This window comes from Curtobacterium guangdongense (assembly GCF_049341845.1).
GTDB lineage: Bacteria > Actinomycetota > Actinomycetes > Actinomycetales > Microbacteriaceae > Curtobacterium > Curtobacterium guangdongense.
Genome location: NZ_JBMPIT010000002.1, coordinates 226,397 through 453,215, shown reverse-complemented (window position 1 = coordinate 453,215; position 226,819 = coordinate 226,397). Strand labels below are relative to the sequence as shown.

Annotated in this window: 212 protein-coding genes, 4 tRNA genes, 1 pseudogene and 2 riboswitches (1 of these 219 only partly in view); of the genes and pseudogenes, 126 read left to right on the top strand and 91 right to left on the bottom strand. The window is 70.2% G+C overall.

Features of this window, described 5'->3' with window-relative positions; genetic code table 11:
• Positions 1-17: the 5' portion of a transcription elongation factor GreA gene (gene greA, locus ACO0E1_RS04575; protein ID WP_281267130.1), read on the bottom strand. The gene continues 472 nt to the left of window position 1, outside the view; 17 of the gene's 489 nt are visible here — the first part of the coding sequence; it begins with the start codon at positions 15-17; its stop codon lies off the left edge, out of view.
• Between the two features lie 75 nt (positions 18-92).
• A complete protein-coding gene (locus ACO0E1_RS04570; protein WP_422873095.1) occupies positions 93-602 on the bottom strand; it encodes a DUF4307 domain-containing protein in 510 nt (169 codons plus the stop codon).
• Between the two features lie 58 nt (positions 603-660).
• Here ACO0E1_RS04570 and mca point away from each other — a divergent pair, with 58 nt between their 5' ends.
• Positions 661-1,551, top strand: coding sequence for a mycothiol conjugate amidase Mca (gene mca / locus ACO0E1_RS04565; RefSeq protein ID WP_422873094.1), 891 nt, complete (start codon positions 661-663; stop codon positions 1,549-1,551).
• Positions 1,548-1,829, top strand: a complete 282-nt coding sequence (locus ACO0E1_RS04560; protein WP_422873093.1) for a hypothetical protein — start codon at positions 1,548-1,550, stop codon at positions 1,827-1,829. The genes mca and ACO0E1_RS04560 overlap by 4 nt, the downstream gene beginning before the upstream one ends.
• Before the next feature lie 202 nt (positions 1,830-2,031).
• Here ACO0E1_RS04560 and trhA read toward each other — a convergent pair whose 3' ends face one another.
• Positions 2,032-2,772 carry a PAQR family membrane homeostasis protein TrhA gene (gene trhA, locus ACO0E1_RS04555; RefSeq protein ID WP_422873092.1) on the bottom strand — a complete coding sequence of 247 codons (741 nt, stop codon included), beginning with the start codon at positions 2,770-2,772 and terminating at the stop codon, positions 2,032-2,034.
• Positions 2,773-2,847: 75 nt separating this feature from the next.
• On the opposite strand from trhA, the gene ACO0E1_RS04550 reads away from it, so the two are divergent.
• The 3 genes from ACO0E1_RS04550 (at position 2,848) to ACO0E1_RS04540 (ending at position 6,403) form a co-directional block, all read left to right on the top strand.
• On the top strand, positions 2,848-3,633 hold the full coding sequence (locus ACO0E1_RS04550; RefSeq protein WP_422873091.1) for an isoprenyl transferase: 786 nt from the start codon (positions 2,848-2,850) through the stop codon (positions 3,631-3,633).
• A 70-nt stretch (positions 3,634-3,703) separates the two neighbouring features.
• A complete protein-coding gene (locus ACO0E1_RS04545) occupies positions 3,704-4,837 on the top strand; it encodes an aminotransferase class V-fold PLP-dependent enzyme (RefSeq protein WP_422873090.1) in 1,134 nt (377 codons plus the stop codon).
• Between the two features lie 261 nt (positions 4,838-5,098).
• On the top strand, positions 5,099-6,403 hold the full coding sequence (locus ACO0E1_RS04540) for an RNA 5'-3' helicase PhoH2 (RefSeq protein ID WP_422873124.1): 1,305 nt from the start codon (positions 5,099-5,101) through the stop codon (positions 6,401-6,403).
• Positions 6,404-6,481: 78 nt separating this feature from the next.
• Here ACO0E1_RS04540 and ACO0E1_RS04535 read toward each other — a convergent pair whose 3' ends face one another.
• The 5 genes from ACO0E1_RS04535 to xseA form a co-directional block, all read right to left on the bottom strand.
• Positions 6,482-7,852: a class II fumarate hydratase gene (locus ACO0E1_RS04535; RefSeq protein ID WP_422873123.1), complete on the bottom strand. Its 1,371-nt coding sequence runs from the start codon at positions 7,850-7,852 to the stop codon at positions 6,482-6,484.
• Positions 7,853-8,046: 194 nt separating this feature from the next.
• Entirely contained in the window at positions 8,047-8,661 is a 615-nt protein-coding gene (locus tag ACO0E1_RS04530) for a carbonic anhydrase (protein ID WP_422873089.1), read from the bottom strand.
• A gap of 71 nt (positions 8,662-8,732) precedes the next feature.
• On the bottom strand, positions 8,733-9,371 hold the full coding sequence (locus ACO0E1_RS04525) for a DUF4245 domain-containing protein (protein ID WP_422873088.1): 639 nt from the start codon (positions 9,369-9,371) through the stop codon (positions 8,733-8,735).
• On the bottom strand, positions 9,368-9,631 hold the full coding sequence (locus ACO0E1_RS04520; RefSeq protein WP_422873087.1) for an exodeoxyribonuclease VII small subunit: 264 nt from the start codon (positions 9,629-9,631) through the stop codon (positions 9,368-9,370). The genes ACO0E1_RS04525 and ACO0E1_RS04520 overlap by 4 nt, the downstream gene beginning before the upstream one ends.
• Positions 9,632-9,729: 98 nt before the next feature.
• On the bottom strand, positions 9,730-10,968 hold the full coding sequence (gene xseA / locus ACO0E1_RS04515; RefSeq protein ID WP_422873086.1) for an exodeoxyribonuclease VII large subunit: 1,239 nt from the start codon (positions 10,966-10,968) through the stop codon (positions 9,730-9,732).
• 170 nt (positions 10,969-11,138) lie between these two features.
• Between xseA and ACO0E1_RS04510 the strand changes: the two genes are divergently transcribed.
• Positions 11,139-12,158, top strand: a complete 1,020-nt coding sequence (locus ACO0E1_RS04510; RefSeq protein ID WP_422873122.1) for a 4-hydroxy-3-methylbut-2-enyl diphosphate reductase — start codon at positions 11,139-11,141, stop codon at positions 12,156-12,158.
• On the top strand, positions 12,155-12,859 hold the full coding sequence (locus ACO0E1_RS04505; protein WP_422873085.1) for a DUF6264 family protein: 705 nt from the start codon (positions 12,155-12,157) through the stop codon (positions 12,857-12,859). Before ACO0E1_RS04510 ends, ACO0E1_RS04505 begins: the two co-directional genes overlap by 4 nt.
• A 7-nt stretch (positions 12,860-12,866) precedes the next feature.
• Here ACO0E1_RS04505 and ACO0E1_RS04500 read toward each other — a convergent pair whose 3' ends face one another.
• Both ACO0E1_RS04500 and fbaA read right to left on the bottom strand, forming a co-directional pair.
• Positions 12,867-14,129: a M18 family aminopeptidase gene (locus tag ACO0E1_RS04500; protein ID WP_422873084.1), complete on the bottom strand. Its 1,263-nt coding sequence runs from the start codon at positions 14,127-14,129 to the stop codon at positions 12,867-12,869.
• 58 nt (positions 14,130-14,187) lie between these two features.
• Positions 14,188-15,216 (bottom strand): class II fructose-bisphosphate aldolase, encoded by a 1,029-nt coding sequence (fbaA, locus tag ACO0E1_RS04495; protein WP_422873083.1) that lies wholly within the window; start codon positions 15,214-15,216, stop codon positions 14,188-14,190.
• Between the two features lie 125 nt (positions 15,217-15,341).
• Here fbaA and glpX point away from each other — a divergent pair, with 125 nt between their 5' ends.
• Positions 15,342-16,331: a class II fructose-bisphosphatase gene (gene glpX / locus ACO0E1_RS04490; protein WP_281267144.1), complete on the top strand. Its 990-nt coding sequence runs from the start codon at positions 15,342-15,344 to the stop codon at positions 16,329-16,331.
• A 187-nt stretch (positions 16,332-16,518) separates the two neighbouring features.
• Here the strand turns inward: glpX and ACO0E1_RS04485 are convergent, their stop codons facing one another.
• On the bottom strand, positions 16,519-17,769 hold the full coding sequence (locus ACO0E1_RS04485) for a DNA recombination protein RmuC (protein WP_422873082.1): 1,251 nt from the start codon (positions 17,767-17,769) through the stop codon (positions 16,519-16,521).
• Positions 17,770-17,935: 166 nt separating this feature from the next.
• Here ACO0E1_RS04485 and iolC point away from each other — a divergent pair, with 166 nt between their 5' ends.
• The 11 genes from iolC (at position 17,936) to ACO0E1_RS04430 (ending at position 30,063) form a co-directional block, all read left to right on the top strand.
• Positions 17,936-18,928, top strand: a complete 993-nt coding sequence (gene iolC / locus ACO0E1_RS04480; protein WP_422873081.1) for a 5-dehydro-2-deoxygluconokinase — start codon at positions 17,936-17,938, stop codon at positions 18,926-18,928.
• Positions 18,921-19,910, top strand: coding sequence for a class I fructose-bisphosphate aldolase (locus ACO0E1_RS04475; protein WP_422873080.1), 990 nt, complete (start codon positions 18,921-18,923; stop codon positions 19,908-19,910). Before iolC ends, ACO0E1_RS04475 begins: the two co-directional genes overlap by 8 nt.
• Positions 19,907-21,418 (top strand): CoA-acylating methylmalonate-semialdehyde dehydrogenase, encoded by a 1,512-nt coding sequence (locus tag ACO0E1_RS04470; RefSeq protein ID WP_422873079.1) that lies wholly within the window; start codon positions 19,907-19,909, stop codon positions 21,416-21,418. The genes ACO0E1_RS04475 and ACO0E1_RS04470 overlap by 4 nt, the downstream gene beginning before the upstream one ends.
• Positions 21,419-21,428: 10 nt before the next feature.
• Positions 21,429-22,325 (top strand): 5-deoxy-glucuronate isomerase, encoded by an 897-nt coding sequence (gene iolB / locus ACO0E1_RS04465; RefSeq protein ID WP_422873078.1) that lies wholly within the window; start codon positions 21,429-21,431, stop codon positions 22,323-22,325.
• Between the two features lie 14 nt (positions 22,326-22,339).
• Positions 22,340-24,220 (top strand): 3D-(3,5/4)-trihydroxycyclohexane-1,2-dione acylhydrolase (decyclizing), encoded by a 1,881-nt coding sequence (gene iolD, locus ACO0E1_RS04460; protein ID WP_422873121.1) that lies wholly within the window; start codon positions 22,340-22,342, stop codon positions 24,218-24,220.
• 39 nt (positions 24,221-24,259) lie between these two features.
• The gene (locus ACO0E1_RS04455) at positions 24,260-25,213 is read left to right on the top strand and encodes a sugar phosphate isomerase/epimerase family protein (protein ID WP_422873077.1); all 954 of its coding nucleotides are present in this window, start codon (positions 24,260-24,262) and stop codon (positions 25,211-25,213) included.
• Positions 25,214-25,248: 35 nt separating this feature from the next.
• Positions 25,249-26,301: a Gfo/Idh/MocA family protein gene (locus tag ACO0E1_RS04450; RefSeq protein WP_422873076.1), complete on the top strand. Its 1,053-nt coding sequence runs from the start codon at positions 25,249-25,251 to the stop codon at positions 26,299-26,301.
• Positions 26,301-27,170, top strand: coding sequence for a sugar phosphate isomerase/epimerase family protein (locus ACO0E1_RS04445; RefSeq protein ID WP_422873075.1), 870 nt, complete (start codon positions 26,301-26,303; stop codon positions 27,168-27,170). The genes ACO0E1_RS04450 and ACO0E1_RS04445 overlap by 1 nt, the downstream gene beginning before the upstream one ends.
• Complete coding sequence (locus ACO0E1_RS04440) at positions 27,167-28,279, top strand: transaldolase family protein (RefSeq protein ID WP_422873074.1); 1,113 nt, start codon at positions 27,167-27,169, stop codon at positions 28,277-28,279. Before ACO0E1_RS04445 ends, ACO0E1_RS04440 begins: the two co-directional genes overlap by 4 nt.
• 62 nt (positions 28,280-28,341) lie before the next feature.
• Entirely contained in the window at positions 28,342-29,535 is a 1,194-nt protein-coding gene (locus tag ACO0E1_RS04435; RefSeq protein WP_422873073.1) for a Gfo/Idh/MocA family protein, read from the top strand.
• A 120-nt stretch (positions 29,536-29,655) separates the two neighbouring features.
• Entirely contained in the window at positions 29,656-30,063 is a 408-nt protein-coding gene (locus tag ACO0E1_RS04430; RefSeq protein ID WP_422873072.1) for a tautomerase family protein, read from the top strand.
• A 3-nt stretch (positions 30,064-30,066) separates the two neighbouring features.
• On the opposite strand, the gene ACO0E1_RS04425 is transcribed toward ACO0E1_RS04430, so the two are convergent.
• The 3 genes from ACO0E1_RS04425 to ACO0E1_RS04415 form a co-directional block, all read right to left on the bottom strand.
• Positions 30,067-30,825, bottom strand: coding sequence for a GntR family transcriptional regulator (locus tag ACO0E1_RS04425; RefSeq protein ID WP_422873071.1), 759 nt, complete (start codon positions 30,823-30,825; stop codon positions 30,067-30,069).
• Positions 30,826-30,916: 91 nt separating this feature from the next.
• Positions 30,917-31,552: an exonuclease domain-containing protein gene (locus ACO0E1_RS04420; protein ID WP_422873070.1), complete on the bottom strand. Its 636-nt coding sequence runs from the start codon at positions 31,550-31,552 to the stop codon at positions 30,917-30,919.
• Positions 31,553-31,635: 83 nt separating this feature from the next.
• Complete coding sequence (locus ACO0E1_RS04415) at positions 31,636-32,097, bottom strand: hypothetical protein (protein ID WP_422873069.1); 462 nt, start codon at positions 32,095-32,097, stop codon at positions 31,636-31,638.
• Between the two features lie 30 nt (positions 32,098-32,127).
• Between ACO0E1_RS04415 and ACO0E1_RS04410 the strand changes: the two genes are divergently transcribed.
• Both ACO0E1_RS04410 and ychF read left to right on the top strand, forming a co-directional pair.
• On the top strand, positions 32,128-32,649 hold the full coding sequence (locus tag ACO0E1_RS04410; RefSeq protein WP_422873068.1) for a hypothetical protein: 522 nt from the start codon (positions 32,128-32,130) through the stop codon (positions 32,647-32,649).
• Positions 32,650-32,660: 11 nt separating this feature from the next.
• Positions 32,661-33,734, top strand: a complete 1,074-nt coding sequence (ychF, locus tag ACO0E1_RS04405; RefSeq protein ID WP_422873067.1) for a redox-regulated ATPase YchF — start codon at positions 32,661-32,663, stop codon at positions 33,732-33,734.
• 420 nt (positions 33,735-34,154) lie between these two features.
• Here the strand turns inward: ychF and ACO0E1_RS04400 are convergent, their stop codons facing one another.
• Together ACO0E1_RS04400 and ACO0E1_RS04395 are read right to left on the bottom strand one after the other, a co-directional pair.
• On the bottom strand, positions 34,155-35,498 hold the full coding sequence (locus ACO0E1_RS04400) for a PIN-like domain-containing protein (RefSeq protein ID WP_422873066.1): 1,344 nt from the start codon (positions 35,496-35,498) through the stop codon (positions 34,155-34,157).
• Between the two features lie 237 nt (positions 35,499-35,735).
• Complete coding sequence (locus tag ACO0E1_RS04395) at positions 35,736-37,010, bottom strand: hypothetical protein (protein ID WP_422873065.1); 1,275 nt, start codon at positions 37,008-37,010, stop codon at positions 35,736-35,738.
• 114 nt (positions 37,011-37,124) lie between these two features.
• Here ACO0E1_RS04395 and ACO0E1_RS04390 point away from each other — a divergent pair, with 114 nt between their 5' ends.
• The 5 genes from ACO0E1_RS04390 (at position 37,125) to ACO0E1_RS04370 (ending at position 41,597) form a co-directional block, all read left to right on the top strand.
• Positions 37,125-37,997 carry a recombinase family protein gene (locus tag ACO0E1_RS04390; protein ID WP_422873064.1) on the top strand — a complete coding sequence of 291 codons (873 nt, stop codon included), beginning with the start codon at positions 37,125-37,127 and terminating at the stop codon, positions 37,995-37,997.
• Positions 37,984-38,349 (top strand): hypothetical protein, encoded by a 366-nt coding sequence (locus ACO0E1_RS04385; protein ID WP_422873063.1) that lies wholly within the window; start codon positions 37,984-37,986, stop codon positions 38,347-38,349. Before ACO0E1_RS04390 ends, ACO0E1_RS04385 begins: the two co-directional genes overlap by 14 nt.
• Positions 38,350-38,452: 103 nt before the next feature.
• Entirely contained in the window at positions 38,453-40,675 is a 2,223-nt protein-coding gene (locus ACO0E1_RS04380; protein WP_422873062.1) for a hypothetical protein, read from the top strand.
• A 200-nt stretch (positions 40,676-40,875) separates the two neighbouring features.
• Positions 40,876-41,136, top strand: coding sequence for a hypothetical protein (locus tag ACO0E1_RS04375; protein ID WP_422873061.1), 261 nt, complete (start codon positions 40,876-40,878; stop codon positions 41,134-41,136).
• Positions 41,133-41,597, top strand: coding sequence for a phage tail protein (locus tag ACO0E1_RS04370; protein ID WP_422873060.1), 465 nt, complete (start codon positions 41,133-41,135; stop codon positions 41,595-41,597). Before ACO0E1_RS04375 ends, ACO0E1_RS04370 begins: the two co-directional genes overlap by 4 nt.
• Positions 41,598-41,613: 16 nt before the next feature.
• On the opposite strand, the gene ACO0E1_RS04365 is transcribed toward ACO0E1_RS04370, so the two are convergent.
• Positions 41,614-42,051 (bottom strand): helix-turn-helix domain-containing protein, encoded by a 438-nt coding sequence (locus ACO0E1_RS04365; protein WP_422873059.1) that lies wholly within the window; start codon positions 42,049-42,051, stop codon positions 41,614-41,616.
• A 195-nt stretch (positions 42,052-42,246) separates the two neighbouring features.
• Between ACO0E1_RS04365 and ACO0E1_RS04360 the strand changes: the two genes are divergently transcribed.
• Positions 42,247-42,387, top strand: coding sequence for a hypothetical protein (locus ACO0E1_RS04360; RefSeq protein WP_422873058.1), 141 nt, complete (start codon positions 42,247-42,249; stop codon positions 42,385-42,387).
• 48 nt (positions 42,388-42,435) lie between these two features.
• Here ACO0E1_RS04360 and map read toward each other — a convergent pair whose 3' ends face one another.
• The gene (gene map, locus ACO0E1_RS04355; RefSeq protein ID WP_422873057.1) at positions 42,436-43,206 is read right to left on the bottom strand and encodes a type I methionyl aminopeptidase; all 771 of its coding nucleotides are present in this window, start codon (positions 43,204-43,206) and stop codon (positions 42,436-42,438) included.
• Between the two features lie 32 nt (positions 43,207-43,238).
• Between map and ACO0E1_RS04350 the strand changes: the two genes are divergently transcribed.
• The 3 genes from ACO0E1_RS04350 to ACO0E1_RS04340 all read left to right on the top strand — a co-directional run bounded on the left by ACO0E1_RS04350 (position 43,239) and on the right by ACO0E1_RS04340 (position 44,545).
• On the top strand, positions 43,239-43,502 hold the full coding sequence (locus tag ACO0E1_RS04350; RefSeq protein ID WP_422873056.1) for a helix-turn-helix transcriptional regulator: 264 nt from the start codon (positions 43,239-43,241) through the stop codon (positions 43,500-43,502).
• 426 nt (positions 43,503-43,928) lie between these two features.
• Positions 43,929-44,114, top strand: a complete 186-nt coding sequence (locus tag ACO0E1_RS04345; RefSeq protein WP_422873055.1) for a hypothetical protein — start codon at positions 43,929-43,931, stop codon at positions 44,112-44,114.
• 83 nt (positions 44,115-44,197) lie between these two features.
• Positions 44,198-44,545, top strand: coding sequence for a hypothetical protein (locus ACO0E1_RS04340; protein WP_422873054.1), 348 nt, complete (start codon positions 44,198-44,200; stop codon positions 44,543-44,545).
• A gap of 157 nt (positions 44,546-44,702) precedes the next feature.
• Here ACO0E1_RS04340 and ACO0E1_RS04335 read toward each other — a convergent pair whose 3' ends face one another.
• A complete protein-coding gene (locus tag ACO0E1_RS04335) occupies positions 44,703-44,990 on the bottom strand; it encodes a hypothetical protein (RefSeq protein WP_281267169.1) in 288 nt (95 codons plus the stop codon).
• A 397-nt stretch (positions 44,991-45,387) separates the two neighbouring features.
• Between ACO0E1_RS04335 and ACO0E1_RS04330 the strand changes: the two genes are divergently transcribed.
• Entirely contained in the window at positions 45,388-46,167 is a 780-nt protein-coding gene (locus ACO0E1_RS04330; protein ID WP_422873053.1) for a hypothetical protein, read from the top strand.
• The gene (locus tag ACO0E1_RS04325) at positions 46,164-48,020 is read left to right on the top strand and encodes an amidase family protein (protein ID WP_422873052.1); all 1,857 of its coding nucleotides are present in this window, start codon (positions 46,164-46,166) and stop codon (positions 48,018-48,020) included. Before ACO0E1_RS04330 ends, ACO0E1_RS04325 begins: the two co-directional genes overlap by 4 nt.
• Positions 48,021-48,090: 70 nt before the next feature.
• On the opposite strand, the gene ACO0E1_RS04320 is transcribed toward ACO0E1_RS04325, so the two are convergent.
• Positions 48,091-48,882, bottom strand: coding sequence for an isocitrate lyase/PEP mutase family protein (locus ACO0E1_RS04320; protein WP_422873051.1), 792 nt, complete (start codon positions 48,880-48,882; stop codon positions 48,091-48,093).
• Positions 48,883-48,992: 110 nt separating this feature from the next.
• On the opposite strand from ACO0E1_RS04320, the gene ACO0E1_RS04315 reads away from it, so the two are divergent.
• Complete coding sequence (locus ACO0E1_RS04315) at positions 48,993-50,180, top strand: MalY/PatB family protein (protein ID WP_422873050.1); 1,188 nt, start codon at positions 48,993-48,995, stop codon at positions 50,178-50,180.
• Between the two features lie 39 nt (positions 50,181-50,219).
• Here ACO0E1_RS04315 and ACO0E1_RS04310 read toward each other — a convergent pair whose 3' ends face one another.
• Positions 50,220-50,990 (bottom strand): class I SAM-dependent methyltransferase, encoded by a 771-nt coding sequence (locus ACO0E1_RS04310; protein WP_422873049.1) that lies wholly within the window; start codon positions 50,988-50,990, stop codon positions 50,220-50,222.
• A 193-nt stretch (positions 50,991-51,183) separates the two neighbouring features.
• On the opposite strand from ACO0E1_RS04310, the gene ACO0E1_RS04305 reads away from it, so the two are divergent.
• Both ACO0E1_RS04305 and ACO0E1_RS04300 read left to right on the top strand, forming a co-directional pair.
• Positions 51,184-51,390, top strand: coding sequence for a hypothetical protein (locus tag ACO0E1_RS04305; RefSeq protein ID WP_422873048.1), 207 nt, complete (start codon positions 51,184-51,186; stop codon positions 51,388-51,390).
• On the top strand, positions 51,387-51,764 hold the full coding sequence (locus ACO0E1_RS04300; RefSeq protein ID WP_422873047.1) for a hypothetical protein: 378 nt from the start codon (positions 51,387-51,389) through the stop codon (positions 51,762-51,764). The genes ACO0E1_RS04305 and ACO0E1_RS04300 overlap by 4 nt, the downstream gene beginning before the upstream one ends.
• A gap of 4 nt (positions 51,765-51,768) precedes the next feature.
• Here ACO0E1_RS04300 and ACO0E1_RS04295 read toward each other — a convergent pair whose 3' ends face one another.
• Genes ACO0E1_RS04295 through ACO0E1_RS04280 form a run of 4 tightly spaced genes read right to left on the bottom strand, consistent with a single transcriptional unit; the run spans position 51,769 to position 53,405 of the window.
• The gene (locus tag ACO0E1_RS04295; RefSeq protein ID WP_422873046.1) at positions 51,769-51,972 is read right to left on the bottom strand and encodes a hypothetical protein; all 204 of its coding nucleotides are present in this window, start codon (positions 51,970-51,972) and stop codon (positions 51,769-51,771) included.
• A gap of 55 nt (positions 51,973-52,027) precedes the next feature.
• Entirely contained in the window at positions 52,028-52,483 is a 456-nt protein-coding gene (locus ACO0E1_RS04290) for a GNAT family N-acetyltransferase (RefSeq protein WP_422873045.1), read from the bottom strand.
• A 4-nt stretch (positions 52,484-52,487) separates the two neighbouring features.
• On the bottom strand, positions 52,488-52,871 hold the full coding sequence (locus ACO0E1_RS04285) for a hypothetical protein (protein WP_422873044.1): 384 nt from the start codon (positions 52,869-52,871) through the stop codon (positions 52,488-52,490).
• A gap of 45 nt (positions 52,872-52,916) precedes the next feature.
• Positions 52,917-53,405: a GNAT family N-acetyltransferase gene (locus ACO0E1_RS04280; protein ID WP_422873043.1), complete on the bottom strand. Its 489-nt coding sequence runs from the start codon at positions 53,403-53,405 to the stop codon at positions 52,917-52,919.
• 68 nt (positions 53,406-53,473) lie between these two features.
• Between ACO0E1_RS04280 and ACO0E1_RS04275 the strand changes: the two genes are divergently transcribed.
• Positions 53,474-54,352 (top strand): LysR substrate-binding domain-containing protein, encoded by an 879-nt coding sequence (locus ACO0E1_RS04275; protein ID WP_422873042.1) that lies wholly within the window; start codon positions 53,474-53,476, stop codon positions 54,350-54,352.
• A 9-nt stretch (positions 54,353-54,361) separates the two neighbouring features.
• Here ACO0E1_RS04275 and ACO0E1_RS04270 read toward each other — a convergent pair whose 3' ends face one another.
• The 4 genes from ACO0E1_RS04270 to ACO0E1_RS04255 are packed head-to-tail and all read right to left on the bottom strand — an operon-like array spanning position 54,362 to position 56,291.
• Positions 54,362-54,616: a hypothetical protein gene (locus ACO0E1_RS04270; RefSeq protein ID WP_422873041.1), complete on the bottom strand. Its 255-nt coding sequence runs from the start codon at positions 54,614-54,616 to the stop codon at positions 54,362-54,364.
• Positions 54,613-55,095, bottom strand: a complete 483-nt coding sequence (locus tag ACO0E1_RS04265) for an FBP domain-containing protein (RefSeq protein WP_422873040.1) — start codon at positions 55,093-55,095, stop codon at positions 54,613-54,615. Before ACO0E1_RS04265 ends, ACO0E1_RS04270 begins: the two co-directional genes overlap by 4 nt.
• A gap of 40 nt (positions 55,096-55,135) precedes the next feature.
• A complete protein-coding gene (locus tag ACO0E1_RS04260; RefSeq protein WP_422873039.1) occupies positions 55,136-55,858 on the bottom strand; it encodes a M56 family metallopeptidase in 723 nt (240 codons plus the stop codon).
• A gap of 55 nt (positions 55,859-55,913) precedes the next feature.
• Positions 55,914-56,291 (bottom strand): BlaI/MecI/CopY family transcriptional regulator, encoded by a 378-nt coding sequence (locus ACO0E1_RS04255; protein ID WP_281267182.1) that lies wholly within the window; start codon positions 56,289-56,291, stop codon positions 55,914-55,916.
• 101 nt (positions 56,292-56,392) lie between these two features.
• Positions 56,393-56,500: riboswitch (glycine riboswitch) on the top strand.
• Between the two features lie 170 nt (positions 56,501-56,670).
• Here ACO0E1_RS04255 and gcvT point away from each other — a divergent pair.
• The 7 genes from gcvT to ACO0E1_RS04220 all read left to right on the top strand — a co-directional run bounded on the left by gcvT (position 56,671) and on the right by ACO0E1_RS04220 (position 67,122).
• A complete protein-coding gene (gcvT, locus tag ACO0E1_RS04250) occupies positions 56,671-57,807 on the top strand; it encodes a glycine cleavage system aminomethyltransferase GcvT (protein WP_422873038.1) in 1,137 nt (378 codons plus the stop codon).
• Between the two features lie 5 nt (positions 57,808-57,812).
• Complete coding sequence (gcvH, locus tag ACO0E1_RS04245) at positions 57,813-58,190, top strand: glycine cleavage system protein GcvH (protein ID WP_281267184.1); 378 nt, start codon at positions 57,813-57,815, stop codon at positions 58,188-58,190.
• Entirely contained in the window at positions 58,187-61,111 is a 2,925-nt protein-coding gene (gene gcvP, locus ACO0E1_RS04240) for an aminomethyl-transferring glycine dehydrogenase (RefSeq protein ID WP_422873037.1), read from the top strand. The genes gcvH and gcvP overlap by 4 nt, the downstream gene beginning before the upstream one ends.
• Positions 61,112-61,655: 544 nt before the next feature.
• On the top strand, positions 61,656-63,287 hold the full coding sequence (locus ACO0E1_RS04235) for a peptide ABC transporter substrate-binding protein (protein WP_422873036.1): 1,632 nt from the start codon (positions 61,656-61,658) through the stop codon (positions 63,285-63,287).
• 220 nt (positions 63,288-63,507) lie between these two features.
• Positions 63,508-64,437, top strand: a complete 930-nt coding sequence (locus ACO0E1_RS04230; RefSeq protein WP_281267187.1) for an ABC transporter permease — start codon at positions 63,508-63,510, stop codon at positions 64,435-64,437.
• Positions 64,427-65,377: an ABC transporter permease gene (locus ACO0E1_RS04225; protein ID WP_422873035.1), complete on the top strand. Its 951-nt coding sequence runs from the start codon at positions 64,427-64,429 to the stop codon at positions 65,375-65,377. The genes ACO0E1_RS04230 and ACO0E1_RS04225 overlap by 11 nt, the downstream gene beginning before the upstream one ends.
• Positions 65,374-67,122 carry a dipeptide ABC transporter ATP-binding protein gene (locus ACO0E1_RS04220; RefSeq protein WP_422873034.1) on the top strand — a complete coding sequence of 583 codons (1,749 nt, stop codon included), beginning with the start codon at positions 65,374-65,376 and terminating at the stop codon, positions 67,120-67,122. The genes ACO0E1_RS04225 and ACO0E1_RS04220 overlap by 4 nt, the downstream gene beginning before the upstream one ends.
• A 581-nt stretch (positions 67,123-67,703) precedes the next feature.
• Here ACO0E1_RS04220 and ACO0E1_RS04215 read toward each other — a convergent pair.
• The 3 genes from ACO0E1_RS04215 to ACO0E1_RS04205 form a co-directional block, all read right to left on the bottom strand.
• Positions 67,704-68,273, bottom strand: a complete 570-nt coding sequence (locus tag ACO0E1_RS04215) for a PH domain-containing protein (protein ID WP_422873033.1) — start codon at positions 68,271-68,273, stop codon at positions 67,704-67,706.
• A 229-nt stretch (positions 68,274-68,502) separates the two neighbouring features.
• Positions 68,503-68,982, bottom strand: coding sequence for a peroxiredoxin (locus tag ACO0E1_RS04210; protein ID WP_422873032.1), 480 nt, complete (start codon positions 68,980-68,982; stop codon positions 68,503-68,505).
• A 141-nt stretch (positions 68,983-69,123) separates the two neighbouring features.
• Positions 69,124-70,797: an ABC transporter family substrate-binding protein gene (locus ACO0E1_RS04205; protein WP_422873031.1), complete on the bottom strand. Its 1,674-nt coding sequence runs from the start codon at positions 70,795-70,797 to the stop codon at positions 69,124-69,126.
• Positions 70,798-70,941: 144 nt separating this feature from the next.
• Here ACO0E1_RS04205 and ACO0E1_RS04200 point away from each other — a divergent pair, with 144 nt between their 5' ends.
• Genes ACO0E1_RS04200 through ACO0E1_RS04190 form a run of 3 tightly spaced genes read left to right on the top strand, consistent with a single transcriptional unit; the run spans position 70,942 to position 75,084 of the window.
• Positions 70,942-71,925, top strand: a complete 984-nt coding sequence (locus tag ACO0E1_RS04200; RefSeq protein ID WP_281267193.1) for an ABC transporter permease — start codon at positions 70,942-70,944, stop codon at positions 71,923-71,925.
• A 1-nt stretch (position 71,926) separates the two neighbouring features.
• On the top strand, positions 71,927-72,955 hold the full coding sequence (locus tag ACO0E1_RS04195; protein ID WP_422873030.1) for an ABC transporter permease: 1,029 nt from the start codon (positions 71,927-71,929) through the stop codon (positions 72,953-72,955).
• Complete coding sequence (locus ACO0E1_RS04190; protein WP_422873029.1) at positions 72,952-75,084, top strand: dipeptide ABC transporter ATP-binding protein; 2,133 nt, start codon at positions 72,952-72,954, stop codon at positions 75,082-75,084. Before ACO0E1_RS04195 ends, ACO0E1_RS04190 begins: the two co-directional genes overlap by 4 nt.
• Positions 75,085-75,606: 522 nt before the next feature.
• Here the strand turns inward: ACO0E1_RS04190 and ACO0E1_RS04185 are convergent.
• Entirely contained in the window at positions 75,607-76,356 is a 750-nt protein-coding gene (locus tag ACO0E1_RS04185; protein WP_413602552.1) for a CPBP family intramembrane glutamic endopeptidase, read from the bottom strand.
• A 121-nt stretch (positions 76,357-76,477) separates the two neighbouring features.
• On the opposite strand from ACO0E1_RS04185, the gene typA reads away from it, so the two are divergent.
• The 7 genes from typA to ACO0E1_RS04150 all read left to right on the top strand — a co-directional run bounded on the left by typA (position 76,478) and on the right by ACO0E1_RS04150 (position 84,580).
• Positions 76,478-78,400, top strand: a complete 1,923-nt coding sequence (gene typA, locus ACO0E1_RS04180; protein ID WP_281267197.1) for a translational GTPase TypA — start codon at positions 76,478-76,480, stop codon at positions 78,398-78,400.
• Between the two features lie 47 nt (positions 78,401-78,447).
• Positions 78,448-79,641 carry an amidohydrolase gene (locus tag ACO0E1_RS04175; RefSeq protein ID WP_422873028.1) on the top strand — a complete coding sequence of 398 codons (1,194 nt, stop codon included), beginning with the start codon at positions 78,448-78,450 and terminating at the stop codon, positions 79,639-79,641.
• A 188-nt stretch (positions 79,642-79,829) separates the two neighbouring features.
• Positions 79,830-80,375 carry a hypothetical protein gene (locus ACO0E1_RS04170; protein WP_422873027.1) on the top strand — a complete coding sequence of 182 codons (546 nt, stop codon included), beginning with the start codon at positions 79,830-79,832 and terminating at the stop codon, positions 80,373-80,375.
• 40 nt (positions 80,376-80,415) lie between these two features.
• Positions 80,416-81,639 carry a PIG-L family deacetylase gene (locus ACO0E1_RS04165; RefSeq protein ID WP_422873026.1) on the top strand — a complete coding sequence of 408 codons (1,224 nt, stop codon included), beginning with the start codon at positions 80,416-80,418 and terminating at the stop codon, positions 81,637-81,639.
• A gap of 36 nt (positions 81,640-81,675) precedes the next feature.
• Positions 81,676-81,993, top strand: coding sequence for a ferredoxin (gene fdxA, locus ACO0E1_RS04160; RefSeq protein ID WP_281267201.1), 318 nt, complete (start codon positions 81,676-81,678; stop codon positions 81,991-81,993).
• Positions 81,994-82,004: 11 nt separating this feature from the next.
• Positions 82,005-83,123, top strand: a complete 1,119-nt coding sequence (dapC, locus tag ACO0E1_RS04155) for a succinyldiaminopimelate transaminase (protein WP_422873025.1) — start codon at positions 82,005-82,007, stop codon at positions 83,121-83,123.
• 158 nt (positions 83,124-83,281) lie between these two features.
• Positions 83,282-84,580, top strand: coding sequence for a citrate synthase (locus ACO0E1_RS04150; protein WP_281267554.1), 1,299 nt, complete (start codon positions 83,282-83,284; stop codon positions 84,578-84,580).
• 81 nt (positions 84,581-84,661) lie between these two features.
• Here ACO0E1_RS04150 and dapD read toward each other — a convergent pair whose 3' ends face one another.
• Positions 84,662-85,621, bottom strand: a complete 960-nt coding sequence (gene dapD, locus ACO0E1_RS04145; protein ID WP_422873024.1) for a 2,3,4,5-tetrahydropyridine-2,6-dicarboxylate N-succinyltransferase — start codon at positions 85,619-85,621, stop codon at positions 84,662-84,664.
• A gap of 35 nt (positions 85,622-85,656) precedes the next feature.
• Here dapD and dapE point away from each other — a divergent pair, with 35 nt between their 5' ends.
• Together dapE and ACO0E1_RS04135 are read left to right on the top strand one after the other, a co-directional pair.
• Positions 85,657-86,739, top strand: a complete 1,083-nt coding sequence (gene dapE / locus ACO0E1_RS04140; RefSeq protein WP_422873023.1) for a succinyl-diaminopimelate desuccinylase — start codon at positions 85,657-85,659, stop codon at positions 86,737-86,739.
• Positions 86,724-87,986: a mannosyltransferase family protein gene (locus ACO0E1_RS04135; RefSeq protein WP_422873022.1), complete on the top strand. Its 1,263-nt coding sequence runs from the start codon at positions 86,724-86,726 to the stop codon at positions 87,984-87,986. Before dapE ends, ACO0E1_RS04135 begins: the two co-directional genes overlap by 16 nt.
• On the opposite strand, the gene ACO0E1_RS04130 is transcribed toward ACO0E1_RS04135, so the two are convergent.
• Positions 87,965-89,179 (bottom strand): AI-2E family transporter, encoded by a 1,215-nt coding sequence (locus ACO0E1_RS04130; RefSeq protein WP_422873021.1) that lies wholly within the window; start codon positions 89,177-89,179, stop codon positions 87,965-87,967. The two genes, ACO0E1_RS04135 and ACO0E1_RS04130, sit on opposite strands and share 22 nt — an antisense overlap.
• A 126-nt stretch (positions 89,180-89,305) precedes the next feature.
• On the opposite strand from ACO0E1_RS04130, the gene ACO0E1_RS04125 reads away from it, so the two are divergent.
• Entirely contained in the window at positions 89,306-89,476 is a 171-nt protein-coding gene (locus ACO0E1_RS04125) for a DUF3117 domain-containing protein (protein WP_017887054.1), read from the top strand.
• A gap of 150 nt (positions 89,477-89,626) precedes the next feature.
• Complete coding sequence (locus ACO0E1_RS04120) at positions 89,627-90,337, top strand: AAA family ATPase (RefSeq protein ID WP_422873120.1); 711 nt, start codon at positions 89,627-89,629, stop codon at positions 90,335-90,337.
• Here the strand turns inward: ACO0E1_RS04120 and ACO0E1_RS04115 are convergent.
• The gene (locus ACO0E1_RS04115) at positions 90,327-90,959 is read right to left on the bottom strand and encodes an O-methyltransferase (RefSeq protein ID WP_281267208.1); all 633 of its coding nucleotides are present in this window, start codon (positions 90,957-90,959) and stop codon (positions 90,327-90,329) included. The two genes, ACO0E1_RS04120 and ACO0E1_RS04115, sit on opposite strands and share 11 nt — an antisense overlap.
• 62 nt (positions 90,960-91,021) lie before the next feature.
• Here ACO0E1_RS04115 and ACO0E1_RS04110 point away from each other — a divergent pair, with 62 nt between their 5' ends.
• Positions 91,022-91,387, top strand: a complete 366-nt coding sequence (locus tag ACO0E1_RS04110) for a twin-arginine translocase TatA/TatE family subunit (RefSeq protein ID WP_281267209.1) — start codon at positions 91,022-91,024, stop codon at positions 91,385-91,387.
• 278 nt (positions 91,388-91,665) lie between these two features.
• On the opposite strand, the gene ACO0E1_RS04105 is transcribed toward ACO0E1_RS04110, so the two are convergent.
• The 4 genes from ACO0E1_RS04105 to ACO0E1_RS04090 all read right to left on the bottom strand — a co-directional run bounded on the left by ACO0E1_RS04105 (position 91,666) and on the right by ACO0E1_RS04090 (position 96,144).
• Positions 91,666-92,967 (bottom strand): carbohydrate-binding protein, encoded by a 1,302-nt coding sequence (locus ACO0E1_RS04105; RefSeq protein ID WP_422873020.1) that lies wholly within the window; start codon positions 92,965-92,967, stop codon positions 91,666-91,668.
• A gap of 163 nt (positions 92,968-93,130) precedes the next feature.
• A complete protein-coding gene (locus tag ACO0E1_RS04100) occupies positions 93,131-94,285 on the bottom strand; it encodes an Mrp/NBP35 family ATP-binding protein (protein WP_422873019.1) in 1,155 nt (384 codons plus the stop codon).
• A complete protein-coding gene (locus tag ACO0E1_RS04095) occupies positions 94,278-94,778 on the bottom strand; it encodes a DUF1003 domain-containing protein (RefSeq protein WP_402729348.1) in 501 nt (166 codons plus the stop codon). The genes ACO0E1_RS04100 and ACO0E1_RS04095 overlap by 8 nt, the downstream gene beginning before the upstream one ends.
• A 49-nt stretch (positions 94,779-94,827) precedes the next feature.
• Positions 94,828-96,144 carry a magnesium transporter MgtE N-terminal domain-containing protein gene (locus tag ACO0E1_RS04090; RefSeq protein WP_402729100.1) on the bottom strand — a complete coding sequence of 439 codons (1,317 nt, stop codon included), beginning with the start codon at positions 96,142-96,144 and terminating at the stop codon, positions 94,828-94,830.
• A 104-nt stretch (positions 96,145-96,248) separates the two neighbouring features.
• Here ACO0E1_RS04090 and ACO0E1_RS04085 point away from each other — a divergent pair, with 104 nt between their 5' ends.
• Positions 96,249-97,139, top strand: a complete 891-nt coding sequence (locus ACO0E1_RS04085; protein WP_422873018.1) for a YflT domain-containing protein — start codon at positions 96,249-96,251, stop codon at positions 97,137-97,139.
• 135 nt (positions 97,140-97,274) lie between these two features.
• Here the strand turns inward: ACO0E1_RS04085 and ACO0E1_RS04080 are convergent, their stop codons facing one another.
• The gene (locus ACO0E1_RS04080) at positions 97,275-97,751 is read right to left on the bottom strand and encodes a GNAT family N-acetyltransferase (RefSeq protein WP_422873017.1); all 477 of its coding nucleotides are present in this window, start codon (positions 97,749-97,751) and stop codon (positions 97,275-97,277) included.
• Between the two features lie 9 nt (positions 97,752-97,760).
• The gene (locus tag ACO0E1_RS04075; RefSeq protein ID WP_422873016.1) at positions 97,761-99,245 is read right to left on the bottom strand and encodes an aminopeptidase P family protein; all 1,485 of its coding nucleotides are present in this window, start codon (positions 99,243-99,245) and stop codon (positions 97,761-97,763) included.
• Positions 99,246-99,313: 68 nt separating this feature from the next.
• Here ACO0E1_RS04075 and ACO0E1_RS04070 point away from each other — a divergent pair, with 68 nt between their 5' ends.
• Positions 99,314-100,186 (top strand): PHP domain-containing protein, encoded by an 873-nt coding sequence (locus ACO0E1_RS04070; protein ID WP_422873015.1) that lies wholly within the window; start codon positions 99,314-99,316, stop codon positions 100,184-100,186.
• A 53-nt stretch (positions 100,187-100,239) separates the two neighbouring features.
• Here ACO0E1_RS04070 and ACO0E1_RS04065 read toward each other — a convergent pair whose 3' ends face one another.
• Entirely contained in the window at positions 100,240-101,724 is a 1,485-nt protein-coding gene (locus ACO0E1_RS04065; protein WP_422873014.1) for a DEAD/DEAH box helicase, read from the bottom strand.
• An 84-nt stretch (positions 101,725-101,808) separates the two neighbouring features.
• Between ACO0E1_RS04065 and ACO0E1_RS04060 the strand changes: the two genes are divergently transcribed.
• Positions 101,809-102,525: a ferritin-like fold-containing protein gene (locus tag ACO0E1_RS04060; RefSeq protein ID WP_422873013.1), complete on the top strand. Its 717-nt coding sequence runs from the start codon at positions 101,809-101,811 to the stop codon at positions 102,523-102,525.
• 78 nt (positions 102,526-102,603) lie between these two features.
• Here the strand turns inward: ACO0E1_RS04060 and ACO0E1_RS04055 are convergent, their stop codons facing one another.
• Together ACO0E1_RS04055 and ACO0E1_RS04050 are read right to left on the bottom strand one after the other, a co-directional pair.
• A complete protein-coding gene (locus tag ACO0E1_RS04055; RefSeq protein WP_422873012.1) occupies positions 102,604-102,900 on the bottom strand; it encodes a hypothetical protein in 297 nt (98 codons plus the stop codon).
• Between the two features lie 8 nt (positions 102,901-102,908).
• Positions 102,909-103,133: a DUF3107 domain-containing protein gene (locus ACO0E1_RS04050; protein WP_281267220.1), complete on the bottom strand. Its 225-nt coding sequence runs from the start codon at positions 103,131-103,133 to the stop codon at positions 102,909-102,911.
• A 102-nt stretch (positions 103,134-103,235) separates the two neighbouring features.
• Between ACO0E1_RS04050 and ACO0E1_RS04045 the strand changes: the two genes are divergently transcribed.
• Both ACO0E1_RS04045 and ACO0E1_RS04040 read left to right on the top strand, forming a co-directional pair.
• Positions 103,236-106,391, top strand: coding sequence for a PD-(D/E)XK nuclease family protein (locus ACO0E1_RS04045; protein ID WP_422873011.1), 3,156 nt, complete (start codon positions 103,236-103,238; stop codon positions 106,389-106,391).
• Between the two features lie 65 nt (positions 106,392-106,456).
• Entirely contained in the window at positions 106,457-109,639 is a 3,183-nt protein-coding gene (locus tag ACO0E1_RS04040) for an ATP-dependent DNA helicase (RefSeq protein WP_422873119.1), read from the top strand.
• Between the two features lie 77 nt (positions 109,640-109,716).
• On the opposite strand, the gene ACO0E1_RS04035 is transcribed toward ACO0E1_RS04040, so the two are convergent.
• The gene (locus ACO0E1_RS04035) at positions 109,717-110,715 is read right to left on the bottom strand and encodes a phosphotransferase (RefSeq protein WP_422873010.1); all 999 of its coding nucleotides are present in this window, start codon (positions 110,713-110,715) and stop codon (positions 109,717-109,719) included.
• An 87-nt stretch (positions 110,716-110,802) separates the two neighbouring features.
• Between ACO0E1_RS04035 and nudC the strand changes: the two genes are divergently transcribed.
• Both nudC and ACO0E1_RS04025 read left to right on the top strand, forming a co-directional pair.
• Complete coding sequence (gene nudC, locus ACO0E1_RS04030; protein WP_422873009.1) at positions 110,803-111,738, top strand: NAD(+) diphosphatase; 936 nt, start codon at positions 110,803-110,805, stop codon at positions 111,736-111,738.
• Positions 111,735-113,471 carry an ATP-dependent helicase gene (locus ACO0E1_RS04025; RefSeq protein WP_422873008.1) on the top strand — a complete coding sequence of 579 codons (1,737 nt, stop codon included), beginning with the start codon at positions 111,735-111,737 and terminating at the stop codon, positions 113,469-113,471. Before nudC ends, ACO0E1_RS04025 begins: the two co-directional genes overlap by 4 nt.
• Here ACO0E1_RS04025 and ACO0E1_RS04020 read toward each other — a convergent pair.
• Both ACO0E1_RS04020 and ACO0E1_RS04015 read right to left on the bottom strand, forming a co-directional pair.
• Positions 113,362-114,219 carry a TOMM precursor leader peptide-binding protein gene (locus ACO0E1_RS04020; RefSeq protein WP_422873007.1) on the bottom strand — a complete coding sequence of 286 codons (858 nt, stop codon included), beginning with the start codon at positions 114,217-114,219 and terminating at the stop codon, positions 113,362-113,364. The two genes, ACO0E1_RS04025 and ACO0E1_RS04020, sit on opposite strands and share 110 nt — an antisense overlap.
• A gap of 43 nt (positions 114,220-114,262) precedes the next feature.
• On the bottom strand, positions 114,263-115,702 hold the full coding sequence (locus ACO0E1_RS04015) for a zinc-dependent metalloprotease (protein ID WP_422873006.1): 1,440 nt from the start codon (positions 115,700-115,702) through the stop codon (positions 114,263-114,265).
• 127 nt (positions 115,703-115,829) lie between these two features.
• Between ACO0E1_RS04015 and ACO0E1_RS04010 the strand changes: the two genes are divergently transcribed.
• The 4 genes from ACO0E1_RS04010 to ACO0E1_RS03995 all read left to right on the top strand — a co-directional run bounded on the left by ACO0E1_RS04010 (position 115,830) and on the right by ACO0E1_RS03995 (position 121,235).
• Complete coding sequence (locus ACO0E1_RS04010) at positions 115,830-116,939, top strand: YlbL family protein (RefSeq protein WP_422873005.1); 1,110 nt, start codon at positions 115,830-115,832, stop codon at positions 116,937-116,939.
• Between the two features lie 133 nt (positions 116,940-117,072).
• Positions 117,073-120,114, top strand: coding sequence for a UPF0182 family membrane protein (locus ACO0E1_RS04005; protein ID WP_422873004.1), 3,042 nt, complete (start codon positions 117,073-117,075; stop codon positions 120,112-120,114).
• A gap of 62 nt (positions 120,115-120,176) precedes the next feature.
• Positions 120,177-120,253: transfer RNA gene (locus ACO0E1_RS04000), tRNA-Met, on the top strand.
• Between the two features lie 178 nt (positions 120,254-120,431).
• Complete coding sequence (locus ACO0E1_RS03995; RefSeq protein WP_422873003.1) at positions 120,432-121,235, top strand: carbon-nitrogen hydrolase family protein; 804 nt, start codon at positions 120,432-120,434, stop codon at positions 121,233-121,235.
• Here the strand turns inward: ACO0E1_RS03995 and ACO0E1_RS03990 are convergent.
• Positions 121,189-122,421: an aminotransferase class I/II-fold pyridoxal phosphate-dependent enzyme gene (locus ACO0E1_RS03990; protein ID WP_422873002.1), complete on the bottom strand. Its 1,233-nt coding sequence runs from the start codon at positions 122,419-122,421 to the stop codon at positions 121,189-121,191. The two genes, ACO0E1_RS03995 and ACO0E1_RS03990, sit on opposite strands and share 47 nt — an antisense overlap.
• Positions 122,422-122,603: 182 nt before the next feature.
• Here ACO0E1_RS03990 and ACO0E1_RS03985 point away from each other — a divergent pair, with 182 nt between their 5' ends.
• From ACO0E1_RS03985 to ACO0E1_RS03965, 5 genes are all read left to right on the top strand, one after another.
• Positions 122,604-124,631, top strand: coding sequence for a S1C family serine protease (locus tag ACO0E1_RS03985; RefSeq protein WP_422873001.1), 2,028 nt, complete (start codon positions 122,604-122,606; stop codon positions 124,629-124,631).
• A 423-nt stretch (positions 124,632-125,054) separates the two neighbouring features.
• Positions 125,055-126,098 carry a glycosyltransferase family 2 protein gene (locus tag ACO0E1_RS03980; protein ID WP_422873000.1) on the top strand — a complete coding sequence of 348 codons (1,044 nt, stop codon included), beginning with the start codon at positions 125,055-125,057 and terminating at the stop codon, positions 126,096-126,098.
• 4 nt (positions 126,099-126,102) lie between these two features.
• A complete protein-coding gene (locus tag ACO0E1_RS03975; RefSeq protein WP_422872999.1) occupies positions 126,103-126,924 on the top strand; it encodes a CDP-alcohol phosphatidyltransferase family protein in 822 nt (273 codons plus the stop codon).
• Positions 126,921-127,829 (top strand): glycosyltransferase family 2 protein, encoded by a 909-nt coding sequence (locus ACO0E1_RS03970; protein WP_422872998.1) that lies wholly within the window; start codon positions 126,921-126,923, stop codon positions 127,827-127,829. The genes ACO0E1_RS03975 and ACO0E1_RS03970 overlap by 4 nt, the downstream gene beginning before the upstream one ends.
• 67 nt (positions 127,830-127,896) lie before the next feature.
• A complete protein-coding gene (locus ACO0E1_RS03965; RefSeq protein ID WP_422872997.1) occupies positions 127,897-129,129 on the top strand; it encodes a CDP-glycerol glycerophosphotransferase family protein in 1,233 nt (410 codons plus the stop codon).
• Between the two features lie 11 nt (positions 129,130-129,140).
• Here the strand turns inward: ACO0E1_RS03965 and ACO0E1_RS03960 are convergent, their stop codons facing one another.
• The 4 genes from ACO0E1_RS03960 to ACO0E1_RS03945 all read right to left on the bottom strand — a co-directional run bounded on the left by ACO0E1_RS03960 (position 129,141) and on the right by ACO0E1_RS03945 (position 131,896).
• Positions 129,141-129,443: a hypothetical protein gene (locus tag ACO0E1_RS03960; protein ID WP_281267238.1), complete on the bottom strand. Its 303-nt coding sequence runs from the start codon at positions 129,441-129,443 to the stop codon at positions 129,141-129,143.
• A gap of 121 nt (positions 129,444-129,564) precedes the next feature.
• Positions 129,565-130,335 carry an ABC transporter ATP-binding protein gene (locus ACO0E1_RS03955; protein WP_422872996.1) on the bottom strand — a complete coding sequence of 257 codons (771 nt, stop codon included), beginning with the start codon at positions 130,333-130,335 and terminating at the stop codon, positions 129,565-129,567.
• Entirely contained in the window at positions 130,335-131,159 is an 825-nt protein-coding gene (locus ACO0E1_RS03950) for an ABC transporter permease (protein WP_422872995.1), read from the bottom strand. Before ACO0E1_RS03950 ends, ACO0E1_RS03955 begins: the two co-directional genes overlap by 1 nt.
• A gap of 41 nt (positions 131,160-131,200) precedes the next feature.
• Positions 131,201-131,896: a phosphocholine cytidylyltransferase family protein gene (locus ACO0E1_RS03945; RefSeq protein ID WP_281267241.1), complete on the bottom strand. Its 696-nt coding sequence runs from the start codon at positions 131,894-131,896 to the stop codon at positions 131,201-131,203.
• Between the two features lie 299 nt (positions 131,897-132,195).
• Here ACO0E1_RS03945 and ACO0E1_RS03940 point away from each other — a divergent pair, with 299 nt between their 5' ends.
• From ACO0E1_RS03940 to ACO0E1_RS03930, 3 genes are all read left to right on the top strand, one after another.
• Positions 132,196-133,524 (top strand): ABC transporter ATP-binding protein, encoded by a 1,329-nt coding sequence (locus ACO0E1_RS03940; protein WP_422872994.1) that lies wholly within the window; start codon positions 132,196-132,198, stop codon positions 133,522-133,524.
• The gene (locus ACO0E1_RS03935; protein ID WP_422872993.1) at positions 133,500-135,074 is read left to right on the top strand and encodes an ABC transporter permease; all 1,575 of its coding nucleotides are present in this window, start codon (positions 133,500-133,502) and stop codon (positions 135,072-135,074) included. Before ACO0E1_RS03940 ends, ACO0E1_RS03935 begins: the two co-directional genes overlap by 25 nt.
• Positions 135,075-135,333: 259 nt before the next feature.
• Entirely contained in the window at positions 135,334-135,597 is a 264-nt protein-coding gene (locus ACO0E1_RS03930; RefSeq protein ID WP_281267244.1) for a DUF3039 domain-containing protein, read from the top strand.
• Positions 135,598-135,628: 31 nt separating this feature from the next.
• On the opposite strand, the gene ACO0E1_RS03925 is transcribed toward ACO0E1_RS03930, so the two are convergent.
• Positions 135,629-136,921, bottom strand: a complete 1,293-nt coding sequence (locus ACO0E1_RS03925) for a nicotinate phosphoribosyltransferase (protein WP_422872992.1) — start codon at positions 136,919-136,921, stop codon at positions 135,629-135,631.
• A gap of 72 nt (positions 136,922-136,993) precedes the next feature.
• On the opposite strand from ACO0E1_RS03925, the gene murI reads away from it, so the two are divergent.
• The 3 genes from murI to rdgB are packed head-to-tail and all read left to right on the top strand — an operon-like array spanning position 136,994 to position 139,151.
• Positions 136,994-137,839 (top strand): glutamate racemase, encoded by an 846-nt coding sequence (gene murI, locus ACO0E1_RS03920; RefSeq protein WP_422872991.1) that lies wholly within the window; start codon positions 136,994-136,996, stop codon positions 137,837-137,839.
• Complete coding sequence (gene rph, locus ACO0E1_RS03915; RefSeq protein WP_422872990.1) at positions 137,836-138,567, top strand: ribonuclease PH; 732 nt, start codon at positions 137,836-137,838, stop codon at positions 138,565-138,567. Before murI ends, rph begins: the two co-directional genes overlap by 4 nt.
• The gene (rdgB, locus tag ACO0E1_RS03910) at positions 138,564-139,151 is read left to right on the top strand and encodes an RdgB/HAM1 family non-canonical purine NTP pyrophosphatase (protein WP_422872989.1); all 588 of its coding nucleotides are present in this window, start codon (positions 138,564-138,566) and stop codon (positions 139,149-139,151) included. The genes rph and rdgB overlap by 4 nt, the downstream gene beginning before the upstream one ends.
• A gap of 133 nt (positions 139,152-139,284) precedes the next feature.
• On the opposite strand, the gene ACO0E1_RS03905 is transcribed toward rdgB, so the two are convergent.
• From ACO0E1_RS03905 to ACO0E1_RS03895, 3 genes are all read right to left on the bottom strand, one after another.
• Positions 139,285-139,971, bottom strand: coding sequence for a DedA family protein (locus ACO0E1_RS03905; protein WP_422872988.1), 687 nt, complete (start codon positions 139,969-139,971; stop codon positions 139,285-139,287).
• Positions 139,972-140,089: 118 nt separating this feature from the next.
• Positions 140,090-140,170, bottom strand: a tRNA-Leu gene (locus ACO0E1_RS03900).
• A 57-nt stretch (positions 140,171-140,227) separates the two neighbouring features.
• Positions 140,228-141,538: an MFS transporter gene (locus ACO0E1_RS03895; protein ID WP_422872987.1), complete on the bottom strand. Its 1,311-nt coding sequence runs from the start codon at positions 141,536-141,538 to the stop codon at positions 140,228-140,230.
• A 43-nt stretch (positions 141,539-141,581) separates the two neighbouring features.
• Here ACO0E1_RS03895 and mnmA point away from each other — a divergent pair, with 43 nt between their 5' ends.
• The 11 genes from mnmA (at position 141,582) to gap (ending at position 156,535) form a co-directional block, all read left to right on the top strand.
• Positions 141,582-142,694: a tRNA 2-thiouridine(34) synthase MnmA gene (gene mnmA, locus ACO0E1_RS03890; protein WP_422872986.1), complete on the top strand. Its 1,113-nt coding sequence runs from the start codon at positions 141,582-141,584 to the stop codon at positions 142,692-142,694.
• A 36-nt stretch (positions 142,695-142,730) separates the two neighbouring features.
• Entirely contained in the window at positions 142,731-145,061 is a 2,331-nt protein-coding gene (gene ligA / locus ACO0E1_RS03885) for an NAD-dependent DNA ligase LigA (RefSeq protein ID WP_422872985.1), read from the top strand.
• Positions 145,062-145,246: 185 nt separating this feature from the next.
• Positions 145,247-146,608, top strand: a complete 1,362-nt coding sequence (locus ACO0E1_RS03880; protein ID WP_422872984.1) for an alpha/beta hydrolase — start codon at positions 145,247-145,249, stop codon at positions 146,606-146,608.
• A 187-nt stretch (positions 146,609-146,795) separates the two neighbouring features.
• Positions 146,796-149,057 (top strand): transglycosylase domain-containing protein, encoded by a 2,262-nt coding sequence (locus ACO0E1_RS03875; RefSeq protein ID WP_422872983.1) that lies wholly within the window; start codon positions 146,796-146,798, stop codon positions 149,055-149,057.
• Between the two features lie 45 nt (positions 149,058-149,102).
• The gene (gene gatC / locus ACO0E1_RS03870) at positions 149,103-149,402 is read left to right on the top strand and encodes an Asp-tRNA(Asn)/Glu-tRNA(Gln) amidotransferase subunit GatC (protein WP_281267255.1); all 300 of its coding nucleotides are present in this window, start codon (positions 149,103-149,105) and stop codon (positions 149,400-149,402) included.
• Positions 149,399-150,946 (top strand): Asp-tRNA(Asn)/Glu-tRNA(Gln) amidotransferase subunit GatA, encoded by a 1,548-nt coding sequence (gatA, locus tag ACO0E1_RS03865; RefSeq protein WP_422872982.1) that lies wholly within the window; start codon positions 149,399-149,401, stop codon positions 150,944-150,946. Before gatC ends, gatA begins: the two co-directional genes overlap by 4 nt.
• Positions 150,946-152,448, top strand: a complete 1,503-nt coding sequence (gene gatB, locus ACO0E1_RS03860) for an Asp-tRNA(Asn)/Glu-tRNA(Gln) amidotransferase subunit GatB (protein ID WP_422872981.1) — start codon at positions 150,946-150,948, stop codon at positions 152,446-152,448. Before gatA ends, gatB begins: the two co-directional genes overlap by 1 nt.
• Before the next feature lie 92 nt (positions 152,449-152,540).
• Entirely contained in the window at positions 152,541-153,722 is a 1,182-nt protein-coding gene (locus tag ACO0E1_RS03855; RefSeq protein ID WP_422872980.1) for a type III polyketide synthase, read from the top strand.
• On the top strand, positions 153,719-154,441 hold the full coding sequence (locus ACO0E1_RS03850) for a methyltransferase domain-containing protein (protein ID WP_422872979.1): 723 nt from the start codon (positions 153,719-153,721) through the stop codon (positions 154,439-154,441). Before ACO0E1_RS03855 ends, ACO0E1_RS03850 begins: the two co-directional genes overlap by 4 nt.
• Positions 154,442-154,461: 20 nt before the next feature.
• Positions 154,462-155,412, top strand: coding sequence for a GlxA family transcriptional regulator (locus ACO0E1_RS03845; RefSeq protein WP_422872978.1), 951 nt, complete (start codon positions 154,462-154,464; stop codon positions 155,410-155,412).
• 118 nt (positions 155,413-155,530) lie between these two features.
• Positions 155,531-156,535, top strand: coding sequence for a type I glyceraldehyde-3-phosphate dehydrogenase (gene gap, locus ACO0E1_RS03840; RefSeq protein ID WP_422872977.1), 1,005 nt, complete (start codon positions 155,531-155,533; stop codon positions 156,533-156,535).
• 116 nt (positions 156,536-156,651) lie between these two features.
• On the opposite strand, the gene ACO0E1_RS03835 is transcribed toward gap, so the two are convergent.
• The 7 genes from ACO0E1_RS03835 to ACO0E1_RS03805 form a co-directional block, all read right to left on the bottom strand.
• Positions 156,652-157,749, bottom strand: a complete 1,098-nt coding sequence (locus ACO0E1_RS03835; protein ID WP_422872976.1) for an N-acetylglucosamine kinase — start codon at positions 157,747-157,749, stop codon at positions 156,652-156,654.
• The gene (locus tag ACO0E1_RS03830; RefSeq protein WP_422872975.1) at positions 157,737-159,035 is read right to left on the bottom strand and encodes a 6-phospho-beta-glucosidase; all 1,299 of its coding nucleotides are present in this window, start codon (positions 159,033-159,035) and stop codon (positions 157,737-157,739) included. The genes ACO0E1_RS03835 and ACO0E1_RS03830 overlap by 13 nt, the downstream gene beginning before the upstream one ends.
• Positions 159,036-159,042: 7 nt before the next feature.
• Entirely contained in the window at positions 159,043-159,933 is an 891-nt protein-coding gene (locus ACO0E1_RS03825; RefSeq protein ID WP_281267261.1) for a carbohydrate ABC transporter permease, read from the bottom strand.
• Between the two features lie 25 nt (positions 159,934-159,958).
• Positions 159,959-161,002 carry a carbohydrate ABC transporter permease gene (locus ACO0E1_RS03820; RefSeq protein WP_422872974.1) on the bottom strand — a complete coding sequence of 348 codons (1,044 nt, stop codon included), beginning with the start codon at positions 161,000-161,002 and terminating at the stop codon, positions 159,959-159,961.
• Positions 161,002-162,348, bottom strand: a complete 1,347-nt coding sequence (locus ACO0E1_RS03815; protein WP_422872973.1) for an extracellular solute-binding protein — start codon at positions 162,346-162,348, stop codon at positions 161,002-161,004. The genes ACO0E1_RS03820 and ACO0E1_RS03815 overlap by 1 nt, the downstream gene beginning before the upstream one ends.
• A 144-nt stretch (positions 162,349-162,492) precedes the next feature.
• A complete protein-coding gene (locus ACO0E1_RS03810) occupies positions 162,493-163,734 on the bottom strand; it encodes an ROK family transcriptional regulator (RefSeq protein WP_422872972.1) in 1,242 nt (413 codons plus the stop codon).
• Between the two features lie 216 nt (positions 163,735-163,950).
• On the bottom strand, positions 163,951-165,000 hold the full coding sequence (locus ACO0E1_RS03805) for a zinc-binding dehydrogenase (protein ID WP_422872971.1): 1,050 nt from the start codon (positions 164,998-165,000) through the stop codon (positions 163,951-163,953).
• 79 nt (positions 165,001-165,079) lie between these two features.
• Here ACO0E1_RS03805 and ACO0E1_RS03800 point away from each other — a divergent pair, with 79 nt between their 5' ends.
• Positions 165,080-165,994, top strand: a complete 915-nt coding sequence (locus ACO0E1_RS03800) for a DUF3097 domain-containing protein (protein ID WP_422872970.1) — start codon at positions 165,080-165,082, stop codon at positions 165,992-165,994.
• A 36-nt stretch (positions 165,995-166,030) separates the two neighbouring features.
• Positions 166,031-166,681, top strand: a complete 651-nt coding sequence (locus tag ACO0E1_RS03795; RefSeq protein WP_422872969.1) for a spermidine/putrescine ABC transporter substrate-binding protein — start codon at positions 166,031-166,033, stop codon at positions 166,679-166,681.
• Between the two features lie 113 nt (positions 166,682-166,794).
• On the opposite strand, the gene ACO0E1_RS03790 is transcribed toward ACO0E1_RS03795, so the two are convergent.
• Positions 166,795-167,631 carry an SDR family oxidoreductase gene (locus ACO0E1_RS03790; protein WP_422872968.1) on the bottom strand — a complete coding sequence of 279 codons (837 nt, stop codon included), beginning with the start codon at positions 167,629-167,631 and terminating at the stop codon, positions 166,795-166,797.
• An 80-nt stretch (positions 167,632-167,711) separates the two neighbouring features.
• Between ACO0E1_RS03790 and ACO0E1_RS03785 the strand changes: the two genes are divergently transcribed.
• The gene (locus ACO0E1_RS03785; RefSeq protein WP_422872967.1) at positions 167,712-168,386 is read left to right on the top strand and encodes a TetR/AcrR family transcriptional regulator; all 675 of its coding nucleotides are present in this window, start codon (positions 167,712-167,714) and stop codon (positions 168,384-168,386) included.
• 31 nt (positions 168,387-168,417) lie between these two features.
• Here the strand turns inward: ACO0E1_RS03785 and ACO0E1_RS03780 are convergent, their stop codons facing one another.
• Entirely contained in the window at positions 168,418-168,897 is a 480-nt protein-coding gene (locus ACO0E1_RS03780) for a DUF3054 domain-containing protein (protein ID WP_422872966.1), read from the bottom strand.
• Positions 168,898-169,017: 120 nt separating this feature from the next.
• On the opposite strand from ACO0E1_RS03780, the gene ACO0E1_RS03775 reads away from it, so the two are divergent.
• Entirely contained in the window at positions 169,018-170,589 is a 1,572-nt protein-coding gene (locus ACO0E1_RS03775; RefSeq protein WP_422872965.1) for an inositol monophosphatase family protein, read from the top strand.
• 140 nt (positions 170,590-170,729) lie between these two features.
• Here the strand turns inward: ACO0E1_RS03775 and ACO0E1_RS03770 are convergent, their stop codons facing one another.
• Positions 170,730-171,134: a VOC family protein gene (locus tag ACO0E1_RS03770; protein ID WP_422872964.1), complete on the bottom strand. Its 405-nt coding sequence runs from the start codon at positions 171,132-171,134 to the stop codon at positions 170,730-170,732.
• A 10-nt stretch (positions 171,135-171,144) separates the two neighbouring features.
• Positions 171,145-171,573, bottom strand: a complete 429-nt coding sequence (locus tag ACO0E1_RS03765; protein ID WP_422872963.1) for a helix-turn-helix transcriptional regulator — start codon at positions 171,571-171,573, stop codon at positions 171,145-171,147.
• Positions 171,574-171,688: 115 nt separating this feature from the next.
• On the opposite strand from ACO0E1_RS03765, the gene ACO0E1_RS03760 reads away from it, so the two are divergent.
• The 5 genes from ACO0E1_RS03760 to ACO0E1_RS03740 are packed head-to-tail and all read left to right on the top strand — an operon-like array spanning position 171,689 to position 177,351.
• Positions 171,689-172,441 carry a hypothetical protein gene (locus tag ACO0E1_RS03760; RefSeq protein WP_422872962.1) on the top strand — a complete coding sequence of 251 codons (753 nt, stop codon included), beginning with the start codon at positions 171,689-171,691 and terminating at the stop codon, positions 172,439-172,441.
• A 60-nt stretch (positions 172,442-172,501) separates the two neighbouring features.
• Positions 172,502-173,503 (top strand): ATP-binding cassette domain-containing protein, encoded by a 1,002-nt coding sequence (locus tag ACO0E1_RS03755; protein ID WP_422872961.1) that lies wholly within the window; start codon positions 172,502-172,504, stop codon positions 173,501-173,503.
• Positions 173,500-174,348: an ABC transporter permease gene (locus ACO0E1_RS03750; protein ID WP_281267281.1), complete on the top strand. Its 849-nt coding sequence runs from the start codon at positions 173,500-173,502 to the stop codon at positions 174,346-174,348. Before ACO0E1_RS03755 ends, ACO0E1_RS03750 begins: the two co-directional genes overlap by 4 nt.
• Before the next feature lie 46 nt (positions 174,349-174,394).
• Positions 174,395-176,392 (top strand): APC family permease, encoded by a 1,998-nt coding sequence (locus tag ACO0E1_RS03745; RefSeq protein WP_422872960.1) that lies wholly within the window; start codon positions 174,395-174,397, stop codon positions 176,390-176,392.
• Positions 176,389-177,351 (top strand): EamA family transporter, encoded by a 963-nt coding sequence (locus ACO0E1_RS03740; protein ID WP_422872959.1) that lies wholly within the window; start codon positions 176,389-176,391, stop codon positions 177,349-177,351. The genes ACO0E1_RS03745 and ACO0E1_RS03740 overlap by 4 nt, the downstream gene beginning before the upstream one ends.
• 85 nt (positions 177,352-177,436) lie before the next feature.
• Here the strand turns inward: ACO0E1_RS03740 and ACO0E1_RS03735 are convergent, their stop codons facing one another.
• Positions 177,437-179,122: a long-chain-fatty-acid--CoA ligase gene (locus ACO0E1_RS03735; protein WP_422872958.1), complete on the bottom strand. Its 1,686-nt coding sequence runs from the start codon at positions 179,120-179,122 to the stop codon at positions 177,437-177,439.
• A 70-nt stretch (positions 179,123-179,192) separates the two neighbouring features.
• Here ACO0E1_RS03735 and ACO0E1_RS03730 point away from each other — a divergent pair, with 70 nt between their 5' ends.
• A complete protein-coding gene (locus ACO0E1_RS03730; protein WP_422872957.1) occupies positions 179,193-180,119 on the top strand; it encodes an oxygenase MpaB family protein in 927 nt (308 codons plus the stop codon).
• An 87-nt stretch (positions 180,120-180,206) separates the two neighbouring features.
• Here the strand turns inward: ACO0E1_RS03730 and ACO0E1_RS03725 are convergent, their stop codons facing one another.
• From ACO0E1_RS03725 to ACO0E1_RS03710, 4 genes are all read right to left on the bottom strand, one after another.
• Positions 180,207-181,133 carry an aldo/keto reductase gene (locus tag ACO0E1_RS03725; protein ID WP_422873118.1) on the bottom strand — a complete coding sequence of 309 codons (927 nt, stop codon included), beginning with the start codon at positions 181,131-181,133 and terminating at the stop codon, positions 180,207-180,209.
• 116 nt (positions 181,134-181,249) lie between these two features.
• A complete protein-coding gene (locus tag ACO0E1_RS03720; protein WP_422872956.1) occupies positions 181,250-181,816 on the bottom strand; it encodes a TIGR03086 family metal-binding protein in 567 nt (188 codons plus the stop codon).
• Between the two features lie 672 nt (positions 181,817-182,488).
• Positions 182,489-183,049, bottom strand: a complete 561-nt coding sequence (locus tag ACO0E1_RS03715; protein WP_422872955.1) for a YceI family protein — start codon at positions 183,047-183,049, stop codon at positions 182,489-182,491.
• A 125-nt stretch (positions 183,050-183,174) separates the two neighbouring features.
• Entirely contained in the window at positions 183,175-184,107 is a 933-nt protein-coding gene (locus ACO0E1_RS03710; protein WP_422872954.1) for a hypothetical protein, read from the bottom strand.
• 443 nt (positions 184,108-184,550) lie between these two features.
• On the opposite strand from ACO0E1_RS03710, the gene ACO0E1_RS03705 reads away from it, so the two are divergent.
• From ACO0E1_RS03705 to ACO0E1_RS03670, 8 genes are all read left to right on the top strand, one after another.
• Entirely contained in the window at positions 184,551-185,555 is a 1,005-nt protein-coding gene (locus ACO0E1_RS03705; RefSeq protein ID WP_422872953.1) for an aldo/keto reductase family protein, read from the top strand.
• A gap of 206 nt (positions 185,556-185,761) precedes the next feature.
• Entirely contained in the window at positions 185,762-186,241 is a 480-nt protein-coding gene (locus ACO0E1_RS03700) for a GtrA family protein (protein ID WP_422872952.1), read from the top strand.
• Complete coding sequence (locus ACO0E1_RS03695; protein WP_422872951.1) at positions 186,238-187,716, top strand: glycosyltransferase; 1,479 nt, start codon at positions 186,238-186,240, stop codon at positions 187,714-187,716. Before ACO0E1_RS03700 ends, ACO0E1_RS03695 begins: the two co-directional genes overlap by 4 nt.
• Before the next feature lie 8 nt (positions 187,717-187,724).
• A complete protein-coding gene (locus tag ACO0E1_RS03690; RefSeq protein ID WP_422872950.1) occupies positions 187,725-189,701 on the top strand; it encodes an ArnT family glycosyltransferase in 1,977 nt (658 codons plus the stop codon).
• A 290-nt stretch (positions 189,702-189,991) separates the two neighbouring features.
• Complete coding sequence (locus ACO0E1_RS03685; protein ID WP_422872949.1) at positions 189,992-190,816, top strand: DUF4397 domain-containing protein; 825 nt, start codon at positions 189,992-189,994, stop codon at positions 190,814-190,816.
• A 94-nt stretch (positions 190,817-190,910) separates the two neighbouring features.
• A complete protein-coding gene (locus ACO0E1_RS03680) occupies positions 190,911-192,068 on the top strand; it encodes a family 8 glycosyl hydrolase (protein ID WP_422872948.1) in 1,158 nt (385 codons plus the stop codon).
• Positions 192,069-192,130: 62 nt separating this feature from the next.
• Positions 192,131-192,766, top strand: coding sequence for a class F sortase (locus ACO0E1_RS03675; protein WP_422872947.1), 636 nt, complete (start codon positions 192,131-192,133; stop codon positions 192,764-192,766).
• A 46-nt stretch (positions 192,767-192,812) separates the two neighbouring features.
• Complete coding sequence (locus tag ACO0E1_RS03670) at positions 192,813-193,607, top strand: polyprenol monophosphomannose synthase (protein WP_422872946.1); 795 nt, start codon at positions 192,813-192,815, stop codon at positions 193,605-193,607.
• Between the two features lie 180 nt (positions 193,608-193,787).
• On the opposite strand, the gene treZ is transcribed toward ACO0E1_RS03670, so the two are convergent.
• The 3 genes from treZ to glgX are packed head-to-tail and all read right to left on the bottom strand — an operon-like array spanning position 193,788 to position 200,262.
• A complete protein-coding gene (gene treZ / locus ACO0E1_RS03665) occupies positions 193,788-195,542 on the bottom strand; it encodes a malto-oligosyltrehalose trehalohydrolase (RefSeq protein WP_422872945.1) in 1,755 nt (584 codons plus the stop codon).
• Positions 195,539-198,031 (bottom strand): malto-oligosyltrehalose synthase, encoded by a 2,493-nt coding sequence (treY, locus tag ACO0E1_RS03660; protein ID WP_422872944.1) that lies wholly within the window; start codon positions 198,029-198,031, stop codon positions 195,539-195,541. Before treY ends, treZ begins: the two co-directional genes overlap by 4 nt.
• The gene (gene glgX / locus ACO0E1_RS03655; protein WP_422872943.1) at positions 198,028-200,262 is read right to left on the bottom strand and encodes a glycogen debranching protein GlgX; all 2,235 of its coding nucleotides are present in this window, start codon (positions 200,260-200,262) and stop codon (positions 198,028-198,030) included. The genes treY and glgX overlap by 4 nt, the downstream gene beginning before the upstream one ends.
• A 114-nt stretch (positions 200,263-200,376) precedes the next feature.
• Here glgX and ACO0E1_RS03650 point away from each other — a divergent pair, with 114 nt between their 5' ends.
• The 5 genes from ACO0E1_RS03650 (at position 200,377) to ACO0E1_RS03630 (ending at position 204,674) form a co-directional block, all read left to right on the top strand.
• Positions 200,377-200,700: a hypothetical protein gene (locus ACO0E1_RS03650; protein ID WP_422872942.1), complete on the top strand. Its 324-nt coding sequence runs from the start codon at positions 200,377-200,379 to the stop codon at positions 200,698-200,700.
• A 26-nt stretch (positions 200,701-200,726) separates the two neighbouring features.
• A riboswitch (TPP riboswitch) is annotated at positions 200,727-200,836 on the top strand.
• On the top strand, positions 200,833-201,510 hold the full coding sequence (locus tag ACO0E1_RS03645; protein WP_422872941.1) for an ECF transporter S component: 678 nt from the start codon (positions 200,833-200,835) through the stop codon (positions 201,508-201,510). (Overlaps the previous riboswitch by 4 nt.)
• Entirely contained in the window at positions 201,507-203,297 is a 1,791-nt protein-coding gene (locus ACO0E1_RS03640; protein WP_422872940.1) for an ABC transporter ATP-binding protein, read from the top strand. Before ACO0E1_RS03645 ends, ACO0E1_RS03640 begins: the two co-directional genes overlap by 4 nt.
• On the top strand, positions 203,294-204,100 hold the full coding sequence (locus tag ACO0E1_RS03635; RefSeq protein WP_422872939.1) for an energy-coupling factor transporter transmembrane component T family protein: 807 nt from the start codon (positions 203,294-203,296) through the stop codon (positions 204,098-204,100). Before ACO0E1_RS03640 ends, ACO0E1_RS03635 begins: the two co-directional genes overlap by 4 nt.
• Complete coding sequence (locus ACO0E1_RS03630; protein WP_422872938.1) at positions 204,093-204,674, top strand: nucleoside/nucleotide kinase family protein; 582 nt, start codon at positions 204,093-204,095, stop codon at positions 204,672-204,674. The genes ACO0E1_RS03635 and ACO0E1_RS03630 overlap by 8 nt, the downstream gene beginning before the upstream one ends.
• Positions 204,675-204,725: 51 nt before the next feature.
• Here ACO0E1_RS03630 and ACO0E1_RS03625 read toward each other — a convergent pair whose 3' ends face one another.
• From ACO0E1_RS03625 to ACO0E1_RS03605, 5 genes are all read right to left on the bottom strand, one after another.
• Positions 204,726-205,070 (bottom strand): metallopeptidase family protein, encoded by a 345-nt coding sequence (locus ACO0E1_RS03625; RefSeq protein WP_402729350.1) that lies wholly within the window; start codon positions 205,068-205,070, stop codon positions 204,726-204,728.
• Positions 205,071-205,251: 181 nt separating this feature from the next.
• Positions 205,252-205,327: transfer RNA gene (locus ACO0E1_RS03620), tRNA-His, on the bottom strand.
• A 64-nt stretch (positions 205,328-205,391) separates the two neighbouring features.
• Positions 205,392-206,030, bottom strand: coding sequence for an oligoribonuclease (gene orn / locus ACO0E1_RS03615; protein ID WP_422872937.1), 639 nt, complete (start codon positions 206,028-206,030; stop codon positions 205,392-205,394).
• 535 nt (positions 206,031-206,565) lie between these two features.
• The gene (locus tag ACO0E1_RS03610) at positions 206,566-207,804 is read right to left on the bottom strand and encodes an MFS transporter (protein WP_422872936.1); all 1,239 of its coding nucleotides are present in this window, start codon (positions 207,802-207,804) and stop codon (positions 206,566-206,568) included.
• A complete protein-coding gene (locus ACO0E1_RS03605) occupies positions 207,801-208,247 on the bottom strand; it encodes a MarR family winged helix-turn-helix transcriptional regulator (protein ID WP_422872935.1) in 447 nt (148 codons plus the stop codon). Before ACO0E1_RS03605 ends, ACO0E1_RS03610 begins: the two co-directional genes overlap by 4 nt.
• A 61-nt stretch (positions 208,248-208,308) precedes the next feature.
• Between ACO0E1_RS03605 and ACO0E1_RS03600 the strand changes: the two genes are divergently transcribed.
• Together ACO0E1_RS03600 and ACO0E1_RS03595 are read left to right on the top strand one after the other, a co-directional pair.
• Positions 208,309-208,599 (top strand): hypothetical protein, encoded by a 291-nt coding sequence (locus ACO0E1_RS03600; RefSeq protein WP_281267309.1) that lies wholly within the window; start codon positions 208,309-208,311, stop codon positions 208,597-208,599.
• A 29-nt stretch (positions 208,600-208,628) separates the two neighbouring features.
• Positions 208,629-208,892, top strand: coding sequence for a thioredoxin (locus ACO0E1_RS03595; RefSeq protein ID WP_422872934.1), 264 nt, complete (start codon positions 208,629-208,631; stop codon positions 208,890-208,892).
• On the opposite strand, the gene ACO0E1_RS03590 is transcribed toward ACO0E1_RS03595, so the two are convergent.
• Genes ACO0E1_RS03590 through ACO0E1_RS03580 form a run of 3 tightly spaced genes read right to left on the bottom strand, consistent with a single transcriptional unit; the run spans position 208,833 to position 211,989 of the window.
• Positions 208,833-210,317 (bottom strand): DUF6716 putative glycosyltransferase, encoded by a 1,485-nt coding sequence (locus ACO0E1_RS03590; RefSeq protein ID WP_422872933.1) that lies wholly within the window; start codon positions 210,315-210,317, stop codon positions 208,833-208,835. The genes ACO0E1_RS03595 and ACO0E1_RS03590 overlap by 60 nt on opposite strands.
• Positions 210,314-211,186, bottom strand: coding sequence for an N-acetylneuraminate synthase family protein (locus ACO0E1_RS03585; RefSeq protein WP_422872932.1), 873 nt, complete (start codon positions 211,184-211,186; stop codon positions 210,314-210,316). The genes ACO0E1_RS03590 and ACO0E1_RS03585 overlap by 4 nt, the downstream gene beginning before the upstream one ends.
• On the bottom strand, positions 211,183-211,989 hold the full coding sequence (locus ACO0E1_RS03580) for an acylneuraminate cytidylyltransferase family protein (RefSeq protein ID WP_422872931.1): 807 nt from the start codon (positions 211,987-211,989) through the stop codon (positions 211,183-211,185). Before ACO0E1_RS03580 ends, ACO0E1_RS03585 begins: the two co-directional genes overlap by 4 nt.
• Positions 211,990-212,072: 83 nt before the next feature.
• On the opposite strand from ACO0E1_RS03580, the gene ACO0E1_RS03575 reads away from it, so the two are divergent.
• Both ACO0E1_RS03575 and ACO0E1_RS03570 read left to right on the top strand, forming a co-directional pair.
• A complete protein-coding gene (locus ACO0E1_RS03575) occupies positions 212,073-212,633 on the top strand; it encodes a P-loop NTPase family protein (RefSeq protein ID WP_422872930.1) in 561 nt (186 codons plus the stop codon).
• A 14-nt stretch (positions 212,634-212,647) separates the two neighbouring features.
• Positions 212,648-212,720: transfer RNA gene (locus ACO0E1_RS03570), tRNA-Arg, on the top strand.
• Between the two features lie 62 nt (positions 212,721-212,782).
• Here ACO0E1_RS03570 and ACO0E1_RS03565 read toward each other — a convergent pair.
• Positions 212,783-214,087 (bottom strand): hypothetical protein, encoded by a 1,305-nt coding sequence (locus ACO0E1_RS03565; protein WP_422872929.1) that lies wholly within the window; start codon positions 214,085-214,087, stop codon positions 212,783-212,785.
• A 129-nt stretch (positions 214,088-214,216) separates the two neighbouring features.
• Positions 214,217-214,483 carry a hypothetical protein gene (locus ACO0E1_RS03560; RefSeq protein WP_422872928.1) on the bottom strand — a complete coding sequence of 89 codons (267 nt, stop codon included), beginning with the start codon at positions 214,481-214,483 and terminating at the stop codon, positions 214,217-214,219.
• A 166-nt stretch (positions 214,484-214,649) separates the two neighbouring features.
• On the opposite strand from ACO0E1_RS03560, the gene msrA reads away from it, so the two are divergent.
• The 5 genes from msrA to ACO0E1_RS03535 all read left to right on the top strand — a co-directional run bounded on the left by msrA (position 214,650) and on the right by ACO0E1_RS03535 (position 218,341).
• Complete coding sequence (msrA, locus tag ACO0E1_RS03555; RefSeq protein WP_422872927.1) at positions 214,650-215,177, top strand: peptide-methionine (S)-S-oxide reductase MsrA; 528 nt, start codon at positions 214,650-214,652, stop codon at positions 215,175-215,177.
• A 43-nt stretch (positions 215,178-215,220) separates the two neighbouring features.
• Positions 215,221-215,427, top strand: a complete 207-nt coding sequence (locus ACO0E1_RS03550) for a methyltransferase (RefSeq protein WP_422872926.1) — start codon at positions 215,221-215,223, stop codon at positions 215,425-215,427.
• Positions 215,428-215,555: 128 nt separating this feature from the next.
• On the top strand, positions 215,556-216,113 hold the full coding sequence (locus ACO0E1_RS03545; RefSeq protein WP_422872925.1) for a single-stranded DNA-binding protein: 558 nt from the start codon (positions 215,556-215,558) through the stop codon (positions 216,111-216,113).
• Positions 216,114-216,165: 52 nt separating this feature from the next.
• A complete protein-coding gene (ettA, locus tag ACO0E1_RS03540) occupies positions 216,166-217,851 on the top strand; it encodes an energy-dependent translational throttle protein EttA (protein ID WP_281267320.1) in 1,686 nt (561 codons plus the stop codon).
• Between the two features lie 7 nt (positions 217,852-217,858).
• Positions 217,859-218,341 carry an acyl-CoA thioesterase gene (locus tag ACO0E1_RS03535; protein WP_413602449.1) on the top strand — a complete coding sequence of 161 codons (483 nt, stop codon included), beginning with the start codon at positions 217,859-217,861 and terminating at the stop codon, positions 218,339-218,341.
• Between the two features lie 50 nt (positions 218,342-218,391).
• Here ACO0E1_RS03535 and ACO0E1_RS03530 read toward each other — a convergent pair whose 3' ends face one another.
• A complete protein-coding gene (locus tag ACO0E1_RS03530; RefSeq protein WP_422872924.1) occupies positions 218,392-219,255 on the bottom strand; it encodes an acyl-CoA thioesterase in 864 nt (287 codons plus the stop codon).
• A 46-nt stretch (positions 219,256-219,301) separates the two neighbouring features.
• On the opposite strand from ACO0E1_RS03530, the gene ACO0E1_RS03525 reads away from it, so the two are divergent.
• From ACO0E1_RS03525 to ACO0E1_RS03515, 3 genes and pseudogenes are all read left to right on the top strand, one after another.
• Entirely contained in the window at positions 219,302-220,003 is a 702-nt protein-coding gene (locus tag ACO0E1_RS03525) for a DUF8185 domain-containing protein (protein WP_422872923.1), read from the top strand.
• Positions 220,004-220,052: 49 nt separating this feature from the next.
• Positions 220,053-220,259, top strand: a pseudogene (locus tag ACO0E1_RS03520) (NAD(P)H-binding protein); the annotation flags it as partial.
• A 185-nt stretch (positions 220,260-220,444) separates the two neighbouring features.
• Entirely contained in the window at positions 220,445-220,894 is a 450-nt protein-coding gene (locus tag ACO0E1_RS03515; RefSeq protein ID WP_422872922.1) for an NAD-dependent epimerase/dehydratase family protein, read from the top strand.
• Between the two features lie 64 nt (positions 220,895-220,958).
• On the opposite strand, the gene ACO0E1_RS03510 is transcribed toward ACO0E1_RS03515, so the two are convergent.
• The 4 genes from ACO0E1_RS03510 to pepN all read right to left on the bottom strand — a co-directional run bounded on the left by ACO0E1_RS03510 (position 220,959) and on the right by pepN (position 226,747).
• Complete coding sequence (locus ACO0E1_RS03510) at positions 220,959-222,440, bottom strand: chitinase (protein ID WP_422872921.1); 1,482 nt, start codon at positions 222,438-222,440, stop codon at positions 220,959-220,961.
• A gap of 124 nt (positions 222,441-222,564) precedes the next feature.
• Entirely contained in the window at positions 222,565-223,035 is a 471-nt protein-coding gene (locus ACO0E1_RS03505; RefSeq protein WP_422872920.1) for a globin, read from the bottom strand.
• Complete coding sequence (locus ACO0E1_RS03500) at positions 223,032-224,096, bottom strand: mechanosensitive ion channel family protein (protein ID WP_422872919.1); 1,065 nt, start codon at positions 224,094-224,096, stop codon at positions 223,032-223,034. The genes ACO0E1_RS03505 and ACO0E1_RS03500 overlap by 4 nt, the downstream gene beginning before the upstream one ends.
• A 71-nt stretch (positions 224,097-224,167) precedes the next feature.
• The gene (gene pepN, locus ACO0E1_RS03495; RefSeq protein WP_422872918.1) at positions 224,168-226,747 is read right to left on the bottom strand and encodes an aminopeptidase N; all 2,580 of its coding nucleotides are present in this window, start codon (positions 226,745-226,747) and stop codon (positions 224,168-224,170) included.
• Positions 226,748-226,819: the final 72 nt, after the last annotated feature.

Genomic DNA, 226,819 nt, shown 5'->3' with positions numbered 1-226,819 from the left:
TGCGTGTCGTTGCTCATGAAAGTCAATCCCTTCGGCCATGAAAGAACGAGACCGACCGGAGCGGTCGATCTCGTCAGGCGAATCAGGGCAGTCTAGGGAACCCAGCAGGTGTGGATCAAGCCGGTCACGCCGCGTGTCGTGGTGTTCACCTCGGTCGTGATCGACCGCGAGCGCTCCGTGGCGGCCGGGAGCGACACCGTCTTCCAGCCGACGATCGTGTACGACTTGTCGAGCACCTGGACCGCGCACTCGGCCTTCGTGCCCGGATCGACCGACACCTGCGAGTGGACGACGGCCTTGTGCGCCGAGAGGATCTCGTAGCCGACGTCCTCGGTGTCGAGGCCGTGCGAGGTCTGCCCAGGACCCGCCCAGATGACCCAGGCGCCGAACACGACGACGATCGCGGCCGCCGCGGCGATGGCGATCGTCCGGGTGCGACGAGCGCGCCCGGGGGTGCGGCCGTAGCGGTCGTCGAGGGTGGCCGTGGTGGTCGAGCCAGACGTGGTCGGTCCAGACGGGGTCGGGTTCAGCTGTTCGGACAGTTCGGGGCTCCCGGGGTGATTATCCTGATCCCAGGGTAGTTCACGCTCTCCGTGCGCCACCCGCACCCCCGATGCGCGCGCGACGTGCATCCCGATCGCCAGCAGTGAGGAACGTCCGGTGCCCTACCGCCTGATGGCCGTGCACGCCCATCCCGACGACGAGTCGAGCAAGGGAGCGGCCACCTCGGCGAAGTACGTGGCCGACGGTGACCAGGTCCTCGTGGTCTCCTGCACCGGGGGCGAGGCCGGGGACATCCTCAACGACCACCTCGGCGAGCCCGCCACGAGCCACGCGCACCGCGACATGGCCGGCTACCGCCGCGGCGAGATGGCGGCTGCGCAGGCGGCACTCGGCATCGACCACGTCTGGCTCGGCTACCACGACTCGGGGTTGCCCGACGCCGAACAGGGCGAGACCGTGCGACCCGGCACGTTCTCCACCGTCCCGCTCGAGTACAGCACCGAGGCCCTCGTCCGCGTGATCCGTCGGTTCCGCCCGCACGTGCTCGTCACCTACGACGAGAACGGCGGGTACCCGCACCCCGACCACATCCGCACGCACGAGGTCTCCGTGGCCGCCTGGCGCGACGCCGCCGACCCGGCGAAGTACCCGGAGGCCGGGGAACCCTGGTCGATCTCGAAGCTCTACTACGAGCGCACCATGAACCCTCGTCGCTTCACCGCGTTCTACGAGGCCCTCGAGGAGCGCGAGCCGGAGAGCCCGCTCCTCGAGCAGCTCGGCGAGTGGGTGGAGCGGTTCGCCGACCGGCCCGACCTCGCGACGACGCACGTGGACGTGCACGAGTACTTCGACGCCCGCGACGCCGCACTCCGTGCGCACGCCAGCCAGGTGCCGCCGGACAGCCCCTTCTTCTACTGGCCGAACGACCTCCTCGCGACGGTGTGGCCGACCGAGGACTACCAGCTGGTCGAGGCCCGTGTGCCCACCGACCTGCCGGAGTCCGACCTCTTCGCGGGGATCCCACCGGAACAGGACGTCAACGCGTGAGCACCATCGCGGCAGTACTCGCCGCCACCCCGAGCCCCAGCCCGACCTCGGCCGTCCCCGACGTGGACGTCACGCCGGGGGTCGCCGGGTTCATCGCGATCGCGGTCATCGCGGTCCTGACGATCCTGCTCGTGGTGGACATGACCCGCCGCATCCGGCGCACCCGCTACCGCGCCGAGATCCGGGAGCGCCTCGAGGCCGAGGCCCGTGGCGAGGACGTCGGCGACGCCGACGAGCCGGGCCGCACCGACGTCGCGGACGACACCGAACGCGGCTAGCGACCCCGGTCGCCGGCCTGGAGGCTCCTTCCGGGCCCCGCCACGAGCCTCCCGTCCGCCCTCCCGCCTGTCGGGCCGAATCGCGCGTAGGAGGTCAAAACGCGCGTAAAAGGTCGGAATTTTCCGTCACCTACGCGCGATTCGGCTTCCTACTGCACGCGTGATGGGACGGAACGTGCGCGCTGCCGAGCCGTCCGCGGGGTCAGCGGACCGGGTGCAGGGCCACCAGCAGGATGCCGACCCACTGCGCCGCGAACGCGGCGACCGTGAGCGCGTGGAAGACCTCGTGGAACCCGAAGACCGTCGGGGACGGGTTCGGCCGCTTGAAGCCGTAGACCAGCGCGCCGACGACGTACGCGAGCCCGCCGGACAGTACGAGCACCGTCATCGGGACGCTCGCCGCGAAGAGCTGCGGCAGGATCCCGAGCGCGGCCATGCCGAGCGCCAGGTAGAGCGGGACGTAGAGCCAGCGTGGTGCGCCGATCCAGAACACGCGGAAGGTGATGCCGAGGAGCGCGCCGCCCCACATCACCCAGAGCACCACGAGCATGAGCGTGTGCGGCAGGGCGCAGACCGCGACCGGCGTGTACGTGCCGGCGATGAGCAGGAAGATGTTCGTGTGGTCGATCCGCTTCAGGACCTTCTTGACCACCGGCCCCCACGGGAAGCGGTGGTAGGTCGCGGAGACGCCGAACATGATCAGCGACGTGGCCATGAACACGGCGGACCCGGCCTTCGCTGCCGGACTCGCAGCGAGTGACACGAGCACGATGCCCATCGCGATGGCGAACGGGAACGTGCCGAGGTGGATCCAGCCGCGCCAGGCCGGACGTGGCTCGACGGCCGTCACGGCTGCCTGCGATGCGTCCTTCGCCGCCTCGTCCGTCGCCTCCTCCGTGAACGGGACGTGGGGGAGGGTGTCGCCGTCCCGGTCGTGCTGCATCCTCCGACGATATGTCCGGGCAGCACCCGGACGGCTGGGAGTCCGCACCGAGGAGCCGTGCACTACAGTCGTTGCGTGACCGGCAGGCTGGGACGGGAAGGACGCGGGATCCTCTACCGCGCCTACCAGCAGCGCATCCGCAGGCAGATCGACGGGGCACCGACGCCGAAGCACGTCGCGATGATCGTGGACGGGAACCGCCGCTGGGCGAAGCAGCTCGGCCTCGAGACCGCCGCCCACGGACACCGCGCGGGCGCGGCGAAGATCCCCGAGTTCCTGACCTGGTGCGAAGACCTCGGCGTGCAGGTCGTCACGCTCTACCTGCTGTCGGCGGACAACCTCAAGGGGCGCGGCGGCGACGAGCTCCAGGAACTCATCGGCATCATCGCGGCGCTGGCCGATCGCCTGTCGCGGCAGGGCACGTGGCGTGTGCAGCACGTCGGGTCGAACGAAGGGCTGCCCGACGAGCTCGTCGCAGCGCTGTCCGAGGCAGAAACCAGGAGCGCCGGCAACACCGGGCTGCACATCAACCTGGCGGTCGGGTACGGCGGCCGGCGGGAGATCGCCGACGCCATGCGCAGCATCGTCCGCGCCCACGGGGAGGGCGGCGGGACGCTCGACACCCTCGCCGAGGTGCTGACGCCCGAGCTCATCGGCGACCACCTGTACACGCAGGGGCAGCCGGACCCGGACCTGATGATCCGCACCTCGGGCGAACAGCGCCTGTCGGACTTCATGCTGTGGCAGAGCGCGCACAGCGAGTTCTACTTCGTCGAGGCGTTCTACCCGGACCTGCGCGAGGTCGACTTCCTCCGAGCCGTGCGCGACTTCGGGCGGCGGTCGCGGCGGTTCGGCGGCTGAGGCCCGGTTCGGCGGCTGCCCCGGGTCCCAGTACACTCACAGGGTTCTGTTCCTGTGAAAGGTGTCCGCTGTGACCACGATCGACGAGTACGCCGCCGGCTTCGCCGAGGATCCCGGATACCTCGACCACGCGGCCTTCGGGCCCGTGCAGACCGCCGTGCTCGAGGAGCAGCGCGTCCTCGGGACCATCCAGGAACACATGCGCTTCGGGGCGATGGAGACGCTCGACGAGCAGGACGCCCGCGTCCGGGCCGTCGCCGCACGGCTGGTCGGCGTCCGCGCGGACCAGGTCGTCTCGCAGACCGCGACGACGCCCGGGCTGCTGCACACCGCGTTCGGGCTGACCGGTGGCGTGCTCGTCGCCGCGGACGAGTACCCGTCGATGCCACTGGCGCTGGCGAGTGCCGCGTCGGCCACCGGGGGCCGTGTGCGCCCGGTCGTCATCGAGTCCGGCGCGGGGTGGGTGACGCCGTCGCTGGTCGCGGCACGACTCGCCGCAGCCGCCGAGTCCGGGGCCGATGACATCACCGCCGTCGCCGTCTCGCTCGTCGACTGGCGCACCGGGTACCGCGCCGACCTCGCCGGCATCCGCGAGGTCATCGGCGACCGTCTGCTCATCGTCGACGCGATCCAGGGCTTCGGCGTCGTCGACGCCCCGTACGAGGTCGCCGACGTCGTCGCGACCGGTGGTCAGAAGTGGCTGCACGCCGGGTGGGGCACGGGCTTCGTGTCGTTCAGCGACCGTGCGCTCGGCCGCTTGCAGCCGGCACTCTCCGGGCCGCACGGCACGACCGGGTGGCCGGTCGAGGTGCCGTCGGTGCGTCCTGGTGCCGCCGGCTTCACGATGACGCGGATCGACCCCGTCGCACAGGCACGGCTCGCGGTCTCCCTCGAGCGGCTCACCGCGGTCGGGGTGTCCACCGTGCAGGAGCGCGTCGCGGACCGCGTGGAGCGGGTGTTCCAGATCGCGGACGAGTTCGGGCTCGAGGTCGAGTCGAGCCGCGACCCCGCCGAGCGTGCGGGCATCGTCGTGCTCCGGCCCGCCGAGGGGCGACTCACCGCGCTGTCGGCGGCGCTGCACAACCACGGGGTCACGGCGAGCACCCGCCTCGGCACGGTCCGGGTGTCGGTGTTCGCATCGACGACCGACGAGACCCTCGACATGTTCCGGGACGCCTGCATCTCCTACGCCACCTCGTTCTGACGCGCGCTCAGGTGGCGTTCACATGAACGTAACCGAGCAATCCGCGTGTCGCTGGCGTGCTGTCAGAGGGTCGTCGTAGCTTTGCCGCATCGGGCACCGCGCCCGATCGAAGCGGCCACAGATGGTGCTTCGGGACCCGCTCCGTGGCCGTGTCGAGGACAAGGACCGGGTCGCGTGCGGCCCGGGGATGGAGTGGTCGTGACCTCTCAGAACGTCTCCCACGGAACCTCGTCAGTAGCGTCGACCTCGGCTTCCGCCGCGGTGTCGACCGGCACGGACCAGCGCACCTACGTGCTGGACACCTCGGTGCTGTTGAGTGATCCGCGGGCCCTGTTCCGCTTCGACGAGCACGCCGTCGTGCTGCCTGTCGTGGTCGTCAGCGAACTGGAGTCCAAGCGCAACGACCCGGAGATCGGGTACTTCGCCCGGCAGGCCCTCCGGATCCTCGACGAACTCCGCATCGAGCACGAGCGCCTGGACTTCCCGGTCGCGGTCGGCGAAGGCGGGTCGCTCCGCGTCGAGCTGAACCACTCGAACCAGTCCGTCCTGCCGTCCGGCCTCCAGCTCGGTGACAACGACTCCCGGATCCTCGCGGTCGCGTCGAACCTCGCCAACGACGGGCTCGACGTCGTCGTCGTGTCGAAGGACCTCCCGCTGCGCGTCAAGGCCGCCTCGATCGGCCTCGCGGCAGAGGAGTACCGCGCCGAACTCGCCGTCGACTCGGGCTACACGGGCATCGCCGAGCTGCAGATCTCCGGCGAGCAGATGTCCGACCTCTACGAGAAGGAAGAGATCCGGTCGTCGCAGCTCGACGGCGTCCCGGTCAACACCGGCGTCGTCATCCACTCCGAACGGGGATCCGGTCTCGGCCGCGTGCACACCGCCGGTTCGGTGGCCCTCGTCCGCGGCGACCGCGAGGTCTTCGGGCTCCGCGGCCGCTCCGCCGAGCAGCGGCTCGCGATCGACGCGCTCCTCGACCCGGAGATCGGGATCGTCTCGCTCGGCGGCAGCGCCGGCACGGGCAAGTCGGCGCTCGCACTCTGCGCCGGACTCGAAGCCGTGCTCGAACGGCAGCAGCACAAGAAGATCATGGTGTTCCGGCCGCTCTACGCGGTCGGCGGGCAGGAGCTCGGCTTCCTCCCCGGAGACGCGAGCGAGAAGATGAACCCGTGGGCGCAGGCCGTCTACGACACCCTCGGCGCGCTGGTGTCCGACAACGTCCTCGACGAGGTCGTGGAACGCGGCATGCTCGAGGTGCTCCCGCTGACCCACATCCGCGGGCGCTCCCTGCACGACGCGTTCGTCATCGTCGACGAGGCCCAGTCACTCGAACGGAACGTCCTGCTGACGATGCTCTCCCGCATCGGGCAGAACTCCCGCGTCGTGCTCACCCACGACGTCGCGCAGCGCGACAACCTGCGGGTCGGTCGGCACGACGGTGTCGCGTCGGTGATCGAGCGGCTCAAGGGGCACCCGCTGTTCGCGCACGTCACGCTGACGCGTTCCGAGCGCTCCGCGATCGCGGCGCTGGTGACCGAGATGCTGGACTCGCCCGACCTGGTCTAGGCGCGCAGGACGCGACCGCAGACGGACGGGAGGCCCGGTGCCAGCTGGCACCGGGCCTCCCGTCCGTCGCGTGGTGCGTCAGTTCGGGTGGGTCATCGACAGGACGTCGAGCGCCTCGTCCAGCTGCGCCTCGGTGACCTCGCCGCGCTCGACGAAGCCGAGCGCGACCACGGCTTCGCGGACGGTGATGCCCTCGGCGACCGCGTGCTTGGCGACCTTCGCGGCGGCCTCGTACCCGATGACGCGGTTCAGCGGCGTCACGATCGACGGCGAGGACTCCGCGAAGGCGCGCGCACGCTCGAGGTTCGCCTGCAGCCCGTCGACGGTCTTGTCGGCGAGGACCCGCGAGCTGTTCGCCAGCAGACGGATCGACTCGAGCAGCGCGGTCCCCATCACCGGGATCGCCACGTTGAGCTCGAAGGCACCGGACGCGCCGGCCCACGCGACGGTGGCGTCGTTGCCGATCACCCGTGCCGCGACCATGAGCGTCGCCTCGGGGATGACCGGGTTGACCTTGCCCGGCATGATCGACGACCCCGGCTGCAGGTCCGGGATGTGCAGCTCGCCGAGCCCGGTGTTCGGGCCGGAGCCCATCCAGCGCAGGTCGTTGTTGATCTTCGTCAGGCTGACCGCGAGCACCTTGAGGGCGCCGGACGCCTCGACGAGTGCGTCGCGGGCGCCCTGGGCCTCGAAGTGGTCGAGCGCCTCCGTGATCGGGAGTCCGGTGTCCTCGGCGAGCTGGGCGATGACCTGCTGCGGGAAGCCCTTCGGCGTGTTGATGCCGGTGCCGACCGCGGTGCCGCCGAGCGGGACCTCGGCGACGCGGGGGAGCGTGGCGTTCACCCGCTCGATGCCGAGGCGGATCTGCCTGGCGTAGCCGCCGAACTCCTGCCCGAGGGTGACCGGGGTGGCGTCCATCAGGTGGGTGCGACCGGACTTCACGGCGTCGGCCCACAGCGTGGCCTTCGCTTCGAGGGAGTCGGCGAGGTGTTCGAGGGAGGGGACGAGCGACCGGATGAGGGCGTCCGTCACGGCGACGTGCACCGAGGTCGGGAAGACGTCGTTGGACGACTGGGAGGCGTTGACGTGGTCGTTCGGGTGCACGGCCGTGCCGCTCCGGGACGCCAGGGTCGCCAGGACCTCGTTCATGTTCATGTTCGAGGAGGTGCCGCTGCCGGTCTGGTAGACGTCGACCGGGAACTGGTCGTGGTGCTCACCAGCGATGATGACGTCCGCGGCACCGACGATCGCGTCGGCAACGGCCCCGTCGACGATGCCGAGCTGCCCGTTGACGATCGCTGCAGCACGCTTGATGCGCGCGAGGGCGACGATCTGCGCCGACTCGAGCCCGGTGCCCGAGATCGGGAAGTTCTCCACCGCACGCTGCGTCTGGGCGCGGTAGAGCGCCGAGACGGGCACACGGACCTCGCCCATGGTGTCGTGCTCGATCCGGAAACCGTCGTCGGTGGACGACTCGGTGCTGGTCGAGGCGGTGGGTGTCGTCGCGGTGGTGTCGGTCACGTCGTCGTGGTCCTTCCTGGTGGTGCTGCCGGTCGCGGTCGCGCCCGGGGTGTCGTTCGGGCCGCGGTGGATCGCCGTGGCTCGTGTGCCGTGCCGGTCCCCGTCGGACCGGCGGCCCGTCGTCAGGCCTGGCCGACGACGGTGTCGATGCTGACCTCGCCCGTGGTCAGGTCGTAGGTCGCGCCGACGACCGCCAATCTACCCTCGGCGATGGCGTCGGACACGGCGCCGGAGCGCTCGAGGATCGCGCCGAGCGTGAACTCGAGGTGTGCCGCGCCGATGGCTTCCTGCGGCAGGTCGGCGTCAGTCGCCCTGACCCGCTCGACACTCGGCGAGATCGCGTCCACGAGCGCCTGCAGGTGTGGCGCCGGGACGGGTTCGCCCGATCGTGCCGCCGCGACCGCACCGCACTTGGTGTGGCGCAGGACGACGACCAGCGGGGTCCCGAGCGCCACGACGGCGAACTCGATCGAGCCGAGCACGACGTCGTCGACGATCTGCCCGGCGTTGCGGATCGCGAACACGTCGCCGATGCCCGCGTCGAAGACGTGCTCGAACGGCACGCGGGAGTCCGAGCACCCGAGGACGGTCGCGAACGGCGCCTGCGACCCGGCGAGCTCGTTGCGGCGGTCGGGGTCGATGCGGCCGGTACGGCGCTTGTCGGCCGCGAACCGGGCGTTGCCCTCGACGAGGAGTCGGAGGGCGTCGGCGGGGGTGGACGCTGCGCGGTCGGTCATGGGTTCGGCTCCTCGGTGCTGCTTCGGGTGACGGGTTCGGCCTGGATCAGTCGCTGCGGGGTCTGACTGGGTCAGTCGCTCAGCTGCTTCGCGACGCCGGCGGCGATCTTCCGGAACGAGGCGTCGTCGGCGGTGCCGGCCAGGACGACGGTGTTCCGGCCGAAGCTCGCGACGAGGGCGTACGCCTGGTTGCCGGCGTCCTTGCCCTCCGCGCGGCGGTCGTACACGGTCCACTTCGTCCCGCCGATGGACCGGGAACCCGTCGCTGCGTGCTGGTCCAGCTGGTTCGCCACCCAGGTCGGGTTGGCGTCGATGCCCTGCTGCAGGCCGACGTACTGCTTGTCCGGGGTCAGGAAGCCCACGGTCCAGACGTCCACGCCGTCGGCGGCCTCGTCCTTGTAGTCGGCGCGGTTCGCGCTGTACGAGTCGGGGAGCTCCGGCGCGGCGAGCGTGACGCCGGGGACGTCCGCCTGGGATGCGACCTGCTGGTAGTCGACGCTGCGGTCCACGGCGCCGTCCGGGCGGGCCACGACCGCGACCAGGAACACCACGATGCCGAGCGACGCGATGAGCGCGAGCACGAGGTTGAAGGCCGTCTGGTGCTGGCGGCGTGCACGGCGCGCGGAGTCCTTGCGCGCCCAGGTCTCCTCAGCCGTCTCGGGGCGGCCGAGCTCGGCGACGACCGGGCGGCCGGTCTCCGGATCGGTCACCGGGAGGCCTCGGCAGCGTCACCGTCGCTGGCCGCGCGGGCGGCGTCGAGACGCGCACGGGCGCCGACGAGCCACTCCTCGCAACGTGCCGCGAGGGCTTCGCCGCGCTCCCAGAGGGACAGCGAGCGCTCGAGCGTCGCAGAGCCCTGCTCGAGCTCGTTGACGACGCGGACGAGTTCGTCGCGCGCGGCCTCGTAGCTCAGGGACCGGACGTCTGTCGGCCCGCTCTGGGCGGTCTCGGGCTGTTCCTCGGATGACACGCCTCGATCCTACCGAGGGTCCACCGACGCGCTCGTCGGAACGCTGCGCCTGTGGAGAACGCCGCGCCTGTGGAGGAGGCGGCGCCGGTGGAGCATGCTCAGCCCTCGCCGTCGGGCCCCGGCCCCTCGGGTTCGAGCGTGCCCGTCGCCGTGCCGGCACCGAGCGTCACGCGGACGTCCGTGCTGCCGGCGAGGTCCGCAGCGGCCCGGACGACGCCGCCATCGGTCGTCTGGACGATCGCGTACCCGCGCCGGAGCGTGTCCCGGGGCGAGAGCGCTCGGAGGCGTCCGGTCAGGTGCCCGACGTCCGAGTGGGAGCGCTCGATGCGACGGTCGAGGAGCTCGCGCGCCCGGGAGAGATCTCGTGCCACTTCCTCGGCACGGGTGTCGACGAGCCACGCGGTGGAGGCGAGTGCCGGACGGGAGCGCAGCGCGGCGATGCGGTCCGCCTCGACGGACAGCGTGTGCGAGAGCCGGAGTCCCAGCCGGGCCCGCGCCTGCCGCACGTTCGCCAGTTCCTCGGCGACGTCGGGCACGACCCGCTTCGCGGCATCGGTCGGGGTCGAGGCGCGCAGGTCGGCGACCTCGTCCAGGATCGGTCGGTCGGCTTCGTGGCCGATCGCCGAGACGATCGGGGTCGTCGCGGCCGCCGCTGCGCGGACCAGCCCCTCGTCGCTGAAGCCGAGCAGGTTCTGGAAGTCGCCACCACCGCGGGCCACGATGATGACGTCGACCTCGGGGTCGGCGTCGAGTTCCTGGATGGCCGCCGTCACCTCGGTCACGGCACGCTCGCCCTGCACTGCTGCGTGGATCGTGCGGAACTCCACCTGCGGCCACCGGAGCTGCGCGTTGCGCTTGACGTCCTTCTCAGCGTCGGAGTCCTTGCCGGTGACGAGTCCGATGCGGTGCGGCAGGAACGGCAGACGCTTCTTGCGTGAGACGTCGAAGAGGCCCTCCTCGGCCAGGGTCCGGCGCAGCCGTTCGAGCCGCTCGAGCAGGTCCCCGAGCCCGACGTGCTTCATCTCGACGACCTGCATCGTCAGCGAGCCGCCCTTGACCCAGTAGTTCGGCTTGACCGCGGCGACCACCCGGGCGCCCTGTCCGAGGTCGGCAGGCACCCGGGAGCGCACGCTCGACCAGATCGAGAACGACACCGTGGCGTCGACCTCGACGTCCTTGAGCTTGCCGTACACGTTGCCGCCGGCGACGTTCCACTGCGTGATCTCGCCCTCGACCCACGCGGTGCCGAGCCGGTCGATCCAGTCCCGCATCTTCGCGCCGAGCAGCGCGACGGGCCACGGGTTGTCGGCCGTCGGTGGTCCCTGTTCGATCGCCATGCGCTCCTCCTCGTGGTGCCGTCCCATGCTGCCGGACACCGGTGACACCCGCGCCCAGGCCCCGCCGGACACCGGTGACACCCGTGCCCAGGCCCCGTCGGTCCTGCTCACCTATCATCGGGGACGTGACGATCACCAACGGCCACTCGGTCCCACTCGCCCCGCCGCGCATGCCCGCGCCGCGCGGACGGCTGCGGAACGACCCGGTGACCGGCACCAAGAAGGTCCTGCTCGCCGCCCCGCGCGGCTACTGCGCCGGTGTCGACCGCGCGGTCGTCGCCGTCGAGAAGGCACTGGAGCAGTACGGCGAACCCGTCTACGTCCGCAAGCAGATCGTCCACAACGTGCACGTCGTGTCGACGCTCGAGCAGCGCGGCGCCGTCTTCGTGGACGACGTCGACGAGGTCCCCCGTGGATCGCACGTCGTCTTCAGCGCGCACGGGGTGTCCCCCGCGGTCGTGGCCGGTGCCGCGGACCGGGACCTGCACGCCATCGACGCCACGTGCCCGCTCGTCACGAAGGTCCACCGCGAGGCCACCCGGTTCGCCAAGGCCGAGCGCACCATCATCCTGATCGGGCACGCGGGCCACGAAGAGGTCGAAGGCACGATGGGGCACGCGCCGGAGCGCACGATCCTGGTCAACGGGCCGGAGGACGTCGCCGCCCTCACCGTCGACGACCCGGACAACCTGGTCTGGCTGTCGCAGACCACGCTGAGTGTCGACGAGACGATGGAGACCGTCCGTCGCCTGCGCGAGAAGTACCCGACGATCCAGGACCCGCCCTCCGACGACATCTGCTACGCCACCCAGAACCGGCAGGTCGCGATCAAGAAGGTCGCCCCGCAGGCGGACCTGGTGATCGTGGTCGGTTCGGCGAACTCGTCGAACAGCGTCCGCCTGGTCGAGGTCGCACTCGAGCACGGCGCCCGCGCGGCGCACCGCGTCGACTACGCCGAGGAGATCCGGCAGGAGTGGCTCGACGGCGTCCGCACGGTGGGCGTCACGAGTGGGGCGTCCGTCCCCGAGGAGCTCGTCCACGAGGTCCTCGAGCAGCTCGCCGATGCCGGCTACGGATCGGTCGAAGAGGTCGTCACCGCGCACGAGGACCTGATGTTCTCCCTCCCGAAGGAACTCCGCACCGACGCGTCTGGAAACCCGACGCGCGCCCTCGGCGGTCGTACCCGATGAGCGCGGGGGACTGGTCGTCCGTGCCGTCGCGTGGACACGGCGACGGACAGGAGGCCCGGCTCGACCCGCCGACGTCGGCCGCCGGTACCGCGGACGGTCGCGTCCACGGCCGTCCGGCACCGCAGTACGGCGAGTACGCCCCGGACGGCTGGGTCAACCCGGTGTTCGTCGAACAGGAACGCGCCGAGCGTGAGCGCCAGGCGCACGAGGCTGCCGTCGCCGCGCGCGAGTCCGCCGCGGCCGGCACCGGGCCCGGAGCACGGCAGACGTCCACGGCGTCGCGCCCGTCGGCGGGCGCGCCGTCGGGCGCAGCTGTCCCGACGTCGCGGTTCGGGGCGTCACCCGGCGACTTCCTGCTCACCGTCATGCTGCTGGCGTTCGGGCTCGTGTCCGTCGTCCAGTCGCTCTCCGTCGGCACCGTCGCCTCCGGTGTCCGGCGAGAGCTGGAGCTCCGTTACACCTCGCTCGAGGACCCGGGCGCACTGACCACCGCGGCACTCGTGAGTGCGATCGTCACGGTCGTGCTGTTCGTCCTCGTCGCCTGGTGGTCGATCGTCCGCCTACGCCGCCGGAAGCGCACCGTCTGGGTGCCGCTCCTCGGTGGTGCCGTCGCGTCCCTCGTCACGATGGGTGCCTTCGCGACGGTGCTCGCCAACGACGGGCACTTCTTGGCCTGGATGATGCAGAACGCCGGCGGCTGACCCGTCCTCAGCCGGCCAGGAATGCCGCGACGGCGCCGTGCAGTGCCGCCAGGTCGTCGACGTGCACGAGTTCACGGACCGAGTGCATCGACAGCAACCCGACACCGATGTCGACGGTGGGGATGCCGAGCCGGGTCGCCGCGATCGGGCCGATCGTCGAGCCCCCGGGGATCGTGTTGTTGTTCACGAACGGCTGGAACGGCACCCCGGCCGATGCGCACGCGGCAGCGAAGACGGCCTCCCCCTTCGCCTCGGTCATGTAGCGCTGGTTCGCGCTGATCTTCAGGAGCGGGCCACCAGCAGGACGCGGACGGTTCGTCGGGTCGTGCTTCTCGGAGGAGTTCGGGTGCACCAGGTGGCCGGCGTCGCTCGACAGCAGCCACGACGCACGGAACGCCCGAGCGGCTTCGGACCGGGTGGCGCCGAGCCCCTCTTGCACGCGGCCGAGGACGTCCTCGAGGAACGGCCCGCCGGCACCGGACGGCGTCGCCGAGCCGACCTCTTCGTGGTCGAACGCCGCGAACACCGCGATGTGGTCCGCGTCTTCGGGGGCGTCCACGATGCCGCGGAGCCCGGCGTGCACGCTCGTCAGGTTGTCCATCCGGCCGGAGGCCAGGAACGACCCGTCGATCCCGACCCGTGCTGGTGCCTGGGTGTCGGCGAGGAACAGGTCCCACGAGACCGCCGTGTCACCGACCCGTCCGCGGAGCCACTCGAGGGCGTCGACGCCGCCGGACTCGGTGCCGTCCGTGCCGACGATCGGCAGGGTGTGGCGCTGCCGGTCGATCTCGTTGCCGGTGTTCACGCCGCGGTCGAGGTGGATCGCGAGGTTCGGGATCCGCGCGACCGCGCCGGTGTCGATGAGCGTGATCGAGCCGTCGGCGTGCACGACCCGTCCGGCGATGCGGAGGTCCCGGTCGAACCAGGTCGACAGGATCGGGCCGCCGTAGACCTCGACGTTGAGCTGTTCCCAGCCCCCGACGCGCACGGTCGGGTTCGGCTTGATCCGGAACCCGGGGGAGTCGGTGTGGGCGCCGAGGATCCGGAAGGGCGTCGTCGCGCTCGCGCCGTTCGGCGTCCGCCAGGCGATCACCGCGCCGTCGCGGACGACCACGTAGGCACCGGGCTCGGTCGGCCACGCGTCGAGCTCGGAGAGCTCCGTGAACCCGGCCGCCACCAGGCGGTCCCGGGTCTCGCCGGCGGCGTGGAACGCCGTCGGCGATGCGGTGACGAACTGGGCGAACTCGGATGCGATGGCGTCGACGGTCACCCGACCATCGTGGCACGGGACGCGTCCGACGGACGCGCCCCGAACCTCCCGACCGATGTCAGCTCTTGCTGTTGCCCGCCGAGCCGAGGACCTTGGCGGCCTCGCCGACGCGGGCGGCCATCGCCGTCTCCGCGACCTTGCCCCATGCGCGCGGGTCGTACTGCTTCTTGTTGCCGACCTCGCCGTCGATCTTCAGGACGCCCTCGTAGTTGGTGAACATCGAGCCGGCGATCGAGCGCGTGAACGCGTACTGCGTGTCCGTGTCGATGTTCATCTTGATGACGCCGTTGCGGACGGCCTCGTGGATCTCGTCGTCGGTCGAGCCGGAGCCGCCGTGGAAGACGAGGTCGAGGGGGTTCTCGCCGGTGCCGTGCTTCGCGGCGACGGCGGCCTGGATCTCACCGAGGAGTTCCGGACGGAGCTTGACGTTGCCGGGCTTGTAGACACCGTGCACGTTGCCGAACGTCAGCGCGGCGATCCAGCGGCCCTTGTCGCCGAGGCCGAGCGCGTCGACGACCCGCTCGACGTCGTTCGGGGTCGTGTAGAGCGCGTCGTTGGTGCCCTCGTGCTCGACGCCGTCCTCTTCGCCGCCGACGACGCCGATCTCGACCTCGAGGATGGCGTTGATGTTGCGGGTCTTCTCGATCATCGTGCGGGCGATCTCGATGTTCTCGTCGAGCGGCACGGCCGAACCGTCCCACATGTGCGACTGGAAGATCGGGTTGCGGCCGTGGCGGACCTCTTCCTCGCTCGCGGCGATGAGTGGCAGCACGAAACCGTCGAGGGCGTCCTTCGGGCAGTGGTCGGTGTGGAGCGCGACCGTGATCGGGTAGTTCTTGGCGACCTCGTGCGCGAACTTCGCCATCGCGAGCGCGCCGGCGGCACGGTTCTTCACGGTGTGGCCGGCGAAGTAGTCGGCACCGCCCGTCGTCACCTGGAGGATGCCGTCCGAGCCGGCCTCGGTCAGGCCCTGGAGGACCGCGTTGATGGTCTGGGACGAGGAGACGTTCACGGCGGGGTACGCGAACTTGCCCGCCTTCGCTCGGTCGATCATCTCGGCGTACTGTTCCGGCGTTGCGATGGGCACTGGGATCTCCTTCGACTTCGGTGGTGGCCGGTCCGATCGTAGTCAGCCCCAGCAGAGTGTGACCTGGTCTGCACATCCGTTCGTCCCGCGGGGTGGGTGTGGTCCCGGTCGATAGGCTGGGGTCCGTGACTCCCACGACTGAAACCGGATCCCTCTTCCTGCAGCCCGACCGCAACCTCGCGCTGGAACTCGTGCGTGCGACCGAGGCCGCGGCGATCCGTGCGCAGCCGTGGGTCGGTCGTGGTGAGAAGAACCTCGCGGACGGTGCTGCCGTCGACGCGATGCGGAAGTTCCTCGGCACGGTGAACTTCGACGGCGTGGTCGTCATCGGCGAGGGCGAGAAGGACAACGCCCCGATGCTCTACAACGGCGAGCACGTCGGCAACGGGCACGGCCCCGCGTGCGACATCGCGGTCGACCCGATCGACGGTACCTCGCTCACGGCTGCCGGCCGCCAGAACGCCATCTCCGTGATGGCCGTCTCGGACCGTGGCTCGATGTACGACCCGTCCGCAGTGTTCTACATGGACAAGATCGCCGCAGGCCCCGACGGCCGTGGGGTCCTGGACCTCGAGAAGCCGATCGGCGAGAACATCCGCGCGCTCGCGAAGGCGAAGCATAAGGACCTCGAGGACATGCAGATCGCCGTGCTCGACCGCCCCCGCCACGACGAGCTCATCCGTGCGATCCGTGCGACCGGGGCCGGCACGCGGCTGCTGCTCGACGGCGACGTCGCCGGTGGCATCGCGGCGGCGCTGCCCGGGTCGCCGATCGACATGTGCGTCGGCGTCGGTGGGACCCCCGAGGGCATCATCACCGCGTGCGCGATCAAGGCGCTCGGCGGTGTGATCCTCGGCAAGCTCCAGCCCAAGGACGACGAGGAGCGCGAGAAAGCGATCGCCGCCGGGCACGACCTCGACAAGGTCCTCGACCAGGACGACCTCGTCACGGGCGACAACACGTTCTTCGTCGCGACGGGTGTCACGGACGGCGTGCTGGTCGACGGGGTCCGTCGCTCGCGCGGCGTGATCCACACGGACTCGCTCGTGCTGCGGTCGCGCTCGAACACGATCCGCCGCATCCAGGCGGACCACCGCGCCGAGAAGTGGTTCTGATCCGTCCCGTCTGCTGACGCGCTCGGCGCACAACCGAAAGCCGTCCGCGCCACGTCATCACGTGGCGCGGACGGCTTTTCGTTGTGCGGGAGCACGTCGTGCCGGGCGGCGCGCCGCGGCGGCGCGGCCGCGGCCGGCGGCGCGGCCGCGGCCGGCGGCGCGGCGCGCGACGGCGGCCGCGGGCGGGTCAGTCGCGGTCGGGGGAGCCGACGAGCTCGGGCGCGGTGAGCAGCCGCGGCTCGTCGTCGATCGTGGCGGGGTCGGCGATGACCTTCGACTCGTCGAGGAGTGACAGCCGCCGGGCGCTCGGCAGCACCTGGCGTTCGAGCGACCCGACGAAGCGGTTGTAGTCGACGACGGTGCCTCGGATCGACCGGCCGAGTTTGTCGACGTGTGCCGCCATCGTCGAGAGCCGGCCGTGGAGCTCCCGCGAGATCGTGAAGAGCTCGCGGGCTTCCTGCGTGACGACGTCCTGCTGCCAGGAGAACGCCACGGTCTTGAGCACCGACCAGAGCGTCACGGGCGATGCCAGTGCGACCCGCTTGCGGAACGCGTGGTCGAGCAGCCCGGGGTCGGCGGCGAGGGCGCTGGCGATGAGGGACTCGGACGGGATGAACGCCACCGTGAGCTCCGGCGAGGCGTCGTACCCGGACCAGTACTCCCGGGCGGCGAGTGCATCCACGTGTGCCCGCAGCGCCTTGACGTGCTGGGCCATGAGCTGCGCACGGCGTGCTCCCTCGGCACCGGTGGCCGACGCCGGGATCTCCACCGCCTGCAGGTAGGCGCTGAACGGCACCTTCGCGTCGACCGCGATGCTCTTGCCGCCGGGCAGGTGCACGATCATGTCGGGGCGGGCCGTTCCGGCCGACGTCGTCACGGAGGACTGCACGTCGAAGTCGACCCGCTCGAGGAGCCCCGCCGCTTCGACCACGTTGCGCAGCTGCGTCTCGCCCCAGACCCCGCGCGTGCTGTTGGCGGACAGGGCGCTCGCGAGCGTCTCGGCCGTGGCGCGCAGGCGTTCTTCGGACTCGGCCGCGGACCGGAGCTGCGTGGAGATCGCACCGTACTGCTCGCTGCGGGAGCGTTCGAGTTCGGCGATCTTGGCGCGCATCACGTCGAGGGTCTCGGCGACGGGGCTGAGTGCCGTGAGGACCTTCGATTCGTCCTGTGCCCTGGCGGACTCGGCGCCGTGCATGCGCTGCACGAGGTGCTCGAGCTCGGCCGCCCGGCGTTCCAGCGAGTCGACCTGCCGCCGGTACTGGGCGTCCTGCGCATCGAGTCGTTCCTCCGCGTCGCGGCGCACTTCGTCCAGGCGCGCGCGGAGCGCGGTGGCGGTGGCGTCGGCCGCCCCGGACCGGGTGCGCGCGACCGACCACGCGATCGCGGCGCCGGCCACGGCGCCGATCAGGAGGCCGATGAGCAGGGCGGTGAAGTCCATGCCCAGACCTTCCCAGGACCCACCGACACCGGTGTTCCGGGGGTGATCCGAGCCTCCAGGCGGACCGCAGCACGCGGTGCAGAACCATGTCATGACATTAAGCCAAGGAGGGTGTACAGTCGTGATCGTCCGCCGATGAAGCCGCACGGAAGGTCCCGCACGTCGCATGACGAACGAAGCTCCCCACGCCTACGACGTGATCACCATGGGTCGCGTGAGCGTTGACATCTACCCGCAGCAGACGGGTCCGCTCGAGGACGTCGAGACCTTCTCGAAGTCGGTCGGCGGCAGCGCCACGAACGTCGCCATCGCTGCTGCACGACACGGTGCCGACGCCGCGGTCATCACCCGCACCGGCAACGATCCGTTCGGCAGGTACATCGCCAGGACCCTCCCGGAGTTCGGCGTCGCCAACGCCTTCGTGGACACCGTCGACGGACTGAACACCCCGGTCGCCTTCTGCGAGATCTTCCCGCCGGACGACTTCCCGCTCTACTTCTACCGGGCGCCGAAGGCCCCCGACCTGATGATCACCGCGAAGTCGCTGCCGCTCCACGAGATCGAGCGCGCGAAGGTCTTCTGGACCACGGTGACCGGCCTCAGCGAGGAGCCGAGTCGACAGGCGCACCACACGGCGTTCGCTGCTCGCTCCGCGTCGGAGCACGCCACCAAGCTGCACACCGTGTTGGACCTCGACTACCGGTCGATGTTCTGGTCCTCGCCGGAGGCCGCGACGCGCGAGGTCGCCGTCGCCCTGGAGCACGCCACCGTCGCCGTCGGCAACCGCGAGGAGTGCGAGGTCGCGGTGGGGGAGACCGATCCCGTCCGTGCTGCCGACGCGCTGCTCGAACGCGGCGTCGAGATCGCCATCGTGAAGCAGGGCCCCAAGGGCGTCCTCGCGAAGACCCGCGACGAGTTCGTCGAGCTCCGCCCGCACCACATCGACGTCGTGAACGGCCTCGGCTCCGGCGACGGCTTCGGCGGCGCGCTCACCCACGGTCTGCTGCAGGGCTGGGGCCTCGAGCGCATCCTCGCATTCGCCAACGCGGCCGGTGCGATCGTCGCGACACGGTTCGAGTGCTCCACCGCGATGCCGACGAGCGACGAGATCGAGACGTTCCTGCAGGAGAACCCGACGGAAGAGGCGGTCAATGCCTGAGATCAGCAGTGTCGACTTCCAGCGGCTGCGCGACGTGCGTGCCGGATCACCGGAGACGATCGCGAGCACGCTCGCAGCACGGACCAGGCGGCCGCTCCTGGCCGACGACGGCAAGCTCTTCATCGTCGCCGCGGACCACCCGGCCCGTGGTGCCCTGGCGGTGCGCGACGACGAGTCCGCGATGGCCGACCGCTACGACCTGCTCGAGCGGCTGGTCACGGCCCTCGGTCGCCCTGGCGTCGACGGCGTGCTCGGTACGCCGGACATCCTCGAGGACCTGGCGCTGCTCGGCGCCCTCGACGGCAAGGTCGTCGTCGGCTCGATGAACCGCGGCGGGCTGCGTGGTGCGACGTTCGAGATGGACGACCGGTACACGGCGTACTCGGCCCGGTCCATCGCGCACGCCGGCCTCGACTTCGCCAAGCTGCTCGTCCGCATCAACCTGTCGGACGCCGGCACCGCCCCGACGCTCGAGGCGACCGCCCGGGCCGTCACCGAGGCCGCCGAGCACCGTCTGCCGATCATGCTCGAGCCCTTCATGTCGACCTGGCGGGACGACAAGGTCGTGAACGACCTGACCGCCGACGCCGTCATCACCTCGATGGCGATCGCCGCCGGGCTCGGCGAGTCCAGCGCCTACAGCTGGCTGAAGATCCCCGTCGTCGAGGACATGGAGCGGGTGATGGCAGCGACGACGCTGCCGACGCTGCTGCTCGGCGGCGACCCGTCGGCGCGTCCGCTCGAGACCTACGCCAAGTGGGCGGACGCGCTCGCACTGCCCGGAGTCCGCGGGCTCGTCGTCGGACGCACCCTGCTCTACCCGCCGGACGGGGACGTCGCCGGCGCCGTCGACGTCGCCTCCGGCCTCGTCCACACCCAGGAGGCTCGGGCCGGGTTCTCCACAGATGCTCACGACCCAGCCGCGCGGCTCGCGGGCCCCACCACCATGGACTCGTCCATCTCGGAAGGAACCAACGCATGACCATCTCGGACACCGTCACCACGACGATCGGCCACTGGATCGACGGGGCGCGCGTCGCCTCGACGTCTGGCAACACCGCTCCGGTCTACGACCCGGCGCTCGGCGTCGCGACGAAGCAGGTCGCGCTGGCGAACGAGGACGAGATCCAGGCGGCGATCGCCAGCGCGAAGGCCGCGTTCCCGAAGTGGGGCAACCTCTCGCTGGCCAAGCGCCAGCAGATCCTCTTCGCCTTCCGCGAGATCCTGAACCGCGACAAGGCCGAGCTCGCCGAGATCATCACGAGCGAGCACGGCAAGGTCCTCGACGACGCACTCGGGGAGATCGCTCGTGGGCAGGAAGTGGTGGAGCTCGCGACGAGCATCCCGCAGCTGCTCAAGGGCGAGTTCAGCGACCAGGTCTCGACGGGCATCGACGTGTACTCGATCCGGCAGCCGCTCGGCGTCGTCGGCATCATCAGCCCGTTCAACTTCCCGGCGATGGTGCCGCTGTGGTTCCTGCCGATCGCCATCGCCGCCGGCAACACCGTCGTGCTCAAGCCGAGTGAGAAGGACCCGAGCGCCGCGATCTGGCTGGCGGAGAAGTTCAAGGAGGCCGGCCTGCCGGACGGTGTCTTCAACGTCCTCAACGGCGACAAGCTGTCCGTCGACGGGCTCCTGACGAGCCCCGACGTCGAGTCGATCTCGTTCGTCGGTTCGACGCCGATCGCGCAGTACGTCTACGAGACCGGCACGAAGCACGGCAAGCGCGTGCAGGCCCTCGGCGGTGCGAAGAACCACATGCTCGTGCTGCCGGACGCCGACCTCGACCTCGTCGCCGACAACGCCATCAACGCGGGCTTCGGCTCCGCCGGTGAACGCTGCATGGCGATCTCGGTCGTCGTCGCGGTCGAGCCCGTCGCGGACGAGCTCATCGAGAAGATCAAGGACCGTGCTGCCACGCTCCGCATCGGTGACGGGCGTCGTGGCTGCGACATGGGCCCCCTCGTCACGAAGCAGCACCGCGACAAGGTCGCCTCCTACATCGAGGTCGCAGAGCAGGACGGCGCGGTCGTCGTGGTGGACGGCCGCACCGTCCGACCGGACGGCGACGAGAACGGGTTCTGGCTCGGCCCGACCCTGATCGACAGGGTCCCGACGACGAGCCGCGTCTACACCGAGGAGATCTTCGGTCCCGTGCTGTCGGTCGTGCGCGTCGCGACCTACGAAGAGGGCCTCGAGCTCATCAACTCCGGTGCGTTCGGCAACGGCACCGCCATCTTCACGAACGACGGCGGCGCTGCCCGTCGGTTCCAGCGCGACGTGCAGGTCGGCATGATCGGCATCAACGTGCCGATCCCGGTGCCGGTGGCGTACTACTCGTTCGGCGGCTGGAAGAACTCGCTGTTCGGCGACCACAAGGCGTACGGCGCCGACGGCGTGAGCTTCTTCACGCGGCAGAAGGCGATCACGAGCCGGTGGCTGGATCCGTCGCACGGCGGCATCAACCTCGGCTTCCCCTCGAACAACTGAGGACGACGGCATGACGAACGACAACTGGTTCATCCCAGCGGGGAGCCGCCCCGACGGCGGGTGGACGGACGTGGTCGACGGCCGCATCGAGGGATGGGCGCACACGGGGCTCCGGACCGGAACACTCACCGACGGCGGTTCGCTCGAGCTGGACGCCGCTGCCGTGGAGCGCCTGGTGGTGCCGCTGTCGGGCAGCTTCACCGTGGTCCACGACGGCGTGACACAGGTCCTCGAGGGACGCGACAGCGTGTTCGACGGCCCCACCGACGTCCTGTACCTGGGATCCGGAACGGCCGCGACGATCACCGGTGTCGGCCGGCTGGCCGTCGCCGAAGCCCCGACGGACGAGACCAAGCCGTCCACGTACATCCCGCGGCAGGACGTGCCGGTGGAACTCCGCGGTGCCGGCCAGTCCAGCCGCCAGGTGCACAACTTCGGTACCCCGGCAGCGCTCGACGCCGCCGAGTTCATCGTCTGCGAGGTGATCACGCCCGCCGGCAACTGGTCGTCGTACCCGCCGCACAAGCACGACACGAAGGTGCCCGGCGCCGAGTCGAACCTCGAGGAGATCTACTACTACGAGTCGGCGGTGGCTCGCGGCGTCGACGCCCCGGCGTCCGCCGACCCGTTCGCGTTGCACCGGACGTACGCCTCGGACGACCGCGCGATCGACGAATTCCGTGAAGTCCGGACGGGCGACATCGCGCTCGTGCCGTACGGCTGGCACGGACCGGCCGTCGCCGCGCCCGGGTACGACATGTACTACCTCAACGTGATGGCCGGGCCCGATCCGGAGCGTGTGTGGAACATCACCGACGACCCGGCCCACGGCTGGGTCCGCCAGGTGTGGGAGACCGAGACCATCGACCCGCGCCTGCCCTATGCACCGAAGAAGGAGGACGTGTGACCACCACACGCCGCATGACCGTCGGTCAGGCCCTCGTCGAGTTCCTGGCCAACCAGTGGACCGTCGACGGCGAGCACCGCGAACGCACCATCCCCGGGATCTTCGGCATCTTCGGGCACGGCAACGTCGCCGGCGTCGGTCAGGCCATCAAGCAGCTGCACGTCGAGCAGCCCGGCCTGTTGCCGTACCACCAGGCCCGCAACGAGCAGGCCATGGTGCACGAAGCAGTGGGCTTCGCCCGCATGCACCGTCGTCGCGCGACGTTCGCCGCGACGGCGTCGGTCGGCCCCGGGGCGGCGAACATGCTGACCGCCGCTGCGCTCGCCACGACGAACCGGCTGCCTGCCCTGCTGCTGCCGTCGGACACCTTCGCGACGCGGACCACCGACCCGGTGCTGCAGCAGATCGAGATGCCGCACGACACGTCGCTGCAGGTCACGGACGCGTTCCGCCCGCTCTCCCGGTTCTTCGACCGGGTCGAGCGTCCCGAGCAGTTGTTCTCGATCGCGCTCGCCGCGATGCGCGTGCTCACCGACCCGGCCGAGACCGGCGCGGTGACGATCGCGCTGCCGGAGGACGTGCAGGCCGAGGAGTTCGACGTCCCGGTCGCCTTCCTGCAGCCGCGCGAGTGGCACATCCGTCGTCCGCTGCCCGAGCACGGGCCGCTCGCCCGTGCGGTCGCCGCGATCCGGGCCGCGGAACGCCCGGTGATCGTCGCCGGGGGCGGCGTCCTGTACTCCGCAGCGTCCGAGCAGCTGCGGGCGTTCGTCGAGGCCACCGGCATCCCGGTGGGCACCTCGCAGGCCGGGGGCGGTGCGCTCGCGTGGGATCACCCGCAGTACCTCGGTGGCATCGGCGCGACCGGCACCGCCGCGGCGAACGCGATCGCGGCAGAGGCCGACCTGGTCATCGGCATCGGGACCCGGTACAGCGACTTCACGACCGCGTCGCGGACGGCGTTCCAGAACCCGGACGTCACGTTCGTGAACGTCAACGTCGCCGCGTTCGACGCCTACAAGCACGGCACGCAGCTACCGCTGATCGCGGACGCACGGGAGGCCCTGGTCGCCCTCACGGAGTCGCTCGCGTCGTTCTCGGTGTCGGATCAGTACGCCTCCGAGATCGCCGAGCAGAAGCGCGCATGGGACGCGCTGGTCGACGCCGCGTTCGCGCCGTCGGGCAACGCGCTGCCCGGTCAGCCCGAGATCATCGGTGCGGTCCAGTCCGTGTCGGACCCCCGCGACGTCGTGATCCAGGCGGCCGGGTCGCTGCCGGGCGACCTGCACAAGCTCTGGCGCGTCCGGGACGAACTCGGCTACCACGTCGAGTACGCCTTCTCGTGCATGGGCTACGAGATCGCCGGCGGCCTCGGCGTCCGTCGGGGTGCTCCCGACCGCGACGCGATCGTCATGGTCGGCGACGGTTCGTACCTGATGCTGCACACCGAGCTCGTCACCGCGGTGGCCGAGGGCATCAAGATCATCGTCGTGCTCATCCAGAACCACGGCTACGCGTCGATCGGGCACCTCTCCGAGACCGTCGGGTCCGAGCGGTACGGCACCAAGTACCGCTACCTGGACGACACCCAGTCGTTCGAGGACGGCGAGCCGCTGCCCGTCGACCTCGCGGCGAACGCCCGGTCGTACGGCGTCGACGTCATCGAGGTCGAGCCGGGCCCGAACGCGATCGAGGACCTCAAGGCCGCGGTGCGCCAGGCCAAGGCGAACGACCACACCACCCTCGTGCACATCAACTCGGACCCGCTCGTCTACGCCCCGGACGGCGCCGGCTGGTGGGACGTCCCGGTCGCACAGACCTCGACGCTGTCGACCACGCAGGCCGCCCGAGCCGACTACGAGCAGCAGGTCGCTGCACAGCGACCGCTCCTCGGCTAGCCCCACCACCACCTCGTGCAGAAAGAAGACGACGACGTCATGACCGACACCGCCACCCCGACCGGCGCCCCGTCCACGGACGCCACCACCGCGTCGATCCGCATCGGCACCGCTCCCGACTCGTGGGGCGTCTGGTTCCCGGACGACCCGAAGCAGGTCCCGTGGCAGCGCTTCCTCGACGAAGCGGCGGCGGCCGGCTACGAGTGGATCGAGCTCGGCCCGTACGGGTACCTGCCGACCGACCCCGCGCAGCTGTCCGACGAGCTCGAGTCGCGGGGGCTGAAGCTCTCCGCGGGCACCGTCTTCACGGGGTTCCACAAGGGAGACGACCAGTTCCAGCGGGCGTGGGACCAGGCCGTCGCGGTCGCCGGGCTCGCGGCGAAGCTCGGCGCGGAGCACCTCGCGACGATCCCGGACCTCTGGCGCTCGGACGCCACCGAAGAGGTCCTGGAGCCCCGGACGCTCACGGACGAACAGTGGGAGCGGCTCGGCAAGGGCCACGACCAGCTCGGCAAGGCGCTGCTCGAGGAGTTCGGCGTCCACCAGCAGTTCCACACGCACGCCGACAGCCACGTGGGGACCTACAAGGAGACCGTTCGTTTCCTCGAGGTCACGGACCCGCAGTACACGAACCTCTGCCTCGACACCGGGCACTTCGCCTACTACGGCGGCGACAACCTCAAGCTGATCGCGGCGCACCCGGAACGGATCGGCTACCTGCACCTCAAGCAGGTCGACACCGACCTGCTCTTCGACGTGCTGAAGAACGACGTGCCGTTCGCGACCGCCGTCGCGCAGGGCATCATGACCGAGCCGCCGCACGGCACCCCCGAGCTCGCACCGATCATCGAGGCAGTGGCCGCCATCAACCCGGACGTCTTCGGCATCGTCGAGCAGGACATGTACGGCTGCTCGGTCGACGCTCCCGGCCCTATCGCGGAGCGCACGTTCCAGCACATCTTCGGTTCCACGTCCGCCGCCCGCGCGTCCTGACACGCAGCAGCGCCACCACCTCCAGGAGACATCGAATGAGCACCACTGACAACCTCCGCGTCGCCGTCGTCGGCGCCGGGGCCATGGGCAGCGACCACATCCGCCGCATCACGTCGACCATCGCCGGTGCCGACGTCGTCGCGATCGTGGACCCCGACACCGCGCGGGCCACCGCCGCGGCCGCGAAGGCCCCGGGCGCGATCACCGCCGCGTCGTTCGAGGAAGCCCTCGACGCCACCTCCATCGACGCCGTCATCGTCGCGACGCCGGGCTTCCTGCACGAGCCGGTGCTCGTGCCGGCGATCGAGCGCGGACTCGCGGTGCTGTGCGAGAAGCCCCTCACGACGAGTGCGGAGGACTCGCTGCGGATCGTCGAGCTCGAGCAGCCGAAGTCGGACCGCCCGAAGATCCAGGTCGGCTTCATGCGTCGCTTCGACAAGGGCTACCAGGAACTCCGGGCCCTCCGTGAGTCGGGGTCGAACGGCGCACTGCTCGCCCTGCACCACGCGCACCGCAACCCGACGACCCCGCCGAACTTCAGCGAGTCGATGCTCATCCACGACTCGGTGATCCACGAGATCGACATCATCCCGTTCATCACGGGGGAGGCGATCACGAGCGTCGAGGTCAAGAAGCCGCGCAAGAACTCGCTGGCGCCGGCCGACCTGCCCGAGCCGCAGTTCGTGCTGTTCACGACCGAGTCGGGGACGATGGCGATCGTCGAGATCAACGTGAACGCGCAGTTCGGGTACCAGGTCACGACCGATGCCGTGTTCGAGTCGGGCGTCGCGTACATCGGGCGTGAGACCTCGCTGAACCTCGTGTCACAGGGGGTCTCGGGCCAGGGTGTCACGCCGTCGTTCGTGGAGCGCTTCGGTGCCGCATACGACGAAGAGGTCCAACGCTGGGTCGATGCCGCCAAGCAGGGCGGGATCGACGGCCCGAGCGCGTGGGACGGTTACACGGCGTCCGTCGTCGCCGAGGTGGCCGTCCGTGCGCAGCAGTCCGGGGCCCTCGAGTCCGTGACCTACGCAACGGCGAAGCCCGCGTTCTACGACGCCGGCGCGAGCGCGCTCGCGGAGGCCTGATGCCGAAGATCGCACTCGACCCAACCCCCTTCCACCACGACCTGTCGCTGCTGGAGTTCCCGCGGAAGGTCGCGGACCTCGGCTACGAGTACCTGCAGCTCACCCCGCACAAGGACTTCATCCCGTTCTTCCGACACCCGAAGGCGGACGACGACCTCGTCGACGCGTTCGCGGCAGCCTGCACGGACGCCGGCGTCCAGGTCGCGTCGGTGCTGCCGGTGCTCCGGTGGTCCGGGCCGGACAAGGAGACCCGCGAGACCGCCGTCAAGCAGTGGAAGCGTGTCATCGAGATCACGAAGCGCCTGGGCGTCGACACGATCAACACGGAGTTCTCGGGCCGCCCGGAGCGTGCCGAAGAATCAGAGGCGCAGTTCTACTGGGCGATGGAAGAGCTCCTGCCGATCATCGAGGACGCCGACCTGCGCGTGCTCATCGACCCGCACCCCGACGACTTCGTCGAGGACGGCCTCGAAGCCCTGCGGGTGATCCGCGGGCTCAACTCGAAGAACATCGGTTTCGTCTACGTGGCGTGCCACACCTTCCACTACGGCGGGGACATGGACGCGATCATCGACGCCGCGGGTGACGCACTCCAGCTGATCCACGTCGCGGACGCCTACGACCACCACCGGTCGCACGGTCTCCGCTACATCACCAACCCGCCCGGCAACGCCGTCCGCGTCCACCAGCACCTGCCGGTCGGGCAGGGCGACGTCGACTTCGACGCGTTCTGGGCCGCGCTCGACCGCGTGGGTTTCTCGGCGAGGCCGGACACCGTCGCGGTGTCGAGCGTCTTCGCCGAGGACGAGAACGCCGACGAGGTCTCGCGCTTCCAGCTCGACACGATCACGAAGGGACTGCACCGATGACCGACACCCTGGCGACCCCGGCCTCCTCCGACGTCGACACCCGCCCCGTCACCCTCCAGGCGGCGGAGCAGACGATCACCGCGCTCTGGAACGACTCCGCCGATCCGCGCGAGCTCGCGACCGCGATCCACGAGTACGGCGCTGTCGGGGCGACCTGCAACCCCGTGATCGCCTACACGTGCATCAAGCAGGACCCGGACACCTGGGTCCCGCGCATCCGCGAGATCGCCGCAGAGCACCCGACCGCGGGGGAGTCCTGGATCGGCTGGAAGGCCGTCGAGGAGCTCTCCATCGCCGCCGCCGCACAGCTCCTCCCGGCGTTCGAGGCATCGGGTGGCCGCAACGGGCGGCTGAGCATGCAGACGGACCCGCGTCTCCACCGCGACCGGGACGCCCTCGTCGAGCAGGCCGTCCGGTTCTCGGCGCTCGCGCCGAACATCATCGTGAAGATCCCCGCGACGAAGGTCGGCATCGCCGCGATCGAAGAGGCCGCCTACCGCGGAGTCTCGATCAACGCGACGGTGTCCTTCACGGTGCCGCAGGTCGTCGCCGTCGGAGAGGCGATCGAGCGCGCACTCGACCGTCGTGCCGCCGACGGGCTGCCGGACCAGGAGTTCGGTCACGTCGTCACCCTCATGGCCGGGCGACTCGACGACTGGCTCAAGACCGTCGTGCAGCGCGACCACGTGATGGTCGACCCCGGCATCCTCGAGTGGGCTGGCGTCGCCGCCGTGAAGAACGCCTACCGGGTGTTCCAGGAGCGCGGCTTCCGGTCCCGTGTGCTCGTCGCGGCGTTCCGCAACGCGCTGCAGTGGTCCGAGTTCCAGGGCGGCGACCTCGTCGTCTCGCCGCCGTTCCAGTGGTCGAAGGACATCAACGCCAACGCGTTCCCGTTCCGGCCGGATGCCATCGACGACGAGGTCCCCGCGCACCTCATCGACGCGCTGCGTGCTGCCACGCCGGAGTTCGCCCGCGCCTACGACGTGGACGGCATGACGATCGACGAGTTCGACCGGTTCGGCGCCACGGTGAAGACCCTGCGGCAGTTCCTCGACGCGGACGCACAGCTGGACGCCCTGGTCCGGGACATCATCGTCCCCGCCGAGTAGCTCGCCCGCCGCCACGAACACGCACCACCACGAACACGCACCACCACGAGCAGAGGAGCTCAATGGACACGATCGGCGTCGGCCTCATCTCCGTCGGCTGGATGGGGCGGCTGCACTCCCGTGCGTACCGCGCCCTGCCCGACCACTTCCCGGAACTCGGCATCGCGCCCCGCCTCGTGGTCGCCGCGGACCCGGTCCCGGCAGCACGGGACCAGGCGGTCGAACGACTCGGCTACGAGCGAGCCGTCGCCGACTACCACGAGGTCCTCGCCGATCCCGAGGTCGATGTCGTGTCGATCTGCTCGCCGAACTTCCTGCACCGTGAGATGGCCGTCGCCGCGGCCGACGCCGGCAAGCCGTTCTGGATCGAGAAGCCGATGGGTCGCTACGCCAGCGACTCCCGAGCGATCCACGAGGCCGTCCAGCAGGCCGGCGTGATCACGAGCGTCGGCTTCAACTACCGGCACGCCCCGGCGATCGAGCGCGCCCGCGAGCTGGTCCGGAGCGGACGCCTCGGCCGGATCACGAACGTCCGCGGATCACTCCTCGCGGACTACTCCTCCGATCCGGCAGCGCCGCTGACCTGGCGGTTCGAGCGGGAGCGTGCCGGCTCCGGGGTCCTCGGCGACCTGTTGTCGCACGGGCTCGACCTGGCGCAGTACGTCGTCGGGCGCATCGCGAGCGTGACGGCGCTGGCGGAGACGTTCATCACCGAACGTCCACTGCCCGGTGCCGGGATCGTCGACCGGTCCGCTGCCGCGACGGGCGAACGGAAGCCGGTCGAGAACGAGGACTACGCGGCCCTGCTCTTCCGTTTCGAGGACGGCGCCGTCGGCACGATGGACTCGAGCCGGGTCATGCACGGGCCGCACGCCGAGTACACGATCGAGGTCTACGGCACGAAGGGCTCGGTCCGGTGGGACTTCCAGCGCCTCAACGAGCTCGAGGTCTCCCTCGACGGGCAAGAGGTCGACGGGTACGCGACGCACTACGTCGCCGGCGGGGACGGCGAGTTCGCGCGCTTCCAACCCGGCGCGGGCACGGCCATGGGCTACGACGACCTGAAGACCATCGAGGCCGCCCAGTTCGTCGCGAGCGTCCGTCGCGGGGAGCAGCTCGCGCCGTCGGTCGCCGACGGCCTGGCGGCCGCGTCGATCGTGGAAGCGGCGGAGGCCTCGCTCGCCGACGGAGCCTGGCACGACGTGGCGCGCGTCGACGGACCGCTCACCTACGCAGCGGCGACCCCCGTGATCTAGACGGTCCCGCGGATCGACGGGAGGCTCGGTGCCAGCTGGCACCGAGCCTCCAGTCGTCTGGCGGTCGGCCGCCAATCATGTTAGTTTGTTAGGACAAAGTCCCGAACTGCAGGAGGCCCCATGCCGCTCGTCCGTATCGACCTCGCCACCGGGCGCAGCCCGGAAGCCGTCCGCGCCATCGCCGATGCGATCCACACGGCCATCGTCGACGTGTACGGGATCCCACCGCGCGACCGCTTCCAGATCGTCACGGAACACCCCGCCGGTCAGATCATCGCCGAGGACGCGGGACTCGGCTTCGAGCGCACCGGTGGTGTCGTGATGATCCAGGTCTTCACGCAGCGCGGCCGCACGGACGAAGCGAAGACGACGCTGTACACGGCGATCCACGACGCGCTCGCGGGCGTCGGCGTCGCATCAGAGGACGTCTTCATCGGCTACGTCGAGAACGGCCCGCAGGACTGGTCGTTCGGGTTCGGTCGCGCGCAGTACGTCACCGGGGAACTCGGCGTCCCGTCCGCAGCCTGAGGCCTACTTGTCGACGAGCGTGACCTCGAACGAGTAGCGGTCGGGGCGGTAGCAGTGCACGCCGTACTCGACCGCGCGGCCGGAGGCGTCGTAGGCGGTCCGGCTCATCGTGAGCACGGGGTCGCCGTCCTCGATCTCGAGGAGGTTCGCCTCTTCGTCGGTCACCGCACGGGCACCGATCCGCTGCTTCGCCACACGCATCGTCACGCCCCGGCCGCGGAGCAGCTGGTACAGGCCGTGCTCCTGAAGGTCGGCGTCGGTGATCTCGAGGAACTCCGGCGGCAGGTAGTTCTCGAGGATGGCCATCGGCACGTCCTCGGCGAACCGGACGCGGCGGATGTGGGCCACGGTCGTCCCCGGGGCGACACCGAGGGCCTCGGCGACGACCTCCGATGCGGGAACGTCGTTCCGTTCGAGGAGCTTCGTCGCGGGAGCCTGTGACCCCTGCGCGAGGTCGTCGTACAGACTCGTCAGCTCGACCTTGCGCGTGACCGGGCCGTGCACGACCTGCGTCCCGATGCCGCGACGGCGGACCAGGAGTCCCTTGTCGACGAGGTCCTGGATCGCCCGGCGGATCGTCGGACGCGACAGCCCGAGCCGTTCACCCAGCGCGATCTCGTTCTCGAGGCGAGCGCCCGGCGGCATCGCACCGGAGCGGATCGACTCCTCGATGCGAGAAGCCACCTGGAAGTAGAGGGGCATCGGACCCGACCGGTCCAGGTCCATGAACAGGTCGGACGGCAGCTGGCCTTCGTTGGTCATCGCGGTCCTTCGGGGGAGTACGGGTCCGGCGACTGTGCCGGGGGAATGTCGTGACAATACCACCGGGCTCGCGGCCCACCGGGCGGCGGGGTCAGTCGGCGAAGATCATCGGGCGGTGGGACAGCCGCGGCTGGTTCGCCGCCTTCGGCTTCTCCGCGCGGATCCGGACCGGGTTGATCGAGACCCGGGTCGCGGCACCGAGTGCCTCGACGGTGTCGGCGTCGTGCCGGCCGGCGGCGTGGACGACGATCGCGGCACAGGCCTCGGCGTCGGCGGCGGCGTCGTGGTGCTGGAAGCCCTCGAAGCCGGCGGCCATCGCGGCGACGGGCAGACGGTACGAGTCGAGCGTGTACGTCTTGCGGGCGACCTGCAGGGAGCACATCGAGTGGTGTTCCGACAGCGCGATGCCCGTTGCCGAGCAGCCGCCGGCGATGACACCCATGTCGAAGCGCGCGTTGTGCGCCACGAGCACGTCACCCTCGGCGAAGGCGACGAGGTCCGGGTACTGCTGCTCCCACGTCTTGGCGCGGACGACGTCCTCGGCGACGATGCCGTGGATGCGGGTGTTCCACTCGAGGAAGTCGTCGTGCCCCATCGGCGGGCGGATGAACCACGACGCCCGCTCCACGACCTTGCCGGCCCGGACCTTGACGAGGCCGACGGAACACGCGCTGGCGGGCGAGCTGTTCGCGGTCTCGAAGTCGATCGCGGTGAAGTTCAACGGCACGCGTCCGATCGTCGCACGGAGCGCCGACATCCCCGGAAGCCCGGTCGGCGTTGCGCGGGCGCGGTCGGGTCAGCGGCGTCGGATCAGCGCCGTCGGGTTCGGCGAGTGCCCCGACGACGCCGAGCGGTCGTCCGCCACGTCGCCGCCTGTCGGGCACGCTCCGCCGCCCAGTACGGGTCGAGGAGGGTGCCGACCAGTTCGAACGCGACCGCGACGGCATCGAGTCGCCAGCGTGGCGGGAGGCTCTCGACGTGGGCGGTGAACCCGGCGGCGAAGTCCGACCTCACGGTGGGGAAGCCGACCTCGGACGGCGGCGACACCATCCGGAACGCGTCCTCGGCGTCGTGGTCGATCGACTCGTCGTCCGGGTCGTACTCGACGAGGACGTCCGCCTCGAGCTGCCCGAGGACGTCGTGGAGCGCCTCGAGCTCGCGGGGCGGGGTCGCCTGGAGCGCCTCGATCGTCTCCGGCGTGAAGTAGAGCCGTTGGGCTCGTCGATCGTGCCCCATCGAGTGCACACCGAGTCGATCGCGTTCGAACCACATGGAGGCCAGGCTGCCACGTACGGTGAGGTCATGGTGACAGTGCTGATCCTCGCCGGTGCCGGGTACGGGCAACAGGCGCCGCTGCTCTGGTGGTCGCGGCAGATCGCGCTCGAGGCCGGCTGCGAGGTGATCGCGCCGAACTGGATCGTCGACGACGCGGCGGGGGAGGCGCCCGTCGCGTTCGTGGAGGAAGCGATCGCGACATCGCTCGGAGACCGACTGCCCGACCTGGTCGTCGCGAAGTCGTTCGGCTGCTTCGCCTTGCCGTGGGCGGTCCGGAACGGGGTCCGCGGCGTGTGGCTGACGCCGGTGCTCACGCACGACGACGTCGCGGCGGCGCTCGCCGCCGCTCCCGACGGGAACGTCGCGATCGGCGGGTCGGACGACCCCATGTGGCGGCCCGAGCGTGTGCCGGGGACGGCTGCGAGCCTCCAGACCGTTGCCGGAGCCGACCACTCGCTCCACGTGACCGGCGACTGGCGGCGCTCGCAGCGGCTGCAGGCCGACGTCTTCGAGACCGTCGCGGCGGCCGTCCAGTCCCTCGGCCGTTAGGCTCTACTCCCGTGGCTCTCACCATCGGAATCGTCGGTCTCCCGAACGTCGGCAAGTCGACGCTCTTCAACGCGCTGACCAAGAACCAGGTCCTGGCCGCGAACTACCCCTTCGCGACCATCGAACCGAACGTCGGCGTGGTGAACCTGCCCGACTCGCGGCTGGACGAGCTCGCCGGGCTGTTCAACTCGGAGAAGACCGTGCCCGCGCCGGTGTCGTTCGTCGACATCGCCGGCATCGTCAAGGGCGCGAGTGAAGGCGAAGGGCTCGGCAACAAGTTCCTCGCGAACATCCGCGAAGCCGACGCCATCGCGCAGGTCGTCCGCGGGTTCACCGACGACGACGTCGTGCACGTCGCGAACAAGGTGTCCCCGAAGGACGACCTCGAGGTGATCAACACCGAGCTGATCCTCGCGGACATGGAGACCATCGACAAGGCGCTCCCGCGGTACGAGAAGATGCTCAAGCTGAAGCAGGCCGAGCCGATCGTCCTCGAGACGGCGAAGGAGGCTCGGGCGGCGCTCGAGCAGGGCACGCTCCTCTCCGCCACGTCGATCGACCTCGCACCGATCGCGGAACTCGGACTGCTCAGCGCGAAGCCGTTCATCTTCGTCTTCAACGTCGACGAGGCGATCCTCACTGACGAGGCCCGCAAGGCCGAGCTCGCCGCACTCGTCGCTCCCGCGCAGGCCGTGTTCCTCGACGCGCAGGTCGAGTCGGAACTCATCGAGCTCGAGCCCGCTGACGCCCGTGAGCTGCTGGAGTCCACCGGGCAGACCGAATCCGGGCTCGACCAGCTCGCGCGTATCGGGTTCGACACGCTCGGGCTCCAGACCTACCTGACGGCCGGGCCGAAGGAAGCGCGTGCGTGGACTATCGGCAAGGGGTGGAAAGCTCCCCAGGCCGCCGGGGTCATCCACACCGACTTCGAGAAGGGCTTCATCAAGGCGGAGGTCATCTCGTTCGCCGACCTGATGGAGGCGGGCTCGATCGCCGAGGCCCGTGCGCACGGTAAGGCCCGGATCGAGGGCAAGGACTACGTGATGCAGGACGGCGACGTGGTGGAGTTTCGATTTAATAATTAGATCGTTGAATCTACGCGGATCTAGCCCCTCGATCTGACACAGATTTTCGACAGAAATCGTCGGTCTGTGTCACGGTTGTGTCAATCGCCTGGAGGCTGATCGCCTCCACGATTGAGGCTGTGGCTGCCCGCCTCGGACACGATCTGCCTCCGGGCGAACATGCTGTCGCCCTCGGCGCGAAGATGCCTGAGCAGGGCAGCTATGGCCCCCAGTCGGGCGGGTTGTTTCCTGTGAGTCCTCTCTGACAGGCTTCAAGCGCGGACCCGGGAGTGGCGGCAGCAGCGGTGGTTTTTTCTTTTTGCCACCGGACCGCAGGAGAGGGGTCCTGAGCCTAGGGTCAACAGCCGTTGTCAACATCGAGCCAAGCGTCGGCGGGAGAACAGCTCTCCTCGATGTCTAACTGCGCCAATGGTGATGAAGTCAGTTCTCGAGCTCATCCAAGGCGAGCGATACTTCACGCAGTTCTTCTTCCACCGATTCAATGTTACGCGCCATCATCCTACTCCGAGGGTCTGCGGCGGAACTGTTGTGGTTGGCACGATTCTCCAAAGCCCGGCGCTGGGCGCGCAACGATGCGAGCTGCTTGTCAAGCTCGGATTGTCGAGCCATCCTGTCGTGTCGATTCCGAATGTATTCCTCGCGTGCTTCGGGGTCATCGAGGGCCCCTGGAGGCAGGGGAAGCGTGTCGGCTGTATTCAGTAGACTGCTGCGCTGCTCTTCCAACAGGTGCTCCGCGCGCCGCATGGCGATAAGGTCGGCGAACCCCACCTGATTATCGTCATCGTGGAATCGCTCACTCTCAAGCCGCTCCAACCTCGCCTGGAGGTGCCCACGCTGCCTTTCCAGCTGATGGTGGCGGTCGTGGAGTATTCGGAGGGCACGCTCCTTGCCGTCCGACACTTCCTTCACCTCGTCGAGGGAGTCGTCACTGACGGGAAGCTGCGTGCGGTCCTTGGCATGCTTCAGGAACTGAAGCGGCTCGTAGAGGTGAATGCGCTGCTCTGCCGCCGCCCAGTACTCATCGATGAGTTCGGGCCGTGGGCCTTGAGTCTTCCCTCGCTCGATGAGCCACCAGTCCTCCTTCGCGTCATCCGTGACGAAGATCACTGGCTTCTTCATGGTCTCACCGAGTCGCAGGATCTCCTTCCAGATGATGAGATCCCCGTACTCGTTGCCGTTCGTCTTGTTGGCGTCTTTGTACCCTGGCGGCACCTTATCTTCGTAGCGCCGTTTGCCGCCTTCCTCAATCGCATCCAGCTCCTCGCCGGTGAACCCCTGCCCGACCCGTTGGGAGTAGAGGTCGCTAATGCGGAAGAAAGTTTTCTCGGGATCGCCATCGCCCGCAATCCACACCTCGTGTTGTTCCGCCTGAGCGTCAACTTGCGCGGAGAAACGCTCGAAGAGCGTGTCCAGCTCTTTCGTCAGCTCGTTGCGGTTGAGCGACGGGTGATGCTTGTACTCGTTCAGCTTGTTGTTAACGGTATTCTTCGCCGAGTCAACAGAAGCCTTGATTTTCGAGAAGGCGTCAGCGGTGTTGCTGATAACTTCAAGCCTGCGGCGCTGGAACTCCAGGCCGACCTGATGGGGGATCCAGAGCGACTCCTGAAGGCTTTCGAGTACGCTCAAGAACTCATCGCGAGTGCTCGGGGTGTAACGGAAGAAGTTCAGCAGGGTATTGGTGTCCAGCACAATGATACCTTCCGTCCAAAGAGCATCAAGTTCCTGGCCGGCAGGCGCGTAGTACGCCCTGAACACATCCCGCATGGTCGTCCCTTCGCCGCTGAGCGTTTCTCATCCTAGCGGCACCGCGCTGACAGTATCGATAGTTCGTCCTGGAGGTGGTGACGCATGAATGACATACCATTATTCGGAGGACAGGCCGGCTTCCATGTGGATATCGGCTGGCCGCGCCCCGATCCCTGCTGGGGCGACTGTAGCTACTGTGCGATGGGCCACTACCGCTTCGAAGACGAACTGACAGCAGTCCCGTTGCCAAGAGAGTCAGAGCGGGTAGATGCCCAGGTCGGCGTAGCCGTTCTTCCACTCCGAGCAGGCGGGGTGGGTTGACAGCCATACTCGGATCCCGGTGAGGGCACCGATGGTCTCCTGCATTAGGTTGATCTGCTTGTGGATGAAGCTGTGGTCGTTCAGGTTAGAGCGGAGCGCGTGAGCGGGCTTCTGGCGCGCCTGCCGAACACTCCGCAGCGGCGCAAGAACCTTCTTCGCATCAGCCGCGCTGACTCCGTGATCGTGCATGAACCCCTGGAACCGGTTCAGACTGCCGATCCGCTGACCGCGGTCGTCCGTCGTGGGGGCGCCAACGCGATCGAGGAACTGACTGCTCAGGTTCTCCGACAGCAACTTGTCGAGCTGAAGGATGAACTCATCCCACTCCCTCTGCGATGGCCGGAGTAACCACCCGAAGTCGGCAGGACGCTCCTCAATCCGGAACATGTACTCGCCGAAGGCCAGCTGGGTCAGCTGATTGAGGTTCTCTAGCTCGATAAACAGGTGGGCGAAGGGTCCGATGGAGTCCGGCCATCGGCCCATCTGGGACCCCCACCAGATCGGGTGCGGTTCCAGCCCATCGTCGGGCACCTGGTAGGTCTCCCACCGTCGCTGGTGCTCCGGGGTGAGTGTGATCAGGTCGCAGTAGAACACAGCAACCCGACGCTCAATGGGCGAGTCGGAGTCCTTGGAGTCGTAGCCCGCGAGGTCGTAGGCGAAACCGATGTGGCTCAGCCCAACATGGTCCCTCTCAAAGACATCGTCGCCGTCGAAAGCCTCATCGGTGAGGCCCATGCTTGCTCCGGCATCCCCGAAGTCAAATCGGAACCGACCGTCGTTGCGGTACTGCTCAAGTACGGTGAACTCGAAGTACGCCAGTTCCAGCGTGCCCTTGCCTCGGGCCATGGCGCGGGCGTACGGACGGCCAGTCAGACGAGTAGGCAGCCTGACACCTTTCATCCCTTCGACGGTTGGGTACAGGCAGACGCCGTAGTCGTCCGCTGTCAGCGACTCGAGGTCTTGTTCCTGGTCCTCCAGCGAACGCCTTGACGGCCACGCGCGGATGTGGATGTTCATGTAGTCCGCCCCGGTCACGACCTGGACCATCCCGGCACGCACCAGCTCGATCCCAGGACTTCGCGCCTCATCGACCACATCTCCGTGAAGATGCAGCCCGTTGAACTCGCGTGAGTCGAGGAATCGCTTCCGCACCTGCTGGAGGAGAACTTCCGCGTTGGGCGAAAGCGTCGGCTTGCTGCGCTTGTTCACTGCCACTTCGCCCCATCCGTCTTTGTTGGTCCGATCATAACGCCGAGGTCCGACATCTCGTCCTGGTTGCCAATCGAGCGTTTGGCAACTACCTCCAGGATCGACCGATTCAGCATGCGTAGCGATATGTCCAAATGTGTTGCCAAGACCCCCGGAATGAGGAGGAATCATGCTGGACACCTACGGCCTTGGTGCATCCGGGTCTGCATCAAGGAGCGGGAGCTTGGGCTGGAATCACAGATGCAACAACTGGTCGACTACGGAGTGCGGAAGGAAGACATCTTCGTGGACCGCGGAGTGAGCGGAACATCGAACTCGCACTCCGAGAAGATGGATACGCTCAGGCTCGCGGTTCAAACGGACCGGCTGAAGCACAGTCGTAGGATTGAGGTGGTTGTGGCGAAGCTCGACCGCTGGGGTCGAGATCCAGAGGAGACCATTGCCCTACTGAAAGAGCTGCATGCCTCTGGAGCTTGTCTGACCTCTCTGGGTGAGAACATCCATATGGTCAACCCCGACAGCGGCACCGGCATGCTCATCGTACGAATCACGCTCGCGGTTGCAGCGCAGGAGCGCGACCGTATCGCTGAGCGCACTCGTGAGGCTCTTGTTGCTGTTCCTGCTCGTGGCGTTACACTCGGGTCGCCACCGAAGCTCACGAGCAACGATGTCGCCTGGATTCGAGGAAAGTACGAGAGCGAAGGTTGGGGTGCTCAACGGATCGCGAAGGCTCTTCCGAAGGAGCGCAATGCCGAAGTGAGTAAGTACACCGTGCAGAAGGTCCTCGGCCAGGTCAACCGAGCCAAACCGTATGTACCGAGGGATACCCACAAGTATGTCGCTCGGGCCGAGGCGGCTGCGAAGAAGCGATCAGAGCGGCTAGCGCGGCTTAGGCAGCGGGGCTACGACCTAGAGCTTGCCGAGGAGAAAGCAAGGGACTTGCTGCTTGCCGCTGCTGCGAAGGAGGCCGACCATGAGCAAGCCTAAGTTCACCACAGACGAGGTCCGGTTGCTGCGGGATCGGGTTGCGACAGGTTCGAGCAAGGCCGAGCTAGCCAGGGAGTACGGAGTTGCAGAGGCCACGGTGAGCCGAGCACTACGAGACGGGTATCGAACTCGGGATGAGTGGGAGCGTCACCCACCAGTTGGGGCGGCTCCGGTGCTCACCAGGGAGCAGGTTGCTGAGCTGTTGCGGAGGCAGGCGGACGGTGAGCCCATCCGCCAGATTACCGAAGACCTCGGTTTTGATCGCCGCCGAGCCTATGCCGCAACCCACGAGGGCTACCGAACGGTCGACGACTTGGCCGAGGCGCGGGCGCCGTACTACTCCAAGGGCTGATCACCATGAATCGACGCGGGCCAGGGTGACCTCCCTGGCCCCGCCGTGCTTCCACGGCGCGCTGGGTTGCTGATCGGCTGCTCAGCCTATGTAGGATCCCGACATGAGGAACCTCCAGCTCTTGCTCCGCAACTGTCACGGGATCCGAGAGCTCGAAGCTTCCCTGCCATTCGAGCGCGCCGCCAAGGGAGGCGCGACCGAGCCGCGGCGATCTGTGGCTATTTATGCCCCCAACGGCACGATGAAGTCGAGCTTCGCCCGGACCTTCCTTGACCTCGCTCGCGGGGAGGAGTCCTCAGATCATGTCTTCCCGGACCGAGAGACGGTGCGCACCATACTCGATGAGGACGGTGAATCGCCTTCACCAGACGCGGTCGCCGTGTTCCTGGCCTACGACGAGCAATACACCCCCGACAAGTACGCCACCACCCTCCTGGTGAATGCCCCGCTCCGCAAGGAGTTTGAGGGCATCCAAAAGGGACTTTCGAAGATCCAGACCGACTTGGTGAAGGCTCTGAAGAAGACCGCCGGAACCAAGCAGGATGTAGCACAACTGGTCTCGCAGACCTTCACCAAGGAGGACGACGACTTCTTCGGTGCTCTTACTCGTATGAGCTACGAGGTCGAACAGTTGGAGGAACCCAACTATGTGGGCGTTCCCTATGACCTGCTCTTCAACGCGAGCGTGGAGAAGGTGCTGTCGGACCCAAAGCTCAGTAGTCTGCTTTCTCAGTATGTGCTTCGGCTCAATGAGCTTCTCGATGCGTCCACCTTCTTCAGTCGCGAGTCCTTCAACTACTACAACGCAGAGAGCGTGAGCAAGAGCCTCGTCAGCCAAGGCTACTTCCGGGCAAAGCACGCTCTCCTGCTCTTTGGTGACGAGAAGCCTCGTGAGGTGACCAGTGAGAAGGAACTCACGAACTTGATCACCGACGAAAAGGCGCGCATCTCCGAAGACACGGAACTCGCTGCTCGCCTCGAACAGCTCGGGAAGATGCTCAATGCCAATCAAGCGGTGCGAGACTTCTTCAGCTTCGTCTCGGATCGTCCGGAACTCCTTGCGGAGCTGGAGCACATAGACCGATTCAAGGAGAAGCTGTGGATCTCCAACTTCAAGGAGCACGCCGACCTCTTTGGTCAAGCTGTTGACCTTCATAAAGCATCCCAGGAGCGTCGAAAGACGATTCTGGAAGCCGCTGCATCGGAGCGCACGCAATGGGAAGAGGTGATCGAACTCTTCAACGAGCGGTTCGATGTACCCTTCAAGCTCGTTCCGAAGAACCGTGTCCAGGTCATGCTGGCACAGGAGCCGTTCTTGACGCTCGGCTTCCAGTTCGAGGACGGCGGCGGCTCGGCGCAGGTTGACCGCGAGCATCTTCTTCAAGTCCTCAGCACGGGAGAGAAGAAGGCTCTCTACATCCTCAATATTCTCTTCGAGGTCGAGGCGCGGAGGAAGTCTGGGGAGCTGAGCATTTTCGTCATCGACGACATTGCCGACTCGTTCGACTATAAGAACAAGTATGCAATCGTCCACTACCTGAAGGAGATGGAGGAGGAACCCCTGTTCCGACTCGTCATCCTGACGCACAACTTCGACTTCCTGCGCACGATCCGAGGTAGGGGAGTGGTGAGCTGGGGCGGGTGCTTTGTTGCGGAGAAGAGCATCGATCGAGTCAAGTTCGAACCGATGGATGGGAACCTAATCCAGAACCCCTTCGAGGGTGACCTCAAAGGTAAGATGTTCAGCAGTGCCCTCGAACGGATTGCCTGCATTCCCTTCGCGCGGAACATTCTGGAGTATAGCCGAGGTTCGAAGGATGAGGACTACCTCCGCCTCACCTCCCTGCTTCACCTGAAGGCTGATTCTCGCGGGATCACCCAGGCTGAGCTCGATCGACTCTTCAAGACGGCCTTCTCGGGAGTGGATGATAAGGCGTGGCCGGAAGCCGATGAAACGGTCGTAGACGCCATCTGGAGAGAAGCGGACGCTTGCCTTGAAGCTGACGATGGGGTGAACTTCGCCAACAAGATCGTGCTCGCGATCGCCCTTCGCCTCCGCGCCGAGTCGTACATGCTGCGACTCATCGATGATCCGGCGGCTACTGACCAGATCACGAAGTATCAGACAGCGAAGCTGTTCAAGATGGTCGAGGATGGCGGGACTGCTGGTGCCGACGAGCTTCGGGTCCTGAGGTCGGTTCTTCTCACCACCGCGGAGACCCTGCATATCAACTCATTCATGTACGAACCGATCATCGATATGTCGGACCAGGCGCTTCGGAGTCTCTATTCGAAGGTCTCGGCGCTCGAGCTTGCCCTAGCGTGACGGTGAGGTCGGCCCGACCGAGTCGGGTTGCCGCGCGGTGATGCTTCAGAAGGTCAGAACTCGAAGCCGCCAGCTCCGACGCCATCGTCCACCAGGTGGCCGTACCGCTCCAGGGGGGGGGAGGACGAATCGTGGTGGCCCATCTCGTCAGCGATCAGCGGCAGCGGCACGCCGGCCTTGATCCGTGACGAGAGTGTGGCGTGACGCTCGCCGGGGCAACCGGGTGGGAGTCGTTCGCGTTCCACCTCGACCGTGCGAGCGACGGAGCTCCGATCGACTTCGTCCACCGGGGCCGTATCGCGCTGGTACGCGTCGACGAAGCCGTCCGCGAGGTGGTCGACGTCGAGGACGTCGCTCGGGTGGTGCTCGCCTCCCCACACTCGGCCGTGCCACTGACCCCGGCTGCGCGACGCGCGTGGGCGATGCTCGGACGTCCCGTCGGCGGTACGGTTCCTGCATGACGTACACGGTCGACTTCGTCGACGTCTCCACCACCGGGCTCGAGTCGTCTCCGGTCGCAGAAGCACTCGCCGGGCTGCGCGCGAACGAGGCCCGGTACTACAAGAACAAGTACGACCACGTGTTCGTCACGAGCACGCCGGACGAAGCCCCCGAGGTGCTGGACCTCGTCACGCGGGTGCTGCACGACGAGCGGGGCATCGTGATCGCGTCGCTCTCGCTCGAGGTCAGCGGGTTCGAGGTCGGCGGGCTCCGGATGGCGTACGTGTTCTACGAGTCCGGTCTGGCGATCAACGTGATGTACGCGATCGAGGACGGCGGGAAGCGCGCGGTGGGGCTCAAGCTGTCGATGGGCATGGAGGTGCCCGAGGAACTGTCCGCGTTCAAGTTCGCCCGTCAGCGGTCAAAGCTGGCCGGGGAGATCCGCGGCTCGTACTTCGTCATCAAGGGCGAGTACGCCTGAATCCCGCGAGGAGGTCTCAGGGACCGGGGCGCGCTCCGTAGCGTCGGGAGTACGCCTCGGCGAACCTGCCGACGTGCACGAACCCCCAGCGACCGATGATCGCCGCGAGGGGCTCGTCCGTTGTGGACTGGAGTTCCGCACGGACACCCTCCAGTCGGAGTCGGTGGACGTACTGCATCGGTGAGATCCCGAACTGCGTCCGGAACCCCCGTTCCGATTCGCCAGGGCTGACACCCGCAGCACGCGCGATCGTCTCCGTCGTCAGGGGTCCCGCGACGTGCGTCGAGATGTAGGCGACCGCGGCGACCACACTGTCGGACATCGCGTCGTCGGCCGCAGCGGGGACGGGCTGCGGGGAAGTGGCACCGGCCGGGTACACGTTCGGGTCGTCACCCGACCGGTAGTTCGGGGTACCCGATGGCGGAGAGCCGAAAGAGGAACGCTGCGCGGTCATGATCGTCTCCTGTCATCGGAATCGTGGGTGTTCCGGCGACCAGGGACTGGGGCAGCTGAGACGCAACGGTAGGCGTACCGGAGCCGCGCGCGCAAGACCCTTGCGCCGACGGTGGATCGGCCCTACGGTGAGCGGCAGCTGCCCCAGCCCTCGGTCGCCGAACCCTCTCGCTTCGATGACGACCAGGACGCCACCATGGACGTGCAGCACGCGGACACCGGAACCCCGACGAACCACGCACCCCGGCATCGGCCGCTCCGGGTGTCCGTCCTGCTCGACGGGCGTTGGCCGGACTACTTCCCCGAGTCCGTCGTGATCGGCGACGAGTGGTCCTGAGCGCGCGGACGGGATGAGTGGTCCTGAACAGACGGGGCCATCCGGGTGTCACCCCCGCAGGGTCAGGATCTCCGCGCCGTCCTCGGTGATCGCGATGGTGTGCTCGCTGTGCGCGGTGCGTGCTCCCGTCGCACTGCGGAGCGTCCAGCCGTCCGGGTCGGTGACGAGCACGTCGGTGTCCGCCATCACCCACGGCTCGAGCGCCAGCAGGAGACCCGGCCGCAGCACGTAGCCGCGGCCCGGCCGTCCGTCGTTCGAGATGTGCGGGTCCTGGTGCATCGTCGACCCGACTCCGTGCCCGCCGAATTCCATGTTGATCGGGTAGCCGGCCTCGTGCAGGACCGTGCCAATCGCGTGGGACAGGTCGCCGATGCGGGCACCGGGGACCGCGGCGGCGATGCCGGCCCCGAGGGCTTGCTCGGTGGCGTCGATCATCGCGAGGTCCTCGGGTCGGGCGTCGGACCCGACGATGAAGCTCACGGCAGAGTCCGCGACGACGCCGTCGAGCGAGACGGCGAGGTCGAGCGTCAGCAGGTCACCGTCGCGGAGGGCGTAGTCGTGGGGGAGTCCGTGCAGCACGGCGTCGTTCACGGCGGTGCAGACGTAGTGGCCGAACGGGCCGCGGCCGAACGACGGTGCGTAGTCGACGTAACTCGACACGGCTCCGGCTTCGAGGATCATAGCCTTCGCCCACCGGTCGATGTCCAAGAGGTTCGTGCCCACGGTCGCGCGCCCCTGCAGGGTGTGCAGGATCCGGCCGACGAGCGCACCGACGGCGCGTGCGCGGGGGAGTTCGGTCGGAGTGAGGAGCTCGATCATGCGATAACTATACCGGTACTAGTATTGGCACCATGGTCCGGCTCCCGCTCACCCCCGCAGACGTCGAACGTGGTCAGCGCCTCGGTGCGCTGCTCCGTCGGGCGCGCGGCGAGCGGTCGATGCTCCAGACGGCCCTCGACGCCGGGGTGTCCCCGGAGACGCTGCGGAAGATCGAGACCGGGCGGGTGGCGACGCCGGCGTTCCCGACGATCGCCGCCATCGCGGACGTGCTCGGGCTGTCGCTCGACGAGATATGGGCGGGAATCACCGCCGCCGAGCGCCGGCTCGCGTCCTGACGCTCTTCCCGCGCCCTGAACACGACATGTTTGGCAGCTCGTCCTGTCGTGGTCGACGCTTGTGTCCGACAGCGGCGGAGGGCAGAGGAGTGGGCTATGACACTGGAGCAGATGATCCGGAGTGCGACGCACGGGGTGTGCGTCGGACTGACCGGCGATCTGACACGGGCGAGAGCGATGCGGGCGGCGCTCGAGGCAGCGCAGCGTTCCATGAGCGGCGAGCGATCGGCGGATGTGATGACGACGTGGATCGGGGCGAGCGCCAACGGCCGCCCGGGTTCGTCGTCGGAGTAGCGCGGACGGAACGATTCGAAGGGCCGCTTGCGTCGCCGAGGACCCTTGCGGAGTACGACGCGGTCGTGTCGGGAAGCGCAGCAAGGATGGTCGCGTGTCACGAGCGGAACGCGATCGTCACCGCTGACGCGCTTGAGCCGGGCAGAGGTGACCGTCGCCAAGGTCGGGACGGTGGCGGCGCACCTCGCGACGCTCACAGCGCTCGTCGGCGCGATCGCGCTCGTGCTCCACGGGCGAGAAGCCGGCGCCGTTCTCGCTGTGGTTCCGGCGGTGCTCGGCGCGTCTGCCCAGGTCGTCACTGCTGTACGACGCCGGTAGCGTGGGCCCCGTTCATCCACCGAACGCATCCATCGGGCAGTTGTGGACCCACGAGTGCCTACCGTGCACTGCGGAGGTGGAACGTGAAGTACATCAACTACGACGGATCGATCGTCATGACCGGTGATCGCATCGCCGAAGCGCTCGCTGACTACGCGGCAGTGCTCGGTGCCAACGGGCGTACGGACGCGGTCCACGTTCCGACCGTGGCCGAGGACGGGTCGATCGAGACGACCACGGTGCTGGTGGGTCCGGCGAGCGAGCTGGTACTGACGGCAGCGCCCGACGACGAACTCGAGTACGAGGACCCGGCGTTCATCCGCAGGCTCCGTGATGCGGCTGCGACGGCCGGCCCGGACGGCCCGCTGAACGCCGACGGCCGCACCCCGTTCGCGGGAGCCGACGACCCGGACCCGTTCCCGCCCGCCTGAGGCGCCCCGGGAGCGACGAAACGCCCCCGCAACGACGCCCCCGCAACGACGAAACGCCCCCGCAACGACGGAACGCCGCCGGAATCGGCGGCGTTTCGCGTGTTCGAAGGCGTCTCCCCGGGCAAGCCGGGCAAGCCGGCCGGACGGGAGGCCCGGCTCAGGCTGCGAGCGCGAGCTCCGACCGACGGACGGTCGCCGCCTGCAGGATGGTGCGGCTCGACTCGCCGAGCCAGGAGCGCCCGGGGACGGTCCAGCCGGCTTCGCCGTCGACCTCGACACGGGTGCCGGGGGTGACGAACAGGTCGAGCACGTCGACGGGCACGCGCACGACGTACTCGCGCTGGGTGCCGTTGTCGCGCACGGGGAACTCCGCGATGCGGTCGGGGGAGACGACGGGAGCCGCGGTCGCGGTCCCGATGATGGTGATTCGTTCGTTGCTGGTCATGGTGCTGTCTTTCTCGTCTTCTGGCGAGCCCACGGTGCGGTCCGACGGACGACTGAGTCGCATCGGTCGCGTGTGGTGGGCACGCGCACGTCGGCATTCGACGTGCTGTTCGGCCTGGCCTCGATCGGAAGGATCCGGATCGGACGTTCGGGCGAACGGTGGTCTCGGGGGAATGCGACTCGGGTGAGTCGGCGTCGAGACGGTTCGGTGTGCGCGAGTCAGATGGGTTCGCTGCAGTGCACCAGAGAAGAACAATACACGAGCTCCCCCTGAATGTCCACCGGTCAAGCGTGTAACGCAGTGGAAACCGATCGGGTCGGTCCGCGAAACACCGCGTCGTTACGGTTCGAGAACTGAGCCCCTGCTCAGCATTCACCCGGACGAAGGACCTGCACGGATGCAGCACCGAACACGCCAGCGCCCCCGCGCGGCGATCGCCACCGCGACGGCGGTCATGACGGGAGCCCTCGGGCTCGTCGTCCTGACGGCCGGCCCGGCACAGGCGGCCCCCACAGCGACCACAGCGACCATCGACGCCCCGGCGACCGTCACGGTCGGCGACGACTTCGACGTCGACGTGACGATCCCCGCGACGGCGGACGTCTTCGCGTACGAGATCACCCTCGACGCCGACGAGGCGGTCGTCGCCTACCGGGACGGCAGTGTGACCGGTCCGGACGACGGCTTCGACAGCGTCACGCAGGACGGCGACGAGCTCACCATCGTGCACACCCGACTCGGCACGTCGCCCGCGATCAGCGGCGACCTCGCGAGTTCGATCGGGCTGACCGCGACGAGCGTCGGCACGGTCGACCTCGCGGTCACGAGCATCACGCTCCTCGACGAGGACGGCGCAGCGACCACGCTCGACGCCCCCGCGGCGACGGACATCACGATCGAGGCGGCGGCGACCACCGCGCCGACCGATCCGGCAACGCCAGGGACCCCCGGAGGCGACCCGACGAACGGAGCCGGGGCGGGCGGTGGAACCGGCACCGGCGGCACCGTGACGGACGCGGACGCCGTGAGCGGTGCCTCCCGTCCGGCCGCAGGTCAACTGGCCTGGACCGGTGCGCAGGTCGCACCGTGGATCGCTGCAAGTCTCGCCCTGCTGCTGGCCGGCGGTGGCGTCCTCGTCGCCCGCGCCCGCGCCCGCCGGAACGGAGCCACCCGATGACCGCCCAGCGCACCCACACCACCACGCGCACCACCAAGCGAGCCGCCGCCGGCGCTGCCCTCGTCGCCCTCGTCGGCACAGCCCTCGCCGCGACGCCCGCGCTGACGGCACACGCTGCCGACCCCGCCGTCGACGCGAGCCCCGCGGCCATGCTCGCGCCGTACTACACGTCCCTCGACCTGACCGGCGACGACCAGGTCACCACCGAGGACCTGACCGTCCTGACAAAGAACCTCGGAACGACGAGCACGGACACGAACTGGTCCGACGTCGCGAAGGCGGACACCGACGGCGACGGCACCATCACGGTCGCCGACGTCGCCGCCCTGTCCCAGCGGATGATCTACGACGACGGCCCGTTCCAGCTCGTCGAGGCCTCGACGCTCGACATGCAGGCCGCGATGAACGCCGGTGTGACGACCTCGGTCGCGATCACGCAGGCCTACCTCGATCGCATCTCCGCCTACGACCGCACGACCGTGCAGGCCGGCGGGCGTCCGCTCAACTCGATCGTCACGACGAACAAGGAGGCGCTGGCGGCGGCGAAGACCGCGGACACCGAGCGGGCCGAGCACGGGATGACGAGCATGCTCCTCGGCGTGCCGATCGCGCTGAAGGACAACTACGACACGAAGGACATGCCGACCACCGGTGGCTGCGGCTGCTGGGACGACAACCAGACCGACACCGATGCCGCGATGGTCACGGGCCTCCGCAGCGCCGGTGCCGTGATCCTGGCGAAGGCGAGCCTCGACGAGTTCGCGTACGGCTTCGTGTCGGAGTTCTCCTCGAACCAGCCGGCGGGGTCCTCGCTCCTCGTTGCGAGCCCCTACGTCACGACGCAGACAGCAGGCGGGTCCAGTGGTGGAACCGGAGCCGCGATCGCCGCGAACCTGGCGGGCATCGGCTTCGGCACCGACACCGGTGGGTCGATCCGCATCCCGTCCTCGTACAACCAGCTCGTCGGCATCCGCCCGACGGTGGGGCTGACGAGCCGGGACGGCATCATCCCGCTCGCGCTGTCGCAGGACACCGGTGGGCCCATCGCCCGCTCGGTGACCGACGCCGCGGTGGCACTCGATGCCGTGACCGGGGTCGACGCTGCCGATCCGGTGACGAGCGGGCAGCAGGGCAAGGTCCCGGCGTCGTACACCGCAGCGCTCGACCCGGAGGCGCTCCAGGGCGCGCGGATCGGCTACGTCACGTCGATGGTTGGCACGAACGCCACCACGCTGCGTCTGTTCAACGAGTCCGTCGCGAAGCTCACCGCAGCCGGTGCCACCGTCGTCCCGATCAGCAGCACCGCGGACTTCGCGAAGGTGCTGAACGAGGGCAGCGGGTCGACGAACGAGTTCAAGCACGACCTCGACGAGTACGTCCGGAAGCACCTCGACCCGGACGTCACCGCCAGGAGCATCTCGGGCATCCTCGCCTCGGGTGAGTACGTGCCGAGCCGGAAGTCCACGTACGAGGCACGTGACAAGATCACGGACGCCCAGTACCAGGCGTGGGCCGGTCCGACCGGGACGCACACGACGCAGCTCGCCACCGGCAAGCAGGTCGTCACGTCGATGATGGACACGCAGGACCTCGACGCGCTCGTCTACCCGTCGGGCACGCCGTACGGCACGCAGTCGACGAACATGCGCCTCAGCCCGAACACCGGCATGCCGGCCGTGACCGTCCCGATGGGGCAGGCCACGGCGGCCGACAACACGGTCACCGGTGGCGGCGTGAACCTGGAGTTCCTCGGCCGCTCGTACGACGAGAGCACCGTGATCGGACTCGGCTACGCCTTCGAGCAGGCGACGCACGCGCGCACCTCGCCGGCCGCGTACGGCCCGCTCGGGTAGTCGGTCGGCTCCGTGACGGACGGGAGGCTCGGTGCACGTCGTGCGCCGAGCCTCCTGTCCGTCCGCTGGTTCAGTTCAGGGCCGGGGTGTCCTCCGGCACGACGCCACCGCCGTACAGGTCGGTCGCCAGGTCGCGGAGCGCCCGGAGGGCGACGCGCTGTGTGAGCGGACCGTAGGAGATCCGGGCGACCCCGAGGGCCTCGTACTCCGCGGCGGGCAGGGCACCGGGGAGCCCGATGACGCTGAGCTTCCCGCGGCCGAGTCCCTCGACGAGCCGCTCCACGACGTCGCGCTGGATCGCTCCCGGGACGAACACGATCGGTGCGCCGGCGTCGAGGAACGCCTTGCCGCGGGCGATCGCGTCGGCGATGCTCTCGTCGAGCGGGCGGTCCCCGCCGCGGGCGATCGCATCGGTCCGTGCGTTCAGCTGGAACGCCACGCCCTCGGCCTCCGCGGCCTTCGTGATCGCGGCGACGCGTGCGACGGCCTCGTCGAAGGGACGGAGGCGGTCCTCGACGTTCGCGCCGACGACGCCGAAGCCGATCGCGCGACGGATGGTCTCGGCAGGGTCCTCGTACCCGTCGTCGAGGTCGGCCGTCACCGGCAGGTCCACGGCCTCGGCGACGATCCGGGCGCCCTGGAGCGCGAGGTCGAGGGGCATGCCGCCGTCCTCGTATCCGTAGGACGCGGCGATCGAGTGGCCGGCGGTCGCGATCGCGCGGGTCTCCGGCAGGGCCGCGACGGTCTTCGCACTGATCGCGTCCCACACGTTCACGACGCGGAGGATCTCGGGGGCTTCGTGCAGGGTCTTGAGGGTCGACGCCTTGTCGACGGTGCTGCTGCTCGCTGTGCTGCTGGTCATGGCACCGACAGTAGGCCGATCCACCGGTCCCCGGCCCGACGTGACCCGCAGACGACGCGAGATGACGGACGGACTCGCGCCGAGCCTCCTGTCCGGTGCACCATGAGGGGATGGCGAGCGACGAGGAAGACCCGGTCGGCACGCTCCGCGGAGTCCGCACGAGCATCAAGTGGACGCGGTACGCGCCAGACGTGCTGCCCCTGTTCGTCGCCGAGATGGACCACGAGGTCGCGCCGGAGATCCGGCAGGCGCTCGTCGAACGCGTGCAGCAGTCGGACCTGGGCTACCTGGACGGACCCGGGCCGCTGGCACCGGCGTTCGCGTCCTTCGCCCGCGAGCGCTGGGCATGGGAGGTCGACCCGGCGCGCGTCTACCTGGCCACCGACGTCAGCGTCGGGATCGTCGAGACGCTGCGGCTCGCGCTGCCCGACGGCGGCCGCGTCGCGATCACCCCGCCGGTGTACCCGCCGTTCTTCGAGCTCGTCGAAGAGGCCCGATGTCAGGTGGAAGAGGTCCCGCTCGCCGAGCAGTGGGGTGTCTACCGACTCGACCTCGAGGGCCTCGAGCGCGCCTTCGCATCCGGGGTCCGGGTGTTCCTGCTCTGCAACCCGCACAACCCCATCGGGCTCGTGCACGATCGTGCCGACCTGCTCGCGCTGGCGGCGCTCGCCGCGGAGTACGACGTGCTCGTCATCTCCGACGAGATCCACGCACCGCTGACCCACCCGGGCGTGCAGTTCACCCCGTTCGCCGCGATCGCGTCGTCCGTCGGAGCGCGCAGCGTCTGTGTCACGAGCGCGAGCAAGGGATGGAACCTCGCCGGGGTGAAGTGCTCCGTCATCGTCGCCGGAGACGACCGGACCGCGGCACTGCTCGACACCCTGTGGGAAGAGGTCGCGTGCCGGACGAGCATCCTCGGGTTGCACGCGAACCTCGCGGCGTTCTCGCTCGCGGTGGGGTGGCTCGACGACGTCATCGACCGGATCGTCGCGAACGACCGGTTGCTCGCGAAGCTCCTCGCCGAGCACCTGCCGGGGGTCGTGTACTCGCGGCCGCGTGCCGGCTACCTGGCGTGGCTCGACTTCCGGGGGATCGGCCTCGGGGACGACCCGGCCGTGCAGCTCCGGGAGCACGCCTTCGTGGCGCTGAACTCCGGCGTGCCGTTCGGGTCCGAGGGGCGCGGGTTCGCCCGAATCAACCTGGCGTGTTCGCCGGACACCCTGCGCGAGGCGGTGCTGCGGATCGCGGCGGCGTACCCGTCGAGTGCGCAGGAGGGCGTGGTCTGGCACGTCGCGTGAGCGGCGCGGGCCCTTGTCGCACTACGCGGGCTTGTCGCACTACGCGGGCTTGCGCGCCTCGATCAGGTGGCGTGACGAGTACGCGACGAAGGGCCCGTCGGCAGCGATCTGCGCGTGCAGGTCGCGCAGCCGGTCGCGGTAGCGCTCGACCGTGAAGTCCGGCACCCACCAGATCACCTTGCGCAGCAGGTAGACCACCGCGGCGACGTCGTGGATCTCGATGCGGGTGCGCGCCGTGCGGAGGTCGACGACCTCGAGTCCGGCGGCCCGTGCGGCATCGGCCTCGTCGTCGTGGTGCCGTCCGCGGCGCTCGACGGGCTTCGGCCCGAGGAAGAACTCGATGAGCTCGAACACGCTCGCAGGACCGACGTGCTGCGCGAGGTAGCTGCCGCCGGGAGTGAGCACGCGGGCGATCTCGTCCCAGTGGATCGTCGCCGGGTGTCGGCTGGTGACCAGGTCGAACGCGCCGTCGGCGAACGGGAGCGGAGGCTCGTCCGGGTCGGCGACGACGACCACGCCGCGCGGGTGGAGGAGCTTCGTCGCGGCGGCGACGTTGGGCGGCCAGGACTCGGTCGCGACGGCGGTCGCCGGGAACGACGGCGCTTCGGCGAGGACCTCACCGCCGCCGGTCTGGACGTCCAGGGACGCGGCGCCGGTCCTGAGCGCTCCGAGCCGACGGCCGAGCAGCGCTGCGTAGCCCCACGGCGGGCGTTCCTCGGTCGCACGGCCGTCGAGCCAGGAGAAGTCCCACCCGGTGACGTCGGCGGCTTCGCCGATGGCGACGAGCTGGTCGAACGAGGTGGTGCTCATGTCCACCATCGTGCCGGTGTCGTGGTCGGAGTGCATCCCTCCACACTGTCCGGGTTCGCCGAACGGTTCACAGTTCCACGAAGTGAGTCGATCATGGTCGGTCGGTTCGCCATCGTCGCTGGATGCACCGCATCGAGAACATGTTGTCCACAATCGATAGGCAGTGTTGCCTAGCTCTGATTAGACGCGTAGCGTGAAGCGCAAGGTCCTCATCGCCCGGCTGCGCGAGTTGGCCGCGGCGGAACGCGTCGAGTTCTCGTTCCGCCGTCACGGTGGGCGACACGACCTGTACCGGTTCGGACAGCAACCGGTCGTGATCCCGCGTCACCGTGAGGTCGACGAACGAACGGCGCGTGCGATCATCCGGGACTGTGAGCGAGAAGGAGGCGAACGGCAATGAGCCGTCACACCGTGCGCGCCGAGCGCAACGACAAGTACTGGGTGATCTGGATCGATGGGGAGCCCCGAACGCAGGCGAAACGTCATCGTGAGATCGAGGAGATGGCCCGTGACTGGCTCTCGCTGACGTACGAACGGGCGACCGAATCGTTCGAACTCGACCTCGACGTGGCAATGCCCGCAGCGGCGCGGGCACACCTTGATCGAGCAAGGGTCCTGCGTGCTGAGTCGGAGCGTGCTCGCGTCCAGGCGGGCCAGGAGACCGCGGCGGCGGCGCTCGTCCTGCACGAATCGGGGCTCACCGTCCGCGAGATCGGGCCGCTCCTGCAGGTGTCACATCAGCGCGCGCAGCAGCTGGTCGCAGCCGCCCGCTGATGGTTCACGCGTCGATGTACTGGTTCCGGCCGACGACGCGGATCGTGAGGTCGACCTCGCTGGAGGGGATCTCCTCGGTCATGGCGACCCATTCCCGGGCGACGAACCCGACGGAGCCCCAGCGGGAGACCTCGGTGACGAGGAACCCGTCGATGAACACCTGCCACATGCCCTTGTCCCGGACCGCCTGGACCTCGTGCGTCGCCATGCCGCGAGCGTAGCAAGCGCGCCCGGCGGCGCTCAGCCGACGCGCTCGACGCTGCTCAGCCGACGCGCTTGGCGTAGTAGCGGAGCATCGGCGTCTCGCCGGAGGGCTTCGACCAGTCGGCCGGCCCGGTGCCCGTGAGGCGCCATCCGCGGCGCTCGTACAGTCGCCACGCCCCTGGCGTCTCCTCGGTGACGTCGAGCCGCACGTGGGTGCCGGGTGCGCCGTGTTCCGCCGCAGCGAGCAGGTCGTCCGCGAGCCCTCGGCATCGGTGCTCCGGGTCGACGAAGAGTCGCGTGACCGACGGCATCCGACCTGGTCCGGACACGGCGATGCCGACGTGTCCGACGACCCGGCCGTCGTCGACCGCGACCCAGGCGGCGAGGAGCCCCTCCGGGGAGAGCCAGGCGCGTGGGTCGTCCGGCCAGGTCGCCGGGTAGCCGTCCGTGTGCACGCGCCAGAGCACCTCGACCAACGTGTCGAGGTCGGCGTCGGTGCGTTCGTGGATGCGCATGGCGTCAGGCACTGTCGGCAGCGTCCCGCGATCCGTCAGGACCTCGACGCGATCCGTCGGGGGCACGACCCGATCCGCCGGGTCGTGCGTCCCGGTCGTCGAAGAACCCCTTGGCCCCGAAGGCGAACGACAGGATGCAGAGCAGCGCCCCGACGACGAACCACACGATGTCCCCGGTCGTCGGGTCGACCACGGCCGAGCGTCCGAAGAGCAGGCCGATCGCGATGACGAAGTTGGTCATGCCCCACGCCACGTTGGTGCGCGGCGACGAGTACCGCCCGAACGGCGTGCGGAACACGCGTCCGCCGAGCCCCGCCACGAAGTGCGGCATGCCGTTGGTCAGCGCGAACCCTGCGATCGCGAACAGCACCACCCCGATGATCCCCATGCGCAACACCCTAGGACGTGCGCCCCGCCGGGGTCAGGCCGGCCGTCAGACCAGGTCGAGCGCCATGTGGACGTTCGCGCGGGTGTAGGGGCTCGGTTCGTGCTCGTCCGCGCCGAGGTGCCGGAACCCGGTGGTCTCGTAGAGGTGCACGGCGCTGGCGAGGTCGGCGTTGCTCTCGAGCACCACGCGTGTCGCGCCGAGCCTGCGGGCGCGGTCGATCGCCGTCTCGATGAGTCGTCGACCGGTGCCGTGCCCCTGGTGGTCCGGTGCGACCGCCATCTTGACGAGTTCGAACACCCCGGGGCTCACCGGCGCCATCCCGATGCAGCCGACGACGATGCCGTCGGCGAGGCGCGCGACGAGCACGGCGCCGCCGGGTTCGACGATGCGCCCCACGGGGTCGCCGAGGTACTTGCGGTCCTCGTCCTCGAGCGCGAAGAAGCGGGTGATCCACGCCTCGTTGAGCACGCGGAACGCCTCGGCGTCCGCGGGGGTGGCGAGGTCGGCGATGGTGATGTCGGCGGTGTCGGGCATGGCTCCATCCTCGGACCGACCCCGAGAAGAGTCCAATACTCGTTCGCGTCGATCGATACGCTGGATGCATGGATCACGACGTCGACCTCCGGCAGCTCCGGGCGTTCCTGGCGGTCGCCGACGAACTGCACTTCGGCCGCGCCGCCGAGGCCCTGCACATCGCGCAGCCCGCGCTCTCCCAGCAGATCCGCCGGACCGAACGCGCGCTCGGCGTGGACCTCTTCGCGCGGACCTCGCGGAGCGTCGCGCTCACGCCGGCCGGTCGTGCTCTGCAGGGTCGTGCGCGGTCGCTCCTGGCCCAGGCCGCGCGGGACCTCGACGAGACGGTGCGCGTCGGACGTGGTGAAGCCGGGCGCCTCGACGTGGGGTTCGTGGTCTCGGCGCTGCCGCTCGGTCCGATCGAACGCGTGCAGCGGTTCCGGGAGCGCTACCCCCTGGTCCGCGTCGAACTCACAGAGGGCTACACATCGCAGCTGCTCGCGCGCATCGTCCGCGGCGAGCTCGACCTGGCGATCGTGCGCGACCCGGACCCGACGGACGGCGTGCGGACCACGCCGTTCCGGAGCGAGCGGTTCGTCGCGGCCGTCCCGCGGCACCACCGGTTCGCCGAGCGCGCGGAGATCGACGGCACCGAGCTCGTCGACGACCCGTTCGTGTTCTTCCCCGCCAAGGCGGGCGCGGTCGCGACCGAGCGGAACCTCGCCCCGGTGGTGCAGGGTGCGAAGCATCCAACGGTCGTGCAGGAGGCGACGACCTGGGCCACCGTGCTGCACCTCGTCGGTGCCGGGCTCGGCGTCACGATCGCGCCGGCGAGTGCGACGCTCGCGGCCCCGGACACCGTCGTGCTGCTGCCGCTCACGAGCGACCACCGCAGCGAGCTGCGCTGGGCGGTCCGGACCGACGACGACCGCGAGATCCTCCGGAACTTCGTCGCAGCGGCCGACTGACCGAGCCGCCTACTCCAGCGGCAGCACCGGTGCCCGCTGGTCGCCGAGCTCGTCCTGTCGCCACGGTCGCGAGCCGCGCAGCCCGAGGCCGAGCTGCACGAGCACGAACGACACGTGCGGTTCGACGTCGGGGTACCACGGGCCTTCGACGCCCAAGCCGAAGGCGCCGAGCTCGTCATCGGCCTCGTCGCGGACCGTCAGCCGCCAGCGTCCGTCGCCCTGTTCCTCGACGACGACCCACCGTGCAGTGGGGAACCGCGTCACGCCGTCTTCATGATGTCGGCCGTGAAGTTCTGCACGCGCTGCAGGAGTGCTTCGCCCCGCATGGCGATGGTGGCCGGTGGATTGAGGTGCGGGGGAGCGGTGCGGATGAGCATCGAGCACCCGAGGTCCTCGCAGACGTAGGACCCGATGGTGTTGCCGTTGCGGCCGGACTCACCGGCGCGCGCCGCCGAGAACAGGCGGACTTGCGTGGCCGGCTGCGGCGAGTGGCAGAACGAGCACATCGCGGCGATGCCCGGGCGGAGTGATCCGCCGGCCGAGCGCACCACGATCCCGACGGCGACACCGTCGATCCAGGACACGATGTACCCGCGCCGGGCCGCCTGGGGGTCGCGCCAGCCGAGGAACTCGCGCTCGTCCCAGAGCATCTCGTGCAGCCCCGGGATCGGGAGCTGGGCGAGCTCGTCCGGGGTGGCGTTGACGAACGACGATCGGATGTCTGCTTCGGTCAGTGGTTTCACGGTGCAAACACCCTATGCCTCGCCTCCGACAGATGGTCCGTCAGCCCAGCCGGGAGGCCCGGATCACCGCGAGCGCGCTCGTCTCGTCCGCCACCAGGACGGCTCGACGCACCGCGTCGCGTCCGGTACGGCGCGCGGCCGCGTCGTCCGCGGCGAACTCGACGAGGACCCGTGTCGAGCGCGCCATCGCGCGCGCACCGGGGATCCACGGGACCGCACGCTCGATCGATTCGGCGACCGCGACGACGGCCGCGTGGCGCTGCTGCAGGTGGGCGCGTTCGTGGGCGACCACGGCCTCCAGTTCGTCGGTCCGCAACCGGTCTGCGAGGCCGGTGCTGACCAGCACCCCGCCGCTCCGGCCGGGGACGGCGCAGGCGAGCGCGTGCTCCGCCTCGACGACCGCGACGAGCGTGCCGTCGATCTCGCGGTGCGGGGCGACGCCGGACCGCATCGCCTCGCGGACGGCCTGGTGCTCGGGACCCGGCCGGACCCGGACCGCGACGACGAAGGCGAGCACGGCGAGCACCGCGACCCCGATGTTGAGGCCGTGCGTCGGTGAGTCGCCGAACGTGATCGGGCGGTTCGCGAGCACGACGAGGGCGATGCCGGCGACGAACCCGAGTGCGCCGAGGAGCACAGCGACGGACCAGCTCAGGAGCGCGGTGCGGGGGCGGTCGATCGTCCAGGCGGAGCGGGTCAGGATGCGGGGCGCGACGACCACGACGGCCAACGCCAGCACGATGAGCACGATGCCGGTGATCACCACGTCGTCGTCGCCATGCTCGTCGTGTTCTGGCTCGTCGTGTTCTGGCTCGTCGTCAGGAACGGGCGCGGGCGTCGAGTGCCCGGCGGATGACGTCGAGGTCGTCGGAGGCGAGTGAACCGGTGAACTGCAGCAGTGCGGCTTCGCGGTCGGACGCCGCTGCGAGCGCGGTCGACATGAGCGACGCGGTCTGCTCCTCCCTGCTGTGCGTGGCGCGGAAGGTCAGGGGGGCCTCGGTGTGCTGCTGCCGCTCGACCGTGCCCTTGCGGCCGAGCCGGTCGAGCACGGTGAGGACGGTCGTCAGCGCGGGGCGGGGCTCCGGGAAGGCGTCGAGCACCTGTCGTGCGGTGAGACCGGAGTCGTCGGCGGACCAGAGCGCGTCGAGCACCGCCTGCTCGAGCTGCCCGCGGGGGCGCTGCCTCTGTCCTGCCACCAGGCCACTCTACGAGATGTCGAAGAGGTGGGTGGCACGTGTCACATGCCCGTAACGCGATCTCGGTAAGCTTCCCGCTGACAACAGAACATCGAGGCCGACCACCCGCCGCGGGAGACGTCGTGCCGGCCACCGCTCGTCGGTGGTCGTGCGACACCGAAGGAGCATCCTCCCCGCCAATCTCTCAGGTCCAACACCGCAGCGGACAGGCCACTCTGAAAAGCAGACGCTCCGACACCCTCCGGGTGCGGAACGGCTCGCCCACGGTGAAAGCCGACGGACCTCACGGGCCGCGGTGAAACTCTCAGGCCCATGACAGAGGGGGAGTTCGTGCCCGGCGATCGTCGTCGGGTGCTGCCCGACCTCGGGAGAACTCCGCATGTCAGATCCTTCTTCGTCGTCATCGTCGCCGTTGCGTTCGTCGCCGCTGGAAGCCGCGCACGAAGCGGCCGGCGCGACCTTCACCGACTTCGCCGGGTACCGCATGCCCGTGCGCTACTCGTCCGACCTCGCCGAACACCACGCCGTGCGCCAGGCCGCCGGCGTCTTCGACCTCTCGCACATGGCGGAGATCGGCGTCTCGGGACCCGACGCCGTGGCGTTCCTCGACCACGCGCTCGCCGGTGCGTTCGGCGCGATGACCGTCGGCCGGGCGAAGTACTCGCTCCTGCTCGAGGAGACCGGCGGGATCCTCGACGACCTCGTCGTGTACCGGACGGACGACGACACCTACCTCGTCGTCGCCAACGCCGCGAACCGTGAGGTCGCCGTGTCGGCCCTGCAGGCGCGCGCCGACGGCTTCGACGTGCAGGTCAGCGACGACTCCGACACCACGGCACTCGTCGCGGTGCAGGGGCCGGCCGCCGCCGGGACGCTCGACGCCCTGGTCGTCGAGGACCGGCTGCAGCCCGAGTCACCGCTCGACGAGCTCCGCTACTACCGGGCGCTGCACGCGACCTTCGACGGTTCGTCGGTGCTCGTCGCCCGCACCGGCTACACCGGCGAGGACGGCTTCGAGATCTACAGCGACCCTGACGTCGCCCCGGCGATCTGGGACGCACTGCTCGACGCGGGGTCCTCGCGCGGCGTCGTCCCCGCGGGACTCGCGGCTCGGGACACCCTGCGGCTCGAGGCCGGGATGCCGCTCTACGGCCACGAGCTCACCGTGACGACCCGTCCGGCGCAGGCCGGGCTCGGTCGCGTCGTCGCAACGTCCGGTTCGTTCGTCGGGGCGTCCGGCGTCTCGCCGGAGTCCGACGCGCCCGTGCTCGTCGGCCTCGTGATGGAGGGACGCCGAGCCGCTCGTGCCGGCTACCCGGTGCTGCACGACGGGGACGTCGTCGGCACGGTGACCTCCGGTGCGCTCTCCCCGACGCTCGGCCACCCGGTCGCGATGGCCTTCGTCGCACCGTCGGCCGCTACCGAGGGACAAGTCCTCCACATCGACGTCCGCGGCACCGCCATCCCCGCCACGGTCACCCCGTTCCCCTTCTACCGTCGCCCTTCGAAAGGCTGATCCCCATGACCGACCAGAGCGCACTGCAGTACACCAAGGACCACGAGTGGCTGCTCGTCGAGGGTGACGTCGTCACCGTCGGCATCACCGACCACGCCGCCGAACAGCTCGGTGACGTCGTCTACGTCGAGCTGCCGGCCGTCGGCACCGCCACCACCGCCGGTGAGCAGCTCGGCGAGATCGAGTCGACCAAGAGCGTCGGCGAGCTCTTCGCGCCGATCGAGGGCGAGGTCGTCGAGGTCAACGACGCCGTCGTCGACGCGCCCGACACCGTCAACCAGGACCCGTTCGGAGCCGGTTGGCTCGTGAAGATCAAGGTCGAGGGCACGGACTTCCCCGAAGACCTCATGGACCACGACACGTACCGGGCGTCCATCGCATGACGGACACCGACCTGAACCTGCAGACGTCGTTCGCCGACCGGCACATCGGGACCACCCCGGCCGACCAGCGGACCATGCTCGACGTCGTCGGGCAGCCGTCCCTCGACGCCCTCGTCCGCGCGGCGATCCCGGAGTCGATCCACGCCGAACCGGTGTCCTCGTCGTCGATCCCGACCGCCGTCGGTGAGACCGAAGCGCTCGCCGAACTCCGCGGGATGGCGGCGAAGAACACCGTCCGGCGCGCGATGATCGGCCTCGGCTACTACGGCACCCACACGCCGGCGGTCATCCAGCGCAACGTGCTCGAGAACCCGAGCTGGTACACGGCCTACACGCCGTACCAGCCGGAGATCTCGCAGGGGCGTCTCGAAGCGCTCATCAACTTCCAGACGATGGTCGCCGACCTCACCGGCATGGCCACGGCCGGCGCCTCGATGCTCGACGAGGGCACCGCCGTGGTGGAGGGCATGCTCCTCGCCCGCCGCGCGTCGAAGGTCAAGGGTGACGCGTTCCTCGTCGACGCCGACCTGCTGCCGCAGACGCGTGCGCTGCTCGACCACCGTGCCGACGCCGTGGGGATCGCCCTGCGCGCGTTCGACGCCGTGTCCGGGCCCACTGACGAGCAGCTCGACGGTGCGTTCGGCGTCGTGCTGCAGTACCCGGGTGCCTCCGGGCACGTCGTCGACCCGTCGTCGACGATCGAGCGAGTGCACGCGGGCGGCGGGATCGCCGTCGTCGCGGCCGACCTGCTCGCGATGACGCTCCTCGCGTCCCCGGGGGACCTCGGCGCGGACGTCGCCGTCGGCACCTCGCAGCGCTTCGGCGTCCCGCTCGGCTTCGGTGGCCCGCACGCCGGGTACCTCGCCGTCCGCGCCGGGCTCGAACGACAGTTGCCCGGCCGGCTGGTCGGGGTGTCCTTCGACGCAGCAGGGGGCATGGCCTACCGGCTCAGCCTGCAGACCCGCGAGCAGCACATCCGCCGCGAGAAGGCGACGTCGAACATCTGCACTGCGCAGGTGCTCCTCGCCGTCATGGCGTCGATGTACGCGGTCTACCACGGGCCGGAGGGCCTTCGCTTCATCGCGAACCGCGTCGCCCGCACGACGTCGGCGCTGGCCGATGCCGCACGGGCCGCCGATGTGCAGGTCGTCCACGACGCGTTCTTCGACACGCTGACGCTCCGGGCACCCGGACGGGCCGGCGAGCTCGTCGACGCCGCCCACGCTGCCGGCTACCTGCTGCACCTCGTCGATGCGGACACCGTCCTGGTCTCCGTCGACGAGACGACCACGCCCGACGACGTCCGTGTGCTGTCCGGGCTGCTGGCCGGGGGCAGTGGACCGGACCAGCGAGCGGTCGAGACGGCCGTGGCGGACGCGACCCCGGGCCTGGCGTCCGGCCTGCTGCGGCAGAGCGAGTACCTGACGCACCCCGTGTTCAGCGCGCACCGGAGCGAGACCCGCATGATGCGGTACCTCAAGCACCTCGCCGACAAGGACTACGCGCTCGACCGCGGCATGATCCCGCTCGGCAGCTGCACGATGAAGCTCAACGCGGCGACCGAGATGGCCGCGGTGACGTGGCCGGAGTTCGCGAACATCCACCCGTTCGCGCCGCGCTCCGACGTCGAGGGCTACCTCGGGATGATCAGCGACCTCGAGACCTGGCTCGCCGAGGTCACCGGGTACGACACCGTCTCCGTCCAGCCGAACGCCGGCAGCCAGGGCGAACTCGCCGGGCTCCTCGCGATCCGCGGGTACCACCGGTCCCGCGGGGACGACGCGCGAACCGTGTGCCTCATCCCGTCGAGCGCGCACGGCACGAACGCCGCGTCCGCCGTGCTCGCCGGCATGAAGGTCGTGGTCGTGGCGTGCGACGAGAACGGGAACGTCGACCTCGACGACCTCCGTGCTCGTGTCGCCGACCACGCCGACACCCTCGCGGCGCTGATGATCACGTACCCGTCCACCCACGGTGTGTACGAGCACGACATCCGCGACATCTGCGACGCCGTGCACGATGCCGGCGGCCAGGTCTACGTGGACGGCGCGAACCTCAACGCGCTCCTCGGGCACGCCCGCTTCGGAGACTTCGGCGGGGACGTCTCGCACCTGAACCTGCACAAGACGTTCTGCATCCCGCACGGTGGTGGCGGTCCCGGCGTCGGGCCGGTCGCGGCGAAGGCGCACCTCGCGCCGTTCCTGCCGGGGCACCCGTTCGCGCAGGACGACGACCGCCGACCCGGGTCGACGTCGTCTTCGAACCAGCGGCTCGCGCATGCCGGTGGCCCGGTCTCGGCAGCGCCGTACGGCAGCCCGAGCATCCTGCCGATCACGTGGTCGTACGTCCGCATGATGGGGCTCGAGGGGCTCACCCGTGCGACGGAGACCGCCGTGCTCGGGGCGAACTACATCGCGGCACGGCTCCGTGACGCGTTCCCGGTGCTCTACACGGGCGAATCGGGGCTCGTCGCACACGAGTGCATCCTCGACCTCCGTCCGCTCAGGGACGCCACGGGCATCACCGTGGACGACGTCGCCAAGCGCCTCGTCGACTACGGCTTCCACGCGCCGACCATGTCGTTCCCGGTCGCGGGCACGCTCATGGTGGAGCCGACCGAGAGCGAGGACCTCGCGGAACTCGACCGCTTCGTCGACGCGATGCTCGCCATCCGCGCCGAGGCCGGGGCGGTCGAGCGTGGGGAGTGGCCGGCGGACGACAACCCGCTCGTCGGAGCGCCGCACACGGCTGCGTCGGTGATCTCGGGGGAGTGGACGCACGCCTACACGCGGGAGCAGGCGGTGTACCCGCTGCCCGGCATCGCCGAGCGGAAGTACTGGCCGCCGGTGCGTCGCATCGACCAGGCGTACGGCGACCGCAACCTGGTGTGCGCGTGCCCGCCGGTGGAGGCGTTCGCCTAGCGAGCCGCCTGCGCAGCGCGTGACGACGGCCCCGGAGCATCTCGCTCCGGGGCCGTCGTCGTGTGCGGTGCGTGTGTGGTGTGCGTCGGCGTGCGGGGCGTCGTTCCGAGTCCGCGCCACCACACCCCACCTCGCCGCCCCGAACCCCCTACCACGCCCCTGAACCACTGTGGAGCGGTCCGATTCGTCCAAGCGGTGGATCATTGCGTCCAGGCACCGCACAGCCCACCCATGGGGTCGGGTGTGTCATGCCCGCCGAAACGCGGACACGAGCCTCCGTGACACGACCCCCGAAGAGGTGGCACACTGCGAGGAACTGTTCCGATGCGCAACGAAGATGATGCAGATGCAACAATCCAGCATGTTGCGCCGTGAAACGCGCGTATCTTGCAGCATCTCGCAAGGATCATGCAAGTTGGTTACCAGCGTGTAACCGTTCGTTCCAGGGTTTGGCGGGTTCTCAGCGCACTGCCTACAGTGCAAAGGTCAAACGCGCCTGGCGACACCTCTGTGCCGGGCGCGTCCCATGCACCAGGAGGAACTCTTGATCAAGAAGCGCGCTGGGCTCGCAGCCCTCGCCGTGCTCGGGGCCACAGCAATCGCCCTGGCCGGCTGCTCCAGCAACAGTGGTAGCGGCGGCAACTCGGGCTCCGGCTCGACGAACGCGAACGGCATCGTCACCACCAACGGCAGCGAGCCCCAGAACCCGCTCATCCCCTCGAACACCACCGAGACCGGTGGTGGCAAGATCATCAACTCGATCTTCGAGGGACTCCGCTCCTACGACGCCGACGGCAAGCCGGTGAACGAGGTCGCGAAGAGCATCACCACCGACGACTCGAAGACGTTCGACATCAAGCTCAACACGGGCTGGAAGTTCACGAACGGCGAGAAGATCACCGCCGAGTCCTTCACGAAGGCGTGGAACTGGGCGGCGCAGAAGTCGAACGCCCAGGGCGCGAGCTACTACTTCGAGAACATCGAGGGCTACAGCGCCGACGCTGACTCGAAGCTCACGGGCCTCAACGTCAAGAGCGACGACGAGTTCACGGTCACGCTGAAGTCCCCGCAGTCGGACTTCCCGCTGTCCCTCGGCTACTCGGCGTTCGTGCCGCTGCCCTCGTCGTTCTACGACGACCCCAAGGCGTTCGGTGAGAACCCGATCGGCAACGGCCCGTACAAGCTGGCCAGCAAGAGCGCGTGGACGCACAACACGGACATCAAGCTCGTCACCAACAAGGACTACGAGGGCAAGCGCAAGCCGAAGAACGGCGGTCTGACGATCACGTTCTACACCTCGCAGGACACCGCGTATTCCGACGCGCAGGGTGGCAACCTCGACATCCTCGACGCCGTGCCGGACAGCGCGTTCGCGAACTACAAGTCGGACTTCCCCGACTCCAACGTGAACCAGCCGGCCGCGATCTTCCAGGGCATCTACCTGCCCTACTACCTCGACCACTGGAAGGGCGAGGAGGGCAAGCTCCGTCGCGAGGCGGTGTCGATGTCCATCAACCGCAAGCAGATCACCTCGAAGATCTTCGACGGCACCCGTACGCCGGCCAGCGACTTCACCTCGCCGGTCATCGACGGCTGGTCGAAGGACCTCAAGGGCTCCGACGTCCTGGACTACAACAAGTCCGAGGCGAAGAAGCTCTGGGCCGAGGCCGACAAGATCTCGCCGTACAACGACACCCTCACCATCTCGTACAACGCCGACGGCGGGCACGAGGCGTGGGTGACCGCGGTCACGAACAGCATCTCCAACACCCTGGGCATCAAGGCCGAGGGCAAGGCGTACCCGACCTTCCAGGAAGCGCTGGACGTCCAGACGAACGACAAGCTCACGGGCGGTAGCCGCACCGGTTGGCAGGCCGACTACCCGTCGCTGTACAACTTCCTCGGCCCGACCATGGGTGAGGGCTCGTCGAACAACTACTCGCGATACGACTCGGCTGAGTTCAACGACCTGCTCAAGCAGGGTCAGTCGGCCGACAGCGTCGAGGCGGGCAACAAGATCTTCGACCAGGCCCAGGAGCTGCTGCTCAAGGACCTGCCGGAGATCCCGCTCTGGTACTCGAACGTGACCGGTGTGTGGTCCGCTGACAACGTGTCGAACGTCAAGTTCGGCTGGGACTCGGTGCCGCTCTACTACGACGTCGAGGTCAAGAAGTAACGAACTGATCGCAGGTATCCTGCATCAGCAGCAACACCACCGGACGGGGGTTCGGGGACGATCAGTCCTCGGGCCCCCGTACCGCGGCGGCAACACCCTCCCCACACGACCCAAGCGGGCGCCGCCTCCCGCGCCGGGCAGCCGTGTCAACTCGCGCGACGTCCACCCACGACGAAATGACTGTGATCCACATGCTCGCTCCGAACCAGGCGGAGATCTGATGCTCTGGTACCTCGGGAAGCGCCTCCTGCAGCTGATCCCCGTGTTCTTCGGTGCCACGTTCCTCATCTACCTGATGGTGTTCCTCCTCCCAGGAGACCCCATCGCCGCGCTCTTCGGCGACCACCAGCCGTCGCCCCAGGTCATCGAACAGATCCGCGCGCAGTACAACCTCGACAAGCCGTTCATCGTCCAGTACCTGCTGTGGATCGGCGGCGTGTTCCGCGGCGACCTCGGCGTGACGTACTCGGGCATCCCGGTCACCGAGCAGCTCGCGCAGGCGTTCCCGATCACGGCACGCCTCGCGATCCTCGCGCTGGTGTTCGAGTCGGTCGCCGGCATCATCGTCGGTGTCATCGCCGGTCTCCGGAAGGGCAAGCTGTTCGACGCCACCGCGCTCGTCGTCAGCCTGTTCCTCATCTCGATCCCGGTGTTCGTCATCGGATTCGTCCTGCAGTACGGACTCGGCATCCAGCTCGGGCTGTTCCGTGCGACGGTCTCCGGTCAGGCGCCGTGGTCGGAGCTCGTGCTCCCCGCGATCGTCCTCGCGACCGGGTCGTTCGCCTACATCGTGCGCCTCACCCGTGCCAGCGTCGCCGAGAACATGAGCGCCGACTTCGTGCGCACCGCAACGGCGAAGGGCCTCCCGCGTCGCCGCGTCATCGGTGTGCACATCTTCCGGAACTCGCTCATCCCGGTGGTCACCTACCTCGGCATCGACATCGGCAACCTGATGGTCGGCGCGATCGTGACCGAGGGCATCTTCAACATCCACGGCGTCGGCGGCACGGTCTACCAGGCCGTCAAGCTCGGCCAGGGCCCGACCGTCGTGTCGTTCGTCGCCGTGATGGTCATCATCTTCATGCTCGCCAACCTCCTGGTCGACCTGCTGTACGCCGTCCTGGACCCGAGGATCCGTTATGCCAAGTAACACCGAATCGCGCTCGACGACGCACTACGTCGCGCCGCTCGAGGAGACGCCGCTTCAGGCGATCGACAACGTCAACGAAGACGAGAAGACCCGGTCGCTCTGGACCGACGCATGGGACTCCATGCGCGTCCGTCCGATCTTCTGGGTGTCGAGCGTCCTGATCGTCCTGATCATCGCCGTCGCACTGGTGCCGGGTGTGTTCGCGCACGCCGACCCGCGTGCGTGCGACCTGTCGAACTCCGGGAAGGGCGGCAGCGCCGGCCACATCCTCGGGTACACCCGTCAGGGCTGCGACGTCTACTCCCGCGTCATCTACGGCACGCAGAACTCGCTGCTCGTCGGCCTCGTCGCGACGATCCTCGTGGTCATCGTCGGCGTGATCGTCGGCTCGCTCGCCGGTTTCTACGGCGGATGGCTCGACTCCGTGGTGTCCCGCATCGGTGACATCTTCTTCTCGATCCCGACCGTCCTCGGCGCGATCGTGATCATGTCGAGCATCCCGCAGCGCAGCCCGTGGACGGTCGCACTCGTCCTCGCGGCGTTCGCGTGGCCACAGATCGCCCGCATCATGCGCGGTGCGGTGCTGTCCGCGAAGAACGCGGACTACGTCACCGCATCGGCAGCGCTCGGTGTGAGCCGGTTCAAGACGCTGATCCGCCACGTCATCCCGAACTCGATCGCCCCGGTGATCGTGGTCGCGACCGTCTCGCTCGGCACGTTCATCGTCGCCGAGTCGACCCTGTCGTTCCTCGGGATCGGTCTGCCGCCGTCGTCGCTCAGCTGGGGCTACGACATCAACGCCGCGCAGCCGTCGCTCCGCACCAACCCGTCGACGATCTTCTGGCCGTCGCTCGCCCTGTCCATCACCGTGCTCGCGTTCCTCCTCCTCGGTGACGTGGTCCGCGACGCACTCGACCCGAAGGCGAGGGCCCGCCGATGAGCGAGACGCTGACCGAGCCGACCGCGCGTCGCGCCAACGCGAACGGCGCGCCGCTCCTCGAGATCTCCGGTCTCGAGATCGGCTTCAAGACCCAGAGCGGGTTCGTCCAGGCCGTCCGCGGTGTCGATTTCACCCTCGAGCAGGGTGAGCGACTCGCGATCGTCGGTGAGTCCGGTTCCGGCAAGTCGACGAGCGCCCAGGCGATCATCAAGCTGCTGCCCGGTGCCGGCCAGGTGACCGGCGGGTCGATCAAGTTCAACGGTCGCGAGCTCGTCGGCCTCTCCGACAAGGAGATGTCCGAGATCCGCGGCAAGGAGATCGGCTACGTCCCGCAGGACCCGATGTCGAACCTCAACCCGCTGTGGACCATCGGGTTCCAGGTCGAGGAGGCCATCCGTGCGAACGGTATGGCCACCGGCAAGAAGGCCGTGCGCGAGCGTGCGATCGAGGTCCTGAAGGAAGCGGGTCTCGGCGACGCCGCGAACCGTCTCAAGCAGTACCCGCACGAGTTCTCCGGCGGCATGCGGCAGCGCGTGCTCATCGGCATCGGCCTGTCGAGCCACCCGCAGCTGCTCATCGCCGACGAGCCGACGAGCGCGCTCGACGTGACCGTGCAGCGCGTCATCCTCGACCACCTCGAGACCCTGACCCGCGACTACGGCACCAGCGTGCTCTTCATCACGCACGACCTCGGCCTCGCCGCCGAGCGTGCCGAGAAGCTCGTCGTGATGTACAAGGGGCAGGTCGTCGAGGCGGGTCCGTCGCAGGAGATCCTCGGCAACCCGCAGCACCCGTACACGCAGCGACTCGTCGCCGCGGCGCCGTCCCTCGCCAGCCGCCGCATCCAGTCGAAGGTGCAACACGAGAGCATCGCGATCTCGGACAGCGGCAGCGACGACGACGAACTGATCGCACGCGCCCAGGAGCGCGAGCACCAGCCGCAGCCGGCCGAGGACCTCATCGTCGTCAAGAACTTGCAGAAGATCTACAAGCTGCGCGGCAAGAACCTCGCGTCGCGTGAGCTGAAGGCCGTCGACGACGTGTCGTTCTCGATCCCGAAGGGCACCACCACGGCGCTCGTCGGAGAGTCCGGCTCGGGCAAGTCGACCGTCGCCAAGCTCGTGCTGCAGCTCGAGGGGATCACGAGCGGCACCGTCCAGTTCGACGGCACCGACATCGGTGCGTTGAAGGGCAAGGAGCTCTTCGACTTCCGTCGTCGTGTGCAGCCGGTGTTCCAGGACCCGTATGGCTCGCTCGACCCGATGTACAACGTCGGGAACACCATCGCGGAGCCGCTCGTCACGCACGGCGTCGGCGACAAGGCATCCCGTCGTGCCCGCGTGCGCGAGCTCCTCGACCAGGTGGCGCTGCCGTCCTCGATGGTGAACCGCTACCCGAACGAGCTCTCCGGCGGTCAGCGGCAGCGCATCGCCGTCGCCCGTGCGCTCGCGTTGAAGCCCGAGGTCATCGTGCTCGACGAGGCGGTCTCCGCGCTCGACGTGCTCGTGCAGGGCCAGATCCTCGAGCTCCTCACCGAGCTCCAGTCGGAATTGGGCCTGACCTACCTGTTCATCACGCACGACCTCGCCGTCGTCCGCCTGGTCGCGGACAACGTCTGCGTCATGCGCAAGGGACAGATCGTGGAGAAGGCGACGACCGACGAGGTCTTTGCCAACCCGCGCGAGCAGTACACCCGCGACCTGCTGGCCGCGATCCCGGGCGCCTCGTTCGAGTTCGGACGCTGACCCGCCTGGTCACCGCAGACGGAACGCGTCGCCCCGAGGGGGCGGCGCGTTCCGCGTTTCCGCCCGCCCCGCCTCGCCCGGCCCTCGCCGAGCGGGCGAAATACCGTGGTCGGCTCGAGCGCCCACCCGGGTGTTCCGCCCGCTCGACGCCGGGGCGTGCTCCGCGCGGTCCTCGCCCTCGCCGAGCGGGCGAAATACCGTGGTCGGCTCGAGCGCCCACCCAGGTGTTCCGCCCGCTCGGCCGTGGACACGAACTGGAGGACCGCCCCGCGTCCGCGCAACGGTCGCGCCCGCCTCGTACCCGGATCGACGCCGCATGAGATCGCAGTTCGTGTCGCCTCGGGCCCGCCGAGGCGACACGAACTGCGATCTCACCGTGGGACGCGCCCCCGCGCGCGGCTGAGCGGGCGAAATGCCAGGGTCTGGGGTGGGACCGACCCGGGTATTTCACCCGCTCGACTCAACGCCCGCACACGCGCGGGCGTCCGCACACACGCGGGCGCCCGCACATGCGGGAGCGCCCGCACACGCGGGAGCGCCCGCTCTGACGGCGTGCCCGCCCGCTCGCCGGCGGGGTGAAGTCAGAGGCGTGCCGCGGCCATCGACGCGGCGATTGCGAGGATCGTGACCGCGAGGATCGTCCACCCGTGGACACGGTGCACGATCGGGTGCGGGGTGACGGTCGCCGGGGGCGGGCCGTCCTGCGGAGCCGCCGCGGGGACGAACGCGAGCACCTCGGCAGCCGCGCCGTCGACGGTCACCGGCACCGAGCCTCCCGTCCGGTCCACGCGCAAGCGTGCCGTCGGCCGCGGCGCGATCCAGGTGCGACGGTCGGGCTCGTTCGACTGGATCTCGAGACCGTACTTCGTCCGGACGCCGGTGATGCGTCGCCAGGCGTACGTCGAGGTGCGGCGGACGTCGACGACCACGAGCGCATCGGGGGTGAGCAGCAGCCGAGGACGCCAGAGCGCAGCCCAGGCCACGAACGCGATGAAGATGCTCGGGATCGGCACGAGGAGGACCGACGTGTCACCACGGCTGATGAAGCCGAGGACGAGCAGGACGACGGCGACGACCCAGAGCACGATGGCCAACGTCCGCATGCCGGGAGCGACGATGCGCGCGGGTTCGGGTCCGGGGGAGTCGCTCACGGCTCCATCGTAGGAGAGGTGCGAGAGTGCCTCCCCGGAACCGTCTGTTGAGCGGGCGTGAAACGCCGTGCGCGTACCAACTGACGACCCGATGTTCCGGGGAGGCAAATCCATGACGGATCTCTCGTACCGACGATGGTCCCCGACCCCAGTTCGGGTGTCAATACCCCGGGACGAGATGATCAGGAAACCGACACGCCGATCGTGCGCAAAGCCGATGCGGACGTACCTACCGGACGAGCTGTTCGATCTCCGCGCGGATCACGGAGGCCTTCGGGAACCGGAGCCCGACGAGCCCGATGTGCCGCCACCGGACGATGCCGTCCGGGCCGATGACGAACACGGAGCGTCGGAGTCCGAGGCCCGGCGCGCGGACCCCGTAGTCGCGGATGACGGTCCCTGCGGTGTCGCTGAGGAGCGGGAAGGTGAGCGAGGAGTCGCGGGCGAAGGCCTCGTGCGAGTCGAGCGCCTGCGGGCTGATGCCCCAGACGACGGCACCGAGGTCGTCGAAGTCGTCGAGCTCCTCCTGGTAGCTGCAGAGCTGTGCGGTGCAGACGGGGGTGGCATCGCCCGGGTAGAAGGCGAGGACGATCGTGCGACCGATCTCGGACGACAGATCGTACTCGTCGTCTGTGCGCACCCCGTCGCGGACGATCATGCCCGGCAGGGTGAAGGTCGGGGCAGGTTCGCCGACCGCGGGAATGCTCATGTGCACAACGTACGGCGCACGGGGGCGGGGGAGCCCTCGGCGCGCTGCGCGAGGGCTGTGAGTCCGGGTGGTTGCTGTCGGAACGGCCAGCGGGGCCGAGCGCTGCTGCGCTCGACCCCGCTGTGACCTGGTGCGGATCGACTACTTCGTGAGGCCGACCTTCGTCCAGTCGTAGGCCATCGCGCCCGAGCGTGCGCCGTAGTTGGCGAGCTTCGGGTTCTGCGCGATGACACGCGGCGACTGCACGATGGGCAGCGAGTGTCCGATCGACCAGACCTGCTTGTCGACCTTGTTCCACAGGGCGTTCGCCTTCGAGGCGTCCGTCTCGGCGATCGCCTGGTTGACGAGCTTGTCGATCGACTTCGTTCCGACGCGACCGTAGTTCTGGCCGGTGTCGCCGGTGATGAAGATGCTCGCGCCGCTGGCGTGGTAGCCGGTGCCACCCCAGAGGAAGATCGTCATGTCGTAGTTGCCCGGCGTGACGTACTGCGGGAAGAAGTCGTCACTCGACACCGCCTTGATCGACAGCTTGATGCCGACGTCCTTGAGCTGCGACTGGATGACCTCGGCCATCTTCTGCGAGCTCGTCGCCCCGGACGGGATCGTGATCGAGATGGACAGGTTCTTGCCGTCCTTCTTGCGGTACGTGCCGTCGGTCTTCCAGCCGTCGTCGTCGAGGATCTTCTTCGCCTTGTCGACGTCGAAGGTGCCGTTCGGGCTGGAGTTGTCCTTGTACCCGTCGTCCGTGGCGAGGAACACGTGGTTGTTCAGCACCGGCAGCTTGTAGGGCAGGGTGCCGCCGATGACCGAGGCGAGCGAGTCACGGTTCACCGCGTGCTGGATCGCGAGGCGCAGGTTCTTGTCCTTCAGGAGCCCCTGCGTCGAGAAGTCCACGTGCGTGTACGACGCGGACTGGGACGCGTAGATCTTCGTGTTCTTCGCGTCCTTGACCCGGGCGTAGCGGTCCGACGTGCCGGCCGCCACGGAGTCGAGCTCCTTGTTGAGGTAGGCGTCGATGTCCGCGTTGCCGTCGAGCGAGCGGAAGATCACGGTGTCGAGCTTCGGCTTGTCACCCCACCAGTTGGGGTCGGGCACGAGCGTGACGGTGCCTGCGGTCTCGTCGAGCTTGGAGACCTTGTAGGGGCCGGCAGACAGCGGGACCTTGTCCTTGTAGCCGTTGTTGAAGCCGTCGGGGGTACCGATGACGCTCGCCGGGTAGAGCGGGCTGAAGAGCGACTTCCAGTCCGAGAACGGCGTCGAGTACTTCACGATCGCCTGGCGCTCGTCAGTGCCCTGCGTGACGGACTCGATGTCCTTCCAGCCGGTGTCGTCACCGATCTGGTAGCTCTCGTCGGTGCCGTTGTTGGCCTTCCAGAGCGCCTCGAAGTCCTTCCACGTGATCGGCGAGCCGTCGTTCCACTGCGCTTTCGGGTTCACCGTGTACGTGATCGTCAGCGGGTCTTCGCTGGTGACCTTCGCGGACTCGAGCGTGTTCTTGTCGAGCTGCGGCTTGCCGTCGGCGTCGATGTTGAACGTGTGCGGCATCGTTGCCTGCTCGATGTCGGCGGCGTCCTGCAGGGTGCCGTCGAGCTCGAAGTAGTTCCACTGCGAGATCCACTGCGAGATCGGCAGCCGGACGGTGCCGCCCTGCTGCAGGTCCGACACGGGCTTCTCGTTGATCTGGGCGGCCGACGGCAGCGACTTCTTGCCGGAGTCCGAGCTCGATCCCGTCGAGCCACCGCCCGAGCAGCCGGTCACGGCCAGCGCGATGCCGGCGAGGACCGCCGTCGTCGCGAGGACTTTCTTGTGCAACATGTTCTTCCCCTCGTGAAGTTGTGGAACACACTATGACCCCCGAGCAGGGGCGTCAGAACATTTCGTCTTCGAACTATGAATCGTTACCCGGCCGGACGGTCTGTGACATCTCCCGGAAACAAATCGACCCGTAGGGTGTTCCGCATGATCCGCTTCCTGGCGCGTCGAATCGTGTACTACGTCGTGCTCGTGTTCCTCGCGACGTCGCTGACGTACTTCCTTGCGTCGGCGACCTTCAGCCCACGATCCGTGTACGCGCAGCGCAATCCGGCCCCGCCCGTGGCCGTCATCGACGCCAAACTGGACCACATCGGCGTGAACGACAAGACGCCGATCATCGTCCGCTACGGCCACTGGCTGGGCGACGCGGTCCACGGTGACCTGGGGCAGACCATCCAGGACCGGAGCGTGGACGACGCATTCTGGCCACGGCTCGGCGTCAGTCTGCGGCTGCTCCTGGTCGGGTCGGTGATCGGCATCGTGATCGGTGTCCTGGTCGGGGTGTGGAATGCGATCAGGCAGTACCGCATATCGGACAGGGTGAGCGCGATCATCTCGATCTTCCTGATCTCGACGCCCGTGTTCCTGACCGCGGTGTTCCTGAAGATCGGCGCGACGAAGCTCAACCAGGACACCGGGCAGCAGCTGATCAACTTCACCGGCGAGGCGACACCCGGGCTGACCGGCACGTGGTGGGACCTCTTCGTGGACCGCGGGGTGCACCTGTTGCTCCCCACGATCTCGATCGCGCTCGGCCTCATCGCGATCTACAGCCGCTACCAGCGTGCGACGATGCTCGACGTGCTCGGATCGGACTTCCTGCGCACCGCACGTGCGAAGGGCCTGACCAGGCGACAGGCGACGTTCAAGCACGGACTCCGGACAGCGCTCATCCCGATGACGACGCTGTTCGCCTACGGGTTCCTCGGCATCCTCACCGGTGCGACGTTCACCGAGAAGATCTTCGGGTGGAACGGCCTCGGCGCGTGGTTCATCGACTCCGTCCAGGGCAACGACGTCAACGCGGTCACCGCGTACACACTCTTCGCCTCGGTGGTGGTGCTCATCGCGGGCTTCCTCGCCGACGTGATGACCGCAGCGCTCGACCCGCGCGTCCGGAGGAGCTGAGATGACCGACACCCGCATCGAACCCGTCGACGGCGACACCCTCGGCAAGGCCGACGTCCCGCTGCCCGGGAGCCCGGGGACGAGTCAGAAGCAGCGGAACCGCTTCGTCCAGACCGTCGCCCGCGTCTTCATGAACCGCGGTGCCGGCATCGGACTCGTCGTGATCGTCCTGCTGTTCGCGTTCGCGTTCCTCGGACCGTTCGTCACCAGGTGGGGGTACTCACAGATCGACTACACCGCCTTCACGCAGCCGCCGAGTGCAACCCACTGGTTCGGCACGAACGGCATCGGACAGGACGTGTTCGCCCAGACCGCCCGTGCCATGCAGAAGAGCCTGCTCATCGGCTTGCTCGTCGCGCTGTTCTCGACCGCCCTCGCGGCGCTCACCGGCGCAGCGGCCGGGTACTTCGGCGGCTGGACCGACCGCATCGTGATGTTCTTCGTCGACATGCTGCTCGTGCTGCCGTCGTTCCTCATCATCGCGATCATCAGCCCGCGCATCCAGAACTCGGGATGGATCGTGCTCGTGGTGCTCATCGCGGCGTTCGGGTGGATGGTCACGGCGCGCGTCGTCCGCTCGATGACGCTGTCCGTGAAGGAGCGCGAGTTCGTCCGGGCCGCGCGGTACATGGGGATCGGGCCGTTCCGGATCATCGTCCGGCACATCCTGCCGAACGTCGCGTCGTTCCTGATCATCGACGGGACGATCCAGGTGGGCGCAGCGGTCCTCGCGGAGACCAGCCTCAGCTACTTCGGCTTCGGCGTGCAGCCGCCCGACGTGTCGCTCGGTACGCTCATCGCGCAGAACCAGGACGCGGCGCTCACCAGTCCGTGGCTGTTCTACTTCGCGGCAGGCGCGCTCGTGATCTTCGCGATCGCGGCGAACCTGCTGGGCGACGGCCTCCGTGACGCCCTCGACCCGACGTCCGCGACGGGCAAGAAGCAGAAGCGCACGGGTCGGAAGCGCGACCAGAACCAGGCCGCGGTCGACGCGGCGTCGATCACCACACAGGCGGGCGCCGGCGCATGAGCACCACCACGACGAACACCGACGAGATCCTCCGCGTCCGCGACCTGCACGTCCGCTTCCCGACCCCTCGGGGCGAGGTGCACGCCGTCCGCGGGGTGGACCTCGAGCTCCGCCGTGGCGAGGTCCTCGGCATCGTCGGCGAGTCCGGGTCGGGCAAGTCGGTCACGAGCATGGCGATCCTCGGCCTGCTCCCGGAGACCACGGTCGTCACCGGCTCGATCGACCTCGACGGGCAGGAGCTCGTCGGCCGCAGCGACCGGCAGATGAGCAAGCTCCGCGGGGCGAAGGTGGCGATGGTCTTCCAGGACCCGCTGTCCGCCTTCACGCCGGTGTACACGATCGGCGAGCAGATCGCCGAGACCGTCCGGATCCACCGCGACGTCACGAAGCAGCAGGCCCGCGAGCGTGCGATCGAGCTCCTGAAGCTCGTGGGCATCCCGCAGGCCGAGAGCCGCGTCGACGCATTCCCGCACGAGTTCTCCGGCGGCATGCGGCAGCGCGCGATGATCGCGATGGCGATGGCGAACGACCCCGAGGTGATCCTCGCCGACGAGCCCACCACGGCGCTCGACGTGACGATCCAGGCGCAGATCATCGACGTGCTCCGCACCGCCCAGCGGGAGACCGGTGCGGCACTGGTGTTCGTGAGCCACGACCTCGGCGTCATCGCCGGGATCGCCGACCGGATCGCGGTCATGTACGCCGGCCGGATCGTGGAGACCGCCAGCGCCGAGGAGCTGTTCGCCCGCCCCCGGATGCCGTACACGATCGGGCTGATCGGTGCGCTGCCCCGACTCGACGAGTCGAGCGGCGGGCCCCTCGTGCCGATCCCCGGGTCGCCGCCGTCGCTCATCGGTCTGGCCGACGCGTGCCCGTTCGCCGACCGCTGCCCGCTCGCCGCCGAGGCGTGCCGGACGTCCGAGCCGGCACTCGAGGTCCTCGACGTCGCGGCCGGCGTCCCCGGCGAGGCGCCGGTGGACACGAGCGTCCCGCACGCCGCCGCCTGCCACCGCACCGACGAGGTCGCGAAGGCCCACGCCGACGCGGGGGCGATCTTCACGCTGCCGTCGATCGACAGCGCTCCGGCCGCGCACGTGCAGCGCACCGACCGCGACCCCGTCGTCCAGGTCGAGGGCCTCACGAAGACGTTCCCGCTCGTCAAGGGCTCGGTCTTCCGCCGCAAGGTCGGCGAGGTCTTCGCCGTGGACGGGGTCGACCTCGACATCCGGCAGGGCGAGACGCTCGGCCTGGTGGGGGAGTCCGGTTCGGGCAAGTCCACGACGCTGCACCAGCTGATGGACCTCGAGCGTCCCGAGGTCGGCACCGTCGAGCTCTTCGGCGCGCCGGTCGACGCGAGCAAGTCCGGCACGAAGGCCCTCCGCAACCGGATCTCGATGGTGTTCCAGGACCCGGCGGCGAGCCTCGACCCACGCATGACCGTGTACGACGTCGTCGCCGAACCGCTCCGTGCGGTGGGCGCGAGCGCCGATCGGATCCAGGCGCGCGTGCCCGAGCTCATCGAACTCGTCGGACTCCGTTCCGCCGAGGCCGACCGGTACCCGCACGAGTTCTCCGGCGGCCAGCGGCAGCGCATCTCGATCGCCAGGGCGCTCGCCACCGAGCCGGAGCTGATCGTCCTCGACGAGCCGGTCTCAGCGCTCGACGTGTCGATCCAGGCCGGCGTGCTCAACCTGCTCGCCGAGCTCAAGGCGCGCCTCGGCCTGTCGTACCTGTTCGTCTCGCACGACCTGTCGGTGATCCGGCACGTCGCCGACCGCGTCAGCGTGATGTACCTCGGCCGCACGGTGGAAGAGGGCGCGGTCGACGAGGTCTTCGAACGCCCGATGCACCCGTACACGGCGGCGCTGATGTCCGCGGTGCCGGTGCCCGACCCGGTGGTCGAGCGCAGCCGGACGACGATCCTGCTCCCCGGTGACCCGCCGAGTCCCACCGAACGTCGGACCGGCTGCCGGTTCCGGTCGCGCTGCCCGCTGTACGCGATGCTGCCGGACGCGCAGAAGTCGCGCTGCGAGGTCGAGGTCCCCGAGAAGACGTCGCACCGCGGCGCGTCGGTCGACCACCGTGCGGCGTGCCACTACCCGGAGCAGGTGGCCACCCTCACGGCGTAGCCGCCGGCACTCGATCGAGTGCGCAGAAGACGGGCTCACGGACGCGTCCGGACCCCGCCTTCTGCGCACTCGTTCCTCGGCCGCCCCGCCCCCGGCAAGAGCGGGCGGAATACCCGGGTCCCATCGCGCACCCGCCCGGGTACTTCGCCCGTTCGCGGGGCACGCGCGGTGGCCGGCGGTCCGCAGGTGACCAGGTGCCGGACGGGAGGCTCGGTGCCGGACGCGCGCCGAGCCTCCCGTCCGCCGCGTGGTCGCGGCCACGCGCCGTTCGCGATCGAGTGCGCAGCAACGGCGGCCGGCGCCGCCCGGTGGTCGCCATTTCCGCGCACTCGGCGGGTGCGCGCCGGAACGGCGCGCGATGGGCGGACGACGAGCGCGCAGTAGGTGCGACCCAGCGACCCGACACCCCGCCATTTCCGCGCACTCGACCGGACGCCAGACAGGAGGCTCGGTGCCGGACGCGAGCGGAGCCTCCCGCCCGCCGCCTGGTCGCGACCGGCGCGTGAGCCCCGCCGGCCGCGCCTACCGGAACAGGGCAGGGAACGCGTGCGCCACCCAGGGGTACCCGACGAAGACCGCGGCGTCGAGGATGCAGTGCGTCACGATGAGGGGCATGAGCCGACCCCACTTCGTGTAGATCCACCCGAACGCGATGCCCATCACGGCATTCCCCACGAACGCGCCGAAGCCCTGGTACAGGTGGTAGCTACCGCGCAGCAGTGCGGTGGACAGGATGATCTGCCAGCGCCCCCACCCGATCTCGCCGAGGCGCGCGTACAGGTACCCGATGACGATCACCTCTTCCTGCAGCCCAGAGCGGATCGCCGAGAGCAGCAGGACGGGGATCGTCCACCAGTAGGAGTCGAGTGCAGCGGGGTTCACGTTCACGGTGAACCCGAGCGCGCGGCCCGTGAAGTACAGCGCGAGCCCCGGGATCCCGATGCCGAGCGCTATGAGGACGGGGACGCCGATGTCGGACCCGGCCCGGAACCGGTCGATGCCCAGGCGCGACAGGTGTGGGCGGGTGGTGCTCCAGAGGAGGTAGCAGACCAGCGCGACCGGGGCCAGGTCCACCGCGATGCCGACGAGCTGCCTCGCGAGGTCGACGTACTGCACCGTGGTCGTCGACGTGTTGAGCGCCGTGGACTGCTGCCCGAGCGGGGTGGTCTGCGACAGGTCGTCGATGATCTGCAGCACCGAGTAGAGCGCGCTGCCGCCGAGCGACAGCATGAGCACGATCGTGATCTCGACCCACGTTCGCCGTCGGCTCATGTGCTGTACTCCTGCCACTTGCGAACTACCGGTAGACTGGTGTGTCGGGCGTTCTGCCCGCGGGTGCGGTGTCGTGACGACGTCGGCCCGACACTCTCCCAGAATTTGAAGGATGTCCTGTATGGCGCTCGCCACCCGGTCCGACCTGCGCAACGTCGCCATCGTGGCACACGTCGACCACGGCAAGACCACGCTCGTCGACGCGATGCTCACGCAGACCAACTCGTTCGACGCCCACTTCGAGGGCGAAGACCGGATGATGGACTCGAACGACCTCGAGCGTGAGAAGGGCATCACCATCCTCGCGAAGAACACCTCGGTGCTCTACAACGGGAAGCACGCGACCGAGTTCGGCTCCGACGGCCCCATCACGATCAACGTGATCGACACCCCCGGCCACGCCGACTTCGGTGGCGAGGTCGAGCGCGGCCTGTCCATGGTCGACGGTGTCGTGCTGCTCGTCGACGCGTCGGAGGGCCCGCTGCCCCAGACCCGCTTCGTGCTCCGCAAGGCGCTCGCCGCGAAGCTCCCGGTGATCCTGCTCGTCAACAAGACGGACCGCCCCGACTCCCGCATCGACGAGGTCGTCTCCGAGTCGCAGGACCTGCTCCTCGGTCTCGCGTCCGACCTCTCGGACGAGGTCGACGACCTCGACCTCGACGCCATCCTCGACGTCCCCGTGGTCTACGCCTCGGGTCGTGCCGGTGCCGCGTCCCGCAACAAGCCGGCCGACGGCTCGCTGCCCGACAACGACGACCTCGAGCCGCTCTTCGAGGCGATCCTCCAGCACGTCCCCGCCCCGAAGTACGACGACGAGCACCCGCTGCAGGCGCACGTCACGAACCTCGACGCCTCGCCGTTCCTCGGCCGCCTCGCGCTGCTGCGCATCTTCCACGGCACGATGAAGAAGGGCCAGACGGTCGCGTGGGTCAAGCACGACGGCACCGTCCAGAACGCCCGCATCACCGAGCTCCTCATCACCAAGGCGCTCGACCGCTACCCGGCCGAGTCCGCTGGTCCCGGTGACATCGTCGCCGTCGCCGGCTTCGACACGATCACCATCGGTGAGACCCTGACCGACCCCGAGGACGTCCGCCCGCTGCCGACCATCACGGTCGACGACCCGGCGATCTCGATGACCATCGGGACCAACACGAGCCCGCTCGTCGGCAAGGTCAAGGGTCACAAGCTCACCGCCCGCATGGTCAAGAACCGCCTCGACAGCGAGCTCGTCGGCAACGTCTCGCTCAAGGTGCTCGACATCGGCCGCCCCGACGCGTGGGAGGTCCAGGGTCGCGGCGAGCTCGCGCTGGCCATCCTCGTCGAGCAGATGCGTCGAGAGGGCTTCGAGCTCACGGTCGGCAAGCCGCAGGTCGTCACCAAGCGTGACGAGAACGGCAAGCTCCAGGAGCCGTACGAGCACATGACGATCGACACGCCGGAGGAACACCTCGGCGCGATCACGCAGCTCATGGCCGCGCGCAAGGGTCGCATGGAGAACATGACGAACCACGGCACCGGCTGGATCCGCATGGAGTTCATCGTGCCGTCGCGTGGCCTCATCGGCTTCCGCACGTCGTTCCTCACCGAGACCCGCGGCACCGGCATCGCCAACGCGATCTCGCACGGCTACGCCGAGTGGGCCGGCCCGATCCAGACCCGCATCAACGGCTCGATCGTGTCCGACCGCTCCGGTGTCGTCACGCCGTTCGCCATCACGAACCTCCAGGAGCGGATGACGTTCTTCGTCAACCCCACCGAAGAGGTCTACGAGGGCATGGTCATCGGCGAGAACTCGCGCGCCGACGACATGGACGTGAACATCACCAAGGAGAAGAAGCTCACGAACATGCGTTCGGCGAACGCCGACTCCTTCGAGTCGATGACGCCGTCGCGCCAGCTCTCCCTCGAGGAGTGCCTGGAGTTCGCCCGCGAGGACGAGTGCGTCGAGGTCACCCCCGACGCCGTGCGCATCCGCAAGGTGGAGCTCGACGCGCAGGCTCGCCAGCGCGCGTACGCCCGCCTGAAGCGTCAGGACGCGTAAGCACCCGCACACAGTGCACGAGGAGGTCGAGGGATACGGTTGATGCCGTGACTCTCGACCTCCTCTCGCTGTACCAGGACCTCCACGCCCACCCGGAGCTCGGCTTCCAGGAGCACCGCACCGCCGGTGTCGTCTCCGCGAAGCTGCACGAGCTGGGCGGCATCGACGTGACCGAGGGCGTCGGCGGCACGGGTGTCGTCGGGGTCCTGTCGAACGGCGAGGGTCCGGTCATCTGGCTCCGCGCCGACATGGACGGCCTGCCCGTCGAGGAGCGCACGGGCCTCCCGTACGCGAGCAAGCACCGCGGCACCGACGAGACCGGCACCGACGTCCCGACGATGCACGCCTGCGGCCACGACATCCACGTCACGTGGCTGCTCGGCACGCTGGAGCGCCTCATCGAGACGAAGGCCGACTGGTCCGGCACCGTCGTGGCCGTGTTCCAGCCCGCCGAAGAGGTCATCTCCGGTGCCCGGGCGATGGTCGACGACGGCCTCGTCGACCGCTTCCCGAAGCCCTCCGTCGTGCTCGGCCAGCACTCCGCTCCGGCCCCGGTCGGCATGGTCGCGGTGGGCGCCGGTGCGGTGATGGCGTCGAGCGACCGGTTCGCCGTCACGTTCAACGGCCGCGGCGCCCACGGGTCGGCACCGCAGTCCTCGCTCGACCCCGTCGTCACGGCGGCGTCGGCGGTCGTGCGGCTGCAGACGATCGTCTCCCGCGAGACCTCCCCGAGCGACGCCGGTGTCGTGACCGTCGGGAGCTTCCATGCCGGCAGCCGGGCGAACATCATCCCCGACAAGGCCGTCATCGAGATCTCCACGCGGGCGCGCAACGAGGAGACCCGCGGCCGCATCATCGACTCCATCGAGCGCATCGTCCGTGCCGAGAGCCAGGCGGGCGGCCTGCCGGAGCCGACGATCGAGCGGTTCCCGGGTGCCGACGTCCTCGTGAACGACCCGGAGCAGGCCGCGAAGGTCCTCGACGCCCTCCGTCCGGCGGTCCCGAACGCCGTCGACCTGGAGTCCGGCCTGGCGATGGCGTCGGAGGACGTCGGGCAGCTCGCCACGGCCGCCGGGGTGCCGATCGTGTACTGGTTCACGGGCATCACCGACCCGGAGCTGTTCCGTCGCGGCGAGGACATCCCGAGCAACCACTCGCCGTTCTACGCGCCGCAGGCGGAGACCGCGATCCCGGTGGGCGTCGACGCGCTCGTCGCCGCCGCGCGCGCCTACCTGTCCTGACGCCCCCGGCTCGACACCGGCGGACGTTTCCGTCCCATCCAATCCGCGCTGGAAAGCCGAATCGCGCGTAGGAGGTCGTTCCTCAAGACCACCTACGCGCGATTCGTCCTCCAACGCGCGAAACGGCCCACGTCAGGTTCCCAGGGAACTCGCGCCGGGCCTCCTGGCCGAACCGTTAGCTTGTCCGCATGCGCAACGCCATCCGCACCCCGCTCGTGGCCGCCGTGGCGGCCGGCATCGCCCTGGCCGGGCTCACCGGCTGCTCCTCGGACACGCTGAAGCAGGCGACCGACCTCGGGTCCTCGGTGGCATCGGACGTCAGCGAGCACGTCAAGGGCATCGACGGTTCCGCGATCGAGCAGGGCATGTCGAACATCGCCGGCGGGATCGACGGCGCGCTCGACACCGCGCTGAAGGGCGCAAACGTGACCTCGGACGGCAAGGTCCCCGACGGGTTCCCGACCGCCGCGGTGCCGCTCGTGGACGGGACGGTGCTCGGCGGCGGGACGGGTCCGAACGGGTCCGGCTGGGTGGTTCAGGTGCAGGCCGCCGGGGTGGACGACTTCACCGCGGCCGCGCAGCAGCTCACCGACGCCGGGTTCACCGAGTCGGCGAAGCGGGCGGACACGTCCAGCGCGTTCGGGATCTTCCGGAGCGACGACCACCGGGTCGTCCTGACCTTCTCGAAGTCGGACGCCGGAGCGACCGCGACGTACATCGTCACCCCGCGCTAGGCGGAGTCCGTCCGGGCACGGTCCCGTACGCTTGGACCCGATGTCGAAGGCCACCGCGACGCGCCCCGAGCGTGTCCTCATCGTGCACGCCCACCCCGACGACGAGACCCTGTCGTCGGGTGGGACCATCGCCACGCTCCTCGAACTCGGGTCCGAGGTCACCGTCCTGACGGCGACCAGGGGCGAGCGCGGCGAGATGCTCACACCGGAGCTGGCGCCGCTGTTCGGCGATGCTTCGCGCGTCGCTGCCCACCGTGAGACCGAGATCGCGGCGGCCCTCGCCGCACTCGGGGGACCGGCGCACCTCTGGCTCGGCGGTCCCGGTGCCCGACCGACCGACCTGCCCGAGCGCCGCTACACGGACTCCGGCATGCAGTGGGGACCGGACGGGCGAGCGGTCGCCGCGGACGACGCCCCGGCCGACTCGCTGACGATGGCCGACCTCGGCGAGGTCGTCGACGACGTCCGCGCCGCGATCCGCTCCACGGCGGCGGACGCGGTCATCAGCTACGCCGACGACGGCGGGTACGGGCACCCGGACCACGTGCGGGTGCACCACGCGGCGAAGTACGCGGCGAAGGCCGAGGACGTTCCGTTCTCGATGATCGTCGACCCGGACTCCGGTGAAGCGGACCTGACCGTGGACGTGCTCCCGGTCCGCGCGAAGCTCCGCGCGGCGGTCGAGCAGTACCGCTCCCAGGTCACCGTCGACCCCGTCGAGCCCGCCGACCCGCTCGCGCTGTCGTGGGTGATGCCGCACGGTGTGCGCCACGAGGCTCCGGCGACCGAGGCCTTCCGGCACGACGCACCGCCGTCGGCGCCGGCACCGGAGACGTACGCCGAGATGACCCCCGCCGGCAAGGCGACCGCGGTCGTCGCGTCGCTCGTCGTCGGGCTCCTCGCCGGCGGACTCGGCACGATCACCCACCAGCAGACCCTCGGCGCCTTCCCGATCGGCATCGTGCTCACGACGCTCGTCGTCGTCGGACTGACGGTCGGCGTGCGGCTGCTGTACCGGTCGCGGGCGATGGTCGCGGCCATCGGCATCGGGGTCATCGTCGCGACGCAGGTGCTGGTGTCGGTCGGCGGGCAGAGCTCCCCGCTCGTGCTGGCGAACACCGCCGGGTACGTGTGGACGTTCGGACCGGCGATCGTCGCCATGCTGGCGCTCGCCTGGCCGGATCTCTCCGGTGCCCGTGCCGCCGCCGACGCCCGTGTCGACGCCGACCGGCCGCGGTCAGGGACGCCGGCCGCCCGCGAGTAGACTCGAAGCGCTCAGTTCGAAGGGAGCAACCCGACCGTGACCTACGTGATCGCCCAGCCCTGTGTCGACGTCAAGGACCGCGCGTGCATCGACGAGTGCCCCGTCGACTGCATCTACGAAGGCGATCGCTCGCTGTACATCCACCCGGATGAATGCGTGGACTGCGGCGCCTGCGAGCCCGTCTGCCCGGTCGAGGCGATCTACTACGAGGACGACCTGCCGGACGAGTGGGCCGACTACTACAAGGCGAACGTCGAGTTCTTCGACGAGGTGGGCTCGCCCGGCGGTGCCGCCAAGGTCGGCGTGATCCACAAGGACCACCCGGTCGTCATGGCCGAACCGCCGCGCGGCTGAACGACACGCACGTGGCGCTCGACCTCCCCGACTTCCCCTGGGACCAGCTCGTCCCGTTCAAGCAGCGCGCGGCCGAGTACGAGGGCGGCATCGTCGACCTCAGCGTCGGTTCGCCCGTCGACCCGACCCCTGCAGTCATCAGGACGGCGCTGTCCGAGGCCACCGACGCGCATGCCTACCCGCAGGTCGCCGGGACCCCTGCCCTGCGCCAGGCCATCGCCGACTGGTACGGCCGCCGCCACGGCGTGCAACTGACCGAGGACCAGACGCTGCCGACGATCGGCTCGAAGGAGTTCATCGCCGGCCTCGCGCTCTGGCTCGGCATCGGCAAGGGGGACACCGTCGTGTTCCCCGCTGCGGCGTACCCGACGTACGAGCTCGGCGCGGCGCTCGTCGGAGCCACGGCCCTGGCGTCGGACGATCCCGCCGCGTGGCCGGACGGCACCAAGCTGATCTGGCTGAACTCCCCGGGCAACCCCGACGGGCGGGTGCTCTCGATCGAGGAACTCCGCGTCGCCGTCGCCCGCGCCCGTGCCCTCGGCGCCGTGATCGTCGGGGACGAGTGCTACGCCGAACTCGGCTGGGAAGCACCGTTCGACCAGCAGCCGACCCCGACGATCCTCGACCCGCGCGTCGTGGGCGACTCCGTCGACGGCGTGCTCAGCGTGTACTCCCTGTCGAAGCAGTCCAACCTGGCCGGCTACCGAGCCGCCTTCGTCGCCGGCGACGCCGCGGTGCTCGCCGAGGTCCTCGCCGTGCGGAAGCACACCGGCATGATGCCGCCGCTGCCCGTGCAGCAGGCGATGATCGTCGCGCTCGCGGACCAGACGCACGTGCAGCAGCAGAAGGCGCTGTACCGTGCCCGTCGCGGCATGCTCCGGCGTGCGCTCGAGGGCGCCGGTTTCCGCGTCGACCACAGCGAGGCGGGCCTGTACCTCTGGGCCACCAGGGGTGAACCGGCGCTCGACACGGTGGCGTGGCTGGCGGAGCGCGGCATCCTCGTCGCCCCGGGGACCTTCTACGGCGCGGCCGGCGGCGAGCACGTGCGCGTCGCCCTCACCGCGACGGACGAGCGGATCGCAGCGGCGGCGCAGCGGCTGACGAGCGGCCGCCGCGTGGCTTCCGCGTAGGCGACCGGGGCGGCGACCCGACCGCAATTCGTGAGTCCCACCAAGTTCCGAGGCTCTGGGTGTGCGCGAGCGACAGACGGCGCGATTAGGCTGTTCTCGTGACTGACACTGCCAATGACGCTCAGAAGACGGCCACACCGCCAACGACGCCCGTCCCCGTGAGTCCCGCCGCCGAGCAGGCGACGGAGACCGCGACGCTGTCGTACCCGGGTGGAACGGCGGAGTTCCCGATCCTGCCGAGCGTCGACGGCGCGTCCACGGTGGACATCTCGACCTTCAAGAAGCAGACCGGCATGAACACGCTCGACTACGGGTTCGTGAACACCGGGTCGACCAAGAGCGCGATCACGTACATCGACGGCGACCAGGGCATCCTGCGGTACCGCGGGTACCCGATCGACCAGGTCGCCTCGAACTGCACGTTCCTCGAGGTCGCCTGGCTGCTCATCTACGGCGAGCTGCCGACCGAGTCCGAGCTCGAGGACTTCGACGCGCGCATCCGTCGGCACACCCTCCTGCACGAGGACCTCCGTCGCCTCTTCGACGCCCTGCCGCACTCGGCGCACCCGATGTCGGTGCTCTCCAGTGCGGTCAGCGCGCTGTCCACGTACTACGAGGACGACATGGACGTCGACGACCCGGAGAAGGTCGAGCTCCAGACCGTCCGGCTCCTCGCGAAGCTCCCGGTCATCGCCGCCTACGCGCACAAGAAGTCCATCGGGCAGGCCTTCCTGTACCCGGACAACTCGCTGTCGTTCGTCGACAACTTCCTGCGCCTGAACTTCGGCACCATGGCCGAGACCTACACGCCGAACCCGGTGCTCACGAAGGCGCTCGACCGGCTGCTCATCCTGCACGAGGACCACGAGCAGAACGCCTCCACCGCCACGGTCCGCCTGGTCGGCTCGACGAAGGCGAACATGTTCGCGTCGATCTCCGCCGGGATCAACGCCCTGTACGGCCCGCTGCACGGTGGCGCGAACGAGGCCGTCCTCGAGATGCTCCAGCAGATCAAGGACTCCGGCGAGCCCGTGCAGCGCTTCGTCGAGCGCGTGAAGAACAAGGAGCGCGGGGTGAAGCTCATGGGCTTCGGGCACCGCGTGTACAAGAACTACGACCCCCGCGCGAAGCTCGTGAAGGAGTCGGCGGACGAGGTCCTCGAGTCCCTCGGCGTGCAGGACGACCTGCTCGACATCGCCCGGGAGCTCGAGGAGATCGCGCTCAGCGACCAGTACTTCATCGACCGCAAGCTCTACCCGAACGTGGACTTCTACACGGGCATCATCTACAAGGCGATGGGCTTCCCGCCGCGGATGTTCACCGTGCTGTTCGCGATCGGGCGCCTGCCCGGCTGGATCGCGCAGTGGCGCGAGCTCAACAACGACCCCCTCAACAAGATCGGTCGCCCGCAGCAGCTGTACGTGGGGTCCCCGAAGCGGGACCTGCCCGCTCGCTGACGCGGCGGTCACCGTCGCCACGCACTGGAGGCCCGGTGCCGGTCTCGCGGACCGGCACCGGGCCTCCAGTCGGTTGCCGCGTTACGCGTGGAGCGCGGTGTTGAGCTGAATGCCCTCGCCCCGGCGCTGCAGCGCCTCCACGGCGCCGGAGAGGCTGTTGCGGCGGAACAGGACGTTCGGCGTGCCGGACAGCTCCGCCGCCTTCACGGTCTTCGGGGTGCCGTCGGGGTTCGGCGCCGACCCGACCAGCACGACCTTGGTGCCGGCGGTGACGTAGAGACCCGCCTCGATGACGGAGTCGTCGCCGAGGGAGATGCCGAGCCCGGCGTTCGCGCCGAGCAGCGCGCGCTCGCCGAGCGAGACGCGGTGCGTGCCGCCGCCGGAGAGCGTGCCCATGATGGACGCCCCGCCGCCAATGTCGGTGCCGTTGCCGACGACGACGCCCTGGGACACGCGGCCCTCGATCATGGCGTCGCCGAGGGTGCCGGCGTTGAAGTTCACGAAGCCCTCGTGCATGACGGTGGTGCCCGGTGCGAGGTGTGCGCCCAGTCGGACCCGGTTGGCGTCGCCGATGCGGACCCGGTCCGGGACGACGTAGTCGACCAGGCGGGGGAACTTGTCGATCGCGTGCACGGCGATGCCGGCGCGCTGCAGGGACGGGCGGAGGCGCGTCAGGTCGGCGGGGAGCACGGGCCCGGCGTTCGTCCACGCGACGATCGGCAGGTGGCCGAAGACGCCGTCGAGGTTGATCGTGTTCGGACGCACGTGCAGGTGGCTGAGGAGGTGCAGGCGCAGGTAGGCGTCCGGGGTGCTGGTCGGGGCGGCGTCGATCTCGATCTCGACGGTGACGGCCTCGATGCGGACCCCACGGCGGTCGTCCTCGCCGATGTGCTCCTGCAGCTCGAGGGGCAACTCGGCGTCAGCGGGAAGCGCGCCGAGGTGCGTCTCCGGGAACCAGGTGTCGAGCTCGGTGCCGTCGGAGGCGACGGTCGCGAGGCCGTGGCCCCAGGCGGAGGTCGGGCGGGCGGTGGTGTCGGTCACGGCTCCAGGGTAGTGGTGCCCGGTAGGGTGACCGCATGCCGGAGCAGCTCGACCTCACCGCCTCGTCCATCGACATCACCCGTGCCATCTGCGACATCGAGTCGGTGTCCGGCAACGAGCGGTCCCTCGCGGACGCGATCGAGGCGGTGCTCGCGCCGCTGCCGCACCTCGAGGTGATCCGGGACGGCGACGCGATCGTGGCGCGCACGAACCTCGGCCGTGACCGCCGCGTGGTGATCGCCGGCCACATCGACACCGTGCCGCTGAACGACAACCTGCCGACGGAGTTCCGGACGGCGGAGGACGGCACCGAGATCCTCTGGGGACGCGGGACCGTCGACATGAAGGCGGGCTGCGCGGTGCAGCTGAAGCTCGCGTACAACCTGGCGGCGCCGTCGGTGGACGTCACGTGGGTCTGGTACGACCACGAGGAGGTGTCCGACGCGCTGAACGGCCTCGGACGCCTGGCGCGCACGCGCCCGGAGCTGCTGGCCGGGGACTTCGCCATCCTCGGTGAACCGTCCGGCGCCCAGATCGAGGGCGGCTGCAACGGGAACCTCCGCGCCGAGATCCGCGCGTACGGCAAGCGCTCGCACAGCGCCCGCAGCTGGATCGGTGACAACGCCGTCCACAAGGCGGCGCCGATCCTGGCGACCCTGGCCGCGTACGAGCCGCGCACGGTCGAGGTCGACGGGCTCGAGTACCGCGAGGGCCTCAACGCCGTGGGGATCACCGGCGGCATCGCCGGCAACGTCATCCCGGACGAGGTCATGGTCCACGTGAACTACCGGTTCGCCCCGTCGCGCTCCGCGGACGAGGCCGTCGCGCACATCCGTGAGCTGTTCGACGGCTACCAGGTGGACATCGTCGACCTGGCCGCCGGCGCACGCCCGGGTCTCGACGCGCCGCTCGCGCAGGACTTCGTCGCCGCCGTCGGTGGTCCGGCGCCGCGTCCGAAGTACGGCTGGACCGACGTCGCCCGCTTCTCGGCCCTCGGCGTCCCCGCCGTGAACTACGGCCCGGGTGAGCCGGTGTTCGCACACCACGACGACGAACAGGTCCCGGTCGCGCAGATCACCGCGGTCGAGGACGGTCTGCGTCGGTGGCTGACGGCGTGACCACCGCGTCGCCGTCCGGCTCCGTGCCGGTCCGGCGTCCACGTCCAGGGGTCGCGCGCTGGCGTGCGCGGTACCGCGTCGTGCCCTGGTGGGCGCGGATCACCGTCGTCTACCTGCTCGCCCGGATCGTCACCGGCGCGATGCTCATGGGGTTCTCGAGCATCCAGACCGCGAACTCGTTCACGTTGTCGCACCCGCCGTACCTGTCGTTCGCGTCGATCTGGGACGGCGCCTGGTACCGGGTGATCGCCTCGGCCGGGTACCCCTCGACGCTCCCGATCGACACCGCAGGGCACGTCACCGAGAACGCGTGGGCGTTCATGCCGGCGTACCCGTTCCTGGTCCGTGGGCTGATGCTGCTCACCGGAGCGTCCTTCGAGCTCGTTGCGGTCTCGGTGTCGCTGGTCGCCGGGTGGGGTGCTGCGCTGGTCTTCCGCCGGCTGATGGGGCGGTTCCTCGACCCGGCACGGGCGACGTTCGCGACGGTGCTGTTCTGCGTCGCGCCGGTCTCGGTCATGTTCCAGGTCGCGTACGCCGAGGCGATGGGGCTGTTCCTGCTGCTCGTGGCGCTGATGCTCCTCGTGCAGCGCCGGTTCTGGACGATGCTGCCCGTCGTGCTGCTGCTCGGCATGACCCGCCCCACCGGTCTGGCGTTCGCGCTGCTGATGGTGCTGTTCATCGGCGTGTGGTGGCTCCGGCCCGCGTGGGTGCGGATGCCGTCGCGTCCGTCGTTCCGGTCGCTCGTCCCGCCTGCGGTCGTGGCGGTCGTCTCCGGTCTGGTCGGGCTCGCGTGGCCGGCGATCGCGTGGGCGGTCACCGGCGTCCCGAAGGCGTACACGGACACGGAGCTCGCCTGGCGGTCGTCCTACATCGGGTGGAAGGAACTCGTGCCGTTCGCCCCGTGGGTGCAGGGCTTCGGGTGGTGGTTCCGGCAGCCGGCCGGCGGGGTGCTGCTCGCCCTGGTGCTCGTCGGGTTCGCGGCGTTCGTGTTCATGGCGCCGGCTCGGCGGATCGGGCTCGAGCTGCGGCTCTGGGCGGTCGCCTACCTGGTGTACCTGCTCGCGGTGTTCTTCCCGCAGTCGAGCACGTGGCGCATCCTGCTGCCGATCGCACCGCTGCTCGGGATCGTGGCGCTGCCTCGGTCACGGGTGTACCGCGTGGCCGTCGTCGTGCTGTGCGTCGTGCTGCAGTGGGTCTGGATGTACTACTGCTGGTGGGTCGACGGCTACGACTGGACCCCGCCGTGATCGGCGTCCGCCCCGCCGTGTCCGGCGCCCGCAGTGCCTGACCTTGCGTCGTCGTCGGCTTCGCGCTCGTCGGACTCGGCGGCGGGCGGAGTCGCGTCAGGGGCCTCACCCGGTCGCCAGTCCGCGGCTGCGTGCACCATGGCGTTCACGGTCGCGATGAACGGCACCGCGAAGAACGCCCCGACGACGCCCGCGATCGTGGTGCCCGCGGTCACACCGAGCACCACCCCGAGTGGGTGCACCCGGACTGCCGACCCCGTGAGGAACGGGTGCAGCACGTGGCTCTCGAGCTGCTGCACGGCCACGACGACGGCGAGCATGATCAGCGCCGGCACTAATCCGTTGAAGACGAGGGCGACGACGACCGCGACGATGCCGGCGACGATCGCACCGACGACGGGGACGAACGCGCCGAAGAAGACGATCACACCGATCGGGATCGCGAGCGGGAGTCCCAGGGCGAGCGCGCCGATGACGATGCCGAGCGCGTCGGTCACCGCGACGATGAGCTGGACCCGGATGAAGCTCGTCAGGGTCTTCCAGCCGGCCTGACCAGCCGCGTCGATCCGCCCGCGGGAACGGACGGGGAAGATCCGGACGACCCACGACCAGATCCGCCGCCCGTCCACCAGGACGAAGATCGTCGTGAAGACCACGATGAACAGTCCCTCGAGCGCGTGGACCAGTCCGCTGCCGGCCTCCGCGGCGCCGGACAGGATCGACGCGGAGTGCTTCTGCAGGAACGCCGTCGCCTCGGACAGGTACTTCGTCACCTGCGCCGAGGTGATGCCGAACGGCTCGGACCCGAGCAGCGTCTGGAACGTCTGCACGTTGCTCCGCAGCCGGTGTGCGAGCGTCGGGATGTCGTACCGGATCTGCGCCGTGACGATCAGCGCGAGCACACCGATGACGACGACGACCGCGAGGAAACAGGAGAGCACGGCGAGCCACTTCGGCCAGCGGTGCCGTTGCAGGAACGTGGAGAACGGTGCGAGCAGGGCACACACGAGCAGCCCGATGAGGAACGGCACCACGATCTCCTGCAGCAGGATCACGAGGGCGACGACCACGGCCAGGGCGGCGACCACCACGAGGAACCGCCACGAGAACGCGCCCGCGATGCGCATGCCCGACGGGACGGCCTCGACGACACCGTCGTCGGATGGACGAGACGTGGAGCGGATGTTCGGCATGTCCCAAGGTGACCACGGCAAGCCGCGAAATCGGCGCGATTCCGCACCCCCATCCTGGGCGGTTTCGCAGTCTCCTGCCGATACGGGATAATGGGGATGCATGTACTGCACGAAAGGGGACATCTGATGGCAGCCATGAAGCCGAGGACCGGTGACGGGCCGATGGAGGCTGTTAAGGAGGGTCGACTCATCATCGTGCGGGTTCCGCTCGAAGGTGGAGGCCGCCTGGTCGTCTCGGTCAACGATGCCGAGGCCAAGGAACTCCACGACGCACTCGCCGAGGTCGTCTCGGCATAGTTCGTCGACGCTCCACAGCAGAAGGCCCGGAACGCGTACGTTCCGGGCCTTCTGTGGTCCTGGGGCGGTGTCACCGGTCGCCGTCATGATGGTGGCGTGCCACGTTCTCGCCGATCCGTCCGCCGTGTCGAGGAGTACGCCGCCGACCCGATGCCGCGCGGCGCGTGGCCCGCGACGCTCGCTCCGGTCCGGCAGCTCCTCGACGACGGGCTCGACCTCGACACCGTCACGGTCTTCGTCGGGGAGAACGGCGCCGGCAAGTCGACCCTGGTGGAGGCGATTGCCCTCGCGTTCGGCATGAGTCCGGAAGGCGGGTCGACGAACTCCGGTCACAGCACGCGTCCGAGCGAGTCCGACCTCTGGGAACACATCGCGCTGCACCGGGAGCCGGGGGCACCGAAGGGCGGGTTCTTCCTCCGTGCGGAGACCATGCACGGGTTCTTCACGTACCTGGAGCAGCACCCAGGGGCGCGGCCGGAGCCGGTGTTCCACGAACGGAGCCACGGTGAGTCGTTCCTCGACTTCGTGATCGACCGGTCGCAGTGGCCGGGGTTGTGGATCCTCGACGAACCCGAGTCGGCGCTGTCGTTCCAGGGGTGTCTGGCGCTCATCGGGCTGTTGCAGGCGATCGTCGACGACGGCCTCGGGCAGGTGGTCCTCTCGACGCACTCGCCCGTGCTGGCGGCGTTCCCCGGTGCGACCATCCACGAGGTCGGGGAGTGGGGTCTCCGGCGCAGCACCTGGGCCGACCTCGACCTGGTGCGGAACCAGCGCGCGTTCCTCGAGTCGCCGGAGCGGTACCTCCGACACCTGGAGCCGGCGGACGACGACGTCGCCGACGGGCAGGACGCTAGGCGGTGACCTTCGTCATCTGCAGCAGGCCGTCTCCGGCGGGGGACAGCGAGCTGATCACGGCGCCGGATGTCGACACCTCGGTGAGCAGCAGCCGGAAGTCGGTCGTCGCACGGTCCCGCTTCACCGGGTCGGCGACCCGCCCGCGCCACAGTGCGTGCGGCACCAGGACGGTCCCGCCGAGTCGCGCGAGCCGCAGTCCGTGCTCGACGTACTCGATGACGTGCTCGGGGTCGGCGTCGACCAGGACGACGTCGTAGGACGCCTCGTTCATGCGGGGGAGCACCTGGTTGGCGCGACCGGGGATCAGCCGGACGCGCGACGGCGCGGTCCCGGCGGCGATGTAGGCGTCACGGGCGTACTGCTGGTGGTCGACCTCGATGTCGATCGTGGTGAGGGTCGCCTTCGGGGCACCGCCGAGCAGGTACAGCCCGGAGACCCCGAGGCCCGTGCCGATCTCGATGATGCCGGTCGCGCGGGATGCTGCGGCGATGACGCTCATCTGCGCGCCGATCGACGGAGCGACGGCTTCGACACCGAGCTCGAGCGAGTGCTCGCGGGCACGGGCGATCACCTCGGACTCGGAGACGATGTCCTCCGCGAACTTCCAGTTCGACTCTTTCTCTGACACGCACACTCCTCGAACGACAACTCTAGGGTGCAGTTCGGCCGGTTCGGGTTAGGCTCGCTCGTGTGAACATCCCGCTCGACAAGATCCTGATCATCGGGATCATTGCCGTGCTCTTGCTCGGGCCGCAGCGCCTGCCGATGTACGCGCAGAAGCTCGCCGAGTTCGTCAAGGCGGTCCGACGGTTCGCGGACACCGCCAAGGACCGCATGCGCGAGGAGATGGGTCCGGACTTCGACGACGTCGACTGGCAGAAGCTCGACCCGCGGCAGTACGACCCGCGCCGCATCATCCGCGACGCCCTCCTCGACTCCGGCACCGGCGCTGCCGCCGCCGCGCCGCAGGTGACCGCCACGAAGGTGCGTGCGCCGGCACCGATCGTGCCGCTCGCCGCCGGCGAGAAGGCGCCGTACGACGGCGAAGCGACCTGACGACCGTCACCTGACCACGTGACGGACGGGAGGCCCGGTGCCAGCTGGCACCCCTCCCTCGCAGGCTCGGTCGGCGCGCCCCGCGCAACGCTTCGCGTTGCCGCTGAGCGGGGCGCGCCCGTCCGTCCCGCGGCGCGTTCCGACCCATCCCGCCCGCAATGGAAAGCCGAATCGCGCGTAGGTGGCCAGAAAAACCGGCTTCCTACGCGCGATTCCGCTTCCTACGCGCGATTCCGCTTCCTACGCGCGATTCGGCTTCCTACGCGCGGATCGACCCGCTACTTCAGGTCGGCCAGGAAGCGGTCGGTCCAGGCGAGGGCCGCCGTGCCCGAGACGGAGCTGCACGTCGCGGACGCGGTGCTCGTCGGCGTCGCGCAGGGGGTGTCACGGTCGAGGGACCAGGTGTGCACCCCGGCGAGCCCGTGCGACTTCGCGTACGAGGACACCGTGTCGACGTCGGCGAGCGTGAAGACCTCGTCCGAGGCGTCGTTCACCCCGAGCATCGGCGTGACCTCGATCTTCGACGATGCGATCCCGTACGTGTGCTGCAGGTTCGTCACGGCCTGGATGGTGGACTGCCCCATCTCGCAGGTCGACCCGACGATGACGCAGTTCGCCGAGGTGGCCCGGCCGAAGTCCATCGTCATGAGGTTGACCGTGTAGTTCGTCAGGCTGGACGCCTTGATCGCCTTGACGGTGGCGTCACCCGTGCTGTTCAGTCCGCCGTACGACCCGTCGGACGCGGCCAGGGTCGCGAGGGTGAACGAGAAGCGCAGCCCCGGGTACTTCGTCTGCGCAAGCGCCGCGGCGTTCACGAGGTTCTGCACGTCGGCTGCCGACTGCCCGCTCTCGATGTCGAAGTCGACGCCGATCATGTGCGGGGACGCGTACCGGGCGATGAAGCTCTGGAGCGCGGTGCCCGAACACTTGAACGACCCGGCCGCTCCGCCGGTGCTAACGATGTAGTTCACGCCGGCGGCGTCGAGCTTCGGGATGTTGGCGCTCGCGAACGCGTCGGCGGCGACCCCGCCCCAGTTCTCGCTGCCGCAGGTGCCGGTCGCGAAGGCGAGGGTGATCGCCTTGAGACCGGGCTCCCTGGTCGAGACCAGGCTGTTCGAGCTCCCGACGACCGGGATGCGCGTGCCGGTGACCGCGGTGTTCATCACGTTCGTGTTCCAGTCGAGGTTCACGGTGACGTCCTTGTACGGGCTGAAGACCAGCCCGCTGGCGGTGCCGGTGCTGCCGCTCCCGGGGTTCGTGGTCCCGCCGCCCCCCGTGCCGCCTCCGGGCGTGGTGCTCCCGCCCGTGCAGGCGCCCGCCGAGGTCCACGGCTGCCCGCTCCCCGTCGCGCCCGAGTGCGTCGCGGGGTCGTCGCCCTGCGTCCACCAGTTCGCGGTGTAGTTCGTGCCGTTCTCGCTGACCGTCGCACCGCCGTTGTACGCGGTGCCGGCTGCCCACGCGGTCGCGCAGGTCGTCGCGGCGGTGGCGGCCGTCGCCGGTACGGCTGCGAGCGTTCCCCCTGCGAGCGCTGCTGCCACGGCGCCGATGACGCCGATCCGGATCCTGGTGGTCCTGTTCACCTGGGTTCTCCAATGCTTCGGCCGACGTCGTCGTCGGCACGGTGGAGCTCCTGCACCCTGAATACGCAGGAGCATTGTGGAATACCCCTGCATATTGCTCTCAGCAACAGGGGTGCGTCCATGAGGAGACGTACAGGAAGCGGAAACCGGAGCGTGGCGCCGGTCAGGAGAGGGAGAGACCGAGCTTCCGGCCGGAGAGTCCACGGCCCATCGTGGCGACCCGGTCCGCGACCGCGGTCAGTGCGGCCGCGGCGACGTCGTCCGGCGCGCCGATGACCACCGGTGTGCCGGCGTCGCCGCCCTCGCGGAGCGCGACGGAGAGCGGCACGCTGCCGAGCACCGGCACGGGGGAGTCCTGCCCGCGGGACAGGCGGGCGGCGGTCTCGGCGCCACCGCCCTCGCCGAACAGGTGCAGCACGGAGCCGTCGGGCTGGACGAGGCCCGCCATGTTCTCGACGACGCCGATGACCCGCTGGCCGGTCTGTCGCGCCACGATGCCGCTGCGCTCGGCGACGTCCGCCGCGGCTGCCTGGGGCGTGGTGACGACGAGGACCTCGGCGTGCGGGAGCAGTTGACCGACCGAGATCGCGACGTCCCCGGTGCCGGGCGGCATGTCGAGCAGGAGCACGTCGAGGTCGCCGAACCACACGTCGGACAGGAACTGGTTCACGGTGCGGTGCAGCATCGGCCCGCGCCAGGACACCGCGGTGGAGGGATCGTCGACGAACATGCCGATTGAGATCACCTTCACGTCGTGGGCGACGGGCGGCAGGATCATGCTGTCGACCCGGGTCGGACGGGGTGCGACACCGCGCTCGTCAGTGAGGCCCATCAGCCCCGGGACGCTGAACCCGTGCACGTCGACGTCGACGATGCCCACCCGGAGGCCGCGACGGGCGAGTGCGACCGCGAGGTTCACCGTGACGGTGGACTTCCCGACGCCGCCCTTGCCGCTCGTCACGGCGATGACCCGCGTCAGCGAGTCGGCGGTGAACTGCACGCCCTGTGGACGTCCCTCGCGCAGTCGCTCGGTGAGCGCCTTCCGGACCGCTGGGTCCATCACCGAGACGTCCACGTGGACGGCGTGCACGCCGTCGACGGAACCGGCGGCCGACCGGACGTCGCGCTCGATCGTGTCGGCGGCCGGGCACCCGACGATCGTGAGCTGCAGGTCGACGCGCACCGAGCCTCCCGGCTGGACGTCGACACCACGGATCATGTCGAGCTCCGTGACGGGGCGGCGGATCTCGGGGTCGATGACGCGGCCGAGCGCAGCGAGGACGGCGGCGCCGAGCTGCTCGTCGGTGCCCTCAGCCACGGGTGGTGCTGCCGGGCTCGTCGGCGAAGCCGGCGTCGTCCGCGTCACGCCGGTCGAGTTCCTCGAGCAGCGATCGGAGCTCGGCGCGGATGAAGTCCTTCGACGCCATGTCCCGCATCGCCAGGCGGAGGGCGACGACCTCGCGGGCGAGGTACTCGGTGTCGGCGAGGTTCCGCTCCGCGCGCTGCCGGTCCTGTTCGAACTGGACGCGGTCGCGGTCGTCCTGCCGGTTCTGCGCGAGCAGGATCAGCGGTGCCGCGTAGGACGCCTGCAGGGACAGCACCAGGGTCAGCGCCGTGAACCCGATCGCCGCGGAGTCGAACTGCCACGGCTTCGGCGTGAGCGTGTTCCACCCCATCCACACGACGCAGAAGAGCGTCAGGCCGACGAGGAACCAGGGGGTGCCCATCGCGCGTGCGATGCCCTCGGTCGCACGGCCGAACGCGTCTCCGCGGCCGGAGCGGCGGCGGGTCGGCAGGACACTCGTCCGCATGCCCTTCGGGGAGTCGAGGCGGCTGTCCGGACGCTGCTCGCGCCGGTTCTCATCCGTTCGTGCCACGTGCGGTCCTCCTTCCGGTACTCACGGGGGGCCTGCGGGTCTTCGTCCGGGGACGGGCGGGTTCGCCGTCCCCCTGACTCCGCCAGTCGTCCGGCAGGACGTGGTCGAGCACGTCGTCGATCGTCACCACCCCGACCAGGCGGTGGGCGTCGTCGACCACGGGGACGGACACGAGGTTGTAGGTCGCCATCACGCGCGTCACCTCGGCGGCGCTGGCGTCGACCCGGACCGGTTCGGTCTGCTGGTCGATCAGCGTGCCCAGTCGCTCGTTCGGCGGGTAGCGCAGCATCCGCTGGAAGTGCACGAGCCCGAGGAATCGGCCGGTCGGCGGCTCGTAGGGCGGCAGGGTCACGCAGACGCTCGCGCCGAGGGCCGGCGCGAGCTCGTGCCGGCGGATGAGGGCGAGTCCCTCGGCCACGGTGGCGTCCGCGGAGACGATCACGGGCTCGGTGGTCATCAGCCCGCCGGCGGTGTCCGGCTCGTACTCGAGGAGCATGCGGACGTCCTGCGCCTCCTCCGGCTCCATGAGCTGCAGGAGCGCCTCGCTCCGTTCGTCGGAGAGCTCGGCGAGGAGGTCGGCGGCATCGTCCGGCTGCATCTGGTCGAGGACGTCGGCGGCGCGCGCGTCCTGGAGCGAGGACAGGATCTCGACCCGTTCCTGGTCGGGCATCTCCTCGAGCACGTCGGCGAGACGGTCGTCGGGGAGCTCCTCGGCGACTTCGAGGCGCCGCTCGACGGGGAGGTCGAGGAGTGTCGAGGCGAGGTCCGCCGGCACGAGGTCGGAGTACGCGGCGATGACGTGCTCGGCGGACTGCGACTCACCGGGGAGCTCGTCCTCGGTGACCTCGTTCCACGTGGCGAACGTCGTGGGCCCCTTGCCGAACGGGGAGGGTGTGGTCTTCGGCTTGCGGAGGAAGAGCTGCGACACCTCCCAGTCGCCCTGGCCGCGGTCCTCGATCGCGATGTCCTCGATCGTGGCGCGGATGCGGTCCTTCGTGATGAGGACCTTGCGCCCGAGCATCTCGGCGATCACCCGGACCTCACCACCGCGCTGCTCGAAGCGGCGCATGTTCACGAGGCCCGTCGTGATGACCTGCCCGGCGCCGATCGACGTGATGCGGCCGACCGACACGAAGATGCGACGCTTGCCAGGGACCTCGACGATCAACCCGACGACGTGCGGGGGATCGGCCCGGCGGTAGACCACCAGGACGTCACGGACCTTGCCGACGCGATCGCCGGCGGGGTCGAAGACGGAGCACCCGGCGAGGCGGGCGACGAAAACCTTCGAGGCGCTCACCCAGCCAGCGTAGCCGGTCACCCGTTCCGTTCCCTGGCCGTCCGTCCTGGTCGTTCCCTGGTGGTTCTCGTGCGATTGCAAGGACGACGGTGGAAGATGACTGTGTGAGCACTCAGAGCCCCTTCCGCGGTCGTACGGCGCAGGCGTTCCCCACGCTGCCCCGCGGGGACGTCCTCGGCACCTTCGACAGCTACCCGGACGCACAGGCGGTGGTCGCGAAGCTCGCCGAGTCGGAGTTCCCGGTGAACAAGCTCTCGATCGTCGGCAACGACCTCAAGACCGTCGAGCGCGTCACCGGTAAGATGACCTACGGGCGCGCGGCGCTCGCTGGTGCGTTGTCGGGTCTGTGGCTCGGCTTCTTCTTCGGCATCGTGCTGACGCTGTTCTCGCCGACGGCCGGTGGCCTCATCTTCGCAGCCGCGATCATCGGCGCCGCGTTCGGGATGCTCTACGGCATCGTCTCGTTCGCCATCACGAAGCGGCAGCGGGACTTCACGAGCGTGCACCAGGTGCTCGCCACGAACTACCAGATCATCGTCGACCCGCAGCTCGTCGGGCAGGCGCAGCGCATCCTCGGGCAGTTCGGCGCGACGCCGCACGCATCGTGGAACCCCGGGCAACCGGGGGCCGGTCCAGGAGCGCCCTTCCAGGGGCAGCAGCCGCAGCAGCCCCGCCAGGAGCCGTGGCGTCCCGGTCCGCCGACGGGGTCGCCCTACGGAGGGCAGTCCACGCCGCACAGCCAGCCTGGAGGCCCGGCACAGCCCGGCGCGTCGGCTCCGGCCCCCGGTGCGCAGCCGCGCTACGGCACCAACGACGGTCCGCGGTACGGCGAGACCCCGGACACGACTCAGCAACAGCCGGCTGCGCCGGCCGCCGCTCCGGCACCTCGTGGGGATGAGCCGCCGCGGTTCGGGGAGCGCGTCCCCGGCGCGACGCCGCCCGCGTCCGCCGAACCCGACGCTCCCGAGCTCCCGAAGGACGACGAGCAGCGCTGACCCGCGCGCACTCGAGTCTCGGACCCTGCGCCCGCGAGATCGCACTCCGTGTTGCTTCCGGACGAGGCAAGGCGACACGGAGTGCGATCTCGCCGACCCCGAGCGAGCTCAGGCTGACGCGAGACCGCAGCGCGCCTACAAGACCTTGGAGTAGCAGGCGGACAGCGGGGCGCCGACGTACGGGCCGAAGTTCGCGATGCGGCTGAACCCCTCGCGCTCGTAGAACCGGATCGCGCGCTTCTGCTCCGTGCCCGTCTCCAGCACGAGTGCGGGGGAGCCGAGGTCGAGCGCTGCCTCTTCGAGGCGTCGGAGGATCCCCGTCGCGGCCCCGGTGCCGCGGGACTCGCGACGGACGTACATGCGCTTGATCTCGGTCACCCCGTCGTCGACGAGCCGGAGCCCGCCACACCCGATCGGCGTCCCGTCCCCGTCGCGCGCCACGAAGAACACCGCGATCGACTCGGCAGTGGGCTTGTCACCGGGCTCGGTGTCACCGCCGTACGTGCTGTCGATCTCGATGCGTTGGGCAGCACGCAGCCGCTGGGCGTCGGGCGAGTCGAAGTGCTCGACGTCGATCGTGATGCTCTGCGAGGAAGCTTCGGGTGTCGTCACCCGATCAGGCTAGCGCCCGGTGCGGGCGATCCACCCCTCCACTTCCGAGGGGGTCCTGGGGATGCCGATCGACAGGTTCTCGGCGCCGTCGGCGGTCACGAGGATGTCGTCCTCGATGCGGACGCCGATGCCGCGGAACTCCTCCGGCACCGTCAGGTCGTCCTGCTGGAAGTAGAGGCCGGGCTCGATCGTGAACACCATGCCGGGCTCCACGATGCCGTCGATGTACATCTCACGACGGGCCTTCGCGCAGTCGTGCACGTCGAGGCCGAGGTGGTGGCTGGTGCCGTGCACCATGTAGCGGCGGTGGAACTGGTTGTCCGGCTGCAGTGATTCCTCTGCCGAGACGGGCAGGAAGCCCCACTCGGCGGTCTTGCGCGCGATGACCTCCATCGCCGTCGCGTGCACCTGCCGGAACGTGATGCCGGGCTTCACGATGGCGAACGCGGCGTCGGCGGCTTCGAGCACGGCGTCGTAGACCAGGCGCTGCACGGCCGTGAAGGTTCCGCTCACCGGCAGCGTCCGCGTGATGTCCGCGGTGTAGAACGAGTCCACCTCGACGCCGGCGTCGATGAGGATGAGGTCACCGGGCTGCACGGCGCCGTCGTTGCGGGTCCAGTGCAGGATGCAGGCGTGGTGGCCGGACGCCGCGATGGTGTCGTACCCGACCGTGTTGCCGTCGGCGCGGGCGCGGCGGTTGAACGTGCCCTCGACGATGCGCTCGCCCCGGGGGTGTGCGAGGACCGCGTCGAAGTCGGCGATCACGTCGGCGAACCCACGCTGCGTGGCGTCGACGGCCTTGCGGAGCTCGTTGACCTCGTACGGGTCCTTGACGAGGCGGAGCTCGGACAGGTCTCGGGCGAGCACGTCGTCCGTCGCGGCGACGTCGTCGGTCGCGGCAGCGCCACCGACCGCGGAGCCGAGGCGCTCGTCGAGAGAGCGCGTGAGCTCGGTGTCGGCGTCACGGACGACGAGCACCGAGGCGTCGAGGGCGTCCTGCACCCCGGAGAACTCGCCGAGGTCGGCGGTGGCGATGCCCAGGTCGGCGGCCACCTCGTCCAGCGAGGGGCGCGGACCGACCCAGAACTCGCCGATCTCCGGGTTCGCGTAGAACTCCTCGGAGTCGCGTCCGGCGGTCGAGCGGAAGTAGAGCGTGGCGTCGTGCCCGGCACCGTTCGACGTCATCACGAGGACGGAGCCGACGACGGTGTCGGTGCCCCAGCCGGTGAGGTGTGCGAACGCGGAGTGCGGGCGGAACGGGTAGTCGCAGTCGTTCGAGCGGACCTTCGCGGTGCCGGCGGGGACCACGATCGTCCGACCCGGGTGGAGCTCGGAGATACGCGCCCGACGGGCGGCGGCGAACGCAGCCTGCTCACGTGCTGCGGGCACGGGGCGGTCGCGCTCGGCCCACTGGGACCCGATGAAGTCCTTGAAGGTCGAGGAGCCGGGTGTGGTGGAGCGGTTGCTCGTTGCGCGGGGAGTCGTGTCGGCCATGCCCCCATCATCGCACCGCGCTCGACGCCCGGTCTGTGTGCCTGCTCACCTGTGGATACGATTGGCGCGTGCCCGACCCGTTCATCGACCTGCACGCGCACTCGAGTGTCTCCGACGGCACCGAGCCGCCCGCCGACCTCGTCCGGGCAGCGGCGGCCGCCGGACTGGACGCCGTCGCGCTGACCGACCACGACACCACCGCCGGGTGGGCCGATGCCGCCGCCGCCGCACGGGAGCTCCCGCTGACGCTGGTCCCGGGCCTCGAGCTGAGCACGCGCGTCGGCTACCGGAGCGTGCACGTCCTCGGCTACCTCGTCGACCCGGACGACGCCGCCCTGTCCGCCGAGACGGAGCGCATCCGCGAGGGCCGCCTGTCCCGCGCGCACCGCATGGTCGACCGCATCGGTGAGGACCACCCGATCACCTGGCAGGACGTCCTCGCGCAGGCGAGCCCCGGCGCGACGATCGGCCGGCCGCACATCGCCGACGCCCTGGTCGCACGCGGGCTCGAACCCGACCGCAGCGCGGCGTTCCGCGGCATCCTGCACCCGGCGTCCGGGTACTACGAACCGCACGACGCCCCGACACCGCTCCGAGGCGTCGAACTCATCCGTGCTGCCGGGGGCGTCCCCGTGATCGCGCACCCGGCGGCGACCTCACGCGGGATCGTCATCGACGAGGCGGGCCTGCGCGAGCTCGTCGACGCGGGGCTCGGCGGGCTGGAGGTCGACCACCGCGAGAACCTCGCGCACGGCAAGCGCACCCTGCTCGAGTGGGCGGACCGCTACGGCCTGTTCGTCACCGGCTCGAGCGACTACCACGGCACCGGGAAGCCGAACCGTCTCGGCGAGCACCGCACGTCCCGCGGTGCCTTCGACGAGATCCTGACGCAGGCGACGGGTTCGGCCCCGGTGGTCGGCCCCGGCTCGCGCCTGCCCTGACCAGACGCCGAAGGGCCCGTCGCGTCAGCGACGGGCCCTTCGAACTGGAGGCGCTACTCGCCGTCCGACGCCGGCTGCGGTGCCGAGGCGGTCGCCTCGCCACCCGTGCCGGCTCCGCGACGACGGCGACGCCGACGGCGCTTGGGTGCCGAACCGTCGCCCTCGGCGGCGTCCGGACCCGTGCTCTCGGCCGAGGGGGCGGACTCCGCAGCCGACGCTGCCGGGCGATCCGAGCCTCCTGTCCGGGTGCGGCGACGCGGACGCGACTCGCTCGATTCGGAGGACTCACCGGAACGACGCGGCGGCCGTGACCCCGTGCGCTCCGCGGTGCCTGCCGTGGCGGCGTGCGACGACGAACCGGGGAGCCGGCCCTTCGTGCCCTGCGGGATGTCGAGGTCCTCGAACAGGTGCGGCGACGACGAGTAGGTCTCGACGGGCTCGGGGATGCCGAACTCGAGGGCCTTGTCGATGAGCGTCCACTTGTGCAGGTCGTCCCAGTCCACGAACGTGACCGCGATGCCGGTCTTGCCCGCGCGACCGGTGCGGCCGGCGCGGTGCAGGTAGGTGTCCGGGTCGTCCGGGATGGTGTGGTTGATCACGTGCGTGACGTCGTCCACGTCGATGCCGCGGGCCGCGACGTCGGTGGCGATGAGCACGTCGCGCTTGCCGGCCTTGAAGGCGGCCATCGCACGCTCGCGCTGTTCCTGGTTGAGGTCGCCGTGCACCGCTGCGGCGTTGAACCCGCGGTCCTTCAGTTCCTCGACCAGCTTCGCCGCCGCACGCTTGGTGCGGGTGAAGATCACGGTCTTGCCGCGGCCGTTCGCCTGCAGGATGCGGGCGATGACCTCGTCCTTGTCGAGCGAGTGCGCGCGGTAGATGACGTGCTTGATGTTGGCCTGCATGAGGCCCTCGTCCGGGTCCGTCGCGCGGATGTGCACCGGACGCGTCATGAACCGGCGGGCGAGCGCGACGATCGGCGCCGGCATCGTGGCCGAGAACAGCATCGTGTGGCGCACGTCGGGCACGGCCTGGAAGATCCGCTCGATGTCCGAGAGGAACCCGAGGTCGAGCATGCGGTCGGCCTCGTCGAGCACGACCTCTTGCACGTGGGAGAGGTCGAGCAGGCGCTGACGGTGCAGGTCGATGAGGCGCCCGGGGGTGCCCACCACGATCTGCGCGCCGGCCTTGAGCTGCTCGACCTGGCCCTCGTACGCCTTGCCGCCGTAGATCGAGACGATCGTGGTCGGGCGGTTCGACGACGCGAGTTCGAGGTCCTCGGTCACCTGCACCGCGAGTTCGCGGGTCGGGACGACGACGAGCGCCTTGACGCCGTGCGCGGGGTCGGCGCCGAGGCGCTGGATGAGCGGCAGGCCGAAGCCGAGGGTCTTGCCGGTACCCGTCTTCGCCTGGCCGATGATGTCCTGGCCGGTGAGGCCGAGCGGGATGGTCTGTTCCTGGATCGGGAAGGGCTCGATGATGCCCTTGCCGGCCAGCGCATCGACGATGTCCTGGTCGATGTTGAGGTCTGAGAAAGTCAAGAAGGTCACCCTGTCCTATCGGGGAGTCCGAGCCAGTCTACCGGGGTGCGAGGTGCGCGCCGTCGCGGCCCCTATGCTGGTCGCGTGGTGTCGTGGTGGAACCGGAAGCGCGCGGCGCAGCTCGCGGCACAGTGGCTCGCGTCGCGGAACCCGAAGAACGCCGCCCAGACGGAGCGTCTGCAGCTCGACGACGTCAGCCCGGAACTCCCCGTGTACCTCGGGCAGGCCGCGTACCTCCAGCTCTCGCTGTACGAGACGATGGGCCGTGCAGGGGCCGGCGCCCCCACGCTGTCCGGCCGCCTGGTGACCGGTGTGCTGGCGACGACCGCGCTCGAGCGGCACCGGTCGATCGTGGCCGAGATCGAACGCCTCGGCGAGGACCCGGCCGAGCTGATGGCGCCGCACCGCGCTGCGATCGACGTGTTCCTGGAGCGGACGAGCGGTGCCGACTGGTACGAGTCGATGCTCACCGGCTACGTCACCGCCGGGATCCTCAACGACCTGTTCGCGAACCTGCTGCGCTCGCTCCCCGGTGACGTCCGGCAGCGGCTCGGCTCGGTGTTCGACGCACGGGAAGAGCCCGCCGTGGTCGAGGAGCTCAGTGCGCGGATCGACGAGGAGCCGCAGGTGTCATCGCGGCTCGCGATGTGGGGACGACGGCTCGTGGGCGACACGCTCCTGGTCGCGCGGTCCGCGCTCGCGTCGCACGCCAGGGAGGACCAGTCGCGGCTCGAGCCGGTGTGGACCGAGCTGATCGCGGCGCACACCAGGCGGATGGACGCGCTCGGCCTGACGGCCTGACGACGGACAGGAGGCTCGTGGCGGCGTCGCCACGAGCCTCCTGTCCGGTGGGCGGTCGCTTCGTTCCCGCCGGCGGTTTCAGGCGCCGCGCGCCTTGACCTGCTCGTAGAAGGCGGTGTCCTTGGTCGTCCGGCTGCGGCCGAGCAGCCACTCCACGAGGAGGGCGACGACGCCGGCACCGACGAGCGCGACGACCCAGATCCAGGTGGCGTCGTAGCGCCAGCCGGCCCAGGTGAGCACTTCCCACAGGACGGCGGCCGTGATGCCGCCGACCGCGGGGCCGAGCAGCTGCCCGCGCGTCGAGTGCCACGGCAGGATCACGTGCGCGATCGCGCCGCAGATGATGCCGCCGAGGACGGCGAAGAGGAGCTCCACGCGTCAGCTCAGGCGACGAAGCCGATGCGTCGGGCCTCTTCGGCACCGAACTCGACGTAGGCCAGGGCGACGGCGGGGACGATGAACTTGCGGCCCTTGTCGTCCTGCAGCGTCAGGTGCGTCGCGTCGGAGGACAGCGCGTCCGCGACGGCCTTCTCGATCTCCTCAGCGGTCTGCTTCGTCTCGAAGGCGATCTCGCGCGGGCTGTTGATGATGCCGATCTTGATGTCCACGTGCTCACCATATCCGAGGGGTCCGCGCCGGTCCGGTGCGTTCGCCGCGGGCGCACGGGGTGGGGACGGGGCGATGTCGGTCGCGGTCGGTACCGTACGAGCGTGCCGCAGACCACGCTGACACCAGCACCCGCTCCCGAGCAGGTGTCGCGCGCGCTCGTGGCGGACCCGGCACAGGCGGCGGTCCTCGCCCTGCCGGACGACCTGCACGCCGCGGTGATCGGCGCACCGGGCACCGGCAAGACCTCGACGCTCGCGCGGCTCGTCGCTGCCCGGCTGCGGCGTCCGGACGCGATCAGTGCCGACGGTCACGCCACCGTGCTCGCCCTGACGTCCTCGCGCACCGCGGCGACCGCGCTCCGCGACCACCTCGCCGTCACCGTCGAACGCGTCACACCCGGTGCGCTCGCACGGACCGTGAACTCCCTCGCCTTCCAGGTCGTCGCGCACGCCGCCGCGGTCCAGGGGCAGCCGGCGCCGACGTTGCTGACCGGTGGTGAGCAGGACCGCATCCTCGGTGACCTGCTCGCCGGCCACGAGACCGACGGCACCGGGCCGGCGTGGCCCGATCCCATCACGGCGGTGGTCCGCGAGCGCGCGGGGTTCCGCACGGCGCTCCGTGACGTGATGATGCGCGCGGTCGCCGCCGGTGTCGAGCCCGACGACATGCGCGAGCTCGGTGACGACCACGGCCGCCCGGAGTGGCGTGCGGTCGGGGACCTCGTCGACGAGTACCGCGCGGCGGTCACCGCGTTCCGTGCGACGAGTCTCGACGCGGCCGAACTCGTCGCGTTCGCCACCGCTGCGGTGCTCCGCGGGGAGCTCCCACCGGCCGTCGCGGCGCTCCGGCTGCTGGTGGTCGACGACACCCAGGAACTCGTCGAGGGCGAGATCGCCCTGCTCGGGGCACTGGCACGCTCCGGAGTGCAGATCGTCGCGTTCGGGGATCCGGACATCGCGGCATCGGCGTTCCGCGGCGCCGAGCCGGACGTCCTCGGGCGGCTCGCACCTCGGCTCGGGGTCGACCGCGTCCAGGAGATCGTCCTCGGCACCGTGCACCGTCACCCCGCGCCGATCCGTGCGCTCGTCTCGGGCATCTCCGGGCGCGTCGGTGCCGCCGCCGCGGGGCGCCAGCGCACGGCCGTCGCCGCCGACACGGATGCCCGCGCCGACTCCGTGCTCCACCTCGAGGCCGGCAGCCGGTCGGCGCTCGTCGTCGCGATCGCCAGGCGGTTGCGCGAACACCACCTGCTCGACGGCGTCCCGTGGCACCGCATGGTCGTGGTCACGCGGAGCGGTGCGGCGATCCCCGAGCTCGTCCGCGCGCTCTCCGTTGCAGAGGTCCCGGCGACCGCCGGCGCCGCCCCGACGCGCCCGCGGGACGACACGGCCGCGCGGTCCCTCCTCGACGCCGCCGGGGTGTCGCTCGGTGTGCTGTCGCTCGACGCCACCCTCGCCACCGCGTTCGCGACCGGACCGCTCGGTGGGCTCGACACCCTCGCGATGCGTCGGCTCCGGCTCGCGCTGCGACGTGAAGAGCTCGCTGGTGGTGGCTCCCGGACGGCCGACGAGCTGCTCGTCGACGCGTTGGGGGCTCCTGAACGACTCGCTACGGTCGACGCCGCCTTCGCCCGACGCGCGACCCGACTCGCGCGCAGTCTGGTGCAGGCCCGAGCGGACGCCGACGCCGGCGCCAGCATCGAGGAGATCCTCTGGGGGCTCTGGGAGCGCAGTGGTCTCGCCGGGATCTGGGGCGGGCAGTCCCTCGCCGGTGGCGTCGGCGCGGCCGAGGCGGATCGGCACCTGGACGCCGTGGTCGGGCTGTTCACCGCCGCCAAGCGGTTCGTCGAACGGACGCCGGACGCTCCCGCCCGGGTGTTCGTCGACGACGTGCTCGGCGCCGACCTGGCCGAGGACAGCATCGGCCCGGACCGCACGGCCGGCCGGGTGCGCGTGCTGACCCCGTCGGCGACGATCGGGCTCGAGACCGACGTCGTCGTGGTCCTCGGACTGCAGGACGGCGTGTGGCCGAACACCCGGGTGCGCGGCAGCCTGCTCGACCCGGACGGCCTGGTCCGGTCCGCCGCCGGGATCGACCACGCCGCCGTCGACGACCGTGCGGCCGTGATCGGGGACGAACTCCGGTTGTTCGCCCGGGCGGTGTCCCGCGCGACCACCCAGGTCGTCATCGGGACGGTCGCCAACGACGACGAAGCGCCGTCGCCGTTCGTCCGGCTGGTCCCCGTGCCGCCCGACCGGCAACCCACCGTGCACCCGCTGTCCCTCCGCGGCCTCGCAGGGTCGCTCCGTCGCCGGGTGGTCTCCACCGGCGACCACGAGGCGGCTTCCGCGTTGGCGCGCCTCGCGGCGGAAGACGTCCCCGGCGCCTCGCCGGACGACTGGTACGGCACGGCGGAGGTCACGACCGACGACCCGCTCGTCGACCTCGACGCCGACCCGCAACCGGACCCCGTCAGCGGTGAACTCGCTCCGCCAACCGTCGGCGTGTCCCCGTCCAGGATCGGCACCTTCGAGGAGTGCCCCGTGCACTGGTTCGTGCAGACCTTCGGCGGCGGTGCACCGAGCCCGGCGATGGGCATCGGCACCATCGTCCACGAAGCGATGGAGCACGCCACGGAGATCGACGTGGAGTCCCTCTGGCAGCGGGTGGACGCTCGCTGGGGCGAGCTCACCTTCGAGTCGCCGTGGATCGCCGACCGCGAGCGTGCCAGGACCCGCCGCATGATCGAGGGGCTGAGTGACTACCTGCGCACCTTCGCGTCCGCCGGGCGACAGCTGCTCGGCGCCGAGACCTCGTTCGCGCTCGTCACCGGGCCGGCTCGGGTCCGCGGCAGCATCGACCGGATCGAGATCGACCCGGACGGCACCGTGAGCGTCGTCGACCTGAAGACCGGCAGGAGCATGCCGAGCGAGAAGAACGACATGCCGGAGCACCCGCAGCTCGGGGCGTACCAGCTCGCGGTGGAGGACGGCGCCGTCGACGGCGTGCCTGCCGGGTCGCCGATGGCCGATGCTCGACTCGTCTTCGTGCAGAACCCGAAGGGCGGGCACGCCTACTCGGAGCGCACGCAGCACGCCTTCGACGCGGACGACCGCGCCGCGTACCGGGAGCGCCTGCACGCGGTGGCCCGCGGCATGGCCGGTCGGACGTTCGTCGCGAACGTGGACGACCACTGCGAGAAGGCGCGCACCGGGGTCGAGTGCCGGATCCACGTGGTGGGAGAGGTGACCTGGTGAGCACGACCGACACGACCGACACGACCGGTACGACGACCGATGCGACCGGGGCGCCCGCCACGACGATCCGCCACGGCGCCGATGCCATCGCCGACGCGCTCCAGCGACCACGTCCGACCGAACAACAGCGTGCCGTCATCGAGTCGCCGCTCGCCCCCGCCCTCGTCGTCGCCGGAGCCGGCAGCGGCAAGACCGAGACGATGGCGTCCCGCGTCGTCTGGCTGCTGGCGAACGGACACGTGCGGCCGGACGAGGTCCTCGGGCTGACGTTCACGCGCAAGGCGGCCGGCGAGTTGTCGATCCGCATCAACGACCGGATCGCCGCGCTGGAGGCCGCGGGGCTGATCACCCCCGGTGACGCCTTCGAAGCGCCGACCGTGTCCACGTACAACGCCTTCGCGAACAGCGTCTTCCGCGAGAACGCCCTGCTGGTCGGCCGCGACGGGGAGTCCCAGGTCCTCACCGAGCCGTCCGCGTGGCAGCTCGCACGACGGGTCGTCGTCGCCGCGCGGGACGACCGGCTCGCCGGCCTCGACCGGAACGTCGACACGATCACCGCCGCCGTGGTGGCGCTCGCCGGCGCCGCGTCCGAGCACCTCGTCGAACCCGAGCAGCTGCGTCGGTTCGCGATCGAGTTCTCGGAACTCCTCGAACTCCCCGGGAACCGGGGCAAGCCGTACGCCGCGATCACCGCCGCGGTCGCGTCGATCGGCGCACTCGAGCCGCTCGCCGACCTGGTCGAGGAGTTCCGCCGACAGAAGGTCGACCGCGGGTTCGTCGAGTTCTCGGACCAGATCGCGTTGGCGCTCGCCGCAGCCGAGGCCGCACCGCGCGTCGTCACGGACCTGCGCCAGCGGTTCCGAGTGGTGCTGCTCGACGAGTACCAGGACACCTCCGTCGTGCAGACCCGCTTCCTCGCCAGGCTGTTCCGGGAGCACGCCGTCATGGCGGTCGGGGACCCGCACCAGTCGATCTACGGGTTCCGCGGCGCGAGTGCGGCGAACCTCGCCAGGTTCCCGCGCGACTTCGGCGGCACCGGTGTCCTCGCGCCGCGGACGTTCGCGCTGTCGACGAGCTGGCGGAACCCGGTGGACGTGCTCGCCGGGGCGAACGCCGTGGTCTCCCCGCTGTCCGAGGCGTCCGACGTCGACGTCGAGCGGCTCTCCCCGCGTCCCGGCGCGGACTCCGGCGACGTCCGTGCCGTCTTCACCGAGACCCTGCCGGAAGAGGCCGACGCCGTCGCGGCGTGGTTCGAGGACCACCGGCGTCGCAACCCCACCGGGTCGATGGCGCTGCTGCTCCGGGCCCGCAAGGACCTCGCCGCCTTCACCGCGGCGCTCGGGCACCGGGGTGTGCCGTACCACGTGCTCGGCACCGGGGGCCTGTTGCAGCGTCCGGAGATCGTCGACCTCGTCGCGTGCCTGCGCGTGCTGCACGACCCGGCCGCCGGCAACGACCTCATCCGGCTGCTCGCCGGTGCCCGGTGGCGGGTGGGTGCTGCGGACATCGCAGCGCTGCACGGCGTGGCGCAGTGGCTGTTCAAGCGGGACCACACCCAGCAGCGCCTCGACGACGACGTCACCGCGGCGTTCCGGGCGTCGGTCGCGGTCGGCGAGCACGGCTCGGTCGTCGACGCACTCGACTTCGTCGCCGTCGCGCCGGACGACCACGGTGCGCTCGACGGCATCACCGAAGCCGGGCGTGCACGCATGCGTCGGCTCGGACAGCAGCTCGCGATGCTCCGGTCTCGCGCAGGAGGGGACCTCGTCGACTTCGTCACACTCGTCGTGCAGGAGATGCACCTGGACATCGAGGTCGCCGCGCACGAACAGGGGAGCGGCGCGTTCCTCGACGCCTTCGTGGACGAGCTGTCCGGCTTCGTCGCCACCGATGACCGTGCCGATCTCGGGGCGTTCCTCGGCTGGATCGACGCGGCTGCCCGTCGTGACGACATGGGACCGCGGTCCGAGGAACCCGAGTCGGGCACCGTGCAGATCCTGACGATCCACGGTTCGAAGGGGCTCGAGTGGGACGCCGTCGCGGTGCCTCGGCTGGTCGAGGGAGCACTGCCGGCCCGCCCGCAGGAGGGCTCGTCCGGCTGGATCGGCTTCGGGCGGCTGCCGTACGAGTTCCGGGGCGACGCCGACGAACTGCCGCGCCTGGCATGGCGTGGGCACGACTCGCAGAAGGACGTCACGGTCGCGATCGACGCGTTCAAGGACGAGGTGAAGTCGCGCAACGAGGACGAAGAGCGTCGCCTGACGTACGTGGCGCTGACCCGGTCGCGGCACGAACTCTTGGTGTCCGGCTCGTTCTGGGCCGGCGGCGTGAAGCCGATGCAGCCCAGCCGGTACCTCGGGGACCTCGTCGAGGCGGGTGTGGTCGACGGCAACGCGATCCCCGAGACGACCGTGCACGACGAGAACCCCCTGGGCGACGCCGGCGCGACCCAGTCCTGGCCGCATGTGCCCCTCGGTGCACGCGCCGTCCGGGTCCAGGCGGCGGCGGATCGGGTCCGGAACGCGAACCCCGGTGCCGCCGGGCGTTTCGCCGCGGACATCGACCTGCTCCTCGCGGAACGTCGCGCGAGCCGCTCCGGCAAGCACCGCGTGGTGGTGCCGCACCGGGTGCCGGCGTCGGGGTTCAAGGACTACCTCACCGAACCGGACGCGGTGGCCGAGCGGTTGCGCCGACCGATGCCCGAGCGGCCGTACCGTGCGACCCGTCTCGGCACGCTCTTCCACCAGTGGGTCGAACAGCGTGGGCACGCGGGCGGTGCGCTCGAGACGCTCGACGCCTGGGACGACGAACTCGACATCGACCTCGACGAGTCCGCACCGGCCGACGCCGCGGTCAGCGACGACGACGCCCGACGGCTGGGGGAGTTCCAGGAGACCTTCGCCCGTTCACGGTGGGCCGGACTCACCCCGGTCGAGGTGGAGCGCGAGATCCACATCCCGTTCCTCGGGCACAGCGTGGTCTGCAAGCTCGACGCCGTCTACGAGATCGACGGCAGGATCGAGGTCGTCGACTGGAAGACCGGGAAGGCCCCGGCGGGCAAGACCGACCTCGAACGACGACAACTGCAGCTCGCGCTGTACCGCGTGGCGTACGCGGAGTTCACCGGGCGACCGGTGGACGAGATCGACGCGGTGTTCTACTTCGTGGCCGACGACCTCGAGGTCCGGCCTGCGGAACTGCTCGACCGTGCCGGACTCGAACGCGCCTGGACCGCGGCCGTCGGCTGACGCGACGGGCGGGGCGGAGCCGCCCCGAGCCTCCCGGCCGACCCGAGCCGAGCCGATCCGGGCTGACGCGGTCGACGTCAGCCGTGTCGACGCTCGGTCGACGACAGGAGCTGCTCGACCTCGCCGATCTCCATCGTCTCGGGCGAGACCGACTGCAGCGGTGTGGACGTCGGCGCGTGCACCGCGTCGACCAGCCGGTGCATCATCGCGACCGCGTCGTCGACGACCTCGGTGCTCTTCGCCTGCACACCGTGGAGCAGCCACTGCGCTGTTTCGAGCTCGTGGTAGACCCTGGCGCGTTGGGCGAGCTGCCGGTCGCGGCCGCCGCCGTTCGCCTCGTACGCGCTGAGCACCGTGTCGAACGCCTCGCGCCGTCCGGCGAGCACCCACGCCAGGTCCTTCGCCGGGTCGCCGAGCCGGAGCTCGCCCCAGCCGAGGACACCGGAGACGGCGTCGCCCTCGACGAGGAGCGCGTCGACTCCGAATCCACCGTGCACGACGGTGGGGGTGAACTGCCAGAGCTGCTGGTCGCGGGCTGCGCCCTCCCACCGCTCCTGCAGTGCGGCCGGGACCAGCTTGGTCGCCACCGCGCGGTCCATCACGGACACCGCGGAACGGAGGATCTCGAACGGGGTGAGGGACGGCAGACCGGCGTCCGTCACGAAGCTCGTCGGCAGGACGTGCACGGCCGCGATGGACCGGCCGACGCTGGTGGCCAGCTCCGGCCGCTCCGCGAGCGTGCGGAGCGCAGGGTGCGCTCCGGGGACGTAGGTGGTCACGATGGCACGCGTCGACCCGATGGGCGCCTGACCCCGGTACTCGGGGACGGCGAACGGGAGGCGCGACCTGATCCCGGCGCTCAGCGCCCGGATCGCGAGGAGGTCGGCCGACTGCCGTGCTTCCGCGCGCTGGTTGCGGGGCCGCCGGATGGCCGACTCGCCCCCGTCGGCGTCCCGGAGGACCGCCGACTCGTAGTCCCCGGACGCGATGGAACCGAGGGTGCGCGTGCCCGTGACCACGAGTCCGGGAACGGCCGTCGTCGCCAACGCCGCTAGAGTGAACTGGGATCCCGCCATGCCTCTCAGGGTAGGTCCGCATGCGCCGCGAACGAGGTTCGCCACGCTGACCCGGTCCCGACACGACACCGATCTGAGGAGTCCCACGTGACCGTGGAGTTCGCCGCCCGGCTTCCGCTCTCCCGCAACGAACTCGACCGCGACGCGGAGTTCCGGACCACCGACGACCTCGAGCGGTCCCTCCGGGACGACCAGCAGACGCGATTCCTGCCGGTCCACGGCGGTGCGATGCTGCGCCTGCCGTCCGGCTCGCTGCGCTTCGTGGGCGCGTCCGACGTGCCCGCCGACGCGCCGGTGGTCTACCTGGGGCGGTCGGCGCGCGACGCGGACGACGCCCCGTCCGGCACGCGCTTCGCGGCCGCGCTGGTCGACGACGACGCCGCCCGACGGATCGAACCGGACTCCGACGCGTGGGAGAGCCTGCGGATGTTCGGCACCGAGCTCTCGCCGCGCGACCAGGGCCTCGCGGTCGAGGCCGTCGCGATGGCGAACTGGCACGCGGTCCACGGGTTCTCGCCCCGGACCGGCTCGGCCACCGAGGTGGTGACCGGCGGTTGGGTGCGCCGCGACCCCGAGGGACACGAGCACTTCCCGCGCACCGACGCCGCGATCATCGTCGGTGTCACCGACGGCGAGGACCGCATCCTGCTCGGCTCGAACGCCGCGTGGGACCAGGACCGCTACTCGCTGCTCGCCGGGTTCGTCGAGCCGGGGGAGTCGCTCGAGGACGCCGTCCGCCGCGAGGTCTGGGAGGAATCGGGCGTGCGGGTCGAGGAGCCGGAGTACCTCGGGTCGCAGCCGTGGCCGTTCCCCGCGTCGTTGATGGTCGGGTTCCGGGCGAAGGCGGTCGACGGCGACCCCTCGACCGCGCGGCCGGACGGGGTCGAGATCCTCGACGTCCGGTGGTTCTCGCGCGACGAGATCCGGGAGCGCGCCGGGGACACGCTCCTGCTCCCGGGCAAGACGTCGATCGCGCGGGCGATCATCGAGGAGTGGTACGGCGGCCCGCTGGACCTGCCGTGAACCCTGGTCCATCCCCGTCTCCGTCGTCTCCGGAGTCGCTGCTCGCCGCGCTCGACGCCGAACAGCGCACCGTCGCGACGACGCTGCTCGGCCCCGTCGCCGTCCTCGCCGGTGCTGGTACCGGCAAGACCCGGGCGATCACGCACCGCATCGCCTACGGGGTCGCGACCGGTACGTACTCGCCCGCCCACGTCCTCGCGCTGACCTTCACGACGCGGGCCGCGGGTGAACTCCGTTCCCGGTTGCGCGCGCTCGGCGCCGGCGCTGTGCAGGCCCGCACGTTCCACGCGGCGGCGATGTCGCAGCTCAGCTACTTCTGGCCGGACACCGTCGGCGGGCACGCCCCACGGATCGTGGAGTCGAAGGCACGGATGATCGCGCACGCCGCGGACACGGTGGGGATGAGCGTCGACAAGCCCGTGCTCCGCGACCTCGCCGCCGAGGTCGAGTGGCGGAAGGTGCAGCGGCTCACCCTCGACGAGTACGAGGCGGCCGCCGCCGACCGGGTCATGCCGCGCGAGACGAGCCCCGCGCGGGTGATCGACCTGATGCGCGCGTACGAACGGCTGAAGGACGACCGTCGGCAGCTCGACTTCGAGGACGTCCTGCTCGCGACGCTCGGCATGGTCGAGACGGAGCCCCGGGTGGCGAGCTACGTCCGGCAGCAGTACCGGTTCTTCGTGGTCGACGAGTACCAGGACGTCTCGCCGGTGCAGCACGACCTGCTCACGGCCTGGCTCGGCGACCGCCAGGACCTCTGCGTCGTCGGCGACGCCAGCCAGACGATCTACTCGTTCGCCGGGGCGTCGAGTCGCTACCTGCTCGGGTTCGGGTCGGAGTTCCCCCGGGGATCGGTGCTGCGGCTCGAGCGGAACTACCGGTCCACCCGCGAGGTCGTGCACGCCGCGAACGCGCTGATGCGCGGCCAGCCGGGTGCCCTCGACCTCGTCGCGCAGAGCACGGAACCCGGCCCGGACCCCGTGGTCGTCCCGTGCGTGCACGACGGCGACGAGGCACAGACCATCGCCAGGCGGATCACCGACCTGGTCGCGGGTGGCGCGGCGTACGGCGACTGCGCCGTGCTGTTCCGCGTCGGCGCACAGTCGGCGGCACTCGAGGCCGCGCTCGGCCGCGCGGGGATCCCGTACCGGGTGCAGGGCGGAACGCGGTTCTTCGACCGTCCCGAGGTCAAGCTCGCGGTACACCACATGCGCGGCGAGGCCATCCGGCAGACCGACGACGAGCTCACTCGCCGGGTCGGGCTCGTCCTGCAGGTCAGCGGGTGGACGCCCACGGCACCGGAAGGCACCGGTGCCGTCCGTGAACAGTGGGAGGCGCTGCAGGCGATCATGGGCCTCGCCGAGGACGCCCCGGCCGGCACGACCATGCAGCAGTTCACCCAGGACCTGGTCGACCGCGCGGCGACCCACCACGAGCCGGAACTCGACGCCGTCACGCTCGCGACCCTGCACTCCTCGAAGGGCCTCGAGTGGCCGAACGTGGTGATCGCCGGCGTCGCCGAGGGGCTGCTGCCGATCTCGCACGCGACGACCGACGACGAGGTGGACGAGGAACGCCGGCTCTTCTACGTCGGACTGACCCGTGCCCGCCGTACCGTGACCGTCACGTGGTCACGACAGGGGTCCACCCGAGGCGGTGCGCGGGCGCCGAGCCGGTTCCTGGCAGCGCTCGACACGCGCAGCGGGGATGCGGCCGCACCTGGCGCCGGCTGACCGACAGGTCGTCGCGCTCGAAGACGAGTTGCTCGTCGTCGGGGCGCACCGTCGTCCCCGGGAGTTGCTCGAGGACCATGCGGGTGACCGCTGCCGCGACCGCACCGGCACGGTAGGGCGAGAGCGGTGCGGCAGGGCGACCCCAGACCTGCGCCGCGATCGCCGGCCACGCGGGGTCGGCGTCGACGTGTGCGTACTCGATGCACTGCAGGCACGGTCCGACACCGGGCACCACGAGCGGTCCGATCCGGATGCGGCCGTCACCGACGACGACGGGGACGTGCGGCGTGCCACGGCGGGTCCACGCCGACCGCAGTGCCGGGTCGACGACGTGTTCCGCGACGACGACGGCCATCGACGGCTCGGGATCGGGCAGCACGACCGGACCCCCGCGCGGCGCGGTGGTCCGGACGACGGTCACTCCGTCACCCGTGAGGAAGTCGTCGACGATCCGGGCGAGGTCGGCGCTGCCGTGCACCTCCACCCGTGCGAGCGGTTCAGGGAGCATGTCGATCACGGCGGGTGATGCCGCGCCGAGCACCCGCGCGGCGACCTCCGGTCGGCACCCGACGCTCGCGGCGACGCCGGACAGGGCGTCTCGCCCGGTCTCGCGGCGGAGGGTGCAGAGGAACCGTTCCTCCGCCGTGGTGGGGACGCCGACGACGGCGCGTGGCGGATCGACGCCGAGCTGGACGGTCGTCGGGTCGCGCCAGACGAACTCGAGGGTCGGATCGATGCGGATGCCCATGACCCCACCGTGCCGGACGTGCCGCGACCGGTGGGGGCCGCCGTCAGATCTGTGGAGAACCCGACGGACCCTTCGGCCCGCCCGCCTCGCCGTCACCCGCTGCGTCGTCACCCGAGTCCTCGCCCGACTCGATCCCGCCCGACTCGTCCTCGTGCGGACGGTCGCCGGTCGTGTCGTTGAGCAGGTCCTCGAGCGCCCGGTCGAACTCGTCGTCCTCGGCGCTCTGCCCGGGGTTGCGGAGCCGGGCGACGAGTGCGTCGGGGAAGTCGATGTCGTCGGATACGGGGACCAGGTCGAACGCCGCCCAGAGCGCGTCCCGCTGCTCGGCCCCGAGCTCGTCCGTCACCCGCTGCCACATGGCCGCTGCCTCTCGGAGACGACGGGGACGAAGCTCCAGGCCGACGAGCGTGGCGAACGCGGACTCGGCCGGCCCGCCGGCTGCGCGGCGACGGCGGACCGTCTCCGCGATCGCGCCGGACCGCGGGAGGCGTGCCGTCGCGGCCGCGGTGACCGTGTCCACCCAGCCCTCGACGAGCGCGAGCATCGTCTCCAGGCGTGCCAGCGCCGCGTCCTGCTCCGGGGTGCGCGGCGGGATCAGCGCACCGGACGCCAGGGCGTCGCGGAGCTGTTCCTGGTCGGTCGGGTCGATGTCCGCTGCGAGTTCCTCGACGCGGTCGAACGGGATGTGGATGCCGCGGGCGTACTCGGTGATCGAGGAGATGATGTGCAGCCGGAGCCACCGGGCGGAGCGGAAGAGCCTGGCGTGTGCGAGCTCGCGGACGGCGAGGTAGATGCGGACCTCGTCCTCCGGCACGTCGAGGCCCTCGGCGAACTCGGCCACGTTCTGGGGGAGGAGCGCCGCGACCTGCTCGTCCAGCAGGGGCACGCCGACGTCGCCGCCGGACACGACCTCCTTCGAGAGCTGCCCGACGACCTGGCCGAGCTGGATCGCGAACAGTGCGCCGCCGACGCCGCGCATGGCCTTCGACACGTCGCCGAGCATGGCCTTGAGCTCCTCCGGGGCGCGCTGGTCGATGGCCTCGGTGAGTGCGGTCGCGATGCTGTCCGCGACGGGCTCGGCGATCTGCGTCCACACCGGTGCGGTCGCCTTCGCCCACTGCTCACGGGTGTAGAGACTCGGGGTCGCGGTCAGCTCCGCCACGGTCGTCACCTCGTCGAGCCACAGCGCGGCGACCTGGAACGCCTGGTCGCTCGCCTGCGACGTCGCGGGGTCCACACCGTGCTGGCCGTCCTTCGCGATCGCGGTGGCGCGTTCGGCCGTGACCGAGAAGTCGATGCCGTCCCCGCCGTCCTGCGCCGCACGCTGGAGCTGGCTCATCAGGTTGGCGACGAAGGCCGGGTCGTTCGGCAGACCGGCCGCGCCGGCGAGCTGCGACGGGTCGATCTGGCCTTCCCCGGACAGGAGCTTGCGGAGCATCTCCTGGAAGTCGTCGTCCGGCCCCGGCTGCGGTTCATCAGGCATGCCGACTACGCTAATCGCTGCTCGTGGGGCCTGACCTGAGACGGACCCGTGGGATCGCTCCGCGGGCTGCGCCCAGGGCGAACAGCCCGGCGGAAGCCGCGGCGCACCTCACCCCGGAAGGACCCCGTTGACCCTCTTCGCGCCCGCCCCCCGCCGCCGCTCCCGCACCAGGACCGTCGGGTGGGCGTTCGTCGTCGGGGCCGTCGTCTTGGCGATCATCGCGAGCGTGCTCCCGAGCCCGTACGTCATCGAACTGCCCGGCCCGGTGTTCAACACGATCGGCACCCAGCAGCAGGGGACCGGCAAGGACGCGAAGGACGTCAAGCTCATCCAGGTCGACGGGCACCAGACGTACCCGACCGCCGGCGCGCTCGACATGCTCACGGTGAGCGTCGAGGGCACGGCCACGCAGCGCCCCGCCTGGACGAGCGTCATCCGGGCCCTGTTCACGAAGTCCCAGGCCGTCGTCCCCGCTTCGGCGATCTACCCCCCGGGGACCACGACCGAACAGGTGAACAAGCAGGACGCCGCCGACATGTCGAACTCGCAGCAGTCCGCCGTCGCGGCCGCGCTCATCCAGCAGGGCTTCGAGATCCCGACGACGCTCGAGGTCGGCACCGTGCAGGACGGCTCCGCAGCCGACGGAACGATCCGGAAGGGCGACGTGATCACGGCGTTCGACGGCACGTCGCTCACGACGAACGCCGACGCGACCACCCTCCGGGAGGCCGTGGCGAAGCACGGGACGTCCAACCCCGCGACCGTCACCATCACCCGCGACGGTGCGTCGAAGGACGTGACGGTCACCCCGCGCGACGAAAGCGGCACCGCGCTGCTCGGCGTCGGCGTGGTCGAGCACTACGACTTCCCGTTCGACGTGTCGATCAAGCTCCAGGACGTCGGTGGCCCGTCGGCCGGCATGATGTTCGCCCTCGGGATCATCGACGAGATCACGCCGGGCAAGCTCAACGGCGGCAAGCACGTCGCCGGAACGGGCACGATCACCGCCGACGGCGAGGTCGGTCCGATCGGCGGCATCCGCCAGAAGCTCTACGGCGCGAAGGACGCGGGCGCGACCGTCTTCCTCGCCCCCGCCGACAACTGCGACGAGGTCGTCGGACACGTCCCCGACGGACTCGACGTCTACTCCGTGAAGACGCTGGACCAGGCGGTCACCGACCTCGACACCATCGCGAGCGGGAAGAGCACGGCCGGCCTGGCGACCTGCGGGTCCTGACCACGGCCGGGAGGATCGTGGGGCCTTCCTGAGATCGGGTACAGGTTGGCTGTCGGTGGCGTCCCATAGGATCGGTGCACTGACGGCCCGGTGCGCCGGGCCTGCCGGTCCGACACGTCTGGAGCACAATCACGTGACGACAACCTCGTCCAACTCGTCCACCGCGGGACGGCGTTCGCCGCGTGTCCCGATCGTGGTCACGATCATCGTGCTCGCAGCACTGGTGATCGCCTTCTTCATCTTCGCGAGCCTGTACACGGACTACGCATGGTTCGCCCAGCTGGGCTTCCAGAACGTGCTGACCACCAGGTGGCTCGCCGGCGGGCTGATGTTCGTCGCCGGGTTCCTCGGCATGGCCGTGCCGGTGTACGTCAGCATCCTGATCGCGTTCCGGTTCCGGCCGGTCTACGCCAAGCTCGGCTCGCAGCTCGACCGGTATCAGCAGGTCATCGAGCCGCTCCGCCGTGTCGTGATGATCGGCATCCCAGCGGTCCTCGGCGTCTTCGCCGGGCTCGCCACCGCCCCGCGCTGGAGCATGGTCCTCGAGTACTTCAACCGGACGCCGTTCGGCAAGACCGACCCGCAGTTCGGGCTGGACATCAGCTTCTACGTCTTCGAGCTGCCGTTCTGGCGCTCCGTCGTGGCGTACTCGTCCGCCGTCGTGCTTATCGCCGGCCTGGCCGCGCTCGCCGCCAGCTACCTGTACGGTGCGATGCGCTTCGGCGGGCGAGAGGTCCGCATCTCCCGCGCCGCCCGCGTGCAGCTCGCGATCACCGCTGCCGTCTACATCGCCCTGCAGGCCCTCAGCCTCTGGTTCGACCAGTACGCGGCGCTGACCAAGGACAACTCGCTCATCACCGGTGCGCAGTACACCGAGGTGAACGCCACGATCCCGGGTCGCGAGATCATGGCGGGCATCGCGGCGATCGTCGCGATCCTGTTCATCGTCACGGCGATCATCGGCCGCTGGCGGATCTCGATCGTCGGCACCGGGCTGCTGCTCGTGTCCGCGATCGTCATCGGCGGCATCTACCCCTGGATCGTGCAGCGCCTGCAGGTCGCACCGAGCGAGCGCTCGTTCGAGTCGGCGTACATCCAGCGGAACATCGACGCCACCCGTGACGCGTACGACGTCTCCGGGGTCAAGGAGTCGAACTACGACGCCACGACCGAGACGGCCACCGGTGCCCTCGCCGAGGACGCGCAGACGACGACGAACATCCGGCTCATCGACCCGAAGATCGTCTCGGACACGTTCAGCCAGCTCCAGCAGTCCCGGCAGTACTACCAGTTCCCGGACGAGCTCGACGTCGACCGGTACAACATCAAGGGCCAGACCGAGGACACCGTCATCGCGGTCCGCGACATCGACCTCGACGGGCTGAGCAGCGCGGCGAACACGCAGTACAACCGCACGTTCGTCTACACGCACGGGTTCGGTGTGACCGCGGCGTACGGCAACCAGCGCGCGAGCGACGGCAAGCCGGTGTTCCTCGAGTCGGGCATCCCGTCCACCGGTGCGCTGGGCGACTACCAGCAGCGCGTGTACTTCGGTGAGACCTCGCCGCCGTACTCCATCGTCGGCGCACCGAAGGGCTCGAAGAACGTCGAGCTCGACTACCCGTCCGGCTCGGACAGCGCCGACGACAACGGCGGCAACGCGACCACCACGTACCAGGGCAACGGCGGGCCGAGCATCGGCAACTTCTTCAACCGGCTCGTCTACGCGGCGAAGTTCCAGTCGGAGCAGATCCTGCTGTCGAACGCGGTCAACAAGGACTCGCAGATCCTCTACGACCGTGACCCGATCAAGCGCGTCCAGAAGGTCGCGCCGTACCTGACGACCGACAGCGACGCCTACCCGGCGATCGTCGACCACCGCCTGCAGTGGATCGTCGACGGCTACACGACCTCGGACGCGTACCCGTACTCGCAGAGCCAGAGCCTGTCCGACAGCATCGCCGGCACCGAGTCGTCGACCTTCCGGACCGACCAGGTCAACTACATCCGGAACTCGGTGAAGGCCACGGTCGACGCGTACACGGGCAAGGTCACCCTGTACTCGTGGGACACCAAGGACCCGGTGCTGAAGACCTGGCAGAAGATCTTCCCGACGTCGATGAAGCCGGTATCGAGCATGAGCGCCGAGCTCCTCGACCACGTGCGGTACCCGACGGACCTGTTCAAGGTGCAGCGCTCGATCCTCGGGACGTACCACGTCACCAACGCGAACTCGTTCTACTCGGGTGACGACGCCTGGACGACCCCGTCCGACCCGACCACCGGGTCGAGCGACAGCGACACCAGCAGCGACACGAGCACGACGACGACGAACGCGCTGGGGACCCAGACGACGGCGACCAGGGCGGACCTGCAGGACCCGTACTACCTCACCATGAAGGTGCCCGGGCAGGGGACGGCCTACTCGCTGTACACGACGTACATCCCGCAGCAGACCGGGTCCAACGCCCGGAACGTACTGACCGGCTACCTCGCGGTCGACTCCGACGCCGGTGGCGCAGGCAAGGGCAAACGCGCGTCCGGGTACGGCAAGCTCACGCTGTTGACGATCCCCAAGACCGACAACATCCCGGGGCCGCTGCAGGTGCAGAACCTGTTCAACTCCGACACCACGGTGTCGCAGGAGCTGAACATCCTGAAGCGCGGGAACAGCACCGTGAAGCAGGGCAACCTGCTGACGCTCCCGGTGGGCGGCGGCTTCCTCTACGTCCAGCCGGTGTACGTGCAGTCGACGTCGAGCGGTTCCTACCCGCTGCTGCAGAAGGTCCTCGTGGCCTTCGGCGACAAGATCGCGTTCGAGGACACCCTCGACGAAGCGCTCAACCAGCTCTTCGGCGGTGACTCCGGCGCTGCCGCGGGCGACCAGGGTGCTGCGAGCGGCTCCGGTTCGTCGAGCGGGTCGGACAACGGCTCGGACAACGGGTCCTCGGACTCCGGGTCGAGCTCGGGTTCCGGGTCGACCGGTGGCAGCGGATCGACTTCGACGAACCCGGCCGTGCAGCAGGCCCTCGACGACGCGAACGCCGCACTGCAGGACCGCCAGCAGGCCTACGCGGACAACGACCTCGTCGCCGCGGCCGAGGCCGACAAGCGCCTGCAGGAGGCGATCCAGGCAGCGATCGACGCCGAGGCGAGCAGCAGCTCCGGCAACTGACGACACGGGCGGGGCACTCGATTTGGTGCCCCGCCCGTTGCCGTGTAGGCTGTTCTACGTGCCGCGGGGTGGAGCAGTTCGGTAGCTCGCTGGGCTCATAACCCAGAGGTCGTAGGTTCAAATCCTGCCCCCGCAACCAACGCGACACAAGAAGCCCCGGTCCTTTCGGATCGGGGCTTCTTCGTGTGCCCGGCCGCGGCCGTGGAGCCGCGCCGCGACGGACAGGAGGCCCGGTGCGGGCGTGCACCGAGCCTCCAGTCCGCCGCTGGTCGCGGGCCGACCGACGTCCGCTGACCGGAGCCGGTTAGCCTGGCACCGTGACCTCCCTGACGATCGCCGCAGCACAGTTCGCCCCGGTCGACGACCCGGCGGCGAACCTCGAGACGGTCCGTGCGTCGGCGGTCGACGCCGCTGCCCGCGGCGCCGACCTCCTCGTCACGCCCGAGTACACCTCGTACTTCACCGCCGAGATCGACGACCGGTTCGTGGCAGCAGCGCAGCCGCTCGACGGCCCGTTCGTCCAGGGCCTGCGGCAGATCGCCCGCGAGACCGGCGTGGCCGTCGTCGTCGGGGTCGCGGAGCGCTCGGACCGGGTGGACCGGTTCCGGAACACGCTCGTCGCGATCGGCGCGGACGGCACGGTGCTGCAGACCTACCGGAAGATCCACCTCTACGACGCGTTCGGCTCCCGGGAGTCCGACCGCATCGAGCCTGGTGACCCCGAGCAGTTGCCGGTGTTCGAGGTCGCCGGCGTGCGCATCGGTCTGGAGACCTGTTACGACCTGCGGTTCCCCGAGGTGACGCGGCGGCTGGCGGTGGCCCCGGTCGACGTCGTCCTGCTGCCGGCCGAGTGGGTCCGCGGTCCCGGCAAGGAACACCACTGGCGCACGCTGCTGACCGCCCGCGCGATCGAGAACACGGTCTGGGTCGTCGGCGTCGGACAGGCTCCGCCGATCGGGATCGGTGGCTCGGTCGTGCTCGATCCCGCCGGTGTCGCCACGGCGGCGCTCGGCGCCACGCCCGGTCTCCTCGTGGCGACGGTCGACACCGCCGTCGCGGACGAGGTCCGGCGGGTCAACCCCTCGCTGTCGTTGCGCCGGTACGACGTGACGGCTCGCTGAGGCCCGCGAGCCGTGCGGCCGCGTCCTCGAGCACGCTGCGCCGCTTGCAGAAAGCGAACCGCACGAGTGACCGGTAGCCCGCCGAGTGGTCGGGTCGGACGAACGCGGACACCGGGACGCCGACGACCCCGGCGAGTGCCGGGAGCTCCAGGCAGAAGGCGCGGGCGTCGTCGTACCCGAGTGGGGCGGTGTCCGCGATGACGAAGTACCCGCCGTCCGGGTGCATCACGTCGAAGCCGGCGGCGGTGAGCCCTGATGCGAGGACGCCGTGCTTCGCCGAGAGGTCCGCGGCGATCCCGGCGAAGACCGCGTCCGGCAGCCGGAGTCCGGCGGCGACCGCGGGTTGGAACGGGGCGCCGTTGACGAACGTCAGGAACTGCTTCACCGACGTGATCGCGTCGACGAGCGCCGGGGGAGCCGTGAGCCAGCCGATCTTCCAGCCCGTGGTGCTGAAGGTCTTCCCAGCGCTGGAGATCGTCACGGTGCGGTCCCGGGCGCCGGGGAGCGTCGCGATCGGGACGTGCGGGACGTCGAACGTCAGGTGCTCGTAGACCTCGTCCGTGACGATGACGGCGTCGTACCGCTCGGCGAGTTCGACGATCGTCTGCAGCACCTCGGTCGGGAGCACCCGGCCGGTCGGGTTGTGCGGTGTGTTCACCAGGACGGCCCGGGTCCGGTCGGAGAACGCGGCACGGAGGGTGTCCTCGTCCGGCAGGAAGTCCGGTGCGGTCAGGGGGACCGTGACGTGCGTGCCCCCGGCGAGACCGATGAGCGCCCCGTACGCGTCGTAGAACGGCTCGAAGGTGATGACCTCGTCCCCGGGCTCGACCAGGGCGAGGAGCGTCGCGGCCAGTGCCTCGGTGGCTCCGGCGGTGACGAGGACCGCTCGGTCGGGGTCGACGTCGAGCCCGTACCAGCGCTGCTGGTGCTCGGCGATCGCCTTCCGGAGGTCCGGGGTCCCGCGGCCCGGCGGGTACTGGTTGACACCGTCGCGGATCGCCCGGACCGCGGCGTCGAGCACCTCGGCCGGACCGTCCTCGTCCGGGAACCCCTGCCCGAGGTTGATCGCTCCGGTGCTGGCGGCGAGGGCGCTCATCTCGGCGAAGACCGTCGGCGCCGGTGTGCCGTCCGGGCCGAGGAGCATGGCGCCCTCCGCTGCTCGCAACCAGGGTCCTGAGTGCCGCATGTGGTTCCCTCCGACGCGCGGTGACGCTGAACGGACCCCAACCTAGTGCGTCCTCGAGGACCGCCTCGGGAGCGTGCCCACAGCTCACGCATAAGATCGCCATAGCGCACTCGCAGCGCTGTCAGGATGACCGCCCAGGTGCGTGCGACAGACTGCACGAGCTTGAAAGGAGCACGTCCAGCATGACCGACACCACGCCCAACGGGCACGGCGACGACGACCGTCAGGACGACACGACCCCAGGGGTCGGCGCCGACGACGTCGCGCAGCAGGCGGGCGACGCTGGAGCGTCGACGCCGAGCGAAGCAGAGACCAGCGCGCACCGCGACGCGGACCACACCGACGCGGACCACACCGACGTGATCGAACCGGCGTCGACGGTGCACGAGACGGAGCAGTTCCCCGCCTCGGAGCAGCTCCCCGCCTCGGAGCACCCGACGAGCCAGTACACGGCGCCGTACCCGACGACCCACGACGCCCAGCAGACGCCGGGCGGCTACGGGCAGGACCACTCGGCGTACGCGGCGCCCGCGTCCCGGCCCGAGCAGTCGGAGGGTCAGACCGGCCAGCAGCCGACGGCGGCGTACGGCCAGCAGGCGGCGTACGGCCAGCAGGCAGCGTATGGCCAGGAGGCGCAGTACGGCCAGGCCGGTCAGTACGGCCAGGCGAGTCAGTGCGGCCAGACGAGCGAGTACGGCCAGGCAGGCCAGTACGGCCAGACGAGTCAGTACGGCCAGACGAGCCAGTACGGCCAGGCAGGCCAGTACGGTCAGGCCGGTCAGCAGCCGCGGTACGGCGAGTACGCGCAGCACGGCTCCGCCCAGGCGCCGACGTCCGCCTACGGCCAGCCGGCGGCGAACACCTCGGCTCCCGCGCCCACCTCGAGCGCGTTCGGGGACACCGACGGCGCGGACCAGCGCACGAACGGCTACTACTTCGGCGGCGCTGCCGGCGGTGCAGCGGCGGCCGGTACCGACACCACCACGAAGCGGAAGTCGGGCCGCTCCAAGCTCGTCCTGCCGGTCGTCGGTGGCCTCATCGTCGGTGCGCTCGTCGGTGGTGCAGCCGGCGGCGGCTGGGTCGCAGCGACCTCGAACGGCGGCGGCACCACCTCCAGCTCGTCGAGCTCGAACGGCGGCGGCAACCTCACCGTCAACGACTACAACTCCGCGACGGTCGTCACCGCCGTGGCCGCGCAGGCGACACCCTCCGTCGTGACGATCAACGTGTCGTCCTCCAGCGAGGCCGGCACCGGTTCCGGCGTCGTCCTCAGCAAGGACGGCTACATCGTCACGAACACCCACGTGGTGACCCTCGACGGCGACAGCTCCAGCGGGACCATCCAGGTGACGACGTCGGACGGGAAGATCTACCCGGGCAAGCTCGTCGGCACCGACCCGACGGTGGACCTCGCGGTGATCAAGATCGACGCGAGCGACCTCAAGCCGATGTCCTTCGCGGACTCGTCGAAGCTCAACGTCGGTGACACCGCTGTCGCGATCGGCGCGCCGCTCGGCCTGTCGAACACCGTCACGGACGGCATCGTCTCGACACTGAACCGCAGCATCCAGGTGACGTCGAGCGACCCCAACGCCGGTGGCGACTCCAACGAGGGCCAGGGCAACAACGGCAGCGGCCCGTTCGACTTCTGGGGCAACGGCGACAACGGATCGAGCTCGGGTGCGAGCACCACGGTGTCCCTCCCGGTGATCCAGACCGACGCGTCGATCAACCCCGGCAACTCCGGCGGTGCGCTGCTCGACTCGAAGGGCAAGCTCATCGGGATCAACGTCGCGATCGCCAGCGCGGGCAGCACGGACTCGTCGAGCTCGCAGTCCGGCAGCATCGGCGTCGGGTTCTCGATCCCGTCGAACCTCGTGAAGCGCGTCGCGAACGAGATCATCGACAACGGCTCGGCGACCCACGGCCTCCTCGGCGCCACCGTCGGTGACGCGAACGAGGACGCGAAGGCGACCCAGATGGGCGGGCTCATCAAGTCCGTGACGTCCGGTGGTGCTGCGGCGGCCGCCGGCCTGCAGAAGGGCGACGTCGTCACGAAGATCGGTGACGCGACCATCTCGGACGCGACCGACCTGACCGCACAGGTCCGCTACTTCGCCGGCGGTGCGAAGACGACGATCACCTACGTTCGCAACGGGGAGACCCGCACGGCAGACGTGACGCTCGGGACCTACGACAGCAAGAGCTGACGCAGGAACGGACGGACGGGAGGCGCGGTGCCAGCTGGCACCGCGCCTCCCGTCCGTCCGTGGTCCCGCCACCCGCTCGGCGCGCGTCGCGGGGCGCGGGGCGCGGAACGTCCGCATCCGGTCGAGCGGGCGAAATACCGGCGTCGGGCGCAGGGCAGACCCGGGTACTTCGCCCGTTCGGGGTGTGCGCGGTCCGCGTCCGGTCGAGCGGGCGAGATACCGCGGTCGATCGTGGGAGCGCCCGGGTATTCCGCCCGTTCGGGGTGCGCGCGCTCCGCGTCCGGTCGAGCGGGCGGAATACCGGCGTCGGGCGCACGGTGGACCAGGGTATTTCGCCCGCCCGGCGCTGGGGTGGTCCGCAGGTGGGCCGGTTGGGCAGTTGATAGGCTTCAGGTCGCTCACCGCCAGGACCCCGAGGAACGCATGCAGACAGACGGACAGCCCCTGCCGGGCGTCTCGTACGTGATGCCCGTCCTCAACGAGGTCACCGAGGTCCGTGCAGCCGTCGCGAGTCTTCTCGACCAGGACTACGAGGGACCGTTCGAGGTCGTCCTGGCCCTCGGTCCGTCGATCGACGGCACGAACGAGCTCGTCGCCGAGATGAGCGCAGCCGACCCCCGTGTCCGTGCGGTCGAGAACGCCGTCGGATCGACCCCGGCCGGTCTGAACGTGGCCATCCGCGCCTCGGAGCACCCGATCGTCGTGCGCGTCGACGCGCACTCGGTCCTGCCCCGCGATTACACGCGGATCGCCGTGCGGACGCTGCAGGAGTCGGGCGCGGACAACGTCGGCGGCATCATGCGTGCCGAGGGACGCACGCCGTTCGAGAAGGCGGTCGCACTGGCCTACGGCAGCCGCGTCGGTCTCGGCGGGACCCCGCACCACGTCGGTGGACAGGCGGGTCCGGCGGAGACCGCGTACCTCGGCGTCTTCAAGCGCGACCGGCTGTTCGCGGTGGGGCTCTTCGACGAGGGCATCAAGCGCGGGCAGGACTGGGAGCTCAACCGACGGCTGCGCACCACCGGGGGGACCGTCTGGTTCACGCCGGAGCTCGTCGTGACCTACCGTCCGCGTCCGAGCCTCAAGCGCCTGATCCGCCAGTTCGTCGCGACCGGGCTCTGGCGAGGCGAACTCGCACGCCGTTTCCCCGCGGGCAACGGCATCCGCTACTTCGTGCCGCCGGCCATGGTCGCCGGACTCGGGCTCGGCATCGTCGCCGGGATCGTCGGCATCATCGGCGCTGCGGTGCACAGTGGCGCCGCGTGGGCACTGCTCGGGTTCGTCGTCCCCGCGGTCTACCTGCTGTTCGTCGTCGTGGGTGCCCTCGCGGTCGCACGACGCTCCGACGCGGCCAACCGGGCATGGCTGCTCGTCGTGCTGCCGTGCATCCACATCGGCTGGGGGGTCGGGTTCATCGTCGGGTTCCTGACGCGGACCTCCGAGCTGACGACCCACACCGGACGGTGACCCCATGACCGACCAGCAGCCCGCCGAGCACGGCTACGCGCACCCGACCTCGATCGCGGAACTGCGCGCGGTCGCCCAGCCGGACGAGGTCCGGTCGCGCGCGAACGCCGAGCACTGGACCGCCTCGCTGTACCTGCGTGACGTCTCGCCGTACCTGACCTGGGTGCTCCTCAAGACCCGGATCAGCGCGAACCAGGTCACCGGCCTGATGATCCTGGTCGGGTGGTCGGTCGCCGCTGCCCTGCTCATCCCCGGGATCTGGGGCGCAGCACTGGCGCTCGTGCTCGGTCAGCTGCAGATGCTCGTCGACTGCTCGGACGGCGAGGTCGCCCGGTGGCGCGGGACCCGCTCGCCCGCCGGGGTGTTCCTCGACAAGGTCGGGCACTACACGACCGAGGGCCTCATCCCGATCGCACTCGGCGTCCGCGCTGCCACGTGGCCGATCCACGGCGCCGACTGGATGTGGACGACGATCGGCTGCGCGCTCGGGCTGGTCATCGTGCTCAACAAGGCCCTCAACGACATGGTGCACGTGGCCCGTGCCAACTCCGGGCTCGAGAAGCTCGTCGACCGCCGGGACGCCTCGACCGCTCCGTCCGGGCGTCGTCTCGCGTCGCTCCGCCGGGTCGCACGGTTCCTGCCGTTCCACCGGCTCTACCACTCGGTCGAGCTCTCGATGCTGGCGTTCGTGTTCGCGCTCATCGGTCTGGTCGTCGGGCACCCGCTCGTGGACTGGATCCTCGTCGGGGCGCTCCTGCCGCTCGCCGTCATCGCGACGTTCGGGCACTTCGTCGCGATCATCTCGTCGAAGCGGGTGCGCGCGTGACGCCCGGCACCGTCCGCCGCCATGCGGTCGCGCACAGCGAGCGCCCGCGGGTCGCCGTGGTCAGCCTGTCGCAGGGCACCCGGCCCGACGACCTGCGCCGCGGCCTGGAGAGCGTGCTCGCGCAGCAGGGCGTGGAGCTCGACGTCGTCTGCGTCGGGAACGGCTGGGAGCCGAGTGGTCTCCCGGACGGCGTCCGCACGCTGGCGCTCCCGGAGAACGTCGGCATCCCGGCCGGGCGCAACGCCGGTGCCGAGGTCGTCGACGGCGACTACGTGTTCTTCCTCGACGACGATGCGTCCATCCCCTCCGCGACGTTCCTGCGCGACGCGATCGGCATGTTCGAACGCGACCCGTCGCTCGGCCTCGTGCAACCGCGCGTCGTCGACCCGACCGGGACGGCGAACCCGCGGCGGTGGGTGCCCCGGATCCGGAAGGGCGACCCCACCGAATCGTCGCCGGTCTTCTCGGTGTGGGAAGGTGCGGTCATCCTGCCGATGGACGTGTACCGCGTCGTCGGCGGATGGGGAGCGCCGTACTTCTACGCGCACGAGGGCATCGAGCTCGCGTGGCGGGTGTGGGACGCCGGCCGACGGACCTGGTACGCCGGGGACCTGGTCGCGAACCACCCCGCGATCGACCCGGCGCGGCACACCGAGTACTACCGCCTCAACGCCAGGAACCGCGTCTGGTTGGCCCGCCGCAACCTGCCCGCGCCGCTCCGGTCCCTGTACGTCGGGTCGTGGGCAGCGATCCAGGTGGCACGCTGGTGGCGACACCCGGCACGGCTCCGGGTGTGGTTCGGTGGCGTCCGCGAAGGCTGGGCGACCGACTGCGGTCCCGCACACCCGATGGGGTGGCTGACGATCGGCCGGATGACGCTGGCCGGCCGGCCGCCCGTCGTCTGACCCCGCGGGCCGCCCCCGATCCGACGAGACCCGACCCGCCCCGATCCGCCCCGACGAGAGAGGCAGCATGCCGATCATCCACGACGCCCGCACGGCCGTCCGACTCGCACGTCGGCTCCTGAGCGCCCGCGGGAACCGGCGGACGCTCGCCCGACGCCTGGCCGCGGAGTCGCCGCTGGCACCGGGGAGCATCGAGATCGCGGTGTACTTTGCCGACGGGCCCGTGAACATGTACCAGGTCCGGCAGTGGTACGCCCCGCTTGAGGAGCTGTCGAAGACGCACCCGGTGGCGATCATCTCCCGGAACCCCGGAACGATGCTCACACTGCTCGACGAGGCGCCGGTGACCGCTGTCTACGCACGGCAGGTCGTCGACCTGGAACGCTTCGTCGACGAGCAGGCGCCGAAGGTCGTGCTGTACGTCAACCAGAACGCCCGCAACTTCCAGATGATGCGGTACGGACGGATGTGGCACGTCTTCGTCAACCACGGCGAGAGCGACAAGATGTACATGACGACGAACCAGTTCAAGGCGTACGACTACGCCCTGATCGCCGGGGACGCCGCCCGTGACCGACTCGCCGAGGCCCTGTGGGACTACGACCTGGACAGCAGGGCGATCGCGATCGGTCGTCCCCAGGCCGACCACTTCGCGGGGAAGCCCCCGTACCCGGCCGATGACCGCACCGTCGTGCTCTACGCCCCGACCTGGGAAGGCGATCGCCCGGCGGCCGCGTACGGTTCGATCGCGAGCCACGGCACGACCATCGCCGAACGCGTGCTCGCGTCGCCCCGCCACCGCTTGGTCTACCGACCGCACCCGCGGAGCGGCGTCCTGGACGACGACTACAAGGCGGCGCACGAGCGGATCATCGCGGCCATCGCCGCCGCGAACACCGCAGACCCGGGCGCGCACCACGTGTACGACGACGGACCGGAGCTGGGCTGGCAGCTCGCGGACGCCGACGTCGCGATCACCGACATCAGCGCGATGATCTACGACCGGCTCGCCGTCGGCAAGCCCCTGATCGTCACGCGGCCCCGTTCCGCAGAAGCCGACGTCGACGAGCGCGGGTACCTGGCAGCGGCGAACTGGCTGACCGCGACCGACGCGGAGGACGTCGTGGCACGCGTGGACGCCGCGGCACACGACGAATCGAAGCTCGCGGCCCTGCGGCACTGGGTGACCCGGTACTTCGGCGACACCTCGCCCGGGACCGCGACTGCTCGCTTCCACGACGCGATCGAGCGGCTCATCGCTCGCTGGCACCGCGTCGCCGAGGAGCACGGCGAGCGCTGACCCGGTCCGGTTCACGGCGCGAGGCCGGGACCGACCAGCGACATCCGCCACAGGTACTCGCTGTGGTCCGGGCGACGCCACCGGACGATCACGACGCCGGTCTCTTCGGGACCGGCGCCGAACACGGCGATCCCGATGCTGCGCCCTGGTTCGAGGCGGCGCACGACGAGTGGTGGGCAGTAGCCGGTGCCGAGGTGGGTGAGGCTCAGTCCGTCGACCGGCTCGTCGGACATGTTCGTGAGGTCGTACCGTCGGGGCGCGTGCGTGCGGTCGACGACGAAGGGGACAGCGTAGGCGGTTGGTGCGGGGTGCATGGGGGTGAGGGTAGGGGGAGGGTCCGACGCTGGGGGCGCGGGAGTGCCCTGTGGGCCCATGGGTTGTGGAGCGGGGGCGGGATCGGCCTGGTTGTTGGGGAGAGGGGGCCGACGACCGGGCTCAGACGCCGTAGTCGGCGGAGTACTTCGCGAGCGCGTCCTCGATCGGGCCGTCGAGCTGCAGACGACCCTTGTCGAGGTACAGCCCGCGCTTGCAGAAGCGCCGGAGGTCCTTGTCGCTGTGGGACACGAAGAAGAGGGTCCGACCGCCGGCCAGGAGTTCCTCGATCCGCTTGTAGCACTTCTCGCGGAACGCCTTGTCGCCGACCGCCAGGACCTCGTCGACGAGGATCACGGGTTCGTCGAGGCGGGAGATCACAGCGAACGCGATGCGGACCTTCATGCCGCTCGACAGGTGCTTGTACGGGGTGTCGACGAAGTCGCCGATCTCCGCGAAGTCGATGATCTCGTCGAAGCCGTCGCGGATCTCGGCCCGGGACATGCCGTGCAGCCCGGCCGTGAGGTAGACGTTGTCGCGCACGGTCAGGTCACCGACGAAGCCGCCGGTGATCTCGATGAGCGGGGCGACTCCGGCGCCGACGTGCACGCGGCCCTCGTCGGGGAGCATCACCTGCGCCACGAGCTTCAGGAGCGTGGACTTGCCCTGGCCGTTCCGGCCGACGACACCGATCGCCTCTCCGGGGCGGACGTCGAACGAGACGTGGCGCAGCGCCCAGAACTCGTCACCGCGCTTGCGCCGGTTGCTGCCGGCGAAGAGATCCTTGAAGCTGCGGCTGGCGCGACGGTTCCGCTTGAAACGGATGCCGGCGTCACGGACCGAGATGACCGGCTTCCCGGTCGCGGTCTGGGTCGTGGACTCGGTCGCGGTCATCAGAGCTCCTTGAGGACGCGGTGCTCGCTGCGCCGGAACACGACGAGTCCGACGGCGACCACGATCGCGGTGATCACGACGGACGACAGGACCTCGAACCAGTCGAGCTGCTTCGGGAAGAACGCCGAGCGGTAGATGCCGAAGATGCCCGTCAGCGGGTTGATCGCCGCGAGGGGGCGCAGGGCGTCCGGCAGGGCGTTGGTGCCGTAGATGATCGGCGAGGCGTAGAAGGCGAAGCGGAGGACGAGCTTCACGGCACGCTCGAGGTCGCGGAAGAACACGACGAGCGGCGCGACGATGAGCCCCAGGCCGTAGACCAGCGCGCACTGCAGCACGATCGCGAACGGGTAGAGCACGACCTGCCAGTGCACGTGGGCGCCGGTCGCGATGACGAAGATCGCGAGCACCGGGATGCTCAGCAGGAACTCGATGCCCTTCGACGCATCGATCCGCGCGACCCAGATGCTCCGTGGGATGGTCGTCGACCGGATGAGCTTGGCTTCCTTGATGAACGCCCGGGTGGAGTCGGAGACCGCACCGGTGAACCACATCCACGGCAGCAGGGCCGTGAGCAGGAAGACGATGTACGGCTCCTCACCGACGGAACCGCGGTGGAAGACCTGCGTGAAGACGAACCAGTAGATGCCCGACATCACGAGCGGGTCGAGGATCGACCAGACGTACCCGAGCGCAGACGTCGAGTACCGTACGCGGAGGTCGCGCTTGGTGAGCAACCAGAGCGCCTGACGATAGCGCCGACCGGCACTGCGCGACGCTGCGGTGGCAGCGGTCACGGGCACGGTCGGCGCACTCGCTGACGTCATGGGGTCCTTCCGGCCGGGATCGCCGAGAGGAGGCTGGCGGCTCAGGCGAACAGGTTGTTCGCGCGCTCGAGGTCTTCGGCGAAGTCGATCTCGACCGCGTAGAGGTCGGAGATGTCGATCGGCGTCCAGCGTAGCCCGTCCTCGCCGATGGCAGCCTCGATGCCGCCCTCGAAGTACTCCTGGTCGTCGACGCGACCGAGGTGGTGGATGAGCGCCTGCTTGTCGGCGGCGGAGACGTAGTTGATGCCGACCGCTTCGCCGAGACCCCCGACGACCTGCTTCGAGAGCTTGTGGATGAAGCCCTCGGCGTCGACGGTGTACTTGACTTCTTCGTCGGACACCTTCTCGGTGTTGACGCTGACGAACGAGCGGTCCTGGTCCATCATGTCCGCGGCACGGACGAGGGCACGCGGGTCGAAGACGACGTCGCCGTTCATCCACAGGACGCCGCTCTTGCCGGTGGCCTTGAGTGCACGGAGGAGGCTCTTCGAGGTGTTCGTGGAGTCGTACGACTCGTTGTAGACGAAGTTCGCCTCGGGGAAGGCCTCGACGATGTACTCCGACTTGTAGCCGACGACGACCGTGATCCTGGCGCTCGAACCGAAGGCCGCACGGATGTTCTCGAACTGCTGCTGCATGATGGTGCGGCCGTCGCTGAGCTCGGTGAGCGGCTTCGGCAGGCTGCGCCCGAGGCGGCTGCCCATCCCTGCTGCGAGGATGACGATCTGCGTGGTCATGGTGGTCCCTTCCGGTGTCCGCCCGCGCGCCCTGGGGCACGGGCGGGCCTCGTCGAGTCTGCTCGCGGTGCATCCGAAATCGCCGAGAGTCGCCGGCGACCGCACCGTCCGGTGTGGTCGGTCGACCCGTCAGGTGTTCGGTCCGAGCAGGTTTCCAAGTGGTGAACACTTCGTCGTGCCCTGGCGAATGATACGGAACGTCCCTCCATCGGGGTACGTGCTGAGTGTCTTCGTAGTCATTTCGTGACACTGCAGGACGCGGCCCGCCGATGTCCGGACCGCATTGGTACGGTGGGGCCGTGACGCCAGCAGCAGGGGACGACGAGGACGTGTACGCGACGTCCGACGCTGCCTGGCTGACCGAGACGACCGCGCTCGACGAGGACGCCGACAGGGCCGACGACGACGCGGACGACGACGACGAGACGGCCGGGGACGACGCGGCCGAGGACGACACGGGGGACAGCGATGCGCACCACCGCCCTGGACAGGACGGTATGAGCGACCACACGACGACGTCGGAGGGTGAGACGGCGGAGGACGAGCGCGTCGAGGAGACCGGCGTGCTGCCGGCGGCTGCCCCGACGAGCACGACGAGCACGTCGAAGCCGGCCGCGAAGAAGCCGCGCGCCAAGCGCCCAGCTCGCGCGACACGCCCGCAGGGCGCCGCGACGACGAACCCGGCCGCGACGACGAACCCGGCCGCGAACGCCACGCCGGAGGCGGACGCTGCCACCGCATCAGAGCCGACCACGGACGCTCCGCAGGCCGACGGCCGGACGGAGGACGAGCCTCCCGTCCGGACCAAGCCTGCACCGAAGAAGCGGACGCCTGCTGCCAAGCGGGGCGCGACCGCGACCGCCCAGCAGCCGGTCGTGCTCCGGGCCAGCGGCCTCGTGAAGCGGTACGGACAGACGCTCGCCGTGGACGAGGTCGACCTCGAGATCCGCCAGGGCTCCCTGTTCGGCGTCGTCGGCCCGAACGGTGCCGGCAAGACCACGACCCTGTCGATGCTCACCGGACTCCTGCGTCCGGACGCCGGCACGGCCACCGTGCTGGACCACGACGTCTGGGCCGACCCGGCTGCCGCGAAACGCAGCATGGGGGTCCTGCCCGACCGACTGCGCCTGTTCGACCGGCTCACCGGCGCGCAGCTGCTCTTCTACTCGGCGACGCTCCGCGGACTCGACGGCAAGACCGCCCGGTCGAGGAGCGCCGACCTCGCCGAGGCGTTCGGCCTCGGCGACGCGCTCGGCCGACCCGTCGCGGACTACTCGGTCGGCATGGCGAAGAAGATCGCGCTGGCCGCGACCCTGATCCACTCCCCGCGCGTGCTCGTACTCGACGAACCGTTCGAGTCCGTCGACCCGGTGAGCGCGACCACCATCACGGAGATCCTCCGGCGCTACACACAGGGCGGCGGCACCGTCGTGCTGTCGAGCCACTCGATGGAGCTCGTGCAGCGCACGTGCGACTCGGTGGCGATCATCGTCGGTGGCAAGGTGCTCGCATCGGGCACCATGGCGCAGGTCCGTGGGCGCAAGAGCCTCGAGGACAAGTTCGTCGAACTCGCGGGTGGCCGCGTCGTCGCGGAGAGCATGGAATGGTTGCACAGCTTCTCCGGCTGAGGGCCGACCTGCTCGCGGGGGAGATCCGCGGGGGAGCCCGACGCTCCGTGCTCGTCGTCCTCGGGAGCCTCGCCGGCCTCGTGGCGGCCGTCCTCATCGCCATGGCGGTCACCGCGCTGCGCTCGGCCGATGCCGACGCCGCGCGCGCCGTCATCGTGCCGGTGGGGACCCTCATCACCGTCGGCTTCACGATCATCCCGCTCGCGGTCGGCGGCGCGGACCAGTTCGACCCGCGTCGCTTCGCGGTGTTCGGCGTGACCAGGAAGGACCTGGCGATCGGCCTCGGCGTCGCCGGGCTCGTCGGGGTCCCGGTGGTCGGCGTCGCGATCGTCGCCGTCTCCCAGTCGGTCGCGTGGATGCGGGGCGCCGGGACCGGTGTGCTCGGTGTCCTCACCGCGCTCGTCGTCGTCGCCACGTGCGGGCTGCTCGTCCGCGTCGGCTGCACGGTCGGCTCGTGGCTGCTCGGATCCAACCGTCCGACTCGGGACGCCGGCTGGCTCGTGGCCCTGGTGGTCGTCGTGCTGCTCATCCCGACGGTGTCGCTCCTGGTGGGCGCCGACTGGCTCGACCCGGAGAGCGCCGAGCTGCAGCGCATCGCCGACATCTCGGGGTGGACGCCGTGGGGCGCGGCGTGGGCGGTGCCGGCAGACGTCGCGACCGGCCACGTCGGCGCTGGCATCGCGAAGCTGGTGCTCGCGCTGGTGGTCCTCGGGCTCCTCGCATGGGCCTGGTGGGGGCTGGTCGGCCGCATGCTCGTGACCGTCGACGACCGGACGACGGTGCGTCGCTACCGCACGCTCGGCTGGTTCGACCGCCTCGGCGCGACGCCCGCCGGTGCCGTGGCCGCTCGCGCGCTGACGTACTGGGGGCGCGACCCGCGCTACCGGACCTCGTACCTGATCCTGCTGTTCGTGCCGATCGTCGTCGTGCCGCTCGGCGTTGCCGGTGTCCCGTGGCACTGGACGGCGCTGATCCCGCTGCCGCTCATGGCGGTGATCGCCGGGTTCCTGCCGCATAACGACGTCTCGTACGACAACACCGCGGTGTGGTTGCACGTCGCATCGGGGGCTCCTGGCTGGAGTGACCGCCTCGGCCGCCTCACCCCGGTGCTGGCGGTCGGCGTCCCGGTGATCGTCGCCGGTTCGGCGCTGTCGGCGTGGTTGTTCGGCGACTGGACGGTGTTCCCGGTGCTGATCGGCGTCTGCGTGTCCGCGTTGTTCGCCGGGCTCGGGATCTCCAGCGTGGTCTCCGTGCTGCTGCCGTACCCGACCGTGCGACCCGGGGACCGCCCGTTCCAGCAGCCCCAGGCCGCCGGCGTCGTGTCGACGGTGTCGCAGTCCTCGACGATCATCGGCATCGTGCTGTGCTCGGTCCCGGCCGGGTGGCTCGCGGTGCTCGCGCTGACGGACGGTGCGGAGCCGTGGGCGATGCTGACCCTGGTCGTCGGTGCGGCGGTCGGCGTCGTGGTGCTCGGGGCCGGGGTGCTCCTCGGCGGACGGTTGTTCGACCGGCACGGTCCGGACCTGCTGGCGGCGGCGCAGCGCAACTAGCGGCGCAGCGCAACGAGCGGCGCAGCGCGACGACGTCGTCCGCGCGCCACACGACGACCCGGAGGCTCGTGGCGGCCCCGCAACGAGCCTCCAGGCCGCCGCGGCGTCGCCGCGTATCGAGGGAACAGAAAACGTCGGGTCGCTGCCGCGCACCCGACGTTTTCTGTTCCCTCGATTCCGTCAACGCGCCCACCCCGGAGCGCAGCAGGCGCCGCACGGCAGCGCAGCACGAGCGCCCGACACGACGTACCCTTGTCCCATGAGCATGACGGAACCGGGCGGCGGCGGACTCGACGTGATGGACCGCGAGCTCGAGAAGCTCCTCGAAGAAGAGGCGATCGAGCCGGGCGACCACGAGCGGTTCTCGCACTACGTCAAGAAGGACAAGATCCTGCAGTCCGCCCTGAGCGGCAAGCCGGTCAAGGCACTCTGCGGCAAGAAGTGGATCCCGGGTCGCGACCCGGAGAAGTTCCCGGTCTGCCCGGACTGCAAGGCCATCTACGAGAAGATGAAGGACGAGTAGCCCGTCGACGATCAGCGTCAGACGATCGGCGTCAGACGATCAGCGTCGGGATCGCCGCGTCACCGCGACCGATCCTGGCCGCATCGGCCGGCAGCTCCGCCTTCGCCCCGCGGTGGTGCGCCCGTGCCGCCTCGACCCCGCGGACCCCGAGGAACGCCGGGTCGACCTCGCCGCGCGTGACGACCGGCACCATGAGCGCACGTTCGTCGGAGCCGACGGCACCGGAGGTGTGCACGACCTCGGCGGTCGCGATGCCGTTGCGGAGTCGTCGACCGGCTTCCTTCCGGCCGCCGATGGACGCCTTGTCCGCGGACTTCTTCGCGACCGGGACCCACTCCTCGCCGCTGGTGCGGTGTGCGACGAGCTTGAACACCATGCTCGCCGCCGGGTGCCCCGACCCGGAGACGACCGAGGTGCCGACGCCGTAGGAGTCGACGGGTGCGGCCCGGAGCGCGGCGATCGTGTACTCGTCGAGGTCGTTCGTCACCGTGATCTTGGTGTTCGTCGCCCCGAGTCGGTCGAGCTGTGCCCGGACGCCCGCCACGACCGAGGGCAGGTCGCCGCTGTCGATCCGGACGGCGCCGAGCCGACCGTTCGTCAGGCGGACCGCCGTGTCGACCGCGGTCTCGATGTCGTACGTGTCGACGAGCAGGGTGGTGCCGTCGCCGAGCGCGTCGAGCTGTGAGCGGAACGCCGCCTCTTCCGAGTCGTGCAGCAGCGTGAACGCGTGCGCCGCGGTGCCCATGGTCGGGATGCCCCAGGTGCGCCCCGCCTCGAGGTTGCTCGTCGCGCCGAAGCCGGCGATGTAGGCGGCGCGGGCGGCGGCGACCGCGTTCCACTCGCCGGTGCGGCGGGAGCCCATCTCGGCGAGGGGCCGGTGGTCGGCTGCCGACACCATGCGTGCGGCCGCCGAGGCGATCGCGGAATCGGCGTTGAAGGTCGACAGGGCGAGGGTCTCCAGGACGACCGCCTCGGCGAACGTGCCCTCGATCTGCAGCACGGGGGAGTTGGGGAAGAAGATCTCGCCCTCGCGGTACGCCCGGATGTCTCCCGTGAACCGGTACTCCGCGAGCCAGCTCGCGGTGTCGCCGTCGATCACGCCGCGGTCCCGCAGGAACCCGATCTCCTCGTCGCCGAAGCGGAAGTCCGCCAGCGCCGCGAGGAACCGTCCGAGCCCGGCCGCGACCCCGTAGCGGCGGCCGTCCGGCAGCCGCCGGGTGAAGACCTCGAAGACGCAGCGTCGGTCAGCCGTGCCGTCCTTCAGGGCCGCGTCGACCATGGTGAGTTCGTACTGGTCCGTCAGGAGCGCGCTGGTCACCTCCACGACACTAGTCAGGACATGGCCTGGAGGCTCGGATTGCGTCGAGCCGTCGGCTCCCGTCGGTACGCTGGTCCCGTGACGGATGCACCGATCGGAGTCTTCGACAGCGGCGTCGGTGGACTGACGGTCGCCCGCGCGATCATCGACCAGCTGCCGCGGGAGAGCATCCGCTACGTCGGCGACACCGTGCACTCGCCGTACGGGCCGAAGCCGATCGCCGACGTCCGTCGGTACGCGCTCGAGGTGATGGACGACCTCGTCGAGCAGGGCGTGAAGGCCCTGGTCATCGCGTGCAACACCGCGTCCTCGGCGGTGCTCCGGGACGCTCGCGAGCGGTACGAGCAGGCGTACGGCATCCCGGTCGTCGAGGTGATCCAGCCCGCCGCACGCGCCGCCGTCAAGCAGACCAGGACCGGGCGCATCGGCGTGATCGGGACGGTCGGAACGATCGCGTCCCGCTCGTACGAGGACGCCTTCGCCGTCGCGTCCGACATCACGCTCACCCTCGCCGCCTGCCCGCGCTTCGTCGAGTTCGTCGAGGCCGGCGACACCTCGTCCCCGGAGCTCCGCGACGTCGCCGCCGGGTACCTCGCGCCCGTCCGCGCCGCCGACGTCGACACGCTCGTCCTCGGCTGCACCCACTACCCGCTGATGTCCGCGGCGATCCAGTACGTGATGGGTCCCGACGTCACGCTGGTGTCGAGCGCCGAGGAGACCGCGAACGACGTCTACCGTCGACTCGTCGAGCACGGCCTCGAACGCACCACGACCGCACCGCCGACGTACTCGTTCGAGGCGACGGGTGACGACCAGGCCGGTTTTATCCGGCTCGCACGCCGGTTCCTCGGACCCGAGGTATCCCGCGTCGGCCACCTCCAGACCGGGGCGATCACGCTGCCCCGCACCGAAAGGACACCATGACCACCCGCATCGACGGTCGTTCGACGACCGAGCACCGCCCCGTCACGATCGAGCGCGGCTGGAGCACCCAGGCCGAGGGCAGCGCGCTCATCTCGTTCGGCAACACGAAGGTGCTGTGCACCGCGTCGTTCACCAACGGCGTCCCGCGCTGGATGGCCGGCAAGGGCACCGGCTGGGTCACCGCCGAGTACTCGATGCTGCCGCGCTCCACGAACGAGCGCATGCAGCGCGAGTCCATCAAGGGCAAGGTCGGCGGGCGCACGCACGAGATCTCCCGGCTCATCGGCCGTTCGCTCCGTGCCGTCGTCGACATGAAGGGCCTCGGTGAGAACACGCTCGTCCTCGACTGCGACGTGCTCCAGGCCGACGGCGGCACCCGCACGGCGTCGATCACCGGCGCCTACGTCGCCATGGCCGACGCGATCGAGTGGGGCCGCGACAAGGGCTTCATCGCGAAGAAGGCGACGCCGCTGACCGACAGCGTGCAGGCCATCTCCGTGGGGATCGTCAAGGGTGAGCCGATGCTCGACCTCGCGTACACCGAGGACTCGAACGCGGACACCGACATGAACATCGTCACGACCGGGTCCGGCAAGTTCATCGAGGTGCAGGGAACGGCCGAGCACGCGCCGTTCGACCGCGACGAGCTGAACGTCCTGCTCGACCTCGGGCTCTCGGGCAACGCGTCGCTCGCGGCGATCCAGCGCTCAGCCCTGGGGCTCGCGTGACGGGCACCGTCGTCCTCGCGACGCACAACCAGGGCAAGGTCGTCGAGCTCCGCGAGATCCTCGGCGCGACCCTCGGTGGCGTCGAGCTCGTCGGCTACGACGGACCGGAGCCGGTCGAGGACGGCGACACGTACGCGGCGAACGCCCTCATCAAGGCGCGGGCGGCCGTCGCGCACACCGGGCTGCCGGCGCTCGCCGACGACTCCGGCATCGCGGTCGACGTGCTCGACGGTGCCCCCGGGATCCACTCGGCGCGCTACGCCGGCACCCGCGTGGACGACGACAACATCGCGCTGCTGCTGTCGAACCTCGAGGGCGTGGTCGAGCGGACGGCGGCGTTCGTCTGCGCCGCCGCGTTCGTGACTCCGGACGGCCAGGAGCACGTCGTCGAGGCGGTCTGGAACGGCGAGGTGCTGACGTCGCGTCAGGGGACCGGCGGCCACGGGTACGACCCGGTCTTCAAGCCGGACGACGCCGACCGGTCGTCCGCGCAGCTCACGCGCGAGGAGAAGAACTCGCTGAGCCACCGGTCGAAGGCGTTCCGCGGGATCGCCCCGATCGTGCGCGAGTACTTCGGCGCGTAGCCCGGGGCGGCGGCGCCGATCGCTCCCGCACAACGAAAAGCACCTCGCACCGCGGAAGTCCGTGGTGCGAGGTGCTTTCGGTTGGGCGACGGCGCAGCGGGCGACGGCGCAGCGCGCGCGGTGCGCCGGCGGGCTACTCCGCGGTCGGCTGCTCCTGCTCCTCCTTCTTCGCCTTGCGGGCGTTGCGGAAGTAGGTCAGCGCCATCGGCACAACGGTGACGAGCACCGCCGCGATGAGGATCAGGTCGATGTAGTTCCGCACGAGGTCGGCGACGAACGGGATGTACCCGAGGAAGTACCCGAGGAACGTCACCCCGACGCCCCAGATGACGGCACCGATCGCGTTGTACAGCGAGTACTTCTTGTAGTTCATGCGCCCGACGCCCGCGGCGATCGGCAGGAAGGTCCGCACGACCGGCACGAACCGCGCCAGGATGACCGCGAGCGGGCCGAAGCGGTGGAAGAACGCGTTGGTGCGGTCGACGTTCTCCTTCGAGAACAGACCGCTCTCCTTGCGCTCGAAGATCGGCGGACCGGCCTTCTTGCCGATGTAGTAGCCGAGCTCGCCACCGAGGAACGCCGCCGCGCCGATCATCAGCGCCGCCACCCAGATCGGGATGCCGCCGATGGCGCCGCCGCGGTCGAAGGCGAAGAGCCCGGTGATGACGAGCAGGCTGTCGCCGGGGAAGATGAACCCGATCAGCAGGCCGGTCTCGGCGAAGATGATGGCGCACACGACGAGCACGGCGACGGCCCCGAAGTGGTCGAGGATGTACTGCGGATCCAGCCAGGGGATCAGGGCGAGTGCGACGGAGTGCATGCTTCTTCCGGTCGTGCGTGTGCGAGGACGGGAAGGTCACCCGCACGACGAGGGTACCGTGCGGGTGTGACCTGGCCGTCCTCCTGCAGGGGGAGATGCGCGAGCACGCATCCGACGGTGCGGAAGGAGGGACTCGAACCCTCACGCCTGGGGCACAGGAACCTAAATCCTGCGTGTCTACCGATTCCACCACTCCCGCGAGCAACCGACAGCGTACCCGGCCCGTGCGGACCGACCCCGTGCGCGCCTGCCCCGCTCAGCGCAGGCGTCGGGGCAGGTACCTCGGCACGTACCGGAGCAGGACTCCGGCACCGACGAGCCCGAGCACGCCCATCACCCCGCTGGCGATCGCGATCGAGGCCACCGCGGTGATGCCCGAGATGACCAGCGGTGCCGCCGCCTGCCCGAAGTCGCCGGTGAAGCGCCAGGCGCCGAGGAATGGTGCCGGGTGGTCCCGCGGCGCCAGGTCCGCGCCGAGCGTCATGAGGATCCCGGAGCCCACCCCGTTCGCCAGGGACATCGCCATCGCGACCGCGACGAACCAGCCGACCCTGGCGTCGAGGTGGTCGCTCCACGCGAGGAGGAAGTAGCAGATGCTCAGGCCGAGCATGCAGGGGAGTGCGCTCGCGAGCCGCCCCCAGCGGTCCATGATCTGGCCGCTCGTGTAGAAGAGCGCGAAGTCGACGGCCCCGGCGATGCCGATGACGAGCGCGGCCGTCGAGTCGTTCAACCCGACGCTGACCGCCCAGAGCGGCAGGATCACCTGACGCCCGGCGCGCATCGCCCCGATCAGCCCGGCGCCGCTGCCGAGCCGCAGCAGGACCCGGTGGTGTTCGCGGATGGTCCGGAAGAGCCCGTGTGACTCCTCCTTGACGAACTCCTCGCCTGCGAGGACCGCCGGTGCAGTCGGGCCGTCGGTCTGGCCGTCGGTCGGGCCGTCGGTCGGACTGGAGGCTCGGCTCGGCCTGCGCAGACCGCGCACGCCCGTCGCGGGGTCACGCAGGACGAGCAGGGTCACCGCGGCCGCGAGGCAGCAGACGATGTGGATCCAGAAGGCGCTCTGGGTCGTGCCGGTGAGGTGGACGACGCCGGCGGCGATGAACGGCCCGACGAAGTAGCCGAAGCGGAAGACCCCGCCGAGGCTGGACAGCGCTCGAGCCCGGATGGCGAGCGGGATCGCCGTGGTCATGTAGGCGTGCCTGGCGAGGGCGAAGACGGCCGTGGAGATGCCCACGAGGAAGACGCCGATCGCCAGCACGACGGGGTTCGGCGCGACGACGCACACGGTCAGTCCGAGCATCGACACGACCGCGGCGCCGATCATCGCGTTCCGCTCGCCGATGCGCGCGACGACCACGCCGGACGGCACGTCGCCGATGAGCTCGCCGACGAGGATGAGTGACGCGACGAACCCGGCGATCGCCAGGCTCGCTCCGAGGGAGTTCGCGGCGATCGGGATGATCGGGATGATCGCGCCCTCGCCGATCGCGAAGAGCGCCGCGGGCAGGAACCCGGACAGCAGCACGGCCCGGAAGTCGAAGGGCGGGGGCTCTGGGGTGGTCGTCATCGCGGGACCAACGCTACGCCCGGGGCGGAGTTACCCTTGGAGCATGCGTGTTCTGGCGGCGATGAGTGGTGGAGTCGACTCGGCGGTGGCCGCGGCCAGGGCGGTCGACGCCGGGCACGACGTCGTCGGGGTCCACCTCGCGCTGAGCCGGATGCCGGGCACCCTGCGGACCGGCAGCCGCGGCTGCTGCACCATCGAAGACTCGATGGACGCCCAGCGCGCCGCCTCCGCACTCGGCATCCCGTACTACGTGTGGGACTTCTCGGCGCGGTTCAAGGAGGACGTGGTCGACGACTTCGTGGCCGAGTACCAGGCCGGTCGCACGCCGAACCCCTGCATGCGGTGCAACGAGCGGATCAAGTTCGCGGCGCTCCTCGAGAAGGCGCTCGCCCTCGGGTTCGACGCCGTGTGCACCGGCCACTACGCGTCGATCGTGACGGGTGCCGACGGCGCGCGTGAGCTGCACCGTTCGGCCGCGTGGGCGAAGGACCAGTCGTACGTGCTCGGCGTCCTCACCGCCGAGCAGCTCCAGCACGCGATGTTCCCGCTCGGTGCGACCCCGTCGAAGGACGAGGTCCGGGCCGAGGCCGCCGCACGCGGACTCACGGTCGCGCAGAAGCCCGACTCGTACGACATCTGCTTCATCCCGGACGGCGACACGCGCGGCTGGCTCGCCGACCGCGTGGGGACCGCTCCCGGCGACGTCGTCGAGCGGGACGGCACGGTCGTCGGCGCACACGACGGAGCGACCGGGTTCACCGTCGGGCAGCGGCGCGGGCTCGCGCTCGGGCGTCCGGCGCCGGACGGCAAGCCGCGGTTCGTGCTCGAGATCCGTCCGAAGGACAACACCGTCGTCGTCGGGCCGAAGGAGGCGCTCGACGTCACCTCGATGTCGGGCTCCCGCTTCACGTGGGCGGGGACGGCTCCCGCCGACCCGTCCGTCCCGTTCGCGTGCGACGTGCAGATCCGCGCGCACGCCGACCCGGTGCCCGCGACCGCACGGGTCTCCGACGGGGTCCTGGTCATCGACGTGGACGAGCCGCTCTCCGGTGTCGCACCGGGGCAGACCGCCGTGGTCTACGTCGGGACCCGGGTGCTCGGCCAGTGCACGATCGACGAGACGGTCAGCGCCGTCCCCGTTCCCGTCGACGCCTGACTCCGGGGGTCGGTGGTCCACGGTAGAACTGTGGGTATGAGCGAGACCGACGCCACGTTCGAGACCATCGACCCTGCCGCGCTCGACGCCGCCCAGGCGGGGCGAGAGGTTGACCGGCTGCGCTCGACGATCAACGAGCTCCGCCACGGCTACTACGAGGAGAACGGGTCCACCGCCTCCGACGCCGAGTACGACGCACTGGTGCACCGGCTGGACGCGATCGAACAGCGCTTCCCCGAGCTCCTCACCGAGGACAGCCCGACGCAGACCGTCGGCGGCCAGGCGGAGACGACGCAGTTCGCGCCGGTCGAGCACGCCGAGCGGATGCTGAGCCTCGACAACGTCTTCAGCCCGGAAGAACTCACCGACTGGGCGATCAAGGTCCAGCGTGACGCCGGGTCCGAGCGCGTGCGGTTCCTGACCGAGCTGAAGATCGACGGCCTCGCGATCAACCTCCGCTACGAGAACGGTCGGCTCGTCACCGCGGCGACGCGTGGCGACGGCGTCGTCGGGGAAGACGTCACGGGCAACGTCCGCACGATGGGCACCATCCCGGATCGGCTGACGGGCACCGGTCACCCGCCCCTGGTCGAGGTCCGTGGCGAGATATTCTTCCCGGTGGAGCAGTTCGACGAGCTGAACGCCAAGCAGCGCGATGCGGGCGAGCGCGTCTTCGCCAACCCGCGCAACGCCGCTGCCGGTTCCCTCCGCCAGAAGGAAGAGGGCAAATCCCCCGCGAAGCGTGAGCTCATGGTGGACCGACTCCGACGGCTCCGGATGCTCGTGCACGGCATCGGCGCGTGGCCTGTGCGTGAGCTCGAGCGTGACACCGACGTCCGTTCCCAGTCCGAGGTGTACGAGCTGCTGCACACGTGGGGGCTGCCGACGGGGACACACCACCGGGTGTTCGACTCCATCGAGGAGGTCCTGGGGTTCGTCAAGGACTACGGCGAGCGTCGGGCTTCGGTGGAACACCAGATCGACGGCATCGTCATCAAGGTCGACGACCTCGGCCTGCACGAGGAACTCGGGTCGACGTCCCGCGCGCCGCGGTGGGCCATCGCGTACAAGTACCCGCCGGAAGAAGTGCACACGAAGCTCCTCGACGTGGTCGTCAGCGTCGGACGCACCGGCCGTGCCACGCCCTTCGCGGTGATGGCCCCGGCCGAGGTCGCCGGATCCGTCGTCCGGCAGGCCACGCTGCACAACCAGCAGGTGGTCAAGGCGAAGGGCGTCCTGATCGGCGACACCGTCGTCCTCCGCAAGGCCGGTGACGTCATCCCCGAGGTGCTCGGCCCGGTCGTGGAACTCCGCGACGGCTCCGAGCGTGACTTCGTGATGCCGACGGCCTGCCCGGAGTGCGGCACCACGCTCGCCCCGGCGAAGGAAGGCGACATCGACCTCCGGTGCCCGAACGCCGAGAGCTGCCCAGCGCAGGTGCGGGGGCGGGTGGAGCACATCGCGTCCCGTGGCTCACTCGACATCGAGGGCCTCGGCGAGGTCGCCGCGGCAGCCCTGACGCAGCCGCTGGTCCCGGAGACGCCGCCCCTCGAGACCGAGGCCGGCCTGTTCGACCTGACGATGGAGGACATCGTCCCGATCGAGGTGATCGTCCGCGACGCCGAGACCGGCATGGAGAAGACGGACGATGACGGCACCCCGAAGCGTGTGACGCCGTTCAGCCGTGCCCGCAAGAAGACCGACCCGCCGTTCGACCCGGATGCCCGCGGCGCGGACTACACCGGTGAGCCCAGCCGGTACCCGTCGAAGAACGCGTTCGAGATGCTCGCGAACATCGACGCCGCCAAGACCAAGCCGCTCTGGCGGATCATGGTCGGCCTGAGCATCCGGCACGTCGGCCCGGTCGCCGCCCGGGCCCTGGCGAACCACTTCGGGTCGCTCGACGCCATCCGGAACGCCTCCCGCGAGGAACTCGCAGCGGTGGACGGCGTCGGCGGGATCATCGCCGACGCGCTGCTCGCCTGGTTCGAGGTCGACTGGCACCGTGACGTCATCGACCGGTGGACCGCCGCCGGCGTGCAGTTCACCACGCCAGGGCACCCCGGGCCGGGTGCCGCCGACGCCGAGGACGGGGTGCTGAGCGGGCTGACGGTGGTCGCGACCGGCTCGCTGGAGGGGTACAGCCGAGAAGGTGCGCAGGAGGCGATCATCGCCGCGGGCGGCAAGGCGGCGTCGAGCGTGAGCAAGAAGACGGACTTCGTCGCGGCCGGACCCGGCGCCGGGTCGAAGCTGACCAAGGCCGAACAGCTCGGCGTGCGGATCATCGACGCCGAGCAGTTCAAGCTCCTCGTGACCGAGGGTCCTGCGGCGCTCCCCGAACCGCAGGAGCCCGCAGCGGAGGACTGACCGGCGGCACGCCAGCACGTCCGGGGGCCGTCCGCACGCCACGCCGCGCCGTCCGCCTGAACCCAGTTCTGGGGTCAAGTTGCATCGGACACGACCGGTTCGGGGTCGTTTTCCTTACACTCGACAGAGCATCACCTGTCGTCTGCAGGGGGACGATGGTATGGCCTTCCCGGGGGAGACCGGTATTGCTGCTCCTCGCCGCCGCACTGCTCACAGCCTCGATGCACTCCCTCGGAGTGGTCGAGTCGCCCGTCGCGCCCGCGTCCCAGGGCGCGCTCGTCGTCCAGGCCGCCGCCGTCGACCACGGCACCGCGCAGACCGTCGCACCGGTCATGACCGGGGGACAGATCGGGATCGACGACCTGCGCTCGGACCGCGGTCGCGCGTTCCTCCACGACCTCGCCGCGGCGTCTCCGGCCGTGCTCGCGACAGCCGATCGTGACGACCGGGTGGCGGCGACCGCGATGGACGCCCCGCCGACGGCCGCCGAGGTCACCACGTGGTGGTCCGGCCTCGACGCCACCGAGCAGGTGCGGCTCGAGCAGGGTGCACCCGTCGTCGTCGGCAACCTCGACGGGGTGCCGTACGCCGTCCGTGACCGGGCGAACCGCGCGGTGCTCGCGGCGGAGAGCGCGGATCGCGGCACCCCGGCGGGCGAAGCGGCGATGCTCGGGCAGGTCCGCGAGTCCCTGGTCCGCGACGCCGACGGACCCCGCAAGTCCCTCATCACGCTCGACACGCGGGGTTCCGGACGCGCGGCCATCGCGCTCGGCGACCTCGCCACCGCTGCGGACGTCACCGTGGTGGTCCCGGGGATGTTCTTCACCGTCACCGGACAGATGGCCGACTTCACCGCGACCGCCGGGGACCTGTACGACGAGCAGGCGACGCTGTCGCCGGTCGCGGCACCGGCGCCGGGGACCGGGATCGCGGTCGTTGCGTGGATGGGGTACCGCACGCCGGACCTGTCGAACATCCTGTCCCTGGACCTCGCGAAGACCGGCGCCGGGCGACTCGAGCGGACCGTCGACGGCATCCGCCAGATCCGCGACGGCGCAGAACCACGGCTCGGCATCGTCGCCCACTCCTACGGCTCGACGACCGCGCTGATGGCACTGTCGTCCGGCCGGATGCACGCCGACAGCCTGACGGTGCTGGGGTCCCCGGGGAGCGACGTCACGAGCGCCTCGGAACTGGCGGTCGCCGCGGGCGAGGTGTTCGTCGGGGGAGCGCACTGGGATCCCATCGCCGGGTCCGGCTACTTCGGCACCGACCCCGGCGCCGCCGACTTCGGCTCGACCGTGCTCGACCTCGCCGGCGGGATCGACCCGGCGGACGCGGACGACGTGTTCCGGCGACCGGTCGGGCACAACGACTACCTGAAGCCCGGGACGGCGTCGTTGCACGACGTCGCGCTCATCGCCGTGGGACGCGGCGACCTGGTGCGCGACCAGGTGCAGCGCGGCAACGGCCGCGGGGAGGGCAACGTGCAGGCGTCGCCGGACATGTTCCTCGTCCGACCGCAGGACCTGCAGCCCCGCGACTGACGCGAGCGGACGGTGATGCCGCCGACGGTGGTGGACGTGACCTGATCGTGACCGGACGTGCGGGGCGGACTCGATCCGAGCCGCCGGACCGATCCTGGCCGCACCTGGTGGACAACCTGAGTACCGGTGCAGCTTCTGCGGGGATCGGAGCAGTCTCGCCCCAGGGCGGGTCCCTACCGTGCAGTGCATGCGTGTGATGCGGTGGCCGGGAGCCCTCCTGATGTTCGTCGTGATGTCCGCACTCGCGGGCATGCTCGTCGCGGTCGCCGTCACGCCGGCCGTCGCCGTGGCCGGGGAAGGCGCCTCCGGCGCTGCCGCGTTCTTCGAGGACCTGCCGAGCTACCTCGACGTGCAGACGCCCCAGCAGGTGTCGTCCGTGTACGCGAAGCAGGGCGGCCAGGACGTCAAGATCGCGTCGTTCTACGCCGAGAACCGCACGATCGTCAAGGCCGACGCGATCGCGAAGACCCTCAAGCAGGCCGCGATCGACACCGAGGACCCGCGGTTCTACGAGGAGGGCGGCATCGACGTCCTCGGGACCGTGCGCGGCGTCGCCGCGACCGTCGTCGGCGGGGACGTGCAGGGCGGATCGAGCATCACGCAGCAGTACGTCAAGAACGTGCTCGTGCAGCAGTGCGAGCAGCTCACCGGCAAGGACGCCGCGGACACGCAGAAGAAGATCGACGCGTGCTACGAGGACGCCGCCGGTGTCACGCCGCAGCGAAAGCTGCAGGAGATGCGGTACGCGATCGCCGTGAACAAGAAGTACTCGAAGCAGGACATCCTCACCGGGTACCTCAACATCGTCGGCCTCGGCGGCCGGGTGTACGGCGCAGAGGCCGGGGCCCAGTACTACTTCGGCGTCTCCGCGAAGGACCTGTCCCTCGTGCAGTCCGCCACCCTGGTCGCGATCCTGAACAACCCGTCGAACCTGCGCATCGACCAGCCGGACTCGACGGCGAACGGGTCCGCGAACGGGTACAAGGCCACCAAGGAGCGCCGCGACTACGTGCTCCGGCGGATGTACGCGCACCACTCGATCTCGAAGGCCGACGAGCAGGCGGCGATCGCGACGCCCGTCCAGCCGAAGATCACCGCGACGGCGAACGGCTGCTCGTCCGCGGCCACGAACTACGACGCCGGGTACTTCTGCGACTACGTGCGCGACCAGGTGCTGCAGGACCCCGCGTTCGGCAAGACCGCAGCCGACCGGATCGCCACCCTCGACACCAAGGGCCTGCAGATCCACACCTCCCTCGACCTCGACCTGCAGGCGCAGGCGCAGAACGCGCTGTCGACCTACGTCCCCGCGACCATGACCGGCTTCGACGTCGGCGGGTCGAACGTCACGGTCGAGCCGGGCACTGGCCGCATCATGTCGATGGTGCAGAACACCGCGTACACGCAGTCGGACTCCGGGACGCCCGGACAGACCGCGGTCAACTACAGCGCCGACCAGGCGTACGGCAACTCCGGCGGATTCCAGACCGGATCGACGTTCAAGGTGTTCACGCTCGCCGAGTGGCTCGCGCAGGGACACACCCTGAACGAGAGCGTCAACACCAGCGAGCACCACTTCAACGCCTCCGAGTTCACGAACTCGTGCGAGGGCATCGGCGGGACGTGGAACGTCGCCAACGCCGAGAACGTCCCGGCGTCGATGAGCGTGCTGAGCGCCACCGCCGAGTCGATCAACACGGCGTTCGCCGCGATGGGCAAGCAGCTCGACCTCTGCAAGATCGCGAACCTGGCCGAGTCGATGGGCATCCACACGGCGGACGGCGGGAAGCTCAGCTCGGTGCCCTCGATGATCCTCGGGGTCAACAACCTGTCGCCGATCGACCTCGCCGAGGCGTACGCGGGCTTCGCGAACGGCGGCGTCGTCTGCACGCCGACCGCGATCGACTCCGTGACGACCGCGACGGGCACGAAGATCACGCCGACGCCGACGAGCTGCACGCAGGGCGTCTCGAAGGAGATCGCCGGCACCGTCGACTACGCACTGAAGGGCGTCCTGAGCGGCAACGGGACGGCGGCCAGCGCGAACCCCGGTGACAGCACGCCGAAGTTCGCCAAGACCGGCACGACGGACGGTGACGTGCAGAACTGGCTGGTCGCCTCGAGCACGAAGTACACCAACGCGACCTGGGTCGGCAACGTACAGGGCAACGTCCCGCTCGCGAACCGGGCGTTCCTGCAGGGGACGACCGGGTACAGCGCGAAGTTCGGGATCGGGAAGTCGTTGATGCAGTACCTCGACGCCCACGTCGGCGGCGATGCGCTCCCGGCTCCGAGCCAGTCGATGATCGGTTCCGTGGCTCCGCCGGCGAGCCAGTCATCGCAGCAGAGCGGTGGCGACACGGGGACCCAGCAGGGCCAGCAGCAGCCCGGCCAACAGCAGACCGGCCAACAGTCGCCGCAGCAGGGCCAGCCGGCACCGGGGAACTGACCCAATAGACTGGTTCGCATTCCACGAACCGATCGACGGAGCACCATGCCTGACATCACGAGCGAGCAGGTCGCCCACCTGGCGAACCTCGCACGTATCGCACTCACGCCCGACGAGATCGAGAAGCTGACCGGGGAGCTGTCGCACATCGTCGACAGCGTCGCGAAGGTGACCGAGGTCGCCACGCCGGACGTCCCCGCGACGAGCCACCCGGTCACGCTGCCGAACGTCCTCCGGCCCGACGTGGTCGGCGAGACGCTCACCCAGCAGCAGGCGCTCTCCGGAGCCCCCGACACCGACGGCGAACGGTTCCGCGTGACGGCGATCCTGGGAGAAGAGCAGTGACCGACGACATCACCCGCCTCAGCGCGGCAGCGCTGGCGGACGCCCTCGTGTCGCGCGACGTCTCGAGCGTCGAGGCGACCCAGGCGCACCTCGACCGCATCGCCGCCGTCGACGGGGACGTGCACGCGTTCCTGCACGTCAACGAGAACGCCCTCGGCGTCGCGAAGTCCATCGACTCGCGCCGCGCGGCCGGCGACGACCTCGGCGCCCTTGCGGGTGTGCCGGTGGCCATCAAGGACGTGCTCTGCACCCTCGACATGCCGTCCACCTCCGGTTCGAAGATCCTCGAAGGCTGGGTACCGCCCTACGACGCCACCCCGGTCGCGAAGCTCCGTCGCGCCGGCCTGGTGCCCCTCGGCAAGACCAACATGGACGAGTTCGCGATGGGCTCGACGACCGAGTTCTCGGCGTACGGCCCGACGCGCAACCCGTGGGACCTCGACCGCATCCCCGGCGGGTCCGGTGGCGGCTCGGCCGCTGCGGTCGCCGCCCACGAAGCGCCCCTCGCGCTCGGTTCGGACACCGGTGGCTCGATCCGCCAGCCGGGTGCCGTCACCGGCACCGTCGGCGTGAAGCCCACCTACGGTGGCGTCAGCCGGTACGGCTCGATCGCCCTCGCGTCCAGCCTCGACCAGGTCGGCCCCGTCGCCCGCACCGTCCTCGACGCCGCGCTCGTGCACGACGTCATCGGCGGGCACGACCCGCGTGACTCCACGTCGATCCGTGACGAGTGGCCGTCGTTCGCGGCCGCCGCCCGTGACGGGCTGCAGGCGGACACGCTCACGGGCCTCCGCGTGGGCGTCGTGAAGGAGCTGGCCGGGGGCGAGGGCTTCCAGGCCGGCGTCACGCAGCGCTTCCAGGAGACCGTCGCGATCCTCGAAGCCGCCGGTGCGGTCGTCGTCGAGATCGACGCACCGAGCTTCGCGTACGCCATCAGCGCCTACTACCTGATCCTGCCGGCGGAAGCGTCGTCGAACCTCGCGAAGTTCGACTCGGTGCGGTTCGGCCTGCGGGTCACGCCAGAGGGCGGGGCCACCGTCGAGGACGTGATGGCCGCCACGCGTGAAGCCGGATTCGGGCCAGAGGTCAAGCGCCGCATCATCCTGGGCACCTACGCGCTGAGCGCCGGGTACTACGACGCCTACTACGGCAGCGCGCAGAAGGTCCGCACCCTGGTGCAGCGCGACTTCGACAAGGCGTTCGAGCAGGTCGACCTGCTCGTCAGCCCGTCGGCGCCCACGACCGCGTTCCCGCTGGGTGAGCGCCTCGACGACCCGCTGTCGATGTACCTCAACGACCTCACCACGATCCCGGCGAACCTGGCCGGCGTCCCCGGCATGAGCATCCCGAACGGTCTGGCTCCAGAAGACGGCCTGCCGACCGGCGTGCAGCTGATGGCCCCGCAGCGCGAGGACGCCCGGCTGTACCGCTACGGCGCGGCACTCGAGCGCCTGCTCGAGCAGCAGTGGGGTGCGCCGCTCATCGACCGGATCCCCGACCTCGACTTCAGTCAGCAGTCGGCAGCAGAGGAAGGCGTGGTCTGATGGCCGCCAAGGACGCACTCATGGACTTCGACGAGGCGATCGAGCGCTTCGAGCCGGTCCTCGGCTTCGAGGTGCACGTCGAGCTCGCCACGAAGACCAAGATGTTCTCCGACGCCCCGAACTTCTTCGGCGGCGAACCGAACACCAACGTCACGCCGGTGGACCTCGGGCTCCCGGGGTCGCTGCCCGTCGTGAACGAGCAGGCCGTCCGGTTCTCGATCAACCTGGGGCTCGCGCTCGGGTGCTCGATCGCCGAGTCGTCGCGGTTCGCCCGGAAGAACTACTTCTACCCGGACAACCCGAAGAACTACCAGATCTCGCAGTACGACGAGCCGATCGCCTTCGAGGGGGAGGTCGAGGTCGAACTCGCCGACGGCACGCTCTTCCAGGTGCCGATCGAGCGCGCGCACATGGAAGAGGACGCGGGCAAGCTCACGCACGTCGGTGGCGCGACCGGTCGCATCCAGGGCGCCGAGTACTCGCTCGTCGACTACAACCGTGCCGGCGTGCCGCTCGTCGAGATCGTCACGAAGCCGATCTTCGGTGCCGCCCACCGGGCCCCGGAGCTCGGTGCCGCGTACGTGCAGGTCATCCGTGACCTCGTCCGTGCGCTCGGCGTCTCCGAGGCCCGCATGGAGCGGGGGAACCTGCGCTGCGACGCGAACATCTCGCTGCGCCCGTGGGGCCAGGAGAAGCTCGGCACCCGGACCGAGACGAAGAACGTGAACTCGTTCCGCGCCGTCGAGCGCGCCATCCGCTACGAGATCCAGCGACAGGCCGCGATCCTCGCGGACGGCGGCACGATCACGCAGGAGACCCGGCACTGGCACGAGGACACCGGCCGCACCTCCGCGGGGCGGCCGAAGTCCGACGCGGACGACTACCGCTACTTCCCCGAGCCCGACCTGCTCCCCGTCGTCCCCGACCCGGCGATGATCGAGGAACTCCGCGCGTCCCTGCCCGAGGCACCCGTCGCCCGCCGCCGTCGCCTCAAGGGCGAGTGGGGCTTCGCCGACCTCGAGTTCCAGGACGTCGTCAACGGCGGCCTCCTCGACGAGGTCGAAGCCACCGTCGCCGCCGGCGCACCGGCCCAGGCCGCCCGCAAGTGGTGGACCGGTGAGATCAGCCGTGTCGCGAACACGCAGGACGCCGTCGCCGGGGACCTCGTGTCGCCCGCGCACGTCGCGGAGCTCATCACGCTCGTCGAGTCCGGCGACCTGACCGACCGCCTGGCGCGCCAGGTGCTCGAGGGCGTCATCGCCGGCGAGGGCTCGCCGTCCGCGGTCGTCGAGTCGCGCGGGCTGAAGGTCGTCTCCGACGACTCGGCCCTCACCGCCGCCGTCGACGAGGCACTCGCCGCGCAGCCGGACGTCCTCGCGAAGATCAAGGACGGCAAGGTCCAGGCCGCCGGCGCGATCATCGGTGCCGTCATGAAGTCGATGCAGGGCCAGGCCGACGCGGCCCGCGTCCGCGAGCTCGTGCTGGAGCGCGCGCAGGCCTGATCACGGTCCGGACAGGAGGCTCGGTGTGCGCTGCGCATCGGGCCTCTCGTCGTTCCTGGGGACACGTCCACGACCCGGTGACAGGATGAGGAGTGTCCGCAACGATCCGCGCCATCGGTACCGCCGTCCCCGAGACGACACTCGACCAGGTGGCGGTGCGCGAGCTCTTCGCCGCGCAGCCAGGGCTCGGTCGCCTCGGTCGTCGCCTGGTCCCCGCCGCGTTCGACGCATCAGCCGTCGCGCACCGGCACACCGTCCTGGAGGAGCTGGACCTCGCCGGTCGGCCCGGACGCTTCCGCGATGCCGACGGGACGCTGCAGTCGCCGTCGACGGGGACGCGGAACGACCGGTACCGGGAGCTCGCTCCTGCCCTGTTCGTCGAGTCCGCGCGGGACGCCCTGCACCGGTCCGGCATGGGCCCGGCAGACGTCACGCACCTCGTCACGGTGTCGTGCACGGGGTTCACCCAACCGGGTCCCGACCTGGCGATCGTCGAGGAGCTCGGACTGCCTCGCACGGTCTTCCGGCAGCACATCGGGTTCATGGGGTGCTGCGCGGCGTTCCCGGCGCTCCGGATCGCCGACGCGTTCGTCGCCGCTGATCCCTCCGCCGTCGTGCTCGTCGTGTGCGCCGAGCTCTGCACGCTGCACGTCCGGGCATCGGACGACCCGGACCAGATCGTCTCGAACAGCGTCTTCGGGGACGGTGCCGCCGCTGCCGTCGTGACGGCCGACGGCCCCGGGCTGCGGCTTGACGCGTTCGCCACGACGGTCGTGCCGGAGGGTGCGTCGGAGATGGCGTGGAACATCGGTGACGAGGGCTTCGAGATGGTCCTCAGCACCGCGGTGCCGAGGCTGGTCGGGGCGACCGTCGCCGAGGCGGTCGCACCCCTGCTGGACGGACCGGCGGCGGACGTCCCCGTGTGGGCGGTGCACCCCGGCGGCCGGGCGATCCTCGACCGGACGCAGGACGCCCTGGGGCTGTCCGACCGCGCCATGGCGAGCAGCAGGGCGGTGCTGCGCGAGCACGGGAACATGTCGAGTGCGACGGTGCTGTTCGTGCTGCGGGACGCGTTCGATGCTGGGATCACCGACGGTGCGTCCGTGATCGCGCTGGCGTTCGGCCCGGGCCTGACCGTGGAGAGTGCACGCCTCACCGCAGTCGGGACCGAGGCGACGGACGTGACCCGGACGACGGACGCGACCCGGACGACGGACGCGACCCGGACGACGGACGCGGTCGACGCGGTGGAACTCGCCGCGGGGCGGGCGTGAGCAGGCGGGCCGGAGGCGAGCAGGGCCTCCCGGCGGTCGACCTGCGTGTGCGCGACCTGGAGCTCCGCGAACTCATGGACGACCCGGACTGCGACCCGCGTGCACTGGCGCGGACGTTCCGGCGGTTCGCCGTCGTGAACTCGCTGGTGAGCGGGTGGCGGGCCGCGTGGCGGACCCACGTCGTGCCGGCGTTGCCGGCGAGCGGGCGCGGACGGGTGCTCGACCTGGGGTGCGGCGGCGGCGACCTCGCGCGGGCGCTGGTGCGCTGGGCGGCGAGCGACGGGTTCGACATCGAGGTCGTCGGGGTGGACCCGGATCCTCGGGCGATCGCCGCCGCGACGCGTTCCGTCCCTCGTGGCGTGTCCTTCCGCGAGCAGTCGAGCGGCGACCTCGTGGCAGCGGGGGAGCGCTTCGACGTCGTGGTGTCGAACCACGTGCTGCACCACCTCGGGGACGAGGAGCGGGCGGGGTTCCTCGGCGACTCGGAGCGACTCGCGTCGACCAGGAGCCTGCACTCGGACATCCGGCGGTCGGCCTCGGCGTACCGGGCGTACGCACTCGGATCGGTGCTCGTCGCCGCCGGGACGTTCGTGCGCGTGGACGGGCTGCGGTCCATCCGTCGGAGCTTCACGCTGCCGGAACTCCGGACGGCGCTGCCGGCGGGGTGGCGGGCGGAGTCGGCGGCTCCGCACCGGGTGCTCGCGATCCACGACGCCTGACGCTCCGCTAGCGTCGCAGCATGGTGCCCGCACGACTCCACCGTGTCGCGGTCCTGGTGCTCGACGGTGCCAAGCCGCTCGACGTCGGGATCCCCGCGCAGGTCTTCTCGAACCGTCCGAGCATGCCGTACGAGGTGCGGGTCTGCGGCCCCCGGGTGGGACGGATCACCGGCGGCGACGGGCTGGCGTACGCGGTCGACCACGGCCTCGACACGCTCGAGTGGGCCGAGACCGTGTTCGTGCCCGGGTACCGGTTCCCGGCGGACACCCCGCCGCCGGGCGACGTCGTGGCTGCCCTCGCCCGAGCGCACGAGCGGGGCGCCCGCATCGCGGCGATCTCGACGGGGGCGTTCGCGCTCGCGGCCGCCGGGCTGCTCGACGGGCGCCGTGCGACGACGCACTGGCACTACACGAGAGTGCTCCGGGAGCGGTACCCGGCGGTCGAGGTGGACGAGGACGTGCTGTTCGTCGACGCCGGCTCGGTGCTGACGAGTGCCGGGGCGGCGAGCGGGATCGACCTGTGCCTGCACATCGTGCGACAGGACCACGGCGTCGGGCTGTCGAACCACGTCGCCAGGCGGCTCGTCAGCGCGCCGTACCGGAGCGGCGGCCAGGCGCAGTACGTCCCGCGGAGCATGCCGGAGCCGCTCGGTGACGTGTTCGCCGCGACGCGAGAGTGGGCGCTCCGACACCTCGCCGAGCCCCTGACGCTCGAGGCGCTCGCACGGAACGCAGCGGTGTCTCCGAGGACGTTCTCGCGGCGCTTCGTGGAGGACACCGGGTACACGCCGATGCAGTGGGTGCTCCGGGCCCGGGTCGACCTGGCGCGGGAACTGCTCGAGCGGTCCGACCTCGGCGTCGACCAGGTCGCCGAGCGCGCCGGGCTCGGGTCGGACGCGAACCTGCGGACCCATTTCCGCCGGATCCTCGGGACCTCGCCGACCGCGTACCGGCGGACGTTCCAGGACTGAGCGCGCCGCTCCCGCACCGCGCCGGTGTTGGCGTGATCCTTTCGGACCGTGGCTTCCCTGCCACTGTTGCCGTGCTTCCAGGCCGGTGAGCATGGTCTGCGGAACGAAAGGAAGTCCCATGACCCGCATCGCCATCAACGGCTTCGGCCGCATCGGCCGCAACACCCTCCGTGCCCTCCTGGCCAGGGGAGGTGACGACCTGGAGGTCGTCGCCGTGAACGACCTCACCGCACCGGAGACCCTCGCGCACCTGTTCCGGTACGACTCCGCGCTCGGCCCGTTCGCCGGCACCGTCGAGGTGGACGGGGACGTGCTCGTGGTCGACGGGGCGCGCATCCGAGTCCTCGCCGAGCGGGAGCCGGCCGACCTGCCGTGGGCGGAGCTCGGCGTCGAGGTCGTCCTCGAGTCCACCGGCCGGTTCACCGCACGCGACGCGGCAGCCGCACACCTCACCGCCGGTGCGCGCCGGGTGCTCATCAGTGCTCCGGCGACCGGCGCCGACGCCACGATCGCCTTCGGCGTGAACTCCGACGTGTTCGACCCCGCCGCGCATACGGTCGTGTCGAACGCGTCCTGCACGACGAACGCGCTGGCGCCGCTGGCGTCGGTCCTCGACGACCTCGCCGGCATCGAGCACGGCTTCATGACGACCGTGCACGCCTACACCCAGGAGCAGAACCTGCAGGACGGTCCGCACCGGGACCTCCGTCGCGCACGGGCAGCGGGCGTGAACATCGTGCCGACGTCCACCGGGGCGGCGAAGGCGATCGGGCTCGTGCTGCCGCGGCTCGAGGGGAAGCTGTCCGGTGACGCCATCCGTGTGCCGGTGCCCGTCGGGTCGATCGTCGAGCTGAACACCGTGGTGTCGCGCGACGTGTCCGTGGACGAGGTCAACGCCGCGTACCGTGCGGCCGCTGCCGGGCCCCTCGCCGGGGTGCTGGCGTTCACGGCGGACCCGATCGTGTCGACGGACATCACGGGGCGCCCGGAGTCGGCCGTGTTCGACTCGCTGCTGACCCGCGTCGACGGCGGTCGCCACGTGAAGGTCGTCGCCTGGTACGACAACGAGTGGGGCTTCTCGAACCGGGTGGTCGACACGCTGGGGATGCTCGCGCGGGCGTGAGGCGCCGGGCGGGCGCTTGGGCGGGCGCTGAGACTCGGGCTGAGCGACACTTCACGGGCTCGGGAGCGCGAGAAGTGTCGCTCAGCGCGAAAGTCGCCGCCGCGCGCGCCCCGCCGCTACGCGAGCGGCAACGCCGCCGTGCTCGCGAACGACCGGGACAGCACCGCGGCCCGGTACCGCTCGAGCGCATCAGCCCCCGCGCCGACGGACTCGAGCGCCGCGAACCCTGCACCGAGCACCGGGGGAGCGGTCACCCACGTCGGCACCGCACCCGGCACCCGTGCGGCCAGCCCGGACACCACCGCGTCGACGAGGAGCGGGTGTCGGGCAGCGAGCACCCCGCCACCGAGCACGACGGGCACCGGCGACGATGCCGACCCGCCGAGGCCGAGCCGCCCGAGCGCGACCGAGGCCAGCAGCACGATCTCCTCCGCCTGCCGCGCGACGACCCCGGCAGCGACGGCGTCCCCGGCACCGGCGACGTCGAACAGCACGGGGCAGAGCCGGTTGAACACCCGCTCGTCGAGCCGGCCGAAGTGGATCGCCTCGGTAACCTCGCGGACGGACCCGAGCCCGAGTGCAGCGGGCACCGCGTCCACGAGCGCCGTCGCCGGACCACGCCCGTCGTCCGCACGAGCCGCGTGCCAGAGCGCCCGGTTGCCGAGGTACGCCCCGCCGCCCCAGTCGCCGGACACGTCGCCGATCGCCGGGAAGCGCGAGGTCTCCCCGTCGGCACGGACCGCCAGCGCGTTGATCCCGGTACCGCACACCACGGCGGCGGCGTCCGGCGACAGCGTCCCGGCCCGCAGCAGCGCGAACAGGTCGTTGTCGAGGACGTCAGGCGCGCCGCCGTCCTCGTCCCAGTGCGCGAGCGCCGTCGTCGCCGCGACGAGTTCGTCGTGCAGGTCGAGCCCGGCGAGGTACACGTGCGTCGTCCGGATCCGCCGGTCACCGAGCTCCCGGAGCACCCGTGCACGGACCCCGTCGATGATCGGGCCGGCCAGGTCCCACCCGCGGGTCTGCGGGTTCGAACCGGGCCCACGGGCGTGCGCGACGAGCGACCCGTCGAGCCCGATCGCGACGACGTCGGTCTTGCTGCCGCCGCCGTCGACCGCGAGCACCACGTCGGTCGCGCGGCCCGCGTCCGGCAGACCGATCACCGGACTGGAGGCCCGGGTCGTCTCCGCCCCGCCGGTGCGGTTCAGCCCGCCCACGTCACCTGCTCCGATCGCGCCCACGGCAGGTGTTCCGCGTTCGCGGCCAGGAGCAGGTCGGTGAGCTTCTCGGCCTTGTCGACCTGCCCCACCAGGGGGTGTGCCCACATCGCCCGGAGCACCCGGTCGCGGCCGCCGTGCACGGCCGCGTCGAGCGCCAGGCGTTCGTACCCGGCGACGTGCGACACCAGCCCCACCATGTCCGCGTCGAGCGGTGCGACCGGCAGCGGGGTGATCGCCTGGCGGGTGACGCGCGCGGGGACCTCGATGACGTGGTCGTCGGGGAGGAACGGGAACGTGCCGTCGTTCCGGACGTTGAGCACCTGCACGTCGCCGCGGTCCCCGAGGATCGAGGACAGCACGTCGATCGCGGCCTCGGAGTAGTATGCCCCGCCGCGCTGCTCGAGCTCGACGGGCTTCGTGACGACGGACGGGTCGGCGTACTTGGCGAGGAGCGCGTGCTCGGTCGCCATCACGGCCTCGGCGCGGGTCGGCTCGTGGAGCTGTTCCTCGAGCACGATGTCGTGGCTGTAGAAGTAGCGCAGGTAGTACGACGGGATCGCGTGCTGCAGGCGGAGCAGGTCCGGGTGCATGTGCACGCTGTCGGCGGTGCGGTCGAGCGCGTCGCCCGCCAGCAGTTCTGCCAGGACGTCCCGCTCGCCGTCGGCGGTCCTGACGTGCACGCCACGCTCCCACGTCAGGTGGTTGAGGCCGACGTGGTCGAGGCGCACGTGGTCGGGAGCGACACCGAACTCCGCGGCGAAGCGGCGCTGGAAGCCGATCGCCACGTTGCACAGGCCCACGGCGCGGTGCCCGGCCTCGAGCAGTGCCCGGGTGACGATGCCGACCGGGTTCGTGAAGTCCACGATCCAGGCGTCCGGCTTCGCGTGCTCCCGGACGAGTTCGGCGTACTCGAGCACGACCGGCACGGTGCGGAGCGCCTTCGCGAAGCCGCCCGGGCCGGTGGTCTCCTGCCCGATGCAGCACGCCTCGTGCGGCCAGGTCTCGTCCTGCTGCCGGGCGGCCTGTCCGCCGATGCGGAGCTGGAACATGACCGCGTCGGCGTCGGACACCCCGGCGACGACGTCGTCGGTGACGTGCACGGTGCCCGGGTGTCCGGCGTGCGCGAACATCCGCTTCGCGACGCCGCCGACGAGTTCCCGGCGTTCGGGATCTGGGTCGACGAGCCAGAGTTCGTCGATGGGGAGCTGGTTGCGGAGCCTGGCGAAGCCGTCCACGAGTTCGGGGGTGTAGGTGGAACCGCCACCGATGACTGCGAGTTTCACTGTGGTGCTATCCCTTCACGCCGGTGAGCGCGATGCCCTCGACGAATGCCTTCTGTGCGAAGAAGAAGATGACGACGACGGGGACCATGACGACGACGGTCATCGCCATCGTCATCGACCAGTCGGTGCCGTGTTGGCCGCGGAACGTCGCGAGTCCGTAGGCGACCGGCCAGGCGGCCTGGTTCTCGGACGCGTAGAGGAGCGGGCCGTAGTAGTCGTTCCACGAGTTGAAGAACATGAAGATCGCCGCCGACGCGATGCCGGGCCTGGCCATCGGGACGACGACCCGCATCAGGACGCCCCACTCGCTGCAGCCGTCCATGCGCGCGGCGTCCCCGTACTCCTTCGGGATCGTCATGAAGAACTGCCGGAGCAGGAAGATGCTGAACGCGTCGCCGAGCAGGTTCGGCAGGATCAGCGGCCAGAGCGTGCCGGTCAGGTGCAGGTGCGACCACATCACGTAGACCGGCACGGCGGTGACCTGCGGGGGCAGGAGCATCGCCACGATGATCACCGTGAAGATCAGGTTCGCGCCCTTGAACTTGATCTGCGCGAGCGCGTAGGCGGCCGGCACCGAGCTCAGGAGCATGAACGCGGTGGCGAGCACGGCGTAGAGCGCGGAGTTCCCGAACCACTGGGCGAGCGGCAGTTCGCTGAAGACCCTGGCGTAGTTCGAGAAGTCGAACGGTTTCGGGATGATCGACGCCGTCAGCGCCTGGTTGCTCGACATCAGCGAGGTCAGGACGACGAAGACGATCGGGGCGAGGGTCAGGACACCGAGCGCGACGAGTGCGGCGTGCTCGGCGATCCAGAGCAGCAGGCTTCGACGGGGCTTGCCCGTGCGGGGCGCCGCGCCACGGGGTGCCCGGGCGAGCGGGGACTGGGAGACGGCGGTCATCAGGACTCCTCGGGACGGGCAGTGCTCATTGGTCGGCCTCCGGCCGGAATACAGGAATTCGTCGCATGGTGAACACGAGCACGATCGCGGTGACCACGAACAGCACGACGGCCATCGCGGACGCGTACCCGAACTGGAAGTTCGCGAACCCGTGCTGGTAGAGCAGCTCGGTGTAGGTCAGCAGCGAGGTGCCCGGGTACCCGAGCTGCGCCGCTGTGCCACCGCCGATCGTCGCCTTGCCCGACGCCACCCCGGATGCGACCGCCGCCTCGGTGAAGTACTGCAGGGCCGCGATCACCCCCGTCACGGCGGCGAACCCGATCACCGGGGCGATCGTCGGCAGCGTGATGTGCCGCACCTGCTGGACGCCGTTCGCCCCGTCGAGCGACGCGGCCTCGTACAGGTCGCGCGGCACGTCGAGGAGCGACGCCAGGAAGATGATCATGATGTCGCCCATCACCCAGACGCCCATGATCACGAGCGACGGCTTCGACCACGCCGGGTCGTTGAACCACAGCGGCCCGTCGATCCCGAAGACCTTCAGGATCTGGTTGACGGGGCCCGTGCCCGGGTTGAAGAGGAACACGAAGGCCACGACGCTCGCGACCGGCGGGACCAGCGCGGGCAGGTAGAACAGCGTGCGCCAGAACCCGGTCGCGGTCTTCGCGCGACTGAGGAGGCCCGCCACGAGCAGGCCGCAGACGATCCGGACCGGCACAAGGATGACGACGAACCACGCGGTGTTGACGACGGCCGGCCAGATCTGCGGGTCCTGCGTGAACAGGAACCGGTAGTTCAGCAGGCCGACGAACTGGGGTTCCTGCAGCTGGTTGTAGCGCGTGAACGAGTAGAAGACGCTCGCGACGAGCGGGTAGGCGAAGAAGACCACGAGGCCCAGAAGGGCCGGGGCGAGCATCGTCAGCGCGACGAGCCGACGGCGCGACTCGGCGGAGCGGCGCCGGCGTGGCGGAGCCGTGGGGGGCAGTGGACCCGACCCCGTCGGGCCCGCGGGGCGGGAGGCCCGGCCGAGCCGAGCCTCCCGTCCGGCGGTCTTGGTGGTGGTGCTCATCACGGACCAGCCAGCTGGTTGGCGTTGTCGATGTCGGAGTCCAGCTTCTTCAGCTTGGCGTCGAGGTCGCCGCCGTTCTCCTGGTACGCCTGCCAGAACTTCGTGAAGGTGCCGATGTAAGCGGCACCGTCGGCGGTGCCGGGCGAGGTCATCGTGTCCTTGTTGCCCGCGACGTCGACGAACGTCTTGTAGTTCTCGTCGACCTCGAGCTTCGGGGACTGCAACGCCGAGGTGAGCGTCGGGATGTTCTTCAGGCCGTTGCCCATCGTGACCTGCGCGTCGGTGTTCGTCGACAGGTACTTCAGCAGTGCCCAGGAGAGCTCCGGGTTCTTCGAGCCCTTCGCGATGCCCGCGACGTTGCCCGCGATGTACGTCGAGCCGTAGTTCCCGACGCCGTCCATCACCGGGGTCGGCGCGGTGCCGTAGTCGAGGTCCGGCTTCTGGTCCTTGATGAACGCCGTGCGGTACTCGCCGTCGATCTGCATCGCGACCTGGCCGGTCTGGAACGCGTTGTCGGCGGCGAACTCCTGGCCGAGGCCCGACGTGAAGGCCTTGAGCTTGTCGTAGCCGATCTCGTCGACGAAGTCCTTCTGCCACTGGATGAGCTTCTTCCAGTTCGCGGAGGTGCCGATCTCGCTGTTGCCCTTGCTGTCCAGCCACGTGCCGTCGATCATCGGCGCCCAGTGCTCCGGGGAGTTCTCGTAGAAGTCGATGAGCGGGTTGAAGCCGAGCTGCTTGATCGAGCCGTCCGCGTTGTACGTCGTCATCTTGAGCGCGTCGGCCTTGAGCTCGTCGAGCGTCTTCGGCGGGGTCGTGATGCCGGCGGCGGCCATCGCGGGCTTGTTGTACATCAGGGCACTGACGTCGGCCAGGGCGGGCAGCGTGCACCGCGTGCCCTTGTACTCGGTGTACGAGCGCACGGCCTTCGGGATGTCGGACAGGTCCACCTTGTCGCGCTTGATGTACGGCGACAGGTCGCGGAAGGCGCCCGAGGAGCAGAAGCTGCCGACGATCGCCGTCGAGTACGACAGGCCCACGTCGATGTTCTGGCCGGACGAGATCGCCTTCTGCAGCTTCTCGTCGTCCTGACCGGCGTGGATGTCGACCGTGACGCCGGGGTTCGCCTTCTCGAAGCCGGCGACGGCGCTCTTCACGACACCGGCTTCGCGACCCGTGAAGAAGTGCCACAGGGACACGGTGCCCTTGAGCTCCTTCGGGGCGGTCTTGTCGATCGAGGACGCGCTGCTGCCGGAGCTGCAGCCGGCGACGACGAGTGCGCCGGTGGTCGCGACCGCGGTCGCGGTGAGGATGCGGCGGATGACCCGCCGGTTCGGTGAGTGGGACACTGCGGAACTCGCTCTCTGCTCTCGCCTCGGCGGTCCGGTCGGCGTCACACGGGTGTGTGGTGCCGGATCCGGGCGCGCCGAAGAGCCCTCGGACAGGGCTGGTGATGTGGTGCCTCGAGTGGTGCGGGTGGGTGGTGGTGCGGTTCAGGCGCGCTCGGCGGTGGCCGTCTCGGCCGCATCGTCGCTGATGCGTTCGAGTCGGTCGCCGAGCGCGGTGCGCACGACGTCGATGAGGACGTGTCGTGCGCCGTGCAGGACGGGGGTGTCGGGGACGCCCGGTGCCACCACGGCGGTGGACCAGCGGGTGCGGGTCCTGAGCCAGGCGGTCACGGCGGCGGCCAGTGCGGGACCGCCCGCGATCCCGGTCGGGCCGTGCAGGACGACCGTCTCGGGATCGGCGACGGCGAGGGCGGGGAGCACGTTGTGCCCGACGCGCTCGCCGAGGGCGGTCGTGAACGGGTGCTGCTCGGGGAGCCCCGGCAGCTGCGGGAGCACCTGGCGCCAGTCGGCAGCACTGCCGTCCGGCGCCGTGATCCCGTGTTCGGCGGCGAGGGCGATGATCGCGGACTCGGAGATGAGGTCCGCGACGATCGTCGCCGTCGGGTCGAGGGGGAGTGCGTCGGCGGGCACGCTCAGGTAGCCGAGCTCGCCCGCGGCTCCGGACGCACCGGTGTGCAGGCGGCCGTCGAGGTCGAGGGCCATGCCGAGGCCCTCCGCCATCCAGAACAGCGCGAAGCTCTCCGGGGTGCGGCCGGCGCCCATGTTCCGCTCGGCGATGGCGGCGAGGTTCGCGTCGTTCTCGACGAGCACCTGCACGCCGAGCTGCTTCGACAGGGTCTCGGAGACCTGCTCGCGGGGCCACCCGGGCAGGCCGTCGGTGAAGATGAGGGTGTCGGTGGCGTGGTCGACGGAGGCCTGCACACCGACCGCGACGGCGGTGACGAGGTCGGGGTCCACACCGGCTGCTGCTGCGGCACGACCGACGGCTGCGGCGACGATGTCCTCGCCGGGCTCCTGCATCTCGGTCTCGGACATCCGGTGCTCGGCGACGGGGTAGGTGCGGCCGGTGGCGTCGACAACGGTCGATCGGACGTCGATGAGCTGCACGTCCACCGCGACGGCGAGGTCCCGGTCGGTGATCGCCTGGTAGACGACGGCGCTCGGGCCACGACGGCCGGCCTGCGACTCGGTGCCGGCTTCCCGGATGAGGCCTGCTGCCTCGAGTCGACGGATGATCTCGGCCGCGGTGGGCTTGCTGAGCCCGGTGCGCTGGGCGATCTCGTTCCGGGTCATCGGGCCGTCGTCGAGGAGCAGCGCGAGGGCGGCGCGGTCGTTCAACACGCGCAGCAGTGCCGGCTGCCCTGGAGTGCGTCCGCGTGTGCTCATGTCGAGGACAGTAACGGACAACCTTCTTTACTGAAAGGTTTGTTTACCGATTCGAAACACGCGTTCTGCTCTCGGAAACACGGGCGGGGCTGTGGGTCATTTCGCGCGTAGGAAGCCGAATCGCGCGTAGGAGGTCCGGTTTTCCGGCCTTCTACGCGCGATTCGGCTTCCCAATGCGGCTGCGATGGGCCCGATCGCCGCCCCCCGCACGACCGCCTACGGGCGCAGCAGCACCTTGATCGCGCGACGCTCGTCCATCGCTGCGTACGCCTCGGCGGCCTCGTCGAGGGGGAGCTCCAGGTCGAACACGCGACCCGGGTCGATCGCACCCGACAGCACGTCGGGCAGCAGCTCGGGGATGTAGGTGCGGGCAGGAGCCATGCCGCCGCCGATCGTGATGTTCGTGTCGAACAGGTAGCGCATCCCGATCGTCGGCACCCCGTGCGGCACCCCGACGAAGCCGAGGTTCCCGCCGGCCCGCACGACGTGCAGGGCCTGGTCCATGCTCTCCTCGGTACCGACGGCCTCGACCGCGCAGTCCGCCAGGTCGCCGTCGAGCAGGTCCTTCACGGCCTGCACGCCTTCGTCACCGCGGGTGTCGACGATGTCCGTCGCCCCGAACTCCCGCGCGAGCGCCTGGCGGTCGGCGTGCCGGCTCATCGCGATGATGCGCTCCGCCCCGAGGCGCTTCGCCGCGAGCACGGCGCAGAGCCCGACCGCGCCGTCACCGACCACGACGACGGTCTTGCCCGGGCCGACCCCTGCCGAGACCGCCGCGTGGTGCCCGGTCGAGAAGACGTCGGACAGGGTCAGCAGCGACGGGTACAGCGCCGGGTCGACCGGACCGGGGACCACCACGAGTGTCGCCGACGCGTCGGGCACGCGCACGTACTCCGCCTGCGCGCCGCCGACCGGGTCGCCGTACGCGTCCTTGCCACCGAAGCCGGAGAGGTGCTCGCAGCCCGTCGTCATGCCGTTGCGGCACGCCTGGCAGGTGCCGTCGTTCATCGTGAAGGGGGAGATGACCAAGTCACCGACCGTGAGTCCGGTCACCTCGCTGCCGACCGCGGTGACCTCGCCGATCATCTCGTGGCCGATCGGGTGCGCGTGCTTCGTCGCGGTCACGCCCCGGTACGGCCAGAGGTCCGAACCGCACACGCACGCGGCCGCGACCTTGACGACCGCGTCGCGCTGGCTGATGAGCGACGGCTGGTCGAGGTCCTCGACGCGGATGTCGCGAGGGGCGTGGATGACTGCTGCGCGCACGGATGTGCCTTCCGTCTTCGATGGTGGGAGTCGGCCCGTCGCCGTCGTCCGGAGCCGAGTCGACAGTACCCTCGTACGGGTGGACGACGACCGGTACGGCAGCGACGTGCTCTCGGGCGACTGGCGCTCGAAGGGCGTGAAGAAGGTGCGGCAGGTGCCGCTCGAACGCGACATGGTGCTCGAGGACCCCACTTCCGGCTGGGCCGGCGCCGTGGTCGGCCTCGAAGCCGGCAACATCGCGCTCGAGGACTGGAAGGGCCGCACCCGCTCGTTCCCCTTCACCGGGCAGTTCCTGCTCGAGGGGGAGCTCGTGACGCTGGGCCGCCCGCAGGCGCCGGTCGGGCGGTCTGCCGCCGCTGCACCCCCAGCCTGGAGGCCCGGGTCGTCCCCGGCGGTCCGGCACGCCTCCGACGGTGGTCGCCTCCGCACCGCGTCCGGATCGTTCGCCGTCGAGTCGCAGCGGGCGCGCGTTGCGTTGCCCTCCCGGATCATGGTCGAGGGCAAGCACGACGCGGAACTCGTGGAGAAGGTCTGGGGTGCGGACCTCCGTGTGGAGGGCGTCGTCGTCGAGTACCTGGAGGGCGTCGACAACCTCGCAGCCGTACTCGACGACTTCCGGCCGTCACGCGACCGTCGGGTGGGGGTGCTCGTCGACCACCTGGTGCCGGGGTCGAAGGAGTCCCGCTTCGCCGACGCCGTGATGCGAGGCAAGTGGGGCGCACACGTGCTCGTCGTCGGGCACCCGTTCGTCGACGTCTGGCAGTCGGTGAAGCCCGAGCGGCTGGGCCTCGAGCAGTGGCCGACCATCCCGCGGTCGATCGAGTGGAAGAAGGGCATCTGCCAGGCGCTCGGGTGGCCGCACGCCGAGCAGGCCGACATCGCCAGGGCGTGGCAGCGGATCCTCGGGCAGGTGCGGACGTTCGCCGACCTCGAGCCGCAGCTGCTCGGTCGCGTCGAGGAGTTGATCGACTTCGTGACCGAACCGATCGAGTAGTCCGCCTATCCCGGGCGTGGCGCATACCCTGGGGACATGGACGGCATCGACGGGCGCGTGCGGAACGCCGTCGACGTCTGGCTCCGCTGGCTCCCTCGATGGCAGATCGGCACCGCCCGCCCCCGCACCCGCATCTGCCGCAAGTGCACCGGGTCGCCCATCGCCAGCGCCGCGGGCTTCGGGCCGGACGTGCCGCACCCCGTGCAGCACGCGCTGATCGGTCGGATCTCGACGATCATCGAGGACTCCGTCGACGACTACACGGCGAAGAACCTGCCGCTGCTGCAGCGGGAACTCGAACGCGCCGCCGCCCGCAAGCGCGACGCCGGGTACCAGCCGACCGAGGGGCTCTCACCCGAGTTCCAGGGGCTCGACGTCGACCCGCAGCCGCAGGAGGGTGCGCCGTTCCTCTTCACGCTCGGGGAGCTCGCCGGCACCGGGGCGTCGTCGGACGCCGCACCGCGTGAGCCCCTGTCCGACGAGGCGAAGGCGGCACTCCGGCACGAGATCGACCTCTCCGACGAATGTGCCCGGTCGACGGGGACGGCGGTGTGCCTCGCGCTCATCGACCACCGGCCACGGATCGCCGAGGCCGTCGAACGTCTGGTCGAGCCGCAGATCGAGGCGCTCGTGTCCGACATGTTCCGCGGTCTCGACGGCGACGGATCCCGCGGCGGCTTGTTCTGACCTCCCCGCGTCGCCCACGGGACGGCTGGCTCGGGTGGAGGCGTGCGGTGCTCGGCGTGATCGCGGCGCCGAACCGCGCTCACCTGAGCGCACCCGTGGTCCGGTCTCGGACCTCAGGCGAACAGGTCGACGTGGTCCTCGACCCACTGCCGGAAGGTCCGTGACGGCCTGCCCGTGATGCGTGTGTACTCGTCGGAGATCGCGGGTGCTGCACCGTCTGCGTGCCGCCAGTCCGCGATGATCTGCCGGACCCAGACATCCGGGAGGTGACGGGACAGCATCGCGGCGCTCTCGTGTTCGGTCTGCAACGGGACGGCGACAGGCGTGCCGACGACGTCGGCGATGATGTCCACCTGCTCCCGCAGTGTGAGGCGCTCGGGACCGGTGAGGACCGGGGAGCGCCCCGTGAGCTCGTCGCTGGTGAGGGCAGCGACGGCCACGTCGGCGATGTCCTGCTCGTGGACCGGGACCTGCACCGCACCGGGGTAGGGCAGGGGCACCGCTCGATCGGTGCGGATGCCCCAGCTCCATCGCGCCGCGTTGCTCGCGAAGCCGCCGGGTCGGAGGAACGTGTACCCGAGCCCGGAGTCGCGGACGGCTCGCTCCACTCGGAGGAACCGTGCGCCGTTGAAGTCGTCCGCAGCGTCTGGCGCGGTCACCGCCGACGAGGACAGCAGGACCACGTGTCGCACGCCGGCGGTCGCCCACGTCGTCAGGAGTGCGCAGGGATCGACGAGGTCCGCGTACAGGAACGCCCGGTCGACTCCCTCGAGCGCGTCCCGGAACGAAGCGGGGTCGTCGAAGTCCGCCGCGAACCGACGTACACCGTCCGGCAGCGCCAACCGCTCGGGTTTCCTGCTCGTGGCGACGGTGGCGATGCCTGCCCGTACGAGCCCTTCGACGACCGCGCCGCCCACGGCTCCGCTGGCACCTGTGACCAATACCGACATCTCGGTTCTCCTTTCACGAACAGCGTTCGCGAACAGTGTTCGTCACAAACAGCGATCGTGTCAAGTGGTACCGTCGACACATGGCCGCTGCAGCAGAACCCGTGTCGCGACGGGATCGGCCCGCGAAACCGCCGCTGACGCGCAGGTCGATCCTCGACGCCGCGACGGCCCTGATCCGGGAACGCGGGGTCGACTCGGTGTCGCTCCGCGCCGTGGCGGAGCAGGTGCAGACCGGTCCGGCGTCGCTCTACGCGTACTTCGCCAACCGCGACGTCTTCCTCGAGAACGTGCTGGACGAGGCCTACCTGCGCGTCGAACTCTCCGCGGTCCGCGATGGCGACTGGCGTGGGGCTCTCGCGTCCACCATCGCGAACACCGTCGAGGTCCTCGGCGAGTACCCGGGGCTGGGTTCGGTCGCGCTCGGGTCGATCCCGACGCTGCCCGGAGCCCTCCGGATCGCGGACCACGAACTCGACCTGATGGCGACGGGCGGGGTCGTACCGGCGCGGGCAGCCCTCGCCGTGGACGTGATCGCACAGTTCGTCGCAGCGACGGCGACCGAACGGACGATGCGGAGCGTCCCCTTCGGAGCCGAGGAACGCACGCGCCTTCACGGGATCTATCAGGCCGCCGACCCGGACCGCTTCCCGCACGTCGTCGCCGCTGCGGACGCGCTGACTGCGCCCTCGGAACGCGCCCGACGGGACTTCGCCATCGAGGTGATCATCGCCGGACTCGCCTCCACCCGTTCGTGAGCACGGCGACGGCAGCGGAGCGGAGCGGCCGTCAGGTCCCCGGCGTCACGCCGGCCGAGGGCTCCGTCGACGGGTCGTCGTTCGCCGGGTCGTCCTCGACCGCCGGCGGCGACCGGTGCTGCCGTCGCGCGACGGCGCGCAGGACACCCCGCGCGATCGCACGCCACCCGAGCAGGAACACCCCGAGCACGATCGTCGCGACGATGACGAACGAGATCGGCAGCGGGTTGCCGTCGACCACGCCCTGCCCGGTCGCGACGCGGATCGCCATGCCGACGAACACCGTGAGGATCCACGCGACGACACCGGTCGGCCAGAAGCGCAGCGGGCGGGCCCACGCACCACTCGTGACGTAGGCGATCGCCCATCCCGCGAGGAACGGGTACGCCGTGGTCCACAGCCCGACCAACGAGGACGCCTCGCCGTGGGACGACCGGCCGATCAGTGCGAACACGATGATCAGGACGACGTCGATGACGGCTGCGAGCCAGCCCCAGGTGCGATCGGTCACCGCTTCATTGTCGCAGGCACGACGTGGCACGGAGTTCACCCGCAGGGGGTGCAGCCGGCAACCTGGTGTTCAACCGGGTCGGCGACGATGCCAGACCGAGTCACCACGAGAGGCAGGGCCATGACGACGACGGACGCGACCCGGAGTCGTCCAGCCGAACCGAGCCTCCCGTCCGTCCGGACGCCGCGCCTGGTGGCGCACCGTGGCGCACCACGGGTCCGCCGCGAGAACACCCTGCCGGCCGTCGCGGTGGCCGAGGCGCTCGGCGCCGATGCGATCGAGGTGGACGTCCGGCGGACGGCGGACGGTGTCGCCGTCCTGCTGCACGACGAGACCCTCGGCCGGATGTGGGGCGACGCGCGTCGGGTGGCTGACGTGCCGTGGTGTGACGTCGCGCGGCTCGGGAACGGCCTCGACCGTATCCCGCGGCTCGACGCGGTGCTGGAACGGTTGGACGGTTGCGGGTCGTCGCTGCTGATCGACCTCACCGACGCCGAGGACGCCCGCGTCGCCGCACGCACGGTGGGCGCATCGAGCGCTGCCGTCGCCGTCGCGTGGTGCGGGGCGCCGGAGGCGATGGCAGCGGTGCGCGACGTGCTCCCGGACGCGGACGTCTGGCTGGCGTGGGCAGCGCTCGACGCGCCGACGCCGGACGACCTGGTGGCGCTCGGGCCGTCGACGCTGAACCTCGACGTCGCCTTCCTGACCCCGAGGACGATCCGGGCCGCCCACGACCTCGGGTTGCAGGTCGCGGTGTGGACCGTGGACGCACCGGAGCCGGCGATTTGGGCTGCTCGGCTCGGCGCTGACTCGGTCACCACGAACGACCTCGCCGCCGTCCGAGCAGCGCTCGCCGCGGCCGAACGGGACGGGTGGCCGGAGCCGGACCACGAGGCGACGGAGGCCGAGGTGGCTTCGCGGGCACAGGCGCTCGCGCACCGGATCGCGCACGAGGTGATCGCGTACACGCGGGAGCACCCGGTCGGCTCGGTGACGACGAAGGCGCACGAGGCCGATCTCGTCACGGACGTCGACCGGCTCGTGGAGCAGCACGTCAGGGGTCGGGTCCGTGCCGCGTTCCCCACGCACGGGTTCTCCGGCGAGGAGTACGGCGAGTCACCCGGCGACAAGCACCGCTGGTACCTCGACCCGGTCGACGGGACGACGAACCTCGCGAACGGCGTCCCGTGGACGAGCACGTCGCTGTGCCTCACCCGCAGCGGGCGTCCGCTCGTCGGTGTCGTCGCGGATCCGTGGCGGGGCGAGGTGTTCGAGGCGCGTCGGGGCCGGGGCGCCGTGATCCGCGACCGGCAGCTCCGGCTCGACGACAGCCCGAGGTCGTTGGCGGGCGCGGTCGTCGGGACCGAGCTCGACGGACACGTGCCGTGGCCGGGGTTCGGCGCGTTCCTCGACGCCCTCGCCGCGCGGTCCTGCACGCTCCGCGTCCAGGGTTCCGGCACGCTGACGATCGCGCAGGTCGCGGCGGGGCGGGGGATCGGCGGGTGCGTGTCGGCGTTCGACCCGATCGACCACGGTGCCGCCGTACTGCTCGTGCACGAGGCCGGTGGCGTCGTCATGACGGCGGACGGTCCGGTCGAGGGGTTCCCGCCGGTGGGCGCGCCGTTCCTGGTGGCGCACCCCGGTGCGGCCGACGAACTGCACGCGGTCTGGGTGGGTGCGGTGCGTCCCTGACACGGTGCTGGGCGGACTGGGCCCACGCCGCCGGTTCCTGGCTGACGCGCCAGCGGCAGACAGGCCGTGTCGGTGGGGAGAGGCTCGTGGCGGGGCCGCCACGAGCCTCCCGTCCGCCGTCGGCCAGGTTCCGGACCTGGTCAGGCCTGGGCGATCCGGACCATGTTGCCGGCCGGGTCGCGGACGGCCGCGTCGCGGACGCCCCAGAACTGGTCGGTGGGCTCCTGGAGCACCTCGGCGTCGGCGCTCGCGGTGATGCGGTCGAAGACCTCGTCGAGGTCGCTGACCCGGAGCTGGAGCATCGACAGGGCGCCCTTCGCCAGGAGTGCGGCGAGGGCGTCACCGTCCTTCTGGGAGCGGCCGGCGTGCGGCTCGGACAGGACGAGCTCGAGGTCGGGATGCGTGTCGCTGACCAGGGTCACCCAGCGGTGCCCGCCGTTCTCGACCTCGTTGCGGACGGAGAAGCCGATCGTGTCGCGGTAGAAGGCGACGGCGGCGTCGATGTCGTCGGCGAGCACGTGCACGCCGCTGATCTGGATCGTCATGCGACCGACCCTAGGCGGGCGTCCGGGCCCCCTGCTTCTCGGAAACTGCTCGGACCGGGCGCGTCACCACCATCGTGTGGCAGCTCCACATGCCGGACAGGTCCTCGTGGTCAGCGGCGCGGTACTCGGACGGGGTCATGCCGACGAGGGCGGTGAAGCGCGAGGAGAACGATCCGAGGCTCGTGCAGCCCACCGCCATGCACGCCTCGGTCACGGTCACGTCCCCGGTGCGGAGCAGCGCCTGCGCCCGTTCGATCCGCCGGGTCATGAGGTAGGCGTAGGGGGTCTCGCCGTAGGCGTCACGGAAGCGCCGGCTGAAGTGCGCGGTGGACATGTACGCCGACGCGGCGAGTGCGGGGACGTCGAGGGGCTCGGCGTACTCGCGGTCCATCCGGCTCCGCGCGCGGCGGAGTCGGCGGAGCTCGTCGAGGTCGGTCATGGTGTCATCCTCCTCGTTCACCGAACTCTGTGCGTGCACACAGTCACCGGTCGTCCGGCGTCCCTACTGTTGCACTCCACGGGCACCGTGCCCGGATCACGTTGGGAGCATCGACATGGGATTCCTCGACCGACTGCTCGGCCGCGAAGACCGATCGCAGCAGCAGGGGTGGAACGCGCAGCAGCAGGGCTGGAACGCGCAGCAGCCGCAGGGCTACCAGTACGGGCAGCAGTCGTACGACGCAGCCCCGCCGACCGGTGGCGCGCCTGGCTCCGGTCCTGGTGCTCGGACCGAGGACCAGCAGGCCGTCGAGCGCTACCGCTACCTCCTGCGCACCGCGCCGCCGGAGCGCATCGAGGAGGTGCACGCCGAGGCCTTCGAGCGGCTCACGCCCGAGCAGCGGCAGATGGTGTACGACGAGTTCACCCGCACGGCCCCGGCCGGCGACGCACCCCGTGGCAACGACCCGCGGTCGCTCGCGCAGTCGGCCACGCGATCCGAGATCCGGCAACCAGGGTTCATGGAGCGGTCGCTCGGCGGGATGGGCGGCGGTGCCTTCGGGCAGCGTCAGGGGCCGTCGTTCGGCAGCATGCTCGGTGCGTCGATCCTCGGGACCGTCGCCGGGTACGTCATCGGCTCGACGCTGATGAGCGCGTTCCTGCCCGATGCGTCCGGCTTCGACGGCGGCACCGACGCATCGGGGGATGCGGGTGACGGTGGTTCGGGGGACACTGGGGGCGACTCCGGTGACGGCGGCGCGTCCGACGGCGGCGGGTTCGACAACGCGTCGTGGGACAGCGGCTCCGACCTCGGTGGTGGCGGTGGGTTCGACGACTTCGGTGGCGACTTCGGCGGGTTCGACGTCTGACCTTCCCGCTCGATCCGGCACCGACCCACTGGACTGTTCCATGTTCGACGAGGGAGCGGCATGGCCATCATCGAAGCCTCCGGGCTGACCAAGACCTACCGATCGAAGTCCGGGCCGGTGCACGCGTTGGCCGGACTCGACCTGTCCGTGCCGCAGGGCACCGTCAAGGCGCTGCTCGGGCCGAACGGCGCCGGCAAGACCACGACGGTCAAGGTGCTCACGACGCTCATCAAGCCCGACAGCGGCACGGCGGCGATCGCCGGGGTCGACGTCGTGCGGGACCCCCAGGCGACCCGTCGGTCGATCGGGGTGTCCGGGCAGTACGCCGCGGTCGACGAGAACCTCACGGGGTTCGAGAACCTGGAGATGATCGGCCGGCTGTACCACCTCGGGGGCAAGGCGTCCCGTGCCCGAGCCCGCGAGCTCATCGACGTGTTCGACCTGTCCGAGGCGGGGGACCGTCCCGTGAAGGGCTTCTCCGGCGGCATGCGTCGGCGCATCGACCTCGCCGGAGCCCTCGTGATGAACCCGAGCGTGCTGTTCCTCGACGAACCGACGACCGGGCTCGACCCCCGCAGCCGACTGTCCCTGTGGGGCATCATCGAGCGCCTCGTCGCCGACGGAGCGACCGTGCTCCTGACGACGCAGTACCTCGAGGAAGCCGACCGGCTCGCCGACGACATCGCGGTGATCGACGACGGCAGGGTCATCGCCGAGGGCACGGCCGACCAGCTCAAGGCACAGGTCGGTGGCCACCGGGTCGTCGTCACGCTGGTCGACGAGACCGACGGCGACGCGGCGGTCACCGTGCTCCGGCGCTACGGCGTCGGTGAGGTGGAGGCATCCGGCGACGGACGCACCCACGCGATCGCGGTGGAAGCCGGGCCGACGGCGCTGCGGCGCGTGCTCGCCGACCTGGGCGAGGCCGGCATCGAACTCCACGACGCCGGCATGCGCCGCCCCACCCTCGACGACGTGTTCCTCCGCCTCACCGGGCACGCCGCGACCGAGGACGAAGCCGACGACGCACCGGCCGCCAAGCAGAAGGAGGCGGCACGATGACCGCCGTCGTCACCACGCCGGGCCGACAGCTGCCGGTCGTCGTCACCTCGCCGGTCGCGGTGTGGTTCGAGGACGGCTGGACCGTCACCAAGCGCAACCTCATCAAGATCAAGCGCTCGCCCGACATGCTCGTCTTCGCCGTCCTCCAGCCGATCATGTTCGTGCTGCTGTTCAGCCAGGTCTACGGCGGGGCGATCGCCGTGCAGGGCACCGATTACACGCAGTTCCTGATGGCGGGGATCTTCGCCCAGACCGTCGTCTTCGGCGCGACGTTCTCCGGCTCCGCGATGGCGCAGGACCTCAAGGAGGGGTTGATCGACCGCTTCAGGACGCTGCCGATGTCGTCGTCCGCGGTGCTCGTCGGGCGCACGAACAGCGACCTCGTCCTCAATACGATCTCGATGGTGATCATGATGCTCACCGGGCTGCTCGTGGGGTGGCGGGTGAACTCCTCGCCGCTGGAGTTCCTCGCCGGCGTCGCGCTGCTGCTGCTCTTCAGCTACTCGTTCAGCTGGGTGATGGCGCTGCTCGGCATGAGCGTCAAGACGCCAGAGGTGATCAACAACGCCTCGTTCATGATCCTGTTCCCGCTGACGTTCATCTCGAACGCCTTCGTGCCGAGCGACACCTTGCCGCTCGTGCTCCGGGTGTTCGCGGAGTGGAACCCGGTGTCCTCCCTCGTGCAGGCGGCCCGAGAGCTCTTCGGGAACGTCGGCTCTGCACCGGTGCCCGACATCTGGACGATGCAGCACCCGATCACCACGGTGCTCATCGGCATCGCCGTGATGCTCGTCGTGTTCGTACCGTGGGCGGTGAACAAGTACACGCGGATCAGCTCGAAGTAGCCGCGGCGGCTTACGATCGTGTCGAACCGTCGACGCGAGAGGGCCCATGACCGCGACAGATGCCGAGCGTGCCGGCGAACAGGCTGCCGCCCGCGATGCCACCGAGCCCGGTCCGGACCGCAGCACGCGGGTCCGGCGGTGGATGCTGCAGGGCTCCGACCAGGGTGCCTCCCACCAGGGTCCGCACCAGGTCGAGGTCGAGAAGACCCACTCGTGGTGGCGGGTCATGTGCCTCACCGGCGTCGACTACTTCTCGACGCTCGGGTACCAGCCGGCCATCGCCGCGCTCGCCGCCGGGCTGCTCTCGCCGATCGCGACCATCGTGCTCGTGCTCGTCACGCTCTTCGGCGCGCTGCCGGTCTACCGCCGCGTCGCCCAGGACAGCTTCCGCGGCGCCGGGTCGATCATGATGCTCGAGAAGCTCCTGCCCTGGTGGGCCGGCAAGCTGTTCGTGCTGGTCCTGCTCGGGTTCGCCGTGACGGACTTCATGATCACGATGACCCTGTCCGCCGCCGACGCGACGGCCCACATCGCCGAGAACCCCTTCACCCCGCACTGGTTCACCGAGATCCCGGTGCCGCTGACCCTGGCGCTGCTGCTCCTGCTCGGCGTGGTCTTCCTGCGCGGGTTCAAGGAAGCGATCGGCATCGCGGTCGGACTGGTCGCGGTGTACCTGACGCTCAACGCGGTCGTCGTCGCGGTCTCGCTCTGGCACGTGTTCGAGCGCCCGACCGTGGCGAGCGATTGGTGGAGCGGACTGACCGCGCAGCACAGCAACCCCCTCGTGATGATCGGGATCGCGCTGATCGTGTTCCCGAAGCTCGCGCTCGGCCTGTCCGGGTTCGAGACCGGGGTCGCGGTGATGCCGCAGGTCCGTGGGGACGCGGCCGACGGCACGAGCCTCCGTCCCGAGGGCCGCATCCGCGGGACCAAGCGGCTGCTGACCGTCGCCGCGGTGATCATGAGCACGTTCCTCATCACCTCGTCGATCGTCACGACCTTCCTGATCCCGCAGCACGAGTTCCAGCCGGGCGGCGGTGCGAACGGTCGCGCGCTGGCGTACCTGGCGCACGAGTACCTGGGCGGCGTGTTCGGGTCGGTGTACGACTTCTCGACGGTCGCGATCCTGTGGTTCGCCGGCGCGAGCGCGATGGCCGGACTGCTCAACCTGGTGCCCCGGTTCCTGCCCCGGTACGGGATGGCCCCGCAGTGGGCGCGAGCGACCAGGCCCCTGGTCATCATCTTCACGCTCATCGCCTTCGTGATCACGATCATCTTCCAGGCCAACGTCGACGCGCAGGGCGGTGCGTACGCCACGGGCGTGCTCGTCCTGATCACGAGCGCCGCCGTCGCGGTGACCCTGTCGGCCCGGCGCAAGCAGCAGAAGAAGCGCACGATCGGCTTCGGCATCATCGCGGTGGTGTTCGTCTACACGACCATCGCGAACGTCATCGAGCGCCCGGACGGCGTGCGCATCGCCGCGGTCTTCATCATCGCGATCGTCGTCGTGTCGCTGGTGTCCCGGGTGCGGCGGTCGTTCGAGCTCCGGGCGTCGTCGATCGAGCTCGACGCGACCGCCAGGCAGTTCGTCGAGGCCGACGCCGACCAGTTCAGCTCGGTGTGCATCATCGCGAACGAACCAGGGGCGGGAACGGCGGCCGCCTACCGGTCGAAGGGACGCGAGGAGCGCCGCGACTCGGGCATCCCGGCCCGTGTCCCGACGATGTTCCTCGAGGTGCTGCCGGCCGACTCGTCCGACTTCGAGGAGGACCTCGTCGTCGAGGGGCACGTCGTGCACGGGTTCCGGGTGCTCCGGGTCCGGTCCGGCAACGTGCCGAACACCATCGCGTCGACGTTGCTCGCGATCCGGGACATCGCCGGTGTCGTCCCGAGCATCTACTTCGAGTGGAACGAGGGCAGCCCGATCCGGAACGCCATCCGCTTCGTCTTCACCGGCGTCGGCGACGTCGCTCCGGTGACGCGCGAGGTCCTGCGCGAAGCCGAGCCCGAGGTCAACCGCCGACCGAGCGTCCACGTGTCGTGACGGGCGCGGTCGACGCGAGCGGAGCCTCCCGTCCGGTCGGCGGCATCGCGGCGGTCGTCGTCGCGGCGGCGGTGTGGGGGACAACCGGGACGGCGACGCACTTCGCTCCCGGCGTGCCCGCGTTCGTGTTCGGTGCCGTGACGTTCGGGCTCGGCGGCCTCGTGCTCGCCGGCCTGGCCGGACGCGGCACGCTCCGTGCCGTGGTCGCTCGGGGGACGCGGGGCTGGGTCTGGCTCGGGGCAGTGGCACTCGCCGTGTACGCGGTGGCGTTCTACGCGGCGCTCGCCGACGCGGGTGTGGCGCTGGGGACGACGATCGCGATCGGGTCGTCGCCCGTGTTCGCCGGGCTCGTCGAGTGGGTCGCGGAGCGTCGTCCGGTGGCGCGGCGGTGGGTCCTCGCGACGGTCGTGAGCGTCGTCGGGATGGTCGTCGTGACGCTCGCCCGTTCGACGTCGAGCTCGTCCGGGTCGCTCGCGATCGGTCTCGGAGCCGCCCTGCTCGCCGGACTGACCTATGCGCTCTACTCGTGGGCGATCGCCCGTGGGATGGGCTCGTTCCGGGCGGCGGTGCCCGGCGGGCCGACGGCCGAGATCGTGTCGCGGGCACGGCCGAACGGGCGGGGGCTCGTCGGCGCGGTGTTCGGGCTCGCCGCGGTGCCGCTCGTGGTGCTCGCCGTGGTGTCGGGTCACGAGTACCTCGCCGTGCCGTCGGACTGGCCGGTGTTCCTCTACCTGGCGCTCGTCCCGACGGTGATCGGGCACTCGCTGTACGCGGTCGGGCTCCGGACGGTGACGGCGTCGGCCGCGACGCTCCTGTCGCTGTTCGAGCCGGTCGTGGCAGCGGTGCTCGCGGTGCTGGTCGTGGGGGAGCACCTCGGGGTCGTCGGGTGGGGCGGCATCGTGCTCGTCGTCCTCGGACTGGCGTTGCTCGCCGTGCCGGGGCGGGCGTCGCGGCGCTGAGTGTTCGTGCCTACCGGCTCGGAGCGACGACTGCGTCCCGACTCGGCGCCGCGCCCGCGCGCCACGCCCTCGCGGGCGCCCGCGCCTACTCGCCCAGGATCTGGTCGCGCACCTTGCGGCGCAGGACCTTGCCGATCATCGAGCGGGGCAGGTCCTCCACGACGACGATCCGCCGCGGCACCTTGTACGCCGCCATGTGCTCGCGGGCGTAGGCACGGAGCGCCTCCGCGTCGAACGAGGACGGGTCGCGCGGCACCACCGCTGCGACGACCTGCTCGTTGCCCGCCTGGGTGATGCCGACGACGGCGACCTCGCGGACGCTGGGGTGCTTCACCAGCGTGTCCTCGACCTCGGTCGGAGAGACGTTGAACCCGCCCGTGATGATGAGCTCCTTGAGCCGGTCGACGATCCGCACGTACCCGTCCGCGTCGATCGCGACGATGTCCCCGGTGCGGAACCAGCCGTCGGAGGTGAAGACCTCGTCGGTCGCCTCGGCCTTGCCCCAGTAGCCGCTGAACACCTGCGGTCCACGGACCTGCAGCTCACCCGGCTCGTCGGTCCCGAGCACCCGGGTGGGCTCGTCCGTGTCGGCGACACGGGCCTCGGTCGAGGGGAACGGCAGCCCGATGGTGCCGAGCCGCCGGGCGTCGGACACCGGGTTCGCCATGATGACCGGGGAGCACTCGGACAGGCCGTAGCCCTCGACGAGGTAGCCGCCGGTGCGCGCCTCCCACGGCTCGACGACGTCCTTCGACAGCGCCATCGCCCCGGAGATCCCGATCTCGATCCCCTCGAGGGACACCTTCTTGGAGTCGGCGGCGTGCTGCAGCCTGGCGTAGATCGGCGGCACGGCGGGGAGGAACGTCGGCGGGTGCTTCTTCATCGCGGTGAGCACGAGGTCCGGCTCGAACGCCGGGAAGAGCACCAGGCGCGAGGCCATGCTCATCGCGAAGGTCAGGCACAGCGTCAGTCCGTAGGCGTGGAACATCGGCAGGATCGCGTAGACGACGCTGCCGTCGCCCGGCTGGATCTGCGGGACCCACGCACGGGACTGCGCCGCGTTCGCGATGAGGTTGCGGTGCGTCAGGACGGCACCCTTCGGCGTCCCCGTGGTGCCGGACGTGTACTGGATGAGCGCGGTGTCGTCGGCGGACGGCCTGGCGTGCTTGCGGGACAGCCGGCGGGAGGACACCAGGTCGTCCCACTTCGTCGTGCCGCGGACCTTCGTCGTCAGCTTCGCGCGGGACTCCCGGGCCTTCGCCACGGGCAACGTCAGCGCGAGCCGGGTGCTCCGCGGCATGGCCTTCGTCAGGTCGACGGACACGATGGCGTCGAGTCGCACGTCGGCGGGGAACTCCTGCAGCGTCGCGACGGACTTGTCCCACGCGATCGCCACCTTCGCGCCGTGGTCCTCGAACTGGTGCCGGAGCTCGCGCGGCGTGTACAGCGGGTTGTGTTCGACGACGATCGCCCCGAGCCGCAGCACCGCGTAGAACGCCACGACGTGCTGCGGGCAGTTCGGCAGCACCAGTGCCACCCGGTCGCCAGCTGTGACACCGAGCTTGCGGAGGCCGTTCGCCGCACGGACGATCTGGTCCTCGAGCTCGGCGTACGTCGTCGTGCGCTTGAAGAATTCGAGGGCGACCTTCTTCGGGAACCGCTTCGCGGACTGCTCCACGAGGTCGAAGAGCGAACCGGTGGGCTCCTCGATGTCGTGCGGCACTCCTGGTGCGTAGGCGGCAAGCCAGGGACGGGGCGTGTCGATGCTCACCCGCCCAACCTAGCGGGGCACCCGACCGTGCGCTGGGAGCCCGCCCCGTCAGACGGCGCACGATGAAGGCATGTCCTTCGTCACCGGTGCACTCCGCTCCCGCCTCCAGGCCACGTTCACCGGCAGCTCGACCGGTCGACCCGAGTGGGTGGACGAACTCGAGCAGGGCACGGACGCCGGGTTCTTCGGACCGGGTTCGGCGACGTGGTCCGTGCACGGCGGCAACCACACGATCGTGGCCGGCGTCCGTGCGTTGCTCGTCCAGGCCCTGCACCCGGGAGCGCTCGCCGGTGTCGCCGACCACTCCCGCTACCGCGAGGACCCGTTCGGCCGGCTCGCCGGCACCATCCGCTGGATCTACACGGTGTCGCACGGGGACACCGCGACGGCCAGGGGAGCGAGCCAGTGGGTGCTCCAGCTGCACGAGAAGGTGCGCGGGCAGTACGTCGACGGCCACGGGGTGACGCGGGACTACACCGCGAACGACCCGGACCTGGCGCGGTGGGTGCACCTCGCCTTCACCGACGCGTTCCTCCGGAGCGCCCAGCGGTGGGGGGACCCGATCCCGGGAGGCGCCGACGCCTACGTCCGGGAGTGGGCGACCGCCGGCGAACTCATGCGTGTGGAGGACCCACCGCGCAGCGAGGCCGAGCTCCGCGCGCAGATGGACGGGTACCTCGACCGCGGTGAGCTGGCCGTCACACCGCGCACCCGCGAGGTCGTCCGCTTCATCCGCAACCCGCCCCTCGCCCGGATGCTGCGGCCCGGCTACCAGGCGCTGTTCCAGGGCGCCGTGTCGACCCTCGACCCGCGGCACCGTTCGATGCTCGGGTTACGCCAGGCGGCGATCGGCCCGGTGGAGCTGCCCGTCGGGCGCGCGACCGGCATGGTCCTGGACGGCATCGGCGGCGTCCTCGGCAACCAGTCCGGGACGGAGCGCGCAGCGCTCCGTCGGATCGCACGGCTGGAGCGTGAGGCCGCGGAACCAGCGGCCTGAGACCCGGCCACGGACGGACAGACGGACAGACGGACGGGAGGCTCGGTGCCAGCTGGCACCGAGCCTCCCGTCCGTCTGGTGGGTGCGTCAGAAACCGGACGGCACCCGGGGCGTGTACGCGGACTCGAGTCGCGTCACCTCGTCGTCCGTGAGGACGATCGACGCACCGGCGACCGCGTCGTCGATGTGGTGCTCCTTCGTCGCGCCGACGATCGGAGCCGTGACCGCGTCCTTGCCGGCGACCCACGCCAGGGCGATCTGCGCCATGCTGACGCCGCGGTCGTTCGCGATCGACTCGACGGCGTCGACGATCGCGTGGTTCGCGTCCTCGTCCTGACGGTAGAGCGTCTTGCCGAACTCGTCGGTGTCGGCGCGCGTGCCGGAGCCCTGGGCGTTCCACGGGCGGGTGACCTTGCCGCGGGCGAGCGGGCTCCACGGGATCACCGCGACACCCGTGGCGGCGCAGAAAGGGTGCATCTCGCGCTCTTCCTCGCGCTCGAGGAGGTTGTACTGGTCCTGCATGCTGACGAACGTCGTCCAGCCGTGCAGCTCGGCGGTGTGCTGCATCTGGGCGAACTGCCACGCCCACATGCTGCTCGCGCCGATGTAGCGCGCCTTGCCGGCCTTGACGACGTCGTGCAGCGCCTCCATCGTCTCCTCGATCGGGGTCTGCGGATCGAAGCGGTGGATCTGGTACAGGTCGACGTAGTCGGTGCCGAGGCGGGTCAGCGACGCGTCGATCTCGTGCATGATCGCCATGCGGGAGAGCCCGGCGCCGTTGCGGCCAGGGCGCATCCGGTTGAAGACCTTCGTGAAGACCTGGACGTCCTCTCTCGGGGCGAGTTCCTTCAGGAGCGTGCCGGTGATCTCCTCGCTGGAGCCGTTGGAGTACACGTTGGCGGTGTCGAAGGTGGTGATCCCCTTGTCGAACGCGTGTCGGACGAAGGGGCGTGCCTCGTCGATGCCGACGCTCCACGCGTGCGAGCCCTTCGTCGGGTCGCCGTAGGACATCATCCCGAGGATGACGTCGCTGATCTCGAGGCCGGTGGTGCCGAGGCGTGTGGTGCTCGCGGTGGCGTTCGTGGTGGTGCTCTCCGTCTCGTGGGTGCTTTGCGTCGTGTGGGTCGGGGTCATGCGTTCACCCTGGCATCGCGGCCTGTGACCGCGAGGAGGCGGACCTGCAGCGGTGCGTCCTCGCCGACCTCGACGGGGGCGGCGTACAGGCCGGTCTCGGCGAGGGACTCGATCTGCGGCTCGAAGTGGTGCCACACCGCCGCGACGAGCTCCTCAGGCAGTTCTTCGTCGCTGCCGGTGGCGCGCGCCAGGTCCCACGTGTGGATCGTGATGTCGCTCGTCTGCTCGGCGAGGTACTCCGCGGCGCTGACCACGTCGGTGGCGAGGTGGACCGGTGTGTCCTGCGGGGCGCGGTGCCATGCCTCGGTGGCGGCGCCCGCGAAGCGCTGCCACTCGGCCACGAGGTCGTCCCCGACGGGTTCGAGATCGGCCTCGGCCTGCGCGTAGTCGCACCCGGTGAGGAGGAGTGGGATCCATCGCTGCTCGTCGACGACGTGCGCGACGAGGTCCCTGGTGGTCCACTCGGAGTCGGGGGTCGGGGCGTCCCAGTCGGAGACGGCGGCGACGCGGCGGCCGAACTCGGCTGCGGCGACGGCTTGCAGCGCGATCCAGTCGGTGGCCATGGTGGTGCTCCTGTTCGTCACGGTTCGGCGATGTGTGGCGTGCAACCTCGGGGAGCCCTCGCGGATTCCCGGGGCCGTGGGTGCAGGTGTGGTGTGGTGTGGTGTGGTGCGGTGCGGTGCGGTGCGGTGCGGTCGGGGGTGCGTGGGGGGCGTGCGTGCGTGCGGGCGTGCGTGCCCAACGTACGCCGGAGCGGGCGCCGGTGCGGGCGCGGGCGGGAGCGCGGTGCGGGCGGGAGTGTGGTGCTGGCGGGAGTGCGGTGCGCGCGCATCCCCGTCGAGCGGGCGGAATACCCCGGCATCCTCGCGCGGGAACCCCACCCTTCCGCCCGCTCGCGTTCGTCCGGCGATGACCGCGGACCGTCTGCCGCCGAGCGGGCGAAATACCCGGGTATCACCGCTCGGGGACCACTCGAATCCGCCCGCTCACGAGAAGCGGGCAGGGAGAAGTTGCCGTCGCGGTCGTCGAGCGGGCGAAATGCCCGGGGTTGGTCCGCGAGAACGCGGGTATTTCGCCCGCTCGGGTGAACGCGCGGGAGTGAGTGCTCCTGGACCCGTCGACGCCGGGCGCGACGAAGCCCCGGCGCCATGGGGCGGTGCCGGGGCTTCGTCTCGGGTGCTGCAGTGTGGTGCGGTTCGGTTCCCTCAGTCAGAGAGCGAGTGTCCGGGAAGGACTCACGCAGCCTGGAGGACGAACTGGACGTCGAGGTTGATCGTGACGTCGTTGCCCAGGGTGAAGCCACCGGCCTCGACGGCGGCGTTCCAGTTCACGCCGAACTCGGTGCGGTCGATCTTGGTCGTCGCCTCGGCGCCGAACTTGACCTGGCCGTAGCCGTCCGTCGTGAAGCCGCCGAGCTCGGCCTTGAGCACGACCGGCTTGGTGACACCGCGGAGGGTGAGCTCGCCGGCGATGTGCAGGTCGTCGCCCTTCGCCTCGATGCCGGTGGAGCGGAAGGTGAGCTGCGGGTGCTCTTCGGTGAGGAAGAAGTCGCTCGTCTTGAGGTGCTGGTCGCGCTGCTCCTGGCCGGTGTTCACCGACGCCACGTCGATCGACGCCTCGACGGTGGACTCGAGCGGGTTCTCGGCGGTGACGACGGTCGCGTCGAACGTCTCGAACTTGCCCTTGACCTTGCTGATCGCGAGGTGGCGGACCGAGAAGGTGACCTCGGAGTGGGTCGGATCGATCTTCCAGGTGCCGGTGCGGTAGCCGGGAACGGTTTCTGCGGTGAGCGACATTGTGGTGTCCTTCCAGGACGAGAGAGTCGTGGTGACGCGAGCGACCGGATCCCCGGTCCATGCGCCCGCATCGAAGTTGATGCTACGCCATTGTGCACCCGTTTGGTTGAAGCGTCAACCAATGTTCACCCGAGTGTCGCCGTGCGCGTGTCGTGCCGACCGCCGATGCCGACCGACAGCAGTCGTCTGACACGTGCGACGAACTGCTCGATGAGCGCTCCGACATCGTCTGCTGTGACCCGGACGAGCCACCAGTCGACATCCTTCAGGTGCTCACCACGCGTGAGATCCTTCTTGAACGACCTGGCATCCGTTCGGTGGAGATCGCTTTCGTACTCGATCGCGACTCGTGCCTCCGGGTACGCGAGATCGACGCAGGCGATCCACTGCCCGTCGACGATGACGTCGTGGTTGAGTGCTGGCTCGGGCAAGCCTCGGCGAACGAGGGCGAGCCGGGTCCGCGTCTCGCCGGGGGACCTGGAGCCCGGTCGAATCTCGGCGAGTGCGGCGCGGAGCTTTCGGATGCCCCGGATGCGACGTCGTCTGCGGACCGCTGCGGTCAGTTCTTGTAGCGTCAGCCAACCGAGCCACCCGACGAGGGCATCGCCGGCGATCACGAGCTCGTCGACCGTCAGCATCGTCCCCAGCGCGACGAAGGTGTCTGCAGGGTCGCTGATCGGGACGCCTCGTGAGATCGTCCTTCGCACCGTGCCTGCTCGGGCCCGATGTCCTACCGAGCCACGTACTCGGATCGCCTGATCGACGCCGATGGTCGTCACGTGGAGTCGTCGGTCGCGCTCGAAGCGGCGGGGGAGCGGGACGCCGATGATCGCTGCGGCGGTCACGTGGCTGAACACCTGGTCCGGCCGGAGTCGCGGAGCGAGGGCACGGGCTCGTTCGTCCACCATCACCGGGGTCGTCGGGGACCGGATCCCGTGGAACGGCCGGACGAGGTCCTTGGCGTCGAGGCGCCCGCGGGGCACCCCTCGGTACAGCGCGTCGCGAACGCGGAACGAAGCGTCTCGGAGCACCCCGGGGAGTCTGCGTCTGGCGGTCATCTCCACATGCTCGTGGCGAGTCGGCGTCGTCGGGGCGAGCCGAGCCTCCCGTGTGGATGGTCGCGGGCGTTCCCTGCGTGTGGAGGCCTGCCCGTCTCGACGAGCGGGCGAGATGCCAGGGTCGGGAACGCAGCGGACGCGGGTATTCCGCCCGCTCGCGCATGCCGTCGCCCGCTGTGTTCGTCCCGGTGCCGAGAGGGCGGAATGCGAGGGTGCGGTGGCTTGAGCACGCCGGTATTCCGCCCGCTCACGGACAACGGCACCGCCCGCCCGCTCACGGACAACGGCACCGCCCGCCCGCCCGCCCGCCCACTCGCCGCCCACGCCTCACCCGCCCACGCCCCACCCGCCCGCCGCCCGCGCACCCCACCCACCCCCCCCTCACCCCGGGAGGCACCCACGGGGCCACCCGGGGCCGAACGCGCTCCAGTACCGTCGGGAGCATGGAATTCAGGTACCTCGGCAACTCGGGACTCAAGGTCTCCGAGATCACCTACGGCAACTGGCTGACGCACGGCTCGCAGGTCGAGAACGACGTCGCCACCCAGTGCGTCCGGGCAGCGCTCGACGCCGGCATCACCACGTTCGACACCGCGGACACGTACGCGAACACCAAGGCGGAATCGGTCCTCGGCGATGCGCTCAAGGGCGAGCGTCGCCAGTCGCTGGAGATCGCGACGAAGGTGTACTGGCCGACCGGTCCGAAGGGGCACAACGACGTCGGACTCAGCCGGAAGCACATCCTCGAGTCGATCAACGGGTCGCTGACGCGCCTCCAGACGGACTACGTCGACCTCTACCAGGCGCACCGGTACGACTACGAGACCCCGCTCGAGGAGACGATGCAGGCCTTCGCGGACGTCGTCCGACAGGGCAAGGCGCTCTACATCGGCGTCTCCGAGTGGACCGCCGACCAGATCCGCGCCGGTGCGGCACTGGCGAAGGAGCTCGGCTTCCAGCTCATCTCGAACCAGCCGCAGTACTCGATGCTCTGGCGGGTCATCGAGGGCGAGGTCGTCCCCACCTCCAAGCAGCTCGGGCTGTCGCAGATCGTGTTCTCCCCGATCGCGCAGGGCGTCCTCACGGGCAAGTACCAGGCCGGCCAGCCGCTCCCCGAGGGCTCGCGCGCCACCGACGAGAAGGGCGGCGCGGACATGATCAAGCGGTACATGCGCGACGACGTCCTCGAGGCCGTCCAGCGTCTCCAGCCCGTCGCGGACCAGGCGGGGCTCACCCTGGCGCAGCTCGCGATCGCGTGGACGCTCCAGAACGACAACGTCGCGAGTGCGATCGTCGGCGCCTCGCGCCCGCAGCAGGTCACCGACAACGTCAAGGCGGTCGGCGTGAAGCTCGACGCGGACGCGCTGAAGGCCATCGACGACGCCCTGGGGGACATCCCGGAACGCGATTCCTCGAAGAGCGTCTCGCCGGCGTCGCGCCCCGCGTAGACGCGACCGGAGAACCGGACGGGAGGCACGGTGCCAGCTGGCACCGTGCCTCCCGTCCGTCGTTGCGGACCGCAACGCGTGTACCCCAGATGAACAACGTGTGTCGCGAACCTGGCAGAGCCCTGGCGATGTGCGTACCCCACCCAAACGGGTGACATGGATGCCCCCGAATCGGGGGCATGACCTCGACCGACACCCTCGTTGTGGTGCCACCCGAACGAGTGCCACAACTCGCACGACTGCTCGCCACCGCGCGGCAGCTCGTGTCCTTCGGCGCCATCGGCGCGTTCTGCTTCGTCGTCGACCTCGGCGTCTACAACCTCCTGCGCGCGACCGTCCTCGACGACAAGCCGATCGGCGCGAAGGTCGCCTCGGCGGTGGTCTCGACCGCGGTCGCCTACGTGCTCAACCGATTCATCACCTTCCGCGCCGAGCGCACCACCGGACGTCGCGAGACGCTCCGCGAGGGCCTGCTCTTCGCGCTCACGAACCTCATCGGGCTCGGCATCGCCGCGGCCTGCCTCTACGTCTCGCACTACATCCTCGGTTTCACGTCCACCCTCGCCGACAACGTCGCCGGCAACGGGGTCGGCCTGGTCCTCGGCACCGCGTTCCGGTTCGCCGCGTACAAGGCCCTCGTCTTCCGTTCCCACGACGCACGTCGCACGAAGGAGATCGTCGAATGACCGTCATCACGACGCTGGTCACGGCCGCTGGGCCGCTGCTCCAGCCGAAGGACTCATCCGGGACGTCGGGGAACGTCCCGAACCGGGGCACCACGGACGTCCCGACAGGAGGCTCGGGGCAAGCCGCGCACGCCGCCTGGACGCTGGGCGAATGGGTCGGGTACTCCGCCCTGGTCGCCATCTCGATCCTGCTCACGTTGGTCGCACTGTCCACGCTCTGGTGGATGCTGCACGCCTGGCGGTCGCGCGACGCGCTGAAGCAGACGAGCTTCAGCAGCACGCCGCGTCCAGCGGCACACCGCTTCACGCTCCTGGTGCCCGGGCGGCACGAGGAGGACGTGATGGGGCAGACGCTCGACATGCTCGCCACGCAGGACCACCCGGACTTCGAGATCATCGCGATCGTCGGCGAGGACGACCCCGGCACCGACCGGGTCGTCCGCGAAGCCGCCGCGCGGCACCCCGGTCTGATCAAGGTCGTGGTCGACGACACGCTGCCGAAGAACAAGCCGAAGGCGATGAACCTGGCGCTGCAGTACGCCACCGGGGACATCGTTGGCGTGTTCGACGCAGAGGACGAGGTGTACCCGAAGCTCCTCAGCCTGGTCGACTCGCGCTTCCAGGAGACCGGCGCCGACGTCGTGCAGGGCGGCGTGCAGCTGATGAACTTCAAGTCCAGCTGGTGGTCGCTCCGCAACGTGCTCGAGTACTACTTCTGGTTCCGCTCGCGGCTGCACTTCCATGCGGAGTCGAAGTTCATCCCGCTCGGCGGCAACACCGTCTTCGTGACGAAGGAGCGCCTCGACTGGTCGAACGGCTGGGACGCGCACTGCCTCGCCGAGGACTGCGAGCTCGGCGTCCGGCTCTCCGCCGACGGCGCCAAGGTCGTCGTCGCGTACAGCCCGGAGGCGGTCACCCGCGAGGAGACCCCGCCGACGTTCGCTTCCCTGCTCAAGCAGCGCACCCGCTGGAACCAGGGCTTCCTGCAGGTCCTCGAGAAGGGCGAGTGGAAGCAGCTCCCGTCGCTCAAGCAGCGCTTCTTCGCGCGGTACCTGCTGACGATGCCGTTCATCCAGGCGGCCACCGGTCTCCTGATCCCGCTGAGCGTGATCATGATCGCGTTCGTCAAGGTACCGACGGCGATCGCGCTCATCTCGTTCATCCCGCTCGCGCCGACGCTGATGCTGCTCGCGGTGGAGATCGCCGGCCTCGGGGAGTTCGGACGGCTCTACAAGGAGAAGGTCCGCATCCGCGACTACGTGAAGCTCGTGCTCGGCCTGGTGCCGTACCAGGTGTTCCTCGCCGCAGCAGCGGTCCGTGCCGTGATCCGGCACGCCAGGAAGCAGAACGGGTGGGAGAAGACCGAGCACACCGGGCAGCACCGCACCCCCGTGCAGCTGCCGGAGGTCGTCGGTTTCCCGTCTGCGGTGACGTCTCGAGAAGGTGCCCTCGCGAGCGTGGGGAGTGAACGATGACCGCCAGCATGACGAACACGACCGGCATCCCGATCCGGGGCACGCGCTCGGCGACCGGCGTCCGCGCCTGGTTCCAGGTGCACGCACGGAGCCTCGCGTGGGTCCTGCCCGTCGTCGCGATCGCCGCAGTTGTGCAGGCCTGGAACATGGGCGGCATCCCGCAGCGCATCGACGACGAGGGCACGTACACCGCCCAGGCGTGGGCGATCACCCACCTCGGCGAACTCACCCACTACACGTACTGGTACGACCACCCGCCCCTCGGGTGGATCCAGATCGCCGGCTACACCTCGCTGACCGGGGCGTTCGCGCGCTACCCGTTCGCCGTCGAGGCCGCCCGCGAGGCCATGGTGTTCTTCGCCGCGGTCTCCGCAGTCCTGGTCTTCGTCCTCGGCCGTCGCCTCGGGATGTCCCGACCGGCGAGCGCCGTCGCCGTGCTCGTGTTCGGCCTGTCGCCGCTGGCGCTGCAGTACCACCGCACCGTGTACATCGACAACGTCGCGACGCCGTGGCTCCTCGCTGCGTTCGTCCTCGTCCTGAGCCGTCGGCAGCAGCTCGCCGGGTTCGTCGGCGCCGCCGCCTGCCTGGGCATCGCGGTGCTGTCGAAGGAGACGTACCTGCTCGCGCTGCCGTTCCTCATCTGGATGGCCGTGCGTCGAGCCGACAAGAGCACGCGTCGCTACACGCTGAGCGTCGCCGGAGCCGTCCTCGCCGTGATCGGTGGGGGGTACATCCTGCTCGCCGCGGTCAAGGGCGAGCTCCTGCCGAGCGCCGGCAAGGTCAGCCTGCTCCAGGGCATCACCTACCAGCTCGGCAGTCGCGAGGCGAGCGGTTCGCTCTTCACGGGCGGCAGCCTGGCGAACGAGGCCGCATCCCAGTGGTGGGCGCTCGATCCGGTGTTCATCGTGCTCGGCTCGGCCGCGGCCGTCGTGGGGCTGTTCCTGCGTCGGGTCCGTCCGATCGCCGCGATGCTCGTCTTCCTGCTGCTCTTCATGTTCCGGCCGAACGGGTACCTGCCCGTGCCGTACGTCATCATGCTCGTGCCGTTCGGGGCCGTCCTCGTGGCGTTCGTCGCCGAACGGGCCGTGCTCGCCGTCAGCGGCAAGACCGCGTTCCGCGCTTCGGGCCGCCTGGGTGGCGCATCACGGCGTGTCCTCGGCGGGGCCTGGGCCCTCGTGACCGCAGCTGCCCTGGTCGTCGCCGTACCGCTCTGGGGTTCGCAGCTCCGCGGCTTCCTCGTCACCGACCTCGACAAGCCGATGGCGCAGGCGGAGAACTGGATCGGCGACAACGTCGACAAGCGCTCCCGGATGCTCGTCGACGACGCGATGTGGGTGGACCTCGTGAACGACGGCTTCGCCCGGAACAACGTGGTCTGGTACTACAAGCTCGACACCGACGGAGCCGTCGAACGCCAGTCGCCGAACGGGTGGAAGGACTCCGACTACGTCGTGACGACGGACTCGATGCGCACCGGCGGCAACTCCTCGACGGACGTGCGCCAGGCGATCCAGAACTCCACGAGCGTCGCGTCCTTCGGCACCGGGAACCAGAAGGTCGACGTCCGGCAGATCAACTCCGAGGGCCAGGCAGCCGCCGACAAGGCGATCACGAAGGCCGCGGACCAGCGGAAGACCCTCGGCACGCAGCTCGCGGACAACCCGGCGCTCGTGGCGGATGCCGGGACCCGGTCGCAGTTCCGGGCCGGGCAGGTCGACTCCCGCGCCATGATCGCCCTCGGGCAGGTCCTCGCCGACGACTCCGTGCGGGTCGACCGGTTCACGCCGCTCACCGGCGAGGACGGTCAGACGTTCCGCCGCGTGGTCATGCACACGTCGGACGCCGCCGCGGCGAAGCGGACCGAGGACACCCTCAACGCGATGGGCAGTGCGTTCCGCCCGACCTCGGTCGAGCGGGACGGCACCACCCTGACGGTCGTGTTCCCGACGACCGACCCCACCACGACGGCGGTGGGCACATCGTGACCCGCGTGCACGCCGCCCGATCCCGCCGCCCGCGAGCCCGCGGCCCCGCCGCCCCGCGAGCGGGCGAAATACCCGGGTGGCCCCCGCGACCGACCACGGTATTCCGCCCGCTCGCGGGATGAGCCGCGGGGGAGCCCGGTGAGGGCCCGGTGAGCGGGCGAAATACCCGCCCCGCCCCCGCGAACGACCGCGGTATTTCGCCCGCTCGCGCCGCTCGCGGCTGGGGCGGGCCGCGAGAACACACCCTGACCCGGAACGACCAGCACGATCCGACCCGAAGGAGCACCACCATGCACACCTCCGCACACACCCCACGCCGCCGCATCGCCGTCGTGGGCGCCCTCGCCGCGACCCTCGTCGCCGCGACCGTCGGCCTCGCAGCTCCCCAGTCCGCCAGCGCCGCCACCGACACCGGCTGGCTCCGCGTCGGGCACCTCTCCCCGGACACGAAGGGCGTCGACGTCGAACTGTCGAGCCTGTCCGGCGGCAAGAAGGTGTTCGAGCTCGACGACGTCACCTACGGCCAGGTCAGCAAGTACCAGACGCTCGCGGCCGGCACCTACGTGCTCTCGATGCGCGCATCGGACGCGCCGGACTCCACGCCGGTCATCTCGACCGACGTGACGGTCCAGGGCGGCAACGCGAGCACCGTCGTCGCCTACGGCAAGAACAAGAGCCTGAAGACGGCCGCGTTCACCGACGACCTGCAGCAGCCCGGAGACGGCAAGTCGAAGCTCCGGCTCGTCCAGGCCGCGACGACCGCCAAGAAGGTCGACGTCACCACCTCGACCGGCACGAAGATCGCCACCGACGCCGCGTTCGGCTCGGCCTCGCAGTACGCGACCGTCGACTCCGGCAAGTGGGACCTCGACCTCTCCGGGGGCGGGCAGACCGGCTCGGCGGACATCGACCTCGCGGGCAACACCGTCTCGACGCTCTTCGTGCTCGACGACAGCAAGGGCGACCTGACGGTCGTCCCCGTCACGGACGCCGCGGCCACTGCCGCGACGCCGACGGGCGGCGTGCAGACCGGCGGTGGCGGCACCGCCGCCGACCGCCCGGCAACGGACGCGGTCCACGCGGCCGTCGCGGCGATCCGCGCACTGTTCCACTGATCCGGACGGGAGGCCCTGATCACCGCCGCCGATCGGCGAACGTGATCCGGGCCTCCAGTCAGACCGTCTCCCCACCAGCAGAAAGCAGGCCAGCATGACCCGCAGGAACTGGATCCCCATCACCGCCGTCGGCGTGGCCGCGGTGCTCGTCGCCGGCGGCATCGCCGTCGCCGCCGTGCACCCGTGGTCGGCCTCCGAGCCCGACGCCGGTGGTGCCTCGACGCCAACCTCGACGACCCCGCCGGACGGGAACCGCTCGGCCGCGCAGCTCCGCACCGACTTCCTGGACCGCTACGTGCAGGGCGGCCGCGTGGTGCGGCTCGACCAAGGGAACGACACCGTGAGCGAGGGACAGGCCTACGGGCTGCTCATCGCGTACGCAGCCGGGGACGAGCAGCGCTTCGGCCAGATCTGGCAGTGGACGAAGCGGCACATGCTGACGGACGACTCCTTGCTCGCGTGGCGCTGGACGAAGGAGGACGGCGTCGCGGACGAGCAGTCCGCGAGCGACGCCGACCTCGACGCCGCGCGTGCCCTCGTGCTCGCGGGTGCGAAGTGGCAGGACGAGACGTACACCAAGGCCGGCAAGACGATGGCCCGCGCGGTGCTCGACCACGAGACCGCGACGACCGACCTCGGACGGATCCTGCTCCCGGGGCCGTGGGCGGACTCGGAGCCGTACCGGTACGACGCCTCGTACGCGTCGCCCGCTGCCTACCGGGTGCTGGCGAAGGCGACGGGCGACGAGCGGTGGACGGAGCTCGAAGAGGGCTCCAGCGCCGTGACGGCCGCGGTGCTCGAGAAGACCGACCTACCGAGCGACTGGTCGCAGGTGCACGCCGACGGCAGCGTCGACCCGATGCCCGCCACCGGCAGCGACGCCCGCGTGCTGTACGGCTACGACGCGATGCGCATGCCGCTGCGGTACGCCGAGGCGTGCACGGCGTCGGATCGCGGGCTCGCGGCGTCGATCGCACCGACGCTCCGGCGGACCACGCAGCTCGCGGCGCAGCTCGACCTCGGCGGCACCGCCGTCACGGGGGACCGCAGCGCACTGGCGTACGCCGCTCGTGCGGCCGCGGAACAGGCCGGGGGCGCGACGCGAGCGGCGACGGCTGATCTGCAGCGTGCCGATCGCACCGCCGCCACGACGCCGACGTACTACGGCGATGCGTGGGCTGCGCTCGGTGCGACCATGCTGACGTCCGACGTGCTCGGTGGGTGCGCCACCGCCGGCGGGAGTTCCTCGTGAGCGGCGGGCGGCGTCGGGCGGAGCGAGGAACGTCGCTGGGCGCGAGGCTCGGTCGGCGGTGGGTGGCCGTCGCGGTGGGTGCAGCGGTCGTCGTGGCCGCCGGGGCCGTCGTGACCGGGGTCGCCGTGGCTGCCGGGAACGACGCTGCTCCGTCTGCGCGGTCCTCGGCCGCTGCTTCGGGGGCGTCTCCCTCCACGGGCGACCGGGACATCGCGGGGTTCCAGGACCCGGCAGCCCCAGCAGCGCGGTCCGACGCGACTCCGACCCGGGTGGTGATCCCCGCGATCGGGGTGGACGCGTCGCTCGAGGACCTGCACCGCGGAACCGCCGGCGAGCTCGACCCGCCGAAGGGCTGGGACAACGCCGGGTGGTTCAGCGACGGCATCGTCCCCGGAGAGGTCGGCCCAGCGGTCATCGCCGGGCACGTCGACAGCCCGACGAGCGCCGCGGTGTTCTTCCGGCTCGACGAGCTCGTGGCGGGCGACGAGATCCACGTCGCGATGTCCGACGGCAGCACCCGCACCTTCACCGTCGACCGCACCGAACGCGCCGCCAAGTCGGCGTTCCCCACGAGCGACGTCTACGGGTCGTCGCCCACTCCCGACCTCCGGCTCATCACCTGCGACGGCACGTTCGACACCGCCACAGGGCACTACACGGACAACCTGATCGTGTTCGCATCACTGTCGGGGCAGTGACACAGCAGCCGAACCATATGTTGGACACCAGTCATCGAGGAGCAACATGAGCGAGACCCTGGTCATCATCCCGACCTACGACGAAGCCGAGAACGTCCGGCCCATCGTGGCGCGCACCCTCGCGGCCACGGACGACACCGTGCACGTGCTCGTCGTCGACGACAACTCCCCGGACGGCACCGGTGACATCGCCGATGCCATCGCGACCGAGACGGACCGGGTCCACGTGCTGCACCGCACGGTCAAGGACGGCCTCGGTGGCGCGTACCTCTCGGGCTTCGCCTGGGGGCTCGAGCACGGGTACGACAAGCTCGTCGAGATGGACGCCGACGGCTCCCACCACCCCGAGTACCTGCCGTGGCTCATCGAGCTCGCGGACACCAACGACCTGGTCCTCGGCTCCCGCTGGATCAAGGGCGGCGAGGTCGAGAACTGGCCGTGGTACCGCGAGCTCCTCTCGCGCGGCGGCAACCTCTACACGCGCCTCGCGCTCGGCATCGCCGTCCGCGACGCCACCGGCGGCTTCCGGGTGTTCACCCGATCGGCACTGCAGCGCATCGACCTCGACGGCATCGCCTCGAAGGGGTACTGCTTCCAGGTCGACCTCTGCTGGCGGGCGCTCGAAGCGGGCCTCCGGATCGTGGAGACCCCGATCACCTTCACCGAGCGCGAGTTCGGCGTCTCGAAGATGAGCGGGAACATCGTCCGCGAGAGTCTGACCCTCGTCACGAAGTGGGGCATCGACCGGCGCATCCGCGAGGTCCGGGCGCTGGCGAAGGAGCACAAGCCGCTGCCCTCGGTCCGGCGCAACGCCCACGCGGTCGCGAACCCGATCCGCTGACGGGCTGGCGGCTCGCCGCCCGCCTGACCCGCACGCGAAAGCGACAGTCTCCCGCCGGACCCCGGCGGGAGACTGTCGCTTTCGCGGCACGAGCGCGCAGGGCGACGAGCGCGCAGGGCGACGAGCGCGCAGCGCGTGGGCGCAGCGCGACGCCGCAGCACGAGCGCGCTGCGCGCTGCGTCAGCGCAGGACGACGACCCCGCGGCCGGTGAACCGGACGCAGTCCGTCGCGACCGAGGCCTCACCGAACTGGTACAGCACCTCGCCGGTCGCGCCGGGCACGGGCACCTCGGCCGCGTCGTCGAGGAAGTTCACCACGACGTGCGCCGGCGCCGCGCTCGGCCCGAGCAGCCCGCGGGTGAGCACGAGCCAGCGACGGTCCTCGCTGAAGCGGACGGCGTTCGCCTCGTAGCGGTCGTCGACGAACGCCTCGTCCGTCCGCCGCAGCGCGACGAGCACCCGGTAGGCCCGGAGGATCGCCGCACCCCGCGGCGACGACACGTCGTCCCACGACAGCTTCGAGTTCTGGAACGTCGTCGGGTCTTGGGGATCAGGCACGGCGGACTCGTCCCATCCGTGCTCCGCGAACTCCTTGATCCGCCCCTCGGCGGTGGCCTTGCCGAGTTCCGGCTCCGGGTGCGACGTGAAGAACTGCCACGGTGTCGTCGCGGCGAACTCCTCGCCCATGAAGAGCATCGGCGTGAACGGCCCGAGCAGGGTCAGCGCCGCCGCGATCACGAGTCCTTCGTCGGTGAGCGTCGCCGCGAGCCGGTCGCCCGCTGCCCGGTTGCCGATCTGGTCGTGGTTCTGGTTCGCCACGACGAGCGCCGTCGCGGGGGAGGTCCCGCGGTCGATGGGCCGGCCGTGCCGCTTGCCACGGAAGGACGACCACGTGCCGTCGTGGAAGAACCCGTGGTCCAGGACCTTCGCCAGCGCCGACAGCGGGGCGAAGTCCGCGTAGTACCCGTTCGTCTCGCCGGTGAGGGCGACGTGCACGGCGTGGTGGAAGTCGTCGGACCACTGCCCGGCGAGCCCGTAGCCGCCGGCCTCCTGCGCCCGGAACATGATCGGGTCGTTGAGGTCCGACTCGGCGATGAGCGACAGCGGTTTCCCGACGAAGGCACCGAACGCGTTCGTCTCCGACGCCATGGCCTGCAGTACGTGCGGCCGGGTGGTGTCCCGGATCGCGTGCACCGCGTCGAGCCGAAGCCCGTCGACGTGGTGGTCCCGGAACCACATCCGCACGTTGTCGAGGACGTACCGGCGGACCTCCGGGTGCTCGACGTTGACCGAGTCGCCCCAGGTGTTCGCGAGTCCCTCGACCAGGTACGGGCCGTAGAGCGGCAGGTAGTTGCCGCTCGGTCCGAGGTGGTTGTACACGACGTCCTGGATCACGCCGAGCCCGAGCGCGTGTGCCCGGTCGACGAACCGGTCGTAGGCGTCCGGCCCGCCGTACGGTGCGTCCACGGCGTACCAGGCGACCCCGTCGTAGCCCCAGTTCCACTCGCCGTTGACGCCGTTGACGGGCAGCAGCTCGACGAACTCCACGCCGAGTTCGACGAGGTGGTCGAGCTTCGCGGCCGCGGCGTCGAGCGTGCCCTCCGGCGTGTAGGTCCCGACGTGCATCTCGTAGATCACGGCGCCACGGGCCGGACGTCCGGTCCAGGCGTCGTCCGTCCACGAGAACCGCGCCGGATCGACGACCTCCGACGGGCCGTGCACACCCTCCGGCTGGTACCGGCTGCGCGGATCCGGGCGGACCGCGTCGTCGTCCCCGATCCGGAAGCCGTACCGCGCGCCGACGTGGGGGAGCACCTGGTCGGTGCTCCACCAGTCGTCGGCGCCGCGGGTCAGCGGGTACTCGGTGCCGTCGACGACGAGCCGCACCCGCTCCGGGGTGGGCGCCCAGACGGCGTAACGGTCGGGTGCGGTCATGCGTGGCCCTCCAGGATGTCGATGTCGGCCTGCGCGTCGGTCTCGTCCGGCGCGGTGCGCGTCACGACCGGACTGGAGGCCCGGCTCGCGTCCGCCTCGTCGGTCGCGTCAGCGACCCGGCCCGTCTCGTCGACGTCGGCCGCCGGGACGAGCAGGGCAACGGGGTAGGTGGTGAGCAGCTCGGTCAGTGCGATGCCCCTGGTGGCCGGGACGAGCCTCCCGGTCAGCAGGTCCACCCGGTCGACGGGAGCCGGGTGGATCAGGGTGTCACCCCACCCGCCGACCCGTTCCAGGCCGATCGGCAGGCGGGTGGCGACGGTGACGGCGCCGCCGCGGTCGAAGGCGACCACGTGGTCCGCCGCGCTGCCGGTGGCCTCGATCGGTAGGTAGCGCGTGAAGAGCTCCGGTCGGTCACGGCGGAGGCGCAGCGCACGGGTCGTGACGAGCAGCTTCGCGGCACCGTCGATGCCGATGGCCGGCAGCGTCTCGGGCCCGTCGTCGTCGGGGCCGTCGAGCTCGGCGAGGACGTGCCGGCGTTCCGTGTAGTCGACCGCGCGCCGGTTGTCCGGGTCGACCAGCGAACGGTCCCAGAACTCCGTGCCCTGGTAGACGTCCGGGACGCCGGGCGCCGTGAGCTGGACGAGCTTCGTGCCGAGGCCGTTCGACCAGCCGGCCGCGTCGATGCGCTCGTCGAGCGTGTCGAGCAGCGCGACGACGGACGGGTCGTCGAAGGCGGCGTCGACGAGGGCGTGCATCCGGCCCTCGAACGCCTCGTCCGGCTCGGTCCACGTCGTGCTGTTGCCGGCTTCGCGGGAGGCCTTCTCGGCGTACGCGTGCAGGCGCTCCCTGCTGGCCGGTCGGGCGCCCACGATCGCCTGCCAGAGCAGGTTCGCGAACACCTCGTCCTCCAGCGGTGCCAGGGCGTGCAGCTTCCGGAACGTGTCGGTCCACTCGTCGCCGAGTTCCGCGAGCACGGCGATCCGGGCACGGGTGTCCTCGCTGCGCTTCGTGTCGTGCGTCGTGAGGGTCGTCATCGTGTGCGGCCAGCTGGCCAGGCGTTCCCGCTGTGCGGCGTGGAACTCCTCGGTGCTGACGGCGAAGACGCTCGGATCGCCGCCGACCTCGCTCAGGGAGCTGAGCCTCGCGGTCCGGTAGAACGCGGTGTCCTCGACGCCCTTCGCCATCACCATGCCGCTGGTCTGCTGCAGGCGGATCGCGGCGGGGTGGGTGGGGTCGACGAGCGCGGGGGCGATGCGGTCGATGACGTCGGCGAGGTCGGGGCGGGTCTCCGCCGCGAGCTCGAGGGCGTCGATGAGGTGGTGGGAACCCTCGGGGAGGTACGTGCGGTACACGTCGAAGGACGCGATGACCTCGGCGAGCGCATCGACGACCCGATCGGTGTCTGCTGCGCCGGCTTCCTCGAGCAGGCGGGCGAGCCGACGGACCTCGCTGTTGAGGATGCCGTCGGCGATCCCACGGCGGGTGTCGTGCGTCAGCGCCTGCCAGTCGGCTGGCTCGTCGGCGACGGTCGCCCAGAGCGGGTCCTCGCCGCGGGGGTCGACGAACAGTCGGTCGAGCACGCCGAGCGCGTCGTACCCGGTGGTGCCGTCGACCGGCCAGCTCGCGGGGAGCTCTTCGCCGGGCTCGAGGATCTTCTCCACGAGCGTGTACGCGCCACCGGTGAGGTCGGCGAGGTCCTGCAGGTACCCGGCCGGGTCGTACAGCCCGTCCGGGTGGTCGATCCGGAGCCCGTCGACCAGGCCGTCCTGGAACCACTCGCCGACGACGGTGTGGGACGCGGCGAACACCTCGGGTTCCTCGACCCGGATCGCCGCGAGGGTGTTCACCGCGAAGAACCGGCGGTAGTTCAAGTCGTGGTCGGCACGCTTCCAGTGCACGAACTCGTAGTGCTGTCGAGCGTGCACGGTCGCCACGTCGTCGCCGTCGTGCACGGTGCCCGGAGCGGTCGGGTAGGCCGTGGTGCCGACCAGGAGCACGGGGCCGGCGGAGCCGCTGGTGCTGCCGCTCGTGTCCAGCTTCACCGCGTCGAGCAGGCTGTCGTCGAGGACCGGGATGCGGATCCGTCCGTCTCCGGCGGCCCAGTCCACGTCGAACGCCGTGGCGACGGGGGAGTCCTGCCCCTGCTCGAGCAGCGACCACCACCACGGGTTCACCGCGGGCGTCGCGACGCCGACGTGGTTCGGGACGATGTCCACCAGGACGCCGAGGCCCGCGGCGTGTGCCGCCTCGGCGAGGGCCCGGAACGCCGCGTCCCCGCCACGCTGCTCGTCGACGTGGGTGTGGTCGACCACGTCGTACCCGTGCGCGGAACCCGGCTCGGACTGCAGCACGGGGGACAGGTACAGCCAGTCCGCACCGAGGTCGTGGACGTAGTCGACGAGGTCTGTGGCCGACGCGAGGTCGAAGTCTGGCGAGACCTGCAGACGGTAGGTCGAGACGGGGACGCGGCGCGCGCGCTGCCCCGTCACTTGGCACCGCCCTGGGTGCCGCTCGGCGCGGGGGACCCTGCGGGGTTCGCGGGGGTCACCGCGTCCTGCGGTTCCGGCGTGGCCGGGTGTGCTTCGGCGTCGACGGGGGTGGTCGTCACCTCGTGGTCGGGCTCCGCGCGGAGCACGATCATCGATCGTGCCGGGACGTCGAGCGGTGTGGCGGCGTCGATGACCTCGTCACGGGCACCCGGTTCGGCGGTGTCGATGCGGACCGTCCAACCCGGCGCGTACTCCTCGGGCGGGAGCGTGAACGTCACGGTGTCGTCGTGCGCGTTGAAGTACGTGATGAAGGCCACGTCCGTGACGCGCTCACCACGGGCGTCGCGACCGCGGATGCCCTCGCCGTTCAGGTACATGCCGACGCTCTTGCCGAAGCCGGAATCCCAGTCCTCCGGCGCCATCGCGTCGCCTTCCGGGGTGAGCCACACGACGTCGGGCAGGGGCTCACCCTCGCCGCGACGCACGGGGCGGCCGTTGAAGTACCGCGTCCGTCGGAACGTGGGGTGGTCGTGCCGGAGCTTCGTGACGTCGGCGGTGAACTGGATGAGTTCGTCGTCGGCCGTCTCCCAGTCGATCCAGCTCAACTCGGAGTCCTGCGCGTACACGTTGTTGTTGCCGGACTGCGAGCGGCCGAGTTCGTCGCCGTGCGCGATCATCGGCACGCCCTGGCTGAGGAGCAGCGTCGCGAGGAAGTTGCGTCGACGCTGCAGCCGCAGGGCGTTCACGGCCTCGTCGTCCGTCGGGCCCTCGACGCCGGAGTTCCAGGAGCGGTTGTGGCTCTCGCCGTCGTTGTTGTCCTCCCCGTTCGCGTCGTTGTGCTTCTCGTTGTAGGCGACGAGGTCGTAGAGCGTGAAGCCGTCGTGCGCGGTGATGAAGTTGATGCTGGCCTTCGGCGTGCGACCGTCGTGTTCGTAGAGGTCCGCGGAACCCGAGATGCGCGACGCGAACTCGCCGAGGGTGGACGACTCACCGCGCCAGAAGTCCCGCACGGTGTCGCGGTACTTGCCGTTCCACTCCGACCACTGCGGCGGGAAGTTGCCCACCTGGTAGCCCCCGGGGCCGACGTCCCACGGCTCGGCGATGAGCTTGACCTGCGACACGATCGGGTCTTGCTGGACGAGTTCGAAGAAGGCCGACAGCCGGTCGACCTCGTAGAACTCACGGGCCAGTGCGGAGGCGAGGTCGAAGCGGAAGCCGTCGACGTGCATCTCGGTGACCCAGTAGCGGAGCGAGTCCATGATGAGTTGCAGCGAGTGCGGGTGCCCGACGTTGAGCGAGTTCCCGGTGCCCGTGTAGTCCATGTAGTAGCGCTTGTCGTCGTCCATCAAGCGGTAGTACGCGGCGTTGTCGATCCCGCGGAACGACAGCGTCGGGCCGAGGTGGTTCCCCTCGGCGGTGTGGTTGTAGACGACGTCGAGGACGACCTCGATGCCGGCACGGTGCAGCTCGCGCACCATGGTCTTGAACTCCTGCACCTGCTGGCCCTCGTCGCCGGAGGACGAGTAGTGCGAGTGCGGGGCGAAGAACCCGATGGTGTTGTAGCCCCAGTAGTTCGACAGCCCCTTGTCCTGCAGCGTCGAGTCGTTGACGAACTGGTGCACGGGCATGAGCTCGAGCGTCGTGATGCCGAGGCGCTTGAGGTGCTCGATGACCGCCGGGTGCGAGACACCGGCGTACGTGCCCCGCTGCTCTTCCGGGACGTCCGGGTGGGTCTCGGTGAGGCCCTTCACGTGCGCTTCGTAGATGACCGTCTCGCCGTACGGCGTCCGGGGCGCGCGGTCGCCCTGCCAGTCGAAGAACGGGTTGATCACCACGCCCTTGACCATGTGCGCGGCGGAGTCCTCGTCGTTCGTCGAGTCCGGGTCGCCGAACGTGTACGAGAACAACGACTGGTCCCAGTCGATGTCCCCGCTCGTCGCCTTGGCGTACGGGTCGAGCAGCAGCTTCGCCGGGTTGCACCGCGCGCCGTTCTCGGGGTCGTACGGTCCGTGCACCCGGAAGCCGTACAGCTGCCCGGGGCCGACGTTGGGCAGGTACGCGTGCCAGACGTAGGCGTCCACCTCGACGAGGGGGACGCAGGTCTCGGTGCCGTCCTCGTCGAACAGACAGAGCTCCACGCGCTCGGCGACCTCGCTGAAGAGGGCGAAGTTCGTGCCGCTCCCGTCGTAGGTCGCGCCGAGCGGGTAGGGGTTGCCGGGCCAGGTGTGCAAGGGTCCTCCAGTGGTGGGTCTCGCCAAACGTATCCACGCCTCCCTGTGCTGTCCGCTGCAGGAGCACTCCTGTGGACGAACGGCGCCCGTCCACAGCGGAGTAGCCTCGCCGACATGGCCAACATCGTCACGCAGATCGCAGACAAGGTGCGCCCGATCGGCGTCTCCACGAACTACGGAGACCCGGTGGAGGTCGGTGACCAGACCCTCATCCCGGTGTCGCTCGGGTGGTTCGGGTTCGGGGGCGGCGGGGACGGCGAAGACAACGGCGGCGGAGGCGGTGGCGGCGCGGCCGTGCCGATCGGCGCGTACGTCCGTCGACCGGGCAAGGACCTGGAGTTCGAGCCGAACCTCATCGCGCTCGTCGCCGTGAGCATCCCGCTGGTGTGGGTGACGGGCACCGTGCTCCGCAAGCTGATCCGCGTCCTCAAGAAGTAACGCGCGTCGCGCAGCGGTACACTGCTGGGACACACACGGGAGTCCGGGATCGCCGGGCTGAGAGGGAGCGAGTGGCGCTCCGACCGTCGAACCTGATCCGGGTCATGCCGGCGCAGGGAGGAGTACCAGCTGATGCCTTCGCGCACGCCGTCCACCGTCCGTACCGCTGCCACCGCGGCGGCTCCGTCGACAACGACGACCCCGAGGCGCTCGCTGCGCTGGCGGGTCGTGGACATCGTCGTCGCCAGCGTCCTCGCGGTGGCGGTCGGTGTCGTCTTCAAGCTCTGGGAGTTCGGCTACGAGCCGCTCTCCGCCGCGGTGGCGCTCCTGCTGCCCGGCACGCAGGCGCTCTTCGGTGGCGTGTGGCTCCTCGCCGGACCGATCGTCGCGATCATCGTGCGGAAGCCCGGTGCCGCGCTCTTCGCCGAGATCGTCGCCGCCAGCGTCGAGGCGCTCTTCGGCACGCAATGGGGGTGGAGCACGCTCGAAGCAGGACTCGCGCAGGGCCTCGGCGCGGAGCTCGTGCTCGCGCTGTTCCTGTACCGCGTCTACCGGCTGCCGGTGGTCGTCCTCGCCGGCGCCGCTGCCGGACTGGCGATGGGGATCAACGACACGATCCTCTGGTACCCGGGCCTCGACGCCGCGTTCAAGGCCGTCTACATCGTGTGCGGGACGATCTCCGGTGCGGTCATCGCGGGCGCCGGGTCATGGCTGATCGTCCGCGCGCTCGCCCGCACCGGAGTGCTGTCGTCCTTCGCCGCCGGCCGTGAGCACACGAAGCGGCGCTCTCGCCCGTCCACGGCGGCGTGACGGTGCCGGGCGCGCAGGCGGCCCGGATCGAGTTCCGAGACTGGGGCTGGCGGTACGCCGAGCGGGACGACTGGGCGGTCCGCGAGGTCGACCTCGTCGTCCAGCCCGGCGAACGGGTCGCGGTCGTCGGTGCCTCCGGCGCGGGCAAGTCGACGCTCCTGCGTGCCGTCGCCGCCGTGCTGCCCGACGAGCCGGACCCGGACGACGACTCCGCGGCGGCCGCGGAGGGCAGCGTGCTCGTCGACGGCGTGGCACCGGGGTCCGTCCGCGGACGCGTCGGGCTCGTCATGCAGGACCCGGAGGCGCACACCGTGATGTCCCGCATCGGGGACGACGTCGCGTTCGGGTGCGAGAACACCGGCGTCCCCCGAGGCGAGACCTGGGAGCGGGTCCGGTCGGCGCTCGACGTCGTCGGGCTCGACCTGCCGCTCGACCGGTCGACGACGATGCTCTCGGGTGGGCAGCGGCAGCGGTTGGCGCTCGCCGGGGTGCTCGCGATGCGTCCGGGAGCACTGGTGCTCGACGAACCCTGCGCGAACCTCGACCCGTCCGGAGTCCGACAGGTGCACGACGCCGTCCGGGCACTGCTCGACGAGACCGGCGCGACGATGCTCGTCGTGGAGCACCGGATCGGCACGTGGCTCGACCTGGTCGACCGGCTCGTGCTGCTCGAGCCGGGCGGCGGCGTGATCGCCGACGGCACGCCCGCCGACGTCCTCCGCACCCACGGCGATGCCTTGACCGCTGCCGGCGTGTGGGTCCCCGGTGCCGAACCCGCGCGCGGCTCCGCCCGAGCGCCCCATCCCGCGCCCGCACGAGCGGGCGAAATACCCGGGCCCGTCTCGGGGAGCACTCCGGTATTCCGCCCGCTCGACGAGGCGGGGACGAGCGCGCCCCCACGAGCGGGCGAAATACCCGGGTCGAGTGGGGAACCCACCCTGGCATTTCGCCCGCTCGACGAGAACGGGCGCGCGGCCGGGCGCGCGGCCGGGCGTGAGCCGGGGCTCGCGACGCGGCGCGCGACGGAGCGGGCGACGGAGCAGGACCTCCTCGTGGCGGAGGGGCTCGGCACCGCCCGGGGCAAGCGGCAGCGCGTGGGGAGCGGCATCGACCTCGACGTCCGCGCCGGCCGGGTCATCGCGATCACGGGCCCGAACGGCATCGGCAAGTCGACGCTCGGGCTGACCCTCGCGGGACTCCTCCGTCCCGCAGCGGGCATGCTCCGTGCCACCGGGACGCTCGCCCGCGACGCCGGCCCTGCGCCGCACTCCTGGTCGAGCCGCGAGCTCGCGGCCCGGATCGGCACGGTCTTCCAGGACCCGGAGCACCAGTTCGTCGCCCGCACGGTCCGCGAGGAGATCGCCGCCGGCCCGCATGCCCTCGGCATCCCGGACACCGCGGAGCGTGTGGGTGAGCTGCTCGATGCCTTCGGCCTGGCGCACCTCGCGGACGCCAACCCGTTCACGCTCTCCGGCGGTGAACAGCGGCGTCTCGCGATCGCCACGGTCGTTGCCACCCGGCCTCCGGTCGTCGTGCTCGACGAACCGACGTCGGGGCAGGACCGTGCGACGTGGCAGGCCGTGATCGACCGGCTCGGAGCGCTGGCGGACGCCGGGACCGCGGTGGTCGCAGTGACGCACGACCGGGACCTGGTGCGCGCACTCGACGCCGACGAGGTGGTCCTCACCGCGACGGGCGCGACACGCGCAGCCGAGACGCGCGCAACCGCAGCCGAGACACGCGCACACGCGCCCGCGACCAACGCGCCCACGGAGGTCACGACGTGACCACCTCGTCGACGCAACGCGCACAGCCGTGGCGGTCCGAGCCTCCCGTCCGGCCGCAACGCGGCATCCGCGCGGTCCAACCGGTGGCAGCGCTCCTCGGGGTCATCGGTCTCGGGATCTGTCTCGTGCTGAGCCTCGACGTCGTGTCGGCGGCGGTCGCCCTCGGTCTGGAGCTCGCCCTCCTTCCCCTCCTCCGGATCCCGGTCCGGACCCTGCTGCTCCGGACCTCGCCCGTTTTGATCGCCGTGCCCCTGACGGGCGTGAGCATCGCGTTGTACGGGAGGGCCTCCGGACGGGAGTGGTTCGACCTCGGCTTCGCCCACGTCACCGACGGGTCGCTCGTGCTCGCCGTGGCGACGATGCTGCGCGTGCTCGCGGTCGGGGTGCCGAGCATCGTGTTGTTCATCGGGATGGACCCCACGGACCTGGCCGACGGGCTCGCGCAGATCCTGCGGCTGCCCGCGAGGTTCGTGCTCGGGGCACTCGCAGCCATCCGGATGATGACCCTGCTCGGCGACGACTGGCGGCAGCTCGCGATGGCCAGGCGTGCCCGCGGGCTCGCTGACACCGGACGGATCCGGCGCGGTGCGTCGATGGCGTTCGCGCTGCTCGTGCTCGCGCTCCGTCGGGCGACGACGCTCGCGGTGGCGATGGAGTCGCGCGGGTTCGGCGCGCCCGGGAGGCGCACGTGGGCCCGCCCGGCCCGCTTCGGCGCACGGGAGTGGGCGATGGTGGCCGTGCTGGTCGGGATCGGGCTCGTCTCGATCGCGGCGTCGGTGGCCGTGGGGACGTGGCGTGTCTGAGGGGGTGCGTGGTGCTTCGGTCTCGGGTGCTTCCGTCGGCCTGGAGGCTCGGCTCGTCTCCGTCGCGTCCCTCGCCGACCGCGCACGGTCGGCTCCGCAGCCGTCCGGCCGCCGGTCCGTCGTCCTGGTCGACGGGCGCTCCGGGACCGGGAAGACCACGCTGGGGAACGCACTCGGGGAGTCGCTCGGGTGGCGGGTGGTCCACCTCGACGACGTCTACCCGGGGTGGGACGGGCTCCGTGCCGCGTCGACAGCCGTCGTGACGGAGGTCCTCGGCGAGGTGTCCGGCTACCGGCGGTGGGATTGGGGCCGCTCTGCACCGGCCGACTGGGTGTCGCTCGACCCTGCGGCGCCGCTCGTGATCGAGGGCTGTGGTTCGTTGTCCCGCGGCTCGGCACCGCTCGCGACGCTGCGGGTCTGGATGGACGCGGACGACGAGGTCCGGAAGCGGCGTGCTCTCGACCGGGACGGGGACGTGTTCGCGGCGGAGTGGGAGCGCTGGGCGCGGCAGGAGGATGCGTTCATCGCGTCGGAGGACCCCGTCGCACTGGCGGACGTCGTCCTGCGGTCCTGAGGGCCTGTCGCCGGTGGCTCGCGGCTGGTGGCCCGCGGACTGGTGGCGTCGCTACGCCCAGCCGAGTTCGTGGAGGCGCTCGTCGTCGATGCCGTACCAGTGGCCGATCTCGTGGACGAGCGTGGTGTGGACCTCGTCCCGGAGTTCCTCGATCGTGTCGCACTCGGCGAGGTGCTGCTTCCGGAACACCACGATGCGGTCGGGGAGCTCTCCGAAGCCGTACTGCCCGCGTTCGGTCTGTGCGACGCCGTCGTAGATGCCGAAGAGCTCGGAGCCGTCCTCGGGTTCGTCCTCCACGACGAACACGACGTTGTCGAGGCCGTCGACCATCTCGTCGGGCAGCAGGTCGAGTTCGTCGGTCACGAGCGCCTCGAAGGCCTCGGCGGACATCTCCATCACGCGTCCGATCGTGGCACACCCACCTGATCGCACCGCCGCCCGTCTTCGGTGCGGCACCCGCGTCTCGCGTTCGCGTCGCCGGAGGCGCGCTCGCCGCCGGAGGCGGCCAGACAAACACAGAAGGAGAACCCCGTTGCGACAGCAACAGGGTTCTCCTTCGACTGATCTTCATCAGCACTGGGGTGAGTAACGGGGCTCGAACCCGCGACCTCCTGGACCACAACCAAGCGCTCTACCAGCTGAGCTATACCCACCATGTGCACCGGTCAGGCCGGGCAACCACTCAATAGTAGTACATGCGAGCGGCCCCGCGGGACACTACTCGGCGGGCTGTGGAGCGAGCCGGGGCTCCCAAGCGGCGACGACCTCCGCCGCGACCGCATGGACGTCGTCCGTGCTCGGACCGGGCTCGGCGACGAAGCCCGCGCGACGGTAGTACTCGAGCTCGCGGATCGACTCGAGGATGTCCGCGAGGGCCCGGTGCCCGCCATGCTTCTCCGGCGCGTTGAAGTACACGCGCGGGAACCAGCGGCGGCAGAGTTCCTTGATGCTCGACACGTCGACGCTCCGGTAGTGCAGGTGTCCGTCGACGCGGGGCATGTACTTCGACAGGAACGAGCGGTCCGTGCCGATGGTGTTGCCGGCCAGGGGAGCGGTCCCCTCGGCGGGCACGTGGGCGAGGATGTACTCGAGCACCTGGTACTCGGCGTCCGCCAGGGAGACGCCGTTCGAAATCTCATCGATGAGGCCCGACGTGGTGTGCATGTTCGTCACGAACTCGTTCATGTTGTCGAGCGCGGACTGGTCCGGCTTGATCACGATGTCGAATCCGGGGTGCACGGGGTTCAGGTCGAAGTCGGTGATGACCACGGCCACCTCGACGAGTTCGTCGACCTCGAGATCGAGGCCCGTCATCTCGCAGTCGATCCAGACGAGGCGGTCATTCGCGGTTGCCATGCCCTCGATCCTATTCCCGGCACCACGGTGCCCTGGACGGGACGGTCTGGAGGCCGCTGCCGGTCCGCCGGGCGCCCGCCGCGCCTCCAGGCGGTCGCGTCCACTGCCCCCACCCACTCGCCACCCCGCCCCGCCAGCGCCCCGGAACGCCGAGCGGGCGGAATACCCGGGTGGCCGCGGTGGCGGACCGCGGTATTCCGCCCGCTCGACGGAGCGCGTGGACTGCGCTTGGCCGGCGCGTGCGCGAGCGGGTGAAATACCCGGGTGGCCGCGGTGGCGGACCGAGGTATTCCGCCCGCTCGGCGGAGCGCGCGCTGGGGAGCGGGCCCGATCACGCGAGCGGGCGAGATGCCCGGGTGTCGCCGAAGGCGGACCGCGGTATTTCGCCCGTTCGACGGAACGCGCGCTGGGGAGCGGGCCCGATCACGCGAGCGGGCGGAATACCCGGGTGGCCGCCGAGGCGGACCCGGGTACTTCGCCCGCTCGATCGCGCGCCGACCCCCGGCCCGGCTGGGACCCGCGCCCCGGCCCTGCCCTATGCCATCTCGCCCGCGGCGATGGCCTCGGCCTCGACGGGCTCCGGCTCGGCACCGTCGTCGACCCGCCGCAGCACCCGAGCGGTCACGAGGGTGACCACGAACGCGACGGCCACGGACGACCCCGCGAAGACGTACGCGGCGGACGGCGAGTACCCGTCGGCGAGCAGCGTCGCGACGGGCGGGGCGATCGCACCACCGATGAAGCGCACCGCGGAGTACGCACTCGAGGCGACCGACCGGGGGAGGTCAGTGGCCTCCATCACGCACTCGGTGAGCACGGTGTTCAGCACGCCCAGCACGAGTCCGCCGATGACCACGCAGATGATGAGCCCGACCTGCGAACGCACGACGATCGCAGCCGCGAACAGGTCGAGTGCGAGCAGCGGCAACGCGATGCGCAGCACCGTCGTCCGACGGAGACGAGCGGTGAGCATCGGGGCGACCCACACCGAGGTGATCGCCAGGCCGACACCCCAGCCGAAGAACGTGAACCCGATGCCGAGCGCCCCGAACCCGAGCGGGAACGGCGTGTAGGCGAGCAGGACGAAGAAGCCGATGTTGTAGAACAGCGCGGTCGCGGCGAGTGCTGCCAGCGCCGGACGACCCAGGGCGCGGAAGGGTGCGGAGAGCTTCGTCGGGACGGGCTTCTCGAGCCCGGAGGACTTCAGCATGACGGCCACGGCGACGAACGCGATCGCCATCAGCGTGGTGACGCCGAAGAACGGGCCGCGCCAGCTCACGGAGCCGAGGAGGCCACCGACGAGCGGGCCGATCGCGATGCCGAGGCCGAGCGCGGCCTCGTACAGGATGATCGCGGACGCCGTGCCACCCGATGCCGCCCCGACGATGGTCGCGAGCGCGGTCGAGATGAACAGCGCGTTGCCGAGCCCCCATCCCGCACGGAAGTCGATGATCGTCCACACGTTGTTCGACACGGCTGCGAGCACCGAGAACACCACGATGAGGGCGAGCCCGATCATCAGGGTGCGCTTGGCGCCGATCCGGCTGGAGACCCAGCTGGTGAAGAACATCGCGACGCCGGTCACCGCGAGGTAGCTCGTGAAGAGCAGCTCGGTCTGCGCGGCGGTCGCCTTGAGCGACGATGCGATGGCGGGCAGGATCGGGTCCACCAGGCCGATGCCCATGAAGGCAACGACACAGGCGAAGGCGATCGCCCAGACCGCCTTGGACTGTTTGAGGATGCTGCCGGACGATGCCGGTGCGTGCGCGTTCACGCGGTGATCTCCGTTCTGGTCCCCGTGGCGAGGGCCGATGCGATGAGGGCCGATGCCTCGTGCAGGATGTCCCACTGGTCGTCGTCGAGATCGGCGAACATCGGCCCGACCGTGCGGGTGAGCGTCGTGCGCCAGTCGGCGAGACGGACGCGACCCTCGGACGTGATCTCGATGAGCTGCCCGCGGGAGTCGTCGGGGTCGACGGTCCGCGAGATCAGGCCGTCAGCGAGCATGCCGGCGACGAGTCGGGTCATCGTGGGTTGGGAGACGCGGGACTGCTTCGCGAGTTCGCCGAGCCGGAGCGGCTGGTCGGACTCGAGGATGCCCAGCGTGCGCCAGACGGCCGACGACGTGGTGCTGCCGGCGGCCTGGGCGGCGACGCGGATCAGGCGGTTGACCGAGACGAGGAGGGTCTCGATCGTCTGCTCGCGCGTTGTTTCCATAGCTGAACTATATAGCGTTGCTATGTATCTTGCAACAGGGCGTCCCTGGTAGAAGTGATGAATGAGCGACATCACCATCGACGAAGGCAGCGAGTACACCGCGATCTTCCACCAGGGCCCCTTCGACGGGACCACGGACACCCGCACCGCGACGAGCGGTTCGGTGGACGACGAAGTGACGGTCTACGCGGACGTCGAGGGCCTCCAGACGGCCTTCACCTACCGGGCGACCGGCTCCCGCCACGTCCTCGACCAGATCTCCGTCGACTACACCTACGAGCCGGGCGAGTCCGACCCCGTGGACGACCTCGCCGACCGCGGCGACCGCAGCGGCGAGTTCGACCGGGAGTAGTCCGAGCCGCTTCGACGTTGCAGGATCACATGCAGCTCGACCTCTGGACCTCCGCCTTCTGCGCACCGTGCGCCGCCGCCCGCCGGGTGGCCGCCGACGCGGCACGGCTGGTCCCCGGGCTGACGGTGACCGAACGCGACGTCGCGGCACACCCCGACGACGCTGAAGACCTCGGCATCCGTTCGACCCCGACGATCATCGTGCGGGGCGAGGACGGAGCCGAGGTCTTCCGTTCACCCGGGGTCCCCTCCCGGGACCAGCTGCTGGTCGCGGTCGCGAAGGCGGTCGCCTGACACCCGGACTGGAGGCTCGGCTCGGCTCGCCGACGCCGCCGGGCTCTCGGACGGGGTCACCTCGGACATCCGTGGTGCGGTGGGTCCGTCGGCCTGCGTCCGCTGGGAGCGCGGTGCCCCGACGATCGTCGGCGCCGGCGGTCGGACCACACGCAGCACGCGACGCACGGCACGTTTCGCGCTCCTGACCGGCGCGCCGACGACGAGCGCTGCCGTACCGATCGCCGACCGGTCCGCGCTGCCGAGGGCGTTCTTCCGGTCCCAGGCACGGCGGAGTGCCCCACCACGACTGCGTCGGGCGCTCGGCCGGTCCGCCAGGGTGCCGGCGTCCCGTCGTAGCATCAACGCCTCGGCCCGTGTCACCCAGTCGTCGTCCGTCGCCGGGTGGAAGTAGTTGTCCGTCATCCACGCCGGTCGGACCCTGCCGAACCGGCCGTCGACGAGGTCGCCCGCGTCACCCTCGAGGCCGCTGCCGACGAACACCTCGTTGATCAACGGGCGGGAGACACCGAAGTCCGTCAGGGTCAGCGCCGGGATGCCCCGCGCGGCCGCCTCGAGCACGGCGGTGGAGCTGATCGTGACGAGCGCCACGGCGCGGTCGAGGTGCGCGGCCATCGGACCGGTCTCGACCACGAGGTTCGTCGGGGCGTCCGTCGGCAGCAGATCCGCGTACGGGAAGGCCTCGCGGTGTGTCTGCTGTTCGCCGGCGACCGCACGGGTCTTCAGCACCACACGCCACTCCGGGTGCCGGCGGGCGGTCTCCGCGAGCCACGCGACGACCTGCGCCCGATCGTCACGTGTGGCCGGGACGCTCGGCTGTGCGGCGAACACGACGGAGTCCGGTGCCACGGTCCGACGCGCCACGACGCCGGGGCGGGCGAAGGGCAGCGTGGCCAGGGCGAAGTGCGGCTCGACACCGTTCTCCGTCGCGAGGGCGTCGTACTCGCGGACCTCGCGGTGGCTGTGCAGCACGAACAGGTCGGCGCGGGCTCGGGAGAACACGCCCTTCCACTTCGCGGGGAAGGAGATACCAGGGAGCCCTGTCAGCAGGACGGGCCGACGGGGGACCGTGCGGTGGACCAGGTCGACGAGGAGTTCCGCGACCGGGCCGATCACCGAGACCAGGACCGCGTCGGGCTCGGTCAGTCGGACGTGGTCGACGACGGCGTCGACCTCGAGCGGTGCCGGGGGAGCCGATGCCAGGTGGGCCAACCGACCGTCCAGACCGCGGAACGCCGAACGGAGCTGTGCCGGGCTCGCGGTCCGCGGGGTGTCCACCACGAGGAGCTCGAGCGACCAGTTCTCGGGGGCCGCGGCGAGCAGGTGACTGCCCCACTTCGCGAACGAGTCGGTGTCCACGATCCCGACCACGTGCCTCCCGGCCGTGTCCCCGGACCCGCGCACGACGCTCGACGCTGGGGTCACGCGTCCACGCGGCGGAGCTTCGCGAGCGGGGCGAGCTCGCCGGGCATGACCCGCTTGACGCCGTCGCCGAGGGCGGTCTCGATGATCCTGACGTCGCGCGCGAGGGTCTGCAGGCCGTGCGGCTCGAGCGACGCGGCGTGGTCGGAGCCCCACATCGTGCGGTCGAGCGTGATGTGGCGCTCGAGGGCGGTGGCGCCCAGGGCGACCGCCGCGATCGAGATCTGCAGGCCGGGCTCGTGTCCCGAGTACCCGATGGGAACGCCGATGTAGCGCTGTGCGAGGGTGTCGATCATGCGGAGGTTCGCCTCCTCCGCGGGCAGCGGGTACGTCGAGGTCGCGTGCATGAGGACGAGCCGTTCGGTGCCGAGCGCCTCGACCGCGCGGTCGATCTGCTCCAGCGTGGACATCCCGGTCGACAGGATCACGGGCTTGCCGGTCGCTGCCACCGCGTGCAGCAGGCCGAGGTCGGTGACCGACGCGGAGGCGATCTTGTACGCGACGACGCCCAGGTCCTCGAGGAAGTCCACGCTCGGCTCGTCCCACGGCGACGCGAACCAGTCGAGGCCGCGCATCGTCGCGTGGTCGCCGATCTCGATGTACTGGTCGCGGTCGAACTCGACGCGGTAGCGGTACTCGAGGTAGGTCATCTCGCCCCACGGCGTGCTGCGCGGGGTGTGCTTCATGTGCTCGGGCGTGGAGATCTCCGGCGTCCGCTTCTGGAACTTCACGGCCTGCAGCCCCGCGTCGGCGGCGACGTCGACGAGCCGCTTCGCGACGTCCACGTCGCCGTTGTGGTTCAGGCCGATCTCGCCGATCAGGTACGCGGGGTGGCCGGCGCCGATGGTGGACGTGCCGATGCTGACGGTCATGGTGCTCCGTTCGTGGTGGTGGCTTCGCGTTCTTCGCGTGCGGTGCTTGCGGTGCTCGCGTTTCGTGCGGTGCGGTCGAGCCGGGGTGCGAGGGCGTCGGCGAGCGCGAGGTCCGTCTCGTCGTCGATGTCGATCGCGCCGGCCGGGTCGACCGGCACGATCTCGACGCGCCCGAAGAACCGGTGCCGGTGCTGCCGGAACCCTTCGACGCGCATCGCGTAGAGGGCGCCGGTCTCGCGGTACTCGGGTGCTCGGTCCTGGCGTCGGGGGCGCGTCGCCGCGTCGTGGTTCACCGCGACCGCACGTCCGTCGGGGTCGGTGCGCCACAGGAACGCGTGCGACGGCGTCGCGGCGAACACCGAGTCCGCGTGGTGGTCGAGGATTCGTTCCACTGCGGCGTCGAGGTCGGCCGGGTCGATGAACGGTGACGTCGCCTGGACGAAGAGCAGGACCTCGGGGGTGTCGCCGGCGGCCTGGAGCTCGTCGAGTGCGTGCAGCAGCGCGGACTCGGAGCTGGCGCCGTCGTCGGCGAGGTCGGCGGGGCGTCGGACGATGCGTGCACCGGCCGCCACCGCCTCGGCAGCGATCGCGTCTCCGTCGGTGGAGACCACCACGGCGTCAACGCGGCGGGCGCGCGACGCAGTCTCGACGGCGCGACGGATGAGCGAGCGGCCGGCGACTGGGCGGAGGTTCTTCCCCGGGATGCCCTTCGAGCCCGCGCGCGCAGGGATGACCGCGACGACGCGCATGCTGCTGGCGCGCTCGGTGCTGGCGGGCGTGCCGCCTGCGCGCTCGGTGCTCATGTCGGCACGCTACGGAGACGGTGTTGCCGGGAGGCGAACGGCGGGGGAGCGTCCGGGGAACGGCGGATTGCTAGGGTCGACGGGTGCTCGGAGCCGATGACGTCCTCGACCCGCCGCCACGTCGTGTCCTCGTCGCCGGTGTGACCGGCGTCGGCAAGACGACCACGGCCGGTCGGATCAGCCGCCGGCTCGGACTTCCGCACACCGAGATCGACGCCCTGTTCCACGGACCCGGCTGGGTGCCGCGTCCGAGCTTCGAGGCGGACGTCGAGGCGTTCACCGCCGAACCCGCCTGGGTCACCGAATGGCAGTACCACCAGGTGCGACCGCTCCTCGTCGAGCGCGCCGACACCTTGGTCTGGCTCGACCTGCCCGTCCTCGTCGCGCTCTTGCGGCTCGTGCGTCGGACCGTCCGTCGACGAGCCCGTCGGATCGAGCTCTGGAACGGCAACGTCGAGCCGCCGCTGTGGACCGTCCTGGTGAACCGGGACCACATCATCCGGTGGGGGCTCCGGACGCGCAGGAAGATGCAGGCCCAGGTCCCACCGCTCGAGGACACAGCATCCCACCTGCGCATCGTCCGACTCCGATCGCAGGCCGAGGTCGACGCGTGGGTCCACCGGCTGCCCCGACCCTCGGAATAGAATCGGAGTCGTCCGCCTCCGTAGCTCAGTGGATAGAGCAGGTGGTTTCTACCCACCGTGCCGCGGGTTCGATTCCTGCCGGGGGCACCGACGACGAAGGCCGCCATCCGTTCGGATGGCGGCCTTCGTGTGGTGGAGGGCGGTGACGGCTACTCGTCGTCCTCGGCGCGGCGACGCAGCTCGTTGGCGCTGATCGGCTGCGTGTACGGCGCCTCTGCCGTCTCGTCCGCGTCCGCGGGTTCCACCGGGGCGTCGGCGATCCGGGTGGGGATCGACGTCGTGTTCGCGGGGCCGGCGGCATCGACGGGACCGTCGGTGAGGTTGCCGGCGTCACGCTGCGTGTCCGTCTCGCGGGGCGAGGACTGCGGTCGGAGCGGCGACACCGGCTGCTCGTCGACGACGTCGGCGTTGTCCGCGTCGACGTCGTTCGAACCGCGTGACGGGGACACCGGCGTGCCGGGAGCCCCGGGCGTGCCGGGAGTCCCCGACGTGCCGGGCGCCCCGGGCGTACCGGGAGTCCCGAGTGCCGGACGGATCGGTGTCGGCGCCGGCTGGTCGTCACCGTACGGGCGGGTGAGTCCGTCACCGAACGAGCGGGTCGCGCCGTCCGTGATCGGCGTCGTGGCGTTCGGGTCGGTGCCGCGCGTCGCGGTGTACGCGGCGGCGCCTGCAGTGCCAGCGGCTGCAGTGCCAGCGCCTGCGTTCGCGGTGGTGCCCGGCGTGCCGGCGGCTGCCGTGCCCGCGGCTGCCGTGCCGGCGGCTGCTGGGGCAATGGGGCCCGCGGTCGCGGACGCGGGCTGCGCGGCGGGCGTGGTCGGGCCTCCCGTCCGCTGCGGCGCAGGCCGCAGGGAGGTGGTCGTCGGCGTCGGGGCCGGCGTCGGCTCTGGCGCGCGCTTGCCGCTCGCCTGGTCGGCGCTCCAGTCCTGCTGACGCTTGATCAGGTCGGCGTCGGGATCGGGCGACTCGAACTTCCAGCGCTCGAGGTCGTACTTGAAGAGCTTGCGTGCCTTGCCGGGCCGGGACTGCCACTCGAGCAGCCGGTCGCGGAACTCGGCGAGGGACTGCTCCGCCTGGAAGCTGAACGTCGAGGAGTTCTTCTTGATGTCGGCGATCTCGTGCTGCGCCCAGTTCGCGGCGAGCGGCGCACCGTTGATCGGCAGCAGGCGGAGACGGATGTCGGCGTCCTCGGCGAGGTGGTCCGCGTACCCGCGCTCGTCGTGACCGAGGGAGCCCCACGACGCAGCCTTGCGGGCCGCCGAGATGATCGCTGCGACGGCGGCGTTCTTGGCTTCCCGCTCCTGCAGGCTCACCACGCGCTTGGTCGCACCGCGTCCGATGAGGGCCGCGACGACACCGGCCACGACGATCGCCACGAAGGGGATCAGCGCTCCGGAGATCACCCGCCACCCCGTGTCCGACGAGGTCCAGTCGAGAAGGTCGTTCCACCAGTCCATGCGCGCACCATACTCACGAGTCGGTCGGTTCCAGGGGAGATCAGGCGGCGTTCCGCGCATCCGGTCCGACGTGATTCCAATGTGGAACATCATCGGATCGAAGCGCTCGACGCGCTCGACGTGTCGGGGTCACCAGCGCAGGCAGTCCACCGCGTCGTCGACGGACCAGACGTTCGGCAGTTCGACGAACCGGCGCTCGGCGGCGATGTACCGCCGCGCTCGGTAGGCGGTGTCGCCTGCCACGTCGACACGGTCGACGTACCCGACGATCTCGCCGTTGGAACGGGTCACGCGGGAGAGGTCGTCGCGGACGTCGAGGACGCGGAGGTCACCGCGGGAGCGTGCGACGGGGTGCGCGGTCCGGATGCGCAGCTGGGGTTCGGTGGTCGTCAGCATCGAGGTGCCTCCTGTTCCTGGTCGGTGTGCTGCTGACGCTACGGCGCACCTCCGACACGCCGAGGTGTCTCGGAGGACTCGGGGGACAGTGCGGGCCGGCTGCGCGTTGTGGAGGACACACTCGAGACCCGGGGGTCCTCGGAGGCCGGGGCGGTACGTTGTGCCCATGACCACGTTCGTGCTCGCAGGTGGATGTTTCTGGTGTCTCGACGCCGTGTACCGCACGCTCCAGGGCGTGCAGGACGTGGTGTCCGGCTACATCGGCGGGACCACGGAGAACCCGTCGTACGAGGCGGTGTGCACGGGTGCCACCGGTCACGCCGAGGCCGTCGCCGTCACCTTCGACGAAACGGTGATCCCGGCCGACGTCATCCTCGACGTGTTCTTCACACTGCACGACCCGCGGCAGCTCAACCGGCAGGGTGCCGACGTCGGCACCCAGTACCGCTCGGCGATGTTCCCCGCCGACGACGAGCAGCGCGCGCTGTTCGAGCACGCCATCGAGCGCGCGTCGGACATCTGGGACGGCCGGATCGTCACCACGATCGAGCCGCTCACGACGTTCTTCCCCGCCGAGGAGTACCACCAGGACTTCTTCGCGAAGAACCCCGGCCAGGGCTACTGCCTCGCAGTCGCGCTGCCGAAGGTGAACAAGGTCCGCAAGGCCTACAGTCAGTACATCCTGGCGTCCTGAACAACAGGACCGGACGTCGGGGCCACGAGGAGGTGGTCGAACGATGACACAGAACGACGGAACATGGGTCGCAGTCGGTCCGGCAGGAGCGGTGGGCAGCATCCACCGTGCGCCGGACGGCTTCCGGGTCGAGCTCTACGGACACCGGGCCGGCAGTGGCGGGGTCTACCCGTCGCTCCAGTCCGCGAAGGGTGCGGTCCACGCCGCGCTCGGTCCGCTCGCGACGCGACCGGAGTTCCACGCGCACTGATCCCACGTGGCTGACCCGGCCGGGAGGCTCGGGGGACTCGTCCTCCACAGTCGCCTGATCGGGTCCACACCACACACATCGAGCCCCGGCCCGCCACGGCGGTCCGGGGCTCGATGACGATCGGTGGCATGAACGACACCATCACCGTCTGCGGCATCGTCGCGACCGAGCCCCGCCACCTCGTCACCGAGACCGGCATCGCCATCACGAGCATGCGCTTGGCATCACCGTCCCGTCGCTGGGACCGTCAGAACTCCACCTGGACCAACGGCCCCACCAACTGGTTCACCGTCACGGCCTTCCGGTCGCTCGCGGCGAACGTGCACAAGTCCGTCAAGAAGGGGGACCGCATCCTCGTGACCGGACGGGTGCGGATCAGGACCTGGGAGCGCGACGGCCGCGGCGGCACGTCCGTCGAGATCGACGCGGAAGCCCTTGGACAAGATCTCGCCTGGGGCATCAGCAACTGGATCAAGGTGCCGCGCCACGCATCGGAAGCGACCGCGGTACCCGGCCCCGGACCGAGCGTGAACCCCGACACCGGAGAGGTCAACGGTGCGGACGACAGCTCGGGCGACGAAGCCGACGAGGCGACTCCTGTCCCGGCGGACGGGGTGCACGAGGACCTGCCGGAGCCGAGCGCCGCCGCCCGGGCCGCCGACGAAGTCCACCGCGAAGCAGCCTGACGTGCTCGAACCGTCACGCGGGGCCGGACGGGTCACTACACTTGACCGCGATATGGCTGAGTACATCTACCAGATGGTCCGTGCCCGCAAGGCAGTCGGCGACAAGCTGATCCTCGACGACGTCACGATGTCGTTCCTCCCCGGTGCGAAGATCGGCGTCGTGGGCCCGAACGGCGCCGGCAAGTCGACGATCCTGAAGATCATGGCCGGCCTCGACCAGCCCTCCAACGGCGAAGCGAAGCTCACGCCGGGCTTCAGCGTCGGCATCCTCATGCAGGAGCCCGAGCTCGACGAGTCGAAGACGGTGCTCGAGAACGTGCAGGAAGGCGTCGGCGAGATCCACGGCAAGATCTCCCGCTTCAACGAGATCTCCGCCCTGATGGCCGAGCCGGACGCCGACTTCGACGCGCTCCTGGCCGAGATGGGCACCCTGCAGGAAGAGATCGACGCGGCCGACGCGTGGGACCTCGACTCGCAGCTCGAGCAGGCGATGGCCGCGCTCCAGTGCCCCCCGGGGGACGAGCTCGTCACGCACCTCTCCGGTGGTGAGAAGCGCCGTGTCGCGCTCTGCAAGCTCCTGCTCCAGAAGCCCGACCTCCTCCTCCTCGACGAGCCCACCAACCACCTCGACGCCGAGAGCGTGCTCTGGCTCGAGCAGCACCTGCAGCAGTACCACGGTGCCGTCCTCGCCGTGACCCACGACCGGTACTTCCTCGACCACGTCGCCCAGTGGATCGCCGAGGTCGACCGCGGTCGTCTCTACCCGTACGAGGGCAACTACTCGACCTACCTCGAGAAGAAGCGCGCTCGCCTCGAGGTCCAGGGCAAGAAGGACGCCAAGCTCGCGAAGCGTCTGTCGTCCGAGCTCGACTGGGTGCGCAGCAACACGAAGGGCCGCCAGGCGAAGTCCAAGGCCCGTCTCGCTCGCTACGAGGAGATGGTGACGGAGGCCGAGCGCACCAGGAAGCTCGACTTCGAGGAGATCGTGATCCCCGTGGGGCCGCGTCTCGGCTCGCAGGTCATCGACGCCGAGAAGCTGCACAAGCAGTTCGGTGAGCGCGTCATCATCGACGACCTGTCCTTCACGCTCCCGCGCAACGGCATCGTCGGTGTCATCGGCCCGAACGGCGTCGGCAAGACGACCCTGTTCAAGACGATCGTCGGCCTCGAGCCCCTCGACGGCGGCACGCTGAAGATCGGCGAGACGGTCGACATCTCGTACGTCGACCAGAGCCGTGGCGGCATCGACCCGAACAAGAACCTGTGGGAGGTCGTGTCCGACGGACTCGACTACATCCAGGTCGGCAAGACCGAGATCCCGTCCCGCGCCTACGTCTCGCAGTTCGGGTTCAAGGGCCCGGACCAGCAGAAGCGCGCGGGCATCCTCTCGGGTGGTGAGCGCAACCGTCTCAACCTCGCGCTGACGCTCAAGCAGGGCGGCAACCTCCTGCTCCTCGACGAACCGACCAACGACCTCGACGTCGAGACCCTCGGTTCGCTGGAGAACGCACTGCTCGAGTACCCCGGTTGCGCCGTGGTCATCACCCACGACCGGTGGTTCCTCGACCGCATCGCGACGCACATCCTCGCGTGGGAAGGCCTGAACGAGGACGGCACGCCGAACTGGTACTGGTTCGAGGGCAACTTCGAGGCGTACGAGGAGAACAAGATCGAGCGCCTCGGTGCCGACGCGGCCAAGCCCGGTCGCGCGACGTACCGCAAGCTCACGCGGGACTGACCCGCACGTGGCCAGGCTGCACACGCCGGTCCGCATCCGCTGGAGCGACATCGACGCCTACGGGCACGTGAACAACTCCGCGATGCTCCGGCTGCTCGAAGAAGCCCGTGTGCTCGCGTTCTGGGCGCCGGATCCCGACGAGGTCGACGAGTCGGGATCCGCGCCGGAGCCGATCATCGACGGTCGCCCGGGTTCCGGCACGATGACGGTCATCGCGGCCCAGCGTCTCGAGTACCTCGCATCGACGCCGTACTTCCGACGACCGCTCGACATCCAGCTCTGGATCGGGCACGTCGGCGGTGCGAGTCTCGACATCTCGTACGAGGTCTGGTCGCCGGCAGGCCACGAGCCCGCCGAGCTCTACACGCGGGCCACGACGACGCTGGTGATGGTCGACGCGGCCACGAACCGTCCGCGTCGACTGACGGCCGTCGAGCGTGCGGCATGCGAGCCGTACGTCGAGCCGCCGGTCGTGTTCTCGAGGCCGTAGCCGCCCCGGCCCAGCCACCCCCGCACGCGTCAGCGGCGCGAGACCCCGCGTCAGCGGCGCGGGATCCGCATCATGCCCTCCTGCGCGACGCTCGCCAGCAGACGCCCGTCTCGGGAGAACATCCGGCCGAACGCCAGACCCCGGCCGCCCTGCGCGCTCGGCGACTCCTGCGTGTACAGGATCCACTCGTCCGCACGACCGTCCCGGTGCCACCACATCGCGTGGTCGAGGCTCGCGCTCTTGACACCCGGTGTGCCCCAGGCGACCCCGTGCCGCCGCATGATCGGCTCCAGGATCGACAGGTCGCTCGCGTAGGCGAGCACGGCGCGGTGCAGACCCGGGTCCTCGGGGAGCTCGCCCTGCACCCGGAACCACACGGCCTGGTGCGGCACGTGCTCACCCTGCACGTCGACGAACACCGGGCCCTCGACGTGCCGGAGGTCGATCGACCGCTCGGCCCACGCCCGTGCGACGGGGTGGTCGATCGCCGACAGGATCGACGCGGCCGAGGGGAGCGACTCCGGCTCGGGCATGCCGACGGGGAAGGGATCCTGGTGCTCGACGCCGTCGTCCTCGGTCTGGAACGACGCGATCATCGAGAAGATCGGCGTGCCGTTCTGGTACGCCTGCGCCCGGCGTGTGGCGAAGGACCGGCCGTCGTGGATGCGTTCGACGCCGAAGGTGATCGGCACGTCGATGTCGCCCGGTCGCAGGAAGTACCCGTGGAGCGAGTGGATGTCACGCCCGTCGATGGTGGCCTGCGCCGCCACGATGCACTGCGCGAGGACCTGGCCGCCGAAGACCCGGCCGCCGGGGGACCAGTGGTTCGCCCCGGTGAGGATCGTCTCGCGCGTACTCGCGCCGGTGTCCTCGAGTCGCAGGGTCCGCAAGAAGTCCGGTTCGTCGTTGACCACCCCCGCAGTCTACGAAGAGCAGCGCCCCGGTAGGATCGGACACGACATGAGCACCTCGTTCACGCTGCCCGACGCCGCCTCCCTGGGGGACCTCCGCACGTACCTCGGACGTGCAGCCCGCGTCGAGGACGGCTCCGTCCGCCTCATCGCCGACTCCGGGGTGCTCGCCGTCTACACGGCGATCCTCTACCCGCTGGGGCTGCTCGACGAGCTCCCGACGGTGCTCGGGCTCCGCACGTTCTCGCTGACCGAGCCCGCGTCGATCGACGTCGTCGTTCCCCTGGCCTCGTTCCAGGAACGGCTGCGGGTGCTCGCCGACGCGCAGGACGCCGAGCACGCCGAGGGGGCAGACCCCACCCGCGCCACCCCGATCGAGGTCGAGCTGCCGCACGAGGTCCACACCGTCACCTGGGCTGCGATCTCCCCGCCGCGCGGCGGCTGGATCCCCCTGCCCGACGTCTCCGCCGAGCTCCTCCGTCGCGCGGCGAAGGCCGGCATCGACGAGGTCGCCGACGCGGTGCCGACGAACGCCGGCGAAGCCGTGGTACGCAAGATCCGGTCCGAGGTCTGGGGTCGACCGATCCCGGGCGTCGAGCACGTCCCGGCCGGAGCTGGGTTCGCGGGGGAGAGCCTCGGGTTCCTCGGACACGACCCGGTGCGGCTGTTCGAGACCGGGCCCTGGAGCCGCCTCACGACCTCGCGCGGGCACGTCCTCGTGAAGCGACGCGCCTGGACCCTGGCGTCCTAGCCCCCGCGGTACGGAGCGCTCGGCCAGCACCCGGTGCCAGGCTGGCCGCATGCATGTGTTCCTGACCGGCGCGTCCGGCTACATCGGCTCGTCCGTCCTCCGTGCACTCGTCGCCCACGGGCACGACGTCACCGCGATCGTCCGCTCCGACGAGAAGGCCCAGGCCGTCCGCGACGCCGGCGGTCGCGCGTTCGTCGAGGACGTCACCGACACCGAGGTGGTCGAGCGCCTGGCCCACGAGGCCGACGCCGTCGTGCACACCGCGTCCGCGAAGGACGTCGACGAGGCGTTCGTCCGGACGGTCCTCGGTGCACTCACCGGCACCCCGAAGCCGTTCGTCCACACCGGCGGCATCTTCACGTTCGGCAACTCCACCGACATCTCCGAGCAGTCCCCGATCGACCCGCCGGCGATGACCTCGGGCGCGGTGCGAACGAGGCAGTGGTCCGCGCCAGCGACGTGCGCACCACGATCGTGGCGCCCGGCATCGTCTACGGGCGAGGAGCCGGCATCCCGGCCATGTTCATCGGAGACGGCGAGCACGAGGTCCGGCTCGTCGGCGACGGGTCGCAGCGCTGGGCGACGGTCCACGTCGACGACCTCGGCGAGCTCTACGTCCTGGCGCTCGAACGGGCGGAGCAGGACGGGTACGTGCTCGTCGCGACGGGCGACAACCCCACCGTGCGGGAGATCGCCGAAGCCGGGGCGCACGGGTCGCCGATCGTCGCGGAGAGCGTGGACGCGTCCCGCGAGCGCCTCGGCACCGCGTACGCGGACGCACTGCTCATGCACCAGGAGTGCTCGGGTGCGCACGCGCGGAGCGCGTACGGGTGGAACCCGACCCGCCCGTCACTGCTGGAGGACCTGGCGGACGGCTCCTCCGTCCGCTGACGCGACCGACTGGCGGACTGGAGGCTCGTGGCGACGCCGCCACGAGCCTCCAGTCCGGTGGTGGTCAGGACAGGGCGTCCAGGACCGGCCGCACCGCGTTCGCGAACGCGTAGCCGTTCGAGGCGTCCCAGTTGATCGACCAGGTCATCGCACCGCGGAGCCCGGAGTACTTCGCAGCCGGGACGAACGACCCGCACCCGGTCCCCTTCGCGAGGCAGGTCATCGCGTTGTTCACGACACTCGGTGCGACGGAGCCGCTTCCGGCACCGCTCGGCGAGGCGGGGAACCCGAGCCCGACCTGGTCCGCTCGCAGACCGCCCTGGAGGGAGGTGCAGGCGAGGGCCGTCGCGAAGTTGACGGTGCCCTGCGCGTAGACGCCGCCGTCGCACCCGTTCATCGACCCGGAGTTGTAGTACTGCGTCTGCACGATGGTCAGGATGTCCTTGATGTTCAGCGCGAGGGCGAAGTAGTCCGACGATGTGCTGAGCATGTCGATCGTCTGCGGTGCCATCGTGATGATCATGCCGGGGTGCTTCGCCGCGACGGTGTGCAGCGCCTGCGCCATGTACGTCGGATTCACGCCGTTCTCCAGGTCGATGTCCACGCCGTCGAACCCGAACGAGTTCATCAGCGAGTCGACGCTCGCGGCGAAGTTCGCCGCGGACGCGCTGTCGGCGACGGAGATCGTGCCGTTCTGGCCGCCGACCGACACGATGACCTTCTGCCCGCGAGCGTGGACCGTCTGCACGTCCGACCGGAACTGCGCATCCGTGTACCCGCCGAGCTTCGTGGAGAGGCCGGAGTCGACGGCGTACGTCACCGCGCCGGGCTTCGACGCGTCGGCGTTCGCGAACGCGACGGCGACGAGGTCGTACGACGTCGGGACGTCGGCGAGTCGCAGTGCCTTCGCGCCGTTGTCGAAGTCCTGCCAGTAGCCGGTGAGCGTGTGCTTCGGCAGCTGCGCGGCCGGGCCGGTGCCCGGGGTGGGTGTCGGTGTCGGTGTCGGGGTGGGCGTCGAGGTCGGTGTGGACGTCGGCGTCGAGGTCGGCGTCGGGGTGGCGCCTGCGCCGCCGGGGCCGCTCAGCACGATGTCATCGGCGAGGTAGGTGCCCTGTCCGTACCAGCCGTGCACGTACACCGTCGCGGTCTTCTGCGACGCCCCGGTGGTGAACGTGGTGGTCAGCTGCTGGTAGCCCGCTGCAGAGGTCCACGTGCTCGCGCCGGATCCGCTCTCGCCGAGGTACACGTAGCTGCCGGAGACCCATCCGGACAGGGTGTACGACGTGCTCGGCTGCACGGCGATCGTCTGCGAGCACTGTGCGGTGTCCGACGACGTCGGCGTGCCGGAGAGGGCCTTCAAGCCGGAGTGGACCGGCGTGCTGACCACGGATGCGCCGGAGCAGACCCACCCGCTGGTGGTCCCCGCTTCGAATCCGGGGTTCGACACGAGGTTGCCGCCAGCCGCGTCGGCGGTGTTCGGCAGCATGACCGCCGCGGTCAGGGCGGCCCCTGCGCCGACGGCTGCGAGTTTCGGAACGACCTTCATGGTTCTCCTCATGAGGCGTCGCGGCCCTCGGGAGTGGGCGCCGTGCCCGAGCCACACCATTCCGCAAGGTCATTGCGGAATGGTGTGGAGAGGTTATGACCAGTTCGACCGGAGCGTCAAGAGGTCAGTCGAAGGTGTTCGTCATCGCGTGTGCGGCACGGTCGAGGTACGCCCACAGCTCGGCCTCGTCGAGGGGCGCGAGCCCGAGCGACTCGACTGCTCCACGCATGTGGTGCAGCCAGCGCTCACGGGCCTCGGAGTTGATCCGGAAGGGGTTGTGCCGCATGCGGAGTCGCGGGTGCCCGCGCTGCTCGCTGTAGGTGCCGGGGCCGCCCCAGTACTGCTGCAGGAAGAGCGAGAGCCGCGAGATCGCGCCCTCGAGGTCGTCCTGCGGGTACATCGGCCAGATGACGTCGTCCTGCTGGACGCCGTCGTAGAAGCGCCGCACGAGGCGGTCGAACGTCGGTGCGCCGCCGATCCGGTCGAACAGTGACCCGGTCGCGGACGTCCCGCCGAGGCCGACCCGCAACGTGATCGGCTGCGCAGGCGCACCGCCGGACGCACCGGAGGCGCCTGGTGTGGGGATGTCGGTCATCGGTCGTTGTTCCTTCCGGAGTCGGGGCCGTCGGTCTCGATCGGCTGCCCGTACTGGTTGGTCTTGCGGCCGCGCCGGGGCTTCGTCGGGGCGGGCGTCGGCTGGGTCCGGACGGTGCGGAGCCCGTTGATCGAGGTCGCGTTCTCCCAACCCTCCGGCATGATCATCGCCATCGCGGGCAGCGTCACGCCGAGCTCGTCGACGGCGTGCTTCAGCCGGATGCGGAGTTCACGCCCGACGACGTCGAGCTCGGACGCGCGGGTCTTCACCACGAGCCGGAACACCATGCCCGTGTCGGTGATCGACTGCAGGCCCCAGATCTCCGGCTTCTCGATGATGCGCTGCCGCCAGCGGGGCTCCTGCGACATCCGCACGGCGGCGGCGAGCAGGGCGTCCTGGACGGCGTCGATGTCGGTCTCGTAGGGGACGGTGATGTCGACGAGCACGCGCGACCAGCCCTGCGACAGGTTGCCGACGCGCAGGATCTGTCCGTTCGGCACGAACCACAGGATGCCGTTGACGTCGCGGATCTGCATGACCCGCAAGCCCACGTTCTCGACGACACCGGTGGCCTGCCCGGTGTCGACGACGTCACCGACGCCCGCCTGGTCCTCGAGGATCATGAACACGCCGGACAACAGGTCCTTGACGATCGACTGGGCACCGACGGCGAGGCCTGCTGCGACGAGGGACGCCCCACCCACGATCCCGACGGCGGCGTTCGGGAGCACCTGCGGGATGATCACTGCGAGTGCGATGATCACGACGGCGACGGTCGCCAGGTTCTTGAGCACGCTGCCGAGCGTCCTGGTGCGCTGGACGACGCGTGCGGTCTGGATCGGTGAGGCGATGAGCGCCTGGGTGTCGGTGGTGCCCTGGCGCTTCTTCGCCCCGTTGACGACGCGGTCCACCACGCCGTTGATCGAGCGCCTGAGGATGAGCCGCACGATGATCGCCGCGAGGATCGTGATGACGATCACGATCGGGACGTGCCAGGTCTCCACGAACTGGGTGAAGGCGTTGGAGATGAGCTTCGAGGTGTCGTCTGCAGCCAGGTTCATATCCGCTCGATGCTAGAGGGGCGGGGTGTGGCGTCCCTGGAGGAACGCCACACCCCGCCTGGCAACCGGACTCAGGCGTCGGCTGCCTGGACCCGCAGCGCGCGCTCGGTGCCCGCGAGGTTCTCGGTCACGATGCGACGCAGCGCCGGGGTCTCCGGGTGTGCCTCGAGCCACGCGGTCGCGGCGTCACGGAGCTCCACCGAGGCGAGCGGCGCCGGGTAGAGCCCGGTGACGATCGTGTCGGCGATGTGGTAGCTCCGCTCGGCCCAGATGCGGGTGAGCACGTCGAAGTACTTCGGGACGAGGCCTTCGAGCACGACGGGGGAGTTGGCGTGCTGGAACCCGATCGTCGTCTGGCGCACGATGGCGTTCGGCAGCGCGTCGGAGTCGACGAGCGACGAGAATGCCGCCAGCTTGCCCTCGGCGGTGGGGATCGTCGCACGGGCCCGTGCGGCTGCCTGCTCGCCAGACGCGGTCTTGTCGGCGGCGAGCTCGGCGTCGACCTCGGCGTCCCCGGCGGCACCCGCGAGCACGAGGCCCTCGAGCAGCTCCCAGCGGAGGTCGGTGTCGATCTCGAGCCCGTTCAGCGTGACCGAGCCGTCGCGCAGCCCCGTCAGCGTCGCGACGTGCTCCGGCGTCGAGGCGATCTGCGCGAAGAACTTCGCGAACTGGAACTGGGCGTCCGATCCGGCCTCTGCCGAGGACGCCAGGTTCCACAGCGTGTCGCCGACGGTGCGGACCGTGGCGTCGACCTTGGCCGGCGCGACGTAGTTCCGCGTCGTCAGGAGCAGCTGCGACAGCGTCGTGCGGATCGTCGTCGACTCGGTCTCCGTCGCGATGTTGCCGAGCACGAGCCGGACGTAGTCGCTGGCGGGCGACTCGGCATCGCGCGTGGCGTCCCACATCGCGCCCCAGACGATGGAGCGGGCGAGGGGGTTCGCGATCGCGGCGAGGTGCTCGATCGCGGTGCGTCGGGACTGCTCGTCCAGACGGATCTTGGCGTACGCCAGGTCGTCGTCGTTGAGCAGCACGAGGTCGCCGCGGTGCTGGCCGACGAGCTCGGGGACGTCCGTGCGGGCGCCGTCGACGTCGATCTCGACGCGGTGGGTGCGCTCGAGCTTGCCACCGGAGGATGCGGTGTCCGCGCCGAACGGTGCCGCGCCGTCAGTCCCGAACGCGTACAGGCCGATGGCCAGACGGTGCGGGCGGAGCGTCGGGTGGTCCGCCGGGGCTTCCTGCAGCACCGCGAAGGACGTGATCACACCGTCGTCGTCGACCTCGATCTCCGGGCGCAGCGTGTTGACGCCTGCGGTCTCGAGCCAGAGCTTCGACCACTCGCCGAGTTCGCGGCCGCTCGTGGCCTCGAGCTCGACGAGCAGGTCCTTCAGCTCCGTGTTGGAGTGGTGGTGCTTCTTGAAGTACGCGGAGACACCGGCGAAGAACGCGTCGATGCCGACCCACGCGACGAGCTGCTTGAGGACCGAGCCGCCCTTGGCGTACGTGATGCCGTCGAAGTTGACCTGGACGTCTTCGAGGTCGTTGATCGTCGCGACGATCGGGTGCGTCGAGGGGAGCTGGTCCTGGCGGTAGGCCCAGGACTTCTCCATCGCCTGGAACGTCGTCCAAGCCTCGGTCCACTCGGTGGCCTCTGCGGTGGCGATGGTGGAGGCCCACTCGGCGAACGACTCGTTCAGCCAGAGGTCGTTCCACCACTTCATGGTCACGAGGTCGCCGAACCACATGTGTGCGAGCTCGTGCAGGATCGTGACGACCCGGCGCTCCTTTATGGCGTCGGTGACCTTCGAGCGGAAGACGTACGTCTCGGTGAAGGTGACCGCGCCGGCGTTCTCCATCGCGCCCGCGTTGAACTCGGGGACGAAGAGCTGGTCGTACTTCTCGAAGGGGTAGGGGACGTCGAACTTCTCTTCGTAGTACGTGAAGCCCTTGCGGGTGGTCTCGAAGACGTAGTCGGCGTCGAGGTACTCCGCGAGGGACTTGCGGGCGAAGACACCGAGCGGGATGGTGCGACCGTCGCTCGAGGTCAGCTCGCTCCGGACGACCTCGTACGGGCCGGCGATGAGCGCCGTGATGTAGCTCGAGATCCGGGTGGTCGCCGGGAACGCCCACGTGGCGATGTCGCCGTCGACGCGCGGTTCCGGCGTGGGGGAGTTCGAGACGACCTGCCAGCGGGACGGCGCCGTCACGGTGAAGGTGAACTCGGCCTTGAGGTCGGGCTGCTCGAACACCGCGAACATCCGGCGGGAGTCGGGCACCTCGAACTGGGAGTACAGGTAGACCTCGTCGTCGACGGGGTCCACGAAGCGGTGCAGGCCTTCGCCGGTGTTCGTGTACAGCGCGTCGGCGACGACGACGAGCTCGTTCTGCTCCCGCAGGTCGGCGAGCTGGATCCGCACGCCGTCGTTCACGGCCGCGACGTCGAGCACGGTGCCGTTCAGGGTGATCGAGTGCACGGTCTTGGTGATCGCGTCGATGAATGTCGACGCACCGGGCGTCGCGGTGAAGCGCACGCGGGTGGTGCTGCCGAAGCTCTCGGCGCCGCGCGTCAGGTCGAGCTCGACGTCGTACGACTGGACGTCGACGATCGCCGCACGTTCCTGGGCTTCGATTCTGGTGAGGTTCTCTCCGGGCACGGACGCTCCAACTTCGCTGCGGCGCGGACGATCGATGTCCGCGCATCGGTGGCCCCGCCCGGCGTCGTGCAC

What these genes read in the sequence shown, in the direction of transcription:
- trhA (WP_422873092.1), bottom strand. Translation starts at nt 2,772, where the DNA reads ATGCAGCACGACCGGGACGGCGACACCCTCCCCCACGTCCCGTTCACG.
- ACO0E1_RS04530 (WP_422873089.1), bottom strand. Translation starts at nt 8,661, where the DNA reads ATGACCGACCGCGCAGCGTCCACCCCCGCCGACGCCCTCCGACTCCTC.
- xseA (WP_422873086.1), bottom strand. Translation starts at nt 10,968, where the DNA reads ATGGCGATCGAACAGGGACCACCGACGGCCGACAACCCGTGGCCCGTC.
- ACO0E1_RS04510 (WP_422873122.1), top strand. Translation starts at nt 11,139, where the DNA reads ATGCCCGCGCCGCGCGGACGGCTGCGGAACGACCCGGTGACCGGCACC.
- ACO0E1_RS04505 (WP_422873085.1), top strand. Translation starts at nt 12,155, where the DNA reads ATGAGCGCGGGGGACTGGTCGTCCGTGCCGTCGCGTGGACACGGCGAC.
- ACO0E1_RS04485 (WP_422873082.1), bottom strand. Translation starts at nt 17,769, where the DNA reads ATGGACTTCACCGCCCTGCTCATCGGCCTCCTGATCGGCGCCGTGGCC.
- iolC (WP_422873081.1), top strand. Translation starts at nt 17,936, where the DNA reads ATGACGAACGAAGCTCCCCACGCCTACGACGTGATCACCATGGGTCGC.
- ACO0E1_RS04475 (WP_422873080.1), top strand. Translation starts at nt 18,921, where the DNA reads ATGCCTGAGATCAGCAGTGTCGACTTCCAGCGGCTGCGCGACGTGCGT.
- ACO0E1_RS04470 (WP_422873079.1), top strand. Translation starts at nt 19,907, where the DNA reads ATGACCATCTCGGACACCGTCACCACGACGATCGGCCACTGGATCGAC.
- iolB (WP_422873078.1), top strand. Translation starts at nt 21,429, where the DNA reads ATGACGAACGACAACTGGTTCATCCCAGCGGGGAGCCGCCCCGACGGC.
- iolD (WP_422873121.1), top strand. Translation starts at nt 22,340, where the DNA reads ATGACCGTCGGTCAGGCCCTCGTCGAGTTCCTGGCCAACCAGTGGACC.
- ACO0E1_RS04455 (WP_422873077.1), top strand. Translation starts at nt 24,260, where the DNA reads ATGACCGACACCGCCACCCCGACCGGCGCCCCGTCCACGGACGCCACC.
- ACO0E1_RS04450 (WP_422873076.1), top strand. Translation starts at nt 25,249, where the DNA reads ATGAGCACCACTGACAACCTCCGCGTCGCCGTCGTCGGCGCCGGGGCC.
- ACO0E1_RS04445 (WP_422873075.1), top strand. Translation starts at nt 26,301, where the DNA reads ATGCCGAAGATCGCACTCGACCCAACCCCCTTCCACCACGACCTGTCG.
- ACO0E1_RS04440 (WP_422873074.1), top strand. Translation starts at nt 27,167, where the DNA reads ATGACCGACACCCTGGCGACCCCGGCCTCCTCCGACGTCGACACCCGC.
- ACO0E1_RS04435 (WP_422873073.1), top strand. Translation starts at nt 28,342, where the DNA reads ATGGACACGATCGGCGTCGGCCTCATCTCCGTCGGCTGGATGGGGCGG.
- ACO0E1_RS04430 (WP_422873072.1), top strand. Translation starts at nt 29,656, where the DNA reads ATGCCGCTCGTCCGTATCGACCTCGCCACCGGGCGCAGCCCGGAAGCC.
- ACO0E1_RS04425 (WP_422873071.1), bottom strand. Translation starts at nt 30,825, where the DNA reads ATGACCAACGAAGGCCAGCTGCCGTCCGACCTGTTCATGGACCTGGAC.
- ACO0E1_RS04415 (WP_422873069.1), bottom strand. Translation starts at nt 32,097, where the DNA reads ATGTGGTTCGAACGCGATCGACTCGGTGTGCACTCGATGGGGCACGAT.
- ACO0E1_RS04410 (WP_422873068.1), top strand. Translation starts at nt 32,128, where the DNA reads ATGGTGACAGTGCTGATCCTCGCCGGTGCCGGGTACGGGCAACAGGCG.
- ACO0E1_RS04400 (WP_422873066.1), bottom strand. Translation starts at nt 35,498, where the DNA reads ATGCGGGATGTGTTCAGGGCGTACTACGCGCCTGCCGGCCAGGAACTT.
- ACO0E1_RS04390 (WP_422873064.1), top strand. Translation starts at nt 37,125, where the DNA reads ATGCGTAGCGATATGTCCAAATGTGTTGCCAAGACCCCCGGAATGAGG.
- ACO0E1_RS04385 (WP_422873063.1), top strand. Translation starts at nt 37,984, where the DNA reads ATGAGCAAGCCTAAGTTCACCACAGACGAGGTCCGGTTGCTGCGGGAT.
- ACO0E1_RS04380 (WP_422873062.1), top strand. Translation starts at nt 38,453, where the DNA reads ATGAGGAACCTCCAGCTCTTGCTCCGCAACTGTCACGGGATCCGAGAG.
- ACO0E1_RS04370 (WP_422873060.1), top strand. Translation starts at nt 41,133, where the DNA reads ATGACGTACACGGTCGACTTCGTCGACGTCTCCACCACCGGGCTCGAG.
- ACO0E1_RS04365 (WP_422873059.1), bottom strand. Translation starts at nt 42,051, where the DNA reads ATGACCGCGCAGCGTTCCTCTTTCGGCTCTCCGCCATCGGGTACCCCG.
- ACO0E1_RS04360 (WP_422873058.1), top strand. Translation starts at nt 42,247, where the DNA reads ATGGACGTGCAGCACGCGGACACCGGAACCCCGACGAACCACGCACCC.
- map (WP_422873057.1), bottom strand. Translation starts at nt 43,206, where the DNA reads ATGATCGAGCTCCTCACTCCGACCGAACTCCCCCGCGCACGCGCCGTC.
- ACO0E1_RS04350 (WP_422873056.1), top strand. Translation starts at nt 43,239, where the DNA reads ATGGTCCGGCTCCCGCTCACCCCCGCAGACGTCGAACGTGGTCAGCGC.
- ACO0E1_RS04335 (WP_281267169.1), bottom strand. Translation starts at nt 44,990, where the DNA reads ATGACCAGCAACGAACGAATCACCATCATCGGGACCGCGACCGCGGCT.
- ACO0E1_RS04330 (WP_422873053.1), top strand. Translation starts at nt 45,388, where the DNA reads ATGCAGCACCGAACACGCCAGCGCCCCCGCGCGGCGATCGCCACCGCG.
- ACO0E1_RS04325 (WP_422873052.1), top strand. Translation starts at nt 46,164, where the DNA reads ATGACCGCCCAGCGCACCCACACCACCACGCGCACCACCAAGCGAGCC.
- ACO0E1_RS04320 (WP_422873051.1), bottom strand. Translation starts at nt 48,882, where the DNA reads ATGACCAGCAGCACAGCGAGCAGCAGCACCGTCGACAAGGCGTCGACC.
- ACO0E1_RS04315 (WP_422873050.1), top strand. Translation starts at nt 48,993, where the DNA reads ATGGCGAGCGACGAGGAAGACCCGGTCGGCACGCTCCGCGGAGTCCGC.
- ACO0E1_RS04310 (WP_422873049.1), bottom strand. Translation starts at nt 50,990, where the DNA reads ATGAGCACCACCTCGTTCGACCAGCTCGTCGCCATCGGCGAAGCCGCC.
- ACO0E1_RS04300 (WP_422873047.1), top strand. Translation starts at nt 51,387, where the DNA reads ATGAGCCGTCACACCGTGCGCGCCGAGCGCAACGACAAGTACTGGGTG.
- ACO0E1_RS04295 (WP_422873046.1), bottom strand. Translation starts at nt 51,972, where the DNA reads ATGGCGACGCACGAGGTCCAGGCGGTCCGGGACAAGGGCATGTGGCAG.
- ACO0E1_RS04290 (WP_422873045.1), bottom strand. Translation starts at nt 52,483, where the DNA reads ATGCGCATCCACGAACGCACCGACGCCGACCTCGACACGTTGGTCGAG.
- ACO0E1_RS04285 (WP_422873044.1), bottom strand. Translation starts at nt 52,871, where the DNA reads ATGGGGATCATCGGGGTGGTGCTGTTCGCGATCGCAGGGTTCGCGCTG.
- ACO0E1_RS04280 (WP_422873043.1), bottom strand. Translation starts at nt 53,405, where the DNA reads ATGCCCGACACCGCCGACATCACCATCGCCGACCTCGCCACCCCCGCG.
- ACO0E1_RS04275 (WP_422873042.1), top strand. Translation starts at nt 53,474, where the DNA reads ATGGATCACGACGTCGACCTCCGGCAGCTCCGGGCGTTCCTGGCGGTC.
- gcvT (WP_422873038.1), top strand. Translation starts at nt 56,671, where the DNA reads ATGTCAGATCCTTCTTCGTCGTCATCGTCGCCGTTGCGTTCGTCGCCG.
- gcvH (WP_281267184.1), top strand. Translation starts at nt 57,813, where the DNA reads ATGACCGACCAGAGCGCACTGCAGTACACCAAGGACCACGAGTGGCTG.
- gcvP (WP_422873037.1), top strand. Translation starts at nt 58,187, where the DNA reads ATGACGGACACCGACCTGAACCTGCAGACGTCGTTCGCCGACCGGCAC.
- ACO0E1_RS04230 (WP_281267187.1), top strand. Translation starts at nt 63,508, where the DNA reads ATGCTCTGGTACCTCGGGAAGCGCCTCCTGCAGCTGATCCCCGTGTTC.
- ACO0E1_RS04225 (WP_422873035.1), top strand. Translation starts at nt 64,427, where the DNA reads ATGCCAAGTAACACCGAATCGCGCTCGACGACGCACTACGTCGCGCCG.
- ACO0E1_RS04220 (WP_422873034.1), top strand. Translation starts at nt 65,374, where the DNA reads ATGAGCGAGACGCTGACCGAGCCGACCGCGCGTCGCGCCAACGCGAAC.
- ACO0E1_RS04210 (WP_422873032.1), bottom strand. Translation starts at nt 68,982, where the DNA reads ATGAGCATTCCCGCGGTCGGCGAACCTGCCCCGACCTTCACCCTGCCG.
- ACO0E1_RS04205 (WP_422873031.1), bottom strand. Translation starts at nt 70,797, where the DNA reads ATGTTGCACAAGAAAGTCCTCGCGACGACGGCGGTCCTCGCCGGCATC.
- ACO0E1_RS04200 (WP_281267193.1), top strand. Translation starts at nt 70,942, where the DNA reads ATGATCCGCTTCCTGGCGCGTCGAATCGTGTACTACGTCGTGCTCGTG.
- ACO0E1_RS04195 (WP_422873030.1), top strand. Translation starts at nt 71,927, where the DNA reads ATGACCGACACCCGCATCGAACCCGTCGACGGCGACACCCTCGGCAAG.
- ACO0E1_RS04190 (WP_422873029.1), top strand. Translation starts at nt 72,952, where the DNA reads ATGAGCACCACCACGACGAACACCGACGAGATCCTCCGCGTCCGCGAC.
- ACO0E1_RS04185 (WP_413602552.1), bottom strand. Translation starts at nt 76,356, where the DNA reads ATGAGCCGACGGCGAACGTGGGTCGAGATCACGATCGTGCTCATGCTG.
- typA (WP_281267197.1), top strand. Translation starts at nt 76,478, where the DNA reads ATGGCGCTCGCCACCCGGTCCGACCTGCGCAACGTCGCCATCGTGGCA.
- ACO0E1_RS04170 (WP_422873027.1), top strand. Translation starts at nt 79,830, where the DNA reads ATGCGCAACGCCATCCGCACCCCGCTCGTGGCCGCCGTGGCGGCCGGC.
- ACO0E1_RS04165 (WP_422873026.1), top strand. Translation starts at nt 80,416, where the DNA reads ATGTCGAAGGCCACCGCGACGCGCCCCGAGCGTGTCCTCATCGTGCAC.
- dapE (WP_422873023.1), top strand. Translation starts at nt 85,657, where the DNA reads ATGCCGGAGCAGCTCGACCTCACCGCCTCGTCCATCGACATCACCCGT.
- ACO0E1_RS04130 (WP_422873021.1), bottom strand. Translation starts at nt 89,179, where the DNA reads ATGCCGAACATCCGCTCCACGTCTCGTCCATCCGACGACGGTGTCGTC.
- ACO0E1_RS04125 (WP_017887054.1), top strand. Translation starts at nt 89,306, where the DNA reads ATGGCAGCCATGAAGCCGAGGACCGGTGACGGGCCGATGGAGGCTGTT.
- ACO0E1_RS04120 (WP_422873120.1), top strand. Translation starts at nt 89,627, where the DNA reads ATGCCGCGCGGCGCGTGGCCCGCGACGCTCGCTCCGGTCCGGCAGCTC.
- ACO0E1_RS04095 (WP_402729348.1), bottom strand. Translation starts at nt 94,778, where the DNA reads ATGCGGACGAGTGTCCTGCCGACCCGCCGCCGCTCCGGCCGCGGAGAC.
- ACO0E1_RS04075 (WP_422873016.1), bottom strand. Translation starts at nt 99,245, where the DNA reads ATGGCCGACACGACTCCCCGCGCAACGAGCAACCGCTCCACCACACCC.
- ACO0E1_RS04035 (WP_422873010.1), bottom strand. Translation starts at nt 110,715, where the DNA reads ATGGCGGGATCCCAGTTCACTCTAGCGGCGTTGGCGACGACGGCCGTT.
- ACO0E1_RS04020 (WP_422873007.1), bottom strand. Translation starts at nt 114,219, where the DNA reads ATGGGCATCCGCATCGATCCGACCCTCGAGTTCGTCTGGCGCGACCCG.
- ACO0E1_RS04015 (WP_422873006.1), bottom strand. Translation starts at nt 115,702, where the DNA reads ATGCCTGATGAACCGCAGCCGGGGCCGGACGACGACTTCCAGGAGATG.
- ACO0E1_RS03990 (WP_422873002.1), bottom strand. Translation starts at nt 122,421, where the DNA reads ATGCGGCACTCAGGACCCTGGTTGCGAGCAGCGGAGGGCGCCATGCTC.
- ACO0E1_RS03985 (WP_422873001.1), top strand. Translation starts at nt 122,604, where the DNA reads ATGACCGACACCACGCCCAACGGGCACGGCGACGACGACCGTCAGGAC.
- ACO0E1_RS03980 (WP_422873000.1), top strand. Translation starts at nt 125,055, where the DNA reads ATGCAGACAGACGGACAGCCCCTGCCGGGCGTCTCGTACGTGATGCCC.
- ACO0E1_RS03975 (WP_422872999.1), top strand. Translation starts at nt 126,103, where the DNA reads ATGACCGACCAGCAGCCCGCCGAGCACGGCTACGCGCACCCGACCTCG.
- ACO0E1_RS03965 (WP_422872997.1), top strand. Translation starts at nt 127,897, where the DNA reads ATGCCGATCATCCACGACGCCCGCACGGCCGTCCGACTCGCACGTCGG.
- ACO0E1_RS03960 (WP_281267238.1), bottom strand. Translation starts at nt 129,443, where the DNA reads ATGCACCCCGCACCAACCGCCTACGCTGTCCCCTTCGTCGTCGACCGC.
- ACO0E1_RS03955 (WP_422872996.1), bottom strand. Translation starts at nt 130,335, where the DNA reads ATGACCGCGACCGAGTCCACGACCCAGACCGCGACCGGGAAGCCGGTC.
- ACO0E1_RS03950 (WP_422872995.1), bottom strand. Translation starts at nt 131,159, where the DNA reads ATGACGTCAGCGAGTGCGCCGACCGTGCCCGTGACCGCTGCCACCGCA.
- ACO0E1_RS03945 (WP_281267241.1), bottom strand. Translation starts at nt 131,896, where the DNA reads ATGACCACGCAGATCGTCATCCTCGCAGCAGGGATGGGCAGCCGCCTC.
- ACO0E1_RS03935 (WP_422872993.1), top strand. Translation starts at nt 133,500, where the DNA reads ATGGTTGCACAGCTTCTCCGGCTGAGGGCCGACCTGCTCGCGGGGGAG.
- ACO0E1_RS03930 (WP_281267244.1), top strand. Translation starts at nt 135,334, where the DNA reads ATGAGCATGACGGAACCGGGCGGCGGCGGACTCGACGTGATGGACCGC.
- rph (WP_422872990.1), top strand. Translation starts at nt 137,836, where the DNA reads ATGACCACCCGCATCGACGGTCGTTCGACGACCGAGCACCGCCCCGTC.
- ACO0E1_RS03905 (WP_422872988.1), bottom strand. Translation starts at nt 139,971, where the DNA reads ATGCACTCCGTCGCACTCGCCCTGATCCCCTGGCTGGATCCGCAGTAC.
- ACO0E1_RS03895 (WP_422872987.1), bottom strand. Translation starts at nt 141,538, where the DNA reads ATGACGACCACCCCAGAGCCCCCGCCCTTCGACTTCCGGGCCGTGCTG.
- mnmA (WP_422872986.1), top strand. Translation starts at nt 141,582, where the DNA reads ATGCGTGTTCTGGCGGCGATGAGTGGTGGAGTCGACTCGGCGGTGGCC.
- ligA (WP_422872985.1), top strand. Translation starts at nt 142,731, where the DNA reads ATGAGCGAGACCGACGCCACGTTCGAGACCATCGACCCTGCCGCGCTC.
- ACO0E1_RS03875 (WP_422872983.1), top strand. Translation starts at nt 146,796, where the DNA reads ATGCGTGTGATGCGGTGGCCGGGAGCCCTCCTGATGTTCGTCGTGATG.
- gatC (WP_281267255.1), top strand. Translation starts at nt 149,103, where the DNA reads ATGCCTGACATCACGAGCGAGCAGGTCGCCCACCTGGCGAACCTCGCA.
- gatB (WP_422872981.1), top strand. Translation starts at nt 150,946, where the DNA reads ATGGCCGCCAAGGACGCACTCATGGACTTCGACGAGGCGATCGAGCGC.
- ACO0E1_RS03845 (WP_422872978.1), top strand. Translation starts at nt 154,462, where the DNA reads ATGGTGCCCGCACGACTCCACCGTGTCGCGGTCCTGGTGCTCGACGGT.
- gap (WP_422872977.1), top strand. Translation starts at nt 155,531, where the DNA reads ATGACCCGCATCGCCATCAACGGCTTCGGCCGCATCGGCCGCAACACC.
- ACO0E1_RS03825 (WP_281267261.1), bottom strand. Translation starts at nt 159,933, where the DNA reads ATGACCGCCGTCTCCCAGTCCCCGCTCGCCCGGGCACCCCGTGGCGCG.
- ACO0E1_RS03820 (WP_422872974.1), bottom strand. Translation starts at nt 161,002, where the DNA reads ATGAGCACCACCACCAAGACCGCCGGACGGGAGGCTCGGCTCGGCCGG.
- ACO0E1_RS03810 (WP_422872972.1), bottom strand. Translation starts at nt 163,734, where the DNA reads ATGAGCACACGCGGACGCACTCCAGGGCAGCCGGCACTGCTGCGCGTG.
- ACO0E1_RS03795 (WP_422872969.1), top strand. Translation starts at nt 166,031, where the DNA reads ATGGACGGCATCGACGGGCGCGTGCGGAACGCCGTCGACGTCTGGCTC.
- ACO0E1_RS03790 (WP_422872968.1), bottom strand. Translation starts at nt 167,631, where the DNA reads ATGTCGGTATTGGTCACAGGTGCCAGCGGAGCCGTGGGCGGCGCGGTC.
- ACO0E1_RS03785 (WP_422872967.1), top strand. Translation starts at nt 167,712, where the DNA reads ATGGCCGCTGCAGCAGAACCCGTGTCGCGACGGGATCGGCCCGCGAAA.
- ACO0E1_RS03775 (WP_422872965.1), top strand. Translation starts at nt 169,018, where the DNA reads ATGACGACGACGGACGCGACCCGGAGTCGTCCAGCCGAACCGAGCCTC.
- ACO0E1_RS03770 (WP_422872964.1), bottom strand. Translation starts at nt 171,134, where the DNA reads ATGACGATCCAGATCAGCGGCGTGCACGTGCTCGCCGACGACATCGAC.
- ACO0E1_RS03765 (WP_422872963.1), bottom strand. Translation starts at nt 171,573, where the DNA reads ATGACCGACCTCGACGAGCTCCGCCGACTCCGCCGCGCGCGGAGCCGG.
- ACO0E1_RS03760 (WP_422872962.1), top strand. Translation starts at nt 171,689, where the DNA reads ATGGGATTCCTCGACCGACTGCTCGGCCGCGAAGACCGATCGCAGCAG.
- ACO0E1_RS03755 (WP_422872961.1), top strand. Translation starts at nt 172,502, where the DNA reads ATGGCCATCATCGAAGCCTCCGGGCTGACCAAGACCTACCGATCGAAG.
- ACO0E1_RS03750 (WP_281267281.1), top strand. Translation starts at nt 173,500, where the DNA reads ATGACCGCCGTCGTCACCACGCCGGGCCGACAGCTGCCGGTCGTCGTC.
- ACO0E1_RS03745 (WP_422872960.1), top strand. Translation starts at nt 174,395, where the DNA reads ATGACCGCGACAGATGCCGAGCGTGCCGGCGAACAGGCTGCCGCCCGC.
- ACO0E1_RS03730 (WP_422872957.1), top strand. Translation starts at nt 179,193, where the DNA reads ATGTCCTTCGTCACCGGTGCACTCCGCTCCCGCCTCCAGGCCACGTTC.
- ACO0E1_RS03725 (WP_422873118.1), bottom strand. Translation starts at nt 181,133, where the DNA reads ATGATGTCCTACGGCGACCCGACGAAGGGCTCGCACGCGTGGAGCGTC.
- ACO0E1_RS03720 (WP_422872956.1), bottom strand. Translation starts at nt 181,816, where the DNA reads ATGGCCACCGACTGGATCGCGCTGCAAGCCGTCGCCGCAGCCGAGTTC.
- ACO0E1_RS03715 (WP_422872955.1), bottom strand. Translation starts at nt 183,049, where the DNA reads ATGTCGCTCACCGCAGAAACCGTTCCCGGCTACCGCACCGGCACCTGG.
- ACO0E1_RS03710 (WP_422872954.1), bottom strand. Translation starts at nt 184,107, where the DNA reads ATGACCGCCAGACGCAGACTCCCCGGGGTGCTCCGAGACGCTTCGTTC.
- ACO0E1_RS03705 (WP_422872953.1), top strand. Translation starts at nt 184,551, where the DNA reads ATGGAATTCAGGTACCTCGGCAACTCGGGACTCAAGGTCTCCGAGATC.
- ACO0E1_RS03695 (WP_422872951.1), top strand. Translation starts at nt 186,238, where the DNA reads ATGACCGTCATCACGACGCTGGTCACGGCCGCTGGGCCGCTGCTCCAG.
- ACO0E1_RS03690 (WP_422872950.1), top strand. Translation starts at nt 187,725, where the DNA reads ATGACGAACACGACCGGCATCCCGATCCGGGGCACGCGCTCGGCGACC.
- ACO0E1_RS03685 (WP_422872949.1), top strand. Translation starts at nt 189,992, where the DNA reads ATGCACACCTCCGCACACACCCCACGCCGCCGCATCGCCGTCGTGGGC.
- ACO0E1_RS03680 (WP_422872948.1), top strand. Translation starts at nt 190,911, where the DNA reads ATGACCCGCAGGAACTGGATCCCCATCACCGCCGTCGGCGTGGCCGCG.
- ACO0E1_RS03670 (WP_422872946.1), top strand. Translation starts at nt 192,813, where the DNA reads ATGAGCGAGACCCTGGTCATCATCCCGACCTACGACGAAGCCGAGAAC.
- treZ (WP_422872945.1), bottom strand. Translation starts at nt 195,542, where the DNA reads ATGACCGCACCCGACCGTTACGCCGTCTGGGCGCCCACCCCGGAGCGG.
- ACO0E1_RS03650 (WP_422872942.1), top strand. Translation starts at nt 200,377, where the DNA reads ATGGCCAACATCGTCACGCAGATCGCAGACAAGGTGCGCCCGATCGGC.
- ACO0E1_RS03645 (WP_422872941.1), top strand. Translation starts at nt 200,833, where the DNA reads ATGCCTTCGCGCACGCCGTCCACCGTCCGTACCGCTGCCACCGCGGCG.
- ACO0E1_RS03625 (WP_402729350.1), bottom strand. Translation starts at nt 205,070, where the DNA reads ATGGAGATGTCCGCCGAGGCCTTCGAGGCGCTCGTGACCGACGAACTC.
- orn (WP_422872937.1), bottom strand. Translation starts at nt 206,030, where the DNA reads ATGGCAACCGCGAATGACCGCCTCGTCTGGATCGACTGCGAGATGACG.
- ACO0E1_RS03605 (WP_422872935.1), bottom strand. Translation starts at nt 208,247, where the DNA reads ATGGAAACAACGCGCGAGCAGACGATCGAGACCCTCCTCGTCTCGGTC.
- ACO0E1_RS03600 (WP_281267309.1), top strand. Translation starts at nt 208,309, where the DNA reads ATGAGCGACATCACCATCGACGAAGGCAGCGAGTACACCGCGATCTTC.
- ACO0E1_RS03595 (WP_422872934.1), top strand. Translation starts at nt 208,629, where the DNA reads ATGCAGCTCGACCTCTGGACCTCCGCCTTCTGCGCACCGTGCGCCGCC.
- ACO0E1_RS03585 (WP_422872932.1), bottom strand. Translation starts at nt 211,186, where the DNA reads ATGACCGTCAGCATCGGCACGTCCACCATCGGCGCCGGCCACCCCGCG.
- ACO0E1_RS03580 (WP_422872931.1), bottom strand. Translation starts at nt 211,989, where the DNA reads ATGAGCACCGAGCGCGCAGGCGGCACGCCCGCCAGCACCGAGCGCGCC.
- ACO0E1_RS03565 (WP_422872929.1), bottom strand. Translation starts at nt 214,087, where the DNA reads ATGGACTGGTGGAACGACCTTCTCGACTGGACCTCGTCGGACACGGGG.
- ACO0E1_RS03560 (WP_422872928.1), bottom strand. Translation starts at nt 214,483, where the DNA reads ATGCTGACGACCACCGAACCCCAGCTGCGCATCCGGACCGCGCACCCC.
- msrA (WP_422872927.1), top strand. Translation starts at nt 214,650, where the DNA reads ATGACCACGTTCGTGCTCGCAGGTGGATGTTTCTGGTGTCTCGACGCC.
- ACO0E1_RS03550 (WP_422872926.1), top strand. Translation starts at nt 215,221, where the DNA reads ATGACACAGAACGACGGAACATGGGTCGCAGTCGGTCCGGCAGGAGCG.
- ACO0E1_RS03545 (WP_422872925.1), top strand. Translation starts at nt 215,556, where the DNA reads ATGAACGACACCATCACCGTCTGCGGCATCGTCGCGACCGAGCCCCGC.
- ettA (WP_281267320.1), top strand. Translation starts at nt 216,166, where the DNA reads ATGGCTGAGTACATCTACCAGATGGTCCGTGCCCGCAAGGCAGTCGGC.
- ACO0E1_RS03525 (WP_422872923.1), top strand. Translation starts at nt 219,302, where the DNA reads ATGAGCACCTCGTTCACGCTGCCCGACGCCGCCTCCCTGGGGGACCTC.
- ACO0E1_RS03510 (WP_422872921.1), bottom strand. Translation starts at nt 222,440, where the DNA reads ATGAAGGTCGTTCCGAAACTCGCAGCCGTCGGCGCAGGGGCCGCCCTG.
- ACO0E1_RS03505 (WP_422872920.1), bottom strand. Translation starts at nt 223,035, where the DNA reads ATGACCGACATCCCCACACCAGGCGCCTCCGGTGCGTCCGGCGGTGCG.
- ACO0E1_RS03500 (WP_422872919.1), bottom strand. Translation starts at nt 224,096, where the DNA reads ATGAACCTGGCTGCAGACGACACCTCGAAGCTCATCTCCAACGCCTTC.